Source organism: Bradyrhizobium sp. T-1, assembly GCF_053592855.1.
In genome coordinates this window covers 507536-731838 of the sequence record NZ_CM132115.1, presented here as the reverse complement: position 1 = coordinate 731838, position 224303 = coordinate 507536, and the positions used below count along the sequence as shown (strand labels likewise).

206 protein-coding genes, 2 tRNA genes and 2 pseudogenes (1 of these 210 cut by a window edge) are annotated in these 224303 nt (G+C 64.3%); 108 read left to right on the top strand and 102 right to left on the bottom strand.

All coding sequences use genetic code 11. The features are described from left to right. Window positions 1–22: 22 nt before the first annotated feature. Together ACWAT4_RS03460 and ACWAT4_RS03455 are read right to left on the bottom strand one after the other, a co-directional pair. Window positions 23–1027 (bottom strand): ABC transporter substrate-binding protein, encoded by a 1005-nt coding sequence (locus ACWAT4_RS03460; RefSeq protein WP_212427885.1) that lies wholly within the window; start codon window positions 1025–1027, stop codon window positions 23–25. Between the two features lie 35 nt (window positions 1028–1062). Next, entirely contained in the window at window positions 1063–2427 is a 1365-nt protein-coding gene (locus ACWAT4_RS03455; protein WP_212427884.1) for an FAD-dependent oxidoreductase, read from the bottom strand. Between the two features lie 109 nt (window positions 2428–2536). On the opposite strand from ACWAT4_RS03455, the gene ACWAT4_RS03450 reads away from it, so the two are divergent. Both ACWAT4_RS03450 and ACWAT4_RS03445 read left to right on the top strand, forming a co-directional pair. Beyond that, window positions 2537–3421: a LysR family transcriptional regulator gene (locus ACWAT4_RS03450; RefSeq protein ID WP_212427883.1), complete on the top strand. Its 885-nt coding sequence runs from the start codon at window positions 2537–2539 to the stop codon at window positions 3419–3421. 60 nt (window positions 3422–3481) lie between these two features. Next, complete coding sequence (locus ACWAT4_RS03445; RefSeq protein WP_249154615.1) at window positions 3482–3751, top strand: hypothetical protein; 270 nt, start codon at window positions 3482–3484, stop codon at window positions 3749–3751. A gap of 3 nt (window positions 3752–3754) precedes the next feature. Here ACWAT4_RS03445 and ACWAT4_RS03440 read toward each other — a convergent pair whose 3' ends face one another. Continuing rightward, window positions 3755–4558 carry an enoyl-CoA hydratase-related protein gene (locus ACWAT4_RS03440; RefSeq protein ID WP_212427881.1) on the bottom strand — a complete coding sequence of 268 codons (804 nt, stop codon included), beginning with the start codon at window positions 4556–4558 and terminating at the stop codon, window positions 3755–3757. A 155-nt stretch (window positions 4559–4713) separates the two neighbouring features. Here ACWAT4_RS03440 and ACWAT4_RS03435 point away from each other — a divergent pair, with 155 nt between their 5' ends. Then, a complete protein-coding gene (locus ACWAT4_RS03435; protein ID WP_449729799.1) occupies window positions 4714–5688 on the top strand; it encodes a ketopantoate reductase family protein in 975 nt (324 codons plus the stop codon). A gap of 3 nt (window positions 5689–5691) precedes the next feature. Here ACWAT4_RS03435 and ACWAT4_RS03430 read toward each other — a convergent pair whose 3' ends face one another. Next, on the bottom strand, window positions 5692–6369 hold the full coding sequence (locus ACWAT4_RS03430; RefSeq protein ID WP_212445844.1) for an alpha/beta hydrolase family protein: 678 nt from the start codon (window positions 6367–6369) through the stop codon (window positions 5692–5694). A gap of 128 nt (window positions 6370–6497) precedes the next feature. Between ACWAT4_RS03430 and ACWAT4_RS03425 the strand changes: the two genes are divergently transcribed. After that, window positions 6498–7643 (top strand): acyl-CoA dehydrogenase family protein, encoded by a 1146-nt coding sequence (locus ACWAT4_RS03425; protein WP_212427878.1) that lies wholly within the window; start codon window positions 6498–6500, stop codon window positions 7641–7643. An 8-nt stretch (window positions 7644–7651) separates the two neighbouring features. Here ACWAT4_RS03425 and ACWAT4_RS03420 read toward each other — a convergent pair whose 3' ends face one another. Beyond that, window positions 7652–8632 carry a helix-turn-helix domain-containing protein gene (locus ACWAT4_RS03420; RefSeq protein WP_449729798.1) on the bottom strand — a complete coding sequence of 327 codons (981 nt, stop codon included), beginning with the start codon at window positions 8630–8632 and terminating at the stop codon, window positions 7652–7654. Between the two features lie 125 nt (window positions 8633–8757). Here ACWAT4_RS03420 and ACWAT4_RS03415 point away from each other — a divergent pair, with 125 nt between their 5' ends. Then, window positions 8758–9483 (top strand): alpha/beta hydrolase, encoded by a 726-nt coding sequence (locus ACWAT4_RS03415; RefSeq protein ID WP_449729797.1) that lies wholly within the window; start codon window positions 8758–8760, stop codon window positions 9481–9483. Window positions 9484–9505: 22 nt separating this feature from the next. On the opposite strand, the gene ACWAT4_RS03410 is transcribed toward ACWAT4_RS03415, so the two are convergent. Next, window positions 9506–10390, bottom strand: a complete 885-nt coding sequence (locus tag ACWAT4_RS03410) for a LysR family transcriptional regulator (RefSeq protein WP_212303515.1) — start codon at window positions 10388–10390, stop codon at window positions 9506–9508. 103 nt (window positions 10391–10493) lie between these two features. On the opposite strand from ACWAT4_RS03410, the gene ACWAT4_RS03405 reads away from it, so the two are divergent. The 3 genes from ACWAT4_RS03405 to ACWAT4_RS03395 are packed head-to-tail and all read left to right on the top strand — an operon-like array spanning window position 10494 to window position 11981. Continuing rightward, window positions 10494–10922: a DoxX family protein gene (locus tag ACWAT4_RS03405; RefSeq protein ID WP_449729796.1), complete on the top strand. Its 429-nt coding sequence runs from the start codon at window positions 10494–10496 to the stop codon at window positions 10920–10922. Window positions 10923–10942: 20 nt separating this feature from the next. Further along, on the top strand, window positions 10943–11404 hold the full coding sequence (locus ACWAT4_RS03400; RefSeq protein WP_449729795.1) for a DsrE family protein: 462 nt from the start codon (window positions 10943–10945) through the stop codon (window positions 11402–11404). Continuing rightward, window positions 11397–11981, top strand: a complete 585-nt coding sequence (locus tag ACWAT4_RS03395; protein ID WP_212427875.1) for a TlpA family protein disulfide reductase — start codon at window positions 11397–11399, stop codon at window positions 11979–11981. The genes ACWAT4_RS03400 and ACWAT4_RS03395 overlap by 8 nt, the downstream gene beginning before the upstream one ends. Before the next feature lie 5 nt (window positions 11982–11986). Here ACWAT4_RS03395 and ACWAT4_RS03390 read toward each other — a convergent pair whose 3' ends face one another. Continuing rightward, a complete protein-coding gene (locus tag ACWAT4_RS03390) occupies window positions 11987–13126 on the bottom strand; it encodes an amidohydrolase/deacetylase family metallohydrolase (RefSeq protein ID WP_212427936.1) in 1140 nt (379 codons plus the stop codon). Window positions 13127–13321: 195 nt separating this feature from the next. Between ACWAT4_RS03390 and ACWAT4_RS03385 the strand changes: the two genes are divergently transcribed. After that, the gene (locus tag ACWAT4_RS03385) at window positions 13322–14713 is read left to right on the top strand and encodes an NAD-dependent succinate-semialdehyde dehydrogenase (RefSeq protein ID WP_212427874.1); all 1392 of its coding nucleotides are present in this window, start codon (window positions 13322–13324) and stop codon (window positions 14711–14713) included. 49 nt (window positions 14714–14762) lie between these two features. Here the strand turns inward: ACWAT4_RS03385 and ACWAT4_RS03380 are convergent, their stop codons facing one another. From ACWAT4_RS03380 to ACWAT4_RS03360, 5 genes are all read right to left on the bottom strand, one after another. Continuing rightward, window positions 14763–16769, bottom strand: a complete 2007-nt coding sequence (locus ACWAT4_RS03380; protein ID WP_212427873.1) for an SPFH domain-containing protein — start codon at window positions 16767–16769, stop codon at window positions 14763–14765. 199 nt (window positions 16770–16968) lie between these two features. Beyond that, window positions 16969–17045, bottom strand: a tRNA-Arg gene (locus ACWAT4_RS03375). Window positions 17046–17137: 92 nt separating this feature from the next. Then, on the bottom strand, window positions 17138–17776 hold the full coding sequence (locus ACWAT4_RS03370; protein WP_212427872.1) for an RraA family protein: 639 nt from the start codon (window positions 17774–17776) through the stop codon (window positions 17138–17140). A gap of 24 nt (window positions 17777–17800) precedes the next feature. Next, the gene (locus tag ACWAT4_RS03365; RefSeq protein ID WP_212427871.1) at window positions 17801–19315 is read right to left on the bottom strand and encodes an AMP-binding protein; all 1515 of its coding nucleotides are present in this window, start codon (window positions 19313–19315) and stop codon (window positions 17801–17803) included. A gap of 111 nt (window positions 19316–19426) precedes the next feature. Next, a complete protein-coding gene (locus ACWAT4_RS03360; protein WP_212427870.1) occupies window positions 19427–20446 on the bottom strand; it encodes an alpha/beta hydrolase in 1020 nt (339 codons plus the stop codon). 209 nt (window positions 20447–20655) lie between these two features. Between ACWAT4_RS03360 and ACWAT4_RS03355 the strand changes: the two genes are divergently transcribed. After that, window positions 20656–21270, top strand: a complete 615-nt coding sequence (locus ACWAT4_RS03355) for a hypothetical protein (protein WP_212303524.1) — start codon at window positions 20656–20658, stop codon at window positions 21268–21270. 90 nt (window positions 21271–21360) lie between these two features. Here the strand turns inward: ACWAT4_RS03355 and ACWAT4_RS03350 are convergent, their stop codons facing one another. Together ACWAT4_RS03350 and ACWAT4_RS03345 are read right to left on the bottom strand one after the other, a co-directional pair. After that, window positions 21361–21576: a hypothetical protein gene (locus ACWAT4_RS03350; RefSeq protein WP_212303525.1), complete on the bottom strand. Its 216-nt coding sequence runs from the start codon at window positions 21574–21576 to the stop codon at window positions 21361–21363. A 26-nt stretch (window positions 21577–21602) separates the two neighbouring features. Further along, window positions 21603–22610 (bottom strand): 2-dehydropantoate 2-reductase, encoded by a 1008-nt coding sequence (locus ACWAT4_RS03345; RefSeq protein ID WP_212427869.1) that lies wholly within the window; start codon window positions 22608–22610, stop codon window positions 21603–21605. A gap of 179 nt (window positions 22611–22789) precedes the next feature. Here ACWAT4_RS03345 and ACWAT4_RS03340 point away from each other — a divergent pair, with 179 nt between their 5' ends. Both ACWAT4_RS03340 and ACWAT4_RS03335 read left to right on the top strand, forming a co-directional pair. Beyond that, window positions 22790–23362, top strand: a complete 573-nt coding sequence (locus ACWAT4_RS03340; protein WP_449729794.1) for a YidB family protein — start codon at window positions 22790–22792, stop codon at window positions 23360–23362. 42 nt (window positions 23363–23404) lie between these two features. Further along, window positions 23405–23677, top strand: coding sequence for a GlsB/YeaQ/YmgE family stress response membrane protein (locus ACWAT4_RS03335; protein WP_212303528.1), 273 nt, complete (start codon window positions 23405–23407; stop codon window positions 23675–23677). Between the two features lie 95 nt (window positions 23678–23772). Here ACWAT4_RS03335 and ACWAT4_RS03330 read toward each other — a convergent pair whose 3' ends face one another. Then, complete coding sequence (locus ACWAT4_RS03330; RefSeq protein ID WP_212303529.1) at window positions 23773–24558, bottom strand: SDR family NAD(P)-dependent oxidoreductase; 786 nt, start codon at window positions 24556–24558, stop codon at window positions 23773–23775. 247 nt (window positions 24559–24805) lie between these two features. On the opposite strand from ACWAT4_RS03330, the gene ACWAT4_RS03325 reads away from it, so the two are divergent. From ACWAT4_RS03325 to ACWAT4_RS03310, 4 genes are all read left to right on the top strand, one after another. Then, the gene (locus ACWAT4_RS03325; RefSeq protein ID WP_212427866.1) at window positions 24806–25870 is read left to right on the top strand and encodes an acyl-CoA dehydrogenase family protein; all 1065 of its coding nucleotides are present in this window, start codon (window positions 24806–24808) and stop codon (window positions 25868–25870) included. A 16-nt stretch (window positions 25871–25886) separates the two neighbouring features. After that, on the top strand, window positions 25887–27047 hold the full coding sequence (locus ACWAT4_RS03320; protein ID WP_212427865.1) for an acyl-CoA dehydrogenase family protein: 1161 nt from the start codon (window positions 25887–25889) through the stop codon (window positions 27045–27047). A 184-nt stretch (window positions 27048–27231) separates the two neighbouring features. Then, window positions 27232–28050, top strand: a complete 819-nt coding sequence (locus tag ACWAT4_RS03315) for an enoyl-CoA hydratase/isomerase family protein (RefSeq protein WP_449729793.1) — start codon at window positions 27232–27234, stop codon at window positions 28048–28050. A gap of 256 nt (window positions 28051–28306) precedes the next feature. Next, on the top strand, window positions 28307–29596 hold the full coding sequence (locus tag ACWAT4_RS03310) for an IS4 family transposase (protein ID WP_449729792.1): 1290 nt from the start codon (window positions 28307–28309) through the stop codon (window positions 29594–29596). A 143-nt stretch (window positions 29597–29739) separates the two neighbouring features. Here the strand turns inward: ACWAT4_RS03310 and ACWAT4_RS03305 are convergent, their stop codons facing one another. The 5 genes from ACWAT4_RS03305 to ACWAT4_RS03285 all read right to left on the bottom strand — a co-directional run bounded on the left by ACWAT4_RS03305 (window position 29740) and on the right by ACWAT4_RS03285 (window position 35000). Next, on the bottom strand, window positions 29740–31854 hold the full coding sequence (locus ACWAT4_RS03305; RefSeq protein ID WP_449729791.1) for an acetate--CoA ligase family protein: 2115 nt from the start codon (window positions 31852–31854) through the stop codon (window positions 29740–29742). Window positions 31855–32003: 149 nt separating this feature from the next. Beyond that, window positions 32004–32753 carry a VOC family protein gene (locus ACWAT4_RS03300; protein WP_212301814.1) on the bottom strand — a complete coding sequence of 250 codons (750 nt, stop codon included), beginning with the start codon at window positions 32751–32753 and terminating at the stop codon, window positions 32004–32006. Window positions 32754–32755: 2 nt separating this feature from the next. Continuing rightward, a complete protein-coding gene (locus ACWAT4_RS03295) occupies window positions 32756–33547 on the bottom strand; it encodes an enoyl-CoA hydratase (RefSeq protein WP_212301813.1) in 792 nt (263 codons plus the stop codon). 86 nt (window positions 33548–33633) lie between these two features. Continuing rightward, window positions 33634–34839 carry an ABC transporter substrate-binding protein gene (locus ACWAT4_RS03290; RefSeq protein WP_449729790.1) on the bottom strand — a complete coding sequence of 402 codons (1206 nt, stop codon included), beginning with the start codon at window positions 34837–34839 and terminating at the stop codon, window positions 33634–33636. Next, window positions 34836–35000 (bottom strand): hypothetical protein, encoded by a 165-nt coding sequence (locus ACWAT4_RS03285; RefSeq protein ID WP_212301811.1) that lies wholly within the window; start codon window positions 34998–35000, stop codon window positions 34836–34838. The genes ACWAT4_RS03290 and ACWAT4_RS03285 overlap by 4 nt, the downstream gene beginning before the upstream one ends. Before the next feature lie 124 nt (window positions 35001–35124). Between ACWAT4_RS03285 and ACWAT4_RS03280 the strand changes: the two are divergent. Further along, window positions 35125–35977 (top strand): annotated as a pseudogene (locus ACWAT4_RS03280) (thermonuclease family protein). A gap of 134 nt (window positions 35978–36111) precedes the next feature. Beyond that, window positions 36112–37503 carry a M48 family metalloprotease gene (locus tag ACWAT4_RS03275; protein ID WP_249149199.1) on the top strand — a complete coding sequence of 464 codons (1392 nt, stop codon included), beginning with the start codon at window positions 36112–36114 and terminating at the stop codon, window positions 37501–37503. Between the two features lie 89 nt (window positions 37504–37592). Here the strand turns inward: ACWAT4_RS03275 and ACWAT4_RS03270 are convergent, their stop codons facing one another. Beyond that, entirely contained in the window at window positions 37593–37994 is a 402-nt protein-coding gene (locus tag ACWAT4_RS03270; protein WP_212301810.1) for a c-type cytochrome, read from the bottom strand. A 57-nt stretch (window positions 37995–38051) separates the two neighbouring features. After that, the gene (locus ACWAT4_RS03265) at window positions 38052–39389 is read right to left on the bottom strand and encodes an MFS transporter (RefSeq protein ID WP_212301836.1); all 1338 of its coding nucleotides are present in this window, start codon (window positions 39387–39389) and stop codon (window positions 38052–38054) included. Between the two features lie 182 nt (window positions 39390–39571). On the opposite strand from ACWAT4_RS03265, the gene cyoA reads away from it, so the two are divergent. From cyoA to ACWAT4_RS03225, 8 genes are all read left to right on the top strand, one after another. After that, window positions 39572–40732 (top strand): ubiquinol oxidase subunit II, encoded by a 1161-nt coding sequence (cyoA, locus tag ACWAT4_RS03260; protein ID WP_449729789.1) that lies wholly within the window; start codon window positions 39572–39574, stop codon window positions 40730–40732. A gap of 25 nt (window positions 40733–40757) precedes the next feature. Beyond that, window positions 40758–42755 (top strand): cytochrome o ubiquinol oxidase subunit I, encoded by a 1998-nt coding sequence (gene cyoB / locus ACWAT4_RS03255; protein ID WP_212427794.1) that lies wholly within the window; start codon window positions 40758–40760, stop codon window positions 42753–42755. Next, complete coding sequence (cyoC, locus tag ACWAT4_RS03250) at window positions 42756–43385, top strand: cytochrome o ubiquinol oxidase subunit III (protein WP_449729788.1); 630 nt, start codon at window positions 42756–42758, stop codon at window positions 43383–43385. Then, window positions 43382–43762: a cytochrome o ubiquinol oxidase subunit IV gene (cyoD, locus tag ACWAT4_RS03245; protein ID WP_212301807.1), complete on the top strand. Its 381-nt coding sequence runs from the start codon at window positions 43382–43384 to the stop codon at window positions 43760–43762. Before cyoC ends, cyoD begins: the two co-directional genes overlap by 4 nt. Continuing rightward, complete coding sequence (locus ACWAT4_RS03240; RefSeq protein WP_212427796.1) at window positions 43759–44607, top strand: SURF1 family protein; 849 nt, start codon at window positions 43759–43761, stop codon at window positions 44605–44607. Before cyoD ends, ACWAT4_RS03240 begins: the two co-directional genes overlap by 4 nt. After that, the gene (locus ACWAT4_RS03235) at window positions 44579–45964 is read left to right on the top strand and encodes an ATP-binding protein (protein ID WP_212301805.1); all 1386 of its coding nucleotides are present in this window, start codon (window positions 44579–44581) and stop codon (window positions 45962–45964) included. The genes ACWAT4_RS03240 and ACWAT4_RS03235 overlap by 29 nt, the downstream gene beginning before the upstream one ends. Further along, window positions 45954–46487 (top strand): response regulator transcription factor, encoded by a 534-nt coding sequence (locus tag ACWAT4_RS03230; protein ID WP_449729787.1) that lies wholly within the window; start codon window positions 45954–45956, stop codon window positions 46485–46487. Before ACWAT4_RS03235 ends, ACWAT4_RS03230 begins: the two co-directional genes overlap by 11 nt. Before the next feature lie 130 nt (window positions 46488–46617). After that, entirely contained in the window at window positions 46618–48015 is a 1398-nt protein-coding gene (locus ACWAT4_RS03225; RefSeq protein WP_212301803.1) for an adenylate/guanylate cyclase domain-containing protein, read from the top strand. Window positions 48016–48104: 89 nt separating this feature from the next. Here ACWAT4_RS03225 and ACWAT4_RS03220 read toward each other — a convergent pair whose 3' ends face one another. The 5 genes from ACWAT4_RS03220 to ACWAT4_RS03200 all read right to left on the bottom strand — a co-directional run bounded on the left by ACWAT4_RS03220 (window position 48105) and on the right by ACWAT4_RS03200 (window position 54807). Continuing rightward, on the bottom strand, window positions 48105–48908 hold the full coding sequence (locus ACWAT4_RS03220; RefSeq protein ID WP_212301802.1) for a CarD family transcriptional regulator: 804 nt from the start codon (window positions 48906–48908) through the stop codon (window positions 48105–48107). Between the two features lie 349 nt (window positions 48909–49257). Further along, on the bottom strand, window positions 49258–49596 hold the full coding sequence (gene fdxA / locus ACWAT4_RS03215) for a ferredoxin FdxA (RefSeq protein ID WP_018643465.1): 339 nt from the start codon (window positions 49594–49596) through the stop codon (window positions 49258–49260). Window positions 49597–49728: 132 nt separating this feature from the next. Next, window positions 49729–49959: a S4 domain-containing protein gene (locus tag ACWAT4_RS03210; protein ID WP_449729786.1), complete on the bottom strand. Its 231-nt coding sequence runs from the start codon at window positions 49957–49959 to the stop codon at window positions 49729–49731. Window positions 49960–50011: 52 nt separating this feature from the next. After that, a complete protein-coding gene (locus ACWAT4_RS03205) occupies window positions 50012–53398 on the bottom strand; it encodes a helicase-related protein (RefSeq protein WP_212301801.1) in 3387 nt (1128 codons plus the stop codon). Window positions 53399–53997: 599 nt separating this feature from the next. Further along, window positions 53998–54807: a DUF3108 domain-containing protein gene (locus tag ACWAT4_RS03200; RefSeq protein WP_449731332.1), complete on the bottom strand. Its 810-nt coding sequence runs from the start codon at window positions 54805–54807 to the stop codon at window positions 53998–54000. Between the two features lie 548 nt (window positions 54808–55355). Here ACWAT4_RS03200 and rpmB point away from each other — a divergent pair. Both rpmB and ACWAT4_RS03190 read left to right on the top strand, forming a co-directional pair. Next, window positions 55356–55661 (top strand): 50S ribosomal protein L28, encoded by a 306-nt coding sequence (gene rpmB, locus ACWAT4_RS03195; protein WP_212301799.1) that lies wholly within the window; start codon window positions 55356–55358, stop codon window positions 55659–55661. Between the two features lie 254 nt (window positions 55662–55915). Further along, window positions 55916–56980, top strand: coding sequence for an NACHT domain-containing protein (locus ACWAT4_RS03190; RefSeq protein ID WP_449729785.1), 1065 nt, complete (start codon window positions 55916–55918; stop codon window positions 56978–56980). A 498-nt stretch (window positions 56981–57478) separates the two neighbouring features. On the opposite strand, the gene ACWAT4_RS03185 is transcribed toward ACWAT4_RS03190, so the two are convergent. The 3 genes from ACWAT4_RS03185 to ACWAT4_RS03175 form a co-directional block, all read right to left on the bottom strand. Beyond that, entirely contained in the window at window positions 57479–57757 is a 279-nt protein-coding gene (locus tag ACWAT4_RS03185) for a DUF1488 family protein (RefSeq protein ID WP_212303961.1), read from the bottom strand. Between the two features lie 294 nt (window positions 57758–58051). After that, window positions 58052–58348: a hypothetical protein gene (locus ACWAT4_RS03180; RefSeq protein ID WP_212303962.1), complete on the bottom strand. Its 297-nt coding sequence runs from the start codon at window positions 58346–58348 to the stop codon at window positions 58052–58054. Beyond that, window positions 58341–58607, bottom strand: a complete 267-nt coding sequence (locus ACWAT4_RS03175) for a hypothetical protein (protein WP_212427805.1) — start codon at window positions 58605–58607, stop codon at window positions 58341–58343. The genes ACWAT4_RS03180 and ACWAT4_RS03175 overlap by 8 nt, the downstream gene beginning before the upstream one ends. A 334-nt stretch (window positions 58608–58941) precedes the next feature. Here ACWAT4_RS03175 and ACWAT4_RS03170 point away from each other — a divergent pair, with 334 nt between their 5' ends. Beyond that, complete coding sequence (locus ACWAT4_RS03170) at window positions 58942–59076, top strand: hypothetical protein (RefSeq protein ID WP_283815704.1); 135 nt, start codon at window positions 58942–58944, stop codon at window positions 59074–59076. A gap of 66 nt (window positions 59077–59142) precedes the next feature. On the opposite strand, the gene ACWAT4_RS03165 is transcribed toward ACWAT4_RS03170, so the two are convergent. Beyond that, window positions 59143–60294, bottom strand: coding sequence for an IS4 family transposase (locus ACWAT4_RS03165; RefSeq protein ID WP_212444482.1), 1152 nt, complete (start codon window positions 60292–60294; stop codon window positions 59143–59145). Window positions 60295–60615: 321 nt separating this feature from the next. Between ACWAT4_RS03165 and ACWAT4_RS03160 the strand changes: the two genes are divergently transcribed. Both ACWAT4_RS03160 and ACWAT4_RS03155 read left to right on the top strand, forming a co-directional pair. Further along, complete coding sequence (locus ACWAT4_RS03160) at window positions 60616–61944, top strand: DUF2235 domain-containing protein (RefSeq protein ID WP_449729784.1); 1329 nt, start codon at window positions 60616–60618, stop codon at window positions 61942–61944. 382 nt (window positions 61945–62326) lie between these two features. After that, window positions 62327–62572 (top strand): PilZ domain-containing protein, encoded by a 246-nt coding sequence (locus ACWAT4_RS03155; protein ID WP_212303537.1) that lies wholly within the window; start codon window positions 62327–62329, stop codon window positions 62570–62572. 98 nt (window positions 62573–62670) lie between these two features. On the opposite strand, the gene ACWAT4_RS03150 is transcribed toward ACWAT4_RS03155, so the two are convergent. From ACWAT4_RS03150 to cobS, 5 genes are all read right to left on the bottom strand, one after another. Continuing rightward, entirely contained in the window at window positions 62671–63081 is a 411-nt protein-coding gene (locus ACWAT4_RS03150) for a hypothetical protein (protein WP_212303538.1), read from the bottom strand. A 290-nt stretch (window positions 63082–63371) separates the two neighbouring features. Next, window positions 63372–64484, bottom strand: coding sequence for an NADH:flavin oxidoreductase/NADH oxidase (locus ACWAT4_RS03145; protein WP_449729783.1), 1113 nt, complete (start codon window positions 64482–64484; stop codon window positions 63372–63374). A 230-nt stretch (window positions 64485–64714) separates the two neighbouring features. Next, window positions 64715–65785 (bottom strand): esterase-like activity of phytase family protein, encoded by a 1071-nt coding sequence (locus ACWAT4_RS03140; RefSeq protein WP_449729782.1) that lies wholly within the window; start codon window positions 65783–65785, stop codon window positions 64715–64717. Further along, entirely contained in the window at window positions 65782–67686 is a 1905-nt protein-coding gene (gene cobT, locus ACWAT4_RS03135) for a cobaltochelatase subunit CobT (protein WP_212303541.1), read from the bottom strand. Before cobT ends, ACWAT4_RS03140 begins: the two co-directional genes overlap by 4 nt. A 163-nt stretch (window positions 67687–67849) precedes the next feature. Further along, window positions 67850–68848, bottom strand: coding sequence for a cobaltochelatase subunit CobS (gene cobS / locus ACWAT4_RS03130; protein WP_128949368.1), 999 nt, complete (start codon window positions 68846–68848; stop codon window positions 67850–67852). A 297-nt stretch (window positions 68849–69145) separates the two neighbouring features. Between cobS and ACWAT4_RS03125 the strand changes: the two genes are divergently transcribed. Next, window positions 69146–69805, top strand: coding sequence for a DedA family protein (locus tag ACWAT4_RS03125; RefSeq protein ID WP_212427809.1), 660 nt, complete (start codon window positions 69146–69148; stop codon window positions 69803–69805). A 154-nt stretch (window positions 69806–69959) separates the two neighbouring features. Here the strand turns inward: ACWAT4_RS03125 and ACWAT4_RS03120 are convergent, their stop codons facing one another. Continuing rightward, window positions 69960–71180: a citrate/2-methylcitrate synthase gene (locus ACWAT4_RS03120; RefSeq protein ID WP_212303543.1), complete on the bottom strand. Its 1221-nt coding sequence runs from the start codon at window positions 71178–71180 to the stop codon at window positions 69960–69962. A gap of 83 nt (window positions 71181–71263) precedes the next feature. On the opposite strand from ACWAT4_RS03120, the gene ACWAT4_RS03115 reads away from it, so the two are divergent. Then, a complete protein-coding gene (locus tag ACWAT4_RS03115) occupies window positions 71264–72358 on the top strand; it encodes a citrate synthase/methylcitrate synthase (RefSeq protein WP_212303544.1) in 1095 nt (364 codons plus the stop codon). A 174-nt stretch (window positions 72359–72532) separates the two neighbouring features. Here the strand turns inward: ACWAT4_RS03115 and ACWAT4_RS03110 are convergent, their stop codons facing one another. Continuing rightward, window positions 72533–73165 (bottom strand): J domain-containing protein, encoded by a 633-nt coding sequence (locus ACWAT4_RS03110; RefSeq protein WP_212427811.1) that lies wholly within the window; start codon window positions 73163–73165, stop codon window positions 72533–72535. A 157-nt stretch (window positions 73166–73322) separates the two neighbouring features. Between ACWAT4_RS03110 and ACWAT4_RS03105 the strand changes: the two genes are divergently transcribed. Further along, entirely contained in the window at window positions 73323–73592 is a 270-nt protein-coding gene (locus ACWAT4_RS03105) for a BolA family protein (protein WP_449731331.1), read from the top strand. 114 nt (window positions 73593–73706) lie between these two features. Here the strand turns inward: ACWAT4_RS03105 and ACWAT4_RS03100 are convergent, their stop codons facing one another. The 3 genes from ACWAT4_RS03100 to ACWAT4_RS03090 are packed head-to-tail and all read right to left on the bottom strand — an operon-like array spanning window position 73707 to window position 76812. Continuing rightward, window positions 73707–75011 carry an HlyC/CorC family transporter gene (locus ACWAT4_RS03100; RefSeq protein WP_212303546.1) on the bottom strand — a complete coding sequence of 435 codons (1305 nt, stop codon included), beginning with the start codon at window positions 75009–75011 and terminating at the stop codon, window positions 73707–73709. A gap of 29 nt (window positions 75012–75040) precedes the next feature. Continuing rightward, the gene (gene aroB, locus ACWAT4_RS03095) at window positions 75041–76189 is read right to left on the bottom strand and encodes a 3-dehydroquinate synthase (RefSeq protein ID WP_212303547.1); all 1149 of its coding nucleotides are present in this window, start codon (window positions 76187–76189) and stop codon (window positions 75041–75043) included. Then, window positions 76186–76812: a shikimate kinase gene (locus ACWAT4_RS03090; RefSeq protein WP_212303548.1), complete on the bottom strand. Its 627-nt coding sequence runs from the start codon at window positions 76810–76812 to the stop codon at window positions 76186–76188. Before ACWAT4_RS03090 ends, aroB begins: the two co-directional genes overlap by 4 nt. A 158-nt stretch (window positions 76813–76970) precedes the next feature. Here ACWAT4_RS03090 and ACWAT4_RS03085 point away from each other — a divergent pair, with 158 nt between their 5' ends. From ACWAT4_RS03085 to ACWAT4_RS03070, 4 genes are all read left to right on the top strand, one after another. Further along, complete coding sequence (locus tag ACWAT4_RS03085) at window positions 76971–77117, top strand: hypothetical protein (RefSeq protein WP_035669499.1); 147 nt, start codon at window positions 76971–76973, stop codon at window positions 77115–77117. A 17-nt stretch (window positions 77118–77134) separates the two neighbouring features. Next, window positions 77135–78115, top strand: a complete 981-nt coding sequence (gene xerD / locus ACWAT4_RS03080; RefSeq protein ID WP_449729781.1) for a site-specific tyrosine recombinase XerD — start codon at window positions 77135–77137, stop codon at window positions 78113–78115. A 179-nt stretch (window positions 78116–78294) separates the two neighbouring features. Beyond that, window positions 78295–79257 (top strand): acetyl-CoA carboxylase carboxyltransferase subunit alpha, encoded by a 963-nt coding sequence (locus ACWAT4_RS03075; protein WP_449729780.1) that lies wholly within the window; start codon window positions 78295–78297, stop codon window positions 79255–79257. Between the two features lie 388 nt (window positions 79258–79645). Then, window positions 79646–81154 carry a L,D-transpeptidase family protein gene (locus tag ACWAT4_RS03070; RefSeq protein WP_449729779.1) on the top strand — a complete coding sequence of 503 codons (1509 nt, stop codon included), beginning with the start codon at window positions 79646–79648 and terminating at the stop codon, window positions 81152–81154. Between the two features lie 27 nt (window positions 81155–81181). On the opposite strand, the gene ACWAT4_RS03065 is transcribed toward ACWAT4_RS03070, so the two are convergent. The 7 genes from ACWAT4_RS03065 to ACWAT4_RS03035 all read right to left on the bottom strand — a co-directional run bounded on the left by ACWAT4_RS03065 (window position 81182) and on the right by ACWAT4_RS03035 (window position 88804). Further along, window positions 81182–81877 (bottom strand): branched-chain amino acid ABC transporter ATP-binding protein, encoded by a 696-nt coding sequence (locus ACWAT4_RS03065; protein WP_212303552.1) that lies wholly within the window; start codon window positions 81875–81877, stop codon window positions 81182–81184. Continuing rightward, window positions 81870–82604, bottom strand: a complete 735-nt coding sequence (locus ACWAT4_RS03060) for an ABC transporter ATP-binding protein (RefSeq protein WP_449729778.1) — start codon at window positions 82602–82604, stop codon at window positions 81870–81872. The genes ACWAT4_RS03065 and ACWAT4_RS03060 overlap by 8 nt, the downstream gene beginning before the upstream one ends. After that, complete coding sequence (locus ACWAT4_RS03055; protein WP_449729777.1) at window positions 82591–83682, bottom strand: branched-chain amino acid ABC transporter permease; 1092 nt, start codon at window positions 83680–83682, stop codon at window positions 82591–82593. Before ACWAT4_RS03055 ends, ACWAT4_RS03060 begins: the two co-directional genes overlap by 14 nt. Window positions 83683–83744: 62 nt before the next feature. Continuing rightward, the gene (locus ACWAT4_RS03050) at window positions 83745–84959 is read right to left on the bottom strand and encodes a substrate-binding protein (RefSeq protein WP_212303555.1); all 1215 of its coding nucleotides are present in this window, start codon (window positions 84957–84959) and stop codon (window positions 83745–83747) included. Window positions 84960–84963: 4 nt separating this feature from the next. Then, window positions 84964–85821: a branched-chain amino acid ABC transporter permease gene (locus ACWAT4_RS03045; protein ID WP_212427818.1), complete on the bottom strand. Its 858-nt coding sequence runs from the start codon at window positions 85819–85821 to the stop codon at window positions 84964–84966. Between the two features lie 132 nt (window positions 85822–85953). After that, a complete protein-coding gene (locus ACWAT4_RS03040) occupies window positions 85954–87468 on the bottom strand; it encodes an amidase (RefSeq protein ID WP_212303557.1) in 1515 nt (504 codons plus the stop codon). Between the two features lie 151 nt (window positions 87469–87619). Beyond that, window positions 87620–88804 (bottom strand): substrate-binding domain-containing protein, encoded by a 1185-nt coding sequence (locus ACWAT4_RS03035; protein ID WP_449729776.1) that lies wholly within the window; start codon window positions 88802–88804, stop codon window positions 87620–87622. Window positions 88805–88983: 179 nt separating this feature from the next. On the opposite strand from ACWAT4_RS03035, the gene ACWAT4_RS03030 reads away from it, so the two are divergent. Together ACWAT4_RS03030 and ACWAT4_RS03025 are read left to right on the top strand one after the other, a co-directional pair. Next, window positions 88984–89418: a MarR family winged helix-turn-helix transcriptional regulator gene (locus ACWAT4_RS03030; protein WP_057747431.1), complete on the top strand. Its 435-nt coding sequence runs from the start codon at window positions 88984–88986 to the stop codon at window positions 89416–89418. 276 nt (window positions 89419–89694) lie between these two features. Next, a complete protein-coding gene (locus tag ACWAT4_RS03025; RefSeq protein WP_449729775.1) occupies window positions 89695–90030 on the top strand; it encodes a GYD domain-containing protein in 336 nt (111 codons plus the stop codon). An 84-nt stretch (window positions 90031–90114) separates the two neighbouring features. Here ACWAT4_RS03025 and secA read toward each other — a convergent pair whose 3' ends face one another. Next, window positions 90115–92955 carry a preprotein translocase subunit SecA gene (gene secA / locus ACWAT4_RS03020; protein WP_449729774.1) on the bottom strand — a complete coding sequence of 947 codons (2841 nt, stop codon included), beginning with the start codon at window positions 92953–92955 and terminating at the stop codon, window positions 90115–90117. A 352-nt stretch (window positions 92956–93307) separates the two neighbouring features. Here secA and ACWAT4_RS03015 point away from each other — a divergent pair, with 352 nt between their 5' ends. The 3 genes from ACWAT4_RS03015 (at window position 93308) to ACWAT4_RS03005 (ending at window position 95987) form a co-directional block, all read left to right on the top strand. After that, window positions 93308–94228, top strand: coding sequence for a peptidylprolyl isomerase (locus ACWAT4_RS03015; protein WP_212303561.1), 921 nt, complete (start codon window positions 93308–93310; stop codon window positions 94226–94228). A 103-nt stretch (window positions 94229–94331) separates the two neighbouring features. Next, the gene (gene argJ, locus ACWAT4_RS03010; RefSeq protein WP_212303562.1) at window positions 94332–95573 is read left to right on the top strand and encodes a bifunctional glutamate N-acetyltransferase/amino-acid acetyltransferase ArgJ; all 1242 of its coding nucleotides are present in this window, start codon (window positions 94332–94334) and stop codon (window positions 95571–95573) included. A 3-nt stretch (window positions 95574–95576) separates the two neighbouring features. Beyond that, complete coding sequence (locus tag ACWAT4_RS03005; protein ID WP_212303563.1) at window positions 95577–95987, top strand: (deoxy)nucleoside triphosphate pyrophosphohydrolase; 411 nt, start codon at window positions 95577–95579, stop codon at window positions 95985–95987. 169 nt (window positions 95988–96156) lie between these two features. Here ACWAT4_RS03005 and ACWAT4_RS03000 read toward each other — a convergent pair whose 3' ends face one another. Next, complete coding sequence (locus tag ACWAT4_RS03000) at window positions 96157–97050, bottom strand: methyltransferase domain-containing protein (RefSeq protein WP_449729773.1); 894 nt, start codon at window positions 97048–97050, stop codon at window positions 96157–96159. A 19-nt stretch (window positions 97051–97069) separates the two neighbouring features. Here ACWAT4_RS03000 and ACWAT4_RS02995 point away from each other — a divergent pair, with 19 nt between their 5' ends. From ACWAT4_RS02995 to ACWAT4_RS02980, 4 genes are read left to right on the top strand one after another with little or no spacing between them, the layout of a single operon-like run. Further along, entirely contained in the window at window positions 97070–97867 is a 798-nt protein-coding gene (locus ACWAT4_RS02995) for a ComF family protein (protein ID WP_212303567.1), read from the top strand. A 47-nt stretch (window positions 97868–97914) separates the two neighbouring features. Then, window positions 97915–98190, top strand: coding sequence for a glutaredoxin 3 (grxC, locus tag ACWAT4_RS02990; RefSeq protein ID WP_212303568.1), 276 nt, complete (start codon window positions 97915–97917; stop codon window positions 98188–98190). Beyond that, window positions 98187–99077, top strand: coding sequence for a carbon-nitrogen hydrolase family protein (locus tag ACWAT4_RS02985; protein WP_212303569.1), 891 nt, complete (start codon window positions 98187–98189; stop codon window positions 99075–99077). Before grxC ends, ACWAT4_RS02985 begins: the two co-directional genes overlap by 4 nt. Continuing rightward, window positions 99074–99556 (top strand): DUF1178 family protein, encoded by a 483-nt coding sequence (locus tag ACWAT4_RS02980; RefSeq protein WP_449729772.1) that lies wholly within the window; start codon window positions 99074–99076, stop codon window positions 99554–99556. Before ACWAT4_RS02985 ends, ACWAT4_RS02980 begins: the two co-directional genes overlap by 4 nt. Window positions 99557–99641: 85 nt before the next feature. On the opposite strand, the gene ACWAT4_RS02975 is transcribed toward ACWAT4_RS02980, so the two are convergent. From ACWAT4_RS02975 to ACWAT4_RS02965, 3 genes are all read right to left on the bottom strand, one after another. After that, window positions 99642–100541, bottom strand: a complete 900-nt coding sequence (locus ACWAT4_RS02975; RefSeq protein WP_212427828.1) for an EamA family transporter — start codon at window positions 100539–100541, stop codon at window positions 99642–99644. Window positions 100542–100825: 284 nt separating this feature from the next. After that, window positions 100826–101599 carry a bifunctional 2-polyprenyl-6-hydroxyphenol methylase/3-demethylubiquinol 3-O-methyltransferase UbiG gene (gene ubiG, locus ACWAT4_RS02970; RefSeq protein ID WP_212303572.1) on the bottom strand — a complete coding sequence of 258 codons (774 nt, stop codon included), beginning with the start codon at window positions 101597–101599 and terminating at the stop codon, window positions 100826–100828. A 14-nt stretch (window positions 101600–101613) separates the two neighbouring features. Continuing rightward, window positions 101614–102081: a PH domain-containing protein gene (locus ACWAT4_RS02965; RefSeq protein WP_212303573.1), complete on the bottom strand. Its 468-nt coding sequence runs from the start codon at window positions 102079–102081 to the stop codon at window positions 101614–101616. A 149-nt stretch (window positions 102082–102230) separates the two neighbouring features. Here ACWAT4_RS02965 and ACWAT4_RS02960 point away from each other — a divergent pair, with 149 nt between their 5' ends. The 3 genes from ACWAT4_RS02960 to prfA all read left to right on the top strand — a co-directional run bounded on the left by ACWAT4_RS02960 (window position 102231) and on the right by prfA (window position 107250). After that, window positions 102231–103487, top strand: coding sequence for an aspartate kinase (locus ACWAT4_RS02960; protein WP_212303574.1), 1257 nt, complete (start codon window positions 102231–102233; stop codon window positions 103485–103487). 352 nt (window positions 103488–103839) lie between these two features. Then, window positions 103840–106107 carry a phosphoenolpyruvate--protein phosphotransferase gene (gene ptsP, locus ACWAT4_RS02955; protein ID WP_212303575.1) on the top strand — a complete coding sequence of 756 codons (2268 nt, stop codon included), beginning with the start codon at window positions 103840–103842 and terminating at the stop codon, window positions 106105–106107. A 57-nt stretch (window positions 106108–106164) separates the two neighbouring features. Next, entirely contained in the window at window positions 106165–107250 is a 1086-nt protein-coding gene (prfA, locus tag ACWAT4_RS02950) for a peptide chain release factor 1 (protein WP_212303576.1), read from the top strand. Between the two features lie 3 nt (window positions 107251–107253). Here the strand turns inward: prfA and ACWAT4_RS02945 are convergent, their stop codons facing one another. Beyond that, window positions 107254–107724 (bottom strand): MarR family winged helix-turn-helix transcriptional regulator, encoded by a 471-nt coding sequence (locus ACWAT4_RS02945; protein ID WP_449729771.1) that lies wholly within the window; start codon window positions 107722–107724, stop codon window positions 107254–107256. Between the two features lie 123 nt (window positions 107725–107847). Then, window positions 107848–108465, bottom strand: a complete 618-nt coding sequence (locus ACWAT4_RS02940) for a hypothetical protein (protein WP_449729770.1) — start codon at window positions 108463–108465, stop codon at window positions 107848–107850. Between the two features lie 252 nt (window positions 108466–108717). Between ACWAT4_RS02940 and ACWAT4_RS02935 the strand changes: the two genes are divergently transcribed. From ACWAT4_RS02935 to ACWAT4_RS02920, 4 genes are all read left to right on the top strand, one after another. After that, complete coding sequence (locus ACWAT4_RS02935; protein WP_449729769.1) at window positions 108718–110052, top strand: substrate-binding protein; 1335 nt, start codon at window positions 108718–108720, stop codon at window positions 110050–110052. Between the two features lie 99 nt (window positions 110053–110151). Continuing rightward, window positions 110152–111027: a branched-chain amino acid ABC transporter permease gene (locus tag ACWAT4_RS02930; protein ID WP_212303580.1), complete on the top strand. Its 876-nt coding sequence runs from the start codon at window positions 110152–110154 to the stop codon at window positions 111025–111027. Between the two features lie 11 nt (window positions 111028–111038). Further along, on the top strand, window positions 111039–112889 hold the full coding sequence (locus tag ACWAT4_RS02925) for a branched-chain amino acid ABC transporter ATP-binding protein/permease (RefSeq protein ID WP_449729768.1): 1851 nt from the start codon (window positions 111039–111041) through the stop codon (window positions 112887–112889). After that, window positions 112886–113584, top strand: a complete 699-nt coding sequence (locus ACWAT4_RS02920; protein ID WP_212303582.1) for an ABC transporter ATP-binding protein — start codon at window positions 112886–112888, stop codon at window positions 113582–113584. Before ACWAT4_RS02925 ends, ACWAT4_RS02920 begins: the two co-directional genes overlap by 4 nt. Before the next feature lie 58 nt (window positions 113585–113642). Here the strand turns inward: ACWAT4_RS02920 and ACWAT4_RS02915 are convergent, their stop codons facing one another. Next, window positions 113643–114068, bottom strand: a complete 426-nt coding sequence (locus ACWAT4_RS02915; protein ID WP_212303583.1) for an HIT family protein — start codon at window positions 114066–114068, stop codon at window positions 113643–113645. A gap of 91 nt (window positions 114069–114159) precedes the next feature. Between ACWAT4_RS02915 and prmC the strand changes: the two genes are divergently transcribed. Both prmC and ACWAT4_RS02905 read left to right on the top strand, forming a co-directional pair. Then, the gene (gene prmC, locus ACWAT4_RS02910; protein WP_449729767.1) at window positions 114160–115056 is read left to right on the top strand and encodes a peptide chain release factor N(5)-glutamine methyltransferase; all 897 of its coding nucleotides are present in this window, start codon (window positions 114160–114162) and stop codon (window positions 115054–115056) included. A gap of 463 nt (window positions 115057–115519) precedes the next feature. Beyond that, window positions 115520–116308 (top strand): DUF4167 domain-containing protein, encoded by a 789-nt coding sequence (locus tag ACWAT4_RS02905; RefSeq protein ID WP_212303585.1) that lies wholly within the window; start codon window positions 115520–115522, stop codon window positions 116306–116308. Window positions 116309–116372: 64 nt separating this feature from the next. Here ACWAT4_RS02905 and ACWAT4_RS02900 read toward each other — a convergent pair whose 3' ends face one another. Further along, complete coding sequence (locus ACWAT4_RS02900; RefSeq protein ID WP_212303586.1) at window positions 116373–117116, bottom strand: methyltransferase domain-containing protein; 744 nt, start codon at window positions 117114–117116, stop codon at window positions 116373–116375. A gap of 108 nt (window positions 117117–117224) precedes the next feature. Between ACWAT4_RS02900 and gloB the strand changes: the two genes are divergently transcribed. From gloB to ACWAT4_RS02885, 3 genes are all read left to right on the top strand, one after another. After that, a complete protein-coding gene (gene gloB, locus ACWAT4_RS02895; RefSeq protein WP_212303587.1) occupies window positions 117225–117992 on the top strand; it encodes a hydroxyacylglutathione hydrolase in 768 nt (255 codons plus the stop codon). Window positions 117993–118029: 37 nt separating this feature from the next. Next, a complete protein-coding gene (locus ACWAT4_RS02890) occupies window positions 118030–118452 on the top strand; it encodes a cupin domain-containing protein (RefSeq protein WP_212303588.1) in 423 nt (140 codons plus the stop codon). A gap of 139 nt (window positions 118453–118591) precedes the next feature. Next, the gene (locus ACWAT4_RS02885) at window positions 118592–119275 is read left to right on the top strand and encodes a flavin reductase family protein (RefSeq protein ID WP_449729766.1); all 684 of its coding nucleotides are present in this window, start codon (window positions 118592–118594) and stop codon (window positions 119273–119275) included. Here the strand turns inward: ACWAT4_RS02885 and yddG are convergent, their stop codons facing one another. The 3 genes from yddG to ACWAT4_RS02870 form a co-directional block, all read right to left on the bottom strand. Further along, complete coding sequence (gene yddG, locus ACWAT4_RS02880) at window positions 119276–120145, bottom strand: aromatic amino acid exporter YddG (protein WP_212427835.1); 870 nt, start codon at window positions 120143–120145, stop codon at window positions 119276–119278. Window positions 120146–120261: 116 nt separating this feature from the next. After that, window positions 120262–120987, bottom strand: coding sequence for an acetoacetyl-CoA reductase (gene phbB / locus ACWAT4_RS02875; RefSeq protein WP_212303591.1), 726 nt, complete (start codon window positions 120985–120987; stop codon window positions 120262–120264). A 252-nt stretch (window positions 120988–121239) separates the two neighbouring features. Continuing rightward, complete coding sequence (locus tag ACWAT4_RS02870; RefSeq protein ID WP_449729765.1) at window positions 121240–122418, bottom strand: acetyl-CoA C-acetyltransferase; 1179 nt, start codon at window positions 122416–122418, stop codon at window positions 121240–121242. Between the two features lie 315 nt (window positions 122419–122733). Between ACWAT4_RS02870 and phaR the strand changes: the two genes are divergently transcribed. Together phaR and ACWAT4_RS02860 are read left to right on the top strand one after the other, a co-directional pair. Continuing rightward, window positions 122734–123324: a polyhydroxyalkanoate synthesis repressor PhaR gene (gene phaR / locus ACWAT4_RS02865; protein WP_212303593.1), complete on the top strand. Its 591-nt coding sequence runs from the start codon at window positions 122734–122736 to the stop codon at window positions 123322–123324. A 101-nt stretch (window positions 123325–123425) separates the two neighbouring features. Next, entirely contained in the window at window positions 123426–124043 is a 618-nt protein-coding gene (locus ACWAT4_RS02860; protein ID WP_212303594.1) for a class I SAM-dependent methyltransferase, read from the top strand. Between the two features lie 6 nt (window positions 124044–124049). Here the strand turns inward: ACWAT4_RS02860 and ACWAT4_RS02855 are convergent, their stop codons facing one another. Continuing rightward, window positions 124050–124937, bottom strand: coding sequence for a branched-chain amino acid aminotransferase (locus ACWAT4_RS02855; protein ID WP_449729764.1), 888 nt, complete (start codon window positions 124935–124937; stop codon window positions 124050–124052). Between the two features lie 150 nt (window positions 124938–125087). Between ACWAT4_RS02855 and ACWAT4_RS02850 the strand changes: the two genes are divergently transcribed. Continuing rightward, window positions 125088–126023: an alpha/beta hydrolase gene (locus ACWAT4_RS02850; protein ID WP_212445895.1), complete on the top strand. Its 936-nt coding sequence runs from the start codon at window positions 125088–125090 to the stop codon at window positions 126021–126023. A gap of 9 nt (window positions 126024–126032) precedes the next feature. On the opposite strand, the gene ACWAT4_RS02845 is transcribed toward ACWAT4_RS02850, so the two are convergent. Beyond that, complete coding sequence (locus ACWAT4_RS02845) at window positions 126033–126278, bottom strand: hypothetical protein (RefSeq protein ID WP_449729763.1); 246 nt, start codon at window positions 126276–126278, stop codon at window positions 126033–126035. Between the two features lie 215 nt (window positions 126279–126493). On the opposite strand from ACWAT4_RS02845, the gene ACWAT4_RS02840 reads away from it, so the two are divergent. The 3 genes from ACWAT4_RS02840 (at window position 126494) to ACWAT4_RS02830 (ending at window position 129344) form a co-directional block, all read left to right on the top strand. Further along, window positions 126494–127366, top strand: coding sequence for a hypothetical protein (locus ACWAT4_RS02840; RefSeq protein ID WP_449731330.1), 873 nt, complete (start codon window positions 126494–126496; stop codon window positions 127364–127366). Between the two features lie 206 nt (window positions 127367–127572). Continuing rightward, complete coding sequence (locus ACWAT4_RS02835; RefSeq protein ID WP_449729762.1) at window positions 127573–129156, top strand: sensor domain-containing diguanylate cyclase; 1584 nt, start codon at window positions 127573–127575, stop codon at window positions 129154–129156. Continuing rightward, window positions 129153–129344 carry a hypothetical protein gene (locus ACWAT4_RS02830; RefSeq protein WP_449729761.1) on the top strand — a complete coding sequence of 64 codons (192 nt, stop codon included), beginning with the start codon at window positions 129153–129155 and terminating at the stop codon, window positions 129342–129344. Before ACWAT4_RS02835 ends, ACWAT4_RS02830 begins: the two co-directional genes overlap by 4 nt. Here ACWAT4_RS02830 and ACWAT4_RS02825 read toward each other — a convergent pair. From ACWAT4_RS02825 to ACWAT4_RS02815, 3 genes are read right to left on the bottom strand one after another with little or no spacing between them, the layout of a single operon-like run. After that, complete coding sequence (locus tag ACWAT4_RS02825; RefSeq protein WP_449729760.1) at window positions 129339–129926, bottom strand: peroxidase-related enzyme; 588 nt, start codon at window positions 129924–129926, stop codon at window positions 129339–129341. The two genes, ACWAT4_RS02830 and ACWAT4_RS02825, sit on opposite strands and share 6 nt — an antisense overlap. Next, entirely contained in the window at window positions 129923–130411 is a 489-nt protein-coding gene (locus ACWAT4_RS02820; RefSeq protein WP_449729759.1) for a CMD domain-containing protein, read from the bottom strand. Before ACWAT4_RS02820 ends, ACWAT4_RS02825 begins: the two co-directional genes overlap by 4 nt. Next, window positions 130408–131571 carry a PLP-dependent cysteine synthase family protein gene (locus ACWAT4_RS02815; protein WP_212303601.1) on the bottom strand — a complete coding sequence of 388 codons (1164 nt, stop codon included), beginning with the start codon at window positions 131569–131571 and terminating at the stop codon, window positions 130408–130410. Before ACWAT4_RS02815 ends, ACWAT4_RS02820 begins: the two co-directional genes overlap by 4 nt. An 82-nt stretch (window positions 131572–131653) precedes the next feature. Between ACWAT4_RS02815 and ACWAT4_RS02810 the strand changes: the two genes are divergently transcribed. From ACWAT4_RS02810 to ACWAT4_RS02800, 3 genes are read left to right on the top strand one after another with little or no spacing between them, the layout of a single operon-like run. Continuing rightward, window positions 131654–132634, top strand: a complete 981-nt coding sequence (locus ACWAT4_RS02810; RefSeq protein WP_449729758.1) for a LysR family transcriptional regulator — start codon at window positions 131654–131656, stop codon at window positions 132632–132634. Beyond that, window positions 132631–134091, top strand: coding sequence for an NAD(P)-binding domain-containing protein (locus ACWAT4_RS02805; RefSeq protein ID WP_449729757.1), 1461 nt, complete (start codon window positions 132631–132633; stop codon window positions 134089–134091). Before ACWAT4_RS02810 ends, ACWAT4_RS02805 begins: the two co-directional genes overlap by 4 nt. A gap of 27 nt (window positions 134092–134118) precedes the next feature. Beyond that, window positions 134119–135423: a citrate-proton symporter gene (locus ACWAT4_RS02800; protein WP_449729756.1), complete on the top strand. Its 1305-nt coding sequence runs from the start codon at window positions 134119–134121 to the stop codon at window positions 135421–135423. A 6-nt stretch (window positions 135424–135429) separates the two neighbouring features. Here ACWAT4_RS02800 and ACWAT4_RS02795 read toward each other — a convergent pair whose 3' ends face one another. After that, a complete protein-coding gene (locus ACWAT4_RS02795; protein ID WP_212303605.1) occupies window positions 135430–135894 on the bottom strand; it encodes an Lrp/AsnC family transcriptional regulator in 465 nt (154 codons plus the stop codon). Window positions 135895–136054: 160 nt separating this feature from the next. Here ACWAT4_RS02795 and ACWAT4_RS02790 point away from each other — a divergent pair, with 160 nt between their 5' ends. Further along, a complete protein-coding gene (locus ACWAT4_RS02790; protein ID WP_449729755.1) occupies window positions 136055–137071 on the top strand; it encodes a 1-aminocyclopropane-1-carboxylate deaminase in 1017 nt (338 codons plus the stop codon). Window positions 137072–137279: 208 nt separating this feature from the next. Here the strand turns inward: ACWAT4_RS02790 and recQ are convergent, their stop codons facing one another. The 5 genes from recQ to ACWAT4_RS02765 form a co-directional block, all read right to left on the bottom strand. Beyond that, a complete protein-coding gene (gene recQ / locus ACWAT4_RS02785; RefSeq protein WP_449729754.1) occupies window positions 137280–139145 on the bottom strand; it encodes a DNA helicase RecQ in 1866 nt (621 codons plus the stop codon). 100 nt (window positions 139146–139245) lie between these two features. Beyond that, complete coding sequence (locus tag ACWAT4_RS02780) at window positions 139246–139989, bottom strand: polysaccharide deacetylase family protein (RefSeq protein WP_449729753.1); 744 nt, start codon at window positions 139987–139989, stop codon at window positions 139246–139248. A 105-nt stretch (window positions 139990–140094) separates the two neighbouring features. Then, window positions 140095–141096, bottom strand: coding sequence for a homoserine O-succinyltransferase MetA (gene metA, locus ACWAT4_RS02775; protein WP_449729752.1), 1002 nt, complete (start codon window positions 141094–141096; stop codon window positions 140095–140097). Between the two features lie 12 nt (window positions 141097–141108). After that, on the bottom strand, window positions 141109–142410 hold the full coding sequence (locus ACWAT4_RS02770) for an O-acetylhomoserine aminocarboxypropyltransferase/cysteine synthase family protein (RefSeq protein WP_449729751.1): 1302 nt from the start codon (window positions 142408–142410) through the stop codon (window positions 141109–141111). A gap of 223 nt (window positions 142411–142633) precedes the next feature. Continuing rightward, complete coding sequence (locus tag ACWAT4_RS02765) at window positions 142634–144205, bottom strand: amidase family protein (RefSeq protein WP_449729750.1); 1572 nt, start codon at window positions 144203–144205, stop codon at window positions 142634–142636. A gap of 461 nt (window positions 144206–144666) precedes the next feature. On the opposite strand from ACWAT4_RS02765, the gene ACWAT4_RS02760 reads away from it, so the two are divergent. Beyond that, window positions 144667–148293, top strand: a complete 3627-nt coding sequence (locus ACWAT4_RS02760; protein WP_449729749.1) for a hypothetical protein — start codon at window positions 144667–144669, stop codon at window positions 148291–148293. Between the two features lie 72 nt (window positions 148294–148365). Here ACWAT4_RS02760 and ACWAT4_RS02755 read toward each other — a convergent pair whose 3' ends face one another. From ACWAT4_RS02755 to ACWAT4_RS02745, 3 genes are all read right to left on the bottom strand, one after another. Then, window positions 148366–149847 (bottom strand): aldehyde dehydrogenase family protein, encoded by a 1482-nt coding sequence (locus tag ACWAT4_RS02755; RefSeq protein WP_449729748.1) that lies wholly within the window; start codon window positions 149845–149847, stop codon window positions 148366–148368. Between the two features lie 37 nt (window positions 149848–149884). Further along, complete coding sequence (locus tag ACWAT4_RS02750) at window positions 149885–150025, bottom strand: hypothetical protein (protein WP_449729747.1); 141 nt, start codon at window positions 150023–150025, stop codon at window positions 149885–149887. Window positions 150026–150090: 65 nt separating this feature from the next. Then, window positions 150091–150603 (bottom strand): Lrp/AsnC family transcriptional regulator, encoded by a 513-nt coding sequence (locus tag ACWAT4_RS02745; RefSeq protein ID WP_212303614.1) that lies wholly within the window; start codon window positions 150601–150603, stop codon window positions 150091–150093. Between the two features lie 107 nt (window positions 150604–150710). Here ACWAT4_RS02745 and ACWAT4_RS02740 point away from each other — a divergent pair, with 107 nt between their 5' ends. From ACWAT4_RS02740 to lpdA, 5 genes are read left to right on the top strand one after another with little or no spacing between them, the layout of a single operon-like run. Then, on the top strand, window positions 150711–151001 hold the full coding sequence (locus tag ACWAT4_RS02740; RefSeq protein ID WP_449729746.1) for a hypothetical protein: 291 nt from the start codon (window positions 150711–150713) through the stop codon (window positions 150999–151001). Then, window positions 150998–152257, top strand: coding sequence for a 3-methyl-2-oxobutanoate dehydrogenase (2-methylpropanoyl-transferring) subunit alpha (locus ACWAT4_RS02735; protein WP_449731329.1), 1260 nt, complete (start codon window positions 150998–151000; stop codon window positions 152255–152257). Before ACWAT4_RS02740 ends, ACWAT4_RS02735 begins: the two co-directional genes overlap by 4 nt. A gap of 3 nt (window positions 152258–152260) precedes the next feature. Next, on the top strand, window positions 152261–153274 hold the full coding sequence (locus ACWAT4_RS02730) for an alpha-ketoacid dehydrogenase subunit beta (protein WP_212303616.1): 1014 nt from the start codon (window positions 152261–152263) through the stop codon (window positions 153272–153274). Window position 153275: 1 nt separating this feature from the next. Then, window positions 153276–154550 carry a dihydrolipoamide acetyltransferase family protein gene (locus ACWAT4_RS02725; protein ID WP_449729745.1) on the top strand — a complete coding sequence of 425 codons (1275 nt, stop codon included), beginning with the start codon at window positions 153276–153278 and terminating at the stop codon, window positions 154548–154550. Window positions 154551–154554: 4 nt separating this feature from the next. After that, entirely contained in the window at window positions 154555–155952 is a 1398-nt protein-coding gene (lpdA, locus tag ACWAT4_RS02720; protein ID WP_449729744.1) for a dihydrolipoyl dehydrogenase, read from the top strand. 79 nt (window positions 155953–156031) lie between these two features. Here the strand turns inward: lpdA and ACWAT4_RS02715 are convergent. Continuing rightward, window positions 156032–156121, bottom strand: a tRNA-Ser gene (locus ACWAT4_RS02715). A gap of 197 nt (window positions 156122–156318) precedes the next feature. On the opposite strand from ACWAT4_RS02715, the gene ACWAT4_RS02710 reads away from it, so the two are divergent. Further along, window positions 156319–156660: a hypothetical protein gene (locus ACWAT4_RS02710; protein ID WP_449731328.1), complete on the top strand. Its 342-nt coding sequence runs from the start codon at window positions 156319–156321 to the stop codon at window positions 156658–156660. A 45-nt stretch (window positions 156661–156705) separates the two neighbouring features. Here ACWAT4_RS02710 and ACWAT4_RS02705 read toward each other — a convergent pair whose 3' ends face one another. From ACWAT4_RS02705 to ACWAT4_RS02695, 3 genes are all read right to left on the bottom strand, one after another. Further along, window positions 156706–158169 (bottom strand): trehalose-6-phosphate synthase, encoded by a 1464-nt coding sequence (locus tag ACWAT4_RS02705; protein WP_212445914.1) that lies wholly within the window; start codon window positions 158167–158169, stop codon window positions 156706–156708. Between the two features lie 235 nt (window positions 158170–158404). Continuing rightward, the gene (otsB, locus tag ACWAT4_RS02700) at window positions 158405–159226 is read right to left on the bottom strand and encodes a trehalose-phosphatase (RefSeq protein ID WP_212303929.1); all 822 of its coding nucleotides are present in this window, start codon (window positions 159224–159226) and stop codon (window positions 158405–158407) included. A gap of 3 nt (window positions 159227–159229) precedes the next feature. Beyond that, window positions 159230–160717 carry an MFS transporter gene (locus ACWAT4_RS02695; protein WP_212445926.1) on the bottom strand — a complete coding sequence of 496 codons (1488 nt, stop codon included), beginning with the start codon at window positions 160715–160717 and terminating at the stop codon, window positions 159230–159232. Window positions 160718–160845: 128 nt separating this feature from the next. Between ACWAT4_RS02695 and ACWAT4_RS02690 the strand changes: the two genes are divergently transcribed. Beyond that, window positions 160846–161217, top strand: a complete 372-nt coding sequence (locus tag ACWAT4_RS02690; protein ID WP_212445915.1) for a DUF3175 domain-containing protein — start codon at window positions 160846–160848, stop codon at window positions 161215–161217. A gap of 192 nt (window positions 161218–161409) precedes the next feature. On the opposite strand, the gene ACWAT4_RS02685 is transcribed toward ACWAT4_RS02690, so the two are convergent. Together ACWAT4_RS02685 and ACWAT4_RS02680 are read right to left on the bottom strand one after the other, a co-directional pair. Next, window positions 161410–163443, bottom strand: a complete 2034-nt coding sequence (locus ACWAT4_RS02685; protein ID WP_212445916.1) for a methyl-accepting chemotaxis protein — start codon at window positions 163441–163443, stop codon at window positions 161410–161412. Window positions 163444–163583: 140 nt separating this feature from the next. After that, window positions 163584–165623: a methyl-accepting chemotaxis protein gene (locus tag ACWAT4_RS02680; RefSeq protein WP_449729743.1), complete on the bottom strand. Its 2040-nt coding sequence runs from the start codon at window positions 165621–165623 to the stop codon at window positions 163584–163586. A 267-nt stretch (window positions 165624–165890) separates the two neighbouring features. Here ACWAT4_RS02680 and ACWAT4_RS02675 point away from each other — a divergent pair, with 267 nt between their 5' ends. Continuing rightward, the gene (locus ACWAT4_RS02675) at window positions 165891–167057 is read left to right on the top strand and encodes an FIST N-terminal domain-containing protein (protein ID WP_449729742.1); all 1167 of its coding nucleotides are present in this window, start codon (window positions 165891–165893) and stop codon (window positions 167055–167057) included. Beyond that, window positions 167054–168412, top strand: a complete 1359-nt coding sequence (locus ACWAT4_RS02670) for a hybrid sensor histidine kinase/response regulator (RefSeq protein WP_212428160.1) — start codon at window positions 167054–167056, stop codon at window positions 168410–168412. Before ACWAT4_RS02675 ends, ACWAT4_RS02670 begins: the two co-directional genes overlap by 4 nt. Window positions 168413–168491: 79 nt before the next feature. On the opposite strand, the gene ACWAT4_RS02665 is transcribed toward ACWAT4_RS02670, so the two are convergent. Further along, window positions 168492–168989, bottom strand: a complete 498-nt coding sequence (locus tag ACWAT4_RS02665; protein ID WP_433995286.1) for a MarR family winged helix-turn-helix transcriptional regulator — start codon at window positions 168987–168989, stop codon at window positions 168492–168494. 156 nt (window positions 168990–169145) lie between these two features. Between ACWAT4_RS02665 and ACWAT4_RS02660 the strand changes: the two genes are divergently transcribed. The 4 genes and pseudogenes from ACWAT4_RS02660 to ACWAT4_RS02645 all read left to right on the top strand — a co-directional run. Further along, window positions 169146–169823: a VOC family protein gene (locus tag ACWAT4_RS02660; protein WP_449729741.1), complete on the top strand. Its 678-nt coding sequence runs from the start codon at window positions 169146–169148 to the stop codon at window positions 169821–169823. A gap of 49 nt (window positions 169824–169872) precedes the next feature. Further along, a complete protein-coding gene (locus ACWAT4_RS02655) occupies window positions 169873–171213 on the top strand; it encodes an epoxide hydrolase family protein (RefSeq protein ID WP_212303626.1) in 1341 nt (446 codons plus the stop codon). A gap of 44 nt (window positions 171214–171257) precedes the next feature. Further along, a complete protein-coding gene (locus ACWAT4_RS02650; RefSeq protein ID WP_212303690.1) occupies window positions 171258–171659 on the top strand; it encodes a cupin domain-containing protein in 402 nt (133 codons plus the stop codon). 29 nt (window positions 171660–171688) lie between these two features. Then, window positions 171689–171781, top strand: a pseudogene (locus ACWAT4_RS02645) (alpha/beta fold hydrolase); the annotation flags it as partial. Between the two features lie 11 nt (window positions 171782–171792). Here ACWAT4_RS02645 and ACWAT4_RS02640 read toward each other — a convergent pair. The 5 genes from ACWAT4_RS02640 to ACWAT4_RS02620 form a co-directional block, all read right to left on the bottom strand. Beyond that, window positions 171793–172494 carry a response regulator gene (locus ACWAT4_RS02640; protein ID WP_212303627.1) on the bottom strand — a complete coding sequence of 234 codons (702 nt, stop codon included), beginning with the start codon at window positions 172492–172494 and terminating at the stop codon, window positions 171793–171795. Between the two features lie 130 nt (window positions 172495–172624). Then, window positions 172625–173311 carry a response regulator gene (locus ACWAT4_RS02635; RefSeq protein ID WP_212303628.1) on the bottom strand — a complete coding sequence of 229 codons (687 nt, stop codon included), beginning with the start codon at window positions 173309–173311 and terminating at the stop codon, window positions 172625–172627. Window positions 173312–173446: 135 nt separating this feature from the next. Continuing rightward, entirely contained in the window at window positions 173447–174649 is a 1203-nt protein-coding gene (locus ACWAT4_RS02630) for a c-type cytochrome (protein WP_449729740.1), read from the bottom strand. 137 nt (window positions 174650–174786) lie between these two features. Further along, on the bottom strand, window positions 174787–176502 hold the full coding sequence (locus ACWAT4_RS02625) for a PQQ-dependent methanol/ethanol family dehydrogenase (RefSeq protein ID WP_249149595.1): 1716 nt from the start codon (window positions 176500–176502) through the stop codon (window positions 174787–174789). A 292-nt stretch (window positions 176503–176794) separates the two neighbouring features. Continuing rightward, the gene (locus tag ACWAT4_RS02620; protein ID WP_212303630.1) at window positions 176795–177244 is read right to left on the bottom strand and encodes an SRPBCC family protein; all 450 of its coding nucleotides are present in this window, start codon (window positions 177242–177244) and stop codon (window positions 176795–176797) included. A 734-nt stretch (window positions 177245–177978) separates the two neighbouring features. Here ACWAT4_RS02620 and ACWAT4_RS02615 point away from each other — a divergent pair. From ACWAT4_RS02615 to ACWAT4_RS02600, 4 genes are all read left to right on the top strand, one after another. Next, a complete protein-coding gene (locus ACWAT4_RS02615; protein WP_194479056.1) occupies window positions 177979–178464 on the top strand; it encodes a (2Fe-2S)-binding protein in 486 nt (161 codons plus the stop codon). An 84-nt stretch (window positions 178465–178548) separates the two neighbouring features. Continuing rightward, entirely contained in the window at window positions 178549–180891 is a 2343-nt protein-coding gene (locus ACWAT4_RS02610) for a xanthine dehydrogenase family protein molybdopterin-binding subunit (protein ID WP_212303631.1), read from the top strand. A 15-nt stretch (window positions 180892–180906) separates the two neighbouring features. Further along, window positions 180907–181707 (top strand): FAD binding domain-containing protein, encoded by an 801-nt coding sequence (locus ACWAT4_RS02605; protein ID WP_449729739.1) that lies wholly within the window; start codon window positions 180907–180909, stop codon window positions 181705–181707. A gap of 207 nt (window positions 181708–181914) precedes the next feature. Beyond that, window positions 181915–183027, top strand: coding sequence for a CaiB/BaiF CoA transferase family protein (locus ACWAT4_RS02600; protein ID WP_449729738.1), 1113 nt, complete (start codon window positions 181915–181917; stop codon window positions 183025–183027). A gap of 100 nt (window positions 183028–183127) precedes the next feature. Here the strand turns inward: ACWAT4_RS02600 and hppD are convergent, their stop codons facing one another. Next, window positions 183128–184246 (bottom strand): 4-hydroxyphenylpyruvate dioxygenase, encoded by a 1119-nt coding sequence (hppD, locus tag ACWAT4_RS02595; RefSeq protein ID WP_212428166.1) that lies wholly within the window; start codon window positions 184244–184246, stop codon window positions 183128–183130. A gap of 121 nt (window positions 184247–184367) precedes the next feature. On the opposite strand from hppD, the gene ACWAT4_RS02590 reads away from it, so the two are divergent. Continuing rightward, on the top strand, window positions 184368–184847 hold the full coding sequence (locus ACWAT4_RS02590; protein WP_449729737.1) for an Lrp/AsnC family transcriptional regulator: 480 nt from the start codon (window positions 184368–184370) through the stop codon (window positions 184845–184847). A 74-nt stretch (window positions 184848–184921) separates the two neighbouring features. After that, window positions 184922–185233 carry a DUF1272 domain-containing protein gene (locus tag ACWAT4_RS02585; protein WP_212303636.1) on the top strand — a complete coding sequence of 104 codons (312 nt, stop codon included), beginning with the start codon at window positions 184922–184924 and terminating at the stop codon, window positions 185231–185233. 115 nt (window positions 185234–185348) lie between these two features. On the opposite strand, the gene fahA is transcribed toward ACWAT4_RS02585, so the two are convergent. From fahA to ACWAT4_RS02560, 5 genes are all read right to left on the bottom strand, one after another. After that, window positions 185349–186620, bottom strand: a complete 1272-nt coding sequence (gene fahA, locus ACWAT4_RS02580; protein ID WP_449729736.1) for a fumarylacetoacetase — start codon at window positions 186618–186620, stop codon at window positions 185349–185351. A gap of 149 nt (window positions 186621–186769) precedes the next feature. Continuing rightward, on the bottom strand, window positions 186770–188116 hold the full coding sequence (gene hmgA / locus ACWAT4_RS02575) for a homogentisate 1,2-dioxygenase (RefSeq protein WP_449729735.1): 1347 nt from the start codon (window positions 188114–188116) through the stop codon (window positions 186770–186772). Window positions 188117–188118: 2 nt separating this feature from the next. After that, window positions 188119–189075, bottom strand: a complete 957-nt coding sequence (locus ACWAT4_RS02570; protein WP_212303639.1) for an MBL fold metallo-hydrolase — start codon at window positions 189073–189075, stop codon at window positions 188119–188121. Window positions 189076–189098: 23 nt separating this feature from the next. Then, the gene (locus ACWAT4_RS02565; protein ID WP_212447227.1) at window positions 189099–189323 is read right to left on the bottom strand and encodes a DUF2783 domain-containing protein; all 225 of its coding nucleotides are present in this window, start codon (window positions 189321–189323) and stop codon (window positions 189099–189101) included. A gap of 22 nt (window positions 189324–189345) precedes the next feature. Then, the gene (locus tag ACWAT4_RS02560; RefSeq protein WP_449729734.1) at window positions 189346–190974 is read right to left on the bottom strand and encodes an FAD-dependent oxidoreductase; all 1629 of its coding nucleotides are present in this window, start codon (window positions 190972–190974) and stop codon (window positions 189346–189348) included. A 110-nt stretch (window positions 190975–191084) separates the two neighbouring features. Between ACWAT4_RS02560 and ACWAT4_RS02555 the strand changes: the two genes are divergently transcribed. From ACWAT4_RS02555 to ACWAT4_RS02545, 3 genes are all read left to right on the top strand, one after another. Continuing rightward, window positions 191085–191624, top strand: a complete 540-nt coding sequence (locus ACWAT4_RS02555) for a MarR family winged helix-turn-helix transcriptional regulator (RefSeq protein WP_449729733.1) — start codon at window positions 191085–191087, stop codon at window positions 191622–191624. A 53-nt stretch (window positions 191625–191677) separates the two neighbouring features. Further along, complete coding sequence (locus ACWAT4_RS02550) at window positions 191678–192403, top strand: methyltransferase domain-containing protein (protein WP_449729732.1); 726 nt, start codon at window positions 191678–191680, stop codon at window positions 192401–192403. 158 nt (window positions 192404–192561) lie between these two features. Continuing rightward, window positions 192562–192888 (top strand): hypothetical protein, encoded by a 327-nt coding sequence (locus ACWAT4_RS02545; RefSeq protein ID WP_212428174.1) that lies wholly within the window; start codon window positions 192562–192564, stop codon window positions 192886–192888. A 180-nt stretch (window positions 192889–193068) separates the two neighbouring features. Here ACWAT4_RS02545 and ACWAT4_RS02540 read toward each other — a convergent pair whose 3' ends face one another. Continuing rightward, entirely contained in the window at window positions 193069–193887 is an 819-nt protein-coding gene (locus tag ACWAT4_RS02540) for an N-acyl homoserine lactonase family protein (RefSeq protein WP_212447231.1), read from the bottom strand. Window positions 193888–194254: 367 nt separating this feature from the next. Here ACWAT4_RS02540 and ACWAT4_RS02535 point away from each other — a divergent pair, with 367 nt between their 5' ends. The 4 genes from ACWAT4_RS02535 to ACWAT4_RS02520 all read left to right on the top strand — a co-directional run bounded on the left by ACWAT4_RS02535 (window position 194255) and on the right by ACWAT4_RS02520 (window position 200831). After that, the gene (locus ACWAT4_RS02535) at window positions 194255–195805 is read left to right on the top strand and encodes a caspase family protein (protein WP_449729731.1); all 1551 of its coding nucleotides are present in this window, start codon (window positions 194255–194257) and stop codon (window positions 195803–195805) included. A 144-nt stretch (window positions 195806–195949) separates the two neighbouring features. Further along, window positions 195950–196615, top strand: a complete 666-nt coding sequence (locus ACWAT4_RS02530) for an OmpA family protein (RefSeq protein WP_212303646.1) — start codon at window positions 195950–195952, stop codon at window positions 196613–196615. A gap of 143 nt (window positions 196616–196758) precedes the next feature. Continuing rightward, complete coding sequence (locus tag ACWAT4_RS02525) at window positions 196759–197688, top strand: efflux RND transporter periplasmic adaptor subunit (RefSeq protein ID WP_212303647.1); 930 nt, start codon at window positions 196759–196761, stop codon at window positions 197686–197688. Next, a complete protein-coding gene (locus tag ACWAT4_RS02520; protein WP_212428177.1) occupies window positions 197688–200831 on the top strand; it encodes an efflux RND transporter permease subunit in 3144 nt (1047 codons plus the stop codon). Before ACWAT4_RS02525 ends, ACWAT4_RS02520 begins: the two co-directional genes overlap by 1 nt. Before the next feature lie 80 nt (window positions 200832–200911). Here ACWAT4_RS02520 and ACWAT4_RS02515 read toward each other — a convergent pair whose 3' ends face one another. Beyond that, complete coding sequence (locus ACWAT4_RS02515) at window positions 200912–201586, bottom strand: Crp/Fnr family transcriptional regulator (RefSeq protein WP_212303649.1); 675 nt, start codon at window positions 201584–201586, stop codon at window positions 200912–200914. 246 nt (window positions 201587–201832) lie between these two features. Between ACWAT4_RS02515 and ACWAT4_RS02510 the strand changes: the two genes are divergently transcribed. The 3 genes from ACWAT4_RS02510 to ACWAT4_RS02500 all read left to right on the top strand — a co-directional run bounded on the left by ACWAT4_RS02510 (window position 201833) and on the right by ACWAT4_RS02500 (window position 207735). Further along, a complete protein-coding gene (locus tag ACWAT4_RS02510) occupies window positions 201833–203860 on the top strand; it encodes an AsmA family protein (protein ID WP_449729730.1) in 2028 nt (675 codons plus the stop codon). A gap of 257 nt (window positions 203861–204117) precedes the next feature. Beyond that, on the top strand, window positions 204118–206565 hold the full coding sequence (locus tag ACWAT4_RS02505) for an adenylate/guanylate cyclase domain-containing protein (protein WP_449729729.1): 2448 nt from the start codon (window positions 204118–204120) through the stop codon (window positions 206563–206565). A gap of 303 nt (window positions 206566–206868) precedes the next feature. Further along, window positions 206869–207735, top strand: a complete 867-nt coding sequence (locus tag ACWAT4_RS02500; RefSeq protein ID WP_449729728.1) for a hypothetical protein — start codon at window positions 206869–206871, stop codon at window positions 207733–207735. Here ACWAT4_RS02500 and ACWAT4_RS02495 read toward each other — a convergent pair whose 3' ends face one another. Together ACWAT4_RS02495 and ACWAT4_RS02490 are read right to left on the bottom strand one after the other, a co-directional pair. Then, window positions 207736–208965 carry a Spy/CpxP family protein refolding chaperone gene (locus ACWAT4_RS02495; RefSeq protein ID WP_449729727.1) on the bottom strand — a complete coding sequence of 410 codons (1230 nt, stop codon included), beginning with the start codon at window positions 208963–208965 and terminating at the stop codon, window positions 207736–207738. It lies immediately after the preceding gene. A gap of 352 nt (window positions 208966–209317) precedes the next feature. Continuing rightward, complete coding sequence (locus ACWAT4_RS02490) at window positions 209318–210379, bottom strand: LysM peptidoglycan-binding domain-containing protein (RefSeq protein WP_449729726.1); 1062 nt, start codon at window positions 210377–210379, stop codon at window positions 209318–209320. 160 nt (window positions 210380–210539) lie between these two features. On the opposite strand from ACWAT4_RS02490, the gene ACWAT4_RS02485 reads away from it, so the two are divergent. Then, window positions 210540–211241, top strand: coding sequence for a hypothetical protein (locus ACWAT4_RS02485; protein WP_212428185.1), 702 nt, complete (start codon window positions 210540–210542; stop codon window positions 211239–211241). 145 nt (window positions 211242–211386) lie between these two features. Then, window positions 211387–214050, top strand: a complete 2664-nt coding sequence (locus tag ACWAT4_RS02480) for a bifunctional diguanylate cyclase/phosphodiesterase (RefSeq protein WP_449729725.1) — start codon at window positions 211387–211389, stop codon at window positions 214048–214050. Window positions 214051–214063: 13 nt separating this feature from the next. Here ACWAT4_RS02480 and ACWAT4_RS02475 read toward each other — a convergent pair whose 3' ends face one another. Both ACWAT4_RS02475 and ACWAT4_RS02470 read right to left on the bottom strand, forming a co-directional pair. Continuing rightward, complete coding sequence (locus tag ACWAT4_RS02475) at window positions 214064–214750, bottom strand: ATP-dependent Clp protease proteolytic subunit (RefSeq protein WP_449729724.1); 687 nt, start codon at window positions 214748–214750, stop codon at window positions 214064–214066. A gap of 12 nt (window positions 214751–214762) precedes the next feature. Further along, a complete protein-coding gene (locus ACWAT4_RS02470) occupies window positions 214763–215305 on the bottom strand; it encodes a hypothetical protein (RefSeq protein ID WP_212303658.1) in 543 nt (180 codons plus the stop codon). A gap of 330 nt (window positions 215306–215635) precedes the next feature. On the opposite strand from ACWAT4_RS02470, the gene ACWAT4_RS02465 reads away from it, so the two are divergent. From ACWAT4_RS02465 to ACWAT4_RS02455, 3 genes are all read left to right on the top strand, one after another. Then, the gene (locus tag ACWAT4_RS02465) at window positions 215636–215995 is read left to right on the top strand and encodes a hypothetical protein (RefSeq protein ID WP_212303659.1); all 360 of its coding nucleotides are present in this window, start codon (window positions 215636–215638) and stop codon (window positions 215993–215995) included. Window positions 215996–216083: 88 nt separating this feature from the next. Beyond that, window positions 216084–216344 carry a hypothetical protein gene (locus tag ACWAT4_RS02460; RefSeq protein WP_212447246.1) on the top strand — a complete coding sequence of 87 codons (261 nt, stop codon included), beginning with the start codon at window positions 216084–216086 and terminating at the stop codon, window positions 216342–216344. A 109-nt stretch (window positions 216345–216453) separates the two neighbouring features. Further along, a complete protein-coding gene (locus tag ACWAT4_RS02455) occupies window positions 216454–218151 on the top strand; it encodes a GMC family oxidoreductase (RefSeq protein WP_449729723.1) in 1698 nt (565 codons plus the stop codon). Between the two features lie 134 nt (window positions 218152–218285). On the opposite strand, the gene ACWAT4_RS02450 is transcribed toward ACWAT4_RS02455, so the two are convergent. The 3 genes from ACWAT4_RS02450 to ACWAT4_RS02440 form a co-directional block, all read right to left on the bottom strand. Further along, window positions 218286–220385: a methyl-accepting chemotaxis protein gene (locus ACWAT4_RS02450; RefSeq protein WP_449729722.1), complete on the bottom strand. Its 2100-nt coding sequence runs from the start codon at window positions 220383–220385 to the stop codon at window positions 218286–218288. A 150-nt stretch (window positions 220386–220535) separates the two neighbouring features. Next, window positions 220536–220658: a hypothetical protein gene (locus ACWAT4_RS02445; RefSeq protein WP_349629550.1), complete on the bottom strand. Its 123-nt coding sequence runs from the start codon at window positions 220656–220658 to the stop codon at window positions 220536–220538. A 128-nt stretch (window positions 220659–220786) separates the two neighbouring features. Further along, window positions 220787–220969, bottom strand: coding sequence for a hypothetical protein (locus tag ACWAT4_RS02440; RefSeq protein ID WP_212303663.1), 183 nt, complete (start codon window positions 220967–220969; stop codon window positions 220787–220789). Between the two features lie 150 nt (window positions 220970–221119). Between ACWAT4_RS02440 and ACWAT4_RS02435 the strand changes: the two genes are divergently transcribed. From ACWAT4_RS02435 to ACWAT4_RS02425, 3 genes are all read left to right on the top strand, one after another. Further along, window positions 221120–221257, top strand: a complete 138-nt coding sequence (locus ACWAT4_RS02435) for a hypothetical protein (RefSeq protein WP_212303664.1) — start codon at window positions 221120–221122, stop codon at window positions 221255–221257. A 174-nt stretch (window positions 221258–221431) separates the two neighbouring features. Next, complete coding sequence (locus ACWAT4_RS02430; protein WP_433995314.1) at window positions 221432–222547, top strand: lactonase family protein; 1116 nt, start codon at window positions 221432–221434, stop codon at window positions 222545–222547. A gap of 74 nt (window positions 222548–222621) precedes the next feature. Then, window positions 222622–222792: a hypothetical protein gene (locus tag ACWAT4_RS02425; RefSeq protein WP_212303666.1), complete on the top strand. Its 171-nt coding sequence runs from the start codon at window positions 222622–222624 to the stop codon at window positions 222790–222792. Window positions 222793–222800: 8 nt separating this feature from the next. On the opposite strand, the gene ACWAT4_RS02420 is transcribed toward ACWAT4_RS02425, so the two are convergent. Further along, window positions 222801–223412 (bottom strand): PAS domain-containing protein, encoded by a 612-nt coding sequence (locus ACWAT4_RS02420; RefSeq protein WP_449729721.1) that lies wholly within the window; start codon window positions 223410–223412, stop codon window positions 222801–222803. Between the two features lie 287 nt (window positions 223413–223699). Here ACWAT4_RS02420 and ACWAT4_RS02415 point away from each other — a divergent pair, with 287 nt between their 5' ends. Beyond that, window positions 223700–224303: the 5' portion of an efflux RND transporter periplasmic adaptor subunit gene (locus tag ACWAT4_RS02415; protein ID WP_212303668.1), read on the top strand. The gene runs 275 nt beyond the window's last position; the window shows 604 of its 879 coding nt (coding positions 1–604); its start codon is at window positions 223700–223702; its stop codon lies off the right edge, out of view.

Genomic DNA, 224303 nt, shown 5'->3' with positions numbered 1-224303 from the left:
AGTGCGAGGGGTGCGCGCCGCATCAATCAGCCTTCACATAATCCTTGGCGATGATCGTATCGGCATCAAAGCCCTTGTCGGCAAAACCCTGCTCCTGGAGCCATTTGATCTGGTTGTCGACATTCTTGACGTCGAGCTTGCCGTCCGGATCGATATAGGCGCAGTTGCCGACCACCTGCTCGACCGGCAGGTTGGTGTATTTGGCGATGATTTCGAGCAACGGCTTGGTCTTGTCGTTGATCGGGGCGACGCCGTCCTTCATCGAAGCCAGGATGACGTCGTGATATTCGCGATCGGCCTTCGCGAGCACACCGAGGAATTTCGTCACCAGCGCCTTGTTGGTCAGCGTCTTCGGCGCGGCGAACACCGCACCCAATTGCCAGGGCGTCTCATCGCCAACCCAGCCCAGAAACTTCGCTCCGCCGTCGTCCATCAGCTTTCGCGCGGTGGAGATCGGCAGCAGCGCGGCATCGACGGTCTCGCCCTTCAGCGCAGCGGCCGCATTCGACAGCGATTGCAGCGGCACGATCTTCACCTCGGAGAGCTTGAAGCCGTATTTGTCGGCGAGCAGACCGAGCGAATAATGGAAGCTCGATCCGACCTGGGTCATCGCAATGCGCTTGCCCGCAAGATCCTTCGGTGTCTTCAAGCCAGCAGCATAGGCATTGTTGCTGGCGAAATAGCCGATCAGGGGATAGCCGGCCTTCTCGCGGCTCATGCCGCCGATCACCTTCAACACCCCCTTGCCGGCGAGATTGTAGAGGCCCGCAGTGAAGGCCGTGACGCCGAAATCGACATCGCCCGAAGTGGTGGCGACCGCGATCGGCTGCGCGGCGTCGAAGAATTTCAGCTCGATGTCGAGACCGGCCTCGCGGAAATAGCCCTTGTCCTGCGCGATGAAGACCGGCGCGGAGGACGACAGCCGGAGCACGCCGACCTTGGCCTTCAGCGCATCCTCGGCCCTGGCCGTGCCCATCGCCATCATAGCCAAAAGGCTAAGTGCCGCGACCCGCGCAATCCCGATCATCCCGCTTCCTCCAATAATTCGCTTTTTGCAGTCCGTTACAGGCCCTTTGGCACGGGTTGATCCCGTCCGATGAAGGCGCCCTGTTGTTTCAACGTTTCCTGCAATTTTTCAATGGGGATGTCACGCGGGATCCGGTTTCCGGATAGCGCCAGGGCAGCCGCGGAACCGGCGGCCTCCCCCATCGCGAAACAGGCCCCGGAAACCCGTGCCGCCGACTGCCCTTCATGAGTCATCGAGGCGCAGCGGCCGGCGACCAGGAGATTGTCGACGCCCTCGGGCACCAGCATCCGGTACGGCAGCTCGTTATAGCCGCGCGATTCCGGGATCGGCGGGAAGGTGAAGATGACATCGCCGGCAACATGGGCCTCGATCGGCCAACCATTGACGCCGATGGAATCCTCGAACGAGGCGCAGCCGAGCACGTCCTCGCCGCTGAGCTGGTAGCCGCCCTTGATTCGGCGGGTCTCGCGGATGCCGAGTTGCGGTGGCAGGTCGACAATGTAGGACTTTTCGAAGCCGGGCACGGTGCGCAGGAACTCGAAGGCCGCGAGCGCCTGCTTGCGCCCCTCGATTTCGCCACGGGTGAGGTCGTCGGGCTCGACGCCGTTGATGGCGTGGCCGTCCTCGCGCGCCACCTGGGTAAAATTCACCCGCCATTCGATGCCGGATTTCTGCGGGCGCACGATCGCGCTTTTGCGCGGGAATGTGTGCGTGCCGGCCGCTAGGGCCGCTTCCATCAATTGCGGGATGGTGCGCCAGGCGTCGCCCGCCTTTGCGGGATCGATGCCGTTGAGGCGGAGCATCATCGACGGATACATCGGATGGCCGTGTTCATCGCCGATTTCAAAGGGCGCGCCGGCCCAGACTGCGAGATCGCCGTCGCCGGAGCAATCGATGAAGATCTCCGATCGCACCGCCTGCCGGCCGGCTTTGGTCTCGACCATCAGCGCATCGATGCGGCGGTCATCGCCCATCACGACGCCGGCGCCGAGGGCATGGAAAAGGATATGCACCTTGTGGCTGGCCAAAAGTTCGTCGGCCGCGATCTTGTAGGCGGCGGTGTCATAGGCCTGCGCAAAGACCTTGCCGAGGATCAGATGCGGCGAATTAAGCCCATTCAGATGATCGATCCGCGCCAGCAGGTCTGACGCCAGACCCTGCACCAGCCGCACGGCCTCGCCATAAACATTGCCATGCAAGCCACAGAAATTGGTGACACCGGCGGCGGTCCCCATGCCGCCGAGAAAGCCGTAGCGCTCGATCAGTAGCGTCTTCCGCCCGGCCCGTGCTGCTGACGCGGCCGCGACAATGCCGGCCGGGCCGCCGCCGAGCACCACGACTTCATATTCGCCGTAAAGCGGCACCTGGCGCGCTGGTTCATCGATCGTCGTGGCCCGCATGGCGCGTCCTTCCCGGTTTCCCTTGATTGGGGCGACTATGAATTAACGCGGCCTGAGCTACAATCCACCAAAATACGCGATCAGCTTTCGCGAATCGAGAAAGATCAACATGGACATCCTGGTGAACCTTCAGGCCTTCCTCGCCACCGCAGACGCGGCCGGCTTCTCCGCCGCCGCGCGACAACTCAATGTCTCGACCTCGGTCGTGGCAAAACGCGTCACGCAGCTGGAGGCACGGATCGGCACGCCGCTGTTTCATCGCTCGACCCGGCAATTGCGGTTGACCGAGGCCGGCCAACGCTACGTGCATCGCGCTCGCGGCGTCGTCACTGACGCAACCGACCTGCTGTCGCGCATGGGCGAGAAAGGTCACGATCTGGTCGATCACCTCCGCATCAAGGCGCCGACCTCGCTGACGGTGGCGCGGCTTGCAGATGCCTTCAGCGTATTCCAAACCCAGAACCCGCGGCTAAAACTCGAGATCGTGCTGATCGATCGACCGGTCGATCCCGTCACGGAAGGTTTTGATATCGCGATCGGCGCCTTCCCGCATTCCTTCGGCGGCGTGATCGACGAGCCGCTATGTTCGCTGAAACGGCTGCTCTGCGCCTCGCCCGCGTACCTGAAGAAGCACGGCACGCCAAAGCATCCGCGCGACCTCGTCGAGCATCGCTGCCTCAGCTTCATGCCGACCGGCCCCGAATGGATCTTTGACGGGCCGCGCGGCCGCGTCAGCATCCAGGTCAGTCCACTGCTATCGTCGAACGAGGGACATGTGCTGACGCGCAGTGCGATCGCGGGCAACGGCATCACGCTGATCTCGCATTATCTCGTCGCGGATGCCTTGCGCGACGGCACGCTGAAGCCGGTGCTGCGCGACTTTCCGATTCCGGAATTATGGGTGAAGGCGGCGATTCCCGAGCGGCGGCGCAACGCCGCCGCGGTGCAGGCGCTGCTGACTTTGCTAAAAACGTCGCTCGCGTCGTCGCTGTAAGCCACAACATGACGGTTGCCCTCGATCAGCGGACCTGAGAGAAGGGCCGCGATGGATTCGATGCCCGTTAAATTCGCTCTCGCCACCCTGGCTGCCCTCGCGATCTCAGCGGCCCCCGCCGCAGCTCTCGAGCAGAACTGCCGCTTCATCCAAGCCAAGGCCGATCGCGAAGCCTGCTACGAGAAGCAGGAAGAAGAGCTGGCTGCGAAGCGTAACAAGCCTAAGCCAGTGGCAACTGACGAGAGCAAGTCACTCGAATCGCTACGCCAGATGCGGCAGGACGACGACGCCGTTTATCGCAGCATCCACGGCATCTGCCGCGGCTGCTGACGCTCAGCCCTTCCCCGCTCCCCACTTCGCCGCCCGCTTCTCGGCAAACGAGGCCAGACCCTCCGCCGCCTCCGCGCTCTGCCGCTTGAGCGAATGCAGCTGGACGAGCCGCGTGTACGCCGCATCGTCCACCGCCATGCCGCCGAACGAGCTCTCCAGCGCCAACCGCTTGGTCTCGGCCAAGGCCTCCGGGCCATTGGCGAGCAGCTGCTCGACCACCTTGGCTCCGGCGGCTTCGAGATCGGCGAGCGGGACCACGTCATGCACGAGCCCGATGCGGCGGGCCTCTTCGGCGCCGAAGCGTTCCCCGGTAAGTGCGTAGCGGCGGACTTGCCGTACACCAATGGCGTCGCAGAGCTGGGGAATGATGATGGCGGCGGTCAGGCCCCAGCGCACTTCGGTGATGGAAAACAGGGCGTTGTCGGCGGCGATCACCACATCGCAGGCCGCGATCACTCCGGTGCCGCCGCCGAAGCAGCCACCCTGCACCAGGGCCACGGTCGGGATCGGCAGCGTGTTGAGCCGCTGCACGGCCTCGAACGTCGCCCGCGACGCCGCCTCGTTGGCCTCGGCGGATTGCGGCCGCACGCCGTTGATCCATTTGAGGTCGGCGCCGGCCTGGAAATGCTTGCCATTGCCCCTGAGCACGACGACACGAAGGTTGGGCCTCTTTCCGAGCTCGTCCATGGCCGCGAGCACGCCCGCGATCAAGGCCCCGTCATAGGCGTTGTTCACCTCCGGTCGGTTCAACGTGACGGTCGCAACCCCACGCTCATCAAGGGTCCATAGGACGGGGCTGGCAGTCATCGGCGTTCCTCCGGTCAGATTGATTACCTCGTACTATGGACGAGGCGACGCACCGCGATCCATATCTTTCCGGCGTGGGGCGGTCGCGCCCATCGCATGGCGGCTTGTGTCATGCTGGCGCCGGGCGGCACTTCCAGTTCAGGGACGGAATCATTATGCGCATCTGCATTTTCGGCGCGGGCGCCGTCGGCAGCCATCTTGCGGTACGGCTGGCGCGCGCCGGTCATGACGTTTCGTGCGTGATGCGGGGGGCACATCTCGAGGCGGTCAGAGCCCATGGTCTCAAGCTGCGGGTCGGCGATTCCGAGGTCTCCGCCAAGGTGAACGCCTCGGGCGATCCGGCGCAGCTCGGGCCGCAGGACGTGGTGATCTCGACGCTGAAGGCCACGGCGCTCACGGGGCTGGTCTCCAGCATCAAGCCGCTGCTTCAGGACGATACCGCCATCGTATTCGCGCAAAACGGCATTCCCTGGTGGTACGGTATCGGCCTGCCGCCGCGACACCCGGCGCCGCCGGACATTTCCTTCCTCGATCCGGGCGGTCGCCTGCGCGCGTGCATCCCGAAGGAACGGATCATCGGCGGCGTCATCTTCTCCTCCAACGAGGTCACCGCGCCCGGCGTGGTGCAGAACCTGACGCCGGACCGCAACCGCCTCCTGATCGGCGAATGCGACGACCGCAATTGCGAGCGCATCACGAAGCTTCGTGGCATCTTCAACGACGCGCGGCTGGAATCACCGCCGGTGGCCGAGATCCGTGAGGCGATCTGGTCGAAGCTGCTGACGAACATGTCGCTATCGGTTTTGTGCCTGCTCACCGGCCAGACCGCGCGCGGCGTGCGTGACGATCCCGCTTTTGCCGAGGTCATTCCGCGCATGCTGAACGAGGCCAACGACATCGCCCAGCACTTCATCCCCGAGGTCAAGCGCGTGACGCGCAGCGGTCCCGCGCCCAACCACAAGCCGTCGCTGCTGCAGGACTACGAGCTCGGCCGCGCCATGGAGATCGACGTGCTGGTGAAGGCGCCCGCCGCCTTCGCGCGCGCCGCCGGTCTGTCGACGCCGACGCTCGACCTGATTGCGGCGCTCGCGATCCAGAAGGCGCGCGACAAGGGGCTGTATTCGGCCTGAGCCTCAGGCGCGTTGGTCGATCCAGCCCGCAAGCGTGTCGAGCACCTCTGCAAGCGCCTCGTCGTTGGTGCGGCCCGACTTCTTCAGCACCGCGAAGGAGTGGTCGCCGCCTTCGATCTCATGCAGCGTCGCTTTCGCCCCGAGTGCCGCGACGACGGGCTTGAGAAGACTGAGGTCGGCGAGTCCGTCTCGGGTTCCCTGGAGAAACAACATTGGAATAGCGACGCTACCAAGGTGCTCGGCACGCTCGGACGACGGCTTCTTGGCGGCATGCAGGGGAAAGCCGAGGAAAGCGAGCCCTTTGACTCCAGGCAACGGTGCCTTCGACTGCGCCTGCGATGTCATGCGTCCGCCGAACGATTTTCCGCCGGCGACAACCTTCAATCCCGGGCACAGCCGTGCCGCCTCCTCGACTGCCGCGCGGACGGCGGCATGCGCCACCGCTGGCTGATCGGGACGTCCCTGCTTGTTTTCCATGTAGGGAAAATTGAAGCGGAACGTCGCGATGCCGCGCTTCGCTAGCCCTTCCGCGATCTTGTCCATGGATGCATGCCGCATCCCGGCGCCGGCGCCATGCGCCAGGACGTAGCAGGCGCGCGCGCTGTCCGGCTGCGTCAGGATCGCCGAGACCGTGCCGATGTTGTTGATGTCGAGCTTGAGCTCTTTGGTTTTGACGGCCACAATCAGACATCCCTACAGGCGCGTTTCCGGCCGCCTTGGTAGCGTCACCGGCGCAGCCTGAAAACACAATAATTGCTGCGCCCGCCTGGCTTACCAAGCCGGCAAGCCGCATCAACCGAGGTATACCCATGTCCTATCGCTCCTCCTGGATGACCGAAGAGCTCGACGTCTTCCGCGATCAGTTCCGGAAATATCTCGCCAAGGATCTGGCGCCGCACGCCGAGAAATGGCGCGAGCAGAAGATGGTCGACCGCTTCGCCTGGCGCGGGCTCGGCGAGATGGGGGCACTGCTGGCGAGCGTGCCGGAGGAATATGGCGGGCTGGGCGCGACCTTTGCCTATGACGCGGCGGTGCTGGACGATCTCGAGAGCACGGTGCCGGAGCTGACGACTGGCGTCTCCGTGCACAGCGCCATCGTCGCGCATTACATCCTCAATTACGGCTCGGAGGAGCAGAAGAAGCGCTGGCTGCCGAAGATGGCCTCGGGCGAGATGGTCGGAGCCATCGCCATGACCGAGCCCGGCACCGGCTCGGACCTGCAGGCGGTCAAGACTACGGCGAAGAAGCAGGGCAATTCCTACGTCATCAACGGCCAGAAGACCTTTATCACCAACGGCCAGGCCGCGGATCTCGTCATCGTGGTGGCGCGCACCGGCGAAGCCGGCGCCAAAGGCATTTCGCTGATCGTGGTCGAGACTGAAAGCGCTGATGGCTACAAGCGCGGGCGCAACCTCGACAAGATCGGCCTGCATGCCTCCGACACGTCAGAACTGTTCTTCGACAACGTGACCGTGCCGCCGGAAAACCTGCTGGGCAAGGAGGAAGGCCAGGGGTTTGTGCAGCTGATGCAGCAATTGCCGCAGGAGCGGCTCGCGCTGGCAGTCGGCGCCGTGGCCTCGATGGAGCGCGCGGTCAAGCTTACCACCGAGTACACCAAGGAGCGGAAAGCGTTCGGCAAGCCGCTGATGGATTTCCAGAACACCGCCTTCACGCTCGCCGAGCGCAAGACCGAAGCCATGATCGCGCGCGTCTTCGTCGACTGGTGCATCGAGCGCCTCGTCGCCGGGGATCTCGACACCGTCACCGCGTCGATGGCGAAATACTGGTGCTCGGACAAACAGGTGCAGACCGCCGACGAATGCCTCCAGCTGTTCGGCGGCTACGGCTACATGCAGGAATATCCGATCTCGCGCATCTTCATCGATTCCCGCATCCAGAAGATCTACGGCGGCACCAACGAGATCATGAAGCTGCTGATCGCGCGGTCGCTGTAGGGGCGTCGCTACCGCCCCCTCCAATCCCGCGGCCGGCAGCCAAAACGCTGCTTGAAGCGCCGCGTGAAGTGGGAGAGGTCCGAAAAACCCCAGTCGAAGGCGATAGAGCCAATCGCACGATCCGCCATTGCGGGCTCTTTCAGATCCCTGGCGATGCCATCGAGGCGGCGCTCGATCACATAATCGGTAAAGCAAGAGCCCGACCGCGCCAGCAACTTGTGCACATAGCGCTCGCTGATGCCGACGGCCTCGGCCACATCGACAACCGCAAGGCCCGGCTCGCGCAGCCGCCGGTGAATGGCCCGCTTAAGCGCCAGCAGGCTCGCATCGGTCAGGCTGTCGGCCTCTACGGTGCGCGCGCGGCTTTGCCGCGACAGGCTCATCGCGACCAGCTCGATCAACGCCCGGAACAGATGCACGCCGTCGTCTTCGGTCATGCGCAGCGCTCCGTCGCTGAGCGTACGCGCCGTCTCGACAATGAGGTGGCCGACGAATGGATCGTCCGAGACGCGCGCCGCGGTGACGTCGAACGACGCCGGCAACCGCTCACGTAAGGCCTCCGCCGGCACCCAGAACGACGCCACCTGCAACTGCCGGCCGCGATCATGCAGAAGCGCGAATTGCCGATCGCTGTCGAAGATGCCGACCTGTCCGGGCGACAGGCTGATCTCGCGGTCATCCTGCCGGATGCGGCAACGGCCGGCCAGCTTCAGATTGAGATAGAAGCAGCTGCGGTCCGATGCAGCGATATCGGCCGCGGAGCGGCGCACCACATGCTCGGGAAAGCTGACGCGGTTGATCGCGGCCTCGCCGAGGCGGATGTGTTCGACGCTGGCGGCAAAGCCTGAGGCCGCCGCCGGCTCCGGCGTCAGGTTCATGAAGGCCTGGCAGATCGCCTCGCGGTAGTAGGCGAACTGCTCGCTCGTTCGCGTATCCGCCGTGTGCCAAGCCGATTGCCGTGGCGGAGCGGGGCGCGCGATTTCCTGCATCGGTTCACTCCGAGACCAATCCGGTTCACTTCCAGCCAAGCGCCAAATCCGTCGGCGGTCCAGATTGGCCCCGCGGCGATACGCCCCTGCGCCGATCTAACCACACCCCCGGGAGGAGCCACAACATGTCGACCTACGTTCTCGTCCATGGCGCCTGGCACACCGGTGCCGAGTTCGAGCCCGTCGCCGCCCCGATCCGCGCCGCCGGCCATCAGGTCTACACGCCGACGATCCGGGGTAACCGCCCGGGTGACGCCAAGACGACGGGACTGAAGGAAGCGATCCAGTCGATCGCCGATTATCTGGCCGAGAACAACCTGAAGGACGTCATCCTGCTCGGCCATTCCTATGGCGGCATGATCATCACCGGCGTCGCCGACCTCGTACCCGAGCGCATCCGCCGCCTGGTCTATTGGAATGCCTTCGTGCCCAACAACGGCGAGAGCCTCAACGACATGGTGCCGCCGCACTATGTCGGGCTGTTCGACGCGATCGCGGCCGAGCGCGGCGACGGCTCGGTGGTGCTGCCCTTCCCGGTTTGGCGCGAAGCCTTCATCAACGATGCCGATCTCGAAACGGCGCAGCGGGCCTATGACGTCCTTAATCCGCATCCGCTGGCGACCTTCAGCGACAAGATCGCGCTCAAGGTCAATCCGGCCGAGATGCAGCTGGCGAAGTCCTATATCAACTGCACTGAGGACACCGCACTACCGCATAGCTATGGCTGGCATCCGCGGCTGTCGGAAAAGCTTGGCCTATTCCGCCTGGTGCAGGTGCGTGGAAGCCACGAACTGTGCTTTTCCGATCCGGCGCGTCTCGCCGAAGCGATCATGGAGGCAGGACGTGACTAGCTCGCGCGCGTTGGGCTGAGGGCTATTTCATCCGCTTGTCGGCGGCGATGAAGTCGATGAAGGTCCGCACCTTCGCGGAGAGATATTTGCGGCTGGGATAGACCGCGAACAGCTTTCCAACGAATATGATGTGCTCGGGCATGACGTGCTCGAGCCGTCCGCTGGCGATGTCCTCGGCGACCAGCCATTTCGGCAGGAAGGCAAGGCCCATGCCCTCGAGCGCGGCCATGTGCAGCAGCGTTTCGTTGCCGCTGCGCAGCACCGGATTGAGCTTGACGGTCTCGGGACCGTGCTCACCGGTGAAGGAGAAGCTTTCGCCGGGATAGAGCGCGTAGTGCAACAGGGCCTGGCCAGCGAGATCGGCGAAGGTCGCCGGGCGGCCCGCGCGTTTGATGAAGGCGGGAGCGGCCACCATGTAGAACGGGACGCTGGTGATGGGGCGCGCGATCAACGCCTCGTCCGGCGCGCCGGTCGCACGCAGGGCGAGATCGAATCCCTCCTCGACCAGATTGACCAGCCGTCCACTGAGATCGACGTCGAGCCGCACCTCCGGATAGCGCGCCTGATAATCCGCCAGCACGCCCGCGAACATCGTGTTCGCCATCCACACCGGCGCCGTGAGTCGCAGGGTGCCATGCGGCACGACGGTCGCGTTACCGACGGCGGCCTCGATCTCGTCGAGCGAATCGAGCATCTGCCGCGCCTGCTCGAAATAGATTGCGCCGCTCTCGCTCAGGCTGACGCGCCGGCTGGTTCGGTTGAGCAGCCGCGTGCCGAGCCGCTTCTCGAGTTGCATCACGTGCTTGCTCACCATCGCGGGCGAGATGCGCAGGCGCTGCGCCGCGGTCGCGAAGCTCTTCAGCTCGGCAACCAGGCAAAACACCCTCATGCTGACCAAGGAATCCATGCGATCATCAACATTCAGGAAATGAACTACTCCCGAAACCGATAATGATCAAAAATGGAGAAACTATCAAATGGTGGCAACCCTCACATTTTGGAGAACCACCATGTCGACCACCACCTTCGAAACCGCCGCACCCGGCCGCACCCTTCGGATCGGCCTCTGGACCGCGCAGTTCCTCATCGCCTTTGCCTTCATCGGGGCGGGGCTGGTCAAGCTCACCACACCCATTCCCCAGCTTGCCGCGATGATGCCGTGGGCCGGGCAGTATTCCGAAACCTTCGCTCGCTCCATCGCGCTGATCGATCTCGCCGGCGGAATCGGCATTCTCCTGCCCGCCCTGACGCGGATCCTGCCGCGGCTGACCGTGCTGGCCGCGTTGGGCTGCTCCGTGCTGCAGGTGCTTGCGCTCGCTTTCCACCTCTCGCGCGGCGAGGCCGAGGTGACGCCGCTGAACGTGGTCCTGCTGACCCTCAGCCTGTTCGTGCTGTGGGGTCGCAACAGCAAGGCGCCGATCGCGCCGCGTCAATTCTGACCAGTGGGAATACCGCGGCCATGATCTCTGGCAACGGATGGTCCCGCAGGGGCTTGCTTGCCGGCACCGCGATCCTCACGGCCGGCGGCGCAGCCGCCGCCAAGGAGGATCGCCTCGCTGACGGCGTCGTGATCCTGATCGACAGCAACGAGCCTTATGTGATGGGACACGCCATCAGCTATTCGGCTAATCTGGCAAGACACTTTGCCGACAAGGGCGCGCGGTTGCTGATTGAGGTCGTCGCCAACGGCAAGGGCATCGACGTCTTCCGCGCGGACAAATCGCCGCTGATCGAGCCGCTTGCGACGCTGCGTCACTCGCTGCCCAACCTCACCTACAGCATGTGCGCGTCGTCGAAGGCGATCGCAGAAGCCAAGGAGCAGGTCTCGATCCCGCTGGTCTCAGGCGCGAGCCTCGTGCCGTTCGGCATCGGACGCGTCGTCGATCTGCAACTCAAGGGCTGGGCCTATATTCATGCGTGAGAGGTCTCGTGCGTTGTCGCGGCGATCGTTCCTGATGGCCGCGCCGGCACTTCTAGCCTCGACGCGCGCGATCTGTGCGCTAGATGGCTGGCCGCCGGTGTTCGAAGCCGGCCGCAGCCAGTTCACGGTGGTGCGTCCACAGGCGCCGATGCCGCAGCTCAGGCTTCAGGACCCGAACGGCCGGGATGCCGTCGTGACGCCGAAGCCGGGCCGCATCACATTGGTGAACTTCTGGGCCACCTGGTGTCCGGCCTGCCGGCTCGATCTGCCCACGCTGGCGCGCCTTGCTGGATCGCGGTCCGACCGGCTCGACATCGTCGCGATCTGCACGGACACCAAGGATCTGCGCAAGGTTCGCGCGTTTCTGGGCAGCCTCACCGTGAAGGACCTCGCCTGCTATGTCGATGCCTATGGGGCAGCCGCGCAAGCATCGACCGAGATGTTCCCAATCATCGGCATGCCCATCACCTATCTCGTCGGAACGAGCAGTCGCGTCGAAGGCTACATCGCCGGTGCGCCCGACTGGCTCTCACCCGCAGGCGCGCGGCTGCTGCAATTCTATCGCGAGCAGGCTTGATCCGCTCAGTTCGGATGCCACCAGCGGCCACCGATGACGACGCCCTCCGACACGATCTTCTTGTCACCGATGAGGTGCTCGCCGACAACGTCCTCGTAGTCGAACTGGCCTTGCTTGACGGAGATCAGCGTGGCGTCGCCGACGCTGCCCGGCTTGAGGCTGCCGAGCTCGGGACGCCGCAGTGCCATCGCGGAATTCTCCGTCGACGCCGCGATCACGTTCGACAGCGACATGCCCATGCAAAGGAATTTCGACATGGTCGTCACCTGGTCGAATGCCGGGCCGTCGATGCAGAGCTGATGGATGTCCGACGAGATGGTGTCCGGATAGAAGCCGTTGGCGAGCATCGCACGCGCGGTCTTGAATGCGAACGAGCCCTTGCCGTGGCCGATATCGAACAGCACGCCGCGCTCGCGCGCGTCCAGCACCGCCTTCTTCACCGTGCCCTGTGCGGTCGCCGGCGTGTTCGGGAAGGGACGGAACGCATGGGTCAGCACGTCGCCGGGGCGAAGGCGGGCCAGCACCTCCTCATAGCTCGGCGGCGGATGGTCGATATGCGCCATCAGGGGCATGCCGACTTCGTCGGCAACCTGAAGCGCGATGTCGAGCGGAACGGTCCCCGACGTACCCGAGGAGTGCAGGCCGACGCGCACCTTGATGCCGACGATGAGATCGCGGTTGGCATCGGCGACCTTGGCCGCATCGATCGGATTCATCAGCCGCAACTCCTCGCTCTCGCCGACCATGATCCGGTGCGAGAAGCCGAAGATGCCGGCGTGCGAGACGTGCAAATACGCGAGGATGCGGACCTGGCTCGGCTCGATCACGTGCTTGCGGAAGCCCGCGAAATTGCCGGGCCCGGCGCTTCCGGTATCGACCGAGGTGGTGACGCCGGAGGTGCGGCAGAACTCCTCGGCATCGATGCCGAGCGAGGTGCCGCCCCAATAGACATGGGTGTGAAGATCGATCAGCCCCGGGGTCACGATGAGCTGCGAGACGTCGCGAACCTCAGTCGCCGGATCCGCCTTCAATCCATTGCCCACCGCCGCCACCTTGCCACCAGCAAAGCCGACATCCGTGACGGCATCAAGCTTTTGGGACGGGTCAACCACACGGCCGCCGCGCAAGATCAGGTCGAAGGGCATCATTGTCTCCGGATGTCGCGGTCACATGCAGGCGGGATCAATCGTTCGGACAGGCAGGCATCCCCCTGCACATCGATAATCACGACATGATTCATGTCAATGTCCGAGCCGGGCCCAACCATATGATCCGATCGACCGGAAAGCCGGCAGTGATCTGGCCTTCCAACAACATGCTCGCTCCAAAGGAATGCTGACATGAGCTACGCCACCGTCAATCCATATACTGGCGAGACTCTGAGGACCTTTCCAAACGCAAGTGACGCCGAGGTCAGCACGGCCATCGACAGGGCCGACGCAGCCTTTCGCGCCTGGCGCGAGGTACCGGTCTCGGCACGTACGGCGATTCTGCAGAAAGCGGCCGACATTCTACGGCGGGACAGCGATGCCTATGCGAGATTGCTGACGCTCGAAATGGGCAAGCTCTATGCCGAGGCCAAGGCCGAAGTCGAACTTTGCGCGCGCATCTTCGAATACTACGTTCTCAACGCTGAACATCTGCTGCGGCCGGAGAAGCTGCCGGTGGCAGACCCGGCAGAGGGTGAGGCGATGATCGTTCACGACCCGCTCGGCGTGATCCTCGCCATTGAACCGTGGAACTTTCCTTACTACCAGATCGCGCGCATCATCGCGCCGCAACTGTCTGCCGGAAACACCATCCTGCTGAAACACGCCTCGAACGTACCGCAAAGCGCGGCAGCCTTCGAACGCATCATGCGTGAGGCCGGCCTGCCGGAAGGATGCTTCACCAAGCTCTACGCCACCCGTTCGCAGGTCGAGATGATCATCAACGATCCCAGGGTCCATGGCGTCGCGCTCACCGGCTCCGAGGATGCCGGCGCGATCGTCGCCGCGCAGGCCGGCAAGGCACTGAAGAAATCGACGATGGAGCTTGGCGGCGCCGACGCGTTCGTCGTCCTGGCCGATGCAGACCTCGAAAAGACCGTCAAATGGGCGGTCTTCGGCCGGCACTGGAACGGCGGCCAGGTCTGCGTTTCCTCCAAGCGGATGATCATCGTCGACGAAGTATACGACGAATTCCTGGCCCGCTATCGCAAGGGCGTTGCCGCTCTCAAAGCGGGCGACCCATTCGATCCCGACACCACGCTGGCGCCGCTCTCGTCACAACACGCTGCCGACGAGATCCGGGACAGGATCCAGCAGGCCGTGAAGCAGGGTGCGAAAGCCGAGGAGATCGGCCCGTCGGTGCCCAACCAGGGCGCATTCGTTCAGCCCACGATTCTCACCGAGGTCAGCGAGGACAACCCAGCCCGCTATTGGGAGTTCTTCGGCCCGGTCTCCATGCTGTTCCGCGCCAAGAACGAGGCGGACGCGGTGCGCATCGCAAACGATTCCCCGTTCGGCCTTGGCGGGTCGGTGTTCACGTCGGACACTAAACACGGCGCGGAAGTCGCGCGAAAAATCTCGACCGGCATGGTGTTCGTCAATCACCCGACCAAGGTGGAAGCGGACCTGCCGTTCGGCGGCATCAAGCGATCGGGCTATGGCCGTGAACTCCTCGGGCTCGGACTCAAGGAATTCGTCAACCACAAGCTGATCGACGTGGTCGATATCGACGCCCGCTTCTGATCGGGAATGGGGGCTGGCCGTGTCCGCCCGCCCCCATTCGCGCGCGTGATCAATGCCCGTTGGACTTGCGGTCCGCCCGAGGCGCCTCTTCTTTCAGACGCTCCAGCGCATCGGGCATCATGCGGCCGAACATCGAGCTCAGCATCGCAGTCGGGATCAGACCCGCATTGTTGCTCTCCGCGCCTTGCGCGCCCGACATCAGGAATTGCGGCACCAAGGGCTGATTGATCCTGGTCAGTGCATCCGCGAACTTCGCAAAGTTCTGCTCGGCCAGCCTGAACTCGGGGCCGCCATAGGCGTCGACCGAGAGTTTGGTCGACTGGGCATTGGCGGTGCCGACCGCAAGCACGCGATCAGCTTCGCCCTGTCCCTCGAGCCGCGATTGCTCGCCGACGGCGGCGGCCGTCACTTTCCTGGTCTCCGCATCCTTCTGCGCGCGGGCCAGCGCCGCCGCGCCTTCGTTTTCGTTCACCTTGATCTGGATGAGCGACTGCGTCAGCGCCGATTGCGCCGCCGCCGTCGCCTTGGCCTCGTTCAGCGCACGCTCCTGAACGGCGGCTTTCTCCTGCTCCTGGTAGGTCTCGATCTGCTCACGCGCGATCTGGCGCGAGCGGAGCTGGATCAAGATATTCTCGATCGTGTGGTCGCCGCTTGCTGCGCGCGGCGTGCCGATCAGGACCTCCTGGAGGTCGAGCGAATAGCTCTCGAACTTCGCCTTCATCTGGGCAGCCGATTCCTCCTGGACCTGTGCCCGGTTCTGCAGCAGCTCGATCAGGGTCATCTTCTGCGCGATGTTCTTGAAGAACGCGCTGACCATGGGGTCGAGCGTCTGCTCGACGAGCTTCTTCACGTCGCCGAAACGCTGGATGATCATCGGCGCCTTCTTGTAGTCGATATGCATCACCACCGAGAGCGGCAGCGTCGGCTCGAACGCATCGCGGGTGATCAGCGAGATCTCCGAGAGGTTTTCGTCGAGCTTCATCGCGCCGACCTCGCCACGCACCCATTTCAGGATGAAGTTGACGGTCGGGATGATCTCGATCTTGCCGGCATAGGTGTTGAACGCGTATTTGCCAGGCAGCAGCGGATCCTTCCAGACACCGCGGCCGCCGTTCACGACCAGCTCGCCGTGGCGATATTGCTCACCCGAGACGTCGTCGCTGTGCGGTCCGGTGTAGAAGATGACGACGCCGACATTGCCGACCGGGATCACGGTCTTCGGCACCGCCTCGACGGTCGCAAACAGGCGGTTGATGTACCAGGTGCCCTCGACGATGATCTGGAGCTGCCGGCCGCGATAGCCGCCGGCGCCTAAGAATTTCTCGGGCTCCTGGAAATTGTTGTGAAAGATCTCGGCATCGCGCAGATCGGTGCCGACTTCCGGCGCGATGATCTCGCCTGGCGGCAGCGACGGGCCGTCATGCACGGTGACAACGCCGACCAGATCATGATCGGCTGCGAGCACGACGGGCGTGAACCCCCAGCGTTCGGAGATCGTGAGCTGCATGGCGTCGAGCACACCGCGCTCCTGCTCGCTCAGGGCATGGCCGTAGACGCGATCGTCGGTGATGATCGCGAACTGCGTCGTGTTGATCGCATAGGTGCCTTCCCGCAGGATCTTGCGCTGCGGCCCCTTCTGCCCGCCGCCGAGCAAAAAACGCCGCGCGTCCTGGAAGTCCGACTTGTCGTCGCTATCATTGGCGCCAAGCACCTGCGAGGCGCCGAGCGGCGCGCCGTCGCGCGCGAAGACATAGGCGATCTTGCCCTGTCCGACCGTGACGAGATCCGATTTGTGGATCCGGTACATGAACGGAAAGAACACGTGCAGGCCGCCGCGCAGCACTTCCGGCTCGTAGCCGGCTTCGCCGTTGAGCGCGATGAAGCCTTCGTCGATCGATCCTCTCGTCGACCACAGTTTCTCGACGATGCCGACCTGGTTGTTCGGGATGTAACGAAAGATATTGGCCATCCGCAGCAGGATGACAAACGCGATCGCTGCCGCGGCCCACAGCGCCGGCTGGATCAGCCAGGCGCCGTCAAAACCATTGAGGTTCATAGTTCATCTCCACAATTCGCAACCGGGCGGCCTTGTTAACCAAGGCCACAGCCCAGAATTGCGGGAGCGGAGATGTGAATACGCCCCCTGCTCCGCAAGCACGATGGCGCGCAAAGCAGAGCCGATCTTTTTTTATTGGGGGCTTGACGTCCGATCAGGAAAGAGCAAGCGGAGGCTTCTGAAAAGCCGCATTTTGGAATGGCGATCCCGGCATGACTCGAACATGCGACCTACGGTTTAGGAAACCGCCGCTCTATCCGGCTGAGCTACGGGACCGCGGAACCCGCAAATAGGGCGGGTTGCCTGGAGCAGTACATATCAAAGCGGAGGCCGAATCGGAAGCCCTTCGCTCACCAACAAGTGGGCGATCAGGACTTGCCATAGGCCCCCTGGTAGCGGCCCTCGCGGATCGCCTTCAGCGTATCGTCCTCCCGCTTGATCTGGACGCGCACGGCCTCCAGCAACGCCGCGGCGCCGACGGCGGGAAACGACACCACGCCGTCCTCGTCGCCGACCACGATGTCGCCGGGCGAGATCACGCTGCCGCCGATCGTCACGGGCACATTGATCTCGCCGGGGCCGTTCTTGTAGGGGCCGCGATGGATCACCGCGCGGGCGAAGCAGGGAAAGTCGTCGGCGGCGAAGGCCGCGACGTCGCGAATCGCGCCGTCGATGACGTAGCCTTCCGCTTTGCGCCATTGCGCGATGTTCTTCATGATCTCGCCGACCAGCGCCCGGGTCTCGTCGCCGCCGCCATCGACCACGATGACATCGCCGGGGCCGACCAGTTCGAGCGCGCGGTGGATGGCGAGGTTGTCGCCAGGCCGGGTGCGCACTGTGAAGGCCGCGCCGATCAGCCTGCCGCTGCGATGATAGGGTTTGAGCCCGACCGCGCCCGGCAGCCGGCCGAGATTGTCTGAAATGATCGAGGTTGGGGCATTCCGGAAGCCCTCGATGATATCCGCAGGTGGCTTCGGCACGCTGTTCGCTGCGATGGTGATCGTCATGAATTTCAGTCCTTCCGTCAATTCCTACTCGGCGTGAGCCTGTACCTTCGGCACGATGCGAAACCGGCGGCCTTCCCTCATCCACGCCGCGCGCTCGTCGCGTAACAGGGTGCGGCGAACCTTGCCGGAATCGTCGCGCGGCGATGCGCTGACGAACTCAAAACTCTCCGGGTGCTTGTAGCGGCTGAGCCTGTCCTTCAAGAAGTCCGCCATGCTGTCCGCGATAGCCTGTCCATCCGCGTTCGCCTCCGGTTCGATGATGGCGTGCACGCGCTGGCCGAGCTCCGGATCGGGCAAGCCAACGACGACGCAGGAGCGCACGCCGGGACACTCCGAGACCGCAGCCTCGACTTCGGCCGGATAGATGTTGGCGCCGCCGCGCAGCACCATGTCGGCGAGGCGGTCACCGAGATAGAGATAGCCTTCGGCGTCCAACCTGCCGATATCGCCGAGCGACTCCCAGCCGTCGGCACGACGCTTCGGCTCGGCGCCGAGATAGTGATAGGTGGCGTCCTTGCCGTCATTGTTGAGGAAGTAGATCTCACCGGTCTCGCCCGGCGCGACGTCGTTGCCGTCCTCGCCGATGATGCGGAGCTTCGCGGTCTCGCCGATCTTGCCGACCGAGCCCTTGTGCGTCAGCCATTCCGTGCCGGAGATGATGCAGGCGCCCTGCCGCTCGGTGCCGCCATAGAGCTCCCAGACCCGCTCCGGCCCCAGCCAGGCGATCCAATTCTCTTTCAGCCAGGGCGGCATCGGCGCTGCCATGTGAAACACGGTCTGCAGGCTCGACAGATCGTAGGCATTGCGAACGTTGTCCGGCAGCGCCCAGATCCGGTGCATCATGGTCGGAACGAAATTGACCCATTGCACGCGCTCGCGCTCGATCTGCCGCAGCGTCTCCTCGGCGTCGAACTTGACGAGGCCGGTGAGCTTGCCGCCGCCAAACAGGGCGTAGTGCGACACGATGAACGGCGCATTGTGGTAGAGTGGACCAGGATTCAGCAGCGAGGCTCCGAAGGGCATGTTGAGCGGTGGCGCTGCGGCCGTGTCGGTGACGGCGGGATTGTGATCGAGGATCACCTTGGGACGGCCGGTCGAGCCGCCTGATGTCATGGCCTTCCAGTAGCGCGCGACCGGCGGGTCGAGCTGTTCATCGGAAAACCCTTCCGGCACGAAATCCGCCGGCAGCCGATTCGGCGCATTCCAATCGGCCTCGCCGCCGACCACCAGCGCCGGCTTGAGAATGTCGAGCACGGCTGCAGCTTCACCGCGCGGCAGCCGCCATGACAACGAGGTCGGCGTCGCGCCGCATTTCCACACCGCAAAGGTGGTCTCGAAAAACGCATTGCCGTTGGGCAATCCGATGGCGACGAAATCGCCGGGCTTGACGCCCTTCGCCGCAAAGGCGCGTGCGCGCCGGTTGGCGCCGCGCTCGAGCTGATCCCAGGTCAGCGCATTCTGCCCATGTTTGACGGCGATCGTGCCTTCGGGTTTACGTTGAGCGTACCAGCGCGGCACATCCGACAGGGGCAGTAGCATCAGGCATTTCCACTTCGTCTTCTTGGCGTCGCCCCAGGATGAGGTCTTCGCGGGACGAAGTGTAACAGCCGGGGCTGGACCTTCAAGGCGCAAGCTTTCAGGGCGCTCGCATCAGCGCTCTGCGCCGCAGCCCGGACTATCGAACAGCGCCGCGAGGCCGCATTTCGAGGTCATCATCCTGTCGCCGTCACGACCGACGCCGGCGACGTCCCACACCCTGTGACCGGGCGTGCCGTGATTGCGTCTCGCCATCGCATCGGCATAAGCGTGGCCGCGGGCGTAGCGATTGGGGCCTTGCGCCTCGCCCATGCAGCTCTTGTCCGCTGCGGGCTTGGTGTCGAGCGTGCCGAGCAGATAAATCACGTCACGCTCGACATAGCGTTGCTCCAGTGCGGCTGGTGCCGCGTCCGCGAGATAGGGCGGCCGCTGGTCCATGCCATATTTCCAATTGTTGTAGCCCGGGCAGGACGCGGCGATCTTGGGTGCGGGCCGCTCGGCGTTGAAATACGCATACGACGCGGGGTTGGCGACGACATAACGAACATCGATGTGCTGGCGCGACAGCGCCGCCTCGCCCTTGCCGGCAATGGCATAGCGCTGCGCGACCTGGCCGCCGCCGGAATGACCGGCGACCACAACCTGCTTCAGGTTCGGGAAGACGCGCCGGTCGGAGAGCTTTGCCAGGATCGCATCGAGCGCCTCGAAGGAGGAGACCGGGTTCGGCGCAAGCGCGGCATCGCCGCCCTCCCATCCCTCCGGCGTCCAGCGCAGCATCTCGGCGGGAAGCTTGTGCGCTTCGATATCGACTTCGGCCAGGAACTGCGGAACGATCATGAGCGCGCTCTTGCCGTCGTCGCCGGCTGCGACCTGCGCGGTGTGAGCCGAGATGTAATATTCGTCGGCGTTGCGCAGGCGGCCATGCAGCACGATGACGGCGCGCGAGATCGCCGGCAGCGGCATCGACCAGTCGCTGGAGAGATAGAGCGGCAGGAGTCCCTGCCCGCCGACCGAGAGCCGCGCATCGGCAACGACCTTCACCGGCTTGTTGTTGGGGGCATCGTCCTCTGCGGCGAGCGCGCGGCCGCAGATCAGCGCCAACCCGATTGCGGCCAAGCAGCTCAGCGCCCTCATGACCAATATTTCTCCTCACGTCCAAATCGATAAAACTCTAATCGCATCATGTGCCGCGCGGCTGTGACTCCGGAGCCACGTCAAGCAAAAAATGTCAGCAAATCAGTCATGAAATTCCCGAGTTCCATGGGTGACAAATTGGCGATAATGGAGCAAAAATCTGTTTCGACTCGGTTCGGGTTGAGTCTCGCAGGGAATGCTATCGTAGAATGTCGGACGTAGTTCCATCGCGTCGTGCGGCGCCGCTACTCGTTGCCGCAGCAGGATTTTTTCTGCTGACCTCGGCGCATGCCCACGCACAATGGTGGAAGCGCGCGCCGGTCGACTTCGAGGAATGCGCCGACGCGGCGGAAAAATCCGCGACCAAAGCCGAGAAAACGTCAGCCCTTGCGGACTGTAACGCAAAGTTCGCCGGCCGTCGCAAGCCGGGCGGCGGCTACACCTATTACGACTTCCTCCAGGATCGCACTTTCAATATCGCAGGTCCCAACCCGACGCCGGAAGAACAGAAGAAGATCGACGAATCCTACACCGCCTATCTCGCCGATCAGCGCCGCAGCAATGAAGCGGCCCAGGCGATGGCGCGCCAGCAGCGCGAACAGCAGGAACAGCAAGCTCAGCAGCTCCAGCAGGTCGCGCTGCGAACCGAGGTCGAGCGTGTCCCCGTTCCAGTCGAGCGGCCGAAGACCATAGGCGCGCGAGCCAAGGGCACGCCCTGCACCAAGGGCTCGTTCTCCTGCGAATGGCCGCGGCTGTCGGAAAGCCTGAACGATTTGAAGAAGCTGTTCAGCCCGACACCAAGCAAGCCGGCGAGGAAGAGCTGACCACGCCCTCCGCTGTTGTCCCGGACAAGCGTAAGCGCAGATCCGGGACGACGACTGAGAACGTGGCACCACCGGCGCACACGCACCGTGTCAGTTCGGCTGCTTCTTCTTACTATGCTTCGGTTTGAGCACCGTTGCATTTGCCGGCGCCGTTGCCGTCTGTGAATTGCCCAACGCCTTGCGGCTCTCCTGCAAGCGCGCATCATAGCCTGGGGAGTTCATGACGGTCGGCGGCCGGGCCTCAGCGAGGGTGGAGGCGCCGCAGAGTGCGGCCAGCGTGAAAGCGATCATCATGTATTTTTTCATCGCGCTCCTCCATCGACCGTCGACACTCAAGCCGCACCACGGATCTGCTGCGGCGAAAGCCCTGGTGGCCCCTTGCCGGCGATCTCCGCCTCCTTGATCAGCGCAACAATGCGGCGCATCAGCGGCACCGCCACTCCGTTTTGTTCGGCCAGAGCGATGACAGCGCCCTGGAGATAGTCGATCTCGGTCTTGCGGCCCTGCTTCAGATCTTGCCACATCGAGGAACGCGCCTCCGGATCGATCTTCATCGTGCGTCCGAGAATCGCGTTGAAGATCATATCGGGCAATCTCAGCAAGGTCGGCGTCCAGCTCATCGGGATCGGCGTTGCAGAGACCGGCGTGATGCCGGCAGCGTTCAGCGCGGCCAGGCCTTCGGCCATCTGATCGGCGAACAGCCGTCGCCAGTTGCGGTTCGCCAGCTGCGCGGCGAGCGGCATGTCGGACAGCGCACTGAGGGCGTTGTTGAGATTGATGATCAGCTTGCCCCATTGCACGCCGGTGATGTCGCGGCTCGCGCGCATGGCGAGGCCCGGCACCGAAAGCGCTGCCGCCGTATTCGCGTCGTCAGCACCGACATGAATATCGCCGGACGTGGAGCGGTGAAAACGCCCCTCGCCCATCGCGATGACGTTGAACGGCACCATGCCGGCGAGCACGCGCCGGCCGCCGAGCCGTTCATTCAGCGCAGCGACATTGCCGACACCGTTCTGCAGCGACACGATGACCGCATCCTGAGGCGCGTGTTGCGCAATCTGATCCGCGACGTCGGCCGTGTCGGCGCTCTTCACCGTGACCAGGATGATACCGGCGCTGTGGAAGATGGCGGGATCCTCCGACAGCGCGAGCCGGCCCGCATCCAGCTTCTTCTCGGAGCCGTCAAAATCCGTGAGCCGCAGGCCGAACCGCTCGATCTCGGTCTTCACCCGCGACCGCGCCAGAAGGGCGACGCGACGATCGGCGGCAGCCAGCTGGCCCCCAACAAAACAGCCGATGGCGCCCGCGCCGGCCACCACGATCGGTCGATCCGTCACCACCTGAACTGCTCCCTCAAAACCCGCTTTCGATAGCAGAGGCAAAGGACAGAGGCGAGGCCGGCGGCCCATCGCGGCCAGGGCGCATCTGCCTTGTAACCGTCATGAGAGCCCCATATGTTTTTGCCCGGGGGCTTGTCACCGGCGAGAGCTCGCCGACGAGAACGCCAAAGGAGAGCACCATGGGTCTACTCGACGTCCTCAACGGCATGCAGAACGGGCCCCGCGGCCCGAGCACGCCGAGCTCACAGCAATCCTCCGGCGGCATGTCGCCGATGACCATGGCGATCCTTGGCTTGCTCGCCTGGAAGGCATTCAAGCATCTGACGGCTGGCCAACCGGGCGCCACGCCGCAGTCCGCGCCGGCATCTGTGCCTCCGCCGGTGAATGCGGGGCCGGGCGGTGGTGGCGGCCTCAGCGATGTCCTCAAGGGCGGACTTGGCGGCCTGCTCGCGGGCGGTGCAGCGGGCAGCGTTCTGAGCGGCGGCCTCGGCGATCTCCTCAATCAGCTCCAGCAGGGCGGCCACGGCGAGACCGCGAACACCTGGGTCGGCAAGGGTCAGAACAAGCCGATTGCTCCTGGCGATCTCGCCAATGCGCTCGGCGCGGACCAGATCGAGAGCCTGTCCGCCCAGAGCGGCCTGTCGCGCGACGAACTGCTTTCCGGCCTCAGCCAGTACCTGCCGCAGGTGGTCGATCATTTGACGCCGGACGGACGGCTGCCGACCGAGAACGAAATCTCGGGACGAATTTAGTCGCAATCGAGTTGACGTGGACCAGGCAAGGGGAGCACTGACATGAGCATGGGTGGCCTGTTGTGGATCATCGTGGTCGGCTTCGTCGCCGGCCTCATCGCGCGCTGGCTTGCGCCAGGGCCGAACAATCCGTCAGGTTTCATCCTGACGACCATCCTCGGCATTGTCGGCGCATTTCTCGCGACCTTCATCGGCCAGGCCATCGGCCATTATGGTCCGGACCAGGGCGCGGGATTCATCATGGCCACGATCGGTGCCGTGGTGGTGCTGTTCATCTGGCACCGGCTGGTCGCGAGCGGCGTGATCAAGGGGTAGCCACCGCCATTCCGGGGCGCGCAAAGCGCGAACCCGGAATCTAGAGATTCCGGGTACGATACTGTCGCATCGCCCCGGAATGACGTCGTGCAGTATCACGTAAGCAAATGCATCCCCGCATCCATGCGCACGACCTCGCCGGTCATGTTGCTGGAGGCCGGCATCGCGAGGAAGCAGACGAGTTGCGCGATATCCTCGGCGGAGGAGGCGACCTTCAGCGGCACCCTCGCCACCACGCTGTCGCGGACCTGCTTTGCCTGTGCTTCGCCGCGGCCCTTGGTGAACCAGGGCGTGTCGATATAGCCGGGGCACACCGTGTTGACGCGGATCAGCGGCGCCAGCGCGCGCGACAGCGACAGCGTCATGGTGTTGAGTGCACCCTTGCTCGCGGCATAGGCGATCGACGAGCCGACGCCGCTGATGCCAGCGACGGATGAGACGTTGACCACGGCCGATGGACGCCCCGAAGCCTTCGCACCGGCTTCGAGCAGGCCGCGCGCCGCACGCACCATCTGGAACGGTCCAATAGTGTTGACACCGTAGACACGCTGAAAATCTTCCGCCGATAATCCGTCGAGATCGGCATGGGCGACATGCTTGGTGGTGCCGGCATTGTTGACGAGGATGTCGAGCTTACTCCAGTTGCTCGCGGCTGCCACGATTCTACGGCAATCCTCGTCCTTCGAGACGTCGCCCTGCACGACCAGCACTTCCGCCGCGCCGGCCTCGCGGCAGAGCTGTGCCGTGGCCTCTGCTTCCTTCTGGCTCGACGAATAGTTGATGACGAGCCGCGCCCCATTCCGAGCGAGAATCTCCGCGGTCGCAGCACCGAGGCCGGATGCGGACCCCGTCACGATTGCGCACAAAGTGTCCTTGGCCATCCGGATTTCCTTCCCCTTGATTGAATGCAGGCTCTTGGAGCCGGCCCTGTTTAGCGAGTTTGCTGCGCCCTGCAAATCGAGCAAACTCCGCTAAGCGGAATTAGCTTGCCGCCCATGCCCGCGCCGCAGGTTGACCTGCGATCAACGCTTGTCAGGGCCATGGCTTTTTCAGATCATCGGGCGCAAGAAAGAGACCGCGCGCCGCCCATGGGAGCGGACGCGCCAATGGAAAAACACGGGGAACGCTGTGGTGGAGAGTGACAACATCGTCGTCGAGACCGCGGAGAAGATTTTCGCCGACCTCGCCGATCCGCAAACCATCAACAACGACAAGAAGAATTCGTGGCAGGCGCCGCTGTGGCAGGCGCTGAGCGAAGCCGGTCTGCCGCTGTCCTGGGTGCCTGACGATCTCGGCGGCTCCGGCGCGAGCCTGGCCGACGGTTTTGCCTTGCTGAACGCCGCCGGCCGCTTCGCTGTCGCGGTTCCCCTCGCCGAGACCATGCTCGCAGGCTGGCTGCTCGCTCAGGCCAGGATCGCCTCGCCCGAAGGCGAGATGACGGTGGTACCGGCCTCTCCCAAGGATCGCATCACGATTGACGGCGACGGCGCGCTCTCTGGCCGCGCCCGCGGCGTGCCCTTTGCCAAGGCAGCGAAGCACTTTGCGGTGCTGGCGCATGGCAAGGACGGCGTCTCGATCGCGCTGGTCGATGCGAGCAAGGTGCGAACCGAACCCGGCCTCAATGTCGGCTACGACCACAGCGACACCGTGACGCTGGACAAGGTCCAGCCCGTCACCGTCAAGCCCGCGCCGAAGGGCGTTGACCAGACCACGCTGATGCTGATGGGCGGCGTTGCGCGCAGCCTTCAGATTGCGGGCGCGCTGGAATCCATGCTCGACATTTCCGTGCGCTATTCCAACGAGCGCGTGGCCTTCGAGAAGAAGATCTCGAAATTCCAGGCCGTGCAGCACAATCTCGCCCGCCTTGCCGGCGAATCCGCCGCCGCGCTTGCGGCCGCGACATCGGCGGCCGACGCCATCGCGAATGCAAAATCCTTTGGCGACGAGGTCTATCTCGAAGCCGCGTCCGCAAAGATTCGCTGCGCGGAAGCTGCAGAGAAAGGCGGCGGCATCGCGCACCAGGTTCACGGCGCCATCGGCTTCACCATCGAGCACATCCTGCATCGCTATTCGCTGCGGGCGCTCGCCTGGCGCGACGACTTTGGCTCGGAGAGCTACTGGGCCGTCGAGCTCGGCAAGCTCGTCGCCGTCAGGGGCGCCGATGAATTGTGGCCGCTCGTGGCGTCGCGCTGACCAGGGAACGAAACACATGACCGCAGCCCTCCGTTTCGATCCGATCCGCCTGCCCGAGAAATGCGAGCAATTGCGCAAGGAAGTGCGCGCCTTCCTCGCCGAGGAAATCGCGGGCGGCACCTTCGATCCGCACAAACCCAACCGCGAAGACACCGACGTGCCGGAATTTTCCCGCAAGGTCGGCGCCAGGGGTTGGTTGGGCATGACCTGGCCAAAGAAATATGGCGGTCAGGAGCGTTCCTTCCTCGAGCGCTACGTGGTGACCGAGGAGATGCGCGTCGCGAATGCGCCGACCCGGCGCTTCTTCGTCGCCGATCGCCAGAGCGGGCCGGTGCTGCTGAAATACGCGCCCGAGCACATCAAGATGGACATCCTGCCGCGCATCTGTCGCGGCGAGATCTGCTTTGCCATCGGCATGAGCGAGCCGAACTCGGGTTCGGACCTGTTCGCGGCGAAGACACGCGCGACCAAGACCGATGGCGGCTATCTCATCAACGGAACGAAAATCTGGACCTCGTCGGCGCATATCGCCGACTACATGATCGCAATCTTCCGGACCTCGCCACCGACCAAGGAAAACCGCCGCCACGGGCTGACGCAGTTTCTGGTCAAGATGAAGCAGCCCGGCATCAAGGTGAATCCGATCGGGCAGATCACCGGCCAATACGAGTTCAACGAGGTCGTGTTCACCGACCATTTCATTCCTGACGATCACGTGCTCGGCGAGGTCGACGGCGCCTGGAAGCAGGCGACGAGCGAGCTCGCCTATGAACGCTCGGGTCCCGAGCGCTTCCTCGAAACCTATTACGTGCTGACCGAGCTGGTCCGCGCGGTTGGTCCCAACCCGGACACGCGTAGCGCCGAGGGTATCGGCCGCCTTGTTGCACAGCTCCACACCATGCGGCGCATGTCGGTTTCGGTTGCGGGCATGCTGCAGGCCGGCAAGGAGCCGGTGGTGGAAGCGTCCATCGTCAAGGACATCGGCACGGTGTGGGAGCAGCAGCTTCCGCACCGGGTGCGCGATCTCGCCGCCTTCGTCGAGGAGACCGCGACCAACCGCGAGACGCTGGAGCGACAGCTCGACTTCGCCATCAAGACCGCGCCGAAACTCACCATCCAGGGCGGCACCACCGAAGTGCTGCGCGGCATCATCGCGCGCGGGCTTGGACTCCGCTAGATGGGATCGCAACCCTGGCGTCGCGCTCCGTTTCTTCTCCCATGGGGAGAGGTCGGCGCGTAGCGCCGGGTGAGGGGTTAGGATCTCACGATAGAGCTGATCCCCTCGCCAGGATTCGCCGGCGCAAATCGACCTCTACCCATGGGAGAGGTGGTTCTTCGCTACTGAGATACTGGAGACAAGAATGAGCACTTATAACGATATCGGCGTCGAGAAGGTCGGACATGTCGGCACCATCGAGATCCGCCGCCCGCCGCTGAACTTCTTCGACATCTCGCTCATCAACCAGATCGCGGATGCGCTCGACGAGTTCGACCGCGACATCGAGATCCGTGCTTCCGTTCTCTCGGCCCAGGGCAAGGCGTTCTGCGCCGGCGCCAATTTCCAGGACCCGGCGCGGCAGGCGCAGGAGGCGCAAGAGGCGCAGAACAAGGCAAAGGGCGATCCGGCCGACAGCCTCGGCCCGATCAACCATCTCTACATCCAGGCCGTGCGCATCTTCCGCGCCAAGAAGCCGATCGTCGCCGCCGTGCAGGGTGCCGCCATCGGAGGCGGCCTCGGACTTGCCGTGTCGGCGGATTTCCGCGTCACCTGCCCCGAAGCGCGCTTCTCCGCAAACTTCACCAAGCTCGGCTTTCACCCCGGCTTCGGCCTGACGACGACGCTGCCCGAGCTGATCGGCAAGAACAACGCCGAACTGATGTTCTACACCAGCCGCCGCGTCACAGGCGAAGAGGCCTACAAGTGGGGCCTCGCCAACGAGCTGGTGCCGCAGGATGAGGTGAAATCTGCCGCAATGAAGCTCGCCGGCGAAATCGCCGAATGCTCGCCGCTCGGCCTCCTCTCCACCCGCGCCACGATGCGCGCCGGCCTCGCCGACCGTGTCATGGCCGCGACCAATCACGAGCTCGCCGAACAGACCCGCCTGCGTGCGACGGAGGATTTCAAGGAAGGCGTGAAAGCCACGGAAGAGCGGCGCGCGGCGAATTTTAGGGGGCGGTGATCGCGGCTGCGTCTCGCCGTGTCACTCTAGTGCTTCCACAAACTCCCGCGTCGTCCCGGCGAAGGCCCTAGGGCATGCACACATCTTTCTTGGCAGGAAGTTGCCTTGGGGGATTCCCGAATCGGCACTTTGTGTGATTCCTATTGCGACACTTCGGCTTTGGCGGAGGTGTTGGCATGCTGTCAGGCATCGATTGGACCTTGGGCCGGTTCGGGGATTGTCGTCTCGATAAAGGGGGGCGGCTCTCGTCGAACGCATGGTTGCGGGCAATACGGTCTGCCTGCGTCGGCTTTCCAAGGGAGATCGCGCGCTGGAAGTGCGGTTCAACCGCTTTCTCGGCCACGACAAGGTGACGGCGGAGCGGATTATCGAAAGCTGGAGCGAACGCACGATCACCGCGGTGGAAGGCCGCCACGTGCTGGCCATCCAGGACACCAGCGAGATCCACTTCAACACGACGCCACAACGACGGCGCGGGCTCGGAGAAATCGGCAAAGGCAATAATTATGGCGTGCTGTTGCACCCGCTGCTGGCGGTGGATGCCGACGATGGCACCTGTCTTGGGCTTTTGAGCGGACAGATATGGACGCGCCAAGGCCGCCGCACGACCTCGCACGACAATCGGGAATTATCGGACAAGGAATCGCAGCGCTGGATATCCACCGCCGTTGCGGCCAGGCCGCTGCTCACCAAGGCCTCGGCGGTGACAGTGCTGGGGGATCGCGAGAGCGATATCTTTGCCCTTTATGCCAGTTCGGCCGAGCAGCACTTCCACGTCATCGCGCGCAGTATGCATGACCGCAAGCTTGCAGACCGCAACGCTTTATATGAGGTCAGCGATGCCATGGCCGCGGCGGATCGGCGTGCGGTCCAACTGCCTGCGCGCGCCGCACGGCCGGCACGTCTGGTCCAGCTCGAACTTCGCTTTGGCACGATCGAGCTTGCCCGCCCACAGAGCAAGTTCCTGCGCCATCTGCCGAAAAGCTTGCCGCTGGCGGTGGTCGACGTGCGCGAGATCAATGCCAAAACCGGCGTCGAGCCGCTGCACTGGCGGCTTCTCACCTCTCACGACGTCGCCGGCATTGAAGACGCCTGGCGTATCGTCCAATGGTACAAGCAGCGCTGGATTATCGAGCAGTTCTTCCGCGCCCTGAAGACGCAAGGCCTTAAGCTCGAAGACAGCCAGATCGGAACCGCCGATCGCCTTCTCAAGCTGGTCGCTATAGCCGCCAAGGCCGCCGTCATCACGATCCAGCTTCTGCAAGCGCGCGGTGGCGGTCAGCAGCTCCATCGCGTTGCCTTCAACGACGGCGAAATCGGTGCGCTTGCTGCTCTCAACAAGCAACTCGAAGCCAAGAGCAAACGACTCAAGAACCCGCATCCGCCCGACAGCCTCGCCTGGGCCGCCTGGATCATCGGCCGCCTCGGCGGTTGGGATGGCTATCCATCGTCCAAACCGCCGGGCCCGATCACCTTCAAAAACGGCCTCGAATACTTCAAAGCCGCCGCAGCCGGATGGAGCCTCAGAGATACGTGCATGCCCTAGGGCGAAGGCCGGGACCCATACCCTCAGGGAGAAGTTGTAGCGCGCAGCCGGTCGCCACGAGCCTTCGCCAAATCACTCCCTGTAGTTATGGGTCCCGGATCTGCGCTGCGCTTGTCCGGGACGACGGCAGTGGTTGTGGCGGCTTACTTCCTTCCCACCACCAGCGCGTCGACGATCGTCACGCCCTGTCCCTCCTGATGCACCAGCACCGGATTGAGCTCGATCTCCGCGATCTCACTTGCATGCCGCGCAGCGAGCACTGAGACATCCGCGATCAACTGCGCTAGCGCCACGACATCTGCCTTCGCTGCTCCGCGAAACCCGTTCAGCAGCGGTGCAGCCTTCAGGCCCGCCAGCATCGCGCCGGCATCCTCCGCACTCACCGGCGCCGGGCGATAGGCGACATCGCGAAACAGCTCTGTGGTGACGCCGCCAAGTCCCACCATCACCATCGGGCCGAACGTCTTGTCCGTCATCGTACCGATGATGATCTCGACGCCGCGCCTCGCCATGGGACCGACCAGCACGCCCTGAATCGTCGCCTCCGGTCGGTGCTTGCGCGCATTGTTCAACAATGCCTCGAACGCCAAGAACACCTCGCCCTTGGTGTTGATGTTGACCCGCACGCCGCCGACTTCGCTCTTGTGCGCGATGTCGGGCGACTGGATCTTCATCACAAGCGGGAAACCGACGCGGGCGACCGCGGCGTCCAGTTCGCTCTTGTCCTTCACCAGCATTTCGTCCGGCAGCGCAATTCCGGCGGCGCGGAGCAGTGCCTTGCTGTCGGCTTCAGACAAGACCGGCGAGATCAGATGCGCGGAGAGATCGCGCGCCGGCGGCCGTGCGTCGTCCGCGGGCTTCGGCAGACTGAACTTCGCGTAGTCGACGATCTGCCGCAACGCGACCCCGGCATGCGTGAGGCCCGGGAGCACCACAACGCCGGACTTCGCCAGGTCGTGCCGGGCGAAATCCGACGGCACCGTGTAGGAATAGAACAGCACCGGCTTCTTCTGCGCTGCCAGCACCGGCTTCAGCTCGGCTTCCTTGAAGGGCCTGCGCACCTCACTCGACAGCGACAGCAGGACCAGGACCGCATCGACCTCGTCGGAGGCCGTCAACAGATCGACGCTCTTTTGCAGACCGCCCGATGTGACGCCTTGCGCCGTGACATCGATCGGATTGCGCGCGGTGCCGTACGATGGCATCAGCTCTTTGATATCCGTCTGGATGGCGTCCGAAAGCTCCGGCACCCGCAAGCCCTGCAGCGCCACCGTATCTGCCCCCCAGATGCCGGCGCCGCCCGAGACGGTCACGACCGCAACACGATCACCTTTCGGCAGCGGATTACTCACCAGCACCGCCGCGATTGTCAGCGCCTCGTCAAGATCGTTGGAGACGATGAAGCCATATTTCGCGAACACCGCGTCATAGGCCGCCGACCAGCCGGCCATGCTCGCCGTGTGCGAGGCGGCTGCACGCTCGCCAGCGCCGGAGCGGCCGACTTTGGTCACGATGACCGACTTCTTCAGCTCGGCAGCGCGCCGCGCGGCAGCAAGAAACTGGTCGGCGTCGCGGATGCCTTCGATGAACAGCAGGATCACGTCCGTCGAGGCGTCCTGGATCATATAGTCCAGGAACTCGCCGGCACCGAGATCGGATTCATTGCCGGCACTGACGACATAGCTGACGGCGACGCCCAGCGCTCTGGCACGATGATAATAGGCAAACCCGATGCCGCCGCTCTGCGCGACGATGCCGATCCGCTTTGTCGTTGCCACCAGCGGCGCCACGCCCGGCTTGACATCGACCGCGGGACTAAACGTCGCCGCCACCCGCTGCGCCTGGCTGAAAAATCCCTCGGCGTTCGGCCCCGAAATCCGCATGCCGGTGCGCTTCGCCAGCGCCGCGATCGCATCCTGCATCGCCGCGCTGTCGCCGCCTTCTTCGGCAAAGCCGGACGAGATGATCACGGCGTTCTTGACCTGAGCGGCGGCGCATTGCTCGAGCGCAGACAGCACAGCGCGGGCCGGGATGATGATGACGGCGAGATCGACCGGCGCGCCGATCTCCGCGACCGACTTGTAGCAGGCGAGGCCATCGATATCGGCACAGTTCGGGTTCACCGGATAGATCCTTCCGGGATACTCGTTCCTGCGCAGCATCGCGAGCAGGCGGCCCGGAATCTTCTCGTGGTCGCGGGAAGCGCCGATCAGCGCGATGCTTGCCGGTGCGAAGAAGCTATCGAGCGGATGTGGCATGTGCGGATTCCAGTCGTCAATCTGGCGCTATCCTCGTCATGGCCGGGCTTGTCCCGGCCATCCACGTCTTGCTTCTCAACGATCGCCTATTACGTGGATGCCCGGGACAAGCCCGGGCATGACGACACAACGAGAAATGTCGCAAGTGGTCAAGCAGTAAGCCGGAACGTCACGCCGCCCAGCAGGAACTCATTCCCGGCAACTGCCAGCCCTTTCGCTTTGGCAGAGTGCAGCACCTGGGCCACATCGGCCACGCGAAACTCGAGCGCACTCATGATCTCGCTAGCGCCCGTGACGAAACGGAAGGTTGCGTTGGGCAGCTTCAATTCAGAGCCAATAGCCGCAACGCCGATGATCTTCCCCCAATGCTCCGCCAATCCTTGCGGATCCGGGCTCTGCATCTCCACGCCCGTCAGGGCCAGCGTCACGTCCTTACGGATAAACTTTTGCCAATCCGGCCCGGCCGGCGGATAGGGGCCCAGGATGTCGTCGCTGCCGTCGGTGTGGTTGAATTCGATGAAAGCGGCGCGGCAGTCGCGGGGGTGGAGCTGGACGCCATGATAGGGCGCGTGGTCGATCACGTTCGCGGTGCGCACACCCATCGCATTGGCATGACGGCCGCGCTCGTCCGGATCGTCACAGCAGAAGATCGCCATATAGCCGCCGCGGCCGCCGGTCTTCTCGATGAAGCGGCTTGCGGTGGTGCCGTCCTTGAACGGCGCGACGACCTCGAGCAGGATCGTACCGACCGGGAGCAGCGCGTTCTCCAGGCCGTATTTGGCAACATTGCCGTCGCGGTAGCAGACGGCAAGGCCCATGATCTCGCCGATATCGGAGATCACGGGCGCCAGCTGCGGCGCGACGAGGCAAATCTGACGCAGCCGGATATAGCGCGTCATCGTCATGCCCCCTTGAACGACGGCTTGCGCTTCTCGACGAAGGCCTTTGCGGCCTCCTTGTGATCCTCGGTGTCGCCGCAGCGGGTGTGATGGATCGCCTCGCCGTCGAAGCAATCTTCCAGCGGAAGATGCTCGGCATTGTTGATGTTGCGCTTGATGAAGCCAAGCGCGATCGAGGGGCCTTGCGCCAAGGACAGCGCGAGCTCATGCGCGGCGGCGTCGATTTCGGCGTCGGCGACGACCTTCGTCACCATGCCGATCGCATGCGCTTCCCTGGCCGTGAGCACCGGCGACATCATGTAGAGCTCTCGCGCCCGGGCGCTGCCGAGCAGCTGGGTGAGGAAATAGGTGCCGCCGTAATCGCCGGAGAAACCGACTTTTGCGAAGGCGGTCGTGATCTTGCAGGATTCGCTAGCAATCCGCAGGTCGCAGGACAATGCCATCGACAGGCCGGCACCGGCCGCAGCGCCATCGAGCTGCGCCACCACGGGCTTTGGCATCTGGTGCAGGATGCGCGAGACTTCCATACCGCGGCGGAGGTTCGCCATCTTCACTTCGAACGGCAGCGGCGCGCGGCCGGCCGCCATCGACTTGACGTCGCCGCCGACGCAGAACGAGCCGCCGGCCCCCTTGAACAGCACCGCCCGCACCTCGGAATCGTCAGCCGCACGCCGCGCCGCCTCGACGAGGCCGGCGACCATCTCGGGATTGAGCGCGTTCTTCCGCTCGGGACGATTCATCGTGATGGTGAGCAGCCCGCCCTCGAGCTGTTGCAGGACCATGTCGTTGCTCATGGGTGTTTGCCTCTTGTTCGATGCTTCGATTTTGCTCCGTCATTCCGGGGCGCGACGGGCGGTAATTGGGCTCGCTGGCGAGACCGTCATTTCTTCACTAGCGGGCAGCGCGACTGCTCGATCGACTGGAACGCCTCGCTACCTGGCACGGTCGCGAGCAGCTTGTAGTCGTCCCAGCGCCCCTTGGATTCCGACGGTTTCTTCACCTCGAACAGGTACATGTCATGGATCATGCGGCCGTCCTCGCGGATCTTGCCGTTGTGAGCGAAGAAGTCGTTGATCGGCGTCTCCTTCATCACCTTCATGACCGCCGCCGCGTCCGTCGTGCCCGCCGCCTTCACCGCTTTCAGATAGTGCATGACGGAGGAATAGACGCCGGCCTGTGCGGAGGTCGGCGGTCGCTTGACGCGCTCTTGAAAGCGCTTCGAGAAAGCGCGCGTCTCGTCGTTCATATCCCAGTAGAAGGCCTCCGCCAGCAGCAAGCCCTGCGCCGTCTCCAGCCCGATCGAGTCGATGTCTGTGACGAAGGCCAGCAGCGGCGAGACCTTCTGGCCACCCTTCATGATGCCGAACTCGGCCGACTGCTTGATGGCGTTGACGGTGTCGCCTCCGGCGTTCGCGAGTCCGATCACCTTGGCTTTGGAGGCCTGTGCCTGAAGCAGGAACGACGAGAAGTCCGACGTGTTGAGCGGATGGCGTACGCCGCCGAGCACCTTGCCGCCGGTCTTGGTGACGACGGCGCTGGTGTCCTTTTCCAGATCCTGACCGAAAGCGTAGTCGGCGGTGAGGAAGAACCAGGTGTCGAGGCCCGACTTCACGGCGGCAAGGCCGGTCACATTGGCCTGGCCATAGGTGTCGAATACGTAGTGGACGGTGTAGGGACCGCAGGCTTCGTTGGTAAGACGGATCGAGCCCGGGCCGTTGAACATGATGATCTTGCCCCGCGCCTTCGCGATCTCGCCGGCGGCAAGCGCGGTTGCGGACGCCGCGACGTCGTAGATCATCTCCACGCCCTGGTTGTCGAGCATATCGCGGGCGATGTTGGCGGACAGGTCTGCCTTGTTGAGATGGTCGGCTGCCAGCACCTGGATCTTACGACCCAGCACCTCACCACCAAAATCCTCCACCGCCATCTTGGCCGCGGTCTCGCTGCCTGGACCGGTGATGTCGGCATAGAGGCTCGACATATCGAGGATGCCGCCGATCTTCAGGGGTGGTTTGTCTTGGGCCTGCGCGGCGCTCGCGCTGAGGGCAAACGCGGCGGCAAAAATGCCCGACAAAACATGCTTCATGGAAACCAACCTCCCTTGATCGCCTGGCTCTGAACGGCGGCTTGATTATTGCTCTTGTCGCGATCATGCCGCATGCGCAGGAGCGCAGCAAGCAGAAGCGCGATGCGCATCGCGCTGGCGCTCTTATGTTTTCCGCAAAACGGAATGGTCGGAAGACGCAAGATGTTTCCGCCTCGTCAATTGCGAGCCACGGGGTCCGCGCGAAGCGCGGACCCATGACAGGCTCCGCAAAGCAACCCAGAATCTCGCCGCGGAAGGACTCTGGATTGCTTCGCTGCGCTCGCAATGACGGAGTGTGAGGAAGCCCCTTCGCGACCCACCACGCTTGAGTTAATATCGAAGCGCAACGCAACCTCTCCGGGTTTTCGTGACACGACGACTCCACCTCATCGTCGTATTCCTTCTGACCGCGGGTCACACCGCGAGCGCCACGCCATGCCAATTCGAATCCCAAGGCGAAGGCAGCGTCGCCGCCGTCGTCGATGCCCGCAGTGTGCGTCTCGACGATGGCCGCGAGGTTCGCCTCACTGGGATCGAGACGACAGCGACGACCAGGCAGGCGCTGACGTCGCTGCTCGTCGGCCGCGACGTGACGCTTCGCGGCAATGACGACACGCCCGATCGCTACGGCCGGCAAGGTGCGCTTCTGTTCATCGGCGAGAGCGACACCTCGATACAGGCCACCCTCCTCGCCCAGGGTGACGCCCTCGTCTCCGCCGAGATCGCGGACAAGGACTGCGCAGCCGCCCTGATGGCGTCCGAAGCGGAGGCGCGGCGCCAAAAAAAGGGCAGCTGGGCTGACCCGTCGGCCATAAAAAACGCGGAAAGTCCGGACGATATTTTGGCCGGGATCGGGCGCTTTATGGTGGTCGAGGGCAAAGTCCTGTCGGTCCGGCAAGCTGGGGCAATCACCTACCTCAACTTCGGACGGAACTGGACACGCGGCTTTGCTGTGACTATTTCAAAGCGCACGCTGCCGGCGTTTGAAAGCGTCGGTATGACCCTTAAGTCCCTGGAAAATAAACGTATTCGCGTTCGGGGCTGGGTTGAGGGGACGACGGGGCCGCGTATCGATGTGCGCTTCGTGGGACAGGTCGAGTTGCTGGGCGCAAACGAACTGACAGGGGTAAGGCCTTAAGCAAGGCCGGGCACGGGTTAAGCGACGTGAATGGGGTGCTAGGACAGCACGGACGAAGTGATGGCCGCCGCCTGCGGGCTGCGCCGGCCGTCCTTTGCCTCGCGCTGGGCACGGCGCTCGCCGGTTGCGGCGATATGGGCCGGTTCCAAACGGCGGCGGCGCCGCCGACTGTCGCGATGCCGAAGCCGAAACCGGCCGTCGCCCAGACCCCCGCCACCGAGAAAGAGCACGAGCGCATCCTGGCGAGCTATGGCGGCACCTATGATGACCCCCGGCTCGAATCACTGGTCAGCAAGACCGTCGACCGGCTCGTGGCCGCCTCCGACCGCCCCGACCAGGGCTACAAGGTCACCATCCTCAATTCCGGCGCGGTGAACGCCTTCGCGCTTCCGAACGGCCAGCTTTATGTCACCCGCGGCCTACTTGCGCTCGCCAGTGACACCTCCGAATTGTCCTCCGTGCTCAGCCACGAGATGGCGCATGTTCTGTCGAAGCATGCCGCGATGCGCGAGGACCAGGCGCGCCAGGCCGCCATCGTCACACGTGTCGTCACCGACATGAGCACCGATCCCGATCTCACCGCGCTCGCACTTGCCAAGACCAAGCTCACCATGGCGAGCTTTTCGCGCAACCAGGAGTTCGAGGCTGACGGCATCGGCGTCGGCATCTCCGCCAAGGCGCATTTCGATCCCTACGGTGCGGCGCGCTTCCTCTCGGCGATGGAGCGCAATGCGGAGCTAAAGGCGGGCAAGGGCTCCCTTGATCCGCGCGCGCAGGATTTCACCTCGTCGCACCCCGCCACGCCCGAGCGGGTCCAGAATGCGCAGACCATCGCGCGGCAATATGCGGCGCCCGAGGGTGCCGAGCGCGACCGCGAGAGCTATCTCGCCGCGATCGACAATCTCGTCTATGGCGAGGATCCCAGCGAAGGCTTTGTCCGTGGCCGCCGCTTCCTGCATCCGAAGCTCGGCTTCACCTTCCAGGCGCCGGACAATTTCACGCTCGACAACACCGCGCAGGCGGTGATCGGCGTGCGCGAGGGCGGCTCGCAGGCGATGCGCTTCGACGTCGTGCGCGTGCCGGCCGAGCAGTCGCTCGGCGACTACCTCAATTCCGGCTGGATGGAGGGCGTCGAAAAGGCATCGACCGAGGACATCACCATCAACGGTTTCCCGGCCGCGTCCGCCACCGCCAAGGGCGACCAGTGGCAATTCAAGGTCTATGCGCTGCGCTTTGGCAGCGACGTCTATCGCTTCATCTTCGCCACGCGGCAGAAGTCGACCGAGAGCGAGCGCAATGCACGCGAGACCGTCAATTCATTCCGCCGCCTGACGCTGGACGAGATCCAGGCCGCGCGTCCGCTGCGCATCAAGGTCATCACGGTGCAGCCCGGCGACACCGTGGAATCGCTGTCGCACCGCATGGCCGGCGTCGATCACCCTGCCGAGCGTTTTCGTGTGCTGAACGGCCTCGATCGCACCGCGCAGGTGAAGGTGCGCGATCGCGTGAAGATCGTGACGGATTGAGGCGCGCTAAGCGCGTCATCCCGGGGCGTGCTTAGCGAGAACCCTGGATCTCGATCCACAAAGACCGGCGGACAAGTCGCTTTGCCCGCCTACCGCGCCTTTTCCTTCAAATACGCGATGATGTCGGCACGATCCTGTGCATCCGGCACATCGAAGAACATCTTGGTTTCCGGCACCATGGCCTGCGGTCCGGTCAGCCATTTGTCGAGATTGTCCTCGGTCCAGACAATCCCCGAGTTCTTCAGGTCGGGCGAGTAATCGTAGCCGGGAACGCTGCCCGCCTTGCGCCCGACCACACCCTTGTGCATCGGGCCGACGCCGTTCTCGGCGATCGAGTGGCAGTCCGCGCAGCCCTTGTAGAGCGTCTGGCCGCGCGCAGCATCACCGGTCGCGCCCGCGGGACCGGCAGCGCATAGAAGCGCAAGCGCGACCGCGGCAACAGCCAGGCTTGCAGTGCTTCGCAAGCGGACGAAATACGACCAGACGTTCATGTGATCTCCTGCTTGCAGTCCCGCAAACAGGATCATCCGGCCCGGGTTTTATTCCCGTCAGCTCGAAGATTCGCCCGCGTCCATGTCGCCGACCTCGCGCTGGCCGCTGAGCCAAAGCGCGAGCAGGGTCCAGAACGCGCCGGAGAGCAGATAGGCACCCGAGGCGATGACGCCGAGATTGGTGGCGAGCAGCAGCGCCACCAGCGGAGCGAAGCCCGCGCCGAACAGCCAGGCCATATCGGAGGTCAGCGCCGAAGCCGTGTAGCGATAGGCCTGCTTGAAGTTCGAGGCGATCGCGCCCGAGGACTGGCCGAAGGACAGGCCGAGCAGGATGAAGCCGATCACCATGTAGATGGTCTCACCGAACGCGCCGGCATCGAGCAGCTGCGGAGCGAAGCCGCTGTAGATCGCGATCGCAATCGCCGATCCCATCAACAGGGATTTGCGGCCGACCCGGTCGGCGATGATGCCGGAGGCCACGATCGCGGCGACGCCGAACACGGCGGCGACGATCTCGATGATCAGGAAGCGCACCGGGCTTTCGCGGGTGAACAGGAACACCCAGGACAGCGGAAACACCGTGACCATGTGAAATAGCGCGAAGCTCGCGAGCGGCGCGAACGCGCCGAGCATGATGTTGTGGCCTTCACGCGCAACCGTGTCGGAGATGCGCGAGGGCTGCAATTCGCGGGTCTCGAACAGCGAGGAATATTCCTCGGTCGTCACCATGCGCAGGCGCGCGAACAGCGCCACGACGTTGATCGCGAAAGCGACGAAGAACGGATAGCGCCAGCCCCAGTCGAAGAAATCGTCGGCCGAGAGATTACCGGCGAAATAGGCGAACAACGCGCTCGCCACGATCAGCCCGAGCGGCGCGCCGAGCTGCGGCACCATCGCGTACCAGCCGCGCTTCGAGGCCGGTGCGTTCAGCGCCAGCAGCGACGCCATGCCGTCCCAGGCCCCGCCCCAGGCCAGACCCTGCGCGAGACGCGCCAGCGCCAGCAGCCAGATCGCGGCGGCGCCGATGTCGTGATAGCCGGGCAGGAACGCGAGCGCGACGGTGGCGGTGCCGAGCAGGAACAGCGCCGAGACCAGCTTGGCCGTCTTGCCGTACTCCCGGTCGACCGTCATGAAGATGACGGTTCCGACCGGCCGGGCAATGAAGGCCAGCGCGAAGATCATGAAGGAATAGAGCGTGCCGGTCAGCTCGCTCGTGAACGGGAACACCAAACGCGGGAACACGATCACCGAGGCGATCGCATAGACGAAGAAGTCGAAGAATTCCGAGGTGCGGCCGATGATGACGCCGATGGCGATCTCGCCGGGACTGGCCTGGTCATGGCCGTGCTCGCCCGAGTGGAGGTCTGCCATTGCGGGGGTCTGTGCCGTCGCCATGCGTGCGCCCTTAACGTCCTGAAAGCCAAAGCCGACCGCCCGGCGGGAGGCCAGGCAATCCGGCCCTTTCTGTCTCAACATGCCGCACTGCAACATTGGACAAATTGTCCAATGTCCGGATTGCTGCGCCGCAGCTACCCATTGACCCCGCAAAGGAAACTCATTCTCATAAGGCTCGGCCCGTGTCCCGTCTCAAGATCCTGGCGCTGCTACCCCTGGCAGCTGCGCTCAGCGGCTGCAACTACGTCGTGCTGGCGCCAGCCGGCGATATCGCGGCGCAACAGCGCGACCTCGTCATCATCTCCACCATCCTGATGCTCCTGATCGTCGTCCCCGTGATGGCGCTGACGGTGCTGTTCGCCTGGCGCTACCGCCAGTCCAACACCTCGGCCCGCTATGAACCGGATTGGGACCACTCGACCAAGCTCGAGCTGGTGATCTGGTCGGCGCCGCTGTTGATCATCGTCTGCCTGGGCGCGCTGACCTGGATGGGCACGCATCTGCTCGACCCCTATCGCACGCTCGGCCGCATCCATGCCGACCGCGCGATCGACCAGTCCAAGGCGCCGCTCGAGGTTGACGTCGTCGCGCTCGACTGGAAATGGCTCTTCATCTATCCGGACTACGGCATCGCCACCGTCAACGATCTGGCCGCTCCCGTCGATCGTCCGATCAACTTCCGCATCACCGCCTCCTCGGTGATGAACTCCTTCTACATCCCCGCGCTCGCCGGCCAGATCTATGCGATGCCCGGCATGGAGACCAAGCTCCACGCCGTCGTGAACCACGCCGGCACCTACAAGGGCTTTTCGGCGAACTACAGCGGCGCCGGCTTCTCCGGCATGCACTTCAACTTCCAGGGCCTCGACGACAAGGGCTTCGACGCCTGGGTCGCGCAGACCAAATCCGCCGGCGGCTCGCTCGGCCGCGGCGAATATCTCCAGCTCGAAAAGCCCAGCGAGAACGAGCCGGTCCGCCGCTACGGCACGGTCGATGCCGATCTCTACCGCCTGATCCTCAACATGTGCGTCGAGGCCGGTAAGATGTGCCAGAGCGAGATGATGGCGATCGACGCCAAGGGCGGCAACGGCCACGAGGGCTTGAACAACACCCTGCCGCTCTCCTACGACAAATACGCCCGCCGCGGCACCGCACTCGGACCCGAACCAACCTTCGTCGCCGGCACCTGCACGCCGGATGCGCCGCAGGGTCAGACCACCGCGTCGATCAAGGCCCCGCTCGACACCGCGCCGCTGCTCGGCGCCGGCCTGAAGCGGCCGACCTTCACGCCGCTGAAGTCCTCGTCCTTCTTCCTGGGACAACGTCCCAAGTCAGACTCCTGACGTCAGACTCCTAAAGAGAGCTCGCATGTCTCCTGATCTTCTCAAGCTCATCTTCGGCCGTCTCGGCATCGATTCGCTGCCGTTGCACGAGCCGATCCTGGTCGGCACCTTCGTGATGGTCGCGCTCGGCGGCGTCACGCTGCTCGCTGGCCTGACCTATTTCCGCCTCTGGGGCTATTTGTGGCGCGAGTGGTTCACCACCGTTGATCACAAGCGCATCGGTATCATGTACATGATCCTCGGCATCGTGATGCTGCTGCGCGGCTTCGCCGACGCACTGATGATGCGCGCGCAACAGGCGCTGGCATTCAACGGCTCCGAGGGCTTCCTGCCCGCCCATCACTACGACCAGGTCTTCACCGCCCACGGCGTGATCATGATCTTCTTCGTGGCGATGCCGCTGGTGACCGGTCTGATGAACTATGTGGTGCCGCTGCAGATCGGCGCACGCGACGTGTCGTTCCCGTTCCTGAACAATTTCAGCTTCTGGATGACGGTTGGCGGCGCGGTGCTGGTGATGATCTCGCTGTTCATCGGCGAATTCGCCCGTACCGGCTGGCTGGCTTATCCGCCGTTGTCGAACATCGGCTACAGTCCTGACGTCGGTGTCGACTACTACATCTGGGCGCTGCAGGTCGCCGGCGTCGGAACGACCTTGTCCGGCATCAACCTGATCTGCACCATCGTGAAGCTGCGCTGTCCCGGCATGACCATGATGAAGATGCCGGTGTTCACCTGGACCTCGCTCTGCACCAACATCCTGATCGTCGCCTCCTTCCCCGTCCTGACCGTGGTGCTCGCGCTACTCTCGCTCGATCGCTATGTCGGCACCAACTTCTTCACGAATGATTTCGGCGGCAGCCCGATGATGTACGTGAACCTGATCTGGATCTGGGGGCATCCCGAGGTCTACATCCTGGTTCTCCCCGCCTTCGGTATCTTCTCGGAAGTCACCTCGACCTTCTCCGGCAAGCGGCTGTTCGGCTACACCTCGATGGTCTACGCCACGGTGGTCATCACCATCCTGTCGTACCTGGTCTGGCTGCACCACTTCTTCACGATGGGCTCGGGCGCCAGCGTCAACTCGTTCTTCGGCATCACCACGATGATCATCTCGATCCCGACGGGTGCGAAGATGTTCAACTGGCTGTTCACGATGTATCGCGGCCGAATCCGCTACGAGCTGCCGATGCTGTGGACGATCGCCTTCATGCTGACCTTCGTGCTCGGCGGCATGACCGGCGTGCTGCTCGCGGTGCCGCCGGCCGACTTCGTCCTGCACAACAGCCTGTTCCTGATCGCGCACTTCCACAACGTGATCATCGGCGGCGTCGTGTTCGGCGCATTCGCCGGCATCAACTATTGGTTCCCGAAGGCGTTCGGCTTCAAGCTGGATCCGTTCTGGGGCAAGCTGTCGTTCTGGTTCTGGGTCACCGGCTTCTACATGGCCTTCATGCCGCTCTATGTGCTCGGCCTGATGGGCGTGACCCGCCGCCTGCGCGTGTTCGACGATCCGAGCCTGCAAATCTGGTTCGTCATCGCCGCGATCGGCGCCGGCCTCGTCTTCCTCGGCATCCTCTCGATGCTGATGCAATTCGCGGTCAGCTTCCTCAAGCGCGAGCAGCTCAAGGACGTCACCGGCGATCCCTGGGACGCGCGCACCCTGGAATGGGCGACCTCCTCGCCTCCGCCGGACTACAACTTCGCTTTCACCCCCGTCGTTCACGACAATGACGCGTGGTGGGACATGAAGAAGCGCGGCTACCAGCGCCCGCTGGTCGGATTCAAGCCGATCCACATGCCGAGCAGCACCGGCACCGGCATCATCCTCGCCGGCTTCGCCACCGCGATGGGCTTCGGTCTGATCTGGTACATCTGGTGGCTGGCGGCCGCGAGCTTCATCGCAATGCTCGCCGTCGGGATCGGTCATACCTTCAACTACCACCGCGACTTCGACATTCCGGCTGACGACGTCATCCGGACCGAGGACGCGCGCACCAAACTGCTCGCCGGAGCCAAGTAAATGACTGTCGCTGTCAATCCCTCACAAACCGGCGAGCCGGTCTTCTATCTCGCCGACGAGCATCCGCATCCGGAAGGCTACAGCACCTCGCTCGGCTTCTGGATCTATCTGATGAGCGACTGTCTCATCTTCGCGATGCTGTTTGCCGCCTTCGGCGTGCTCGGCGCCAATTATGCCGCCGGGCCGGCGCCGAAGGACCTGTTCGACCTCGACCTGGTCGCGGTGAACACCTCGATGCTGCTGCTGTCGTCGATCACCTATGGTTTTGCCATGCTGACCATGCAGCAGAACAAGATCGCGCAGACGCAGATGTGGCTCCTGATCACCGGCCTGTTCGGCGCCGCCTTCATCGGCATCGAGCTCACCGAATTCGCCCACATGATCCATGAAGGCGCCACGCCCCAGCGCAGCGCCTTCCTGTCCGCCTTCTTCACCCTGGTCGGCACCCATGGCCTGCACGTCTCCTGCGGCCTGATCTGGCTGGCGACCTTGATGGTGCAGGTCTGGCGCTTCGGCCTGATCGAGGCCAACCGCCGTCGCCTGATGTGCCTGTCGATGTTCTGGCACTTCCTCGACGTGGTCTGGATCGGCGTCTTCACCTTCGTCTATCTCCTGGGAGTTCTGCGATGAACACCGACACCCACGCCGCCCACGCGGACGCTCATCACCATGACGACGGCCACGCCCACAGCACGTTCTCGGGTTACATGCTCGGCTTCGTGCTCTCGGTGGTGCTCACCGCGATCCCGTTCTGGCTGGTGATGAGCGGCATGCTGCCGAGCAAGCAGATCACCGCGCTGGTCATCATGGCCTTCGCAATCGTGCAGATCGTCGTGCACATGATCTACTTCCTGCACATGAGCCCGAAATCCGAGAACGGCTGGAGCATGATGGCGCTGATCTTCACCATCGTCATGGTGGTGATCGCGCTGTCCGGTTCGCTGTGGGTGATGAATCACCTCAACAGCAATATGATGCCGGTCCACGAGATGACGGGAATGAAATGAGCGACCTCGTGAAGCCCAAAGGAAGCGAATCCCGCAGCCCCGCGAGGGCTGCGGGTCCATCCTTGTGGCTCACGGGTCTCTCGCTCACCGCGGTCGTTGTTCTGATGGCCCTCGGCATCTGGCAGGTCGAGCGCCGCGCCTGGAAGCTGGCGCTGATCGACCGCGTGGAGCAGCGCGTTCATGCCCCGGCCCAGCCAATCCCCTCGCGCGCCGCTTGGCCCGCGGTCTCCGCCGCAAGCGACGAATACCGGCATGTCAGCGTCTCCGGCCGCTTCCTGCACGACCGCGAGACGCTGGTGCAGGCCGTCACCGAGGAAGGCCCTGGCTATTGGGTCCTGACGCCGCTCCAGCGCGCCGACGGAACGCTTGTCCTGATCAACCGCGGCTTCGTGCCATCCGAGCGGCGCGACCCATCGACGCGCCAAGCCGGCAATCCTGACAGCCAGATCGAGGTCACCGGGCTTCTGCGCATCACCGAACCGAAGGGCGGATTTCTCAGGGACAACGTGCCCCAGCACAACCGCTGGTACTCGCGGGATGTTGGTGCGATTGCGGCCGCGCGCGATCTCCAGAACGTCGCGCCCTTCTTCATCGATGCGGACGCCGGATCACAATCCGGCGTCGGTCCAATCGGCGGATTGACCGTGATCCGCTTTCCCAATAACCACCTGATCTACGCGTTGACGTGGTTTGCCCTGGCTTTCATGCTGGCTGGTAGACTTTTCGTCACATTCCGCGGCGGGCTGTTCCGCCGCACGCGCTTCGTCCACGAACCGGCCGGCGGCTCAGATGCTTCCGCCCGCAGGACGGGATCAGATGCTGGAACGATCGTCGAACCGACCTGACGATGGGAACAATTTTGGCGAGCTGGCCGTCACGCTGCAGTCGCAGGCGGACGCCCGCAGCGAGCTGATCGGCGCGGCACCGACCGACGACGAGACCAACCGCAAGAACATGGCGCTGCTGATCCAGCTGCGCTGGACCGCGGTGGTCGGCCAGATCGTGACCATTGGCGGGGTGCATTTCTGGCTCGGCATTCCCCTCCCCCTCACCCGCATGGGCGCGGTGATCGGCGCGCTGGTGCTGCTCAATGTCTCGAGCCTGGTCTGGGTACGGCATCGCGCCGCCATCACCAACAACGAGCTCCTGGTCGCGCTGATGCTCGACGTCGCCGCGCTGACCGCACAGCTTTACCTGAGCGGCGGCGCCACCAATCCCTTCACGTCGCTGTTCCTGCTCCAGGTCACGCTCGGCGCCGTGCTGCTCGATGCACGCTCGACCTGGTCGCTGGTGGCGCTGACCTGCGCAAGCTTTGTGTGGCTGACGATGGCCTACCGGCCGCTCGACCTACCGCCGAATCCGCTGAGCGAAACCTACACGCTCACCGTCACCGGCATGCTGCTGGGCTTCGTCCTCAACGCCGTGCTGCTGGTCGTGTTCGTCACCCGTATCAACAGGAACCTTCGCCAGCGCGACGCGCATCTGGCAGCACTCCGCCAGCACGCCGCCGAGCAGGATCACATCGTCCGCATGGGTCTGCTCGCTTCCGGCGCAGCGCACGAGCTCGGCACGCCGCTCGCCTCGCTCTCGGTCATCCTCAGTGACTGGCGACGCATGCCTGATCTCGCCGCCGATCAGGAGCTGGCCGAGGACCTCACCGAGATGGAAACCTCGCTGCAACGCTGCAAGTCCATCGTGACGGGCATTTTGGTGTCGGCGGGCGAGGCGCGCGGCGAAGGATCGTCGGCGACGACGGTGACAGCCTTCGTCACCGCGCTGGTCGAGGAATGGCGCGATGCGCGCTCGGCGCGGACGCTGTATTTCGTCAACACCTTTGGCGAGGACGTCGCGATCGTCTCCGACATCGCGCTGAAGCAGGTGATCTTCAACGTGCTCGACAATGCCTACGAGGTCTCGCGCGAGTGGGTCGAGCTGGTGGCCGAGCGCGAGGGCGACAATCTGGTGCTCTCGATCAGCGACCGCGGCCCAGGCTTCGCGCCGGAAATGCTGGCGCAGCTCGGAAAGCCCTATCAGTCGAGCAAGGGTCGCGCCGGGGGCGGCCTCGGCCTGTTTCTGGTGGTGAACGTGGTGCGCAAGCTGGGGGGCAGCGTGATCGCCGAGAACCACAGGAAGCGCGGCGCCACCGTTCGCCTGACCCTGCCGCTTGCGACGCTCGCGATCGGAGGCAGCTTTGACACCTGACCGTTCGCTCATCGTCGTCGAGGACGACGAGGGCTTTGCGCGCACATTGAAGCGCTCGTTCGAGCGCCGCGGCTACGAGGTCGTGCTCGCCGCGTCGATCGAAGACGTCCGGAGAGTTCTGGAGGGGCAATCCTTCGGCTACGCCGTGGTCGACCTCAAGCTCGGGGGCGCCTCGGGCCTTGCCTGTGTCGAGCTGCTGCACACCCACGATGAGGAAATGCTGATCGTGGTGCTGACGGGCTTCGCCAGCATCTCGACCGCCGTCGAGGCCATCAAGCTAGGGGCCTGCCACTACCTCGCAAAACCCTCCAACACCGACGACATCGAAGCCGCCTTCAACAAGGCCGAAGGCAACGCCGACGTCGCGCTCGACGTGCGGCCGACCTCGATCAAGACGCTGGAATGGGAGCGCATCCACCAGACGCTGATCGAGACGGACTTCAACATCTCGGAAGCGGCACGGCGACTGGGGATGCATCGGCGTACGCTGGCAAGGAAGCTCGAGAAACGGCCGGTGAAGTGAGCGGTTCGCCGCGCCGGGAGGAAAACGCTCACCCGAGCTGATGACCTCGCTTCCATGCATCACTAGACTGTCAGATGCGCGGCTGACAGCCGCCGCTGTGCTGCATCGGCCCAAGCGAGGAAACCGCCCCATGACAATGCTCGTCGAGCGCCTCAACTCGCCTGCGGCGCTGTCGCGGACGCGCAACCAGCGCGACACCGAAACCGTTCAGTTTGCACAGGCCGCGCTCGAAGCCGGCAAGAAGGAGGGCCTGCAACTGGCCGTACGGGCGCGCTACGTCGCGCTGGCTATCATCGCCTGCCTGCTGCCGGCCATCAATCCGGCATGGGAGCAGCTGTACTACGTGGCGCTGCTCGGCCTGTTTGCACTGATCGGCTGGGCCCAGGTCAGGGTTGGGCGGGTCGGTGTATCGCGGTCGGAACTGGCCCTTTTGTTCTGCGACCTAGCGCTGCTCACATTCGTCATCGTGGTCCCGAACCCATTCGGCACGACGCACTGGCCGGTGGCGATGCAATACCATTTCGACAACTTCATCTACTTCTTCGTGCTGCTCTCCGGCGCCACGCTGGCCTATTCCTGGCGAACCGTGGTTGCGGTCGGAACGTGGACCGCAGCGCTCTGGATGATCGGCGTGGCCTGGGTGTGGTGGCAACCTGATCGCGATCCCGCACTGACCGCCCGCATTGCAGAGGCGGTGGGCGGCGATCACAGGCTGTTCGCGCTGATCTCGCCCACTGCGATCGGGTTCGGCCAGCGTATCCAGGAAATCGTCGTCTTCATGATCGTGGCCGTGACACTGGCGCTCGCGGCCAGCCGCAGCAATGATTTGCTGATCCGGCATGCTGCGGTGGAACGAGAACGCGGCAATCTGGCGCGCTACTTCTCACCCAATGTCGTCACGGAATTATCGAAGCACGACGAGCCGTTGAAGCAGGTGCGCACGCAAGACGTTGCGGTGCTGTTCGTGGACATCGTCGGCTTCACGGCCTTTGCCGATGCGCGCGCCCCCGAGGAAGTGGTGCGAACGTTACGCGAATTCCACGGATTGATGGAGCAAGAGGTTTTCCGCCACGACGGCACGCTGGATAAATATCTGGGTGACGGATTGATGGCGACATTCGGCACACCCTTCGCGAGCGCGCGCGACGCCAGCAACGCGTTGCTCTGTGCTCAGGCCATGATCGCCGCGGCGGACGGCTGGAACGTGCGGCGAACAGCGTCCGGTGAACCACCGATGCGCGTCAGCTTTGGCCTGCATTACGGTCCGGTGGTGCTCGGCGACATCGGGCAAACTTGTCTGGAATTTGCCGTGATCGGCGCGACCGTCAATGCCGCAAGCCGTCTCGAATCGCTGACGCGCAGGCTCGACTGCGCGCTGGTAGCAAGCAACGATCTCGTCAGTCGCGCCAAGTTGGAGCTCGGCAGCACAGCCGAAACATTTGCATCGTTGATCGCCCAGGATCCTCAAGCGATCCGCGGGCTCGAGCGGCCGATCGCGATCTGGACCCAGCCGCGCGCGACGCCGTAGGCGACGCTCGATCGGCGCTGGATCCGCGTCCAAACAAAAAGCCCGGCCGAGCGGCCGGGCTTTTGATCTGTTGTGATCGGCGGGTGCGCTTACGCAGCCTCGTCCGCGACGGCGGTGTCGTCGCCATCGGTATCGTCGGTATCGCCCTCGGCATCCGTCTCGCCCTCGCCATCAGCGGCTTCCGCCTTGGCATTGGCACGGCGCGGGCTCTTGGCGAGCTGGGCCTCGATCTCCTTGACCGCTTCGGTCTCGGTCGAGTGCTGCACCACCGCGATCTCGCGGGAGAGGCGATCGAGCGCCGCTTCATAGAGCTGGCGTTCGGAGTACGACTGCTCGGGCTGCGACTCCGAGCGATAGAGATCGCGCACGACTTCCGCGATCGCGACGATGTCGCCCGAATTGATCTTTGCTTCGTATTCCTGGGCGCGGCGCGACCACATGGTGCGCTTGACGCGGGCGCGGCCCTTGAGCGTCTCGAGCGCCTTCTTCACCAACGCGGGCTCGGACAGCTTGCGCATGCCGACGTTGGCGACCTTCGCGGTCGGAACGCGCAGCGTCATCTTGTCCTTGATGAAGTTGATGACGAACAGCTCGAGCTTCGCGCCGGCGATCTCCTGCTCCTCGATGGCCAGGATCTGACCGACGCCGTGAGCGGGATAGACGACGAATTCGTTGGCCTTGAAGCCCTGACGCTGGGTCACGACCTTCTTTTCCTCGACCTTCGGCGCGGGTGCAGCGGCCTTCACAGCCGGCTTGGCAGCAGCAACGGGGGCCTTGGCAGGGGCGGCAGCAACGGGAGCCTTCGGAGCAACGGGCTTGGCAGCGTGAGCCTTGGCAGCAGCAGGCTTGGCAACGGTCGCTTTCGCGGCCGGTTTGGCAGTCTTGTTAGGCATTGCGCTTCTTTTGTTCTTCGAGGACTTTGCAGCCGGCGGCGCCTTGGCAGCGGCCCGACCCTTGGATGCGCTACGGCTGGCCGCGGCGACTTTTTTGGCCTCCTTATGGGAAGCCCTCGCTGAAGTACTCTTTTTACGCGTTTTCTGTGACACAGCCTGCGCGCGGAAACTGCCACGCCCCTGTTTCGACATTTGGTTTCACGGGAACCCAGAGGGGCCAACGAGGCTGACGGGGTTCGGCTTAATGTGCCCAATATAGCACATTTCCCGCAAAAATCAATGATTTAGGGGTCTTGAGGGCTGGTTTTCAGCGGCAACGACAGTATTAGGGTTAAGTTTGCGCCGGATTTTAGTCCCCGGAGCCGGGGTTCGGAGAAAAATATTTCTCGAACTTGCCCTCCATGCCGTCGAACTCCTTCGCATCGGCAGGTGATTCTTTTTTCTGGGTGATGTTCGGCCAGCTCTTGGCGTAGTCGGCGTTGACCTGCAGCCACTTTTCGAGGCCGGGTTCCGTGTCCGGCTTGATGGCGTCGGCGGGGCATTCCGGCTCGCACACGCCGCAATCGATGCACTCGTCCGGATGGATGACGAGCATGTTGTCACCCTCGTAGAAACAGTCGACCGGGCAGACCTCGACGCAGTCGGTGTACTTGCACTTGATGCAGTTTTCAGTGACGACGTAAGTCATCCAACGCTCCGAAAAGCTCTTTTAAAAGTCGCGGCTTGCGTAGCGCGGATGGCCCCGCGCTGCAAGGTCGGGAAGGCCCGATCATGACGGCTTTATGTGTTTGATCGACCAAGAAATGAATACAAACCGCAATTAATTGCGCTTTACGTCGCCGAGCTCCTCATAGAGCACGCGCGCCGAGGCGGCATCGCCGCGGCGCTCGTTGAAATCAGTCACCTTCAACACCCGCACGGTGCGGTCGAGCGCGACGGTGATGACGTCGCCGATCTTGATCGCATGCCCCGGCGATGTCTCGCGCGTGCCGTTGATGCGGACGTGACCGGACTCGACTAGCTCAGCCGCCGAGGTGCGCGCCTTCACCACCCGCGCGTGCCACAGCCATTTGTCGAGGCGCTGCCGCTCGGTGGTCGTGGGCTTACTCCTTCCGACCGGCGAGCTGCTCTTTCAGCGCGGCGAGCTTTGCGAAGGGCGAGTTCGGGTCGGCCGGGCGATCGCGCTCCCGCGGGCTGGCGCTCGAGGCGTAGGGACGCAGCGACGGACCGCCCTGACCGCGCCCCTTGTCGCGGTCGCGGCCACGATTGTCACGGCCCTTGTCACGATCGCCGCCGAACTTCTTGTTGTCGCGGTTGCGATCGCGATCCTTGTCGCGGTCCTTGCCCTGGAAGCTGCGGTTGCGGTCGTCGCGGCGCTCTCCGCCCTCGCCGCCTTCACGGCCCTTGCGGAAATCCCTGCCGCCGTCGCGGCGATGCCCGCCGCCGTGACGATGGCGCTCGCCCGGCTTGGCGCCTTCGGCTGCTTCGCCGGGCGCGGCCGCGGCGCCAGCCTCAGCACCGGCCTGCGGACGCTGGTTGGTGTGGCGCTGGTGGCGATGGCGCTCGTGGCGGGGCTTGCGATCCTCGTGACGGCCGCCGGGACGCCAGACCTCGACGAGCTCGGGCTCGGCGGGCGCAGCGGCAGCCTCAGGCGCAGCGGCAGCCTCAGGCGCAGCGGCATCGGGCGACGCGGCAGCTTCCGTTGCAGCGGTCTCGGCCGGAGCAGCTTCAGCAGCTTCCGTGGGTGCAGCGGCCTCCTCGGCCGGCGGCGCGATGCCGGGGGCATCCTCGGGCGTGACAGGTGCTTCAGGCGAGGCTTCGAGCGCCGGCTCTTCGTGCGCGGGCTCGTCCTGCTGCTCCATGCCGGGCGCGTCTTCGACGGTGACTGGCTCGCCAGCGGCCTCAATGGCCGTCTCCGCAGCGGCGGCAGCATCCTCCGTCGCAGGCGTCTCAGCGGAAACGTCCGCAACGGGCGTCTCCGCAGCGGCAGGCGCCGCGGGCTTCACCGGCAGCGGCGGACGCTTTTCCATACGATAGCCGAGCGCACGCAGCACCGAGGCAAAGTCCTCGCCGGCGGAGCCGGTGAGCGAGGTCATCGCCTGCGTCACCACAAAGCTGCGGCCGTCGAACGCGCCGGCGGGCTTTTCGCCGGGCGCATTGTCACGCCAGGCCAAAGCGGGGCGGATCAAATCGGCAAGGCGCTCCAGAATGTCGACGCGCACGGCGCGCTCGCCGGCCTGCTTGTAGCCGAGCACGCGATAGGCATCGCGCGGCAGCTGCTTGTCGACCGGGAACGAGGTGCGGCCCGACGATGCCAGATGCTGCGCGCCTGACAGCGCCGACAGATCGACATTGTCCTGCTTCAGCGCCCACAGCAGCGCGGCCAGCGCACGCGCGGCGGGCTTCAGGATGCCGGGGAAATAGATGTGATAGGCACCGAAGCGGACGCCGTATTTACGGAGCGTCGCGCGCGAGGGCTGGTCGAGATCCTTCAGCTCATTGGCGATCTTGGGACGCTCGAGCACACCGAGCGCCTCGACCAGCTGATAGGCGATGCCGCGGGCGATCCCCGTGACGTCCTCGGCCTTCGACAGCTCGAACATCGGCCCGAGCAGCTTCTCGATATGCGTCTTGAGCCAGAGATCGAGCCGCGCCTGCACCTTCTCACGGGGGCCGCCGGTCAGCCGCTCATCCGAGATGATGCGGATGCGCGGATGCAGCGCCTCCTCTGCGGCGGTCAGTCGCGCCACGGCATCGCCGGTCCAGCGGATGGTGCCATCGGAGGTCAGCACGAACTGATCGTCCGGCGCGTTGCCGAGCTTTTCGGCGCGCGTGTTGATCTCGCCGGCGAGCACCGCTTGCGCGGCAGCCTGCAAGGCTTTCGCATCGGAGCCGGCTTCCGCCGCATCCGGTGCAAAGGTGAAGCCATCGAGGCGGCCGATGACATGGCCTTCGACGATGACTTCGCCGGTCTTGCCGATTTCCGTATTCAAGCTCGTGTTCTCCCGCAGGCGGCGCATCAATACACTGGTCCGGCGATCAACGAAACGCTCAGTCAAGCGTTCATGGAGCGCATCCGATAATTTATTTTCGACCTCGCGGGCGATCCCCTGCCAGCGTTCGGGGTCTCTCAGCCAGTCCGGGCGGTTGGCGACGAAGGTCCAGGTGCGAATCTGCGCGATCCGGGCCGACAGCGTGTCGATATCGCCGTCGATGCGGTCGGCCTGGTCGACCTGGGCGGCAAACCAGGAATCCGGGATGCAGCCCTTCTGCATCAGGAAGCCGTAGAGCGTGGTGACGAGCTCGGCGTGGGCCGCCGGCGACAGCTTTCGGTAATCCGGGACCTGGCAGGCCTCCCACAGCCGCTCCACGGCAGCCTTGCCATGCGCGATATCGCGCACCTCGACGTCGCGGGCGGCATGGTCGAGCACGCGCATGTCTTCGGCGATCGGCGCCCGGGTCAGCGTCTCGTGGCCGGGGGCCAGGTTGAGCGAGACCTGGAGCGCGCCGAGGGAGGAGAAATCCAGCTTCGAGTTGCGCCATTGCAGCATCTTCACGGGGTCGAAGATGTGGTTCTGGAGCGCGTTCACGAGCTCGGGCTCGAACGGACCGCAGCGGCCGGTGGTGCCAAAGGTGCCGTTGCGCGTGGCGCGGCCGGCGCGGCCGGCGATCTGCGCGAACTCGGCCGGCGTGAGCCTTCGGAACTGATAGCCGTCGAACTTGCGGTCGGAGGCAAAGGCGACGTGGTCGACGTCGAGATTGAGGCCCATGCCGACGGCGTCGGTGGCGACGAGATAGTCGACGTCGCCGTTCTGGAACATCTCGACCTGCGCATTGCGCGTGCGCGGCGACAGCGATCCCAGCACCACGGCGGCGCCGCCATGCTGGCGCTTGATCAGCTCGGCGATGGCATAGACCTCATCGGCCGAGAACGCGACGATCGCGGTGCGGCGCGGCTGGCGCGTGATCTTGCGATCGCCGGCAAATTCCAGCTGCGACAGCCGGGGCCGGGTGATCATGGAGACGCCGGGCAACAGCCGCTCGATGATCGGGCGCATCGTCGCAGCGCCCAAAAGCAGCGTCTCGTCGCGGCCGCGGCGGTTGAGGATGCGGTCGGTGAAGACGTGGCCGCGCTCCAGGTCGGAGGCGATCTGGATCTCGTCGACGGCGAGGAAGGAGACGTCGATGTCGCGCGGCATCGCCTCGACGGTCGAGACCCAATAGCGCGGATTCCTCGGCTTGATCTTCTCCTCGCCGGTGATCAGCGCGACGGCCTCGGGGCCGACGCGTCCGACGATCTTGTTATAGACCTCGCGCGCGAGCAGCCGCAGCGGCAGGCCGATCATGCCCGAGGAATGCGCGAGCATCCGTTCGATGGCGAGATGGGTCTTGCCGGTGTTGGTCGGCCCGAGCACCGCAGTGACGCCGGCGCCGGGCACCCGATCGGACAGCGCGCGCTCGGAAGCGAAGGGGGAAGGAGGAAAGGCCATTCTGAATGATTAGGTAGTGGCGATTGAGGCGAATGTCAGTGCTGTCTGGGGCGGCGAGGTGAGGGAGACTCTCCGCGCGTCCGACTGTCACCGCATCCGTGGAAGCAGCCCCTCATCCCAACCCTCTCCCCGTAAGAACGGGGCGAGGGGGACGAGATAGCCGTGCAAATTCCGCGCAACTGTCTCACTTTGCGACGCTTTTCCCTCGCGCTTTAAGCTTCGGAACGACTCTAGAACGAATCGCGGCCGAATCGCAGACTCCCCACGGAGTCCCCTTCCGTTCACGCAACATGTCGCGGGACTCTTGTTTCCATCGCACTAGATGGAGTTTTGGGCTGCCGCACAAGCGACGTTTCGATGACGGATTTCCTTAAGTTGGGGATGGCGCGGAGTCGAATCAGAATCGGGGAGGAGTCAAATGGATTCCCCGGCATGACGGGCCCCTCACCTCTTTCGTCAAAACAACCCCATGCACAGTAGGTAAGTCGTTGATATTGTTGAAGCGGGAGAGAATATTCGGGCTGTCGTCCTCCGAGGGCCGCCCAAGAGGGCTGCCACCTCAGGATGACGGCCGGGGAGGGGCGTGCGCGGCAAAGATCCTACTGCGTTTTCGCCACCCTTGGCGGCTGGGCGGTGGTGATGAAGCTGGTCGCTTCCAGCATCGCCGGCCCCAGCGGCGTCGGCACTTTCAGCCAGAATGGAACCAGGATGCGCGTGCCCGCGACCGGCGCCAGCGCGATCTCGATGTTGCGCTGGGCGGCCAGATATTTGATCACGGGGCGGTCGGGGATGTAGCCGGCGATCGGCACGAAATAGAGCGCGCAGACCACGACCGGGCCGTGATAGCCCTTCTCCGCCTTCACGGTCTCCATGCGCTTGAAATCGAGCTTGAGCTCGTAGCGCATGCGGCCGTCGAACACGGGCGCGCTGCCGTGGCAGGCCTCCGGCGACAGCGGGTCCCCCGTGCCGGGCACGCGGACCAGCGAGGCCGTCATCGGATCGAACACGCCGCGGCGATGCGCGTCGGTGACGACGATGCGGTCGGCATCGACCGGCGGCTCCGGAATGATGCCGAACTCCTTCACATTGCCCTTGTCGAGCGTGATGTGGATCTCTTCGGTCTTCTTCGAGGTGGTGGTGGAAGCCTGGTAGGCGGAAGCGACCAGCGCACCATTGACGATGCGGCCCTGCGAGGCGCCGGTGCCGGACCCGCCCGCGAACGATTTCAAGATGCCGGTGGTGCCGCCGGAGGCCGCCGCCGAGAACACGTCGTCCTGGATATCGATGTTCCAGGCACCGCGGCCGACCGGAATGCCGGCCAGCGTCGCCTCATATTGCGCCTCGAGCTTGCCCTGCGCCGCCGCAGGCTCCGCCGCCCATGCCAGCACCAGCCCGCCAAGCGCAACCAGGGCCAGCCGGACAACAGCAGTCAGCCGGCCGGCCGCACGCAGCCGGGGCGGAAAGAGGGGTGAGGTGGGCACGAAACGATCCAATCGGAGAGCGAGTGTTGTTACTTAAGCCTGTTACGGCCGCAAGCAATGCATCCGGGCCGCTCAAGCCGGGAACTCACTGGAGTCTTTCAGGCGCGATTGCGCCCTTTATGTGATGGTAAGGCGCTTTAAACATTGCCGTTTTGGTGATCGGCCCGTGTCCCCGCCCCGGCGGGATAACCTCTCCCGCTTGCGGGAGAGGTCGCGCGCAGCGCGGGTGAGGGCTTTCTCCTCTGGGGGACATCCACTACGTTCCCACCGCGGTGACACCCTCTCCCCAACCCTCCCCCGCAGGCGGGGGAGGGAGCGCACCTTATCCCGGGGCACGATCCGTGGCCCAAATCCTTGACTACCCGCCCCTATCCCCCTATACGTCCGCCCGCTCCCTACAAGGACACAGAATTAGCCCCCGTGGCGCCCCGAATGGCGGCCGCAATCGTTGGGGGTTCGAAACAAGGATTTTTGCCATGTCTCGCCGCTGCGAACTGACGGCCAAGGGCCCCCTCGTCGGCCACAAGGTCAGCCACTCCAACATCAAGACCAAGCGCCGCTTCCTGCCGAACCTGGTCAACGTGACCTTCATCAGCGAAGCCCTGGAGCGCAACGTGCGCCTGCGCGTCTCCACCAACGCGGTGAAGAGCGTCGACCACAATGGCGGCCTGGACGCCTACCTGCTCAAGGCCAAGGCCGACGCCCTGTCGCCGCGCGCCCTCGAGCTGAAGCGCGCCATCCAGAAGAAGGTCGGCGACGCGCCGGCCAAGAAGGCCAGCTAAGAGATTTCCTGATAGGGCGGGGGCTAAGTTGCGTCGCGTGGCGTAAGCTTAGCTAGTTGAGTTTTGCGTTGCGGCCGGATCGAAAGATCCGGCCGTTTTTGTTTGTGGCTTTGTTTTGCGACGGAACCGGGGTCTTACTTGCCTCGTAGAACCACGAAAACTGGGATTTGTCATCGATCGAAGCTACCGGCGGTTGCCAATCTTAGGGCTCTGACGATTACTCTGCGATCGCACTCGCCGCGGAGCCCTTGCACATGTCAGATCGTCTCGTACGTCAGATCGATCCAGTGCCAAATGAGCGTGAAACCAAAGATCGACATTTCGCGGAATTTGAGACCTTCCCGAATATTGTTCTCGTAGGCGACCCCGGGAGCGGCAAATCCCATCTGTTCGACGAACGAGCTCGCGCAGCACGAACCGACGTTTATTCAACACGAACGTTCCTAAATACTCCGAACTTTGAACCGAACGCCATTCTATTCATCGACGCACTAGATGAACGACGCGCCGGACGAAACGACTCAACGACTATCGATCTGATCGTTCAAAAGCTGACTGCCGCGCGCCCTCAGAAGGTCCGTCTGGCCTGCCGAGAACACGACTGGCTCGGAGGAACCGATCTCGCAGCATTCCATCCTATTTTCTCCGCATCCGGCGGACATGTCGTATTATCGTTGCAAGCCCTCACAAGCTCTGAGCAACAGACTCTCCTCCAACAGCACGGCATCGGAGATCCGGTCAATTTCTTGGCTGAGGCTGCCGCGAGAGATTTGGCCGACCTACTTTTAAATCCACAAAATCTAATCATGCTCGCCGCCGCGGTGCGGAAGAACCATTGGCCGAAGACGAGAGCTGAACTATTCGCGACGACCAACGAATTGTTACTGCGCGAACACAACACTCGGCGAACGCGCAACGGTGAAGGGCAATATGAAGTTCGTGAAGTAAGAGCCGCAGCGGGCGGTGCGTTCGCCCTACGACTAATAAGTGACGTTAGCGGTATCAGCCTCCTCAACTCAGAAGTCGATCCGCAATTTCCAAGCTATCGCTCCATTCCATTCTCCAAATCTGAACTAGTGTTAGCCGCGCTCGGTCGTCGAGCTTTCCGAGCTTCTGGCAACGAAACCGTCGACTACTTTCACAGAATAAATGCTGAATATGCTGCCGCGCATTGGCTACCCGAGATCCTGACGCGAGTGGATATGGCATCTACACCATCTTTTGGTACGGGGCGAGCCGCAAGGGACGAATTCCACGACTCGAACGAACATCGCCTCCACGATCTGCACAAGAACTCAAGCAGCGGCTGGAGGACCTGATTGCCGAACAAGATCAATCGAGATTGCGTGTCGTAGTGCTTGACGTGTCTGTACCGATCGGGGCCAAAGCTGCGATCGCTTCGGTAGGGGGGAGAAAAGGAAACGATCGGACGAAGAAGCGCGTGCGGCCCAAAAGCGCGGACAAGGTGGCACCGCAACTTTACGTTCGCGCGGCTAAAGCCAAGAAGACGCGAAAGACCACAACTGGACCTGCCAAATCAACCTTAGAAAAATTGACTAAGAACGGACAAAAGCAAATGCGGCCCGAGGGTCGAAAAACGGCCACGCCAAAGCAACGTACACGTCCGCGCAGAACCAAATTGAGCTAAGCAGTCGGACTGTGCGGCCGCAAGTTGGGAGAATCGACTTAAGGATCTACGCAAAATTCCGCGATGCTCGCCCGGCCTCATCTGGAGGGGCCAACCGTGAAGCACGCACCCACGAGGTCTTGCTGCCTCGGCAAGACCGACAAAGCGCGGGCAACAGTAACTTGCTCCCCTACCCCCGAAAATCAATGCTCCGCAGCACGATCCCCGGCGGCGTGCCTTCGAACTCGGCTGCGCGATATTTGCTGGCGACGCGGGTTTCGATGCGGTCGCGGAGGCGGGCGAACTGGGCTTCGCGCTGGTCGGGGCGGGTTTGCGGGCCGCGTTCGAGATCGTCCATGGCCGAGGTCGAGATCGCGCAGGGAATTTCCTTCGGCCCGTCGTGCATCGAAAACTGGATGATGCCGCGGTCCTGTTCGTGGCCGATGAAACGGCCGCTGGTGAGGGGCATGGGGTTACTCCTGTTACTGCGGTTGGTACGCGGGTTCGGTCATCGCTTGGGGCGTGCGACCCCCAACGTCGTCCTGGCGAAAGCCAGGACCCATTAACCCCGGTCATCTGCTGTTCAAGCGCGCTGTAGCTGCGAGCACCCGTAACAACTCAGTTCGGTGGCTATGGGTCCTGGCTTTCGCCAGGACGACAGCTGTTTTCAATTCGCGCACCTGTTTTCAGTGTGCGCTCCTGTCTCCGGCGTACCTGTTTTCCATGCGCAAAGCGTCGCAGGATGCGCGCGCCCGCGGCTTCCTCAACTATCCCCGCCCAGTCTCGCGAAATCGTCGAACAGGGCGGCGACCAGGGCGCGGTGGCGGGTGTCCTCGGTCGGCAGGCTGGCGGCGTAGAGATTGAGGAGGTAGCGCGCCTTCACGGCGGCTTCGGACCAGGAGGCGGCGGGCACCGTCATCAGGCGGTTTTCGAGATCGGCCTCGCGCTCGCGCAACTGCCGGACATTGCTCTCGACCTCGGCCAGCGCGCGGCGCAGGTCGGTCGCCTTCTGCGCGGCCATGCCGCGATGCTTGTCGAGATCGACCGGGGTGTCAGTCATTGGCGATGCTCGCGTCGGACGCCATCGCATCCGCAAGGTCGATCGCGCGGATCGAGCGCATCTCCACCGAGCCGAGCACGCCGTCCACGGGGACGATGATCGACGTGCCGACGCGGCGCCAGGCCGAGAAGGTCTCGCTCTCGATCGTCTCCTCGTCGGCGATCACGGGATAGCTGCCCGCGGGCAGCAGCCGGTCGATGCCGTGGATGCGGAACGGATGCCTGAACGTGACGGTCTCCCGCCGCGACCGGATGGTCATGCACGCCTGCCTTCCCTCACGAGAGCGGCCCCAACCGACCGGCAACGACGACCATGCGCTCAATGTCCGGCAATAGCCAGCGCTATCGTCGCTGCCGTCTGCGGAGATGAATTTGGGCTCGTTAGCGAGACTTGGTGCTCACCTCTCCCCAGCGGGGAGAGGTGGATCACGCTCCGTGGCCGGCAGCGGCCGCATCCAGTGAGCACGCGCGGCGTTTTAGTTCTCGCTATTGGGGTGATGCAGGCGTACGTCTTGGATGCGCCTGCGCGCCGCGCAGGATGCGTGTTGCCATCGGTCGAGCCAAGTTCATTCGAAACCTGGAGGAGACGAAATCATGGCCAAGGGACAGCAGCGCAGCAATCGCGAAGCCAAGAAGCCGAAGAAGGACAAAGCCAAGGTGATCGCCGCGGCGCCGAGCCGCAAGGAGGCGGCGTGGCAGCCGGATTTCGGGCCGGGGAAGAAGAAGTAGGGGGGCGGGAGAACGACGAGATCGATGCTGCCCGTCATGGCCGGGCTTGTCCCACGGCTGTCCGGTTTAGGTTTGAGGAAGACTTAGGCACATCTGCCGCTGATCTTGGACGGTCGGCGGCGGGGCGAGCAAGTTGTCGATACGGCGGCGTTGCATGAGATTAGCGCGAACCAGCCTTGCGAAGACGAGCGGACTTCGAATGGCTTGCTGCGTGGCCTGAGCGAGGCGCAGCAGCAGGAAGGCGATCAGGGCAACGGCAATCTGGATTCGCACGGCGTTTTCTGAGGTGCCAACGAAGCGAGTGATCTTGAGGGTCTGCTTGACCCAGCGGAAGAACAGCTCGATGGCCCAGCGGCGGCGGTAAAGATCGGCGATGTCCTCGGCGCTGGCATCGAGATCGTTCGACAGCAGGCGCAGCACCTTTCCTGTCTCGGTGGTGATGCGCACCTCGCGCACCGCATCCTGCATCGGGTTGCGGCGGCATCTGGCCTGGCGTGCCGGGAGGAAGCCGATGCGATCGGACAGGATGTTGCTGCCCGGGGTGACCGGCAGCTCCTTGACCACATCGATCGGGGTGTTGGATTTGAACCGGCTGACAATGCGGCAGCCGACGGCATCAAGCTCGGCCCACCAGGCATAATCGTAATATCCGAGGTCGAAGACATAGGTCGCACCCGGCGTGATCGGCATCTGATGGGCTGCAGTGATGTCGTTGACGTTAGCAGCACTGACCGCGGCATAGATCGGACGATCGGCGTCGGCATCGTAGATCACGTGCACCTTGGCGCCGCAGACCCCGGACGAGAACCGGGCCCAGCCGGAGCTGTGCTCGTTCAAACGCACACTCGTGGAATCAATTAGATAGGTCGTCTCGGCGAGCTTGCGGCGCAGCCCGCGATGGGCCTGCTTCATCATGACTTCCAGCAGTTCGCCGAACACCGCAACAGGCCGCTTGGCATTGGCATCCGACATCGTCGACCGGCGGACCGGATCCGCGCCCAGATGATAGAGCCGGGCCGCGTGGCTCGAAAGCCCGGTCACGATCTCGCGCAAGCCCGAGGCGCCCGACAGCTGGCCGTAGAGCAGTGCCACAAACTGGCCCTTGGTCGAGAGCCGGCGAACCCGCGCGTCGGCATCATGATCGTCCACAAGCGCCTCGAACCGATGCCACGGCACAAGCTTCAGCAGATCGCGAAATACTGTATTGTGGTGCGGCATGGCGCTGATCTCCATTCGTGTCCCGGAACGCTTGCAGACGTCCAGGATCGAGTAGAATCAACGCCATGCGCTTCGTCCAATAAATTTAAACCGGACAGCCGTGGGCTTGTCCCGGCCATCCACGTTGTGGTGGCGTGGAAACCAGAACGTGGATGCCCGGGCATGACGAATTCGGTACTCCTACCGACCACACCCGATAGATTCCGCGGTATGGGTCCTGGCTTTCGCCAGGACGACGGTGGAATTTGTGGCTGAGCGCACAAAAGCCGTCGCGCTTTTTTGCTATACTCGCCCCGGTAGCATCACCCGGAGGCGCATCCCATGGAGCACTCGGCCAATCCCACCCCGAAGAACCTCGTGATCTGCTGTGACGGCACCGGCAACGAGATCTCGGAGAACATCTCCAACGTCCTGAAGCTCTATCGCTGCCTGCGCAAGACCGACAAGACGCAGCCGCGGCAGATGGTGTTTTACGATCCCGGGGTCGGCACGGTGACGGAGCCGTCGACCTGGAACAGGTGGAAGGCCAACATCAAGCTGGTGCTGGGGCTCGCCACCGGCTACGGGCTCGATGACAATGTGCTCTCGGCCTATTGCTTCCTGGTCGAGCATTATGCGCCGGGCGACAGGATCTACCTGTTCGGTTTTTCGCGCGGTGCCTACACCGTTCGCGTGCTGGCGGGGCTCATTCACAAGGTCGGGCTGATCTCGCCGGAACAGGCGAACCTCGCAGGCTCTGGCCTCGTCGCCTACAAGCAATATTCCGGGCTCGGCCACGGCAACGACATCGAGGACCTCAAGGACATCGCGGTCGACGACCAGGGGCCGCTGCCGAAGGACGAATTCGACCTCGCCGCGCAGTTCGCGCGCATCACCTCGACGCGCTGGCCGACCATCCATTTCATCGGCGTCTGGGACACGGTGGCGAGCGTGATCGTGCCGCGGCGCGACGTCTTCTTCCTCGTGTTCAGCCTGGAGGAGCTCGCCTTCACGCTGCGCAATCCCAGCGTCAACATCTTCCGCCAGGCGATCGCGATCGACGAGCGGCGCTGCATGTTCCGCCTGAAGGCGTATGAGGAGCCGCAGGAATTCTGGAGCCACCGCTATGTGCCCGACGAGAAGAAGGTGGCGCAGGACATTCTGCAGGTGTGGTTCGCCGGCGTGCATTGCGACGTCGGCGGCGGCTATCCCGAGGCGGAAAGCGCGGAGTCGAAATATCCGCTGATCTGGATGATCGAGGAAGCGGCGAAGGCCGGGCTGAACTTCAACCCGAGCACGGTGAAGCAGCTCGCCTGGGGCAGGGAGCGCAAGAACTCGCCGTTCAGATATGTCGAGCCGGCGTTCACCGGCAAGGCGGGCATGCTGCACGATTCGATGAGCGCGGCCTGGCGCGTGCTGGAATTTTTGCCGAAGCGCGCGACCTACAAGGAATGGCCGGAGCGGAAGGTGTTTCTCGGCTTCTACATCCCCGATTGCGAACCGCGCCTCATTCCCGAAGGCGCGCATGTGCATGAGAGCGTGTTGAAGCGCATGGCGGTGGAGCCGGACTACCGGCCGGTGAACATGCCGAAGGAGTTTGTGACGGTGCCGATGCCGGTGCCGACGGGCCCTGGTGTTGAGGCGGAGGTGGGGGAGAGCGTGGCGGGGTGATGGTGGGGCGCAATGACAGTTGTTGTGGCGGGTCCGCGCCACACAAATGGTGTCGTCCTGGCGAAAGCCAGGACCCATACCGCGTGATTTCTCGATTGCAGTAGGTAGGTGTACCGGACGACGAGTCTTCGCCAAACGCCTCCCTGGGGGTATGGGTCCTGGCTTTCGCCAGGACGACGGTGGAGATTTTGGCGGCCGCAGCGCATCTCTCCATCATCCCGCCCGCCCTTCCGCCCCCCCACCCCACTACCGCTACTTTCTCCAACCACCGCTACTTTTCATTAAAATTCTCCGCCCCGCTTTAGCCTCTTCGCATCACCTGCTCCGCCATCATTGTTCCCCAAGCCCACCGCGCCGTCCGCGGTATTGGAGGAGAGTGCCAATGCATCCGCGTCGACATGTCCGGGTGAAGCCCGCAGGCCTGGTGTCGCGCCAGGCCAAGATCATTACCGACCCGCGCGCGCCGGTGATCGTCTGCACGCTGATCGACTATTCGCCCGGCGGGGCCTGCGTCGATCTCGGCGGACAGGTGAAGATTCCCGATCGGTTCGAGCTGCTGCACGTGAACACCAAGAAGCGCTGCCGGATCGCCTGGAAGCGCGGCACGCGGGTGGGCGTGGTGTTTTGATTTCCTCGTCGTCGTCGTTCAGGGCGCTGCTACAAACTCGGTGTCGCCCTGGCGAACGCCAGGACGACGGCGGGGTTTGAGGCGCCGCTACCGGCCCCTCACGCCTTCCGCATCCGCGCCTTTGCGCCCGCGACGATCTGCATGGCGACGCCGGCGATCCAGCCGAGGAACACCAGCCAGGTCAGCGCATCGTGCGGCTCGAGCCGCAGCACGATGACGGCAACCGACGCCAGCGCCGTGAGCGTGGCGCAGAGCGTGCCGGCGGAGCTGAGGAATTCGGCGGCGTCGATCTCGCTGTGCGCTTCGTCGAACGGCAGCTGCGGCGTGTCGATGCCGAGATAGAAGCCGACGACGCCGAGCAGCATCATCAACAGCAGAAAGCCCTGCGTGGTGAGCGCGGGAACCGCCGATCCGACATAGGCGCCGACGAACAGCCCGCACGCGGCGCCCGCCATCGCGAGGCCGATCCGTTCCAGCACATGGGCAGACTTGCGAACACGGTACCGCATGGCGAGCCTCGCGCGCCGTTGAGCTGCGAGGAGGTTAGGCCAGTTTTGTCTGGGGTGGAAGGTGAGGAGAGTTACGGATGCGTGAGGTCGTGTGCGAGTGAGGCGCATTAGCCGCGTGTCATCCTCCACTGTCGTCCCGGCGAAGGCCGGGACCCATCACCACAGGGAGCAGTTTTGCGAAGACTCCAGGTGATGTCGTTAATGCACACCGCGCGCCATCGTGAGATCACGCGGTATGGGCCCCGGCCTTCGCCGGGGCGACACTATTGTTGGAGCGCCGCTGGTGCCCCCTACCGCGCCCCGAAGGTGGTCTTGCCGAACAGCGCCTTCTGCGTCGAGGGCTGCGAGCGCCAATATTGCGGCGGGGCCTCGACTTCGCCGCCGAGTTCGGCGGCGGCGTGCCAGCCCCAGCGGGGGTCGTAGAGCATGGCGCGGCCGAGCGCGACCATGTCGGCCTTGCCGCTACTGACGATCTCCTCGGCATGCTTCGCGTCCGTGATCAGGCCGACCGCGATGGTCGGCAATCCCGTCTCGCGCTTGATGGCCTCCGCGAACTGCACCTGATAGCCGGGGCCGAGCGTGATCTTCTGCAAGGCGGAGACGCCGCCGGAGGAGGCATCGATCCAGTCGACGCCGCGCGCTTTCAGCGCCCGCGCGAATTCGATGGTCTGCGCCAGATCCCAGCCGCCCTCGACCCAATCGATCGACGACACCCGCATGCCCACAGGCTTGTCGTGCGGGAACACGGCGCGCACGGCATCGAAGATCTCGAGCGGGAAGCGCATGCGGTTCTCGAGCGAACCGCCATATTCGTCGGTGCGCTTGTTCGAGATCGGCGACAGGAACTGATGCATGAGATAGCCGTGCGCGCCGTGCAGCTCGATCGCATCGATGCCGATGCGCTCCGCGCGCTTTGCGCTGTCGACGAAAGCCTCGCGGATGCGCTTCAGCCCCGCGGCATCGAGCGCCAGCGGCGCCGCCTCACCCTCCTTGTGCGGCAGCGCCGACGGCGCCACCGTCTGCCAACCGCCTTCGCCGAGCGGTATCAGCTGGCCGCCGTCCCAGGGCCGCGCGCTGGAAGCCTTGCGGCCGGCATGGGCGAGCTGCATCGCGATCGCGGTGGAGGAATGCTTGCGGACCGATGTGAGGATCTGCTTCAGCGCGGCCTCGGAGGCGTCGCTGTAGAGCCCGAGACAGCCCGGCGTGATGCGGCCGATCGCCTCGACATGGGTCGCCTCGATGCAGAACATCGCAGCCCCCGACAGCGCAAGATTGTTGATGTGGGTGAAATGCCAGTCGGTCGGCACGCCGTCCTCGGCCGAATACTGGCACATCGGCGACACCACCAGGCGGTTCTTCAGCGTCAGGCCGCGCAGCTTGATCGGGGAAAACAGGGCGCTCATGCAAGGATCCGGATCGGAGGAATGGAAGCGATTGCATGGAGTTTAGTGAGCGACGCACGAATTGCCAGTTGCGCGAGGAGCATGGCGGCCCGCGGCGCCATGCATTACGGCCCACTGCAAACTCAGCCGTCATCCCGGGGCACGCGAAGCGTGAGCCCGGGATCCATAGCCACAAGATCGGCGCTCCGCTTGTCCGGGACGACAACGGAGATGACCGGAGAGCTGGAGCCCTACTCCACCAGCGTGAACTGCAGCAGCAGGGTGCGTTGGAGCATGGAGAAATTATCGTCCGACACCAGCGTCAGCACGGTCTCGCCCTCCGCCGTGACGTGGGCATCGATGCCTTCCATGTTGTCGATCTCGTGGCCGAGATCGGCCTCGAACAGCACGGGACCGTCGACCAATGCGCCCGGCGCGATTCCCTTCAAGGGGAGCGAGCGGATGCGGATGTTGATGCCGGTGAACCAGGAGAATTTGCGTTCGAGGATCAAGAGCTCGCCCGAGGGCAGCAGCACGGCGTCGCTGATATACTGCTTGTCGGTGCGCTTGATGCTGAACTGGCCGGGCATTGGGCCTCCGATCAAGAAGCCGATCAGATTGCCGTCGGCATCGAAGCCGCCTTCCGCCATCGCGATCAGCGTGCCCGCGAGCGGTTGGCCTTTCATACCCTTCGGGACGAACACCAGCGCCTCGAGCCCCTTGTTGTAGGGCAGCTTGCGCAAGGCCGGCGGCGTCGGCAGCACCTCGCCGCGGGCGCGGGTGCCGCCGCGCGCGAAATCGAAGCGCATGATCTGGTTGACGCGCTCGAGCCCGACATAAACCAGCGAGCCGTCGCGCGCGAGCGACTCGGTGTCGTACCAGAGCCGCTTCTCCGTGATCGGCCGCCCCTCGGAATTGAGCATCGGCGCGGCCTCGACGTCATCGAGCCCGGCCATCTTGCCGTTGGCGTAGCGGATCGCGCCGGTGAACCAGCTGCCTTGATCCGACAGCGCAAGAAAGCGCTCGCCCTTGTCATCGAGGAAGCGCAAGCCGGACAGGCCGCCGAAGCCGCGATGCGGCGAGGTCAGGACCAAACCGCTGCGATATGCCAGCTGCCCGAAGCGCACGCGCGCGCGGTCGCGCGGCTCGAAGAACGGGATCTGCCGCGCGTTGACCTCGATGCCGACGGCTTCGGTGACGGCGTGCTCGGCCTGCGCAGGCCGCGACGCGGACTGCGCTTGCGCGAGCCGTGGGAGAGCGAGAGTGGAAAATCCCGCCGCCGCATGGCCGAGAAAGCTGCGGCGGGATTGAAGTGTGCTCACGAATGCAGTTTGCGTCGCGGGCGATTGGCCGGCTGGGTCGGCGCCGTATTGGTCTCGCTGAAGAGTTCGGCGAGCTTCTCGGTGATGGCGCCGCCGAGTTCCTCGGCGTCCACGATCGTCACCGCGCGGCGGTAGTAGCGCGTCACGTCATGGCCGATGCCGATCGCGATCAGCTCGACCGGCGAGCGGGTCTCGATCTCCTCGATGATGTGGCGCAGGTGCCGCTCGAGATAATTGCCGGGATTGACCGACAGCGTGGAATCGTCGACCGGCGCGCCGTCCGAGATCATCATCAGGATCTTGCGCTGCTCGGGCCGGCCGAGCAGGCGCTTGTGCGCCCAGTCCAGCGCCTCGCCGTCGATGTTCTCCTTCAGCAGCCCCTCGCGCATCATCAGGCCGAGATTTTTCCGCGCACGACGCCAAGGCGCGTCGGCGGATTTGTAGATGATGTGGCGGAGATCGTTGAGGCGGCCGGGACTGGCCGGCTTGCCGGCGGCGAGCCACGCCTCGCGGGATTGCCCGCCCTTCCAGGCGCGCGTGGTGAAGCCGAGGATTTCGACCTTGACGCCGCAACGCTCCAGCGTGCGCGCGAGAATGTCGGCGCAGGTGGCGGCGACCGTGATCGGGCGGCCGCGCATCGAGCCGGAATTGTCGAGCAGCAGCGTCACCACGGTGTCGCGGAACGTCGCCTCCTTCTCGTGCATGAAGGACAGCGGGTGATAGGGATCGGTAACCACGCGCGACAGGCGCGCAGGGTCCAGAATGCCCTCTTCGAGGTCGAACTCCCAGGCGCGGTTCTGCTGCGCCATCAGGCGGCGCTGCAGCCGGTTGGCGAGACGGGCGACGATGCCTTGCAGATGCGCGAGCTGCTTATCGAGATAGGCGCGCAGGCGCTCCAGCTCGTCATGGTCGCAGAGATCCTCGGCCGCGATGACCTCGTCGAATTTCGGTGCGAAGGCGTGATATTCCGGCCCGCGCGGCTCGTTCTTGCCGTGCGAGTTCGGACGCGTCGCCTCGCCCGGCGTCTCGTCGTCGCCGAGCTCGCCGTCGTCGAAGGTATCTGACGTCGAGGCCTGCGCGCTTTCCATCGCGCTCTCGCTCATCTCCTCGGACGAAGCCTGCGCCTGGTCGGCGCTCATCTCCTGCGCGGCGTCGGAATCGGGTGAGCCTTCCGCGCCGGACTGATCGTTGTCGCCGTCCTGGTTCTCGTCGTTGTCGTCGTTGTCCTCACTATCGGCGCTGCGCTCGTCACCGAGCTCGAGCGCGGTCAGGAGATCATGCACGGCATCGCCGAACTTGGTCTGGTCCTCGACCACGCCATCGAGCCGGTCGAGCCGCTTGCCAATTTTGTCTTCCAGGATCGGCCGCCAGAGATCGACCATCTTCTTCGCGGCCGCCGGCGGCGCCATCCCGGTCAGGCGCTCGCGCACCAGCATCGCCAGCGCATCGGCCAGCGGCGCGTCGGCGCGGTCGGTGATCTCGTCGAACTTGCCACGATGGAAATGGTCGTCGAGCATCGCGGTGAGGTTTTTCGCAACGCCCGCCATGCGGCGCGCGCCGATCGCCTCGACACGGGCCTGCTCGACCGCCTCGAACACGCCGCGCGCCTGCGGATTGCCGGGCATCAGCTTGCGATGCAGCTTGGCATCGTGACAGGCGATCTTCAGCGCAATGGAGTCGGCATGGCCGCGCACGATCGCGGCGTCGCGCTTGGTCATCTTGCGCGCCGGCTCCGGCAGCCGCGCCTTGCCGGGCGCGAGGCCCGGACGCTCGGCGGCGAAGGAGACGTCGAGCTCGGGCGACTTCGCGATCGCCTTGAGGCAGGAGGCGACGGAGCGCTTGAACGGCTCGGTCGGCGCTTCCTTGCTGCTGCGGAATTTGGAGTTGGAGGTGGTGCTCATCTCGATCTCACCGTCGTCCCCGCGAAGGCGGGGACCCATAGCCACAGGGAGCAGTTAGTGAGCACACTGACGGCCCCGATCTTCGCAACAACCACGGCCTGTGGTTATGGGTCCCGGATCTGCGCTTCGCATCGCTGCGCTTGTCCGGGACGACATCTCAACCTCAGCTGAGCGCCACATTGACTGCCGATTCCGGCAGCTCCGCATTGAAGCAGCGCTGGTAGAACTCGGCGACCAGGGGACGCTCGAGCTCGTCGCACTTGTTGAGGAAGGTGACGCGGAAGGCGAAGCCGATATCGCCGAAGATGTCGGCGTTTTCCGCCCAGGTGATCACCGTGCGCGGGCTCATCACCGTCGACAGATCGCCATTGGCGAAGGCATTACGGGTGAGATCGGCAAGGCGCACCATCTTGTTGACGATGTCGCGGCCTTCCTGGGTGCGATAGTGCTTGGCCTTCGCCAGCACGATCTCCACTTCCTCGTCGTGGCTGAGGTAGTTGAGCGTGGTGACGATCGACCAGCGGTCCATCTGGCCCTGGTTGATCTGCTGGGTGCCGTGATAGAGACCCGAGGTGTCGCCGAGGCCAACGGTGTTCGCCGTCGCAAACAGGCGGAAGGCCGGATGCGGCTTGATCACCTTGTTTTGGTCGAGCAGCGTCAGCCGACCCGAAACTTCCAGCACGCGCTGAATCACGAACATCACGTCCGGGCGACCGGCGTCGTATTCGTCGAACACCAGCGCGACGTTGTTCTGCAGCGCCCAGGGCAGGATACCGTCACGGAATTCGGTGACCTGCTTGCCGTCGCGGACCACGATGGAGTCCTTTCCGACGAGGTCGATACGGCTGATGTGGCTGTCGAGGTTGACGCGCACGCAGGGCCAGTTCAGGCGGGCGGCGACCTGCTCGATATGGGTGGATTTACCGGTACCGTGATAGCCGGTCACCATCACGCGGCGGTTGCGGGCGAAGCCGGCGAGAATGGCAAGCGTGGTGGCGCGGTCGAAACGGTAGTCGGAATCGACTTCAGGGACGTGAGGATCGACTTCGGAATAGGCGGGGACCTCGAGATCGCTGTCGATCCCGAACACCTGGCGCACCGACACCTTCATGTCGGGCAAACCGGAAACTTCCTCAACTTTGGACATGGCGGCGGTCGTCATCAATCCTCCGAGGCCCCGGGCGGTCCCGAGACCAGTTATTTGCACGTTGGCTGCGGCTGGGTGCGATTGCGAACCTATCAGAGACGAGGAGCCGGCAGAAGCCCGCGCCCCAATCAAAGTTCCACTGTCTTTTCATTTAGATAGGCAAGGAACGCGATTTTTGGAAGGCTGCCCTGCAAATCTCGCCCAAATTTCGCCCCGGACAGCCGCGTTGCCCAAGCGAATGGCACTTTCATCGGCCGTCCCTACTTAGGTAAGGGTCTGAACCCGAATGCCCCAGCCCGCTACAGAGACGACGTGACGTCCTTCCTTGATCCCCTGATATCCTTCGTTTCAGTCCATGCGTGGCTGGCCTATCTGACCCTGTTCCTGGCAGCGCTGCTCGAAGCGGTGCCGGTGGTGGGGTCGGTCATCCCCGGCTCGACCATCATCCTGGCGCTCAGCGCGCTGGTTCCCGGCGGGGACCTGAAGCTGCAATGGGTGCTTCTGGCGGCCGCATTTGGCGCCGTGCTGGGCGACGGCTCCGCCTACTGGCTCGGGCACCGGCAGCAGCGCAAGATCCTCAACACCTGGCCGCTGACCAATTATCCGCGCGTCGTCGAGGAGAGCGAGACCTTCTTCCACCGCTTCGGCAGCTGGGCCGTGTTCTTCGCCCGCTTCGTGCCGCCGATCCGCGCCTTCGTCCCGATTACGGCCGGGGCGCTCGACATGGCGCCGGCAAAATTCTACGCGGTCAACATCCCGGCGATCCTGGTTTGGGCGCCGGCCCATGTGCTGCCGGGCGTGCTGGCGGTGTCGGCCTTCCACCAATATTTCGGCCTGCCGCACCACGGGCATCCGTTCAAGCACATCTGGATCTTGACCGTGGTGGCGGTGGCGATCATCGGCGGCCTCGGTGTCTGGTTCTACCGCCGCCGGCAGAATGGCGTCGTCGCCGCGGCCAAGCCGCGGGCGTAGAACCTCTCCCAGAGTCGTCCTGGCGAAAGCCAGGACCCATTACCCCAGGGAGCAGTTTGGCGTAGATTCGTCGCTCGGCATTGCGACCGTGCACCATCGATAGAATCCGCGGTGGGTGCTGGTCTTCGCCAGGACGACGGTGGAGAGATTTGCGCTAGCCAGCAGCTCCCGTCCTCCTTCCCGGTGCCGGTCCCACATATCTTGCCCTTGGCCGGATCAGCTTGCCGAACTGCAATTGCTCGCTCGCATGCGCGATCCAGCCGACGCTGCGGGCCATGGCGAACAGCGCGAGCTCGCTACCGGCGGGCAGGCGCAGCGCGTGGACGAGCACGGCGAGCACATAGTCGATATTGACGAACTCGCCGGTCGCTTCCGCAATTCGCTCGGGCACCTCTTTCGTGAATTTGCGCGGTGCGCCGGCGCGCGCCAATGCGTTCAGCAGCGATTGCGCACGGGGATCGCCGCGCTTGTAGACGCCGTGGCCAAAGCCCGGAAAGCGCTCGCCGAGCGCAACGCGCTCACGCACCATCGGCTCGACGTCGCGGTCGACCAGTGTCTTGACGAGCTGCGAGGCCAGCACGCCGGCGCCGCCATGCTTCGGACCCTTCAGCGCGGCGAGGCCCGCGATGACGGCATCATAGAGACTGAGACCGGTCGAGGCCGCGCAGCGCGCCGTGAAGGTCGAGGCGTTCAATTCGTGGTCGGCCAGCAGCACCAGCGCGCGGCGGATGAGATCGGGCGCGTGCTTGTTGTCGCCTGCCCAGGCGCGCGCGATCTGCTGATGCAACGGCTCGGATGACGGCTCGGAATTTAGCATCGTGGCAACAAGGAGACGGACGATGCGTCCGCCGACCATCGCGCGGCCATCGGGCGCGCGGGTGAAGGCGCGGGAATCCGCGCTGGTCGCGAGCGCGAGCACCGCGATGGCGCGGTCGATCGGAGCTGCGCGGCGCGCAGCGTCCGCTATCGCACGCATCTCGTCGGACATTTTCGGCTGGTTGTCAGGAGCGAAGGGATCGACGTCGGAGACGTCCCAGAGCAGCGTTGCGGTGTGCTCCAGCGTGTCGTTCTCGGCGAGATCGACACAGTTGACGCCGCGGTAGATCGCGCCCTCCTCGGTGATGGTCGAGATCTCCGTGTCCATGACGGGCAGATCGGCATCGAAGCTGCGCAGGCCGCGCGGTTCCGGAGACGGCACCCGCCGCTCCTTCAGGGCGCGGACGTCCTCGGCCCGATAGCGATTCTTGCGCGAGTCCGGCGTCGGCTCGGAGCGGATCAGGCCCCGGCTGACATAGGCGTAGAGCGTGGCCGGCGAGATCGCGAGCTCGGCGGCGGCTTCCCGGGCGGAGAGATAGAGGCCTTCCGAATTATTCATATTGATTTACGTAATCAAGATTGATCAATCTGTCGAGAGGCCTGATTTTCCCTCGGTGCAGTGCAAAAAGGGAGATTCGGGCCATGAATATCCACCTCACCAAAAGCCAGATCGGGCTGGACGGCGTTCCCGCGGCCGAAACCGTGCTGAGCCATGTCGACGGCGAGCGCGGCGAGCTGATCATTGCCGGCGAGCATGTCGGGACCCTCGCCGCAAAATCGAGCTTTGAGGGCGTCACCGCCCGGCTCTGGAATGGCGCCAGCAAGACCACCCTCAGCGAAGCCAATGTGCGGGCGAGCCTGGGCGCGGCGCGCGAGCGCGCCTTCGCGCGGCTCTCCGTGCTGCTGCCGGCAACCCAGGGCATGGGCATCATCGACGGGTTTCGTGCGGCGGTCGCAGGGCTTCGCGCCGAGCATGGACTGGAGCACGAGGCAACCATCGTCGGCGCGTTTCCGGTGATCGCCGGCGCGCTGGTCCGGCGCGCAAAGGGGCTCGACCCGATCGCGCCCGATCCGACCGTGAGCCATGCCGCCGATACGCTGCGCATGCTGCACGGACGCGCGCCCGCCGCGCGGGAGGTCACCGCGCTCGATGCCTATCTCGTCACCGCCAGCGACCACGGCATGAACGCCTCGACCTTCACCGCGCGCGTGGTGGCCTCGACGCAGGCCGATCTGTTCGCCGCCGTCACCGCCGGCTATTGCGCGCTCACCGGTCCGCTGCATGGCGGCGCGCCGGAGCCGGTGCTGGAAATGCTGGATGCAATCGGCTCGCGCGAGCGGATCCAGCCCTGGGTGGATGCGGCGCTGGCGCGCGGCGAGCGAATGATGGGTTTCGGTCACCGTGTCTATCGCGTCCGCGATCCGCGCGCCGACGTCCTCAAGACCGCAGTCGAGGCGCTCGCCTCCAACGGCACCGACCTGCCGTTTGCCGGCGAGGTCGAGGCCTATATCCGTGCAGCTCTGCGCAAGAAGAATCCGGACCGGCCGCTGGAGACCAATGTGGAGTTTTTCACCGCGATCCTGCTCGATGCGCTGGCGATCCCGAGGCAGGCGTTCACGCCGATCTTCGCCGTCGCCCGCGCCGCCGGATGGACCGCGCATGCGCGCGAGCAGCAGCGGACCGGGCGGTTGATCCGGCCGAGTTCGTCCTATGTGGGAGCGATGCCGAAGGCGTGAGGCGCGGACGTCTCCGCGAGTTCGGTATCGTGTAGGGTGGGCAAAGGCGCATTTGCGCCGTGCCCACCATCGCGCCGAAATTGCAAAGAAAGTCGTGGGCACGCTTCGCTTTGCCCATCCTACGATACTGTCGTCGCGGCGAAAGCCTGGACGACACTCAACAATGCTGCGAGGCTACGCCTCCCGCACCACCGTCTTCAGATAATTATACGCCTTGATGATCTCGATCAGGCGATCCTCGGTGGAGCGGTCGCCGCCATTGGCGTCGGGATGGTGCTGCTTCACCAGCGCCTTGTACTTGGCCTTGACGTCCGCGAGCGTGGAATTCGGGCCGAGGCCCATCACCTGCAGCGCCTTGCGCTCGGCGTTCATGACCTTGCGCGTTTCGGCCTTGGGCTCGGCCTCCGGGCCCTTCCGCCAGCTGGCGCGGCCGTTGATCTCGGAGAACATGCTGAACGGATCGGACGCCATGTCGATCTCGGCTTCCGCACCCTTCTTGCCGCCGTTGGCGCCCATCTTCCAGGTCGGGCGGTGGCCGGTCAGCGCATCCTTCTGATAGCGCGCGACGGCATCGGCATTCATGCCGGAGAAGAAATTGTAGTTCTGGTTGTACTCGCGCACGTGATCGAGGCAGAAGTGCCAGTACTCGCGCTGGTTATCGCGCCCCTTCGGCGCGCGATGTGCGCCCTTGTTCTGACACCCGGCCCACTCGCAGGCGACCACAGTGTCGCGCGGCTTCACCTCGGGCTGCTTGCCCCGCGGCTTCACGCGGATGGAATCGAAGAACTTTGATGAATCGATCGGCATGGCTGACTTTGACTACGCAATGCAAAAACCTTCAAGTCTTGACATTGCAATTAGCTGAGAACCCGTAGCCGAAGTTTCACTTCGGCGTTTTTCAGAACGGCCGCCAGAGGCGGCCTATGGTGTTGACGGAGTGCGATCGCGTCCCTTAATGGCACTCATGGTTATGAAAGATACTATCAGCAACAAGTTGCGGGAAGCTTTCACGCCGGAAAGCCTGCAGGTCGTCGACGAGTCACATCTGCATGAGGGCCACGCCGGCCATCGGCCGGGCGGCGAGACGCACTTCCGTGTTTATATCGTGTCTCAAGCCTTCAAAGGGAAGAGCCGGGTCGACCGTCACCGCATGATAAATGCAGCGCTGGCCGCGGAACTTTCCGGAAGCGTGCATGCGCTGGCGATCCACGCGCAGGCGCCGGGGGAAAATTAGCACCGTCATCCCGGGGTGGCTCGAAGAGCCGAACCCGGAATCTAGAGATTCTCAGGTGCGCAACTGCGCACCGGAGTTTGATGCTTCGCATCGAATGACGGTGAGGACTTCGAGCTAGAACGACGTTCCGGCTCTTCTCGGCTTCGCTTCCTCCATTTCCGCATCGCGCGGCACCGGTGAAATACGGAGCGCGGTGATACGGTTGCGCTCGCGGCGGAGGACACGGAAGCGGAAGCCGTGGAACGTAAAGCTCTGGCCCCGGTCGGGGATCGAGCGCGCCTCGTGAATGACGAGCCCGGCGACCGTGGTGGCCTCTCCATCCGGAAGGCGCCAATCCATGGCGCGGTTGAGGTCGCGGATCGGCACCGAGCCGTCGACCACGACGGAGCCGTCGGGCTGGGCGCGCACGCCGGCGACCACGACGTCGTGCTCGTCGGAGATGTCGCCGACGATCTCCTCCAGAATGTCTTCCAGCGTCACCAGACCTTCAACTTCGCCGTACTCGTCGACGACCAGCGCGAAATGGGTTTTTCGCCGGCGGAACGCCTTCAGCTGTTCGGACACCGGGCGCATCTCCGGCACGAACCAGGGCGGCAGCGCGATGGTGGAGACGTCGATGCGCGAGGTGTCGCCGTCGGACGCGCGGATTGCGCGCAGGAGATCCTTGGCGTGGAGCACGCCGATGATGTTTTCCGGCTTCTCGCGCCAGAGCGGGATGCGGGTGTATTCGGTCGCCAGCACCTCGCGCACCAACTCCTCCGGCGGCAGATCGGCGTTGATCATCATCATTTCGGTGCGATGGATCATGACGTCGGAGACCTGGAGCTCGCGCAAATCGAGCAGGCCGCCGAGCATGTCGCGGTCCTGCTTCTCGAACTTGCCCTCGTGATGCAAGAGGTCGACCGCGCCGCGCAGGCGTTCGGTCGGCGACAGGATCGCCTGGTGCTCGCCGGCGAGGCCGAAGCCGCGCATCAACAGGCGCACGATGACTTCCACCACCCGCAGCAGCGGTCCCAGTACGTACATCGTCAGCCGCATCGGACGCGCGACCGCGAGCGCCATCCGATCAGGCGCGTTGATGGCGATGGTCTTGGGCAGCACTTCGGCGAAAATGACGACCAGCGCCGTCATCACGCCGGTGGCATAGAGCACGCCGACATCACCGAACCACGCCGTGAAGATGGAGGTTGCGAGCGCGGATGCGCTGATATTGGCGATGTTGTTGCCGAGCAGCAGCGCGCCGATCAGGCGCTCGCGCATGTCGAGCAACTGCGAGACCACGTCGGCGTCGCGGTTACCCTGTTTGGACAGCCGCAACATGCTGGCGCGCGACGCGCCGGTCAGCGCCGTCTCGCTCGCGGCGAAGAAGCCCGATACGAGCAGACAGATGATGACGATGGTGAAGCCGAGCCAATCCATGAGACTCTCAACAGAAGTTCAGCCGCGCATCAAGCCTGCTGCGCGAGCTTCTCTTTCAGGAAGTCGCGCACGGGCGCCGGCTCGACATCCTTGGCGATGACGGCGCGCCCCACGGCCTCCAGCAGGATGAAGGTGAGCTTGCCGCGCTTGACCTTCTTGTCCTGCGCCATCAGCGCCATCAGCGCGTCGGCATCGGCAAGGCCCTCCTGCGCGAAACCGGCGATGTCCTGCAGACGCGTCGGAAGTCCGGCTTCAATGAGGTGACGCTCGACGCGGGTTGCATCGGCCTCGCCGATCATGCCGAGCCTGGCCGAAAACTGCGCCGCCAGCGTCATGCCGATCGCGACGCCCTCGCCGTGAAACAGGCGGTCGGAGAAACCGGTCGCGGCTTCCAGCGCGTGACCAAAGGTGTGGCCGAGATTGAGCAGCGCGCGCTCGCCGGTCTCGCGCTCGTCGCGCGAGACGACGCCGGCCTTGGCCCGGCAGGAGGTCGCGATGGCATGCTCGCGCGCGGAGCCGCCCTTGAAGATATCCGCGTGGTTCTTTTCCAGCCAGGCGAAGAAGGCCTCGTCGCCGAGCACACCGTATTTGGCTACCTCGGCATAGCCGGCACGGAACTGCCGCGGCGACAGCGTGTCGAGCACGGCGGTATCGGCAACGACCAGCACGGGCTGATGGAAGGCGCCGAGCAGATTTTTTCCCTGCGGCGAGTTGATGCCGGTCTTGCCGCCGACGCTAGAATCGACCTGCGCCAGCAGCGAGGTCGGCACCTGCACGAAATCGACGCCACGGCGCAGGATCGCCGCGGCAAACCCGGCGAGATCGCCGACCACGCCGCCGCCGAGCGCGATGACGAGATCGTTGCGCTCGATCTTTGCAGCGATCAGGGCTTCGCTGACCTTTTCCAGGCCGGCGTAGGTTTTCGAGATCTCGCCTTCCTCGACCACGATGCGCGATGTTGGAATGCCGGCGGCCGCAAGCGAGGCTTCCGTCGGCTCGAGCCAGTATCTTGCCACGGTGCGGTCGGTGACGATGGCGGTGCGCACGCCCGGGCGCAAAGCGGCAACGCGCTCGCCCAGCGAGGCCAGCACGCCGCGGCCGATGACGATGTCATAGGCGCGATTTTCCAGCGCGACATCGACGTTCACAGGGTCGGAATGTTTCATGGGCGCAGTCATCGAGCGGCACTCGCAACGTCGGCAGGAGGTTGGGCGGCCGGCTCGCCGCAGAGATGCGCGTGCAGCGTCGCGATGGTCTCGTCGACGATTTTGTCGTGCGGCACATCGCGCGAGGCGATGGTGAGGTCGGCCTTGCCATAGATCGGCTCACGCTCGGTGAGAAGCCGCGTGACGGTACCTTCGGGATCGGCGGTCTGGAGCAAAGGGCGGTCGGCGCGACGGCGCACGCGGCGCATGATGACGTCGTGGTCCGCCCTGAGCCAGATCGAAACCGCCTTCGCCGCAATGCGGGTCCGCGTCTCCTCGCGCATGAAGGCGCCGCCGCCGGTCGCCAGCACGATCGGCCCGCCTTCAAGCAGGCGTGCGATCACGCGGGCCTCGCCGTCGCGGAAATAGGGCTCGCCATGGGTCGCAAAGATTTCCGGAATGGTCATGCCGGCGTGGGCCACCTCGATTTCGACATCGGCGTCGAAAAAACGCAGGCCAAGCCGCGCCGCCAGCCTCCGGCCGATGGTCGACTTGCCGACGCCCATCATGCCGACCAGCACGATCGAACGCGCCCCCAGCGCCGACAGGATGTCGGCCTCAGGGCTCGCTTGTGCTGGCAACACGGCGTCGGACATTGGATCTTGCTCTGGATCTCGCTCAATTGGCCGCCAAAGGCGGCATCCCGGCCACCTATACGACCCCCTCGAAGCCCTCGCCAGAGGACTCTTGCCACGAAACGGCGAACATGTTGGATGATTTCATTGGTTAATTCGGCCGTTCGAGACCTTGCCCGATGCCCAGCCTGTTCCGCTTCCTGACGGTCGTCGCCGTGATCGCCGGCATCGTCTATGGCGTCGTGTTCGCGCTGGCCAATTTCGTCAATCCGAAGCCGCGAGAAATGACCGTGACGATCCCGCCGGATAAATTTCTCAAGAAATAGGAGCTAGCCTCCGGGGCATGCGCAAACCCTCCGCCAGCAAGCCTTCCGACGCCAAGCTGACCGGCCTGTTCCTCGACATGCTCGCAGCCGAACAGGGCGCCGGGCCCAATACGCTCGATGCCTATCGCCGTGATCTCACCGATTTCTCCGAGTTTCTCGGCCGCACCGGCCATGGCTTTACTGACGCCGAAACCCAGACGCTGCGCGACTATCTTGCCGACCTCGATGCGCGCGGCTTCAAATCCTCCAGTGTGGCGCGGCGGCTGTCGGCGATGCGACACCTGTTCCGCTTCCTGCTGAACGAGCGCATCCGGACCGAGGATCCCGCGGCGATCCTATCCGGCCCCAAGCGCGGCCGGGGCCTGCCGAAGGTGCTGTCGATATCGGATGTCGACCGCATGCTCCGCCGCGCCAAGGAGATGAGCGAGGCGATGGACGCTTCGCCGTCACAGCGGCTGCGCGCATTGCGGCTCTATTGCCTGCTCGAGGTGCTCTATGCCACGGGCCTGCGCGTTTCCGAGCTGGTGTCGCTGCCGCGCTCGGCCGCCAAGCGCGACGCCCGCATGATCGTGGTGCGCGGCAAGGGCGACAAGGAACGTCTGGTGCCGCTCAACGAGGCCTCGCGCCAGGCGATGGAGGACTATCTCGCGGCGACGGAGGCGGCCAAGGAAAACAACAAGGGCGAGAAGAAGGGCAGCCTCGCCGCCTCGAAATGGCTGTTTCCCTCCTTCGGCGAGAGCGGGCACCTGACGCGGCAGCATTTCGCCCGCGACCTCAAGGAGCTCGCGGTCGCCTCGGGGCTTCAGGCCCGCCTGGTCTCTCCACACGTGCTGCGGCATGCCTTCGCCAGCCACCTCCTGCACAACGGCGCCGATTTGCGCATCGTGCAGACCCTGCTCGGCCACACCGACATCTCGACCACCCAGATCTATACCCATGTGGTCGAGGAGCGGCTGAAGAGCCTGGTGCGCGACCTGCACCCGCTGGCGGAGAAGTAGCTGGAGGGGTGAACTAACCGCCTTGACTTCGGCCACATCTCCGCAGAAAGAGCCGTGGCCTCATTCGTGATTTGCCGCGCTCCCGCGAACGCACAGGTCAACCCCTTGAAGAAGCTACACTTCTTTACCTGAAGCCAACCTCGCTTCGCCTCGTCGTCCCGTCCCCCTATATTGAGTTGATGCCAGATCAGATGCGCAGCTATCTCGACTTCGAAAAGCCCGTCGCCGAGCTCGACTCCAAGGTCGACGAGCTCAGGACGCTTGCGGCCTCCGGCACCGACATCGCCGAAGAGATCGGACGGATCGAGGACAAGGCGGCGCAGGCGCTGGCCGACCTCTATCTCAACCTGACGCCGTGGCAGAAGACGCTGGTCGCGCGGCACCCGCAGCGGCCGCATTTCAACGACTTCATCAACGGCCTGATCACCGAATTCACCCCGCTCGCCGGCGACCGCAAGTTCGGCGAGGACGAGGCGCTGGTCGCAGGCTTCGGCCGTTTCCGCGGCGAAGCCATCTGCGTGATGGGCCAGGAAAAGGGCGATTCCACCGAGAGCCGGATCAAGCACAATTTCGGCATGGCGCGGCCCGAGGGCTACCGCAAATGCGTGCGGCTGATGGAGATGGCCGAGCGGTTCGGCCTTCCCGTGCTGTCGCTGGCCGATTCCGCCGGCGCCTATCCCGGCATCGGCGCCGAGGAGCGCGGCCAGGCGGAAGCCATTGCGCGCTCGACCGATGCCTGCATGGCGCTGACCGTGCCGAACGTCGCCATCATCACCGGCGAGGGCATGTCGGGCGGCGCCATCGCGATCACCACCGCCAACAAGGTCTTGATGCTGGAGCACGCGATCTACAGCGTGATCTCGCCCGAGGCCGCCTCCTCCATCCTCTGGCGTGACGGCAGCAAGGCGCAGGAAGCCGCCAACAACATGAAGATCACCGCCCAGGACATGCTCCGCTTCGGGGTGATCGACCAGATCCTGAAGGAGCCGGTCGGCGGCGCCCACCGCGATCCCGCCGCCATGATCGCCACCACGGGCGACGCCATCGCCAAGGCCTTCGACGAACTCCGCGGCTTGGACGGCGACGCCATCCGCAAGCAGCGCCGGCAGAAATTCCTCGATATCGGCCGGAAACTGGGCTGATTCTGTTCATTTCCTGTCATTCCGGGGCGCCCGAACGGCGAACCCGGAATCTCGAGGTTCCGGGTCTGGTCCTTCGGACCATCCCGGAACGACGCACCGGTAACCCCGTATTAACCCTTTTTTTGCCCAAATCGGCGATCTCAGTACTGGTTCGACTGCAAAGTCCAAGTTCCGGCCCAGTTTAAGTCTCTGTTGACCACGCCGTCTCGCCAACGGGCTCGTGATCCCCGGTCGGGTTGCGACCCCAAGGTGCGGAGGTTAGAATTTTAATCAATGGCTTCAGGGCATAAGCGCTGGGGCTTGGTCTGAGAAAGTCCGGTTCTCCGGTCAGGCCATGCCCGAGAGATTGGGGTTCGCGCTCCTTGCCCGGCACGTTGTGGGGTCCATCTTGAATTCTCGTTCGCTTGCTCGCGCGCTCTTGGCTTCGGTTGCGCTTGCCGTCAGCGTTGTGCTGGCCGGCTGCGATACCGATCAGGTGTCGCTGGCGACCAACGCCAAGGCCAACCAGCCGGTCTCGCCGAAGCTCGTCGCCGCGATGGGCGAGAAGGACATGGATCTGCAGTCGCCGATCCTGATCCGCCTGTTCAAGCAGGAGGCCGAGCTCGAGATCTGGAAGCAGACCCGCAGCGGCCAGTTCGCGCTGCTCAAGACCTATCCGATCTGCCGCTGGTCGGGCGATTTGGGTCCGAAGGTGCGCGAAGGCGACCGCCAGGCGCCGGAAGGATTCTACTCGATCAACCCGAGCCAGATGAATCCGCAATCGGCTTATTACCTCTCGTTCAACACCGGCTTCCCCAACGCGTTCGACAAGGCGCTTGGCCGCACCGGCTCGCAGCTGATGGTGCACGGCGATTGCTCCTCGCGCGGCTGCTACGCCATGACCGACGAGCAGATCGCGGAGATCTATTCGCTGGGGCGCGAGTCCTTCTTCGGCGGCCAGAAGGCGTTCCAGTTCCAGGCGTATCCGTTCCGGATGACGCCGGTGAACATGGCCAAGCACCGCAACAATCCGAACATGGCCTTCTGGAAGATGATCAAGGAAGGCTATGATCATTTCGAGGTGACGCGGCAGGAGCCGAAGGTCGACTTCTGCGAGAAGAAGTACGTGTTCGATGCGGCACGCGCGCCTGATGCGAAGCGCGATCCCGTGTTCGACGCCTCGGCCAAGTGCCCGGCCTATATCGTCCCCGAGGACGTCGCCAGCGCCGTGCGCGAGAAGGAGCAGCGCGACGAGGCCGAGTACAGCAAGCTGGTCGCCAAGGGCACGCCGGTGGCGCGCATGAACACCGGCATCGACGGCGGCATGAACAAGATCTTCGCCGCCAAGATTCCGGAGGGCTCGACCGGCCTGTCGGAAGGCGCCGAAGGCAACACGCTGCAGATGCTGGCGATGTCGAAGGCGCCGGGCACGATCCCCGGCACCGTCAATCCGCCGAAGCCGAACCTCGAGCCGACCGCAACCGCCTCGCAGGCAGAGCCGGTCGTCGCCGTCAGCGCGCCCGCGACCAACACCCGCGTCGCCTCGGCGCAGCCTGCCGAGAAGTCGGGCTTCTTCTCGAACCTTGGCCGCAAGATGGGATTCGGCACCGCCGACACGACGGCGACAACGCCGCCGCCGCAAGCGACCGCATCGGTGGCCCCCGCCGCGACGCCGCCTACCGCAGCATCCAGGCTGAAGGCGGCCGTGACGCGCTTCGTGCCCGGCCACCACGATACCGCGAAGGACAAGCCGGCCGTCGCCGCAAAACCCGCCGAGCCTGCGAAGCCCGCCGAGACCAAGGTCGCGGCGACGCGCCCCCCGCTGAAGCCGTCGGTGCAAGATGGCGCGCAAATGGCCGGCGCAGCGCCGGTGGTGTCGTCGAACTCGTTCGACAGCCGCTTTGGCGCGGTGAAGTAACGGGCGGCGTTTCGCTCGCCCGCCCATCTACGGCGCCAGATACCGCATCAGCTCCGGATTGCCCCTCACCTCGCCCGCCTCGCCTTGCAGCGCGACGCGGCCGCGATCCAGCACGTAGGCGTAATCGGCGACGCGCAGCGCGAGGTCGAGGTGCTGCTCGACGATGATGACGGCGATGGTCTTGGCAAGCTCGATCAGACGCTCGGTGATCTCCTCGATCACGCCGATCCAAACGCCTTCGGTCGGCTCGTCCAGCAGCAGCAGCTTGGGGTCGCCGAGCATGGCGCGGCCGATGGCGAGCATCTTGCGCTCGCCGCCGGAGAGCGTGCCGGCGGGCTGGTCGAGGCGCTGACCGAGTTTCGGGAAGATGGCCAGCACGCGGTCGACGGCGGTGGCATCCTTGTTGAAGAGCGAGCCGACCGCGAGATTGTCGCGCACCGACAGGCGCGCGAACACCGAATGCTCCTGCGGCACGTAGCCGATGCCGGCGCGGACGCGCTCCTCGGGCCGGCGGCGGCTGATGTCGCGGCCGTCGAAGCCGACCTCGCCCTTCCATGCCGGCAGCTCGCCGACGATGGTCTTCATCAGCGTGGTCTTGCCCGCGCCGTTGCGCCCGAGCACGGCGACGCCGCCACGCCAGGGGATGCCGAGATTGACGTCGAACAGGACCTGGCTGCGGCCGTAGCCGGCGTCGAGATGCTTGATGTCCAAAAATTCAGGCACGGCGCAGATAGATCTCCTGGACGGATGTATTGGCCTGGATCTCGGACACGGTGCCTGATGCCAGCACCTTGCCCTGGTCGAGCACGGTCAACCGATCGCAGATGTCGCGGATGAAATCGAGATCGTGCTCGACGATGACGAGAGAGCAATGTTCTTTGATCGGCTGCAGCAGTTCGCCGGTGACGCGGCGCTCCTCCAGGCTCATGCCGCCGGTCGGCTCGTCGAGCAGCAACAGCTTCGGCTTGCCCGCAAGCGCCATCGCGATCTCCAGCCATTGCTGCTGGCCGTGCGACAGCGCGGCCGCCGCATCGAACGCGCGGTTCGCAAGACGGAATTGCGTCAGCATGGTCATGACCTGATCGTGCAGGAGCCTGCGCGTGCGCGAGAGCACGAGATCGAGCAGCGAGGATTGCGCCTGCAGCGCGAGCAGGATGTTGTCGTAGAGCGTCAGCGACGGCAGCACGCTCGTGATCTGGAATTTCAGGCTCATGCCGGCCCGCGCGCGCTCGGTCGGCGTGAAGGCGGTGATGTCGGTGTTGACGAAGGAGACCCTGCCCTGCGTCGGCACCTCGGCGCCGGCGATGCACTTCATCAGCGTGCTCTTGCCGGAGCCGTTCGGGCCGATCAGGCCGTGAAACTCGTTTTCGCCGACGGTGAGCGCGGCGCAGTCGAGGGCGGTGAGCTTGCCGAAGATCTTCGAGATGCCCGCGGCTTCAAGGAGCGGCATTTTGCTTTTCCTTGATCTTGGCACCGAAGCTGCCGACCCGCTCGCGCTCGCCGAGGACGAAACTGATCAGGCCGAGCGGGCGGAACAGGATCACGAGCAGAAGCAATACTCCCAGAATGATCGGCCAGATGTCGCGATAATTGTCCGACAGCCAGAAGCTGACGCCTTCGACGATGACGGTGCCTATGACGGCCCCGATCAGCGTGCCGGAGCCGCCGAACAGAACGTAGAGCACCACTTGCGTCGAGACCACGACGCCGACCATGTTGGGCCACACAAAGCCCTCGTGGAACGCGTAGAGGCTGCCGGCAAGACCTGCAATGGCGCCGCCAATCGCGAAGATGATCGCCTTGAGGTGCTGCGCCTTGTAGCCGAAGAAGGCGATGCGCTGCTCGTTCTCGCGCAGGCCTGCGAGCGCGAGGCCAAACTGCGAGCGCACCAGGAAGCGGCAGAGCAGATAGACGACGACGAGAATGCCGAGCACGAGATAATAGAACCCCGGCCCTTCCGAGAATTCGTAGCCGCCGAGCGTCATCGGCGCGATCGAGGGAATGCCGTTCTGACCGCCGAGATAGTACCAGCCGCGCGCGAGGCGATCGGCGGCGTAGGAGCCGGTCAAGGTGCCGAGCGACACAAAGATCACGCCGGAGGGATGCCGGCCCAGCAGCAAGAAGCCGCCGAGCAGCAGCGCGAAGGTGAGGCCGATCAGCGTGCCCGCCGGCAACACCAGAAAGATGTTGGTGATGTCCAGGTCGCGCGCGAGCAGCGCGACGCCATAGCCGGCCGAGCCGAAGAACAGGGCCTGGCCGAAGCTCATGATGCCGGCATAGCCCCAGACCAGATCGAACGACAGCGCGAACAGCGCAAGAATGATCACGCGCGTCGCGAACACCGTGAGGTAGTCTTGCAGCACCAGCGGCGCGATGAGCGCGGCGACAAGCACCACGCCCTCCACGATCGGCAGGACTCTTCGTGCCGACGATCGCTCGGCCGTTGCGCTCTCGGCGACCGAAACGTCCGTCTCACCCCCGACGTCGGCGTGGACGGCCTGTCTAGCTGCACCCATGGATTTCAGCATTCCGAATTAAGCACCTTGTGGCGGTCTCTTCACCTCTCCCCAGCGGGGAGAGGTGAAGGAAGTTAGCATTCCTTGGGATCGACCAGGCCCTCGCTGCGCGCGACGATCTCGTAGTTCCCGGCCTTGGCGACTGCGGTATACATCTTCATCTTGCAGTGCCGCTTGCCCGGCACCATCTCGGCCGGTCCGCCCGGACCTTCGGCGATCTTGGCATGGTCGAGCGCGGCGGCGACCGACTCGCGGTCGATCTTGCCGGCTTCCTTGACGGCGGCTTCCCACAGCTTCAGGCCGCGATAGGTGCCGGTCGCCGCGCTGCCGGCCGCGAACAGGAAGTTGCCCGGAAAATCCTTTTCGTAAGCCGCCTGAAGTTTCGCGTCGAACGGACTTTCCTTGGTCAGCACCTTGAAGTAGTCGAGGCAGCTCGCAAGTCCCTCGATCTCGTTGGCCTGATTGATGTTGAGCGTGTTCTCGTCATAGTAGACACAGGCGAGACGCCCGCCGTTCTTGAGGAAGCCCGCTTCATAGAGCTGCTTGAAGAACGGGCCGACGCCGGGCGGAATGACGGTGTTGAAGACGACGTCGACCTTGTTGGAGATGATGCGGTTGACGGTCGCGGAGAAGTCGATCTGGTCGAGCGGATAGTATTCTTCGAACACGACCTCACCGCCGTTGGATTCGATCACCTTGCGGGCATAGACATTGAGCGTGTGCGGCCAGACGTAGTTGGCGCTCGGCAACGCGAACTTCTTGCCGCCGTTCTTGATCAGCCACGGGATGAACTCGTCGCATTGCTGCGCCGGCGTCGGCCCGGTGCAGAACAAATAGGGCGTGCACTCCTTGCCCTCATAGAGCTGCGGATAGATGTAGAGCGTCTTGCCGCGCGCCACGATCGGATCCTTGATCGCGTTGCGCATCGACGAGGTGATACCACCCAGCACCATGTCGACCTTGTCGCGCTGGATCAACTTGCGCACGTTGCCGACGGCCACCGATTCGTTCGACGCGGTGTCCTCGATATAGAGCTCGAGCGGACGGCCGAGCAGGCCGCCCGCGGCATTGATCTCCTTGATCACCATCTTGGCGACATTGGCGTCGGCATTGCCGGCATAGGCGATGGGGCCGGTGAGGTCGGTCGCGATACCGACCTTGATCGGAGCTTCGGCCGCGTTGGCCCAGGGCGCCGGGATCACCCAGCTGCCGACGCCGGTCGCGACCGCGCCGGAGGCGAAGGCAAAATTGGACAGAAAACGGCGGCGTGAGAGCTGACGATCGAACATGTGATTAAACCCCTCTTCCAGCGATGAGGCCCTGCGGCCGGAATTTGATGAAGGCAATGGCGAGAACGAAGACGAGGACATCGGCGACCACGGGCGCCATGACCCAGGGCAGCGCGGCGCTGAGCGTGCCGATCACGCCAGCGCCGGCGACGGGGCCGATAAAGGAGCCGACACCGCCGACCATGACGGCGACAAAGCCCTGGATCAGGAAGCGGATGCCGAGATCGGCGTAGAGGCTGAACACCGGCACGATCAGCGCGCCGGCAAGCCCGGCGAGCGCAGACCCGAAGGCAAAGGTGGCGCCGTACATCAGAGGCGTGGAAATGCCGGAGGCCCGCGCCAGCGACGGATTCTCCAGCGTGGCGCGCATGCGCAAGCCAAAGCTGGTGCGCGACAGCAGAAGGTAGCAGCCGGCCATCACCAGGATCGTGATGACGATGATGGTGAAGCGCCACGCCGAAATGTGCATGGTACCGAGGTCGATCGAGCCGCCGATCGGCTCGGGCACGGTGAGATAGAAGCCGCCGATCAGCCCGCGAACGGATTCGCGGATGATCAGGCCGAGCGCGTAAGTGCCAAGCATCGCCACGATCGGCGCGGCGTAGAAGCGGCGAATGATCAGCGCTTCCAACACGAAGCCGAGTGCGCCAACCACAAACGGCGCCGCGACCATGCCGGCCCAGATGGGCAGGCCCTTGGCGTAGGCAAGATAGGTGACGTAGGCCCCGAGCAGGACGAACTCACCCTGCGCGAAGTTGAAGATCCCCATCATGCTGGCGATGATCCCGAGCCCCAGCACGATCAGGACGATGATCGCGCCAAAGCTCAGGATCTCAAATGCCGCGACGAACGCGTTAGCCATGCGCCAGAGCCTTTCCGGCTCCGATGAAATCGGAACCGGGCTCCTTGCATTGACGCGTTTTCTTGACGCGATCCGGTGTCCACGTCACTCGAAAACGCTCTGGTACCCCGCCCGTCTGCATCACCACCCCGCTCACATCTTCTTCCAGTCGCCGATCTGCTCGAAGGCATGCGCGGCGCGATAGATGGTGGATTCCTCGAACATGCGGCCGACCAGCATCAAGCCGACCGGCAGGCCGTCGACCATGCCGCAGGGCAGCGACATTGCGGGATGATGGGTGATGTCGAACGGCGCCGTGTTGGAGATCATCTCCAGCGCACGAGCGACATAGTCCTCACGGCTGGCATTGGGCTCCGGCAGCTTGGTCGCCTTCATCGGCGTCGTCGGCATCAGCAGCAGATCATAATCCCTGAACGCCTTGTCGTAGGCCGCGGTCAGCCGTCGCGAGATGTTGAGCGCCTTGCCGTAGAAGCGTGGGCCGAAATTGTTGTTGATGTAGGTGCCGAGCATCATGAACAACTTCGTGGTCTCGGAGAGCGAGTCCGCTTGCCGGCGCCAGCCGCGATGAAAATCCATCAGTGAGGTCGAATAAAGATCGCCGCGGCTGAGCCCGTAGCCGTCGCCGAACATCATGGTCTGGGTCAGCCCCTCGGTGCCGATGGGGGTCCAGATCGCGCCGCCCAGCAGGTGCATCGGGATCGACACCGTCTCCACGCTGGCGCCGAGATCCTTGAAGCGCTTCGCCGCCTCGCGCACGCTTTCGTTCACCGCAGCCTCTGCGCCGGGCTGCTCGAAGCCTTCCTTCAAGATGCCGATCTTCATGCCCTTGACGCCCTGCCCGAGCGCCTTGGTGTATTCCTCCACCTTCGGCGCCTTGATGCGGGGATCGTAACCGTCGTCGCCGGCGAGCACTTCGAGCAGCAGTGCGTTGTCGGCGACCGTCGCGGTCATCGGGCCGGTATGGTCGACGTAGATCTCGATCGGCATGATCCCGGTATAGGGCACGAGGCCCCAGGTCGGTTTCATGCCGTAGATGCCGCAGAACGAGGACGGCATGCGGATCGAGCCGCCCTGATCGCCGCCGATCGCCATGTCGACTTCACCGAGCGCAACCACGACGCCCGAACCTGACGATGAGCCGCCGGCCGAGTAGCCCATCTTGTGCGGATTGTGCACCGGCCCGTAGGAGCCGGTGTGACTGCCGCCGGACAGGCAGAAGTGCTCGCAATGCACCTTGCCGGCGATCTCGGCGCCGGCATCCAACATGCGCGTGACGATGGTGGCGTCGAAATCGGGCACATAGCCTTCCAGCGTCGACGAGCCGTTGGTCATGGGTACGCCGGCCAGCATGATGTTGTCCTTCAGGGCGACCGTCTTGCCCTTGAGCTTGCCGCTGGCAGCACCCTTCACGGTCGATTTGCGATACCAGGCATTGCGAGGGTTCTCTTCCGCAGACGGCCGATAGCCGGGTGTGCGCGGGTACTTCACCTCCGGAACCTCGTCGGGCATCGCGGCGACCAGATTGTAAGCCTCGATCGAGCCCTGCATCAGGCCGCGGAACGAAGCGACGTCATCGTCGGTCAGCGCGAGGCCGCACTGCTCGGCGACGCTGCGAAGTTGGGCTGGCGTGGGAAGGACAACTGTCACGGCGCTCTCCTGAAGCTTCTTGAAACGAATGTTGGGCGCGACCGCCCCGGCGCGACGCACCACCGGCCTCGCTGAAACATTCAAAACGGAAATATTTTCCTTTTCAAGTATTATTTTGCGCTTGGCGCGCCTCGCGAAATGCCCGCGCGAGTCAGATCGGCTTGATCAGCTTGAAGTCGAGGCCATCGGCTTCGGCGAGATGCATCGGCATCCGCGCGCGCCCATCACGAACGGTGACCGTTCCGCGAGCGCCGCTGTAGACGATGTTGCGGCCGGCTGCGAGCATCGGCCCCATCGCCAATGTGCCGGCCTTGTTGGCAACCGCTTCGAGGAAACGCATGCCTTCGTAGCTGGACTGGCCAACCGAGCCGATCGGCGGTGCATTCGGTCCGAACATCGTGCGATAGCGGCTCTGGAAGTCGTCATTGGCCCGCGCGCCGGTGCCGGTGAAATAGCCGGAGGCGCAGAACATGTTCTCGCTGTTGTCGGCGCCGATGCCGAGCAGCACAGTGTCGTCCATGGCGCCGGCAAGCCGCAGCGTGGTGGCAGCCAAGCCGCATTCGCCGAAGGCGCGATTGAAGGTGCTGCTGTCGGTGCCGATCAGCGAGATCAGCACCACGTCAGGCCGCGCGGCGCGGATGCGCGCCAGGTGCGGCTCATGGTTGTCCTCGCCGAGGGGAACGAACTCCTCGCCGACGACGTGTCCGCCGGTTTCCTTGATGTAGTTCTTCACGGCACGGTGCGACTGCCAGGGCCAGACGTAATCGCTGCCGATCAGGTACCAGCGCTGCGCTTTCTTCACGTCGGCCAGCCAGTGGATCGACGGCCGGCTCTGCCAGCGTGGCGTTTCGCCGATCGCCATCACGCCCGGCGTGCGCTCGCCGCCCTCATAGACCGGGGTGTAGATGTAGGGGATGCGATGGCGCGTGGTGATATCGCGCAGGGCAACGCGGACCGCGCTAGTGTGCAAGCCCAGGATCAGATCGACCTCGTCGAAGGCAATCGCCTGCTCCGCGCGGCTCAGGACCTCCTCGAGCGGCCCACCAGCGTCATAGACGGAAAATTCGATCTCGCGGCCGAGGATACCGCCGCGCTTGTTGATCTCGGCGACCGCGAGCTGCGCGCTGTTGGTGGCGCAGGGCCCCCAGATCCCGGGCGAACCGGTGCAGCAGATGAAGCCCCCGACGCGCAACTTGTTCGGGCCACGACGCCTGAGAAAGGCCTGATCGGCAGGCGACAGCGCGCCATCAGCCGCCGATGACGACAGATTCCTGAACAGCAGGGACGGCGGCAACGCCAGACCGCCGTGAGCCGGGAAGTTTACCGTCGCGCGCACGCCAACTCCTGTCTGGCACCAGACCTGAAAGCACATTGAGCAGGCGGCCGCGGCATCCGCCCTTTTGTTGGGCAATGATCCTATTTTGAAAATATTGAATATTCAACAATTGAAGAGCATATAGATGCAGCATTGATTGCAAGACATTCACTCATTTGGGTCAAGACGAAGCCTTAGCCGTGGCAAAATCGAACGCTCCCATCACCGAACACCTCGCCTACCTGCTCGCGCAAGCCAACCGGGAGATCAACCGGCAACTCGAACTGCGGTTGAGCAAGGAGGGAGTTCCCGTCGAGCAATGGCGAATCCTGAAGGTGCTGTCGGACGGCGACGGCCATTCGATGGGCGAGCTTGCGGATGCGGTGCTGCTCAACCATCCGACGCTGACCAAGATGATCGACCGCATGGTCTCCGACACGCTGGTCTATCGCGTGCAGGACCCCAACGACCGCCGCAAGGTGCTGATGTTCATCTCCGACCGCGGCAAGGTGCTGTGCAAGAAGCTCAACTCGCTCGCAGTCGATCAGGAGGAACACATCCTGGAAAGCTACGGCGACAAGTCGACGAGCGAATTGAAGCGGCTGCTGGAGAGCTTGATCGACAGCTCGAATTGAGACGACATCGCGCGACGGAGCGTGCGTCCGGCGAGTCGACAGCGGCGCAATTTCAATTGGCCTTTCGGGCCCCTTCCAGACGACAGCCGGCTGATATAAAGTTGCCTTCAGCCGCCATGGGGCAGTGCCGAAGGCCCGGAACATTGTTAGCGGCGATTTGCCCACGGCGGGGCTTGCAATCCTTCATCGATGATTTTTGAGCCGACGCTTTTTCATCGCGTCGGAAGGACAGCATACATTCCAGTCATCCCTCGCTCCTCGAGAGGAGAAGTCATTATGCATTTCTGTATGACAGGACAGTACACGCCAAAATCGCTCAACAGCATCATGGAGAATCCCAAGACCAATCGCTACGAGGCGGCCAAGGCTCTGATCGAAGCTGCAGGCGGCAAACTGATTTCAATGTACAGCACGGCTGCCGAAGGGCCCGGCGTGCTGGTCGTCTTCGACGTGCCCGACCCCAGTGCCGCACCGGCGATATCCGGCACCGTGGTGGCGTCTGGCGCCATCCACCATGTGAACCTCATGCGTCTGTGGACGCAGGATGAAATCACCAAGGTCCGGCAAATGGCGAGCGAGTTGCGGGGCAAGTATCGGCCGCCCGGCAGCTAGAGCCGCACATGCAGTCTTAGGGGGACGCAACGGATGCCCCGGCTCAATCAAGCTGGGGCATCGCGCCGAGACAAGCGTTCGCCGTTAGGCGTACCGCCCGTGGCAGTGCTTGAACTTCTTGCCGCTGCCGCAAGGGCAATCCTCGTTGCGGCCGACCTTGCCCCAGCTGGCGGGGTTCTTCGGATCGCGCAGCGCGGCGTCGGTGGCCTGCGGGGCCAGCGAAACATTGGCGACGGCCATTTCGTCTTCGCCGGTATCCGGATTGAGCTTGTGCGCTTCCATCTGCGGCAGCACAGGAGCTTCCTGCTCCGGCGGGACGATCTCGACCCGCATCAGCTGCGCGGTGACGGCCTCGCGCAAGTGAGCGCTCATCTCCTGGAAGAGGTTGAAGGCCTCGGTCTTGTACTCCTGCAAGGGATCGCGCTGGCCGTAACCGCGCAGGCCAATGACCTGACGCAAATGGTCGAGCATGATCAGGTGCTCGCGCCAAAGATGGTCGAGCGTCTGGAGCAGAATGGTCTTCTCGACGTAACGCATCACGTCGGGTCCCCATTGCCCGACCTTGGCGGCCATGTGCTCGTCGGCCTTGGTCTCGATGCGCTTGAGCAGCTCCTCGTCGGCGATGCCCTCTTCCTTGGCCCAGTCGTCGACTGGCAGGTCGAGATCGAGCACGCGCTTCAACTCGTCCTTTAGGCCGGCGACGTCCCACTGCTCGGCATAGGCATGCTCGGGCACGTGCTTGGCGACGAGATCGTCGATGAAGGCGTGGCGCATGTCGGTGACGGTCTCGGCAACGCTCTCGTCCTTCATCAGGTCGACGCGCTGGTCGAAGATCACCTTGCGCTGGTCGTTCTGGACGTTGTCGAACTTGAGCAGGTTCTTGCGGATGTCGAAGTTGCGGGCTTCGACCTTCTGCTGCGCCTTCTCGAGTGCCTTGTTGATCCAGGGATGGATGATCGCCTCGCCCTCTTGCAGGCCGAGACGCTGGAGCATGCTGTCGAGGCGATCCGAGCCGAAGATGCGCATCAGATCGTCTTCCAGCGACAGGAAGAATTTTGAGCGACCGGGGTCGCCCTGACGGCCGGAACGGCCGCGAAGCTGGTTGTCGATGCGGCGGGATTCATGCCGCTCGGAGCCGATGATGTAGAGGCCGCCCGGTTTCTTGACGGTCTTGGCCGGCTTGGAGCCCTTGGCCGGCTCGATCTCGACGGTCTCCTCGGCCTTCAGCACGATGTCGCGGAAATGCGCGATGTCGGCCTTGATCTGCTCGATCTTCCCGGCCTTCTCGGCCTCGTCCTCGATGCCGGCGGTCTCCTGCTGGAGGCGCATCTCGAGCGAGCCGCCGAGCTTGATGTCGGTACCGCGGCCGGCCATGTTGGTCGCGATCGTGATCGCACCGGGCACGCCAGCCTCGGCGACGATGTAAGCTTCCTGCTCGTGGAAGCGCGCGTTCAGCACCGCGAACAGCTTTGCCGGCTTGCCGGCGCGTGCAGCGGCATAGAGCTTGTCGAGCGCGTTCTCCTTGCCGAAGTCGATCTGCCTGTAGCCGTTCTGCTTCAGGAACTCGGCCAGAACTTCCGACTTTTCAATCGAAGCCGTACCCACCAGCACCGGCTGCAGCCGGGCGTTGGCCCGCTCGATCTCGGCGAGGATCGCCTGGTATTTTTCCTTCTGGGTCCGGTAGACCTCGTCGTCCTCGTCGAGACGCGCGATCGACAGATTGGTCGGGATCTCCACGACCTCGAGCTTGTAGATGTCGAACAGTTCGTCCGCTTCGGTCGCAGCCGTACCGGTCATGCCGGCGAGCTTCTCGTACATGCGGAAGTAGTTCTGGAAGGTGATCGAGGCCAGCGTCTGGTTCTCGGGCTGGACCTGGACGTGCTCCTTGGCCTCCAGCGCCTGGTGCAGGCCTTCCGAATAGCGGCGGCCCGGCATCATGCGTCCGGTGAACTCGTCGATGATCACGACCTCGTCGTCGCGGACGATGTAGTCCTTGTCGCGGGTGAACAGCGTGTGGGCGCGCAGCGCCTGATTGATGTGGTGCACGACGGAGACGTTCTCGACGTCGTAGAGCGACTCGCCCTTGAGCTGGCCGGCGTCGCGCAGCAGCGTCTCGATCTTTTCCATGCCGCCTTCGGTCAGCGTCACGGTGCGCTGCTTCTCGTCGACCTCGTAGTCGGCCTTGTCGAGCTTGGGCAGGAAGCCGTCGATGGTGTTGTAGAAGTCCGAGCGATCGTCGAGCGGGCCGGAGATGATCAGCGGCGTCCGCGCTTCGTCGATCAGGATGGAGTCGACTTCGTCGACGATGGCGAAGAAGTGCGGCCGCTGGACCATGTCCTCGAGCCGGTACTTCATGTTGTCGCGAAGATAGTCGAAGCCGTATTCGTTGTTGGTGCCGTAGGTGATGTCGCAGGCATAGGCGGCCTTGCGCTCGGCATCGTCGAGGCCGTGGACGATCACGCCCGTGGTCATGCCGAGGAAGCCGTAGATCTGGCCCATCCAGCCGGAGTCGCGGCGGGCGAGGTAATCGTTGACGGTGACGACGTGGACACCCTTGCCGGCGAGCGCGTTGAGGTAGACCGCGAGCGTCGCGACCAGCGTCTTGCCTTCACCGGTCTTCATCTCGGCGATGTCGCCTTCATGCAGCACCATGCCGCCGATCAGCTGGACGTCGAAATGGCGCTGGCCGAGCGTCCGCTTGGCGGCCTCGCGCACGGTGGCGAAGGCCGGCACCAGCAGGTCGTCCAGCGTCTTGCCCTCGGAGATCTGCTTCTTGAACTCGGCGGTGCGGGCCTTGAGCTCGTCGTCAGAGAGCTTGACGAGCTCCGGCTCCAGCGCGTTGATCGCGTTGATGCGGGACTGATATCCCTTCACCCGCCGGTCGTTGGCGGAGCCGAAAAACTTGCGGGCGAGCGCGCCGATCATGCCTAGTTCCTGTGTTCGCGATTTAACCGCGTTGCAGCCAAGAAGTTGTCACCCGCCGGCCTATCAACTCACCGTGACGCCTTATGGCGCCAGAGCCCGGACTGCGGGGGGTCATCCGCCATATGGGTGGGAATTGGGCTAGTCTGGGTTCAACGGCCAAAAACGCAGCAATATAAACGCCATCGCCATGGTCGCGACCGGGCAGAGATATGGCCCGGTCAGGGCCTTGTCAACGGCGGGCGCATTGCGGCTAATTCATCATTTTGACAGACTTTTCGCGTTGCCAAGCCCCTGTGATTGGGCGAGTGTCCGCCCCGCTCGAGCAGCCCCTGCTTCAACATAAGGATTTTCCATGACCACCTCGTTCCCGGTAACCACCGGCCAGCGTTTTCGCCATGCGTCCGCCCTGGCTGGCTCCCTGGCCCTGGCGCTGCTCCTGGCGTTCGCGGGCCCGCTCCGGGCGGCCGACGATCCCGTTCTGGCCAAGGTCAATGGCGCTGAAATCAAGAAGAGCGACGTCACCATGGCCGAGGAGGAGCTCGGACCGAGCCTCGCCCAGATGGATCCGGCGACCAAGGACGAGAACGTCCTGTCCTTCCTGATCGACATGAAGATCGTGGCCAAGGCCGCCGAGGACAAGAAGGTCGCCGACGGCGAGGAATTCAAGAAGCGGATGGCGTTCGCCCGCAACCGCCTGCTGATGGACAGCCTGCTGGCCCAAGAGGGCAAGGCGGCGACCACCGACGACGCCATGAAGAAGGTCTATGAGGAGGCCTCCAAGCAGATCACCGGTGAGCAGGAAGTGCGCGCCCGCCACATTCTGGTCGAGACCGAGGACGAGGCCAAGGCGGTGAAGGCCGAGCTCGACAAGGGCGCCGATTTCGCCGAGCTCGCCAAGAAGAAGTCCAAGGATCCGGGCTCCGCCGACGGCGGCGACCTCGGCTTCTTCACCAAGGAGCAGATGGTGCCGGAATTCTCGGCCGTCGCGTTCTCGCTGGAGCCGGGCAAGATCTCCGACCCCGTGAAGTCGCAGTTCGGCTGGCACGTCATCAAGGTCGAGGAAAAGCGCAACCGCAAGGCGCCTGATTTCGAGCAGGTCAAGGCCCAGATCGAGCAGTACGTCACTCGCAAGGCCCAGGCCGACTACGTCGCCAAGCTCCGCGCCGAGGCCAAGGTCGAGCGGACGGACCAGGCAGACGCGTCCAAGGACGCCAAGCCGGCCGACGCGGCGAAGCCCGCCGACAGCAAGATGGCGCCCCCGGCCAAGAAGTAAGAATTTGCTGTCACTTCGGTGACGTGAAGAGTATCTAAAGTTTCCTGATGCCCGGCCTCGTGCCGGGCATCTGCATATCCAGACCCCACCAAGGCGCCCCGCGATGTCCTCCTCCGTCTCTCCCCTCGCTCCCAAAAACGTTCCCGACATGCCCGTGATCGCGGGCGTCCGTCTCGCGACGGCCGAGGCCGGCATCCGCTACAAGAACCGCACCGACGTGCTGCTGGCGATCATGGACAAGGGCACCGCGGTCGCCGGCGTCTTCACCAAGTCGAAGTGCCCATCCGCGCCGGTGGAATGGTGCCGCGCCAAGTTGAAGGGCGGCAAAGCCCGCGCGCTGGTGGTCAATTCGGGCAATGCCAATGCCTTCACCGGCAAGACCGGCCGCAGCTCCACCGCGCTGACCGCGAAGATCGCGGCCAAGGCCGTCGGCTGCAGCGAGAGCGAGATCTTCCTGGCCTCGACCGGCGTGATCGGCGAACCGCTGGATGCCACCAAGTTCGACGGCGTGCTCGGCCGCCTCGCCGAGACTGCCGAGCCCGGCGACTACCTGGCCGCCGCCAAGGCGATCATGACCACCGACACCTTCCCCAAGGTCGCGACCGCGACCGTGAAGCTCGGCAAGGCCAGGGTCACCATCAACGGCATGGCCAAGGGCGCCGGCATGATCGCCCCCGACATGGCGACGATGCTGTCCTTCATTTTCACCGACGCGCCGATCGCGCCCGCCGCGCTGCAGGCGCTGCTCAAGGCCGGCGTCGAGGACACGTTCAACGCGGTCACCATCGATGGCGACACCTCGACCTCGGACACGCTGCTGGCTTTCGCGACGGGCGCCGCCGCCGAGCACGGCGCACCGAAGATCAGCCGCGCCAGCGATCCGCGCCTGAAGGCCTTCACCAAGGCGTTCAACCAGATCCTCGCCAATCTCTCCGAGCAGGTCGCCCGCGACGGCGAAGGCGCGCGCAAGCTGGTCGAGATCACCGTCGAGGGCGCCAAGACCAAGGCCTCCGCACGCAAGATCGCGATGTCGATTGCGAACTCGCCGCTGGTGAAGACTGCCATCGCCGGCGAAGACGCCAATTGGGGCCGCGTGGTGATGGCGGTCGGCAAGGCCGGCGAGCCGGCCGATCGCGACAAGCTCTCGATCTCCTTCAACGGCATCCGCGTCGCCAAGAACGGCGCGCGCGATCCGTCCTATGACGAGGCGCAGGTGTCGGAAGCGATGAAGGCGCCGGAGATCGCGATCAAGGTCGCGCTCGGCCTCGGCAAGGGCCGCGACCGCGTGCTGACCTGCGACCTCACCAAGGAATATGTCGCGATCAATGGGGATTATCGGTCCTAGGACATGGCCGGCCTGAAGCTGACATTGGTGGTGGCATGCGCGCTGGTCGACGCCGACAAGCGCGTCCTGATCGCGCAACGCCCGGCGGGCAAGACGCTCGCCGGCCTCTGGGAATTTCCCGGCGGCAAGTGTGAGCCCGGTGAGCGGCCGGAGCAGAGCCTGATCCGCGAGCTCCACGAGGAGCTCGGCATCACCGTCGCCGAACCGTGCCTGGCGCCGCTGACCTTTGCGAGCTACGGCTATGAGACCTTTCATCTGTTGATGCCGCTCTACATCTGCCGGCGCTGGGAAGGGATCGTCGAAGCCCGCGAAGGCCAGACCCTGGCCTGGGTCCGCGCCAACAAGCTACGCGACTATCCGATGCCGCCGGCGGACATTCCGCTGATCCCGCATTTGATTGATTTACTGATGTGAGACCGAGACAGTCGTTACGCCCTCGGCGTCATGCCCGGGCTTGTCCGGCTTGTCCCGGGCATCCACGATCTACGTGCTGAACTGAAAGACGTGGATGGCCGGGTCATAGGCGAGCGGAAGCGACGCCGTCCTTCAGACGGCTATGCCCGGCCATGACGAAGGAGAGAGCCTACGTCTCTCCCGCCTTCTTCACCGCTTCCGCCAGGCTCGCTTTCGCCGAACCCGGCTTCAGCGGCTGCTGCTGGCTTGCATGCGGCGCCCAGCCCGAGAGCCAGATGATGTCGAACGTCGCGCGGATGCGGCCGTCGGCATCGGCAAACCGCTCGGCATAGATTTCGGCCATGCGCAGCAGCGTCGCGCGCCGGCTCGGCGTGCGGCGCCGCTCGATCAGCACATTGGCCGCGCCCATGCGGCGGAGATCCTGCATCAGGGCGAACGCGTTGCCATAGCGCACCACCACGCGATCGACGTCGGTGACCGGCAGCGCAAAACCCGCCCGCTGCAACAGCGCGCCGACGTCGCGCAAATCGGCGAACGGCGCCACGCGGGGCGACACGCCGCCCTCGCATTCGGCTTCCGCCGCGGCAAAGGCCTGGCGCAGCTCGGTGAGGCTGTCGCCGCCGATCATCGCGGCGAGCAGCAGACCATCAGGCCTCAGTGCACGGCGAATCTGCGCGAGCACGCCCGGAAGATCGTTGACGAATTGCAACGCCAGCGCCGAGACGACGAGATCGAGACTGTCCGCAGCGAAGGGCAATGTCTCCGAGCCCGCCGTATCGAGCGCAATCCGCTGGATGGAGGGCAACCGCGCGCGCAGTCCTGCGAGCCCCTCACCCGGGGTCCAGAGATCGGCCGGCGCATGAAATTCGCGCATCACCGCGGCCAGCCGGTCGGACATGTCCTCGGCGGCCCGGTCGAGCAGGAAAGCGACCGGCCCCTGCGCCTGGGCACGGTGCTGCCGAACGTGCAGCAAGGCGCGATCGAATAAAGCGGGCGGGGTCGCCGGGTTCTGAGCCATGCCGCTGGTTACGCCGATCGCGACGGTTCTGGCAATCCGCCGCATGCGGCGCTAGCCTCCTCTCATGGACGCTGACGCCGCCCCTTCCCGTTCCATCACCGTGCCCTTGCGAGCCGCTTGGACGGTCGGCCGTCACGTGCTCATGCGGGTGGCACGACTTGCGCTCGACGTTGCGCTGCCGACGTTGTGCGTGTCCTGCCGCGAGCCGGTCGACGGTGAGGGCGTGTGCGCGGGGTGCTGGGCAAAGCTGTCGTTCATCGAGCGGCCCTATTGTCCGCGGCTCGGCATCCCCTTTGTCTATGATCCCGGCCCCGACATGCTGTCGATGGAGGCGATTGCGAGCCCGCCGGCTTACCAGCGGGCACGCGCGGCGGTCCGCTATGACGACGTCGCGCGCACGCTGGTGCATGCGCTGAAATACCAGGACCGCACGGATCTGGCGCCCGCCATGGGTCGCTGGATGGCACGCGCGGGCAGCGAGCTGCTCGCGGGCGCCGACATGCTGGTGCCGGTGCCCCTGCATTGGCAGCGGGCCTGGCGCCGCCGCTACAACCAGTCCGGCGCATTGGCGCGCATCATCGAACGGCACAGCGCGGTGAAGGTCCGCGGCGAGGTGCTGCGCCGGGTGCGTGCCACCGAGCAGCAGATTGGCCTGTCGCGAGCCCAGCGCGCCACCAATGTGCAGGGCGCATTCCAGGTATCCCCCGACCGTCAGGCCGAGGTCCATGGCCGGCGCATCGTCCTGGTCGATGATGTCCTGACATCGGGTGCGACCCTGGACGCCTGCGCGCGCGCTCTGCTGCGCGCCAAGGCGGCCCAGGTCGACGTGCTGGTCTTTGCCCGGGTTGTCGAGACCCGCTAAACTCCCATATAATTCAATAAATTCATGACATGAGAGCGCTGGACGCCATGACCGCTGCTGTCGAGATCTTTACCAGGCCGGGATGCGGCTATTGTTCCGCTGCCAGGTCGCTTCTGACCCGCAAGAAGGCGGCCTTCACGGAATTCGACGTCGCCAAGAACCCGTCCTGGCGCGAGGAGATGTACGACCGGGCCGGCCAGGGTTCGACCTTTCCGCAGATCTGGATCGGCGGAACCCATGTCGGCGGCTGCGACGACCTCTACGCCCTCGACCGCGAAGGCAAGCTCGACGGGTTGCTCGAAAGCGTCAAGGCGGTCTCATGAGCCAGAATCAAGCTCAAGACAGGACCTTTACCGCCGCCATGGTGCAGATGCGCACCGGCTTGATGCCCGAGCCGAGCCTTGCGCAGGCCACGAAACTGATCCGGGAGGCGGCTGCCAAGGGCGCCGACTACGTGCAGACGCCCGAGGTCAGCAACATGATGCAGCTGAACCGCAAGGCGTTGTTCGAGCACCTGCAGAGCGAGGAGGATGACGCCTCGCTGAAGGCGTATCGCGCGCTCGCAGCCGAATTGAAGATCCACATCCATGTCGGCTCGCTGGCGCTGCGCTTCTCGCCGGAAAAGGCGGTCAACCGCTCCTTCCTGATCGGGCCCGAGGGCGACGTGCTCGCGAGCTACGACAAGATCCACATGTTCGACATCGAGCTGCCGGACGGCGAGAGCTATCGTGAATCCGCCAATTACCAGCCGGGCGAAACCGCGGTGATCTCCGACCTGCCCTGGGGCCGCGTCGGTCTGACGATCTGCTACGACGTGCGCTTCCCCGCGCTGTACCGCGCGCTCGCCGAAAGCGGCGCCTCTTTCATCACCGTGCCGTCCGCCTTCACCCGCAAAACCGGCGAAGCGCATTGGCACATCCTGCTGCGCTCGCGCGCGATCGAGACCGGCTGCTTCATCTTCGCAGCGGCCCAGGCAGGCACCCACGAGAACAAGCGCGAGACCTACGGTCACTCGCTGATCATCGATCCCTGGGGCGAGATCCTCGCCGAGGGCGATGTCGAGCCCGGCATCATCATGGCCAAGATCGATCCGGCCAAGGTCGAGACCGCACGCCGCGCGATCCCGTCACTCCAGCACGGCCGCCGCTTCGGCGTCTCCGATCCCAAGGCCGGGCCGGATCATCTGCACCTGGTACGGGGATCGGCATGATCCGCTACGCGCTGCATTGCGACCGCAAGCATGAGTTCGAGAGCTGGTTCCAGAGCTCGGCTGCCTACGATTCGCAGGTGAAGCGGAAGCTGGTGACCTGCCCGATCTGCGGCTCGGCCAAGGTCGACAAGGCGATCATGGCGCCGCGCATCGTCGGCAAGAAGGGCCGCGGCCGTGCCACACCGCCGCCGGAGCCGGCGACGACCACCGTCCCCGAGACCGCGCCGTCGGGGCCGACCTCGCTGATGATGGCGCAGGAGCGCGAGCTGCGCGCCAAGCTGAAAGAGCTGCGCGACCACATCGTGAAGAACGCCGACAACGTCGGCGAGCGCTTTGCGAATGAAGCTCGTGCGATGCACTACGGCGACAAGGAACACCGCCCGATCTACGGCGAGGCCTCACCGGATGAGGCGAAATCGCTGATCGACGAAGGCATCGAGGTGTCGCCGCTGCCGACACTGCCGGAAGATCGGAATTGAGGCTTTCTCGTCGTTCCGGGGCGCGCAAGGCGCGAACCCGGAACCTCGAGATTCCGGGTACGCCCTTCGGGCGCCCCGCAGTAAGCTACACGCCCACCAGCAACGCGACGCCGACCACGATCAGCACGATGCCAAAAATCTCGCGCGGCGCGATCGGCTGCTTGAACGAGTAGTACGCCACGCCTTGCGCGAACAGCACCTCGATCAACGCGAGCGTGCGGACATTCGCGGCGGCTGTCAGGGCAAACGCCAGAAACCAGAACTGCGAGGCGAAGGCGCCCATGAAGCCGGCGAGCAGCGACGGCTTCCATAATCCCAGAATCGACCGCAGCACCTTCGGCGCACGCCAAAGCAGATAGATCGTCAGGATCAGCGTCTGTACGAACAGGCCAAGTACCAGCGTGAACGAGGCCGCCGTCACGAAGGACACGTTCGGCACGTTGATGATCGCGCCGCGAAATCCGACCGCCGACAGCGCGAACGCCGCGGCCGCGACGAGGCCGGTGATGGTGGGCTTCAACTCGGCAAAACTCTTCTCGCCGCCAGGACGAAGCGCAGTGATCACGACGCCGACGGTCGCGGTCACGATCGCCAGCACCTTCAGCCATGTCAGGTGATCGCCGAGGAAGACGAAGCCGAAGATCGCAGTCTGGATCGCCTCGGTCTTCAGATAGGCCGTCGTCACCACGAAGGAGCGGTCGTTCATGGCCAGCAGCATCAGGCCGGTCCCGACGATCTGGCTGAGCGCGCCCAGCAGCAGCCACGGCCAGAACACGGTCGGCGGCATGCCGAGACGATCGCCGGTCGCGACCACCACCAGCCCCAGGAACAGCAGCGAGAAGGGGAAGCCGAACAGGAAGCGGATATTGGTCGCGCCCCAGGTCCCCAGCGGCTTGGTCAGCGACCGCTGCATCGCGTTGCGCGCGACCTGGCCGAGCGCAGCGATGACGGTGAAGGGAATCCAGAGGCTAGTGACGGTGAACATGGGGGTGGGGCTAATGCAGGAATGGTGGAGCCAACCTGCAAGCTGAGGCCCACGCGGTCAACCACACCGATGTCATGGGAGCGATGCCCGCGCCACAAACTCCGCCGTCGTCCTGGACAAGCGAAGCGCAGATCCAGGACCCATTACCTCAGGGAGCAGTTTGGCGAAGGCTCGTGGTTGGCAGTCCGCACAATAACTGCTCGTTGGGGTAATGGGTCCTGGCTTTCGCCAGGACGACACCTTTGGTGGTGATGCAGCTGAGCCCTAACAAGCTCGCACTCCCCTCACACCATCCCTTCCGCCACCACCATGTAGTTCACGTCCATGTCCGACGAGAGCGTCCATTTGTCGGCGAAGGGTGCGTAGACGACGCCGGTCTGCTCTGTGATGACGAGGCGGTTGTCGAGGAGGTATTTGGTCAGTTCGTCGGGAGTGACGAACTTGTTCCACTCGTGGGTGCCGCGCGGCAGCCAGCGCAGGACGTATTCGGCACCGACGATGGCGAGCGCAAAACTCTTCCAGTTTCTGTTCAGCGTCGAGACCACCATCAGGCCGTTCGGCTTCAGCATCGAGGCGCAGCGCTTCAGGAAGACGCCGACGTCGACGACATGCTCGACCACCTCCATCGCCAGCACGACATCAAAACGTTCGCGCGGGTCGATCTCCTCCACCGTGGTGCAGCGGTAGTCGATCGCAAGATGGCTCTTGTCGGCATGCAGCTTCGCTGCCGCTATGTTGCTGGCCGAGGGATCGACGCCGATGACCTGCGCGCCCAGCCGCGACAGCGGCTCGCACAGGAGGCCGGCGCCGCAGCCGATGTCGAGCACGCGCAGGCCACCGAGACAGTTGAGGCTGCGCACATTGCGCTCGAACTTGCGGCAGGCGGCATCGCGGATATAGCCAAGCCGCAGCGGATTGATCCGGTGCAGCGGGGCCATCTTGCCCTTGGGATCCCACCACTCGGCCGAGAGCTTTGAGAATTTCGCGATCTCGGCGGCGTCGACGGTCGAGCCCGGCTGGGCGGCGGCAGTGGCGGAAGTATCTTGCTGCATGCTCATGGTTGCGCGCGGTCCTACCGCGTGGTGATCGAACTACGGAAAGCGAGTGGGGAGGCGATGGTCTTGATCGTCTCGATGCCCTCGCCGACGCCACGAATCGTCACGTCGCCATAGTTGAGAATTCGTCCAAGAATGGTCTGATCGACGTCGACGCTCTCGACCTTGTCCAGCGCCATCTCGAAGGTGCGGCGCTTGATGAACCCGGTCTTGTGGACAACCCGGAGATTCGTGACGTCGGTCTCGGTGGTGAAGCGATGGAACCAGCCCTTCAGGGTCCAGTACAGGGCGGCCAGCGCCACCAGGCCGGAGCCGAACAGGGACAGGATCATGACGCTGTAGATATCGGACTGACGGGAGACCCCGAACAGGGCGATGGCCGCGATCCAGGCCAGAATGGCCGGGAAATAGAAGATCCAGTGCGCATTGGTCGAATACAGAACCCGCTCGCCCGGTTGCAGGATCTCGTCAATATAGCGCGCCATAACCTCTGATAACCCATTGCCCGGATTGGCCCCGCAGGAACCCGCTTGCCCCCGGCCCCGCCCCTCTGTATACGCGCGGTCGGTATCCCCTGGCATCCGTCCAGCGCGGGTCACCATACTGATCCTTATGAAGGAATGCACGCGTCGTCATGAGCCGCCTCGTGATGAAATTCGGCGGCACGTCCGTCGCCAACATCGAACGTATCCGCAACGTCGCACGCCATGTGAAGCGTGAGGTCGACGCCGGCCATGAAGTGGCCGTGGTCGTCTCGGCGATGTCGGGCAAGACCAACGAGCTGGTGGCCTGGTGCACCGAGGCCTCGCCGATGCATGACGCGCGCGAATACGACGCCGTCGTCGCCTCCGGCGAACAGGTCACTTCGGGCCTGTTGGCCATCGTGCTCCAGGGCATGGGTATCCAGGCCCGCTCCTGGCAGGGTTGGCAGATCCCGATCAAGACCAGCGATGCCCATGCCTCGGCCCGGATCGAGGACATCGACGGCAGCGAGATCATCGCCCGTTTCAAGGATCGCAAGGAAGTTGCGGTCATCGCCGGCTTCCAGGGCATCGACCCGAAGACCAACCGCATCACCACGCTCGGCCGGGGTGGCTCCGACACCTCGGCCGTGGCGGTCGCCGCCGCCGTCAAGGCCGACCGTTGCGACATCTACACCGACGTCGATGGCGTCTACACCACCGACCCGCGAATCGTGCCGAAGGCCAAGAGGCTCGACAAGATCGCATTCGAAGACATGCTGGAACTGGCTTCCCAGGGCGCCAAGGTGCTCCAGGTGCGCTCGGTGGAACTCGGCATGGTCCACAACATGCCGATCTTCGTCCGCTCGAGCTTCGACAAGCCCGAGGATATCGACCCGCATGCCAACCAGCCGCCCGGCACGCTGATCTGCGGCGAGGAGGAGATCATGGAAAACCACGTCGTCACCGGCATCGCCTTTTCGAAGGACGAGGCCCAGATCTCGGTGCGCCAGATCGAGGACAAGCCCGGCGTGGCGGCGTCGATCTTCGGCCCGCTCGCGGATGCCAATATCAACGTCGACATGATCGTCCAGAACGTTTCCGAGGACGGCAAGACCACCGACCTGACCTTCACGGTGCCGGCGGCCGACTACAACCGCGCCAAGGACACGATTACCGCCGCCAAGGCCAAGATCGGCTATGCCCGGCTTGATACCGCTACCGACGTCGCCAAGATCTCGGTGATCGGCAGCGGCATGCGCAGCCATGCCGGCGTCGCCGCCCAGGCGTTTTCGGCGCTCGCCGGACGGAATATCAACATCCGAGCCATCACAACCTCCGAGATCAAGTTCTCGGTTTTGATCGACACCGCCTATACCGAGCTTGCGGTGCGCACCCTGCACACGCTCTACGGCCTCGATCAGGCCTGAAGTGCGCCCCGTCGCGCTTCAGATTGTCGTTTGAGCATGGTCTTTCCGGAAAACCGCTTTGCACTTTTCCGGACCATGCCTGGACTAATTTTCTCTTAGCGGTCGCAGCAAACGCGAAGGTGTACACACCTTCGCGTTTGGCAGGCGTTTTGCTTGGCAAAACAAGCCTCAATTCGCTATACGGCGAACAGGGTGGGCTGCCGCAGACTGTGTTCCCAGTTCAGGCCGCTGATTCGGTGCAAGCGAAGGTTTGCACCTGCGCCGGACAAACAATTTGGTTGTTTTTCTGGAATTTTGGGCCAGCCGCCGGCCGATACCGCCGGGCCGGGCAGACGGAGGAGATTGACGGTTCATGCGGAGCGCGTCGGGAGGTCCCCGCGTCTTGTTGAGACGGCTCCGCGAAACCATGGCGGAGCAGGTCTCGGCCCAGGAGCGGCTGGACAAGATCGTGGTGCTGATCGCCGCCAACATGGTGGCCGAGGTGTGCTCGGTCTATGTGCTGCGCATCGACAACACCCTCGAGCTCTACGCCACCGAAGGCCTCAACCGCGAGGCCGTGCACCATACCGTGCTGAGCGCCCATGAGGGCCTGGTCGGCCTCGTCGCCAGCGAGGCGACGCCGCTCAACCTGAACGACGCCCAAAGCCATCCGGCCTTCTCGTTCCGCCCCGAGACCGGCGAAGAGATCTATCACTCCTTCCTCGGCGTGCCGATCCTGCGTGCCGGTAACACGCTCGGCGTGCTGGTGGTGCAGAACCGCGCCAAGCGCACCTATGTCGAGGAAGAGCTCGAGGCGCTGCAGACCACGGCCATGGTGCTGGCGGAGCTGATTGCCTCCGGCGAATTGTCCGCGCTGGCGCAGCCCGGCCTGGAGCCGGCTGCGCGCCATTCCACGCAGAAGGCCGGCGCCATCCTCTCGGAAGGCATCGCGCTCGGTCATGTCGTGCTGCACGAGCCGCGCGTCGTCATCAAGGACTACATCGCCGAGGACCTACCGAAGGAGATCAAGCGGCTCGACGCGGCACTCGCCAAGCTGCGCTCGGATCTCGACCGCATGCTGGAGCGCGGCGACGTCGCCGAGGGCGGCGAGCATCGCGACGTGCTGGAAGCCTACCGCATGTTCGCCAACGACCAGGGCTGGTCGCACAAGCTGCACGAAGCGGTCGCCACGGGCCTTACGGCGGAAGCCGCGGTCGAACGCGTCCAGTCCGACACCCGCGCCCGCATGCTGCGCGTGACCGATCCTTATTTGCGCGACCGGCTGCACGATCTCGAGGATCTCGGCTACCGCCTGATGCGGCAGCTGGTCGGCCAGGACCACGCGCCCTCGCGCGAGCAAATGCCCGACAACGCCATCGTCATCGCGCGCGCGATGGGCCCGGCGGCGCTGCTCGATTACGACCGCAAGCGCCTGCGCGGCATCGTGCTGGAGGAAGGCACCGCCAACTCCCACGTCTCGATCGTGGCGCGCGCGCTCGGCATTCCCGCCGTCGGCGAGGTGCCGAACGCGCCAGGGATCGCCGACCCCGGCGACGCCATCATCGTCGACGGCACGTCGGGATCGATCTATGTGCGCCCGTCGCAGGAGATCGAGGCGGCCTATGCCGAGCGGGTGCGTTTCCGCGCCCGCCGCCAGGCGCAATACCTGGCGCTGCGTGACCGGCCCTGTGTCACCAAGGACGGCGAGAAGGTCGAGCTCTTGATCAATGCGGGCCTCGCCATCGACCTGCCCCACATCGACGACACCGGCAGCGCCGGCATCGGCCTGTTCCGCACCGAGCTGCAATTCATGGTCGGCCAGAGCCTGCCGCGCACCAGCGATCAGCTCGCGCTCTACCGCGCCGTGCTGGATGCTGCGGGCAGCAAGCCCGTGACCTTCCGCACCCTCGACATCGGCGGCGACAAGGCGCTGCCTTATATGGAGACGGTGATCGAGGAAAACCCCGCGCTCGGCTGGCGCGCGATCCGGCTCGGGCTCGATCGTCCCGGCCTGCTGCGCGGCCAGATCCGCGCACTGCTGCGCGCCGGCGGCGGCCGCGCGCTGCGCATCATGTTCCCGATGATCTCGGAAGTCGCCGAGTTCGACGCCGCCAAGGCGCTGGTCGAGCGCGAGCTCACTTATCTGCGCCAGCATGGCCACACGCTGCCGGAACGCATCGACATCGGCACCATGGTCGAGGTGCCGGCGCTGCTCTATCAACTCGACGAGCTCTTGAGGAAGGTCGACTTCATCTCGGTCGGCTCCAACGACCTGTTCCAGTTCCTGTTCGCGGTCGACCGCGGCAATGCCAAGGTCTCCGAGCGCTTCGACACCATGTCGACGCCGATCCTGCGGGCCCTGCGCGACATCGCGCAAAAGACGCAGGCCGCCAAGAAATCGCTGTCGCTCTGCGGCGAGATGGCCTCGAAGCCGATCGGCGCGCTGGCGCTGCTCGCGATGGGCTATCGCTCGCTGTCGCTGTCGGCGACCGCGCTCGGCCCGGTCAAGGCGATGGTGATCGACCTCGACGTCAAGAAGGCCGCAGCGATGCTCGGGCCGCTGCTGGACGCACCGACCGGCAGCGTCTCGATCCGGCAAAAGCTGACGGAATTCGCCGAGGCCGAAGGCCTGGCGTTGTAGCGGGCCTGCTGCCCGTCGCCGCCGCCTCGCTTCCCTCCGCCTTTTGAGACCAAACCGATGTCGTCACTCCCTGAAGCCAAACTGGACGTCCTGCTCGCGCATCACGCCTCGCTCGAAGCCGAATCGCTCGGACAGCTCTCCTCCGAGCGCTATGTGCAGGTCACGCGCGAGCTCGCCGAGATCACCCCGCTGATCGAGGCGGTGAAGACTTACCGGTCAGCAGTCAAAGAGCTCGCCGACACCGAGGCGCTGATCGCGGATGCCGCGACCGATGCCGAGATGCGCAGCATGGCGGAAGCCGAGCGCGACGAGCTCAATCCGAAGATCGAGGACCTGGTTCAGAAGATCCGCGTTGCGCTGCTGCCCAAGGACGCCATGGACGACCGCAACGTCGTGCTGGAAATCCGCGCCGGTACCGGCGGCGACGAGGCCTCGCTGTTCGCTGGCGATCTGTTCCGGATGTACGAGCGCTTTGCCGCCTTGCAGGGCTGGAAGGTCGAGGTAATCTCGGCGAGCGAGGGCACCGTCGGCGGCTTCAAGGAAATCATCGCGGAGGTGCAGGGCCGCGGCGCGTTCTCCAAGCTGAAATTCGAATCCGGCGTACACCGGGTCCAGCGGGTGCCCGACACCGAAACCCAGGGGCGCATCCACACTTCGGCGGCGACTGTCGCAGTGCTGCCCGAGGTCGAGGACGTCGACGTCGAGATCAAGAACGAGGACCTGCGCATCGAGACCATGCGCGCACAGGGCGCAGGCGGCCAGCACGTCAACAAGACGGAATCGGCGATCCGCATCACCCACATTCCGACCGGGATCGTGGTGATGATGCAGGACAGCCGCTCGCAGCATAAGAACCGCGCCTCCGCCATGAACATCCTGCGCTCGCGCATCTACGACGCCGAGCGGCAGCGCGTCGACGCCGCGCGCTCGGCCGAGCGCAAGGAGAAGGTCGGCTCCGGCGACCGCTCTGAGCGCATCCGCACCTATAATTTTCCGCAAGGCCGCGTCACCGACCACCGCATCAACCTGACACTCTACAAGCTGCCGCAGGTGATCGCCGGCGAAGCACTCGGCGAATTGACCGATGCGCTGACCACCGAGCACCAGGCCGCACAGCTCGCGGCGCAGGGCGCGGCGGCCTGAGCCTCAACGCTTTTTGGCCCGAAACGATCGCAGGATCTTGGCCAGGGCCGGCGCGGCGGCGCTCAATTCGTCCAGATGCATGCGCGAGAGCGAGCGCAGCTTCTGCTCGCCCTTCGCCGTCAGCTTGACGAGGACACGCCGCGCGTCTTCCGGATCGGCTTCCCGAACGATCAGCTTCAGCTTCGCCATGCGATCCACCAGCTCAACGGCGGTGTGGTGACGGATCAGAAGAAAGCTCGCGATATCGCCGACGCTGGCGCCGTTGGGATCGGCCAAGCCCTTGATCGCCAGCAGCGCCTGATGCTGCTGCGGCGTCAATCCGGCGCTTTGGGCCGCCGTCTCGCTGAAGGCCAGGAAGGTTCGGAGCTGATAGCGGAATTGCGCAAGCGCGGTGTAGTCAGCCTCGCGCATCGCGCCGCCCTTGGGGGGCACCGCGGATGCCGTGCGTGCTGTTTTCCGCTTTGTCTCGGTCATTCCCTGCCTGCGAGGTCGCGCCCGCCGGCGGCGCGGGCAGGTCCGAGACTAGCAAGGAAGGCGGCATGGAACCAACCGGGCGGACGCTGCGGATGCACAAATATCGGCGCCTTCGCCGGCGGCCTATTCGAAGCTCGACAGCAGGATCTTGACCAGAATGACCTGAAACGCGATCGGGATGCGAACACTCTTCCGCCGGATCGAGCGCTGCAGCGCGCCAGCGATCTCCGCACCGGTCAGGCCGCCTGCCGATGCGTTGGCAATCAGCTCCGCCCACATCTGCGACAACGAGCCGCCGGGCGGAATCGCCGGCTTGATGGTGACGCCGCAGCCCTGCGCCCAATCGACGATCTCCCGCATCGTGTGTGGCCCGCAATTGCGCGCGGTCGCAAGGCGCTCGGCCGTCAGCGCACGCAGCAGCTCGCGCGAAGGTGACCAATTCCCCTTCGGCGGCTGCTCGCCGGTGAGTTCGACCGCCAGCTCCTTCAGAACATTCTGGGCCCGCACGCTCAAACGCTTCATCGGCGCCGGTGCGCGCTTCGCATGATCGGCGCCGATCGCCGGCCCCCGCTCGCCGGAGGCGCGATTGCGCGGCTCGGGCGTGCGGGAAGCATCGCCGGGCTGCGGCGCCGCGCGCTGGTCGTTGGTCTCTGCCGCGGACCAAGCGGCCTCCTGCCGCTCCGCCTCCTGCGGCCAGGATTGTCGCTTCGGGGTACCCGCCACCGTCGTCTGCCGCGCCATTTCCCTCGCCGAACCCGCCATACTCGTACTCACAAAGACTAATATATATCGTCATCCGATATGTTTTCGCGACATAATTTTCGTCGTTCGACCAAAGGCGAAATTGACAGAAGGCCTTCACAAGCAATGCATACGTCCAAGAGCTACACGCGGATGTGACGTGCCCGGGGCGGGCGGGCCTTCGAGGCCGGACTGCCGCCGGACAAATCGTGTTCTGCCTGCAAACAAGAACGACGTTCGGAGGAAACGACCATGACTGACGATCTCATCCGCCGCGGCCTGTCGCGCCGTGGTCTGCTTCAGACAACAGCAGGCCTCATCGGCGGCTCGGTGCTGCCGGCGATGCCGGCCTTCGCCGAGGACAAGCCGGCGATCGGCTCCTATCCCACCGGCGTATCGGGTTCCGCCGCCTTCATCGGAATCTCCGTGCCGCGTACCGGCACCTATGCCGTGCAGGGCGAGGACGAGCTCAAGGGCTATCAGCTCGCGATCGAGCACATCAACGAAGGCCATGAGCTGATCAAGAAGATCTCGCCGAAGACCAGCAAGGGCGTGCTCGGCAAGGAGCTGAAGTTCGGCGTCGCCGACTCCGCGGCGAAGCCGAACGAGGCGGTGCAGGCGCAGCAACGCTTCATCAGCGAGAACAAGGCGATCATGATCACCGGCGGCACCTCGAGCGCCGTTGCGGTCGCGCTCAACAAGCTCGCCCAGCGCGAGCACGTGCTGTTCGTGTGCGGCATCTCCGGCTCGAACGACACCACCGGCAAGGACTGCGTGCGCTACGGCGTCCGCCAGAACTTCTTCGGCCAGACCGCTGCGGCGGCGATCGGCCCGGTGATGGTGCGGGAGTTCGGCAAGGGCAAGAAGGCCGCGTACCTCACGCCGGATTACACCTACGGCCACACCGTCACGAAGTCGATGCAGGACTTCCTCGCGACGGCGGGTTGGACCACCACGACCAACCAGGTCGCGCCGCTCGGCGCACCCGACTATTCCTCGTATCTTCTGAACGTCGCGAATTCCGGCGCCGACGTGCTCATCAACGTCAATTGGGGCCACGACGCCGTGCTGTCGACCCAGCAGGCCAAGCAGTTCGGCGTGCTCGACAAGATGAAGCTGGTCGTCCCCTATCAGGTGCCCTTCATCGCGCGCGAGACCGGCGGCCTGATGCAGGGTGTCTACGCAGCCACCGACTATTGGTGGACGATCGAGGACAAGTTTCCGCTGGCCAAGATGTTCAACGAGGCCTTCGAGAAGAAGTACGGCTACAAGCCGGAATGGGGCGCCGAGAACGCCTATGTCAGCTTCGCCCATTGGGCCCATATGTGCGAGGAAGCCGGCAGCTTCAATCCGCCTGACGTGATCAAGGCCTATGAGAAGGGCGAGACGATTCCGTCCCTCGTCGGCGACGTGCATTACCGTCCCGAGGATCACCAGTGCGTCCGCCCCGTGATCATCGTCAAGGGCAAGCAGCAGAAGGACATGAAGAACAAGGAAGACTGGTACGACGTCGTCGAGATCGTTCCCGGCGAAGGTCTGATGCAGAAGCCGGACGCGTTCGGCTGCCATCTCGGCGATTACACCTGAGCACGCGCTAACCCCTGTGACGCCGTGGGCCTTAACTCTGGACCTGCGGCGTCGCCTTTTTTTGACGCAGGCCCTGCGCGTCACGACAGCGATTATTGCATGATCAGTTGGCCCAATCTCGTTTCGCAGCTATTCAACGGACTCGCGCTCGGCGCCCTGCTCGCGCTGATCAGCTCCGGCCTGACCATCATCTACGGCACGCTCGGCGTGCTCAACCTCGCGCATGGCGCGATGTTCATGATCGGCGGCTATGCCGGCTTCGTCACCTACCAGTACACGGAATCGTTCATCCTCGCCGTCATTGCGGGCTCGCTGTTCGTGATGCTGCTCGGCGTCGTGATGGAACGCGTCATCATCCGGCATTTCTATCATCGCCCGCACGAGGATCAGCTGCTGGTGACTTTCGGGCTCGGCATCTGCTTCGTCGAGCTCGTGCGCCTGCTGTTCTCGAGCCAGTCGCAGATCGTGCCGCCGCCGGCGCTGTTCCAGGGCATCACCAATCTCGGCTTCATGTTCTATCCGACCTACCGTCTCGCCGTCGTCGGCATCGTCGCGGTCGCGCTCGGCGCACTGTTCATCATCCTCTACCGCACCCGGCTCGGCATGATCGTGCGCGCCGGCATCGAGGATTCGGTGATGGTCGATTCGCTCGGCATCAACGTCTACCGCGTCTTCATGATCGTGTTCGGCATCGGCGCGATGGCGGCCGGCTTTGCCGGCATCGTCAATGCGCCGGTGGTGTCGCTGACACCGGGCATCGGTGACGACATCCTGGTCCAGACCTTCGTGGTTGTGGTGATCGGCGGCGTCGGCTCGTTCCCCGGCGCAATCCTCGGCGGCCTGATCGCCGGCGAGATCATCAGCGTCACCTCCATGTTCAACCCCGGCTATGCCTACGTGATGCTGTTTGCGGCGATGACGCTCGTGCTCGTGGTGCGACCGCATGGCCTGCTCGGCGTCCAGGGCCGCGAATAAGTGATCCGCTGATGCTCAAGCAACGCCCGTTCCTGATCGAGACACTGACGGCCATCGGCCTGATCGTGGCTCCCTTCGTGCTGCCGCATCTCGGCTTCGCGCCGAACACGGTGAATCGGATCCTGGTCTGGGGCCTGTTCGGGCTCGGCTTCGACATCCTGTTCGGCTTCACCGGCCTGTTGTCGTTCGGCCAGTCCGCCTTCTACGGCACTGGCGGCTTCGTCGCCGCCTACCTCCTGACCCGCGCCGGCTTTGGCAACGTGCTGGGCGCGCTGATCATCGGCATGATCGCGGCGGCGGCGACCGGCTATCTGATCGGCCTGATCGCGCTGCGCCGCACCGGCATCTATTTCGCGATGATCACGGTGGCGATCGCGGAGGTATTCTTCTTCGTCGAGTTCAATCCGCTCTCCGATTTCACCGGCGGCGAGAACGGCCTGCCGGGCGTGCCGACGCCGAGCTTCAATCTCGGCTTCACCACCCTCCATTTCACCAATGGCTGGTCGCTCTATCAGTTCATCGCGCTGTGCTATTTCATCGGCGTCGTCATCGCGCTCAGGATCGTGCGCTCACCGGTCGGTGCGATCCTGAGTGCGATCCGGGACAACCCGCTGCGCGCCACCGCGGTCGGCCACAACATCCACGGCTACAAGCTGACCGCCTTCGTGATCGCCGCGGCTTACGCGGGCTTCGCCGGCGGCCTGCTCGGCGTGCTCCAGGCCTTCATGCCGCCCGACGCCTTCACCTTCGACACCTCCGGCCAGCTGGTGATGCAGACTGCCATTGGCGGAAGGGGTACGCTGTTCGGCCCGCTCGTCGGTGCAACCGTCTGGCTCTTCCTTCAGGATTTCCTGCAATCCGCACTGGGGCTGGGAGCCGCCTGGAAGCTGGTGCTCGGTGTCGTGTTCGTGCTGCTGGTCTGCTTCCTGCGCGGTGGCATCATCGGCGGCCTTGCCGATCTCTACCGCCTCGTCTCAGGCGGGCGGCAGCAGACGGATGCGGAGCTGGAGCAGGAGGCGGCTGACGACGCCGAGGTCACGCCGCAACTCGCGCCCGCCCCGCTGCAGGCCAAGGCGGTCGAGCATCCCGCCTATTCCGGGCCGATCCTGAAAGCCATCGGCCTCACCAAGCGCTACGGCGGCCTGGTCGCCAACAGCGACATCGATTTCAGCGTCAACCAGGGTGAGCTGCGCGGCATCATCGGCCCCAACGGTGCCGGCAAATCGACCTTCTTCAAGATGCTGACCTGCGAGATCCCCCCGACCTCGGGCCAGATCGTGTTCGAGGGACGCGACATCACGGGATTGAAGGTGACTGACGTTTGCCAACTCGGGCTGACCAAGAGCTATCAGGTCAACCAGCTCTTCACCGGCCTGACGGTACGGCAGAACCTGACGATCGCAGCCCTCGCGGAGCTGCGCGGAAAATTCCGGCTCGACCTGTTCCGCACGCTCGCAGGCGTCAAGGGCCTGACTGAGCAGGTGGAGCACACGCTGGCACTGGTCAATTTGACCCGGCGCGCTGACACGCCCGTGTCCGAGCTCGCCTATGGCGAGAAGCGCAGGCTGGAGATCGGGCTTGCGCTCGCGACCTCGCCGCGCCTGCTGCTGCTCGACGAGCCGCTCGCCGGCATGAGCCCGCGCGAGCGGGTCGAAACCGTCAAGCTGCTCAAATCGATCGCGCGCGGCCGCACCATGATCATCATCGACCACGACATGGATTCGCTGTTCGAGCTGGTGGAACGCGTGACGGTGCTCCAGGAGGGCAAGGTGCTCGTCACCGGCACGCCCGAGGAAATCAAGACCAACGCCGCGGTGCAGGAAGCCTATCTCGGCGGCGTGCACGGAGAGATCGCCGCATGAGCCTGATCGAGGTCAACGGCCTGAACAGTTATTATGGGGATTCCCACATCCTGTTCGACGTCGCCATGCATGTCGAACGCCACGAGGTGGTGGCGCTGCTCGGCCGCAATGGCGCCGGCAAGAGCACGACGCTGAAGAGCCTGATGGGCGTCGTGACGCCGCGCAGCGGCAGCGTGAAGTTCGACGGGCGCGACATCGCCGGACGCAGGAGCCACAGAATCGCGCAGGCGGGCATGCAGCTCGTGCACGAGGAGCGCCGCATCTTCGGCAGCCTGTCGGTGGAGGAAAACATCGTCCTCGCCGGCATCACCGCGCCGAAACGCTGGCCGCTCGGGCGCATCTACGAGATGTTTCCGCGGCTGAAGGAGCGGCGCAACAACCGCGGCACCGAGCTCTCCGGCGGCGAGCAGCAGATGCTCGCGATCGCGCGGGCGCTGGTGCGCGACCCCAAGATCGTGCTCTTGGACGAGCCGTTCGAGGGGCTCGCTCCCGTCATCGTCCACGATCTCGTCAAGGCCTGCCGTGAGCTCGCGGCCGCCGGCCAGACCATCGTGCTGGTCGAGCAGAATCTGGCCGCAACGCTGGCGCTGGCAACGCGGATCTACATCATCAATAACGGCCACATCGTCCACGAGGGGCCGGCGCAGGAGCTCAAGGCCCAGCCGGAACTGCTGCAGCGCTATCTCGGCGTCTAGATTATTGTTTGAGCATGATCTCTTCGGAAAACCGCTACGAACTTTTCCGGATCATGCTCTAGCCACCAAGTGCCGCGATCATCCGCTTGGCATGGTCGGCGAGCACAGCCATGTCTTCCTTGCGCGTCTGCGCCGGCAACAGCTCGACGCCGGCCCTGACCGGCATCACATGCATATGCAGATGAAACACCACCTGCCCGCTGGCGGGCTCGCTGAACTGCTGCAGGATAATGCCCTCGGCCTCGAACGCCGTCATGGCCGCAATCGCGATCCGCTTGGCAGTCCGGGTGACCGCGGCGAGATCGTCATCTGCAATGTCGAGAATACCGCGTGCCGGTGCCCTCGGAATCACCAGCGTGTGTCCGGGCGAGCGCGGCATGATGTCCAGAAAGGCGAAGCTGCGCTCGTCCCTGAACACTTCGAAGCAGGGAATCTCGCCGCGCAGGATCTTTGCGAAGACATTCTGATCATCATAGGCCGTCATGGATGTCCTCCGTCGCTGCGGGGGACGATCAAACGCGCTCCTTTCCGTTGACGCAAGCAATGCCGCCGATCTATCCACGATGCCAGGCAGGATGGCTCCTTTGGCGACAGGTTTCGATTCCGGACACAGCATCGAGAGCGCGCGGCGCGCGCTTGCGGCGCGGCTGCATGCGGCCGGTATCGAAGAGCCCTCCCTCGATGCGCGCCTGCTCGTCGGCGCTGCGCTGGGGCTCGACCTGACCGGCCTGATCACGCAAGCGGCACGACATCTCACCCCCGAGGAGGCTGTGCGGCTCGAAGGCTATGCGCAACGAAGGCTCGCTCATGAGCCGGTCGCCCGCATTCTCGGCACACGGGAATTCTGGGGCCTGCCCTTCCGACTGTCCGAGGCGACGCTGGTGCCGCGGCCTGATACCGAGACCGTGGTCGAGTTGGCGCTCGAGATTTTTCGCGAACGCCCGATCGCGGGGCGCCGGCCGCGCATCGCCGATATCGGCACCGGATCCGGCGCCATCCTGCTCGCGCTGCTGCACGAGATTCCCGATGCGTTCGGCGTCGGCACCGATCTCAGCCTCACTGCGCTCGGCACCGCCATGGGCAATGCTGTCGCCCTCGGCCTTGCCGACCGCGCGGCATTCGTCGCCTGCTCCTATGCGGCGGCGCTCTCGGGCCCGTTCGATCTGATCGTGTCCAACCCGCCCTATATCCCCGCCGGGGAAATTCCGAAACTGAGCATCGAGGTGCGCGAGCACGATCCGCACCTGGCGCTCGATGGCGGCAATGACGGCTATGATGCCTATCGCGCCCTGATCCCGCAGGCGGCCGAACGGCTTGCGCCCGGCGGCGCACTGATCGTAGAGGCCGGTCAGGGGCAGGCCCGAGATATTGAAACCTTGATGGCAGCTGCCGCGTTATCGATCGACAGGCCGCCCAAGGCCGACCTGGCGGGCATACCCAGGGCCGTCTCGGCCCGAAAAATGCCCCCATAAAAGCCGGATTGGGCTCTAAAAAACCTCTTGGAATATCCCGTGGGAACGACTACGTTCCGGTCAACACATCGGTGCCGGCCCCGTAGACCTACGGGCGAAAGCCGGGCTCTCGGGCGAGAGCTTTACTGATTATAGGTTCCAAGCCGCAGGTCCTGTTGAGCGCGATGGCCAGTTAAGCTGCGCTGCTTACCGACCGCAAAGTGAACGAAAGCCAGATATTGCGCTTGAAGACTTACGCAACAAAGCTGGGCTTGTTTCGGCAGGCGATATGAGTGGGTTCGCTGGCAATGAATGCTGGCGGGTGGGGAACGCGTCTTTGTTGAACGCGACGGTCGACGAACATTGGCAGGGTTCAATCCGCTCTTGCGCGCGGTGCGCGCGAGGCCTGTGAACCGCTGTCAGCAGGTCACTCCTAGCAATCAGTAATGCGTGCAACCTTTAGGGCTGGAATTAAAGGCAGGACATGAGAAACGGTCAGAACAAGCAGCGGATGCGCAACCGCAACAACAATAACAACAACAATAACCGGCGCGGCCAGAACCCGATGACCCGGGTCTACGAATCGAACGGCCCCGACATCAAGATCCGCGGCACCGCCTCGCACATCGCCGAAAAATATCTTCAGCTTGCGCGCGACGCGCGCTCCTCGGGCGACCCGGTTGCCGCCGAAAACTACTACCAGCATGCCGAGCATTATTTCCGTCTGATCGCAGCGGCCCAGGAGCAGTTCCGCCAGAACCAGCAGCCCCGCGGCGACGAGCCCGTCAGCACCAGCAGTGACGATGGTGAGGACGACGGCGAGAATTTTTCGAATTTTGGCCAGGAGCCGGGTTTCGTTCCGCAGCCGCCGCAACAGCAGCAGCCCTTCATGCGCGATCGCGACGGCCAGCGGGATCATCAGCGTGACTACCAGCAGCGCGACAGCCAGCAGCCCTATCAGCGCGACCAGCAGCAGCCGCGCGAGCACCGCGAACGCGACCATCGTCCGCAACCGCAATATCAGCAGCACCAGCCGCAACCGCAGAACCAGCCGCAGCCTGTCGTCGCCGATGCCGGCAACGTCGATCGCCTGCCGTCCTTCATCACCGGTGCGCAGCCGCAAACGAATGGCGCGCCTGGCGGTTTCGAAGGCGGCAACGGTGGTGGCGGCGAGCGATATCCGCGGCGGCGCCGCCGGCCGCATGGCGGCCCGCGCCCGGAGCGCGAGGCAGCTCCGGCCTCAACCAGCGACGATCTCGCCCCCGGCGAGTAAGCCGCCCCCAATCTTCTGATCTTCATGGACTGCATCGTCCCGGCTCCGCCGGGACGATTTGTTTTCAGCTCCGCGTCACCGTCGTCGAGGACGGCACCAGCACCGGCTTCAACGAGGGAATCAGCCGCGCCCGTTCGCGCTTGGCAGGGATCGCGCGATAGACCTGCTTGGTCGCTTCGACGATGTGGACGCCTGCGAACGGCAGCGACAGCGCGGCGCCGGCCCGCTCCCACATCTGCGCCGATTTCAGGACCCAGCGGCCCGCATAAGGCGGCATGAACAATGCTTCGCCCCAGGCGGTCGGCGTGAACCAGGTCTGGCGCAACAGGTCCGTGATCTGCGAGCGCGAATAGGGACGGCCATGGCCGAACGGCGTGTTGTCGCTGCGCGTCCACACGCCGCGCCGGTTCGGGATCACCGCGATGACGCGCCCCGAGGGCGACAGCACGCGCCAGATCTCGCGCAGCAGCGCGGCCGGGTCATCCGACATCTCGAGTGCATGGACCAGCAGGATGCGGTCCACCGCGGCGTCGGGAAGCGGTAGCGAGAACTCGTCGACCAGCGAGGCCAGTGCCGGCCGCCCGGTCGGCCATTTCAACACGCCCTGGGCCGCCGGCATGAAGGCAATGCAGCGCTCCGCGTCCTCACGGAACAGCCCAAGATAGGGCGTCGGATAGCCGATGCCGAGCACGCGCTGGCCCTCGGCGCCCGGCCAACGCTCCCTGATCCCGCGGTTGATCATCTGCCGCGCCACAATGCCGAGGCGCCGGGAATAGAATTCGCGAAGGTCGACGACGTCGATGGTCATGACGGCAATGTAACATGCACAAGCGGGTGGCCGCGCGCTGAATATTGCATTGCCTGCGCAACGTTAACGCCATATTTGTCTGGCGGGGCTGAGCGCGATGGAGAAGTCATGGCCGCCGAAATTCGTACTTTCACCTGTTTAAACGACAATTTCGGTTATCTGATCCACGATGTGGAAACCAAGGCAACCGCCTCGATCGACGCACCGGAAGCCGGTCCCATCATCAAGGCGCTGGAGCGGGAGGGCTGGCAGCTCACCGATATCCTGATCACCCATCATCACGGCGATCATGTCGGCGGGGTCGCCGAACTCAAGCAGAAATACAACTGCCGCGTCGTCGCGCCGCATGACAAGACGGCGAAGATCGCTGACGTCGATTTACGCGTTGCCAATGGCGACGTGGTCAAGGTCGGCACTCTGCTGGGGCGCGTGCTCGAGACGCCGGGCCACACGCTCGACCACATCTCCTACGTATTCGACACCGAGAAGACGCTGTTCGCCGCCGACACGCTGTTCTCGATCGGCTGCGGCCGCGTTTTCGAGGGCAACTATCCGATGATGTGGGACTCATTGTTGAAGCTTCGGGCCCTGCCCGACGACTTCAATCTCTATTGCGGCCACGAATACACGGCGTCCAACGTCAAGTTCGCGCTCACCGTGGATCCGGACAATGCGGCGCTCCAGGCGCGCGCGGCGGAGGTCGCGAGGTTGCGGGCGGAGAACAAGCCAACCATCCCCTCACTGCTTGGTGACGAAAAGCGAGCAAACGTGTTCCTGCGCGCTGATGAACCGTCGGTCGCAGCCAGATTACACATGAAGGGAGCGGATGCCGCCGCAGTGTTCGGCGAGCTGCGCGAGCGCAAGAATAAGTCCTGAAGACCAAGTTCTGAAGACCAAGTCCTGACGGGGATCGATGCCGACCGCAGCCGAGATCATCGCGCGCCTGGAACTCCGCCCTCATCCCGAAGGCGGGCACTATCGCGAGACTTTTCGCGACCAGACCACGGACGCCAACGGCCGATCTCGCTCGACCCTCATCTACTTCCTGCTCGCACGCGGCGAACGCTCACACTGGCATCGCATCGATGCGGTCGAGACCTGGCACTATTATGCCGGCAGCCCCCTGACACTGCGCATCGCGCATGAGGGCTGCTCCCAGCACGAGGTGCGGCTCGGCACCGACCTTGTCAGCGGCGAGCGGCCGCAGGCGATCGTGCCGGCGGACGCGTGGCAGATGGCGGAAACCACCGGCGAGTGGACGCTGGTCGGCTGCACCGTGGCACCCGCCTTCGAGTTCGCAAAATTCGAGCTCGCGCCGAAGGGCTGGGAGCCGTAGAGATTCTTGTTTTGACGCGTTTTCTTCACGCGAAGCGGTGTCCACTTCGGTAAAAAAAACGCTCTGCCTGATCTGGAATCGGGTGGGTTCGACCTGCTTCTCCAATTAGGACAGCGCTTCCAGTCAACAGGAGCGCACGATGCACGGAACACTCGGCCCCGCCGCCGTCCAGATCGACCCGGCCATCTTGTATTTCGGAACGCCGGTCGTCCTGATCGGATCGATCAATGACGACGGCTCCCACAATCTTGCACCGATGTCGTCAGCGTGGTGGGTTGGATGGCGCTGCATGCTTGGGCTCGCGCGTAATTCGAAGACCACCGAGAACATGATTCGCACCGGCGAATGTGTGCTCAATCTCCCGTCGACCGACCTCGTCGCCGCCGTGGACCGCCTCGCCCGTACCACGGGCTCGGATCCCGTGCCGCCTGGAAAACTCTATCGCGGCTACCGGCACGAGAAGAACAAGTTTGGGCTCAGCGGCCTGACGGCGTTGTCGGGCGAAACGGTCAGCGCGCCACGCGTGGCCGAGTGCCCGGTGCAGATGGAAGCGAAGGTCGCCTATGTGCATGAGATGGCGCAGGACGATGCGGCCTGGGGTGGCAATCTGACCGCAATCGAGGTCCGCGTCACCCGCGTGCACGCGCATCCCCATATCATGATGGACGGCGTGCCCAATCGCATCGATCCAGACAAATGGCGGCCGCTGATCATGTGCTTTCAGGAATTCTATGGCCTAACGCCGCAACGCTTGCAGCGCTCCGAGCTTGGACAGATCCCGGAAGCGATGTATCGGCCGCCGGGTTGGCAGCCGGCGCTCTGATCATCGCTTCCGCAGCACCATGTCTTTCGCCGCGATCAGGCCGCCGCCGGCGATCAGGATCGCTGCAATCGCGATGTTGGCGCTGGCCTTTGCGAAGCCGGCGGCGATGAGGAAGCCGGTCGACAATAGCGGCGTCGCGTAAGACGCGGCGCCAAGAACACGGATATCCCCACGCTTCATGCCGATATCCCAGGCGTAGAAGGCCGCACCGACGGGGCCGATGCCGAGCCCGACCACCGCAAGCCATTGCAGCGCGGTCTCGGGCCACACCGTGGTCTCCAGCAGACCATGCATCAGCACGGCGAGCGTTGACGTGGCGAGGCAGAAGCCTGCAACCGCGTCGGTCGGCACCGCCTTCAACCGCCGCGACAGCACCGAATAGGCCGCCCACACGAACGCCGCGATAAAGGCCGCGATCAATCCCGGGACCGCCCCCGGCGCGAAGCCGGAGGTATTGCCGGCGAACAGCAGCACGGTGCCGACGAGGCCGAGCACGGCGCCGATGACGTGATGCACGGCGAGCCGCTCACCCGGCAGGAACGAGGAAAACAGCACGATCAGCAGCGGCCACATGTAATTGAGGAGTCCGGCTTCGGCCGGAGGCGCGAAGCGCAGCGCGAGGAAGTAGAGCGCGTGATAGCCGAACAATCCGCCGACGCCGACGACCCACACGACGAACGGCTGCCGCAAGCTTTTCGCCGCATCGCCGCGACCGATCCAGGTGAGCAAGCCGACAAGCCCCCCGATCACGAAGGTCATGGCCGCAAGCTGAAAGGCCGGGATCTTGCCGGTCGCCACCGTCATCACGGAGAGCAGCGACCACATCAGAATCGCGGTCAAACCGATCAGTGTGGCAGTGCGCGGGGTCATGGATCAAAAGGCTCTGAGGACGCTTATGCCCGGCACGAGGCCGGGCATTTGCGTCTTCACTATCGCCTTGTCTTGCCCAACGCTACAGGCTTTTGGCTCAGAAGCCTGCCGCCAGATCAGGCCTGATACTGGCCGCCATTGATGGTCATCGTCGATCCCGTGATGAAGCCGGCCTCGTCGGCCGCCAGGAACACGACCGCGCGCGCAATCTCCTCGGGCTCGCCCAGCCGGTTGACCGGGATTTGCGGAATCACGCTCTTCTCCAAGACGTCCTTCGGCACCGCCTGCACCATTTCGGTGTTGATATAGCCCGGGCAGATCGCGTTGACGGTGATGCCGCCCTTGGCGTTCTCGAGCGCGAGCGCCTTGGTGAAGCCGATATCGCCGGCCTTCGCGGCGGAATAGTTGACTTGGCCGAACTGACCCTTCTGGCCGTTGATCGACGAGATCGAGATGATACGTCCGAACTTGCGCGCACGCATGCCCTCGATCACCTGGCGCGTCATGTTGAACAGCGAGCCGAGATTGGTGTTGATGACGGCGTTCCACTGCTCGAGCGTCATCTTGTGGAAGGCGGTGTCGCGCGTGATGCCGGCATTGTTGACGAGCACCTCGACCGGCCCGAGATCGGCTTCGACCTTCTTCACGCCCTCGGCGCAGGCATCGAAGCTGCTGACGTCCCATTTGTAGACGGCAATGCCGGTCTCGGCCTTGAACTTCTCCGCCGCCGCATCATTGCCGGCGTAGCTCGCCGCAACCTTGTAGCCGGCCGCCTTCAGCGCCTTGCTGATCGCAGCACCGATGCCCCTCGTACCACCCGTGACCAATGCAACTCGTGCCATATCGTATTCCTTCCCTTGGACTCTTCGGACGTTTCTGAAGTGATCGTTTTTAGTGGTGGATTATGCGGTTGGTTTGACGGACATCAAGAACAAAACGCCCGGCGTTGAGCCGGGCGTTTGTATTTAGTCGAGGCTTGCGCGATTGCGAAGAATATTTGATTTGCAACCGCTGCCTTTTTAGTCGCGTGCATCGCACCCACTCATGTGTGCAGCGCACGCGCACGTCACGCGTAAGTTACGCGTCAGCTAGCTTCAGTCGCGCGCCAGACACATCGCGATCCCCATGCCGCCGCCGATGCACAGCGTGGCGAGGCCCTTCTTCGAATCGCGCTTCTGCATTTCGTGCAGCAGCGTCACCAGCACGCGCGCGCCGGATGCGCCGACCGGGTGGCCGATCGCGATCGCGCCGCCGTTGACGTTGACCTTGGACGTATCCCAGCCGAGGTCCTTGTTGACCGCGCAAGCCTGCGCCGCAAAAGCCTCGTTGGCCTCGATCAGGTCGAGGTCGCCGACGTTCCAGCCGGCCTTCTTCAGCGCGGCGCGCGAGGCCGGGATCGGGCCCGAGCCCATGATCTTCGGATCGACACCGGCCTGCGCCCAGGAGACGATGCGCGCGAGCGGCTTCTTGCCTTCCTTGGCGGCCTGCTTGGCGGTCATCAGCACCACCGCGGCGGCGCCGTCATTGATGCCGGAGGCCGAGCCTGCGGTGACCGTGCCGTCCTTCTCGAAGGCGGGCTTGAGCTTGGCCATCGCATCGATCGTGGCGCCGTGACGCGGATATTCGTCGGCGCTGACGACGATGTCGCCCTTGCGGGTCTTGATGGTGACGGGGACGATCTCGTCGCTGAACTTGCCGGCCTTCTGCGCGGCTTCAGCCTTCTGCTGCGAGGCGACCGCGAACTCGTCCTGCTGGGCACGGGTGATCTGCCACTGCCGCGCGACGTTCTCGGCGGTGTTGCCCATGTGGTAGCCGTTGAAGGCATCCCACAGCCCGTCCTTGATCATGGTGTCGACGAACTCGACCGGGCCCATCTTGACGCCGCCGCGCAGATACTGGGCGTGCGGAGCCATGCTCATGGATTCCTGGCCGCCGGCAACCACGATTTCGGAATCGCCGTTGAGCAGCGCCTGGTAGCCAAGCGCAACCGTGCGCAGGCCGGAGCCGCAGAGCTGGTTCACGCCCCACGCCGGGCTCTCTACCGGAATGCCGGCGCCAATCGAGGCCTGGCGGGCGGGGTTCTGGCCCTGCGCAGCGGTCAGGATCTGACCCATGATGACCTCCGAGACCCGGCCGGGCTCGATGCCACCGCGCTCCAGCGCGGCTTTAATGGCGACGGCACCGAGATCATGGGCGGGAAGGGTCGCGAAGGCTCCGTTGAAGCTTCCGACCGGGGTGCGGGCGGCGCTGACGATGACGACATCGTCTGACATGGGCATCTCCTGGGCTTGAGGTTCTATGTAGAGGGGGCAGGCGGGGCTGGAAAAAGCGTTCGCCAGTCTCGTCAACCATCCTGTTAACGTCGTTGAGGCATGTCAATCGGCCGGCGATCGAATTCATGCCGCAGCGCATTCAAAATAGCGTTCTTGGCGCTTTCGCAAGCAAGATTTTGCTCCGCGATTAACCGTGCCGCACAAAACGGTAGCGTGACCCCTTTGAAAATGCTTATTTTGTTGCGTTGCGTACTCTTCCCGCCCTGCGGCATTGGCCGCCGGGTTCCCGTTCTCCGCGCTTGCAAGTGAGAGCCCATGGCGAAATCAGACCAACCCACCACCATCAAGAAATACGCGAACCGCCGGCTCTATAACACCGGAACGAGCACCTATGTGACGCTCGAGGACCTCGCCGCCATGGTCAAGGACGGCGAAGATTTCCTGGTTTACGACGCCAAGACCGGCGACGACATCACCCGATCGGTGCTCGCCCAGATCATCTTCGAGCAGGAGAACAAGGCCGGCCAGAACCTGCTCCCGACCACCTTCCTGCGCCAGCTGATCCGCTTCTACGGCGACAGCATGCAGATGGTGGTGCCGAAATATCTGGAACAGTCGATCGCGACGCTGACCCAGGAGCAGGAGAAGTTCCGTAAGCAGATCGCCAACACGCTGTCCGGCACTCCCTTTGCCCCGCTGGAGGAACAGGTCCGCCGCAACATGGAGCTGTTCCAGCAGACCTTCTCAATGTTCAAGCCCTTCGCCCCGCCTGCCCGCTCGGCGACTCCGGAGCCGGAGCCCGGCGCGAGCACCGAGGCGCCCAAGGACACCAACATCGACGATCTGCGCCAGCAGATGAAGGACATGCAGGAACGCCTCGAACGGATGTCCAAGAAGGACGAGTAGGCCTTTCACGCACACCAGCGCGCCCGCATGAGGCGGGCGCGCGAACGATCGATTGCGGCATCCCCGCGCGCGCTGCCGTCCCGGCCAAGGCCGGAGCTCCCATGTCCGATCGCACCACGCACTGGCAGAATGTCTACGCCACCAAGGGCGAGGCCGAGGTCAGCTGGTTTCAGGACAGCCCCACGATCTCGCTCGAGATGATTCGTACGGTCAGTCCGAATCGTGACGCCGCCATCATCGACGTCGGCGGTGGCGCGTCACGCCTGGTGGACGCGCTCCTGCAGGACGGATACCGCGATCTCGCCGTGCTGGACCTCTCCGCCAACGCTCTCGACGCGGCGAAGAAACGCGTAGGCGCCGCCGCTTCGCGCGTGGATTGGATCGTTGCCGACGCCACCACGTGGCGGCCGGCGAAGACCTACGACGTCTGGCACGATCGGGCCGCCTTTCACTTCCTGACCGACCCGCGCGACCGGGCCGCTTACGTCGAGCGCCTGCGAACGGCGATTGCCCCCGGCGCACACATCATCATCGCGACGTTTGCGCCCGACGGTCCGGAGAAATGCAGCGGCCTGCCGGTGCAGCGGCACGACAGTGCGAGCCTCGCCGCAGAGCTTGGGCCTGGGTTCGAGCTGGTCGAGACGCGAAGCGAGACACACCAAACGCCATGGCATTCGATGCAGGCATTTCAGTTCAGCCGGTTTCGGAGGCGCAGCTAGCTTGCGTCACGCCGCCAGCTTCACCGCGTGCGCAAAGTCCCAATAGAGTTTTCGCGCTTTGGTGTAGAGCGGGCCCGGCTTCAGCTCGCGCGAATCGATGCGAATCACGGGCGCCACTTTTGCGAAATTGCCGGTGGAGAAGATCTCGTCGGCGGCCAGGAAATCCGCGTAGCGCAGCGTCTTCTCGACCACGGTGACGCCCTCGCCGCGAAGCAGGTTGATGACACGCTGACGCGTGATGCCGTTGAGGAAGGTGCCGTTCGGCACCGGTGTGAAGACCACGCCGTCTTTCGCCATGAACACGTTCGAATTGCCGAACTCCGCGACATTACCGAGCATGTCGAGCATCAGCGCATTCTGGAAGCCGCGCGAGGCCGCTTCCGCGAGCGCGCGCGAATTGTTCGGATAGAGGCAGGCCGCCTTGGCCTCGACCGGCGCGCATTCGATGGTGGGCCGGCGGAACGGCGACAGCGTGATCGCATTACCGACCGGCTTCGGCATCGGCGCCTCATAGATGCAAAGGCACCAGTTGGTGGTCTCGGGGTCAAACAACACGCCGCCGCCCGAGCCGTTCTGCGCCCAATACATCGGACGGATATAGAGCTCGGCATTCGCGGCAAAGCGCGCGATGCCCTCGTTCGCGAGCGTCAGCCAGATCGCGGGATCGACCACCGGCTTCAGACCAAAATTGATCGCAGATTGATTCGCTCGGGCGACATGGCGATCGAGATCCGGCGCGACGCCTTCGAACGCGCGTGCACCGTCGAACACGACCGAGCCGAGCCAGGCCGCATGTGTCCGCGGCCCCATGATCGGCACATTGCCGTCATGCCATTTGCCCTCGAAGAAGGTCCAGCTCGGCGAATACTCGATCGGCGTCCTGATCTCGGCCATGACCGGCCTCCCCTCGAAAAATATCCGGGCACTATTGTCCCAACTTCTAAATGATTTGCTGCGGCGAAGCATCAACTCTCCGCTCAAAAGAGGATGGGACCACATCGCGTCCAAACCGGTTATAGTGCCGGGCACGTCACGGAGCTTCCCATGCCGCTCGATCCGCTCGCAAAGCGCTTGTTGACCATGATGGCTGCGGCTGCGCCGCAGGCACGGAGCCGGCCGAGCGTCGAAGCCCGGCGGCAATCGCTGGCGAAGCTGATGCAGTTCGCACGCGCCGAGGCCCCGGATGTGACGGCATCCGACGGCACGCTGCCCGGCCCCGGCGGAGAGCTGCCCTATCGCCTCTATTCGCCGGCGTCTGCCGGCGAGCGCGTGCCGGGCTTCGTGTTTTTTCACGGCGGCGGCCTCGTGGCCGGCAGCGTTGCGACGCATGACCGGATTGCAGCGGCGCTGGCGCACGCGACCGGCTGCCGTCTTGTTTCGGTCGACTACCGCCTCGCGCCCGAGCACAAATATCCTGCCGCCATTGACGACGCGATCGCGGCCACCGAATGGGTCGCGCGTGAAGCCCCGTCTCTCGGCGTCGACGCTGAGCGGCTGGTGGTCGGTGGCGATTCCGCCGGCGCCACGCTGGCTGCGATCGTCTGCCAGGAGGCCGCGCAGAGCGCCGGACTCTCGATTGTCGCGCAATGCCTGATCTGCCCGGTGCTGGATTTCGAAGAGACCTCACCCTCGCGCGAGGCGTTCGCCGAGGGCCATCTGATCGATCGCGTCACCATCGAGGCCGACCTGTCCGACTACCTGCCCGAGGGGCTGGATGCCGCCGATCCCCGCATCTCGCCGCTGCGCGCGACGCGGCTCGCAGGCCTGCCCACGACGATCATCCACACCGCCGAGTACGACCCGATGCGCGACGAAGGCAATGCCTATGCACACAGGCTGCTTGCTGCCGGCGTCGCGGTCGAGCACGTCTGCCATGACGGCATGGTTCACAATTTCCACGCCATGGGCGCGATCCTGCCGCAAGCGCAGCTCGTGCTGTCCCAGATCGGCGAGCAGGTGCGGCGGGCGGTAGAGAAATAGCAGCGCGAATCATACCCGCGCTTCGAGCACGGCCCTGGCAGCCGCGACATAGTCGGGCCAATGTGCGTCGGCATGACTTGCAGCCTGCCGAGCGCTGGTAAGGTCGGGTGCATGCGCGGCGGCGATCATGCGCGCAAACCGTTCTTCGGCGACCGTCACGTCGTTCGCCGTTGGCGCCGGCGCCGCCCCCGCAACGGTCGGAGCCACAGCGAGCCCGGCCAGGCCAGCGAGCAGGATACGGCGTGACGTGTTCATGGCTGTCATCCTTCCAAGGTCCGGCCAGCACTCTGGTCGGCAAGTGTGTCAGTGCAATCACGGCAGGGTAGCCGCGCACATCCGCGCAGTCCATCGCCTGAGGTTAGCGCTTGACCACACGAGCGATCACGTTCCATCTAGCAAGACCTCCGCCATCAAAGCGCCACGCGTCGGATTGTCACGTGCCCCGTTCCAGCCCATCGCTTCGCCAGGCTTTGCGCGCCGCCGCGATGGGCCTCTGTTGTCTGACGATCTCGGCTGGCGCCGCTTTCGCTGCCGACGAGGAAGAGGACAAACCGCCAAAGCCGACCGCGCCAAACATCTACCTCGATCTCCGCACCACCTATGCCACGATCCCCGCGGGCACGCTCGGGCTCGGTTTCGGCAACACGTCATTGTCGGCCGCGTTCGAGGCGCTGGCAGCACAACGGGGCGCGACCTTGCCGAACGGCTTGCCGCCCGCGAAATCGATCGCCGTCGACCTGCCGCTGACGGTGGACGTCAGCGATCGCGTGTCGCTCTATGGCGGAGTATCGGGATCGACGACGGATGTCGGCGGTGGCTGGTCGACATTCGACATGACGAGCTGGAACATCGGCGTGCAGGCCGACCTCTATCAGCAGAGCGGGGGCAAGATCCCGACCATCACGCTGCAGTCCACGCTGACGCAATCGGTGCCGAACGAACGGGGCATGACCAATTCGTTCAACCACGTTCTGGAATTCGACTACGCGCTGGACGAGGACGAGACGCGGGGCTGGCTTGCCGGCGTGCAATACACCCACACTGATATCGCGAGCCTGGTCGCCCGCATCAAGCCGAATACGATCCTCTATGCCGGCGGCTATTATCAGTGGCCGAGCAATTGGAAATTCATAGGACGCCTCGGCGTGCAGTCGTTCGGCGGCGCGCAGCTTGCGGGCCGAACGCTGGCGGCATCCTTCACCCAGCCAATCCTGCGGCTCGACCTCGACCGCATGGATGACAATGACAACCGACTGTTCGGTATCACGGCGCAGATCGCGTGGATGCCGAAGCCGTCGTACCAGGTGACGTTGCGCACGCCCCTGTACGCGGTGCGCAACTGACTTTGTCGTTGTGGCAGATTTCCCCCCGGCGGCAGCATTTTGACCTCGCGCATCGCGCGTGGGATACCGTCGCATCAACCACTCGGCATTGTGGGTCAACCGGTTGTTAATCCTCAGGCGAAAACTTCGGCCGCGTTACACTGCCGCAAGGATCCTTCGGCGAAACTGGGCCGGCTTTTCGCGGTGTTCAGCCTTGGAGACCATGAATGTCCCGCTTGGTGCCGGAACGAACGTTCCTGGCCGGCAAGATCATCTTCAATTTCGGACAGTCGTCGATCGACTGCGTCGTCCGTCGGTTGACCGAGGAAGCTGCGACGCTCGAGATGCAGAGCGGGCTCGGCGTGCCGGACGGGTTCCAGCTCAGGCTTGCGGGACGCGAGATTCTGAGCTGCCGGGTGATCTGGCGTTCGGACCGTCAGGTCGGGGTTGCCTTCGAGCGGCCGGACGCCGTCGAGCACCCGGCCGGCGGCGAGCAGGGACGCTCGCCCGACTCGCTGATGCGCGCCCAGATGCTGGCCCTGCGCGCGGCTCTCGATCATGTGCCAACCGGCATCGTGCTGCTCGATGCCAACCTCAGGGCGCGCCTCATCAACCGGTCGTTTCGCCAGATGTGGCACCTGCCCGACCAGGTCGCCGACAGCAATCCGTCCATTCTCACGCTGCTTCATCACGGGCGGGACATCGGAGCCTACGAGGTGCCGGACCCCGCCCTCGAGGCCCATGTGAACGAGCGCGTCCGCGTGATCGAGGCCGGCGATCCGACGCCTGTCGATGTGCGTCAAACCAATGGCGACGTCGTGCGCGTCCAATGCACACCTTTGCCCGACGGCGGGCGCATGCTGACCTATACGCCGGTCACCGACATCGTGCGCTTTTCCGATGAGCTGAAATTGCTGCGCGATGCGCTGGAAAATGTTCAGGACGGCGTCCTCCTTCTCGATTCCAGCTTGAACGCAAGCTTCATGAACCTGCGGATGCGCCGGTTCTGGGAGGTGAGCGAGCAAGAGGCCGCCGCCCGCCCGGCCTATGCTTCATTGGTCAGCCGCGCGCAGCGCGCCAGCGCACCCGATCTCCCGGCAAACGAGTTGGCCAAATTCCCGGGTAAGCGCGTCGCCGAGGTCAAGGCGGGCGACCACGTGCGTGACCTTCGGACGCCCGACGGCCGGCAGATCAGGGCTCATTGCACCACAATGTCGAACGGCGGCCGGATGCTGACCTATGTCGACATTACCGATCTCAACAACAAGGCCAACATGCTGGAGCGGCTGGCGACCACCGATCCGCTCACCGGCCTGTACAACCGCCGGCATTTCATGGGTTCGCTCGATGCGGAATGGAGCCGCTACCAGCGTTACTACCGCTCAGTCTCCGTTCTGATGCTCGACATCGATCATTTCAAGTCGGTCAACGACCGTTACGGTCACGCGGTCGGCGACGAAGCGATCAAGGCCGTTGCCGCCGCATGCAACGAGGGCAAGCGCAAGTCCGACCTCGTCGGCCGCATCGGTGGCGAGGAATTCGCGGTGCTGCTGCCCGAGACCAGCCTGTCGCGCGCCAAGCTCGTCGCTGAACGAATCCGCAAGCGCGCGATGGCGATCCGGCTGAACGCTCATCAGGTGCAGTTCGGCGTCACCGTGAGCATCGGCATTGCGGAGGCCACCGTCAGCATGTCCGGCATCGATGCGCTGATGGGCGCGGCCGATCAGGCGCTCTACCAGGCCAAGGCGGAGGGTCGCAATCGCTGCATCGCCTGGAATCCTCCGCCGCCTGCGAGCAAGGCGGCGGAGTGATCGTCGCGGGCCGCTTCTACTCCGACACCGGCACGACGAAGGTGTTGAACGTGACCGAGACCATGCAAATTGACCCCGACGAGATAGGACAGCTCGGCCGCGCCGTGCTCGCCAAGCTCCTTCACTGCGTCGGAGAGGCCGCGCTGGCCGTGACATCCGGTCCGGGGCGTAGACCGCGCCGGTTATAGCGCCTCCGGGCGCGCCACTGGCTCGCCTAACGTATGCATCAGCCGGTTTGCCCAGCCGAAAATCGCGGCCGACAACACCAAGTCGAGCTGCTCGAGCTCGCTCAGCCCGGCCTCGCCAAGTGCGCGCGCATCATCGGAGCTCGCTTCGATCGGCGTCGTTGAGAGTTTTGCAGCGAAATTGAACAACGCCTGCGGACGCGCCTCCAGGGTGGCATCGCGCTCGTCTGCAAAGATCTTCTCGACGACGTCGTTGCGCCCGGAGTAACTGATGAAGCGCGAGGCGTGCACAGCGGCGCAATAGATGCAGCGATTGACAACCGAGGCGCTCAGCGCGCCGAGCTCACGCTCGGCTGGAGACAAGCCGTCCTTGCCATACATGATGAGGTTGAACAGCGGCGAGCGCACCGCGAGCGACTCCGGGTCATGCGCCAGCGTCAGTACGTAAGGCGAGACACCCTTGTTGGAGGGCGTGACTTTCATCGCTGCGAGCTGCTCTGTTGTCGCCGAAGCGAGCTCGACCGGTGTGATATAGGGCGACCAGGTCGGGATCGTGGCGGTGAAGCTGTGGACGACCTCGCTCATCGGGCTTGGACCTCTTTCAGGAGCCTGAGGCCGGCCAGAACCCGCAGCTGATAGTTCACGAAGGCGGCGAGCTCGGACAGCCGCACGATGTCGGCCTCGCTGACGCCGGCCGCCTTCAGCGCCGCGATGTCCTGTCGAGTCGCCTCGCGCGGCGAGAGCGTCAGCAGGTCGGTGTGGCGCGCCATGGCATCGTGCGTGGGATCGCCACGCAAACCGCCGGGCCGGGCGAGCGCGGCCAAGTCGAGATCGCTCGAATGCGCCAGATAGGATTCGTAGTGCGCGGTCAGCGTCTCGTCGCCGACATGCCGGCACATCCGCGCCGCCAGTGCCGCCCGCAAGCCGTGGCTCAGGCCACCGGACTCACGCGGGAGCAGCACTGCATCATGGGCGGCTTCACTTAGCTGCAAAATCTCGGCGCGCGCATTCAACGCTTGGCTTAGCCTCGACCCCTCAGGCACACCGGCCATCGTTTCGATCAGCGTCACGCGGCACCTCGCGAATTCTGGGGATTGGCGGCCTCCGCGACCGTAAAGCTCACGGGCTTGCCTGTTTCCAGGAAGGCCATTAGCTCGGTCTCGTAGGGCGCAGGATCGAGCCCGCGTGCGGCAAGCCATTGCGGCTCATAATAGCTCTGGCGATAGCGCTCGCCGGAATCGCAGATCAGCGTGACCAGCGATCCCGTTGCGCCCGCATTGCGCATCTCGCTGGCGAGCCGGCACAACGCCAGGAAATTGGTGCCCGTGGAGCCCCCGACCGCACGGCGCAGCCGGCGCGTCAGCACATTCATCGCCGCAATCGTCGCTGCATCCGGGATCTTCATCATGCAGTCGACCACGCCAGGCACGAAGGAGGGCTCGCAGCGCGGCCGGCCGACGCCTTCGATCAACGAGGGCCGCTCGCAAACATGGGAGCGGTCCTGCGAGCGGAAGCAATCGAAAAAGGCCGAGTGCTCGACATCGGCGACACAGAGCCGCGTCGGATACTGACGATAGCGCAAATAGCGCCCGATAGTGGCCGAGGTGCCGCCGGTGCCGGCGCCCATCACGATCCAGTCCGGCACCGGACGCGGCTCGCCCTTCAATTGCGTGAAGATCGACTCGGCGATGTTGTTGTTGCCGCGCCAGTCGGTGGCGCGCTCGGCGAAGGTGAACTGGTCCATGTAGTGGCCGTTCAGCCGGGCGGCGAGCGCAGCGGCCTCCGCATAGAGCGCGCGGCCATCGTCGATCAGGTGGCAGTTGCCGCCATAATGCTCGATCGCGGCGATCTTCTCCGCCGAGGTCGTGCGCGGCATCACGGCGTAGAACGGCACACCGATCATCTGCGCGAAATAGGCCTCGGACACGGCGGTCGATCCCGACGAGGCCTCCACGACGGCTGTACCTTCGCGGATGTGGCCGTTGCAAAGCGCATAGAGGAACAGCGAGCGCGCCAGCCGATGCTTCAGGCTGCCGGTCGGATGGGTCGATTCATCCTTCAGATAAAGGTCGATGCCCGCGAGCGCCGGCACGATCAGCCGGATCAGGTGCGTATCCGCCGTGCGGCACTGGTCCGCTTCGATCGCAGCCACCGCCTCGTCGACCCAGCCACGCCGGTAGGCCGGTCCGACCGGATCTTGGTGGCGAAAGGGGGGCGGCTGTCGCGACATGATCCGAACCCTCTCATAATACTTCTTGCACATCAAGAAATATTGTTCATTCTATATTCGCATAATTCAAAATGGCCTGGCCATGAACCGAGACGTTATCGACATCCGCCTTCTCGAAGCCTTCGCCGCCGTGATGTCGGCGGGCAGCATCACCAGCGCGGCGCGGCTGCTCGGCCGTTCGCAGCCGGTCGTGACGCGTCAGATCCAGGATCTCGAGGCTGAGGTCGGCTATGCCCTGTTCTCCCGCAACGGTCCGCGCATCAGTCCGACGCCAAAGGGCGTGCTGTTTCACGCCGAGGTCGAGCGGCTCCTGATGGGCCTGAAGCACATCCGCCAGCGCGCCGACGCGATCGGTGCGGGCGCACTTCCCGTACTCAGCCTGGCAGCGATCCCGGCGCTCGCCGCCGGCTTCGTCCCGGCCGCGCTCGCAGCGCTCGAGCGCGAGTTGCTGCCAAGCCAGGTCCACGTGCAGGCGCTCTCAGCCGAGAACGTCGTGCAGTCGGTGCTGTCGCAATCGGTGGATTTCGGCCTCGCCAGCCTGCCGGTCCAGCACCCCGGCCTCGACGTGCAGTGGGTCTGCGAGGTGCCATGCGTCGCTTGTCTCGCGATGGACCATCCGCTCGCGAAGAAGAAGGTGGTTCGCCTGAAGGACCTTGGTGGCAGCCGTCTGCTGACGATGGCCAATCCCTACCGGCTTCGCCGCCGGGTGGACGAGGCGCTGGAGCGCGAGGGCGTGGCGCCCGCCGAAATCATCGATACCAATTCCTCGATGACCGCGATCGCGATGGCCAAGCAGTCGCTCGGCATCGCCATCGTCGAGCCTGTACTGACGTCGAGCCTTCCGGTGGAAGGCGTCGTCACCCGGCGCTTGGACGTCTCCATTCCTTTCCTGTTTGCCGCACTTTCCCCGACCGGACGCGAACTCACGCCGACAGTCGCCTCCCTCAACGACGCGCTGCGTGCGGCGGTGGCGCTGATGCCCGGCGCCAAGCTGCACAGCGGCGCAACCGCAAGCCTCGAACCCGATGAGGCGGCCGGCGAATTCGAGAAAGCCAATTCATGACGACGATCACGCCAAACGCATCCGGCCTCACAGCGCTCGAGGAGCGGCTCAAGCAGGATCTTTCGTGGCTGGAACTACCGGCCAAATCCTGGGTGCCGCGCCGTATCGTGGATGGCGAGTCGGTCGTCGACGTCGTGATCGTCGGTGCCGGCATGGCTGGCCTCGTTGCTTCCGCCATGCTGAAGCGGCTCGGCGTCGACAATCATCTCGTGCTCGACCGGGCGCGGGCGGGCGAGGAGGGGCCATGGGTGACCTACGCCCGCATGCGCACGCTGCGCTCGCCCAAGGAATTGACCGGCCCCGCGATGGGCATGCCGGCGCTGACCTTTCGCGCATTCTACGAAGCGCAATACGGCAGCGAGGCCTGGAAGGCACTCGATCGCGCGCCGCGCACGATGTGGATGGATTATCTGGTTTGGTATCGCAAGGTACTCGGCCTGCCGGTCCGCAACGAGGCGTCGGTCGAACGCATCCACGCGCGGCCTGATGATCTCTTTGCGCTCGATATCCGCGAGCGCGGCACGCTGCGGAAAATCCTGGCGCGGCATGTCGTGCTGGCGACGGGGCGCGACGGCCTCGGCGGCGCCTACGTGCCGCCGCTGGCCGATGGCATCGATCGACGGTTCTGGGCGCATTCCTCCGACGCGATCGACTTCGCCAAGTTGCGCGGCAAGCGCCTCGCCGTGGTCGGCGCCGGCGCATCCGCGATGGACAACGCAGCCGCTGCACTGGAGAGCGGTGCGGCAAGGCTCGACCTTTTCATCCGGCGCGCCGACATTCCGCGCATCAACAAGTTCACCGGCATCGGCAGCCAGGGCGTCGTGCACGGCTTTGTCGGGCTCACCGACGCGTGGAAATGGCGCTTCCTTGATCACACGCTGAGGGCCCAGACGCCGCCGCCGCGCCAGAGCGTGCTGCGGGTCTCCGCCTATCCGCATGCGCATTTCCATCTCGCGAGCCCCATCGACGAGCTCGTTGTTGAACGTGACCATCTGGTCGTAACGACGCCGAAGGGCCGCTATGCGACCGACTTCATCATCTTTGGCACCGGCTTCAAAGTCGATCTCGCGCTGCGACCCGAACTGGCCGAGTTCGCGCCACATATCCGCTTCTGGCGCGATCGTTTCCCGGCACCCACGGACATGGACAATGCCGAGCTCGAGGGCTCGCCCGATCTCGGCGACATCTTCCAGTTCCAGGAGAAGGTCCCGGGCGCCTGTCCGGCGCTTTCGCGGCTCCACTGCTTCAACTATCCGGCGACGCTGAGCCACGGAAAGCTTTCCGGCGACATTCCCGCAATCAGCGAAGGCGCCGATCGGCTCGCGCGCGGCATTGTCCGCCGCCTCTTCGTCGAGGACCGCGAGATCCACTTCGCCAATCTGAAGGCGTTCGCCACGCCCGAAATCATCGGTGACGAATGGATCGATGCCGATGCTCTCCATCAACACGCCGAGTAACCCAGCAACCGGACAGGCAAGCGCGAGATGCAGACCAATAGAAAGGCCATCGCAGCCGCGATCGCCGGCAATGCGATGGAATGGTACGACTTCACGGTGTTCGCGCTGATGACACCGGTCATCAAGAACCTGTTCTTCCCGGTCGACCCGAAAGTCCCGGGCAGTGAAATCAATGCGCTGCTGCTCACCACCGCGCTGTTCGGCACCGGCTTCTTCATGCGGCCCGTTGGTGGGCTCGTGCTCGGCTATTTCGGCGATCGCAAGGGACGGAAAGCGGCGATGACGCTCGGTATGGGCATCATGGCGCTCTCGGTCGCGCTGCTCGCGCTGACGCCGACCTACGCGACTGCCGGCATTGTCGCTCCGCTGATCGTGCTGCTGGCGCGATTGCTCCAGGGCTTTTCGGTCGGCGGCGAGTTCGGCACCTCGACCGCCTATCTGATCGAAGCCGCGCCTCCCGGCCACAGTGGCTTCTATGGTTCGTGGCAGATCGCCGGCCAACTCATGGCCAACGTGCTCGGCGCAGTGCTGGGCGCCGCCCTGACATTGACGTTCACGCAGGAGCAGCTTGCCGCCGGCGCCTGGCGGATTCCCTTCTTCGTCGGCCTCGTGATCGTGCCGATCCTACTCTACATGCGCGCCAGCGTCATCGAGCCCGAAGCCTCGCGACGCAGCATGGCGACGGTGCACAAGGAGAACTTCGTCGCCGCTCTGAAGAATCCCGGCCGCAATTTCCTGATCGGCATGGGCATGGTGGTGGCGAGCGCCGTGTCGTTCTACGTTACCTTCGGCTACACCGTGACCTACGCCAAGGAGGTGTTGAAGCTGCCGTTGATGCAGAGCTTCCTGGTGCAGATGATCGCGGCAATCGTGATGGTGATCGTCGTTCCCGCCGCCGGCGCCATCTCCGACCGCTACCCGCGCAAGCCGCTGCTGCTGGTCTCGCTCATTGGCTATTTCGTCTCCCTCTATCCGCTTTATGCCTGGGTGATCTCGGAGCCCACGAGCGCAAAGCTCCTGATCGCCCAGGTCGTGATCGGCTTCTTCAGCGCCTTCTTTCTCGGCGTCTACTGCACCACGCTGGTCGAGCTGTTTCCGATCCGCATCCGCTCGACCGCACTTGCGATCGTCAACAATGTCGCGGTGCTGGTGTTCGGCGGCTTTGCCCAGTTCTTCGTGACCTGGCTGATCGCGCTCACCGGCTCTCCGCTGGCACCGATCTTTTATGTGATGATCGGCGTCGGCCTCGGGCTGATCGCAGTGATCGCGATGCGGCCGGAGGATACCGGGCGGGAGCAGGTCGCAGACGGCGCCGTCGAACAGGCGTCGTAAAGCCGCTCAAAATTCGAGCGGCGCGTTGTCGACGACCTCCTTCATCACGAAGAAGGTGCGGGTCTGGCGGACGCCGGGGAGCGCGATGAGCTGCTCGCCATGGATGCGGTTGAAATCCTCCATGTCGCCGACGCGGATCTTGAGGAAATAGTCGAAGTCGCCGGCGACGAGGTGGCAGTCGAGCACGAATTTCAGTTTTGCGATGGCCTGCTCGAAGATGGCAAAGCTCTCGGGCGTCGAGCGGTCGAGCACGACGCCGACCATCACCAGCGTCCCCTTGGCCACCTTCTTCGGCGCCACCATGGCGCGGACCGCGGCGATAAAGCCATCCTCGAACAGGCGCTGGGTGCGGCGGTGACAGGTGGCGGGGCTGATCGCGACGGTTTCGGCCAGCTCGGCATTGCTGAGCCGGCCGTTATTCTGCAGCAATCTCAACATCTTGAGGTCGATGCGATCAAGACGGGCAGACATGGAAGAAACTTCCGTATTCTGATGATATTTCGGAAGGAATATTATCCAACTCCATAATCTCTGCAAGATTACCCGCAGTATGGGCGCAATATTCGAGAGCACCTTTTTGCAGGTCGATGCTAGCCACATCCCAGACACCAACGCCAATCGGGATGATCCAATGAGACTGGACAAATTCGCGCGCTATCCGCTGACCTTCGGACCGACGCCCATCGAGAAGCTGGAGCGGATGTCCAAGCATCTCGGCGGCAATGTCGAGATCTACGCCAAGCGCGAGGACTGCAATTCCGGCCTCGCCTATGGCGGCAACAAGCTGCGCAAGCTCGAATACATCATCCCCGACGCGATCGCCTCGAATGCCGACACGCTGGTCTCGATCGGCGGTGTGCAGTCGAACCACACCCGCATGATTGCCGCCGTCGCCGCCAAGATCGGCATGAAGTGCCGCCTGGTGCAGGAAGCCTGGGTGCCGCATGAGGACGCCGTCTATGACCGCGTCGGCAACATCATGCTCTCGCGTATCATGGGCGCCGACGTGCGCCTGGTCGATGATGGTTTCGACATCGGCATCCGCAAGAGCTGGGAGCAGGCGATCGAGGAAGTGAAGGCTGCGGGCGGCAAGCCCTATGCGATTCCCGCCGGCGCCTCCGTGCACAAATTTGGCGGGCTCGGCTATGTCGGCTTCGCCGAGGAAGTGCGCCAGCATGAGAAGGAGCTCGGCTTCAAGTTCGACTACATCGTGGTCTGCACCGTCACCGGCTCGACCCATGCCGGTATGCTGGTCGGCTTCGCCGCGGACGGCCGCGCGCGCAAGGTGATCGGCATCGATGCCTCGTTCACACCGGCACAGACCAAAGCCCAGGTGCTCGAGATCGCGCAGAACACCGCCAAGCTCGTCGAGCTCGGCAAGGAGCTCGTTGCCGACGATGTCGTGCTGATCGAAGACTACGCCTATCCCGCCTATGGCGTGCCGTCGGAAGAGACCAAGGAGGCGATCCGCCTCACCGCGCGACTCGAGGGCATGATCACGGACCCCGTCTATGAGGGCAAATCGATGCAGGGCCTGATCGACCTGGTGAAGAAGGGCCATTTCGAGAAGGGCGCGAAGATTCTCTACGCCCATCTCGGCGGTGCGCCGGCGCTGAACGGGTATGCGTACGCGTTCAGGAACGGCTGAGGCAGGCGTCGCTCTCGCCTCCCCACCGCTGTCGTCCCGGCGAAGGCCGGGACCCATCACCCCAGGGAGCAGTTTGGCGAAGAACATCGTCGCGCGTGCCCCAAGGCAAATCACGCGGTATGGATCCCGGATCGGCGCTCCGCCTCGCTGCGCTTGTCCGGGATGACGATGCGGAGAGAGTTGGCGCGCTAACAACCACGACCGGACGCTACCGCGTCCTGACGATCTGCAGCAGCTCGTCGCCATAGTGCTCGAGCTTCTTGTCGCCAATTCCCGGCACGTTGCGCAGCTCGTCCAGCGTCGTCGGCCAGGCCCGGACGATGCCGTCGATGGTGGCGTCGTGCAGCACCACATAGGCCGGCACGCCGCGCTCGCGCGCCACGTCTGAACGCCAAGAGCGCAGACGCGCACGCAGCTCCGGATCGACGTCGCCCTGCGGTGCGCTCGCCGCCGGCGCCAGGTCGCCGCGGCGCGATTTCGCACGGCTCGAGCGGGCGCGCGTACCAGGCGCCTCCTCCCGCAGCCAAACTTCCGTTTCGCCGCGCAGCACGCCGCGCGCGGACTCCGTCAGTTTCAACGCGCCATAGGCTTCGCTGTCGCTCTGCAAATGCCCCATCGCCACCAGTTGCCGCAGCACGGTGCGCCACTGCTTTTCGTTGAGCTCACGCCCGATGCCGAACACGGAGAGCTTGTCGTGGCCGAATTGCGTCACCTTCTCGGTCAAGCGTCCGATCAGCACGTCGATCAGGTGCATCGCGCCGAAGCGCTGTCCGGTCCGATAGGCGCAGGACAACAGCTTCTGCGCCAGCACCTTGCCGTCGCGCATCCTTGGCGGCGTCAGGCAGTTGTCGCAATTGCCGCAATTCTCTGCGGTCAAGGCCTCGCCGAAATAGGCGAGCAACCGCTTGCGCCGGCATTGCGCGGTCTCGGCGAGTCCGACCAGCGCGTCGAGCTTGCCGATCGACACGCGCTTGAAATCGTCGGAGCCACTGGACTCGTCGATCATCCGGCGCTGCTGCACGATGTCCGACAGTCCATACGCCATCCAGGCCGCCGACGGCTTGCCGTCGCGTCCCGCTCGCCCGGTCTCCTGGTAATAGGCTTCGATGCTCTTGGGCAGGTCAAGATGAGCGACGAAGCGCACGTCGGGCTTGTCGATGCCCATGCCGAAGGCGATGGTGGCGACGATGACGACGCCGTCCTCGTTGAGGAAGCGATCCTGATTGCGCGAGCGCACGCTGCTGTCGAGCCCGGCGTGATAGGGCAGCGCCGCAATGCCGGCCTCGTCGAGCGCGGCGGCGACCTCCTCGACGCGATTGCGCGACAGGCAATAGACCACTCCGGCGTCACCGGCATGGCGCTCCCGGATGAACTCCTTCAGCTGCGCCACGGCATTGCGCTTGTCGACGATCTCGTAGCGGATGTTCGGCCGGTCGAAGCTCGAAACGAATTGCGGGCTGTCGGCAAGCTGGAGCCGCTGAACGATCTCTTTCCGCGTCAATTCATCCGCCGTCGCGGTCAGCGCGATGCGCGGCACGTTTGGAAAGCGTTCGGCGATGATGGAGAGACCGACATATTCGGGCCGGAAGTCGTGCCCCCATTGCGAGACGCAATGCGCCTCGTCGATCGCGAACAACGACACCTTGGCCTGCGCCAGCATCGAAAGGCAGCGTGGCGTCACCAGACGTTCCGGCGCGACATAGAGCAGGTCGAGATCGCCCGCAATCAGGCGTCGCTCGATATCGGAGGCTTCCTGGAACGACAGCGAGGAATTCAGCGCGGCGGCGTTGACGCCGGCCTCGATCAGGCCCGCGACCTGGTCGCGCATCAGCGCGATCAGTGGCGAGACGACGATGCCGCAGCCTTCGCGCAACAGTGACGGCAGTTGATAGCACAAAGACTTGCCGCCGCCGGTCGGCATCAGCACCAGGCAATTGCCGCCGTCGGTTACATGCCGGATGATCTCGCCCTGCGCCCCGCGAAAGCCCGGCAGGCCGAACACCGAATGCAGCACCGACAGCGCATCGCGGCCATCGGCCGGCACTGGCAGTGGGACGGTGGAAGGGGCGGACATGAGCGCGTCGGGGGTTTCGAGATTCGTCACAACGCCAGTCGCATGACCGCGCTGGCGTTGCAAGTCCGACTTGCCCCGCGAGCGGCGGACTGGCGAAAAGCTACGCTCCGATCCGGCGCAAGGCTTCGGTGACGGTCACGATCGGCATGTTGCGCTTCTCCGCTGCCCCAAGCGCGTGGCGCAGCAAGGCCGGCCTACAGCCATACGGGCTCGGCTGGTCGACGATGTCATGGCCGTAGAAGATCAGCCAACCGCCGCTGGCGACGGCCTCATCGAAATAGCGGTCGACACCATTGGCATCGATCTCGCAATCGACCAGCGGCGAGGCCCGCAGGAACTGGAGATCGATCACGTCGCTGTTAACGCCAGGAAGGATGCCACGCGCCGAGCGGAAGCTTTGGGCGAGCTGCGGCTTGCGCCAGACCGAAGCGAGGCCATACGGATAGGCGAAATTCTCAAGCCGGATCGAGGAATCGATGTCCTGAAAATAGCTGCGGTTCCGTTCGATCTCGCATGCCATCGCGCTCTCGCCGAGATCGACCGCGCGCAGATGTGAGAATGTGTGGCAACCGATCTCATGACCAGCGCGATGCAACCGAACGATCGCGTCCCTCGACAGGCCGTGCCAATGATCGGAGGGCCGATCGATCAGGCTGCCAGCGAGATAGAACGTACCGCGTCCGCCATGGGCTTCCAGCAGCGCGGCACCCTCGCTTGCTGCGCTGTCGGGCGCGTCATCGAAGGTGAAGCTCACCATCGGCGCATGCGCCGGCAAGCGGTGCGGCGCGGCGCGGAAATGCCGGGCCAGCCGATTGCTCAGGCGTCCGTTGAGTGCCGACAGCACGGCTGCATTCCCTGTGAATCCATATTTCTGAACTGAAACATTTGCCCGCGGTCGGAGGCAAGCTTAACGCCCAAATAATCCTAACGTGGAACCAACGGTCTTCGGTTAACGTGCGAGCAGCGGCGCATCGGCGTTCGCGCCGAGATATTGCAGCCAGTTGCGGAAAAGCGCAGCGGCAGCAGTGCCCGCGGCGATATCGCTGCGCAAGGTCAATGCAGGCAGCTCGTTGGTCAGGGCCGGATGGCGCTGGTGCCTCGCCCGCTTCTCGAAGCGCACCAGCTTCTCCTCCGTCGCTGCGTCAAAATAGCTCACAGGCAGATGCGGATAGTTCTCGCGCTCGCGCGCGAGGTAGCGGCCGATGTCGCGCAGATATTCACGCTGGAGCGACAGTGCGTCATACTCCGGATGGCCCTGGAAGAACACGAAACGGCTGTCATATTGCCGGGTGAAGACGTCGACACCGGCCTGAGCAGAACGGGTCAGGACCTGATAGCCGGCCTGTGCGAGATCCCGCTCGGCGACTTCATTCAGGCGCGAATGCGAGACCTTGAGCGGCGCCGGCGCGTCGCGCGTCAAGGAATCGCTGCTCACAGCCACGCAGTCGAAGATGCCGTGACATTTGGTCGGCAGGCGTTGTCGTTCGACCCGATCGAGATGCAGCACCGCCGCGTGTGCGGCGAGGCATGACCAGATCGTCGAGCGGGTGTTGCTCTTGGCCCAGTCGATCAGCTCGGTGAGGTCGCGCCAGTACGGCTCCTGGTCGAGCTCGGGCGCGACCGGCTCGGCGCCGGTCACGATCAGCCCGTCGAATGTCTGACGCTTGAGATCGGCAAGATCGGAATATTCGCTCTCGACATGCCATTTCGCTTCCGGCGAGCGTTTCACTGACGGCAGCGAAAAGCAATGGAAGCGGATACGGCGCGGCCCCGCGGCGGCCTGGAGCAGCTTCATGAACTGCCGCTCGGTCGCCTTCAGGGCCGTATCAGGCATGTTGTTGATCAGCCCGATGGTCAGCTCAGTACCGCCATGATCGCGCGCGAGATCGCCTTCGGCCGGCACCAGCGCCGGACTCGCGATACCTTGATCCCTGGCGATCAAGACGCTCATCGACCCGGCTGCCTACTCCGCAGCCTGGAGACGCGCGGTGGGACAAGCCTTTTCGAGCGCCTGATCGATGTCCTCGATGATATCGGCGGCATGCTCGATGCCGATCGAGAGGCGGATCGTCTCCGGCAGCACGCCAGCTGTGCGTTGCTGCTCCGGCGACATCTGCCGGTGCGTGGTCGAGGCCGGATGGCAGGCCAGCGACTTGGCATCGCCGATGTTGACGAGGCGCGTGATCAGCTTCAGCGCGTCATAGAAAGTCTTGCCGGCCTCCATGCCGCCCTTGATGCCGAAGGTGAACAGCGAGGAGGCATTGCCGTCGAGATATCTCTGAACCAGCGGATAATGGGGGCTGTCCGGGAAGCCGGTGTAGTTCACCCAGGCAACGCGCGGATCGGCACGGAGGAATTCGGCAACCTTGCGGGCATTCTCGCAATGGCGCTCCATGCGCAGCGCCACGGTCTCGATACCCTGCAGCAACAGGAACGCATTGAACGGCGATAGCACCGAGCCCATGGTGCGCTGATAGACGCTGCGCGCGCGCTCGATATAGGCGGTCCTGCCGAAGCGCTCGGCATAGACGAGGCCGTGATAGGAGGCATCCGGCTTGTTATAGGCCGGGAACCGGTCGGCGTGCTTGGCCCAGGGGAAATTTCCGGAATCGACGATGGCGCCGCCGAGCGTGGTGCCGTGGCCGCCCAGGAATTTGGTCAGCGAATGCACCGCGATGTCGGCGCCGTAGTCGAACGGCTTGAGCAGGATCGGCGTAGCGACCGTGTTGTCGACGATCAGCGGCACACCATGGGCATGCGCGATCTTGGCCAGCGCCTCGATATCGCAGACATTACCGGCAGGATTGCCGATGGTTTCGGCGAACACGGCGCGGGTGTTCTCGTCGATCAGCTTCGCGACCGCATCGGGCGCGTCACTCTCGGCGAAGCGGCCGGTGATGCCCTGCCGCGGCAGGATGTGCGAGAGTAGCGTGTGGGTGGTGCCATAGAGCTGCGGCACGGAGACGATGTTGCCGCCGTGATCGGCGACGTTAACGAAGGCGAAATGCAGCGCAGCCTGGCCGGTCGCAACCGCGAGCGCGCCGACGCCGCCTTCGAGCTGGGCGATGCGCTTCTCCAGCACGGCGCTGGTCGGATTGGCGATGCGACTGTAGCGGAAACCTTCGGCCTCGAGATTGAAGAGCGCTGCGCCATGATCGGCGCTGTCGAAAGCGTAGGCCGCGGTCTGATAGATCGGCACGGCAACCGCGTGCGTGGTGGCTTCGGGCTCGTAGCCGGCGTGAATAGCAATCGTCTCGTTGCGCATCGTACCACCTCCGCGTGGCGCGGGCCGCACTTATTGGCCTGTATGAGGCATGTGCGTTGTCCGCCGTTCCTCTGTTAGAGGCGGGTGGTAAAGCGGACAATAATTCGCTTAGACATCGAGGAAGTAACCCTAATGCTTGTTGGTAACTTGGCTAAAATTTGAGTCAATTTGGATTAACTATTCCGCTGGCGTCACCGGCAAGCCGGCGCGCGACAGCGCCGGATCAGGCCATCGTTTCCCAGAGCCGGCGGGCCAGCACGCCGGCGCGCCTCTCGATCGCGGCGGCCGCGTCAAGCGCGAGATCCTCGCGATAACGGCCCGCGATGAGCTGCACGCCGATCGGCTTGCCGTCGTGCACGGCCACGGGGACCACGGCGCCGGGCAATCCCAACACGTTGATCGCCGAGATGAAGCGGATCTCGCCCCAGAAGATCTCCTGCACGCGCTCGGCGCTCACGGCATCCTCGCGCGGACCCGGCGGCGGCTTCACCGTGGTGGGCGCCAGCACCACCGGATAATCCTCGAGGAACAATTGCCACGCGCGGATATGGCCGCTGCGGGCGGCGGTCGCCTGCATCCAGGCCTTGAGGTCGAGGACATTCGCCTTGGTCTTCATGCCGCCCCACGCCCGATGAAAGTCTTCCGACGTGACCTTCAGCATGCCGGCTTCCTGCATCACCACTGTCTCGTTGGTGATGATGTCGCACCAGGTCTGCCAGACGCCGTTGATGTCGGGCACCTCGACCTCGCTGACGCTGTAGCCGGAACGCTCCAGATGATCGGCCGCCTGGCGCAGTGCCGCGCTGACGGCCGGATCAACGTCCATGTCCACTGGAATCTTGGCCAGCGCGACCTTGATCGGCCCTTTGGGCGTCGGGCCGGTCAGCGGCGCCGGCACCCACCAGGGATCACGCGGATCGCGCTGGCTCATGACTTCCAACGCAAGACGGACGTCGTCGACGTGGCGGGCGAGCGGTCCCTGCGCCGACATCAGATGCGCCAGCATCGGTCGCTCCGCCGTCGCGCTTGCATTGAAAGCGGGAATACGGCCCTGCGTCGGCTTGATGGTGGCGACGCCATTGCAATGCGCCGGCCAGCGCAGCGAGCCGCCGATATCGTTGCCATGCGCGACGGTGCCGATGCCGGCGGCCACAGCCGAACCCGCGCCGCCCGAGGAGCCGCCGCAGGTGATGTTCGGGTCCCAGGGATTAAGCGTCAGCCCGTGCAGCGGATTGTCGGTGAAGCCGCGGAAGGAGAATTCCGGTGTGTTGGTGAGGCCGATGACGATCGCACCGGCCTTCTTCAGGTTGCGGACAACGGGCGAATCCGACGGCGCGATGAGGTTCTTGTTGGCGGGAACGCCGTTGAAATTGGGTCGGCCCTCGTAGTCGACGTTCTCCTTGATGGTCACGGGTACGCCGTGCAGGAGACCGAGCTCGCCGCCTTTGGTGCGCTGCTTGTCGGCCGCATGCGCCGCCTTCAGCGCCTCCTCGCCGAGATCGACGACGACCGCATTCAGCCTGGGATTGACGGCATGCATCCGCTCCAGATGCGCCTCGACGGTGTCCACTGCGGAAATTGCGCCGGAGCGGATCGCAGCCGCGGTCTGCACCGCAGACCATTGCCAGGCCGGCCCCTCGGGGCGGCGTGCCGCGGCTGATCTTTGCGGTGTGGCCTTCTTGACGACCTTCTTGGCCGGCCTCGAGCGAGCCGGCTCACGGACGGATGCCTTCCCGCTCGCGGTCTTCGCCACTTTCTTCGAAGCGCTCTTCTTCGTCGCCGTCTTCTTCGCCACGTCGCATCTCCTGAAACTACAGCGCGAAAGTTACGGACGGTAATGACGCATGTACAGCGGCGTTTCTGCATGGCGCAAAGGCGGAGCGGCCAATGCGACGAATTGTCGGGGATAGCTGAGCTCGGGAAAAGTGGCCGGACCATGCCAACGGGCACGCCCTCGGCGAAGTGGAGGAAGTCGAGAGCGACGCAGATCCGGCGCAACGCCGCGCGGCCGGCCACACCGCGACGAAACTTTCGACGCCGCCGTTTCGCCCAAATCTGGAGGACGCGGGGCCGCTGCGACTCTCGTCACGCTGCCGATAAATTCATCGGGCAATATGCTCGCGTACACACGTCACGATTCTCAATATCAGCTGCTTGACAGGCATTATCAGTCGTTGCAGTTTTAAGTTGAATAACCTTCGAATGATTTTGCTTTTGCTCGTTTGATTTTCCAAGCAGCGAACGTGGAGCATTCATATGACGGTTATTCCTCCCGCTAGTGGCGTTACCATCCACAGCGGCGATACGATGGATGTCAGTGGCGGTGCTTCCGTCGACAGCACGACGATCGAAACAGGCGGCTTGCAGACGGTCGGCGGATCGTTCTCGACAAGCACGGCAACCCACACGATCATCTCTGGCGGAGAGCAGGATGTCATTCTGGATGGCGTCGCCAGTTATACGACCATCTACGCAGGCGGCGTGCAGCGCGTAACCGGCGAATTCGTGCATGAAGGTCCAACCCCCGGCGCCGTTGACCACACCACGATCAATGGCGGGGGCGAGCAGGACATCGACACGGGCACCGCAACGACGACGACTGTCAATTCCGGCGGCGTCCAGAACGTGACGAATGGCGGCAGCGCCAGCGGAACCATCGTCAATTCCGGCGGCATGCTCAGAGTTTCGGGTGAAACCGTAGAGACGGCGCCGGTGTATCCCCCGCCGGTGATCCAAAGCGTGGCGACCGGCGCAACCATCAACCACGGAGGCGAATTCGACGTCACCGGCGGCGGGACTGCAGTGAACGCCGTCGTCAACGGCGGTCTCATGGTGGTCTCGGGGTCGATACCGGATCCGTTCGCCAACGTCCCTGGCCAGCCGGCCGTCGACGCCAGCATGGCGACCGGCACCATCGTCGAAGGTTTTGGAACGTTGACGGTGTCGAACGGCGCGTTGGTGTCCGGGACAGTCGTCCAAAACTACGGGACGCTGAATGTGGATGCAGGTGGCACAGCGATCGGCACGACAGTCAGCAACGCGACGATACACCTGTCCGCTGGCGCGACGGCGACCAACACGACCGTCAATCAGTACGGAACCCTCATCGTACTTGGCAACGCCGACTTTTCAGGCACCGTCTTCAACCCCGGCAGCGCTCTCGAGATCGGCGACGGCACGATTGAAAGCGGATTTACCATTGCGAAGAGCGTGACGCTGCAGGTTTTGGACGGCGGTGTTCTCAACAACAGCACAGTCTCTGCAGGCGCAACACTCATCGCTGAAGCTGGCGCGACGCTATCCAATACAACCTTCCAGAGTGGTGCAACGTTTATCGCGGACTATGGCTACACGGAAGACGGCTTCACCGTATCGAACGGCACGCTATTCAGGGTGTTCGGCGCAGCCACGAACACGACGATCTTAGCGGGCGGCAAGCAAATCCTTGGCAATTACGGCTTGGACGCAACCGCCAGCAACACGATCATCAATGGCGGCGAACAAGATGTCGGGCTTGCATCCACCGCGAGCTATACCACCATCAACACGGGCGGCGTTCAGCATGTCGCCGGCCTTTATATGCACGATGCGCCGGGTCCAGGGCGGGCGGATCACACCACGATCAATAATGGCGGCGAGCAGGATGTCGATACTGGCATCGTGACGTCAACCACCGTCAATGCCGGGGGCGTTCAGAACATTACCAACGGAGGCTCTGCCAGCGGCACGATCGTCAAGTCGGGCGGTGTCGTCAACGTCTCGGGAGAGACGGTCTATTATCCTCCCGGAGGCCCGTACGGCATCGTCTTCAGGAGCGAAGTCGATTCGGCCGTTATCGGCAGCGGCGGCCAATTGCACCTGTCCGGAGCGGGGCTCGCTGAGAACGCCACCATCAATGGTGGCGTGATGACGGTTTCGGGATTCCTTGCAGACCCGACGCACGACCCAAGCGCACCGGCGATCGACGCCAGCGCGGCGAACGGCACGATCCTCAACTCAGGAAGTCTCTCCGTTTCGGACGGCGGCACCGCCACCTCCACCACTCTGAACGGCGGCACGCTTGACGTGCTCGATCACGGCACCGCGAACGCTTCGACGATTTATCATGGCGCCATAGAACTCGTCGAAGCGGGCGGCATTGCCGGTGCGACCACGATCGCCGGCGGCACGCTTGATCTCAAGGCGGGCGCGATGTCCGACGACGCGATCAACTTCTCCGGCCAGGGCACGCTCAAGATCGAGCAGCTGGTTTCGGGCTCGTCGTCCTTTGCAAGCCAGATCAAGGGCATCTCGCTCGGCGACCAGATCGATCTTTCCGGCCTGTCTTATACGAGCGGCGCGACGGCGAACGTATCTGGTTCGACGCTCACGGTCAGCAACGGCACGGTCAGCGAGACCTTCACACTGGCGGATACGTCGGTGACGCATTTCGGCATCACGAAGGACGGCAACGGCGGGATTCTGCTGAGAGCCGCGGCCCTGCCCTCTATCGCTGGAGCCGTGTCCGGACAAACCAGCAGCAACGAGGCTGCGATCAATCCATTCGCGACCGTCACGATCACAGATCCAAACGCATCAGCAACGGATGGCCTGATCATCACGCTCGCGGGCGCGACCGGCATCCTGTCCGGGACGGGGCTGATTTCGCTTGGAAACGGAACCTACGAACTTGCAGCGACCAGCGCCGGCAAGCTGACCGCCGAGCTGCACGGCCTCACCTTTGTGTCCTCGCCGCACGGAGACGGCAGCGCAACGACCACATTCACGTTGAGCGACACGAGCAGCGTGGGATTGACCGTCAGCGACGCCCACACCACCGTCATCGACACACATCAAGCCGGTCCCACGATAATCAACGGCCCGGCATCCGGTTATGCGACCATCGAGGGCACGACGGGCAACGATATCATCCACGCCTATGGCATGTTCAACATCATCCACAGCAATGGTGGAAACGACACAATCTATGCCGGACTATACGGCACGGTTGATGTGTCGAACGGCGACAGCACCGTCGATCTGGAGGGGTTCGGCAACCGCGTGACCGGTGGCGACGGCAATATCACGGTGACGGGCTCGACGGGCGCCACCATGATTACGCTCGGCAACGGCAGCGACACTGTCGACGCCAGCGGATACGGGAACATCATCACCCTGGGCAACGGCAAGAATGTTGTCCACCCGGGTGACGGCGCGAGCACAACGACGGCTGGCAACGGCAACGACCAGGTGACGCTCTCCGGATTTGGCAACACGGTCATCCTTGGAAATGGCAACGATCTCGTCACCGGCGGAGGCGGCGCCAACAGTGTCACGCTCGGCGATGGCAACAACACGGTGAACCTCGGCGGAATGGTCAACCAGATTACCGTCGGTGCGGGAACGAACACGATCATCGCCGGCAACGGCGCGGATAACGTCGTTGCCGGCGCGGGCCACGATACGATCACACTCGGCGGGGTCGCCAATCACGTGGTGCTCAACGGGTCCGAGGCAATCGTGACAAACCAGATGGGCCTGGACGTCATCACGGCCAATGGCGGATCAGACCAGCTTAACTTTGTCGGGTTCGGCAATCAGGCCATCATCAACGGCCCCGCCCATGTCAGCATCAGCGATCACAGCGCGGGTCTGACCGTCTCCGTCAACTCCAGCAACCAGATTGATACGATCTCCGGCTTTGGCAATGACCCGCTCGGCGTCATCGCGCTCGCAAGTGGCGTAGGCAATTACCACTCCGTCGCCGACGTCATGAACGCGCTGAGGAGCGACGGGCATGGCGGGACCCTGCTTGCCCTGGGCAGCGTTCCTGACGCCGGGTCTCTCGATTTCGTCGACACCTCGATCAGCCAATTGCACGCGTCGAACTTTGTGATCGTGTAACGTCAGGCGCTCCTGTAACGCGCGTTACGAAAGCCAAACCCACGCCGGACGCGAGCTGGACGAATGTCCGGCTCAGTCCAGCTTGATCCAGACCCCCTTCGTGTTCAGGTATTCATCGAGTTGCTCGGTGCCGCCCTCGCGGCCATATCCGCTCATCTTGTAGCCGCCGAAGGGTAACGCGGGATCGATGGCGTGATAGGTGTTCACCCAAACCGAACCTGCACGCAGGCTACGCGAGAGGACGTGCGCCTTGCTGACGTCGCGCGTGAAGACACCCGCCGCAAGCCCGTACGGCGTCGCATTGGCTCGCTCTACGGCCTCATCCAGCGTGTCGAACGGCAGAGCGGAAATGACCGGACCAAAGATTTCATCGCGGGCGATCTGCATGTTGTCGGAGACGCCGGCGAAGACGGTGGGCTCGACGAAGTTTCCCTTCGCGAAACTCCCCTCTCTCAGTCTCCGGCCCCCGGTCACGACCTTGGCGCCTTCGTCGCGTCCGCTGTTCAGGAAGCCTTCGACCTTGTCGAGCTGTCGTTCGGAAACGAGAGGTCCGATCTCCGTCGTGGGATCTGCTCCGTCACCGATTTTCAGGGCCGAAGCAAATTTCCCCAGCCTCTCGACCAGCTCGTCATGGATCTTTCGCTCGACGAACAACCGGGAGCCCGCGATGCAGATCTGGCCCGAATTGGCAAAGGCAGCCATCGCGGCGATCGGCACGGCCTTATCGAGGTCGGCGTCGGCGCAGACGATGACCGGCGACTTTCCACCAAGCTCGAGCGACACCCGCTTGAGATTGCCGGCCGACGCGCGAATGATCGCCTGGCCTGTGGCCGTGGATCCCGTGAAGACGATCTTGTCGACACCGGGATGTTCGGCCAAAGGCGCACCGGCCTCCGAGCCGGTCCCGGTCACCACGTTGACGACGCCGGGCGGCACGCCTGCCTCGTTCATCAGATCCGCGATCAAGAGCGGCGTCAGCGGCGCCTCTTCGGAAGGCTTGAGCACGATGGTGCATCCGGTCGCGAGTGCAGGCCCGATCTTCCAGACCGACGCAGCCGTGGGCGCGTTCCAGGGAATGATCGCGCCGACGACGCCGACGGGCTCCTTCCGTGTGAACGAGACGATGTCGCCCGGAAGCGAATTGTCGATCGTCTGCCCGTGAATCGCAGTCGCCATGCCGGCGTAGTATCTGAGCATGCCGAGCACGCGAAGCTTGTTCGCCCGCGTCCTGACGATCGGCATGCCCATGTCGGCGGTGTCGGACCGGCTGATCTCCTCCCAATGCTTCTCGAACAGGTCGGCAATACGCAGGAGCAGAGCCTGTCGCTCGAACGGCTTGAAGCGGCTCCATGGTCCCACGAAGGCGCGACGGGCGGCGGAGACGGCGATGTCGATGTCGCCGGCATCTCCACGCGGAACACGACCGATCACTTCGCCGGTCGCAGGATTGCGCGTCTCGAAGACCTTGCCCGAGCGGGCCTCAACCCACGCACCATCGACGAACATCTTGCGGGTTCGGCCGTCTACGGGAGATCGGATATCGGTCTTTGTCATTGGGTCAGTCTTCCCTGTCTCAACACTCATTCTCAGTCTAGGCTGCCGGCTTCGTCTTCCGAAGGAGCCGCGCGAGGTCGGAAATGCGGGCCTGGCCATGGCCGCTCTCGACCACGGCCGCGATGACAGTGCCGACACCGTCGGCGATCGCTTTGGATGCCCCGGATTTGCTCGCCATCGTCTGATAGTAGGAGATATCCTTTAGCCATTATCGGGGCGCGACGGGAGCGTCCTGATCCATTGCTAGACCTGGACCGACGTCAGCTTCTTCAGGCATCGCAGGGCAAACGATGACCGGCTGTGGCGGATGCCGGGAATACGATAGAGCTTTTCGCGCAGGAAGCGCTCATAGCCGGCGGTGCTTTCGACCGCGACTTTCACGATGTAATCGTAATCGCCGGTGGTGAGATAGGCCTCGATCACCTCCGGCAAATTCGTAAGCAATTGGCCAAAGCGTTCGAGCATCTCCTCGTCGTGGCGGTCGAGCGTCAACTCTATGATGACCGTTTCGGGTAAGCCAAGCTTGTCCTGATTGAGCAGCGCGACGTAGCCATCGATATAGCCCTGCGTCTCCAAGCGCTTCAGCCTGTTCCAGCATGGCGTGGTGGAGAGCCCGATTGTGTCGGCGAGTTGCGCCATCGTCAGGCGTGCATCCTGCTGCAAGGCACGCAGGATCTTGCGATCGATCTCGTCGAGCCGAAGTGCATCCTTGCGAGACGCTTTGGCAGGCCCCGTGATACGTCCGACCGCCGCCATACCAAGAACTCCATTCTGGATTTTCCACCTAAGTATGGAAAAATTCTCCTGCATTTTTAAACTACACCCAGATCAAAAGAACAACAATCCTGGTTTTTGCCAGTACGATGTACCTACAAATTGAGACGCATGCGGTGTTTGTTCTCGAACTGCAGACCAGCAATATGCACGCCGCACTCGGCCGCCTGCTCGACCAGACCCGTGTCGCAGGGTTGCCGCTTGCTGCTCTCAGCGCACGGGCGGACGCGAACGCCTGCCGCATCTCAGCTTCCATAGATATCAATGACCGCGACGTCATCGACCGGCTCGTTCGCCGTGTTGGTGCGTTATTCTGCATCGATGCAATCGAGGTGAGAGGTGAAAGCCAATGCCCGACCCCAACCTCATCGGTGACATGATCCCGCAAGACGCGGCGGCTCCATCCGCCGAGTATCCGCCACTGAGGCTGCACGTGCCGGAGCCGGCGGTTCGCCCGGGCGGGACGCCGGATTTCTCGAACATCCGCATTCCGCGCGCAGGCCAGGTCAATCGTCCCGACGTCGACGTGGATGCCGAGACGATTCGCGATCTCGCCTTTTCGGTCATCCGCGTGCTCAATCGCGACGGCGAGGCCGTCGGTCCCTGGGCTGGCGCGCTCTCGGACAGCGAATTGCTCGAGGGCCTGCGTCACATGATGACGCTGCGTGCGTTCGATGCGCGCATGCAGATGGCGCAGCGGCAGGGCAAGACGTCGTTCTATATGCAGCACATGGGCGAAGAGGCCGTGAGCTGCGCCTTCCGCAAGGCGCTCAATCCGGGGGATATGAATTTCCCAACTTATCGCCAGGCCGGACTTTTGATCGCCGGCGGCTACTCCCTGGTCGAGATGGCCTGCCAGATCTACTCCAACACGCACGATCCCCTGAAGGGGCGCCAGCTGCCCGTGATGTATTCCTCAAGGGAGCACGGCTTCTTCACGATCTCGGGAAATCTTGCCACCCAATACATTCAAGCGGTCGGCTGGGCGATGGCCTCGGCGATCAAGAACGACACGAAGATTGCCGTTGCCTGGATCGGCGACGGCGCAACGGCCGAATCCGACTTCCACGCGGCCCTCGTATTCGCCTCAACCTATCGCGCGCCGGTCGTGCTCAACATCGTCAACAATCAATGGGCCATCTCGACGTTCCAGGGCATCGCGCGGGGTGGCTCCGGCACGTTCGCGGCCCGCGGGCTCGGTTTCGGCATTCCGGCGCTCCGCGTCGACGGCAACGACTACCTCGCCGTCCATGCGGTGGCGAAATGGGCTTGCGAGCGTGCACGCCGCAATCTCGGCCCGACCCTGATCGAGCACGTGACCTATCGCGTCGGTGCGCATTCCACCTCGGACGATCCCGCGGGCTATCGGCCGAAGACGGAGTCCGAGGCATGGCCGCTCGGAGATCCCGTGATCAGGCTGAAGAATCATTTGATCGTCCGCGGCGCTTGGTCGGAGGAGCGGCACAAGCAGGCCGAGGCGGAGATCCTGGACTCCGTGATTTCAGCCCAAAAGGAGGCCGAAAGCTACGGCACCCTCCATTCCGATCAACGTCCGTCGGCGCGCGACATGTTCGAGGGCGTATTCGCGGATATGCCGCCGCATCTGCGCCGCCAGCGCCGGGAAGCCGGAGTCTGAACCATGCCACGGCGGACCATGATCGAGGCGATTCGCGACGCCATGGATGTGATGATGTCGCGCGATGATAACGTCGTCGTGTTCGGCGAGGACGTCGGCTATTTCGGAGGCGTATTTCGCGCCAGCCAGGGCCTGCAGGCGAAATACGGCACGAGCCGTTGCTTCGATACCCCGATCAGCGAGCTCGGCATCGTCGGCATCGCAGTGGGCATGGCGGCTTACGGCCTGAAACCCTGTGTCGAAATCCAGTTCGCCGATTACATGTATCCGGCTTACGACCAGATCGTCTCCGAGGCCGCACGGTTGCGCTATCGCTCCAACGGTCAATTCACCTGCCCGCTGGTGGTGCGCATGCCGACCGGCGGCGGCATTTTTGGCGGCCAGACGCACAGCCAGAGCCCGGAAGCTCTGTTCACGCATGTCTGCGGCATCAAGACCGTCGTCCCATCGAACCCGCGCGACGCCAAGGGTCTGCTGATCTCTGCGATCGAGGACCCCGATCCCGTGATCTTTCTCGAGCCGAAGCGGCTCTATAACGGTCCATTCGACGGTCATCACGACCGGCCGGTAACGCCGTGGTCAAAGCACGATCTCGCCGACGTCGACGACGGACATTTTGCAATTCCGCTCGGCAGCGCCGCAATCCGCAGGCCGGGCGAGGCCGTCACCATCCTCGCCTACGGCACCATGGTTCACGTCGCCGAGACCGCCGCGACCGAAGCCGGTATTGATGCCGAGATCATCGATCTTCGCTCGCTGCTGCCGCTCGATCTCGACACCATCGAAGCCTCGGTCAAGAAGACCGGGCGCTGCGTCATCGTGCACGAGGCGACGCTGACCTCTGGCTTCGGTGCTGAACTCTGCGCACTGGTCCAGACGCGATGCTTCTATCATCTGGAAGCTCCCATTGCGCGCGTCGCCGGCTGGGACACACCCTACCCGCACGCGCAGGAATGGGACTACTTTCCGGGCCCGGCGCGTGTCAGCCGCGCATTGATCGAAACGCTGGAGGCTTGAGATGGCCGAGCGCGTGGTCAGGCTGCCCGACGTCGGCGAAGGCATTGCGGAAGCCGAGCTCGTGGAATGGCACGTGAAGGTCGGCGATGTCGTCCGCGAAGACGCCGTGCTCGGCGCCGTCATGACTGACAAGGCGACGGTGGAAATCCCCTCGCCGGCGGACGGACGCGTCATCTGGCTCGCCGGCAGCGTGGGCGACATTCTCGCCATCGGCTCGGACTTCGTTCGGCTGGAGGTGGACGGCAAAAGCGCGCAAGCGACGGAGGCAGCGACGCCCCCGTCATCCGCGGCAAGCGCTTTGGCCCAAAAACCTGACGTTGCCGCAAGCGCTTCGCGCATGGCGGCGAGCGAGCCACCCAACATGCTGAAGTCGCAGCCCCCTGCGGCGCCAGCCCACCACGCAGGTGATCGACCTCTGGCCGCCCCCGCGGTTCGGCTCCGCGCGCGGGAGGCAGGCGCCGACCTGCGTCAGATTCGCGGCACGGGTCCCGCCGGGCGGATTACCCACGATGATCTCGACGCCCATCTCGCGCGCGGCCGCACCGGAACGACGGCGGCGCCGTATCCAACACAAGCCGCGGTCACGGACATCAAGATCGTCGGCTTGCGCCGCAAGATCGCCGAGAAGATGTCGGTTGCGAGCTCGCGCATTCCGCACATCACCTATGTCGAGGAGGTCGATGTCACTGCGCTCGAGGATTTGCGCGCGAAACTCAACGGCCAGAAGCAGACGGGGAAACCCAAACTGACAATGTTGCCGTTCCTGATGCGCGCCATGGTGCGCGCGATCGCCGAGCAGCAACATCTCAATGCCCATTTCGACGACGAGGCCGGGATCGTTCACCAGCACGCGGGCGTTCATATCGGGATCGCCACGCAAACGCCAGCCGGCCTGGTGGTCCCCGTCGTCCATCATGCGGAAGCGCGCGACCTCTGGAGTTGCGCTGCCGAGGTCGCGCGGCTCGCGGAAGCGGCCCGGAACGGCAGCGCCACCCGCGACGAACTCACCGGCTCGACCATCACGATCACATCGCTCGGTGCGTTGGGCGGGCTTGCGACGACCCCCATCATCAATCATCCGGAGGTCGCAATCGTCGGCGTCAACCGCATTGCAATCCGACCGCATTGGAATGGCGCGGCCTTCGTGCCGCGTCAGATGATGAACCTGTCGTCCAGCTTCGATCACCGGGTCATCGATGGGTTCGACGCGGCCCAGTTCGTGCAGCGGATCAAGACACAGCTGGAGACACCTGCCATGATCTTCATTGACGCATAGAACGATGACCGAAATCACCTGCAAGCTCCTAGTCATCGGCGCGGGCCCCGGCGGCTACACCTGCGCGATCCGCGCCGGCCAGTTCGGCATCGATACGATCATCGTCGAAGCCGAGAAGCCTGGCGGAACCTGTCTCAATGTCGGCTGCATTCCTTCCAAGGCTTTGATCCATGCGGCGGGTGAGTATGAAACCATCGCGCGCGCCGCGGAGGGCCAGAGTGCGCTTGGTATTACCGCGGCGAAGCCGTCGCTCGACTTCGCCAAAACCATCGCCTGGAAAGACAATATCGTCCGACGTCTGAACGGCGGTGTGGCCGGCCTTTTGAAGAGGGCCGGTGTCAGGCTCGTGGCTGGCCATGCCCGTTTCCGCGACGGCAAGACCGTCGAGGTCGAAGCACAATCCGGCCGACAGGTGATCCATGCCGAAACGGTGGTGATCGCGACGGGCTCCGAGCCGGTTGCGCTGCCGTTTCTGCCCTTCGGCGGCCGCGTGATCTCCTCGACCGAGGCCTTGGCACTCGCCGAAATCCCGAAGAGGCTTGTCGTGGTCGGCGGCGGTTACATCGGTCTCGAGCTCGGTACTGCATTTGCAAAGATCGGCGCCGCGGTCACGGTCGTCGAGGCCACGCCACGCATCCTCCCGCAATATGATCGCGACCTGGGCGAGCCCGTCGCAAGGCGCCTGATCGCGCTCGGGGTCACCGTTTTGACAGGCGCAAAGGCGAAGGCGCTCGTCGCGGACGGTACGGCGCTGGCGATCGAGACCGCAGACGGTGAGCAGACGTCACTCGCGGCCGACAAGATCCTTGTCACGGTCGGCCGCAAACCGCTGACAAGCGGCTTTGGCCTCGAAAATCTCGATCTCGACATGGATGGACCCTTCATCCGAATCGACGACCGATGCCGCACCTCGATGCACGGCATCTGCGCGATCGGAGACGTCACCGGAGAGCCGATGCTGGCACACCGCGCCATGGCGCAAGGCGAGATGGTGGCCGAGATTGTTGCCGGTCGCCGTCGCGCCTGGGACCGGATTTCGATCCCCGCGATCTGCTTCACCGATCCCGAGATCGTCACTGTCGGCCTGTCACCGGACGAGGCGAGCAGCAAGGGTTTCGACGTCAAGACGGACCTCTTTCCGTTCAAGACCAACGGCCGCGCACTGACGCTGGAGCGGGAAGACGGCTTCATCCGGACGGTTGCGCGCGCCGACAATCATCTTCTGTTGGGGATCCAGGGCGTCGGTGCCGGCATCGCCGAGCTTTCGGCAGCCTTCTCTCTTGCGCTGGAGATGGGCGCGCGGCTGGAGGATATCGCCATGACCATCCACGCGCATCCAACCCAGAGCGAAGCCTTTCACGAGGCCGCGCTGAAGTCGCTAGGACACGCGATTCACATCTGAACGTGCAGGAATCTTCCGTGCGCCACGCCTCCACAAATGAAGCAGCAGCAAGCCGGCGGCGCGTACAGAATCGCGCAAATGGCGGAGAGAGTGGGATTCGAACCCACGGTACGGTTTCCCGCACACACGCTTTCCAAGCGTGCGCCTTAAGCCACTCGGCCATCTCTCCGGAGCGCCCTCTCTTGAAGGGGCGCCGATGATTTTGCAAGGGATCGCCGATAAATCGGGCGAATTTTCCGCAACATATTGTATCTACAGGGGAATATCTCGTGTCACGGACCCGTCCGGAACCTGCCTTGGCTGAACCAGTCGCGGGTTTGGCGCGACGATTCACCTGAGGGCGCCAAACATATGACCGGGGACACCATGACCATCCGCAAGACCCTCGCCGCTCTTGGCCTGATTTCGGCCCTTGTCGCGGGCTTTACGGCGCCGGCTCGGGCCCAGGCCTGCACGCGCCAGGGCGTCGATGTGACCTGTGACGATGGGCGGCGTGGGGTGCTATCAGGCGACGCCATCCTCTGGCCGGACGGCACCCGCTCGAGCTCGACACCGCATCAGAGCGTGATCATCGGCAACAAGAGTTCGGTGCATGTCGGCCCAGGCGTGTTCGTGGGCCAAGGCAAGGGCATGGTGCCGATGGATGATCCGAACGCGCCGAACAAGCGGCAATGCGCGATCCTGGATGGGGTATCCTATTGCTATTGAGACTTTCCTCTCCCCCATCGAACGGGGGAGAGGCAGTAAGCTCGCTTAGATCAACCGTACACCTGAGATCGCCGACTTCAACCAGCGCAGCGCCTGGGGCGGCTGTGCCGCGAGCGGGGCGGTCGCGACCTTCTCGGTGCGGCACTTCTCCAGCTCGACCACGAAATCCGTCGACCATTGCTGGATGGTGTGGCCACGCAACGTCTTCATCATCGCATCCCAGCGCATCTTACGCTCGGTGAGCGGCATCGCAGCAGCAACCGCGATCGCACGGGCCATGCCGTCGATATCGTGGGGATTGACCAGCAGCGCGGTGTCGAGCTCGTTGGCGGCACCGGCGAATTTCGAGAGCACGAGCACACCAGGATCCGCTGGATTTTGCGCGGCGACGTATTCCTTGGCGACGAGATTCATGCCGTCATGCAGCGGCGTCACCACGCCGACCTGCGCGGTGCGGTACAGGCCTGCAAGAACGGCCTGGCTAAAGCCCTTGTTGAGATAGCGGATCGGCGTCCAGTCGACCTCGCCATGACGGCCGTTGACGTCGGTGACGAGGCGAGCGACCTCGTTCTGGAGATTGCCATAGGCCTCGATGCCGCCGCGCGACGGGTTGGCGATCTGCAGCAGCGAGATACTGCGCGCAAACTGCGGCTGCTCGGTCCAGAGCCGGTCGAACGCGCTGATGCGATTGACGAGGCCCTTGGAATAGTCGAGCCGATCCACGCCGATCGCGAGCCGCTCGCCGTTCAAGCTGCGGCGCAGGCGCGACACGTCGGGATGCGAGGCCGACTTCGCGGCATAGGCTGCGAATTTTTCCGCATCGATGCCGATCGGAAACACCTCGCAACGCGTGCGGCCGTGCTGCGAGAGCACGACGCCGTCTTCGACGATGAGGCCGAGCTCAGCGCCGGCATAGCCGAGGAAGTTCTGACAATCCGCCTCAGTCTGGAAACCAAGCAGGTCATAAGCCAGCATGGCCGTGATCAGCTCGCGATGATTCGGCACGCCCTGCATCACCGCAGCAACCGGCCACGGTGTATGCAGGAAGAAGCCAATGGGATCATCGACGCCGAGATCGCGCAACTCTGCGCCGAGCGCGAGGAAATGATAATCCTGCACCCAGAACGCGGTCTTCGGCTTGCGAAATCGCATCAAGGCACGCGCCATGAACGCGTTGACCTCGCGATAGCTGACATAATCTTCGCGCGAGACACGGATCAGGTCGCTGCGCGAATGCAGCGCCGGCCACAGCGCCGAATTGGCAAAACCTTCGTAGTAGCCGCCGTAATGCGCCGCCGGCAAATCCAGCGTCGCGATCGCACCTGAGCCGAGCGCTTCGATCTCGGCAAAAGGCTCCTTCTGATGACCGTCGCGTACGCGGCCGGAGGAACCCACCCAGATCGCACCCGAATGCTCCACGACGGGAAGCAACGCCGCCGCGAGGCCACCCGTCATGGGCTCATTGGGTTTACCGCGCGCAACTCGATTTGAAACGACGACTAAGTTCACAGGTCGTCCCCTCCTGTTCATTCCACCCCGTTTAACTGCCGTTCATCAATATGGTTCCTGTCATCATTTCTACGAAATGAAACCAAAGTCAGGCATGCGCGTTGGAACCAGTTTCCTTGCGGGAACCGGGGGAATTCCTGTTGAGAAAGAGAGTTTTGGCGGCTGTGTTGCGCAGCGTGAATTGCGCGCGCGACGGAACACTGTGCCCGACAATGTGGCCCCGAGATGACGTGCCTTATTCCAACCTTGTATCGTCGAGCAGACGCGCAAGGAACGCGCGTACATCGTTCGGCGCGTCGAAGTGGCCGTTGACGCCGATGGCGCGGCGGCCGACCGAGAACGAGAGTCCGTTCATGTCGGGCATGATCGCGAACACAGTTTCATCGGTGACGTCGTCACCGATGAAGATCGGACGACGTCCCTTGAACGGCTCGTGCTGCATCAGTTCGCGCACACCGGTCGCCTTGGTGAAACCGGAATGCTTGATTTCGTAGACGAACTTTCCGGGCAAAACCTCGATCGGTGCATTGGGCAGATCAGCGCGGATCAGCGAGACGGCCTCATAGATCGCTTTCTCCGCATGCGGCGCGAGGCGATAATGCAGCGCCAGTGAATAGCCCTTGTCTTCGAGCAGAATGCCGGGGCTCAGCTTTGCGATCGCGGCCAGCCGCCGCTTCAGCTCCTTGTCCATCGGCGGCGCGTGCACGTCGTCGGCCTCGTTGCCCAGCGACAGGCGCATCTCCGCACCGTGTCCGGCGACAGCACGAAATACATCGGGCGCGAAGATCAGATCGATGTCGTTGAGCGAACGGCCGCTGACCATCGCCAGCGCGCCCGAGGTCCGCTCCGTCAGCCGGTTGAGCGTCTCCGACAAGCCCGGCGGCACCCACACCTCGCGCGGCGTCGGCATCAGGTCGAGCAGCGTCCCGTCGATGTCGAGCAGGATCGCGGTCTCATTGAGATGCGGAACGAGCGCATGGGGCACAGGCACCGCGTCGGGCGCTTCATCTTCCAGCATGGGACGCTTCCGATCCAGTTCCGCAAGTTCCGATTTCATAGTCTACTCCATGGACGCGAGCGGCCGCGCGATTTGTTCTAGCGATTTTCGTTCCGCGGAAATGGCATAGCGCCACGCCACGATCGCAGCCGCGATCATCAGAAAGGCCCCCAGCAGATAGCCGGCGAACACGCTGGCACGCGATCCCGTGTCGATCAGCACGCCGAACAGGGCAGGCCCGACCACGCCGCCGATGCCGGTGCCGACCGCGTAGAACACGGCGATCGCCAGCGCGCGGACTTCAAGCGGAAACGTCTCGCTGACGGTGAGGTAGGCCGCGCTCGCAGCAGGTGAGGCAAAGAAGAAGATCACCATCCAGGCAATCGTCTGCCCCTGCGCGCTCAGCGCGCCGATCGAGAACAGATAGCCCGACAGCGCCAGCAGCAGACCCGAGACGCCATAGGTGAACATGATCATGACACGCCGGCCGAGCGTATCGAACAGACGGCCGAGCAGCAACGGCCCGAGGAAGTTACCGGCGGCGAACGGCAGCAGGTACCAGCCGACATGATCAGCGCTGATACCGTAGAAGTCCGTCAGCACCAGCGCAAATGTGAAAAAGATCGCGTTGTAGAAGAAGGCCTGCGCGCTCATCAATGCGAGGCCGACCAGGGCGCGTTGGCGATAGGCCGAGAACAGGGTATGCACGACCTCGCGGATCGGGGTATGGTCGCGCATCTTCAGACGCATCTTGGCAAAGCGCCCGTCGCTCGCATCCTGATCGTGCCCGATCACCGAGCGCTCGATCTCGCCGACGATGGCATGCGCCTGATCGGGCCGGCCATGAACCATCAGCCAGCGCGGACTTTCCGGGATCCACATCCGCATCAGGAGTACGACGAGGCCGATGGTGGCGCCGATGAGATAGGCAAGGCGCCAGCCGAGATCGGGACTGATCACATTGGGATCGAGCAGCACAATGGCCGCGACCGCACCCATAGCGGCGCCGATCCAGAAGCTGCCATTGATGACGAGATCGGTCCAGCCGCGGTATCGCGCTGGCACCAGTTCCTGGATGGTCGAATTGATCGCGGTGTATTCGCCGCCGATACCGGCGCCGGTCAGGAAGCGAAACAGCGCGTAGCTCGCGACGTCCCACGACAAGGCGGTGGCCGCGGTGGCCGACAGATAGAGAGCCAGCGTGATGAAGAACAGCTTTTTGCGGCCGATCCGATCGGTGAGCCAGCCGAAACCGAGCGCACCCAGCACGGCGCCTGCAAGATAGGCGGAGTTAGCGATGCCGAGATCGAAATTTGAGAAATGAAGCGTCGGGCTCTGCTTCAGCGCGCCCGAGAGAGCACCGGCGAGCGTCACCTCGAGCCCATCGAGAATCCATGTAATGCCAAGCGCCAGGACGACGCGGGTGTGAAAGCCGCTCCACGACAACGCATCGAGCCGCGCAGGAATGCTGGTCTCGACGATGCGATCGGCCGCAGCCGCCGTCGGGACTGCAGGTCCATAGTTCAGCGCTGGGCTCTGCTGCAATTCCATCACGTTGCTGGGTCGTGGGGTGCGGCATTCCGCCTGCCACCTGCGACAACGTTCGCGAGAAGGGGCGGTTCCCTCAGGAACGTTGCCGGATCCCGATCGTTTCCGCCGGAGCCGCAAGGAGTTGACGCATGGCTCATGCCAGAAAGACGACACATTCGCGCAAATCAGCTGCACGCAAGAAGACCGACGCGAGCCGCGGCGGCGTGCGAAAGAGCATCAAACGCGCCGCACCGAAGCGTTGGTCGCAACGCGTCACGAGGGAGAGCGACGCGCTCGACCTCAAGCGGGGCGTGTTCAAGCTGACCAGCGCGAAAAAGATCGCAGCGTCGCTGAAGCGTTCCGCCGAACACAGCGCGCGCCGTAAGACCGGCGCCTATCGCTCGGCGCTGTCGATGCTGACTTTCTATGTCAATCGCGCCGGCAAAACGTTGCCAAAGACGCAGCGCACGCGGCTGGAGAGGGCGAAGGTGGAACTAAGGCGGGCGTTCGGGAGGGAGTGAAACGCGCGCTCTTCGCCCCGTCGTCGTCCTGGACAAGCGCAGCGAAGCCGAGCGTTGATCCAGGACCCATTACCCCAGAGGGAAGTTTGGCGAGGACTCAGAGTTGCCAGCTCGCTGCACGATTCTACCCCCCGGGGTAATGGGTCCTGGCTTTCGCCAGGACGACAGTGAAGGCAGAGGCGCTTCCTGGCCCTACGCCGCCCGGATATTCGCCATGAAGCGATCGAGCTCGGCACGCAGCCGCGTGCTTTCGGACGACAGCGTCTTGGCCGAGTGCAGCACCTCCTCGGAGGCCGAGCCGGTTTCGGCGGCGCCGCGGTTGACCTGACCGATGTCGGTCGCCGCAGTCTGGGTGCCCTGGGCGACGTTCTGGACGCTGCGGGCAATCTCTTGCGTCGCCGCGCCCTGCTGCTCGACGGCGCTCGCAATCGAGGTCGAGATCGACGAGATCTGGCCGATGGTCGCGCCAATCTCCTTGATCGCGGCGACCGATTCGGCGGTGGCGCCCTGCATGCCCGCGATGTGCGAGGAAATCTCGTCCGTTGCCTTCGCCGTCTGGCTCGCCAGCGATTTCACTTCGCTCGCGACCACCGCAAAACCGCGGCCAGCGTCACCTGCACGCGCCGCCTCGATGGTGGCGTTGAGCGCGAGAAGATTGGTCTGTTCGGCGATTGCCGTGATCAGCTTCACGACCTCGCCGATCTGCTGGGCGGCATGGGACAGCTTTCCGATGCGGCCGTCGGTTTCCTTGGCCTGCACGACGGCGGCTTCGGCGATGCGGCTGGAGTCGCGGACCTGGCGGCCGATCTCTTCGACCGAGGCGGAGAGCTCCTCGGTCGCGGTGGCGACCGACTGCATGTTGCTCGAGGCCTGCTCGGAAACGCCGGCCACCTGGCTCGACAGGGTCTGCGTGGTCTCGGCAGTGCGGGTCAGCGTGGAGGCCGAGGATTCAAGCTGCACGGCGGAGGCCGAGACGTTGGACACGATGGCGCCAACCGCGCTCTCGAAATCATCGGCAAAGCGGATCAGTTCGCCGCGGCGGCTTGCTGCCTGCTCCTTATTCTGGGCCTCGCTCGCGGCGGCATCGCGTTCGGCCTTGGCCACCGCCTGAACCTTGAACTCCTCGACCGCGCTGGCCATCTCGCCGATCTCGTCCTTGCGGCCGAGGCCCGGCAGCACGACGTCGAAATTGCCCGAGGCCAGCTCGCGCATTGCCTTGCACATCGCGATCATCGGCCGCGAGATGCCGTTGCCGAGCATCAGCGCCAGCACAGCGCCGACTGCGAGACCACCCAGCGCCAGCATCAGCATCAACCGCTCGGTTTCCCCGATCGTCGCATTCGCACTCGCTTCGATACGCTGCTGATCGGCCGACAGGTCGGACCGCAATTCGCCCGAGAGCTTGAGGATGGATGCCGCCGTCTTGGTCATCTCGCCGTTCGCCTTGACGATGACCTTCACATTCTCCGACAGTTTTGCAAAGGACGCGCGGTACTGCTTCAGCAAATTACTGATCTCGGTGACACGGTCCGTGATCTTCTGATCATTGGCGTAGATCGAGACCAGCAATGTCTCCAGAAACTTGATGCGGGCGACCACGCCGTCGGCGGTCTTCGGCTCCGGCTTGGCGACGAAGGCACTGACCGAGGTGGAGACCGCAAGATATTGCGAGGTGATGTCCTTGGCTGTGGTCTGGACCGATGCGAGGCCGGCGAGCGCCGCAGTATCGGCGAGGTCGTCGAACTTGAAGCGGATCTTGTTGCCGACGCTGTTCAGCTCATCGGTCGCGATCTTGTTGTTCTCACGCGTCAGCGTGATGATCTCACCGAAAACCTTTGTGAAGCGCTTGAACTCGGCTTCGAGCTTGCCGACCTCCTCTCGTCGCGCCGCGCCCGTTGTGGCAGACATCGACTTCGCAATCGCCGCCTTCAGATTCTCTTCGGCCGCCTTGGCCGCGGCCTCGTCGTCAGCGGCGCCGGTCAGCGTGTAAGCCCGGGTCAGTCCCTGATAGCCGATCAATTCGCGATCGATGGTCCGCGCGAGGTCTGCTTCAGCCACGCTGGCCCGGTAGGAGGCGACGGCGCCCGCGATTCGCTCGAAGCCGAAATAGGCGAACGTCATGCTGACGGCAAGGATGGCGAGCACCGCCACGAAGCCAAGGATGATTTTTGCACGAAAACGCAAGGTGACGAGCTTCGATGAGCTCGGCTTCGACTTGACGGACATTCCCCCACCCCATTCCATTCGCGGAAAACCAGGCGCCGCCCGGGAGCAGCCCGCTCCCCGACTCTTCTGCACGGTAAATGGCAAAGGATAAGCTGCGGTAAATTTACCGCGTCGCAACTTGCGGTTAGGTGACGCGGGCCCTACGCCGCCCGGATATTCGCCATGAAGCGATCGAGCTCGGCACGCAACCGCGTGCTTTCGGACGACAGCGTCTTGGCCGAGTGCAGCACCTCCTCGGAGGCCGAGCCGGTTTCGGCGGCGCCGCGGTTGACCTGACCGATGTCGGTCGCCGCAGTCTGGGTGCCCTGGGCGACGTTCTGGACGCTGCGGGCAATCTCTTGCGTCGCCGCGCCCTGCTGCTCGACGGCGCTCGCAATCGAGGTCGAGATCGACGAGATCTGGCCGATGGTCGCGCCAATCTCCTTGATCGCGGCGACCGATTCGGCGGTGGCGCCCTGCATGCCCGCGATGTGCGAGGAAATCTCGTCCGTTGCCTTCGCCGTCTGGCTCGCCAGCGATTTCACTTCGCTCGCGACCACCGCAAAACCGCGGCCAGCGTCACCTGCACGCGCCGCCTCGATGGTGGCGTTGAGCGCGAGAAGATTGGTCTGTTCGGCGATTGCCGTGATCAGCTTCACGACCTCGCCGATCTGCTGGGCGGCATGGGACAGCTTTCCGATGCGGCCGTCGGTTTCCTTGGCCTGCACGACGGCGGCTTCGGCGATGCGGCTGGAGTCGCGGACCTGGCGGCCGATCTCTTCGACCGAGGCGGAGAGCTCCTCGGTCGCGGTGGCGACCGACTGCATGTTGCTCGAGGCCTGCTCGGAAACGCCGGCCACCTGGCTCGACAGGGTCTGCGTGGTCTCGGCAGTGCGGGTCAGCGTGGAGGCCGAGGATTCAAGCTGCACGGCGGAGGCCGAGACGTTGGACACGATGGCGCCGACGGCGCTCTCGAAATCATCGGCAAAGCGGATCAGTTCGCCGCGGCGGCTTGCTGCCTGCTCCTTGTTCTGGGCCTCGCTCGCGGCGGCATCGCGTTCGGCCTTGGCCACCGCCTGAACCTTGAACTCCTCGACCGCGCCGGCCATCTCACCGATCTCGTCCTTGCGGCCGAGGCCCGGCAGCACGACGTCGAAATTGCCCGAGGCCAGCTCGCGCATCGCCTTGCACATCGCGATCATCGGCCGGGAGATGCCGGTGCCGAGCAGGAAGGCGAGGACCGCGCCGAGCAGCGTGCCGCCGACGGCCAGCATCAGCACCAGTTGCTCGGTCTTGCCGATGGTCGCCGCCGATTCCGAATCCAGCCGCTGCTGTTCGGCAACCAGATCCGCCTTCATGGCGGAGGCGCCCCGAAGGATCGCGCCCGCCGAACCGCTCATCTCGGTGACGAGTTCATCGACCAATTTGGCGTTGGCGATCAGCTTCTCCAGCGCTTCGCGATAGGCGCCAAGGATCGTCTTGGCGTCCTTCAGGCCGGCGACGATCTTGTCGTCCATGGAGTAGACCGCGCCGAGCGAGTTCTCGACGAATTTCAGCCGTGCCAGCGCGCTGGTCGCGATCGCCTGGTCGGATGTCAGCACGAAATTGGTCGCCGCCGCGCTTGCGGTCTGGAACTGGGCATTGACCTGCTTGGTACCGAACTCGATCGCCTGCGCCTCGGAATCGGAGGCGTTGTTGCCGATATCGTCGAGCTTGTATTTCAGGAGATTGGCCTGGCGCGAGAGCTGGTTCTGCACCAGCAGCGCGCTGTCGCGCTTGGCCTGGAGGACCTTGGCGAAGGTCGCGGAGAAATTCGCGAACTCCTTCGCGAGCTTGTCGAGGCTGTCCTGCCGCGCCGGTGTCTTGGCGCTCTTGACCGCCTGATCGATGGCGCCCCTCAGGCTGGCCTCGGCGTCGAGCGCCGCCTTGGCATCGTCTTCCTTGCCGGTAACGACGAAATATTTGACGGCCGAGCGGTAGCCAAGCAGCTCGCGGTCGATATTGCGGGCAAGATCGGCCTCCGAGACGCTGCTGCGATAGGACCCGACGCCGGATGAGACTCGCTCGAAGCCGAAATAGGCGAACGCCATGCTGCCGGCAGAGATCGCCAGCACGGCGGCAAAACCAAGGATGATCTTGGCGCGGAACCGGAGGGTCGGAAATATGCTGCGCTTAGACGGCGACGCGGTACGCCCGGACATTCCCAAACCCCCATTTAGTCTTCAGCCGCAATCGGGAGGCGCCCCGCCCCCAGACCGGAATGCGCAAAACTAAGGCAGAATCAATAAAGGGCGGTAAATTCGTCCGACCTGCATCTTCGGTGGAGAGCCCCGCTGCGAAAGCCCGTGCCGCCGCTTGCGACCTCGCGTGTTGCGGCTAACCGGAAAACGCCTTATTCTTACGGCACTTGTCAGGCAATAATCACGCAACTGGCGTTAGACCAAGCGGATCCTCAAGGGAGAAACGGAGTGGGGCAAACCGAGTTTCGGTTTGGCGGTGCGTCTGGTGTTGCCGTTGCCAAATCGAAGGCGGCGACCGTCGACGAGGCCGTGGCCGAGCTTGCGGCCCAGCTTCCGTCCGACGAGCTGGCACTGATCCTGGTTTTCCTCTCCCCCCGCTACGACCCCCATCATTTCATCGCCGCGATCACCCGACAATTCGATGAGACCCAAGTCTGCGGCTGCACCACCGCGGGCGAGCTTGCCCCTGACGGCTGGGACGAGAACAGTGTCGTGGCCCTCGCCTTCGGCCGCGCCGACTTCTCGGCCGCAGTGCGGCCCATTCTCAACCTCGACAGCTTCCAGGTGGAGGACGGCCGCAGGATCGGCGGCGAGCTTCGCCACGAGCTGCTGCGGGCGACCCCGCAGATCGATCACGGCAGTCCGTTCGGCTTGGTCCTGATCGACGGCCTGTGCCGCCGCGAAGAGGCGGTGATGTCCGCGATCTATGCCTCGCTTGACGACATCCCGGTGGTCGGCGGATCCGCAGGCGACGGAATGCGCTTCGAGAAGACCTGGGTGTTTTTCGACGGTGAGGCGCACACCAATGCCGCGCTCCTGATCCTGCTGAGCACGTCCCTGCCGTTCCGAGCCTTCAAATGCGACAATTTCGAACCGCGGGCGCAGAAGATGGTGGTCACAGAGGCCGACATCGAAAGTCGAACGGTCAGGGAGCTGAATGCGGAGCCGGCCGCCGAGGAATATTCGCGCATGGTCGGGATCTTGGATGCCAAGCTCGATCCGTTCTCCTTCGCATCCCATCCCGTCCTGGTGCGCGTCGGCGGCTCCTACTACGCGCGATCGATCCAGCGGGTCGAGCCGGACGGCTCCCTGCATTTCTTCTGCGCCATCGATGAGGGCATGGTGCTGACCGCCGCGTCATCGCGAAGCCTGGTCGGATCGACCCGCGACACCTTCGCCGAAATCCGCGACCAGATCGGAGACGTCTCGCTCTATATCGGCTTCGAATGCCTGCTCCGCCGGTTGGACGCCGAGCAGCATCAGCTAGCCCGCGACATGTCCGAGTTGTACCGGCAGAATCGCGTCGTCGGATTCCACACCTATGGCGAACAGTTTGGCTCCATGCATGTGAACCAGACCTTCACGGGCGTTGCGATCGGAAGGCGCCGGGCGTGACGGAGAGCTGGCAGGATCCTCAGACCGTCGAGCAGCTGCAGCGCGAAGCGGCAAAGCTGAAAAAGATCAATGCCGCGCTGATGTCGCGCGTCGAACGCTCGATGGACCAGCAGCTCAACGCCTTCTCGCTGTTCGAGACCGCGATTGCGCTCGATCACAAGGTTCGCGACCGGACTCATCAGTTGCGCGAGGCGCTGCATTCGATCGAGCGCGCCAATGAGGGTCTTTACCGCGCCAAGCGGCAAGCCGAGGCTGCGAGCTCGCTGAAGTCTTCGGTGCTGATCTCGGTCACCCATGATTTGTTGCAGCCGCTCAACGCGGCGCGCCTGACGCTGTCGGCGCTGACCGAGATGATGGCCTCGCAGGAGGCGGGGCAGTTGATCGATCAGGCCGACCGCTCGCTGGTGATGCTGGAGGACCTGCTGCGATCGCTGCTGGAGATCGCAAAGCTCGATGCCGGCGCACTCAGGCCCGACGTACACCCGATCGCGCTGGCGCCCCTGTTCGAGCAGCTCCGCAACGAGTTCGAGCCGATCGTCGCGCGGCAGGACCTTTCCTTGCGCATCCGCACCTCGCAGCTGGCCGTGAAGTCGGATGCGATGATGCTGCGGCGGATCCTGCAGAACCTGCTTGCCAATGCCATACGATACACCCGCAGTGGCGGCGTCGTCATGGGATGCCGGCTGAGGGGCGACCGCATCTGCGTTCAGGTCTCCGACACCGGGCCGGGCATCGCGCAGGCGCAGCAGGAGGCGATCTTCCGCGAATTCCAGCGCGGCGAGGCCAGCGCCGGCGACCAGGCCGGTTTCGGGCTGGGCCTTTCCATCGTCCGGCGCTTCGCCACCGAGCTCGGACACAAGGTGCGGCTGTCGTCGCAGATCGGGAGGGGATCGACCTTCTCCCTGGAGCTCGAGCCGGCGGACCTCGCCGAGGTCCGCGACGAGGCGCACGAGATCAAGCCGGCCGCGCAGCATTATGGCGGCCTCGAGGGCGCCAAGATCCTGCTGATCGAGAATGATCCGAACGGCTCGGAGGCCTTGGCCGCCCTGCTGGAGGGCTGGGGCTGCGACGTCGCGCCGACGCGGTCGACCGCGGACGCATTGTCACGCCTGAACGAACTCGGCGGCGCGCCGGACGCCGTCATCGCCGATCTCCATCTCGATCACGGCGAGAGCGGCTTGTCGGCGATCGCCGACATTCGCCAGCATCTGAAGCTCGACACGCCGGCCATGATCATCACCGCCGACTACTCCGAAAAGGCCGCGAAAGAAGCGAGCCGGCACGGCCTCGAAGTGCTGAAGAAGCCGATCAAGCCCGCCGAGATGCGGGCGCTGCTGTCGTTCCTGCTGAGCTAGGTGCACCCCGCTTGCAGTGGCGGGGCATCGCCAAGACAAAAATGTCGAAAACAACCCCATGCACAGTAGGCTGGGCTTGTCACTCCTCTTCCATCGCCTTGATCAAATTGTCGCGGAGCGTGACGACGCTTTTCTGCAGCCGCGCGAATTCATCCGGCTTGAGTCCGCTCGACTTCACGAGATTCATGTGCATGCCCTTCTCGCGGAGGCGTCGGCCGGCGTCGGTGAGGCTGACGCGCACCTGCCGCTCGTCGGCAGGATCCCGTTGGCGGCGCAAATAGCCCATCGCCTCGAGCTTTTTCAGGATCGGCGTCAGGGTGTTGGATTCCAGGAACATCTTGTTTCCGAGTTCGCTCACGGTCTGGCCGTCCTGCTCCCACAGCGCCACGATCGCGATCCACTGTGGGTAGGTCAGGCCGAGCTCATCGAGGCCGGGCTTGTAGGCCCGTCCATAGGCAAGGTTGGCCGAATAGATCGCAAAGCACAGGAAATCGGCGAGGCGCCGCTCGCCCGCAGGTTCCTGTTTCTCATTAGCCGTTGAATGATCTCTGGATTCGGCCCTGGGACTGCTCTTCAGGCTCATTAAGGGGCGTCCTTTCCGACACGGATATGTGAAGTTCCGCATGCATATATATCGTATCCGATTAAATCGGAAGGGTTGACATTGGCGCCCTGCGGCCCTTTATACAGCGCACCCGAATAAATCGGATACGATCTAATTCAGGAGAGAGCCATGCCCGCCACCAATGCAACCAGCACCACCACAACCCCTGCGACCGATATGAAGCTCGAGGTCGTCGTCATCCCTGTGTCCGACGTCGACCGCGCCAAGGCGTTCTACGCGAAACTCGGATGGAGGCTCGATGCCGATTTCGCCGGGCCCGACGACTACCGCGTGATCCAGTTCACGCCGCCCGGCTCACCCTCCTCCGTCATCTTCGGCAAGAACGTCACCGAGGCGACCCCCGGCTCCGCCCAGGGCCTGTACCTGATCGTCTCCGACATCGAGGCCGCGCGCAAAGATCTGCGCGATCGCGGCATCGAGGTCAGCGAGGTCTTCCACGCCGAAGGCGACGTGCACACCGGACCGGACGAGCCTTATCTGTTCGGGCGACGTCGAATCCGTGGTCTGGATCCCGCACGCAGCAGCTATCGCTCATACGTTTCGTTCAGGGATCCCGACGGCAATGGCTGGCTGTTCCAGGAGGTGACCTCGCGATTGCCGGGACGCGTTGATGCGGCAGGCACGACATTTACCTCCTCGACTGAACTGGCGAGCGCGCTCCGACGTGCGTCCGTGGCACACGGCGAGCACGAGAAGCGGAACGGCGGTCAGCACGATGCGAACTGGCCGGACTGGTACGCCGACTACATCGCGCGCGAGCAGGCCGGCCAACCGCTCCCGGTCTGAGCCCTGCGGCCGCGACGTCACCCAATTGAACGAGTGAGGGAGTCTCCCGATGCGTGCGCATTCAGTCTTGGAAGTCATCAAGCCGGACCGCCGGCAACTCTTGCGTTCCGCCGGAATGGGACTTGCCGCGGCGGCGGCCGCGAGTCTTCTTCCCGCGCATCCGGCGCCGGCCGGCACGCCTGATGAAATCCGCCCCTTCCGGATCGACATTCCCCAGGCAGCGCTGATTGACCTGCGCAGCCGCATCAACGCGACGCGGTGGCCGGAGCGGGAAACCGTGACCGACGAATCGCAGGGCGTGCAGCTAGCGATCCTTCAGGACCTCGCCCGCTATTGGGCGACGGACTACGACTGGCGGAAGATCGAGGCAAAGCTGAACGCCCTGCCGCAGTTCATCACCGAGATCGACGGGCTGGACATTCACTTCATCCATGTCCGTTCGAAGCACGACAATGCGTTGCCGCTCATCGTCACACATGGTTGGCCCGGTTCGATCATCGAGCAGTTGAAGATCATCGATCCGCTCACCAATCCCACAGCGTACGGCGCGAGCGCATCGGATGCCTTCCATGTCGTGATCCCGTCGGTTCCGGGCTACGGGTTTTCGGGCAAACCGACCAGCAGCGGCTGGGGACCCCCTCGCGTCGCGCGCGCATGGGTCGAGCTGATGAAGCGCCTTGGCTACTCCCGCTTTGTCGCGCAAGGCGGCGACATCGGCGCACTCATTTCCAATGCGATGGCTGCGCAGGCCCCGCCGGAGCTGCTGGGCATCCACACCAACTTCCCCGGCACGATTCCGCCGGAGATCACCAAGGTGCTGCAGAGCGGTGAGACCCCTTCTGGCCTCTCTGCCGAGGAGCAACACGCCTTCGACAAGGTGAAGGAATTTCGCGCCAAGCATTTTGCCTATGCCGCGATGATGGCGACGCGGCCGCAGACGCTCTACGCATTGGCGGATTCGCCGGTCGGCCTGGCCGCCTGGTTTCTCGACCACGGTGACGGTGATGCGCAGCCGGCCGCGGCGATCACCTCGGCCGTGCTCGGGCGCACCGTCAATGGGCATTCCGCCGGCGCCGTGACCCGCGACGACGTCCTCGACGACATCGCGCTCTACTGGCTGACGAACACCGCGGTCTCGGCGGCGCGCTTCTATTGGGAGAACAAGGGAGTGAGCGCGCTCAACGCGGTCGACAGCTCGATCCCCACGGCCGTGAGCGTCTTTCCCGGCGAACTCTACCAGGCTCCGCGCAGCTGGACCGAGCGCGCCTACCACAAGCTCATCCACTACAACAGGGTCGACAAAGGCGGGCACTTCGCGGCCTGGGAGCAACCGCAGCTTTTTGCGGAGGAGGTCCGCACGGGCCTCCGCTCGCTGCGCAAATCGATCTGAACGTTCCGCTCACACCAAGGAAGCACGACATGAGCACGACTGAGGTGAAGAAGATGAAGATCATGGCGATCGCGGCGCTGATCGCGGGGAGCGTTCTGGCAGCGCCCGCGGCGCTGGCGCAGCAAGCGGGCGTGACTCGGACCGATCTGCAGCGGCATGATCTCTCCGTCCCCGGACGCGAAGCCGTCCAGGTCCGCGTCGACCTCGCCCCCGGAGTGGCCTTCGGCAAGCACACGCATCCCGGCGAAGAGATCATCTATGTCCTCGCGGGTTCGCTCGAGTACCAGATCGAGGACAAGCCGCCGGTCACGCTGAAGGCCGGCGACGTCCTGTTCATTCCGGCCGGAACGGTTCATGCGGCGAGGAACGTCGGCAGCGTCACCGGCAGCGAGCTCGCCACCTACATCGTCGAAAAGGGCAAGCCGCTCCTTGCATTGGTGAGGTGACGGCGACCAGCGACGAAAGGACACCACGCGCCAAATTCGCGCTTCTCCCCGGTATTGGACACTACCCTCATCTCCAAAATCCGGAGGGGACCATCGCCGAGGTTCGCGCCTCGTTCCGATGATTGCCGCCCGGCTATCCGGATGGCGGATCGGCCTGCGAGGGCTCCCGCTTCGGGCCTGTCCCCCCCGCTGCCAGCGTCGCGAAATCGATCCTCGACATTTCGACGATCGCCTTGGTGCGGCTCAGCACGTTGAGCTTGCGCAGGATATCGGAGACGTGGACCTTCACCGTGGTCTCCGAAATCTTCAGCTCATAGGCGATCTGCTTGTTCTGCAGTCCCCGCTTGAGCATGTCGAGCACGCGCAATTGTTGCGGCGTCAGGTCGTGCAGGCGCTTCAGGAGATCCTCCGCCGGACCGGATGCGCGCGGCGGCCGGACCAGCCCATGATAAGCGGCGGGAACACAGACCGAGCCGCGCAGCACCTCGCCGATCGACTGCGCCAGTGTCTGCTTGGATGATGATTTGAGGATGTAGCCGGACACGCCAAGCGACAGCGCACCGGAGATGATCTGCTGGTCCTGATGCCCCGATACGATGACGACGGGAATCCTGGGAAACGTCTTGCGGATGCGTATGATGCCCGAAAGGCCCGTCGTGCCCGGCATCGACAGATCGAGCAGGATGAGGTCGAGCTCCGGTGTCCCGGCGACCTGCTCGATCGCGTCGTCGATCGAAACCGCCTGAAGGATCTCGGCCGCAGGCTCCACCATCTGCAGCGCGCCCTCGAGCGCCTCGCGAAACAGCGGATGGTCTTCGACAATCAGAAATCGCATCGCGCGTGAGCCGCTCTGAAGATCTGGCCGAAGCCCGGGACGTCGCCGGGATCGACGTTGAATTGCCTGAGCCGAGAATGTCCCCACCCGGCCGGGCCGGCTTGATCCATGTCAAAAACGACACCGCCCATCACGACGACCTCCCGCGATCGGGGCGCGCATTGAGCCGGCCCCGCGGATCGGGCAGATCCATCTTGCCGACCGCGATGATCGCCTTGTTGCGGCTGAACAGACCGAGCTTGCGCAGGATCTCGGTGATGTGCGCCTTCACCGTGGATTCCGCGAGCCGAAGCTCCTGGGCGATCTGCCGGTTCGGATAGCCGCGGCGCAGGAGGTCGAGCACGCGAAGCTGCTGCGGCGTCAGCTCGCGCAGCTTGACCTCGAGAGCCCTGCTGGCGTCGGCCCGCCGCCGCTGCGGCGCCGCCACAAAATCCTTCGGGACCGACACCGACCCGCTCAACACGCCTTCGATCGACTGTGCCAGCTCACGCTTCGATGTCGACTTGGGCAGATACCCGGCGGCGCCCAGCGCCAGCGCCTCGCCGACCACGCGCTGGTCCTCTTCGCTCGATACGATGGCGACGGGCAGGCGTGGATAGGCCTCGCGCAGGCGCAGAAAGCCGGAGAAACCGGTCGCATCCGGCAGCGAGAGGTCGAGCAGCGCGAGGTCAATTCCCTGCTCGGCCGAGAGGGTATGCAGGGCATCCTCGATCGACATCGCCTCGAGGATCCGCGCCTCAGGCAAGGCCAGCCGCACGGCATTGCCGAGCGCCTCGCGAAACAGCGGATGATCATCGATGATCAGGAAGCTGGCCATGGCGCCTTCCAAGTGAATCCACCGCATCTGAACCGCATCAGCGGTAGCAGCGCATCGATCCTGCGCCGGTCCGGCATCGGGAGGATGGCGGATGGACGTTAGCACATCTCGCCGCCCCCGTCCGGTCAAGGCCATTCAGTCGTTCGATTCCGCCTGAACGGTCAGCAGGAAGGAATAAATGCTGTCGAACTGCTCGTCGGTGAACACGTCCTTCCAGGGCGGCATGCCCTTGGATGGCCGGCCTTCGTGCACGGTCTTCCAGAACGTATCGCGCATGTCGTCGCCGTAGCGGTGGCGCAGGAGCCGGAGGTCGATCTTCCGCTCGCTCTGGATGGCGTCGGGACCATGACAATGCGCGCAGGTGCCGTTGAAGATCTCCTTGCCTGCGCCGACGGTCTCCGCATTCGGCACAGACGCATCGCCCTTGGACTCGGTCGCCACCACGTTGGCGACCTGGATCACTCCGGCCCCGGTTCCCGTCCCCGTCGTCGTTCCCGCCGGCCCCGCCTGGGCCGCGCCGAAGCGCACCGGCTGCCCGGTCGGCAAGCCGTACTTTACCGCGAGCTCGCCGATCGTCTTCTGAAGCTGCGGCAAGACGGCATCGACACGATCACGGAGCTCGGTGGATGTCTTGGCAAAGCCGATGGCGGCGTCCCATGACAGGCCTTCGCCCTCGGTCAGCTGAATCTGATAGCGATCGTTGTAGCTGGTCTTGTTCAGCCAGCCGGCGACAGGTCCCCAGATGAAGGCGACATCAGCCTTGCCCTGATCAAGCGCCTGCATGCCTTCCTCCGGCGACAGCACGGTCACCTTCTGGATATCGTCACGGCTGGCAAGCAGGTTTTGCGGCGTGCTGGCGAACTGCACCGCGACGCGCTTGCCTTTTAGGCCGTCGACGCCGCCGATCGCCTGTCCCTTCGCCGCCACCAGGGCATAGCCCTCCTTTGCGAAAGTGTTGGAGAAGATCACGGCCGGCCCCATGAAATCCTCGGAGCGCGGCAGTCCGATCATGGCGTCGCATTGCTTGCCGAGCAGCGTGACGCGCACAGTCCGCTTGCCGAAATAGGATTTGTACCAGTCATAGGCGATCGGCCGGCCGAGCGCCTGCGCCAGCGCCTGCCCGATCTCGACATAAAACCCCGGCTGCGACGGACTATCGCTCGAGAACGGCAGATTGGTCGGATCGGCGCAAAGACGGAACGGCTGCACGTCGTCCGCGCGCAACGGCGAGGCCGAGACGATCGACGCCGCGGCGACACATGCGAGCAGGCCCGAGATAGCGCGATGTCGGCTCGTGCCAAGACCGGAATAATCGAGGCCGGAATGATTCGGACGCATCCTCGTCTCCCATAGCTTTGCTGGGCCAGAGCTGTGTCGGGCCAATGGTTGCGGCACAAGGCATCGGCCGATGCCGCAATTGTCGTCGGGAAAAAGCGCGCGCGTATCCGTCACCTCGAGGATACGCGCGCGAGTGGTCACTGGACGGAGAACACGAAGAGGGAACCGCCCTCGGGTGCAGCGGCCGTCATCTTCTTGCCTACCTCGCCCAGGAACGCAGGCAGCGAAGCCGTGCGGCCGACGACGATGGCGACATATTGCTTGCCGTCGACCTGATAGGTCACAGGTCCCGCGCCGATACCGGAGCCGAGATTCTTGCTCCACAGCACCTTGCCGGACTTCGCATCGATGGCGCGGAAGTCGCCATGAATGTTGCCGGCAAACACAAGGCCACCGCCGGTGGTCAGCGTGCCGCCGTTGAACGGCAGGTCTTCCTTGATCGACCAGACCTTCTTCTGCGCCACCGGATCCCAGGCCACGAGCTCACCGAGGAAGCCGCCGGGGCCTTCCTTGGTCGGGAATTCGGCGCCGAGATAGAACACGCCGCGCTTGTAGGCGACGTCCGAGACGGACCAGTCCATGCAGACATTGTTCGACGGGATGTAGACGAGGCCGGTCTGCGGGTTGAACGACATCGGCTGCCAGTTCTTGCCGCCGATCAGGTTCGGGCAGATGTCCTTGGCGGGATGGTTGGGGCCGGGACGCTTGTCCGGATCCTCTTCCGCCCGCATGGTGTTGACGTCCCACTTCTTGGCCCAGTTGGAGAACACGTATTTCTCCGCCGAGAGGACCTTGCCGGTCTCGCGGTTTGCGACGAAGAAGTAGCCGTTGCGATCCGCCTTCATCAGTGCCGGAACGGTGCTGCCGCCGATCTTGAGGTCGGCGAGCACGGCTTCGTTGACGCCATCATAGTCCCAGGCGTCCGCCGGCGTCGTCTGAATGTGCCACTTGATCTTGCCCGTGTTCGGATCGAGCGCGAGCGTCGAGGCCGTGTAGAGGTTGGTCAGCTTGCCGAAATTGCCGTCGCCGGTCGAACGCACCGCGGTGTTCCACGGACCGGGATTGCTGGTGCCCCAATAGACCGTGTCGCTCTTCGGATCGTAGGAGCCGACCAACCAGGCCGCGCCGCCGCCATGCTGGGCGGTATCGCCCTTCCAGCTGTCGCCGCCGGGCTCTTCCGGCGTGGGAACGGTGAAGGTCTGCCATAGCTGCTTGCCGGTGTTGATGTCGAAGGCCTGCAACGAGCCGCGCACACCGTACTCGCCGCCGCCGAAGCCGGTGATGACCTTGTCGCGCACGACGAGCGGCGGCGAGGTGATGACCGAGCCCTGCTTGTAGTCGACCACCTTCGTCGTCCACAGCGACTTGCCGGTCGCGGCATCCAGCGCCGTCAGCTTGCCGTCGAGGCGGCCGACGAAAATCTTGCCGTCGGCATAGGAGACGCCGCGGCTGTTCACGTCGCAGCAGGCGAATTGCAGCACGTCATCGGGAATATCGGGCTCGTAAGTCCATTTGCGCGCGCCGGTGGCGGCGTCGAGCGCGTAGACGTATTTCGGACCCCAGGAGCTCGAAACGTAGAGCGTGTTGCCGACGACGATCGGCGACGATTCGTTCGAGCGGAGCGAGGCCAGCGAGAACGAATAAGCCAGCGTCAGCTTGCCCGCATTCTCGGTGTTGATCTGCTTGAGCGGGCTGAAGCGCGTGTTGCCGTAGTCGTGACCGGCGACGGCCCACTGGTTCGAGTCGGATTGCGCCTTGATCAGGGAGTCGTTGGCGCGGACGGTGGATGTCGCGGCGGCCAGCATCGCAATCATCGAAATGCCAGCCAAGAAGCCCTTCGTTCCAAAGGTCATGTATTCCCTCCGATGTTTGTTGTATGCGCCGCGTTGAGCGCTCGAGCGCGATGCGCCCATGATACGCAGTTCGTCTGCGAACCATCGTTCGGAATTACAACATCGCTGCCGCGCGCTTAGTATAGGCGGAAGGTAGTAGTGATAATCAGTGGCAGCTTTCGTTGCTCATCCCGTTGTCGACGCTTGCGTCTTGGCCTTATTTTTAAGCTCGAAACGGACGATCGAGTTTGGACAGCACGGTGCCGCGGCCCGACAGGTCCCGCTCCGGACTCGCTCTGGCCGGGGGCAGCGATCAGGATGATGGCGCTACCACGGCTGCGAAGCTTTCGAAGAAATTCGCAGCCAGCTTGCGCGACGTCGAATCGATCAGCCGCGAGCCGAGCTGCGCGAGCTTGCCGCCGATCTGCGCATCTGCCTGGTAGTGCAGGATGGTGACGCCAGGAGATTCTTCTTCCAGCCTCACCGTCGCGCCGCCCTTGGCGAAGCCCGCGACGCCGCCGGCGCCTTCACCGATGATGCGGTAGCCGTTGGGTGCTTCGATATCGGTCAGCGTCACCTTGCCGCTGAACGTCGCCTTCACCGGTCCGACCTTCAGCACCACGGTCGCAACCATCTCCGTCGGCGATGACATCTCGAGCGATTGGCAGCCGGGAATGCAGCGCCTGAGGATCTCGGGATCGTTGAGCGCGGCCCACACTGTCTCTTTCGACGCCGGGATGCGCTGGCTGTCGTTCATCTGCATTGTTTCCACCCCTTCGCTGTTGCTTGTCAGGGCCGACTAAGGTGGCACGCGGCTGCAATCAATCGCCAGTAAGTACTAGTCCTGCTTTGCGGCGGCTCATTCCTTCGATGTCATTCCGGAGCGCGACCAACGGGTCCGCGCGAAGCGCGGCCCAATGACAGGCTCCGTCGCGAGCCATGATGCGCAATTGCGCATCTGAGAATCCATTCATCCACCAACTCTGCCGCTCGATGGATTCCAGGCGCCCTCGCTCCGCGCAGACCTCGAAATGACGTCCGAGTGTTGCGACTCCGATGGTTCGTTCCACACTCCGGCCGGAGTCGGCTTCGCTGCATTGCCGCAAGTAAAATCAATGACTTAAGTCGCCAAAGCCTACTACCAAGATCGCGATTACAACGGCATGGACGCGTGCTCCTATTCGCGCAACGAACAAGGCATTTGAGGGAGAAACCGACGCGCGGGCGGGCGAGGCACGAGACGCGACCAGGCAAGCGCTTCGCGCGATGGCGATCGCGCGTACGCCGTCACAGACGTAGCGGACACCTTTTTGAAAGCTCCCTGCGAGGCCGCGCCACACATCGGCGGCGGCACGGAACATCGTGACCGAATCGCAGATCAGCGGCAGCCGCCACGATGACCTTTCCATGACGCATGGTTCCTAAAATCCCAGTTGCAAAGTTCCGTTCGCGCTGTCTCTAATTGGAATAACTACAAACATTCGGGAGGTACTCTCTGTGTCTACAGTCAAACTGACGGTGAACGGCAAGGCCGTTGCCGTCGACGTCGAGGACCGCACGCTGCTGGTCCACGTCTTGCGCGATCACCTCAACCTCACCGGAACGCATGTCGGCTGCGACACCAGCCAGTGCGGTGCCTGCGTCGTCCATATGGACGGCAGGGCGGTGAAATCCTGCACCATGCTGGCAGGTCAGGCTGACGGCGCCAGTGTCACCACCATCGAAGGGATCGCGAAGGGCGACGAGCTGCATCCGATGCAAGCCGCCTTCCGCGACAATCATGGCCTGCAATGCGGCTATTGCACCCCCGGCATGATCATGTCGGCGATCGACATCGTCCATCGCCACGGCGGCCAGCTCGACGAAGCGACCGTCCGTCACGAGCTCGAAGGCAATATCTGCCGCTGCACCGGCTATCACAACATCGTCAAGGCCGTGCTGGATGCAGCCGGACGCATGAAGGTCTCGCAGGCGGCCGAGTAAGGCGGCGCGCCTCGAATCAAGAACCACCGCTGCCGCTTTCGAGGGAAAGCGCAGTCGAAACAATTCCGGTCGGGAGGACCAGACATGGGTGTTGAAGGCATCGGCGCGCGCGTCGTGCGCAAGGAAGACAAGCGTTTCATTACCGGCAAGGGCCGGTACGTCGACGACATCAAATTGCTGGGCATGACCCATGCCCATTTCATCCGCAGCCCGCACGCGCACGCCAAGGTGAAGGCGATCGATTCATCCGCGGCGCTGAAGATGCCGGGCGTGGTCGCGGTGCTCACCGGACAACAACTCGTCGACGACAAGGTCGGCAACCTCATCTGCGGCTGGGCCATCACCTCCAAGGACGGCAGCCCGATGAAGATGGGTGCATGGCCGGCGATGGCGCCGGAGACGGTGCGCTTCGTCGGTCAGGCCGTCGCGGTCGTGATCGCCGACAGCAAGAATCTGGCGCGCGACGCGGCCGAGGCGGTCGTCGTGGATTATGAAGAGCTCCCGGCCGTCGCCGACGTTCACGCCGCGATCAAGGCCGGCGCACCGCAGCTTCACCCCGAGGCTCCCGGCAACCAGGTCTATGACTGGGTGATCGGCGACGAGGGCGCGACCGATGCCGCCTTCGCCAAGGCTGCCAACGTCGTCAAGCTCGACGTCACCAACAACCGCCTGGCCCCGAACGCGATGGAGCCGCGCGCGGCAATCGCCGACTACGACGCGGCGGAAGAGCACTTCACGCTCTATACGACCTCGCAGAACCCGCACGTCGCCCGCCTAGTGCTGTCGGCGTTCTACAACATCGCGCCCGAGCACAAGCTGCGCGTGATCGCCCCCGACGTCGGCGGCGGCTTCGGCTCGAAGATCTTCATTTATCCGGAAGAGATGGTGGCGCTGTGGGCCTCGAAGAAGGTCGGCCGCCCGGTGAAATGGACCGGCGACCGCACCGAGGCCTTCCTCACCGACGCGCATGGCCGTGATCACGTCACCCACGCCGAGATGGCGTTCGACGCCAACAACAAGATCACCGGCCTGAAGGTGAAGACCTACGCGAATTTCGGCGCCTACATGTCGCTGTTCTCGTCGTCGGTGCCGACCTATCTCTACGCGACGCTGCTGTCGGGCCAGTACAACATCCCGGCGATCCATGCCGAGGTTGTCGGCGTCTACACCAACACCACGCCGGTCGACGCCTATCGCGGCGCGGGCCGCCCCGAGGCGAGCTACCTGATCGAACGTCTGATGGAGACGGCCGCGCGGCAGCTCAAGGTCGATCCGGCCCAGTTGCGCCGGAGCAACTTCATCACTCAGTTCCCGCACCAGACCCCGGTGATCATGGCCTATGACACCGGTGACTTTAATGCCTCGCTCGACGCGGCGATGAAGGCGATCGACTATGCCGGCTTCGCTGCCCGCAAGGCGCAGGCGAAGTCGCAAGGCAAGCTGCGCGGCATCGGCGTGTCCTGCTACATCGAAGCCTGCGGCATCGCGCCGTCCAAGGCCGTCGGCAGCCTGGGTGCCGGCGTCGGTCTGTGGGAATCTGCGGAGGTGCGCGTCAATCCGGTCGGCACCATCGAGATCCTGACGGGCTCGCACAGCCACGGTCAGGGCCACGAGACCACGTTCTGTCAGCTGGTCGCGGATCGCCTCGGCGTTCCCATCAGCCAGGTCTCGATCGTCCATGGCGACACCGACAAGGTGCAGTTCGGCATGGGCACCTACGGCTCGCGCTCGGCAGCCGTCGGTCTCACCGCGATCCTCAAAGCCATGGAGAAGATGGAGTCCAAGGCCAAGAAGATCGCCGCGCATGCGCTGGAAGCCTCGGAAGCCGACATCGTCATCGAGAACGGCGAGTTCAAGGTGACGGGCACCGACAAGGCGATTGCGCTGCCGATGGTCGCGCTCGCGGCCTATACCGCGCACAATCTGCCTGACGGGATGGAGCCGGGCCTGAAGGAAAGCGCCTTCTACGACCCCTCCAACTTCACCTTCCCGGCCGGCACCTATATCTGCGAGCTCGAGGTCGATCCCGGCACCGGCAAGACCTCCTTCGTCAACTTCGTCGCGGCCGACGATTTCGGCCGGCTGATCAACCCGATGATCGTGGAGGGCCAGGTCCATGGCGGCCTTGTTCAAGGCATCGGGCAGGCGCTGCTGGAGCACGCGATCTACGATGCCAACGGCCAGCCGGTCACGGCCTCGTTCATGGACTACGCCATGCCGCGCGCCGACGATGTCCCCTCCTTCAACCTCTCCCACACCACGACGCTGTGCCCCGGCAATCCCCTGGGCATCAAAGGTTGCGGTGAGGCCGGCGCGATCGGCGCCTCCGCGGCCGTGATCAACGCGATCACGGATGCGATCGGCAAGAACAATCTGGAAATGCCCGCGACCCCTGACCGGGTGTGGCGCACGATCCACGCGGCTTAAGAGGGAGGAACGAAGATGTACCAGACCACCTATCATCGCGCTTCCTCGGTCGACGAAGCCGCCAGCCTGTTCGGCAAAGCCAGCGAGGCAAAATTCCTCGCCGGCGGCCAGACGCTGCTGCCGGTGATGAAGCAGCGGCTCGCCAGCCCCTCGGACGTCGTCGATCTCTCCAAAATCAAGGAACTGATCGGCGTCGAGGCCTCCGGCGACACGCTGACCATCAAGGCCGCCACGCCGCATTACGACGTCGCGACCAGCGATACCGCGAAGAAGGCGATCCCCGCGCTCGCCTATCTGGCATCGCTGATCGGCGACCCCGCGGTGCGCTACCGCGGCACGATCGGCGGCTCGATCGCCAACAACGATCCAGCCGCGGACTACCCGGCCGCGCTGCTCGCACTCGGTGCCACCGTGAAGACCAACAAGCGATCGATCCCGGCGCAAGACTTCTTCAAGGGCCTGTTCACGACGGCGCTTGAAGACGGCGAGATCATCACCGCCGTGTCGTTCCCGGTTCCGGCGAAAGCGGGCTATTCCAAGATGCGGCATCCGGCTTCGCGTTTCGCGCTGACCGCCGTCTTCGTCGCGCAGACGAAGCCGGGCGAGGTCTGCGTGGCCGCGACCGGCGCTTCGCAGAGCGGCGTGATGCGGGTTGGTGCGATCGAGGCCGCGCTGAAGGCGAACTGGTCGCCGTCGGCGCTCGACAGCATCAGCATTCCCGCAAGCGGGTTGCTGGCCGACATCCACGGCTCGGCCGAGTACCGCGCCAACCTCGTCAAGGTGATGGCGCAGCGCGCGGTGACGGCCGCCGGCTAACATCGCGGCCTAGCGCCTCAACGCAAATCTTCCGCGGCGCGCAGCATTGCGCGCCGCTTTTTTGATGCGCCCATGCATGAAAAGCGCTTGCCTCGCTGGCATGAAGGCGAGAAGAGTTAATCAGCCAATTAACTCGCCCCAGAGAGGAATGCCCGAGCCGATTGCCGAACCACCGGCCATCCGCCCGCGGCCCGAGGAAACAACAACGTGCTCGATAAACCCGCCCAGAACTCGTCCGTCCGCACTTCCGGCCCGCTGTCGGGCTTCCGCGTCGTCGAATTCGCCGGTATCGGCCCCGGCCCGTTCGCCTGCATGATGCTGGCCGATATGGGCGCCGAAATCGTCACGCTCGACCGCGTCGGCGCGAAGAAGAGCATGAAGTCGGTGGCGGGCCGCGGCCGCAAGCTGGTCGAGCTCGACCTCAAGGACAAGGCGGCGATCGCGCAGGTGCTCGACCTGCTCGCCAGCGCCGACGCGCTGGTCGAAGGCTTTCGTCCCGGCGTGATGGAACGGCTCGGGCTCGGCCCCGACGTCGTGCTCGCGCGCAACCCGAAGCTCGTCTACGGCCGCATGACCGGGTGGGGCCAGCAAGGCCCGCTTGCCAATGCGGCCGGCCACGACATCAACTATATCTCCATCACCGGCGCGCTCGCCGCGATCGGCACCAATGAAGCGCCGGTGCCGCCGCTCAATCTGGTCGGCGATTTCGGCGGCGGCGCGCTCTATCTCGTCGTCGGCGTGCTCGCCGCATTGCTGGAAGCATCAAGGTCCGGCAAGGGCCAGGTGGTCGACGCCGCGATGTGCGACGGCGCGGCATCGCTGATGTCGTTCTTCTTCGACATGAAGACGCTGGGCCGCTGGACCGAGGGCCGCAACCGGAATTTTCTGGACGGCGGCGCGCATTTCTACGGCGTCTACGAATGCGCCTGCGGCCATTTCGTTTCGATCGGCTCGATCGAGCCGCAGTTCTACGCGCTGCTGCGCGAGCATGCCGGCCTGACCGACGCCGATTTCGACGCGCAGATGGACCCCAAGGTCTGGCCTGCGCTGAAGGAGAAGCTGAAGGCCGTGTTCAAGAGCAAGACGCGCGAGGACTGGTGCAAGATCATGGAAGGCACCGACATCTGTTTCGCGCCGGTGCTGACCATGTCGGAAGCGACCGCGCATCCGCACATGGTCGCCCGCGAGGTCTTCATCGAGCGCCACGGCGTGAAGCAGCCCGCACCGGCGCCCCGCTTCTCGCGCACGCCGTCGGCGGTGCGCGAGCCGGAGGTGGCGGAGATCTCCGCGGTGACGGCTGCGTGGAAGACAGGAAGATAGTTGCGGCAAGATCTCCGCAGTCGCACCACGCTCCGTCGTCCTGGCTTTCGCCAGGACGACGGCTGTGTTTTGACGCAGCCGTGCGCCCAACAACGCCGGCTTACGCCGCCGTATCGACCTTCAACACTCCGCGCCGGATCTGGTCTTCTTCGATCGACTCGAACAGGGCCTTGAAATTGCCCTCGCCAAAACCGTCATCGCCCTTGCGCTGGATGAACTCGAAGAAGATCGGGCCGATCGCGTTGGCCGAGAAGATCTGCAGCAGCACCTTGGTCTGGCCGCCGTCGACAACGCCCTCGCCGTCAATGAGGATGCCGTTCTTCTGGAGACGTGCGACGTCCTCGCCGTGCTTGGGCAGGCGGGCATCGACCTTCTCGAAATAGGTGCCGGGTGGCGAGGGCATGAACGGCAGGCCGGCAGCGCGCAGCCGTTCGATCGTGCCGTGGATCTCCCGGCAGCCGCAGGCGATGTGCTGGATGCCTTCGCCGCGATAGATCGTCAGATATTCCTCGATCTGGCCGGAATCGCCGGCGTCCTCGTTGATCGGAATCCGGATCTTGCCGTCCGGGCTGGTCAGCGCGCGCGAGAACAGGCCGGAGGCGCGGCCCTCGATGTCGAAGAAGCGGATCTGGCGGAAGTTGAACAGTTTTTCGTAGAAGCCGGTCCAGACATCCATGCGGCCGCGGTGGACGTTGTGGGTGAGGTGATCGAGATAGAACAGGCCGGCGCCCGCGGGACGCGGATCGCGCGCGCCCAGCCATTCGAACTCGGCATCATAGGCCGAGCCCTTGGCACCGTAACGATCGACGAAATAGAGCAGGCTGCCGCCGATGCCCTTGATCGCGGGCACGTCGAGCGTCTTCTGTGCGGATGACGCTTCAGCAGGCTCCGCGCCGAGCGCAATCGCGCGGTCATAGGCCGCCTTCGCATCGACCACGCGGAACGCCATCGACGGCGCACAGGGGCCATGCGCGGCGACGAATTCGTAGCCGTGAGTGCCGGGCTCCTCGTTGACGAGATAGTTGATGTCGCCCTGGCGATAGACCGTGATTGCCTTGGTCCGGTGGCGCGCAACCGGCGCAAAGCCCATCAGCTTGAACAGATCGTGCAACTCCTGCGGATTGGGATGCGCATATTCGACGAACTCGAACCCGTCGGTGCCCATCGGATTGTCGGCGCTGATCGTGGCCGGCGGTGCATCGTGCGGAAACGGACCCATACTGCTCTCCCAAATTGCGGCTGGGAGGAATTATCCTTCACGGGGCATGCAATGAGCGTGCAAATGGGACGAGATTTGGCTATCCTTCGCACGTTTCGTGCATAGAATGGCAAGATTGCGCATGATTTCAGTAGATGCCTTCGACCTCAAGATCCTGGGCGCGCTCCAGGACGATGGCCGCCTCACCAACCAGGAGCTTGCCGATCTTGCGGGGCTTTCGGCCTCGCAATGCTCGCGGCGCCGGATGCGACTGGAGGAGGAGAAGGTGATCGCGGGCTATCATGCCGATCTCTCCAGCGAGGCACTCGGTTTCGGCGTGATCGCCTTCATCCAGGTCGGGCTCGCGACTCACTCGCCGGACAACTCAAAGCGCTTCCGCGCGCTGGTGAACCGGATCGACGAGATCCAGGAGGCCTATTCGCTCACCGGCGATGCCGACTACGTGCTCAAAGCCGTGCTGCGCGATCTCAAGGGCCTCTCCAACCTCGTCAACGACGTCCTGATGCCGCACCAGAGCGTCGCGCATGTGCGCTCCTCGATCGTGCTCGACCGGCTCAAGGAAAGCGCGCGGCTGCCGCTGAAGGATTTGAAGGCTGGCTGAAATCGAGGGAACTACGCCATTCGCGCCCCACGCGCGATCTGCGATGATCCCGGCCAGCTTTCGGAGATTCAACCATGGCCCTCCAGCTTCGACCGAACTGCGAATATTGCGACCGCGACCTGCCGCCCGGCGCAATTGATGCGCGGATCTGCTCCTATGAATGCACGTTCTGTGCGGATTGCGTCGAGACCAAGCTCTCCAACGTCTGCCCGAACTGCGGCGGCGGCTTTGCCCCGCGCCCGATCCGCCCGACGCAGGAATGGCGGCCGGGCGTGTGCACCAGCAAGCAGGCGCCGTCGGACAAGCGGGTGCATTTGAAATACAGCGTGGAGGACGTCGCAGCGCATTGCGCACGGGTCAGGGACGTGCCGCCGGAGAAGCGGTAGTTTCGGGTCATCGTTCCGGGGCGATGCGCAGCATCGAACCCGGAACCTCGAGATTCTCAGGTGCGCAACTGCGCACCATAGTTCGCGCCACGCGCGCCCCGGAATGACAGCAACTTCACTCCGCCGCCAAGATCGTCCCCTCGACCTCGCCGAACCCGACGCGATAGCCGTTCCCCTGGCACCAGCCGCGCATCACAAGGCTGTCGCCGTCTTCCAGGAACGAGCGCTTGGCGCCGCCGGGCAATTCCACCGGCTCGGTGCCGTTCCAACTGATCTCCAAGAGGCTGCCGCGCTGGTTCTTCTCCGGGCCGGAGATGGTGCCGCTCCCAAGAAGATCGCCGACATTCATGGCACAGCCCGAGGAGGCGTGGTGCATCAGTTGCTGCACCGAGGACCAGTACATGTATTTGAAGCTGGTGCGGCTGATGCTCGCGGGCGCGTTGGTGCCGGCCGCGCGCAAGGACACGTCGAGCTCGATATCGTAGTTCTGCGGCCTCGCCTGCCTGAGATAATCCAGCGGCACCGGCTCCTGCTCCGGCCCCTTCAGGCGAAACGGCTCCAGCGCCTCGCGCGTCACCACCCACGGGCTGATCGAGGTCGCGAACGCCTTTGCCAGGAACGGGCCGAGCGGCACATATTCCCATTGCTGGATGTCGCGCGCGCTCCAGTCGTTGAGCAGCACGAAACCGAAGATCATCTCCTCGGCCTGTTGCTCGGTCAGCATGCCGCCCATCGGCGAGGGCTGGCCGATCACCGCGCCCATCTCCAGCTCGAAATCGAGCCGCTTGCACGGACCGAAGCTCGGCACGTCGACATTCGGCGGCTTCAGCTGCCCGCGCGGACGCTTCACCCTGGTCCCGGAGACCACGACGGTCGAGGCACGGCCGTTATAGGCGATCGGCATGTGCAGCCAGTTCGGCTGCAGCGCATTATCCTTGCCGCGGAACATCACGCCGACATTGGTGGCGTGCTCCTTCGAGGAATAGAAATCGGTGTAGCCGGAGACTGCGAACGGCAGATGGAGCGTCACGTCAGCCATCGGCACCAGCGCCTGCTTGCGCAAATCCTCGTTGTCACGCAGTTCGGGGTGGTCATGGCGCAGCAGCTCACTGATCCGCGCCCGCGTCCTGGTCCAGACCTTTGGGCCGAGCGCCATAAATGGATTGAGCGAGGGGCCGGAGAACACGCCAAGCGGGCCGACATCGAGGCGCGAGTCCTGCTCGATCTCCCAGAGATCGAGCACGTGGTCGCCGATCGCAACGCCGACGCGCGGCGTCGGATTAGCCGACGTCGAGAACACGCCGTAGGGCAGGTTCTGAATCGGGAAGTCGGAGGCCGGAGCAACGTCGATGAAGGAGCGCAGGGTGGGGTCGTTGGGATGGGGCATTGGTTTCCCGCCGGATGTTTTTTGACACTCTTTCCACCGTCATTCCGGGATGCGCCGCATGGCGCAGGCCCGGAATCCATAACCCCAGGCTGTGGTTATGGATTCCGGGCTCGCCGCTTCGCGGCGCCCCGGAATGACGAGTGGAGGCATTACGACTTATTCGGATCGAACCGCTTCTCCAGACCCTTCCAGCAATCCGCATAATCATCCTGCAGCGTCGACGCGTTCGCGGCATGCGCCGTGACGCGCTGCGGGTAGCGGGTCTCGAACATGAAGGCCATGGTGCCCGTGAGCTTCACGGGCTTCAATTCGCCATTGCTGGCGTGCTCGAAGGCGTCGCGGTCCGGGCCATGCGGCAGCATGCAATTGTGCAGGCTCATGCCTCCGGGAACGAAACCTTGCGGCTTGGCGTCATAGACGCCGTAAATCAGGCCCATGAACTCGCTCATGATGTTCATGTGATACCAGGGCGGGCGGAAGGTGTTGTCGGCGACCATCCAGCGCTCGGGGAAGATGACGAAGTCGATATTCGCGGTGCCCGCGGTCTCCGACGGCGAGGTCAGCACCGTGAAGATCGAGGGATCGGGATGATCGAAACCGATCGCGCCGACCGGCGAGAAGGTGCGCAGATCGTATTTGTAGGGCGCGTAATTGCCGTGCCAGGCGACGACATCGATCGGCGAATGCGGCAGCGTGGTCTTGAACAGTGACCCGCCCCATTTCACGAACAGCTCGGTCGGCGTGTCCTTGTCTTCGTAATTCGCAACCGGCGTGAGGAAATCGCGCGCATTGGCGAGGCAGTTGGCACCGATCGGCCCGCGCTCCGGCAGCGTGAAGGCGCCGCCGTAGTTCTCACAGAGATAGCCGCGCGCCGGACCGTTCGGAATCTCGACGCGGAATTTCACGCCGCGCGGGATCACCACGATCTCGCCGGGTTCGGCATCGATGCGCCCGAACTCGGTGACGAGACGAAGATTGCCCCGCTGGAGCACGAACATCAGTTCGCCATCGGCATTGTAGAAGTGCTGATCCACCATCGACTTGGTGATGAGGTAGACATGCGCCGCCATGCCGGCCTGGGTGTTGACATCGCCCGCGGTCGTCATGGTCTGCACGCCCTGGACGAAGGTGACCTCCTCCTTCGGCAGCGGCGTCGGATCCCAGCGCAGCTGCGCGATCGGTAGATCGTATTCATGGCACGGCGCCGAGCGCCACAGGCCGGCATCGGCCTTCTCGAAACGACCCGAGTGTTTCACCGAGGGACGAATACGATAGAGCCAGGAACGCTCATTGGTGCCGCGCGGCGCGGTGAAGGGCGAACCCGAAAGCTGCTCGGCATAGAGCCCGTAGGCACAGCGCTGCGGCGAGTTGCGCCCGATCGGCAGCGCCCCCGGCAGCGCCTCGGTCTCAAAGCTGTTGCCGAAGCCGGACATGTAGCCCGGCGTCACCTGCGCCGTGCTGCGGATGATCTGATCAGGCGAGGTATTGATGTTCATGACTATCCTCCTCCTTGCAAGGCAGCCCACATTTCCTGGTCGCGCTTGTCGGTCCAGATCACGGGATCGTCGATGCCCGACGCTTCGTCGTAGGCGCGCGACACGTTGAACGGCAGGCAGTGCTCGTAGATGGCAAAGCTGTGAAATTTCGGGTCCATCACCTCGCGCGTCGCCGCCATCGATTCCTTCAGCGTGCGGCCCTTCGCGACCGAGATTTCGGCCGCGCCATAGAGCGAGGTGACGAAGTCGCGCGTCATCGCGATGGCTTCGCGCACGGTGCCAACACCCTTCAGCGCATCGCCGCGGCCCGGCGCGATCGCCTTGGGATTGAAGTTGCGGATCTCGTTCAGCGTCAGCGGCCATTCGCGCAAGTGCGCATCGCCGCAATAGCACGCCGAGTGATATTCGATGAGATCGCCGGAGAACATCACCTCGGCATCCGGCACCCAGGCGACGATGTCGCCCGAGGTGTGGCCGGCACCAAGCTGCATCAACCGCACCTCGCGCTTGCCGAGATAGATCGACATCTCGCCTTCGAAGGTCAGCGTCGGCCAGGTCAGGCCGGGGATGCTCTGCGCATCCTGGAACAGGCGCGGAAAGCGGCCATATTCCGAGTCCCAATCCTGCTGGCCGCGCTCCTCGATCAGCCGATGGGTCTCCTGCGAGGCCACGATGCCTTGCGCCTTGTAAGCGGACGCGCCGAGCACGCGCACCGCGTGATAATGTGACAGCACGACATATTTGATCGGCTTGTCGGTGACCGTGCGGACACGATCGATCACCTTGTTCGCCATCGCCGGCGTCGCCTGCGCATCGAACACGAGGCAGCCGTCGTCGCCGACGATCACCGCCGTGTTCGGATCGCCCTCGGCGGTGAAGGCATAGAGATCGGAGCCGATCTCGGAGAAGGTGATCTTCTTCTCGGAGAGATCGCCGGTGGATGCGAAATTCTTCGCCATCAATTCGTCCTTCAACTCGGTGGTTATTGTTGCTGTTGCTGTTGCTGCTGGCCGTCGATCATGCGGCGTCTGGCCAGCCCGAGCGCATCCCGCAGCACGTCGATGTCGCCGATGTGGTTGGCGAGGATCAGGACCAGCGCTGCGTCGAAATCTGCGCTCTGCTCCTCTGTGAGGCCGCGATGGGCCTCGACGATGGCGCGAAAAGCGTCGTCGGGGCGCGCGAAGTTGGAGCTGGTGGAAAGCGGCATGGGAAACCTCAATTCAAGCCCTTCAATTCAAGCTCTGGGCGCGCGACAAAGCCGCCGCAATCGCCTCACGCGTCGGGTGGCGGAAGCGCGCCGCGACGTAACCGTCGGGCCTGAGCAGATAGGCGGAGCCCGGCTCGGCGTCATAGCGCTTGGCGACCAGGCCACGGGAATCGGCAAGCCCGCCCTCGCCACCGATGCGAATGCCCTTCACGCCATCCGGCGTATCGATCGCCGCACCATTGCTGAACGACAGCAGAGTGAAGTCCGTTCCGCCCTTGCGGAACGCATCGGTCAGATAGGCCTGCTCCCCCGCGCGCGTCGCAACGGGCGCGTCCGGCATGGAACAGCCCGGCGACGGTCCACCGCGCCACGCATCCGCGTCGCGCGATGACAGCGGCGAATCGTAGCTGCATGGCACCGACAGCCGGCCGCCATTGACCATGCGCTTGCCGAACTCGGTCTCCTTGGCGAGCGACAGCACCGCCTTGCGCAGCCGCGCTTCCTGATGCGAGTTCGGCGCCATGAAATCGGTCGAGCGGGTCGATTCGCGGATGTTCTCGTCGGCCGCAAGGCTGCGCTCGACGTGATAGGTCTCGAGCAGGCTCGCGGGCGAGGTACCGCGCAGCACGCGATCGAGCTTCCACGACAGGTTTTCGGCGTCCTCGAGTCCCGAGTTCGCGCCGCGCGCGCCGAAGGGCGAAACCTGATGCGCGGAATCGCCCGCAAAGATCACGCGGCCATGGATGAAGCGGTCCATTCGCCGGCACTGGAACTTGTAGAGCGAGATCCACTCGAACTCGAACTTGTCGTGGCCGAGCATGCGCGCGATCCGCGGCCGCACATTCTCCGGCTTCTTCTCGACCACGGGATCGGCATAGCGATTGAGCTGCAGATCGATGCGCCAGACATCGTCGGGCTGGCGGTGCAGCAGCGCGGAGCGGCCCGCATGAAATGGCGGATCGAACCAGAACCAGCGCTCGGTCGGGAATTCCGCCGTCATCTTGACGTCGGCGATCAGGAACTGGTCCTCGAACACTTGTCCCGCGAACTCGGCGCCGACCATCTGCCGCAGCGAGGAGCGCGCACCGTCGCATGCGACGACATATTGCGCCTGCAGGCGATAGGCGCCCTCAGGCGTTTCGATCGTCAGCGCGACGGAATCGTTGCGCTGTTCGAGCGCCGTCACCTTGTTGCGCCAGCGCAGATCGATCGCTGGCAGGTCGCCGATGCGATCGACCAGATAGGCCTCGGCGTAATATTGCTGAAGGTTGATGAAGGCCGGCCGCTTGTGGCCGTCCTCGGGCAGCAGGTTGAACTGGTAGAGCTGGGACTCGCCGTGAAAAATGCGGCCGACGCTCCACACCACGCCCTTGTCGACCATGCGGTCTGCAACGCCGAGCCGATCCCAATATTCCAGCGAACGTTTCGAGAAGCAGATCGCGCGCGAGCCTTCGCCGATGCGATCTGCATCATCCAGCAGGACGACACGCTGGCCGCGCTGGGCGAGATCGATCGCCAGCGACAGCCCGACGGGGCCCGCACCGACGATCACGACCGGATGCTCGGCCGGACTTTGGCCGGGGCGATCCTGGTCGGCGTGGCGGCGATAGCCGAACTGGGTTTTGGCCTGATGCGTATTGGCTTGCGCCATGCGCTAACCTCGGCTCTGGTCAGGTGAGTATTGATCTGCTAGATAGTCTCACGTGCAACTAGTTTGGACCGGCGCCGGCCGGCCGTCAACTGGAATTCGGAGCGCTCTCCTTGGCGAGGACGACAGACACTGCGCTGAAGGCACGCGAGGCCGACCAGCCGTCGCCGAAGGCAAAGTCGCGGCTGGATTTGTTCAAGTTCGTGCCGTTTCGCCTCAACCGGCTCGCGGCGGAAGTCAGTTCCGCACTCGCGGTCGAATATCAGGAGCGTCACGGCCTCGACATTCCGGCCTGGCGCGTGCTTGCCACGCTCGGCTTCCGCAATGATGCCTGCAGCGCGCAGTTCATCGCGCAATGCACCCGCACGCACAAATCCACCATCAGCCGCGCCGTGACGAATTTGCTGCACGAAGAACTGATCGAACGCGTCGAAAACGAAGCCGACCGCCGCGAGTTCCGCCTGCAACTGACGACGAAGGGGCGCGCGCTCTACGAAGAGCTATTCCCGCAGTTGCTGCGCCGGGAGGACGAGATCCTCGCCTGCCTCTCCGCGCAGGAGCGCAAGCAGCTCTCGGCGCTGCTCGGCAAGATCGAGCAGAGTCTCGATCTGATCCAGACCAGTGAAGAGGCCGACGCGAAAGAGGCGTATTAGGGCGTGGGGTCCGGTTGAGAAAGCTAGGTAGGCCCGTGACGGGACTGGCTTATATGGCGGCGCTACTTGTGGCGTTTGCCGCAACTCGCGCATACGCCACCGACATAGGTTATCTGGCTCCCCCCGGAATAGCTGCAAACGAGTTTCCCTCACCACAGCGCCCCGTTGCGCGGATCGTGAGCCCACGCCGCGCCGCCGAAGAGCGACGCGACGCCCTCAATGAGGCCGGTCAGATCGCAAATGCTCTCGAACTGAAACCAGGCATGACGGTCGGCGACATCGGTGCAGGCAGTGGCTACCACACGGTCAGGCTCTCGCGCCTCGTCGGACCCACCGGCTCTGTCATTGCCCAGGACGTCACGCGGGATTACCTCGTCGAACTCGCAAGGCGAACAGAGCTTCTGAAGTTGACGAACGTGCAATTCGCGCTCGGCGAACCACATGACCCGCGCCTGCCCGCTTCCTCGCTGGATGCCGCAATCCTCGTGCACATGTATCACGAGATCGCCCAGCCCTATGCCTTCCTCTACAATCTCGTGCCCGCCTTGAAGCGGGGTGCGCGGGTCGGAATTGTCGATCTCGAGCTTCCGACATCGAAGCATGGCACGCCAATCGAGCTCTTGCGCTGCGAATTGACCGCCGTCGGCTATCGCGAAGTCGCCGCATATCAGCTCGCAGGGGACACGGGATATCTGGCGATATTTTCTCCGCCGGAGCTAGCGGCACGAAAATCCCCCCGCGATATCGTTGCTTGCGGGGATCCTGCCCGCACTCGCTGAGACCACGCCGGCCGCCTGTCTCGGAGGTTGAACAGGTCCGAAGAAGAGGTCAGACCGGAAGTCACCGGCTGAGGCTCAGACCGGCTGACTCGACATAGCGACAAAGCGATAAGAGTGTTACCTTCGCTGCGGAGCCGACGTCAGCGTTGGAAGCGATCATGAGCAAAGTCAAAACGCCTCAAGAAAAGAAGCTGTTAAGCTACGAACACGATCGACGGAACACTTACGGCGAGAACCAAAAAAGCAGCCGAAAGAACATCCCGCGCAGCAAACAGCTCTCTCATCAAGGCGAACGCCGGGTTGTCAGGCAGGTCCTTATTGGAGCGGAGGGGTATGTTGCGGACGAACGGTCGGACGAAGCGCAGTCGCAGGTAGCGCGCAAAGGTCGGATCAAGAAGCTCAAGGCATTTCGCAAATCGCCTGACACGCCGTTGGGCGAGGTCATCCAGCGACGCTCACGCAACCGACTGGAAAAAGCTGAATAGACCTTTTCAGCGACGGCCCGATGCGGCCATTATTGCGTCTTAGGGCGGATTGCCTGGTAGTGGCCCGACTCGGGCCTCCAGCGATGTTGGTTTGCTCGCTGCTTTCAGGAGCACAGCGGACATCAGGCCCACCCGATCTGAGCCGCTGTTAGGATTTACAGGGACACGCCCCGGATTCCATCACTTCGCGAACGAGCGCGACGGCGGCAGATGCAGGGCCCAGGCGTCGACCTTGTCGCTGGCGCGTGGATAGATCTCCGTCACGATCGGGTCGTGGCCGGGAATGTAGCGATCGGGATGTCCGGCGAGGCGCTCGATCGTCTCCCAGCCGGCGGCCATGTCGCCGACATTGTAAACGATCGGGAATGGGCTCCTGCGCTGAAGATTGGCGTAGTAGTGCGCGGCGTCCGAGGCCAGCACGACCGGTCCGCGCACGGTCTCGACCTTGACCACCTGCAAGCCGTCGGAATGGCCGCCGACCCGGTGCACGGTGACGCCAGGCGCAACCTCGCCATCACCGGAATAGAAATGGACGCGCTCGCCATAGACGTGACGCACCATCTGCGTGACGTGCTCGACCGAGAACGGATGTCGCAGCAGTCCGTTGCACATGCAGCGGCCCGTCGCGTAAGCCATTTCGCGCTCCTGGAGATGGAAGCGCGCATTCGGGAAACGATCGAGATTGCCGGCGTGGTCGTAATGCAGATGCGTCACGATGATGTCGCGGATGCTCGACGCCTTAATGCCAAAACGCTCCAGCGCGTCGACCGGATTGAGCGTCAGCTTGCGGGCGCGCAAGGTCGCTTCCTCGGCATTGAAGCCGGTGTCGACCAGGATGTCGCGGGCCTGCCCGCGGATCAGCCAAACGAAGTAGTCGAGGTCCTGCGCCGCGCTGTCATGCGGGTCGGGCGCCAGGAAATTCATGCTGGGGGTACGCGGCGACATCGTCGCATAGCGCAGGGCGTAGATCTCGCAGGCGTTTCCCTCGACTCTGCTCATGGCTTTGATCCCGGCTCTTGCTTTTCTGAATGGACCTGCCGCGCACCAAGCCATTGCCCGCCGTAAAGGTCAAACGTCTGAGCCTGCGGTGGACGCAGGGGGCAATGTGAGACCAATCACATTTTCGTCGCGAGTCCCGGCCTAACATGGCCGCCGGTACCGTGAACAAAAATGCATCGAGGAGAATCGTGACCGTCGAATTATTCCCCTCGGAGTCGGCTCGTGCGTCGCGGTCTATTGTCGCGATAGTGTCGAATCTCCAAGTGGTTGACGCCCCCACTCCCCGGTTTGATAATGCACTTTGCGTAAGTTAAGGTCGCCGCGGCGCAAGCTGGAACGGCGCCTTTTTGGCTGGACCGCGCTGATTATGAAAATTCGCTTCCTGTTTCTTCTGCCTTTGCTTGTCTCGTTCATCCCGGCCGCGCCATCGCTTGCGGCGGGCGACCGCTTCGCGCTGGTGATCGGCAATGCCAAATATCCTGATGCCGACAGCCCGCTGAAGGAGCCGATCAACGACGCCCGCGACGTCGCCGACGAGCTCAAGCGCGACGGCTTCACGGTCGAGGTCGGCGAGAACCTGACCGGCGACGGCATGCGCCGCGCCTTCGACAAGCTCTACGGCAAGATCAAGCCGGGCTCCGTGGCGCTGGTGTTCTACAGCGGGTTCGGCATCCAGTCGGCGCGCCAGAGCTACATGATCCCGGTCGACGCGCAGATCTGGACCGAGTCCGATGTCCGCCGCGACGGTTTCAGCATCGAGGCCATCCTGGGCGAGCTGAACACCCGGGGCGCCGGCGTCAAGATCGCGCTGGTCGACGCCTCCAGGCGCAACCCGTTCGAACGGCGGTTCCGCAGCTTCTCGGCGGGCCTCACCCCGGTCATCGCGCCGAACGGCACGCTGGTGATGTATTCCGCGGCCCTGGCCTCGGTGGTGTCGGATGCCGGCGGCGACCACAGCCTGTTCGTCCAGGAATTGCTCAAGGAAGTCCGCGTCCCCGACCTGATGGCGGAGGAAACCCTGAACCGCACCAAGATGGGCGTCACCCGCGCCTCGCGGGGCGAGCAGGTGCCGTGGATCTCGTCCTCGCTCGCCGAGGATTTCTCGTTCATTCCCGGTGCGAGCGGCTCGCGCCCGACAGCGACGACACCGCCGCCGGCGCCTCCGGCACCGACGCCCCCTGCGGTCGCCAACAACCCGCCTCCGGCTCCGCCAGCGCCACCTCCGGCTCCCCCTGCCCCGCCAGCGCCACCGGCACCGGTCGCTTCGAACAATCCGCCGCCCCCGGCCGCACCTCCGTCACCGCCCCCGGCGCCGAAGCCGCAGGTCGAGGCCGCGCTGCCTCCGCCGGCACCGCCAGTTAAGCCGGCCGAGCCCGTCCCGGCGCCGAACGCGGATGGTGGGCCGAGCGCGTCTGCGCTGGCGGAAGATCCCACCATCAAGAGCCTCACGGCCAAGATCGCCGCCAATCCTGACGACGTGAATGCGCTGTACCGGCGGGGCCAGGTCTATGCCAACAAGGGGGCCTTCAACCTCGCCATCAAGGATTTTGACGAGACGCTGCGGATCAATGCGAAGGACGTCGAGGCCCTGAACAACCGCTGCTGGACCCGGACCGTGGTCGGCGATCTCCAGGGCGCGTTGAAGGATTGCAACGAGGCCTTGCGGCTGCGGCCGAGCTTCGTCGATGCGCTGGACAGCCGCGGCCTGGTGAACCTCAAATCCGGAGCCGTGAAGAACGCCATTGCCGATTTCGACGCGGCGCTGAGGATCAATCCGCGCCTGACCTCCTCGCTCTACGGCCGCGGCGTGGCCAAGCAGCGCAATGGCTCGGCCCAGGAGGGCGCCCTCGACATCGCCAATGCCAAGGCGATGGACCCGAACATCGCCGGGGAATTCGCAACCTACGGAGTACGTTGATATTTTTTTGATTTGAGGCGGGCGGCGCCTCGAACCCCTGACGGCCTGGCCAAGACTAATCGAACGGATGCCGCAGGCGCCCTTGCCGTAGGGCCTCTTGCAGGATTTTTGGAACCGCGCGGGCTCGCGCAGGAGGGACGGACAATGAGATTGGCTGCAAAAGGACTGACCGCGATCCTGTCCATCATCACCGTCAGTGCCGCGCTGTCGCTGACGCCAGCCTTCGCCGGCGACGAGGGCAACAGCAAGAACGTCACCGAGGACGAGATCGTCCGTGCCCTGGCGCCGCCACCGAAAAAGCCCCTGACCCGCGGCCTCTCGATCGCCCCGCAGGCCGATCCGGCACCGAACCCGGCGGAAACCAAGCTGCTCCAGTCCGTCCGCGGCCGCGCCACGCGCTCGCTGTCATCGACCGAGCGCGAGGAAATCGCCTCCGCCGCCAAGGACAAGCCGAATATCGATCTCGAAATCACCTTCGACTACAACTCGGCCACGATCAGCGCCAAGTCGCTGCCCTCGGTGCAGGCGCTCGGCCGCGCGTTGACCAGCCCGGACCTCAAGGGCTCGACCTTCGTGGTCGCCGGCCACACCGACGCCGCCGGCGGCGAGAGCTACAATCAGGAGCTGTCGGAACGCCGCGCGGATTCGATCAAGCGCTACCTCATCGAGAAGTACAGCATTGCAGCCGCCGATCTCGTCACCGTCGGCTACGGCAAGAGCAAGCTGAAGGATCCGAACCAGCCGATGGCGGAGGTGAACCGCCGCGTGCAGGTCGTGAACATGGAAAACAAGACCACCGCATCGAAGTGACCACGACGTAATCCTTTGCAGTGACAAGTCGTGATGTGGTGTAAAGTCTTAAGCCCAGCGCGCGTCCCGCAGCCCTGCGGGACGCCGCTTCGTTTCGGGGAAACCCTCCCAGCAACCGCACGCCAGGCCAGGATGATCCGGCGATGAACATCTCCGAATATCTCAAGCCTGCGGGAACCGCGGCGTTCATCATTGCGCTCGGCGTCGGCTATTACTGGTTCGAGCATCGGCATCGCCCCGAGGCGAAGGAGACGCCGGGCGAGGCGCTCGTCATCGTGACGAAGTCGACCAATGCCTGCTTCTCCGACCTGGTGCGGGTGACCGGCTTCTTCGTGCCGCGGCGCGAGGCCGTGGTCATGCCCGACCAGGAGGGATCGAAGGTCACCGACCTCTTCGTCACCGAAGGCGCTGTCGTCACCGACAACCAGGAGCTGGCACGCCTGACGGCGCCGCCGCAGATCCCGGGCCAGCCGCAAAGGCCGGGCGCGCAAGGTCCGATCTCGCTGAAGGCGCCTGCGCCGGGTCTGATCACGGAAGTCCGCACCATCGTCGGCGCGCCGGCCTCGCCGCAGGCGGGACCGATGTTCCGCATCGCCGTCAACAACGAGATCGAGCTGGATGCACAGGTCCCCGCCGTCCATATGCCGAAGCTCAGCCCCGGCGCGACGGTGCGGATCAGCCGGGATGACGCCGCCGATTTGATCGGCCGCGTCCGGCTGGTCGCACCCGAGATCGACCGCGCCACGCAGCTCGGCCGCGTCCGCATCAGCGTCACCAACAATCCTTCGCTGAAGGTCGGCATGTTTGCCCGCGCTTCGATCGACGCCAAGCGAAGCTGCGGCGTCGCGGTTCCCAAGACCGCGATCGACCATCTCACCGTGCAGGTGGTCAAAGGCAACGTCATCGAGACGCGCCGGGTGCGCGTCGGGCTGACATCCGACAGCCAAACGGAAATCCTTGAAGGCGTCGACGTCGGCGAGATCGTCGTGGCCGACGCCGGCTCTTCGCTCCACGACGGCGACCAGATCAAGACCATGTTCGCCGATGAACTCGATCGCACACGGGTACGCTGATGGCTCTCAATATCTCGGCATGGTCGATCCGTAATCCGCTGCCGTCGGTGGTGTTTTCGATCATTCTCCTGATCCTCGGCTGGACCTCCTTCAACAAGCTCGCGATCACGCGGCTGCCGTCTGCCGACATTCCCGTGATCTCGGTCGCGGTGGCGCAGTTCGGCGCCGCGCCCGCAGAGCTCGAATCCCAAGTCACCAAGACGGTCGAAGACGCCGTCTCCGGCGTCGAGGGCGTGCGGCACATCACCTCCTCGATCACCGATGGCGTGTCGGTCACCACCATCCAGTTCGCGCTGGAAACCAACACCGACCGCGCGCTCAACGACGTCAAGGACGCGGTGACGCGCGTGCGCTCGAACTTGCCGCAGAACGTCACCGAACCGCTGATCCAGCGCGTCGACGTGATCGGCCTGCCGATCGTCACCTATGCCGCGATCTCGCCCGGCAAGACGCCGGAGCAGCTCTCCTATTTCGTCGACGACGTGGTCAAGCGCGCGTTGCAAGGCGTGCGCGGCGTTGCCCAGGTCGAGCGCATCGGCGGTGTCGAGCGCGAGATCCTGGTCTCGCTCGATCCCGACCGCCTGCAGGCGATGGGGCTCACCGCCGTCAATGTCAGCCAGAGCCTGCGCGGCACCAATGTCGACGTCGCCGGCGGCCGCGCCGAGATCGGCAAGAACGACCAGGCGATCCGGACACTGGCCGGCGCCAAGACGCTGAGCGACCTCGCCGGCACCATGGTCCCGCTGTTCGGCGGCGGCGAGGTCCGCCTCGACGATCTCGGCACCGTGACCGACACCATCGCCGACCGCCGCACCTTCGCCCGCTTCAACGGCGAGCCGGTGGTCGCGCTCGGCATCAAGCGCTCCAAGGGCGCCAGCGACGTGAAGGTCGCCGAAGCCGTGCAGAAGCGCATCGACGCGCTCAAGGCCGCCTATCCCGACGTCGACCTCAAGCTGATCGACACCTCCGTCGAATACACCAACGGCAATTACGAAGCAGCGATCTCGACCCTGTTCGAGGGCGCCATCCTCGCCGTCGTCATCGTGCTGTTGTTCCTGCGCGACCTGCGCGCCACCGTCATTGCCGCAGTCTCGCTGCCATTGTCGATCTTCCCGGCGTTCTGGGCGATGGACATCCTCGGCTTCTCGCTCAACCTCGTCAGCTTCCTCGCCATCACGCTATCGACGGGTATTCTGGTCGACGACGCCATCGTCGAGATCGAGAACATCGTACGGCACATGAACATGGGCAAATCGCCCTATCGCGCCGCGCTCGAAGCCGCCGACGAGATCGGCCTCGCCGTGATCGCGATCTCGCTGACGATCATCGCGATCTTCGCACCGGCGAGCTTCATGTCGGGCATCGCCGGACAGTTCTTCAAGCAGTTCGGCATCACGGTTTCGGTGCAGGTGTTCTTCTCGCTGCTCGCCGCGCGCTTCGTGACGCCGATGCTGGCGGCCTACTTCCTCAAGCACGGCAATCACGACGAGCCGCCGCCGGGCCGCATCCTGCGGACCTATCACGGCATCGTCTCGTGGTCGGTGAAGCACTATTTCATCACCGTGCTGATCGGCTTCGGCATCTTCGCGGCCTCGATCTGGAGCATCACGCTGCTGCCGCAGGGCTTCCTGCCGGCGCAGGACAGCGCCCGCTCGCTGCTGGCCCTCGAACTGCCGCCGGGCACGCAGCTCGCCTACACCGAGAAGGTCACCGAGGACATCGTCGCGCGCCTGCGCAAACGCCCCGAGGTCAAGAGCATCTTCGTCGACGGCGGGCGCGTCCCGCCGGGCACCCAGGAAGTCCGCCGCGCCGCCCTGATCATCAATTACACGCCGAAGCACGATCGCAACATCACCCAGCGCGAGCTCGAATTCTCGATCAGCCAGGAGCTTGAGAACGTTCCCGACATCCGCTTCTGGTTCCTGGACGAGAACGGCCTGCGCGCGATCTCGCTGGTGGTGACCGGCGTCGATGCCAACATCGTCAACAACGTCGCCAGCGAGCTCGCGACGCAAATGAAGCGGATTCCGACCATCTCCAACGTGATTTCGGAAACCTCGCTGGAGCGTCCCGAACTGCGCATCGAGCCGCGAGCCGATCTCGCGGCGCGGCTCGGCGTCTCGACCGAAAGCCTGTCGCAGACCATCCGTGTCGCAACCATCGGCGACGTCGGTCCGGCGCTTGCCAAGTTCGACGTCGGCGACCGCCTGGTGCCGATCCGCGTGCAACTCGAGGACGCCGCGCGCGGCAATCTCAAGACTCTGGAGCAGCTGCGCGTGCCGCTCGGCGAGCACGGCGAGAAGGGCGGCGTGCCGCTTTCCGTCATCTCCGACGTCAAGCTCGACCAGGGCCCGACCAGCATCAACCGCTACGACCGCGAACGGCAGGCCACCGTCGCCGCCGACCTCGTCGGCTCCGCCGCGCTCGGCGATGCCACCAAGAAGATCTACGAGCTGCCGGTCATGAAGAGCCTGCCGAAGGGCGTGAAGGTCTCCCCCTCCGGCGACGCCGAAAGCCTCAACGAGCTCTCCGACGGCTTTGCCACCGCGATCACCGCCGGCCTGATGATGGTCTATGCGGTGCTGGTGCTGCTGTTCGGCACCTTCCTGCAGCCGATCACCATCCTGTTCTCGCTGCCGCTCTCGATCGGCGGCGCGATCGCCGCGCTGCTCATCACCGGCAAGCAGCTCACCACGCCGGTGTGGATCGGCATCCTGATGCTGATGGGCATCGTCACCAAGAACGCGATCATGCTGGTGGAATTCGCGATCGAATCCATCAATGCCGGCAAGCCGCGCGACGAAGCGATGATCGACGCCGGCATGAAGCGCGCCCGCCCGATCGTGATGACCACGATCGCGATGGCCGCCGGCATGATGCCGAGCGCGCTCGCGGTCGGCGCCGGCGGCGAGTTCCGCTCGCCGATGGCGCTCGCGGTGATCGGCGGCCTGATCTTCTCGACCATCCTGTCGCTGGTGTTCGTGCCCGCGATGTTCATGGTGATGGATGATTTCGGCGCCCTGATCTGGCGCTTCGGCAAGCGGCTGATCGTGCACAGCGAGGACGCCGAGACCGGCGGTCATCACGAGGCGGCGGACGCCGCACCCGCGCCGAAGAGCATCGTGCACCCTGCGGCGGAGTAAGTTCCCGCCGGCTCGGCTCAGGCGAGCGCAGGCGCGGAAGCCGTCGCGGCGAAGCCAAACGCCTCGCCGCAATCGTTCCCTTACTCGTTCCGCGCGATCGCGGTCAGCTTGGTCATGTTCCGCAGCAGAATGCGGCCGCGCTGGAGATCGAGGATCGCTTCCTTGCGCCAGGCCTGAAGCTGGCGGTTGACGCTCTCGCGGGCGGCTCCGACGAAAACGCCGAGCTGCTCCTGCGAGATGTGCACCTCGGAACCGAAATCGGCCGCGAGCGCGCAGAGCCGCCGCGCCAATCGCACTGGCAGCGGCTGCAACATGGATTCCTCCATGCGCTCACTCTGCCAGCGGATCCGCTGGCACAACAGCGCGATGATCTTGATCGCGACCTTGGGCTCGCGCTCGAGGAAGGCGAGAAAATCTTCGCGCCGCAGCACGAACAATTCGCTGGCCTCGCCGGCGGTCGCATCCGCGGTGCGGCTCTGGCCGTCCAGCACCGCGACCTCGCCGAACAGATCGCCCGACCCCATGAAGTTCAGCGTCAGCCGGCTGCCGTCGGAGGCGCCGGTCTCGATCCGGACCTGGCCGCGGCGCACGCCGAACAACGCGTCGCCCGGGTCCCCCTTCTGGAACAGCACCTCGCCATTCGCCAGATGCTGGGTGTGGCAAAGGTTGGACAATCGCTGGAGTTCGTCCGCGCCGAGATCGGCGAACATGGCATTCATTTTCAGAATGACCGCAAATTCGGCCTGCTTGCTCATTTCAACGTCCTTGTGAATTCCTTGGCCAGTTTCCGTGGCAAATCGCGTGCAAATCGCTTGGAAGCATCAACGGCAGAATCGCGTAAAACCGCGTCGGAGAAGTGTGTCATAAGTCACATAACTTTGCAGCACCTCCCGACTATTTTTAGCTGCTTGGAGCGGCTTCCCGTCCCGGGATAAACTCAGGCGTAAAGGACGGGTCATCCGCCGGATTCGACGCCGCTCGTCCGTCGTTGGAAAGTCGACATGAGAGCAGTGAAATTCGCCGGCGCAGCTTTGGCCGCAATCGTCATCGTGATCGTACTCCTGCTGGTGATCGGGATCCCCTCCGGGTTTCTGACCGCGACGATTGCCTCGCGCGTCGAGCAGGCGAGCGGCTATCGCCTGTCGATCGACGGCGCCACCAAGATCAGCCTGTGGCCGACGCTGAACGTCACGCTGAACGACCTCACGCTTGCCGACCCCAAGGACCGTAGCGGCATCACGCGCCTGACGATCGACAGCGTGCAGGCCGACATGTCGCTCGCAAGCGTGTGGTCGGGGCGCCCGAAGCTCAGCGAAATCGTCGTCAGCCATCCGGTGCTGTACCAGCCGCTGCTGCGAGAGCGCCTGCCGAATGCCGATGCATCGTCGAAGCCGCTCGCGCTCGACATGGACGGCGCGACCATCGACCGCGTCAAGATCACCAACGGCGAGGTCGCATTCTCGCGCGTGCGCGATCGCGTCGACGGCCACATCAGCGCCATCAATGCCGATGCCGTCATGGGTCCCGACCGCAAGGTCAGCATCGCCGGCACGGCGCGCGTCGGCGAGCATCCGACCAAGTTCGACATCAAGGCGACCACGCCGGCGGCCCCGATCGAGCGGCAAACGATCCCGGTGGAGTTCGCCATCGACATGCCCGACGTGCTGAAGTCTCAGCTCGCCGGTCATGCCGAAATGCGGCTCAGTGGGGACGTCGTGATGATCAACGGCGTCAACGGCACGCTCGGCGATGGCGCCTTCAACGGCTGGGCCTCGGTCGACATCGCGAGCAAGCCGCTGGTGAAGGTCGATCTCGACTTCCAGCGGCTCGCTATTCCGCTGGCAAAGTCGCCTGATGGCGCGTCGGGGCAGCCCTGGAGCAATACGCCGATCGACGTCTCCGGGCTCAATTATGTCGACGCGCAGATCAGGATCTCCGCCAACGAAGCGGTTATCGGCGACGCCCGGCTTGCGCCCGTGGCGCTCGATGCAAAACTGGCCGGCGGCATCTTGAAGGCGGGCACCGCCAATCTCGGCGCCTATGGCGGTCAGGTCTCGGGCGAGCTGATCCTCGATGCGACCAGCGGCGCGCCGAGCTTTGCCATGCACTCCGACCTCGCCAACGTGCGCGCGCTGCCGCTGCTCCAGGGCCTTGCCGAATTCGACCGGATCGACGGCAAGCTGCAGGCCAAGCTCGCGCTGCGCAGCGCCGGCACCAGCCAGCGGGCGCTGATGGCGAACATGCAGGGCACGGCCTTCGTCAATTTCCAGGACGGCGCCATCCGCGGCATCAATCTCGCGCAGATGATCCGCTCGCTGACATCGGGCACGCTGTCCGGCTGGCAGGACAATGAGGCGCAGAGCACCGACCTGTCGCAGCTCTCGGCGTCGTTCCGCATCGACAAGGGCCAGGCGGTGACCACCGATCTCAATCTGATCGGGCCGCTGGTGCGCGTCACGGGCGTCGGCACAATTGCGCTCGACACCAAGATGATGGGCTTTCGCGTCGAGCCGAAGCTGGTGATGACGACCGAGGGCCAGGGCCGTGCCTCTGAGCCGATCGGCTTCGGCATTCCCGTGATGATCACCGGCGCCTGGTCGCAGCCGCGGATTTATCCCGACATGGCCGGCGTGCTCGACAATCCCGACGCGGCCTATGCCAAGCTGCGCGAGATGGGCAAGGGCCTGTTCGGGCCAGACGGCGCCGGGCTCGGCAACATCCTGAACAGTTTTGGCCTCGGCGGCGCCGCCGCACCCAATGGCGGCAACGCGGCTGGGAATGCCAATCCGCAGACACAGCCGCAGGGGCAAGGGCAGAACAATCCGCTCGGCGGGCAACTGGGTGAGGCGATCGGCAATCTGATCCAGCAGGGGCTCTCGAGCGGCGCCGGCCGAAGCCGCAGCCTGCCCGGCGCGCCGGCCACACCGGTGCCGCAGGCCTCGCCCGCACCGCCGGCCCAGGGTCCGCCTGAGGCACAGCAGGACAGCCAGCCGATGAACGACGTGATGCGGCAGCTCTTTAATCGGTGATTGGCGGACCAAGGCGACGAACTCCGCGCTCAGCCTTACACCCCCGCCTCATCCGCTTCTTCATCCGAACGGAGGAGGGAGCCTGCAGGCTGCGACAATTCACCGCTCTGCCGGCCCATCCCGGCGTTCCCCGACGGGTAACCACACCGGCCCTTGGCTGCCCCCCTGCCCGTCCAAGAGCCCAAATTGTGGTAGAAGGGCCCTGGGGCCTGTACGGCCCGTAGCGCCGGCGTCGGTCGCGGCGCAAGAGGATCCGGATGGCGGGAGCGAAAGACAAGACCTGGTTTCTGCGCGAGGGCCTGTTCGCCAAATATGTCGTCTCCCTCGTCGGCCTCGTCGTGTTCGTGCTCGCCGTCAACGGCGCGATGGAGACCTGGATCTCCTATCGCGCCACCAAGACACAGCTGACTGACGGGCTCGAGGACAAGGCGCAAGGCGCCGCCCGGCGCATGGAGCAATCCATCTCCGAGCTCGAGCGCCAGATCAGCTGGGTGACGACGGCCAGCCGGGACACGCTCGAGAAGCGCCGCGCCGACTACGCCCAGCTCCTGCAACAGGTCGCCGTCGTCTCCCAGCTGTTCCAGCTCAACGGCGACGGCCGCGAGGTGCTGCGCGTCTCGCGCCAGTCGACCACCACCGGCAGCAATGCCGACCTCGCCCGCGACATGCGTTTCACCGAAGCGGTCGCCCGCGGCGTCAGCTTTGCACCGGCCTATTTCGTCGACCAGAAGCCGGTGATGTCGATCTCGGTGGCGCATTCCGGCTTCAATGCCGGCGTCACGGTGGCCGAAATCGATCTCAGCTTTCTCTCCGAGTTCCTGTCCGACGCCCAGGTCGGCAAGGCCGCCTTCGCCTATGTGGTCGACGCACGCGGCCGCGTGCTGGCGACCTCGTCGAAGGGGCCCGATGTCGGCAAGGACCTGTCGAAGCTGCCGCAGGTGGCGGCGGCGATCGCGCCCGGCCGTGAGGCCGAGACGTCGGGCACCGACTTCAACGGCCATTCGGTGCTGACAGCCGAAAGCACCGTGCCGAAGCTCGGCTGGAGCGTGCTGTTCGAGCAGCCGACCACGCAGGCCTTGACGCCGATCCGCGACCAACTGGTGCGCATCGCGCTTTTGATCGGCATGGGCCTGCTGGTTGCGATCCTCGCCGGCACGCTGCTGGCGCGCCGCATGATCATCCCGATCAAGGCGCTGCGCGACGGCGCGCACAAGCTCGGCGAAGGCAATTTCAGCCACCGCATCGACGTGCACACCTCCGACGAGCTGGAAGAGCTGGCCGGCCAGTTCAACCGCATGGCGAGCCAGCTCCAGGAGACCTATTCGAACCTCGAAACAAAAGTGGAAGCGCGCACCCGCGACCTTGCGCAGTCGATCAACGAGCTGAAGGTGCTGGAAGAGGTCGGCCGCGCCGTCGCCTCCTCGCTCGACCTCAACGCCGTGCTGCCGACGATCGCCGCCCGCGCGCTGGAGATCAGCCACGCCGATGCGGTGCTGATCTACGGCTATGACGCCGAACGGCGCCGCTTCAACCTGGTCGAGGCCGACGGCATCGACAAATCAGTCGCCGGCGACCATGTCACGATCGGCGAGGGCGAGAACATCCTGAGCGACGCCGCCGCGCGCGGCGAACCGATCGCGCTTGCCGATCTCGACCACGCCGCCGAGCAGCCACTGCGCAACGTCGCGGTCAATGCCGGCTTCCACGCGGTGCTGGTGGTGCCGCTGATCGACCAGCAGGGCACGCTCGGCGCGCTGGTGGTGCTGCGCCGCGCGAGCGGCGCGTTCGAAGGCAGCCTCATCGGCTTGATGCGCACCTTCGCCAACCAGGCGGTGCTGGCGATGCGCAACGCACGCCTGTTCACCGAGGTCGACGACAAGAGCCACGCGCTGGAGACGGCGAACGAGACCGTGCGCGCCCAGGCCGACAAGCTGCGCGAGCAGACCGAGCAGCTCAAGAACTGGAACAAGTCGCTGGAAGAGCGCGTCGAGACGCAGCTCGGCGAGATCGAGCGCATCCGCAAGCTCGAGCGCTTCCTGGCGCCGCAGGTGGCGCAGCTGATCGCCTCCTCCGATAGTCCCGAGGGACTGCTCACCAGCCAGCGCCGCGAGGTGACGGTGGTGTTCTGCGACCTGCGCGGCTTCACCGCCTTCACGGAAGCGACCGAGCCGGAAGAGGCGATGAACGTGCTGCGCGAATATCACGCAGCGCTCGGCAAGCTGATCTTCAAATATGAGGGCACGCTCGACAAATATGCCGGCGACGGCGTGATGATCCTGTTCAATGCGCCGATCCAGTTCGAGGACCACACCGCGCGCGCCGTGAAGATGGCGGTGGAGATGCGCGACACCATCGGCCCGCTGACCGAGCGCTGGCGCAACCGCGGACATAGCTTGGGCTTCGGCATCGGCATCGCGCTCGGCTATGCCACACTCGGCCAGGTCGGATTCGAGCAGCGACTGGAATATGCCGCGATCGGCAGCGTCACCAACCTCGCCTCCCGCCTCTGCAGCGAGGCGCAAGCGAACCAGATCGTGGTCAGCCGCCGCGTCTACGGCATGGTCGAACCTTTCGTCGAGGCCCGCGCCCTCGACGATCTCCAGCTCAAGGGGTTCAACCACCCGGTGCTGGCGATGGAGATTCTGGGCTGGCGCGAGGCGGTAGACAACGTCGTGGATGCCTCAGCGGCGCGGCGCAGAGGGTAGTCAAAAGCAAAAAGTCGAAAACAACCCCATGCACAGTAGCCGGGGCCTGGTGGCGCGGCGAACTCTTGTCGCTTTTGCGGATTTTGCGAAATTACGTTGACACGTCGGGCAAAACACCGGCATGATGGCATCATCGGGCGTTTGCGCGTGGTCTCACCAAGCTCTGACGCGCTTGCCCGTCGGGCGATCGATCCGGCGACAACTATGCTGTTGCGATTGAACGTTCCCACGAACCACATCGCTGCTCCCTGCGACTAACCCAGGCCTCAACGACGAGGCGGGATTTCGGATGGGAGACGGCCCGTGGCGCTTGCCTTGCCTTCGCGTGCGTATGATTTGCAGATGCTGGACCGTCCCGCCGATCGTGCGCGCGACCAGGGTTGGGTCTATGGCCTGCCGCCGGGCATCGAGAGCGAGCAATGGCCGCTCGATGCCGTCACCGGTTATCCGCTGATGCACGGCTTTACGCTTCTGCTGCCGGACGATTACCGCGTGCATGGCGAGGACATCGTCGCGGTGTTGTTCTTTGCCACCGCGCCGGATCACAATGACGGCGGTGCGCCCGATGATCCCGAGATTCGCGAGGCGGTGGCGGCCCGCACCCAGCATCCGCGCCTGTCCCGCATGACCGATATTCTCGATTACGAATATGCGGCGCTGCTGCTGACCAGGGCCGAATATGAGGGTGCATTCGCAACGCCGCCGGCGCCGCTCGCGCTCGCGACGTCGGACCGGCCGCGCTGGCTGGATGTCGGCGGCGCCAGCGCTTTCCATGAAGCCGCAGCGCCCTACGCGAAGAAGATGTTCGCCGCTCCGCCGCGCGCCGACCTCGCCGAGAATCGCGCGATCGCGCTGATCCCGCGTGCTGATGACCCCAATGCCGGCAAGGCGCCGCAGGACGAGCACAGAAGCCGCGTCGCACCGACCGGCTATCAATCGTTTTACTATTATGTCGGCGGCATGCCGAGCCGCGACAATTTCCGCCTGCACGACTGGAGCAAGAACCACGCCCAAAACCATCTCGGCGGCACCATGCGGCCCTGCCAGTCCGTGCCCGAGATGAGCCCGTTCTACATCGAGTTCGAGGAATATTTCGGCGGCTACAATTTCGGCGGCGGCAACGCGCAGCTCGACTTCAAGAACATGAAGTTCGACTGGGCGTGCGGATGATCACGTCCCCCGCTTCGGCCCGATCGCCTCGAAGCCGGCCTTCTGCTCGTCGCTCAGATCCGCCTCGAAATCATCGAGCGCATCCGCAACGCCGCTGACTACCTGCTGCATCGTCTGCAGCCGCGCCTTCACGGCGGCGAGGCGCGCTTGCGGTGTCGTTTCCGCCTTCATCGGGCAGGAGCTCAGCGTTTCCAGGGTGCGCAGCGTGGTGTCCTGGAGCACGTCGAGCCGGGCGCGGCCGGTGTCGTCGAGCTTCAGCGTGCCGGCAATGTCGGAAGCCGGCCATTGCTGCTGCACGAGCTGCTCGTACTGGCGCTGGGCCTGCACATCGTAGCGGGGATCGTAGTTGGGATCGCAGGCGGATGCCGCCGGCGCGTCCTTGCGCTGGGCCGAAGCAAGCGCTGCTTGGCGCTCCCGGGTCAGCGAGTCGAGCTTTGCTTTCTGGCCGTCATCGAGGAGATCGACGAATTTTGCGAGCGGCGCGGCGAGGGCGTTGCTTGCCTTGATCATCGCATCCAGACGGGTCTGCATCACACCGAGGCGCTCCGCCGCCGTCATCGGGGGCTGCGCCGGACACGAGGCACGAATGGCATCGCGCGCTGAAGTCCAGGCACTCGCGAGCTCGTCGAGCGCGGTGCGCTGCATCTCGTTCGGCTGCACCGTGGCTGTGATGCGGTCGACAGGCAAGCCGCCGGTATCGCTGCTGTCGCAGACCATCTCCGCCGATGGGACTCGTCGCGCGCGACGGCCTTGCGGCGCGGTGTAGGCGGCAAGCTCCGGCGCCGCATAGGGCGCGAAGATCGCGGCATAGATATCGCCATAGCCATAGAGCGAGAGGCTGGTCGTATCGCCGAAGATGACTGCCGTGGTGAGATCGTCATGCGCGAACGGCCAGAACACGGGACCGATCCAGCCATAGCTGCCGTCGGGATGACGCCACCAGCCTTGCGGCCGGCGACCGCCGTGCCAGCCCGACAGCGCAGCCTGCGCCGTCAGTGCCGCGCGCAGGACGTAGGGATTAGCGGGTTGACCGCGCTCGCCACGCGGATCCTGCGACCTCAGCGCAGCGGAACGATAGCGGCCACCCCGCATCGCCATGCGGGCGTGGCGCAGCCGCGACAGGCCGATGACGTGACCGACGGCGAAGCGCGCAACACCAAGCGGCCCGCCGCGCAGTCCGAACTGCGCCTTGGCCGTATTCGGCAGGAGCACTGTCAGAGCGACCAGCATTGCGCCTGCCAGCGCCAGCCTCAAGCGTGATCGCGATATGACCACCGAGCTGACCACTTCTGGCCCTCCTCCAGCGCAACGGGCGCATCGCGCCACACGGAGAAGACTCGCCGGGGAACCAATTGTTCCGCGACGAGACGGTCAAAGCGTCGCACAATTGCGACGATGCGACTGCCGCTCGCCATGCCCCGTCGTGACGGGGCTCGCCCCTTGGTGCGAGCCACGATGCGCAATTGCGCATTCGAGATTCCATCAGGCAGCGGCAATGTCGGAACGATGGATTCGGGGCTCGTCGCTTCGCGACGCCGCGGAATGACCGCCGATGTCGACCGCGGCAACGACGCGTCGAACTTCACTGCGCCTTTTGCGGCATCACGACGGTCTGGCCGGGATAGATCAAATTCGGATTGCGGATCTTTTCGCGGTTGGCGTTGAAGATCACCGCGTAGCGGGCACCGTCGCCGTAAGCGAGACGGCTCAAGGCCCAGAGGCTGTCGCCGCGGGAAATGACCCGGCTGCCGCCGGCCTCTCCCGACGTCGTGCTGAGGACCTCCACGGGCGAGGCCGATGCGACCGTGGCGGCCGGGACCCTCGCCATGCTCTTGGGCTTGGACGGACCCATCATGCGCGGCCGAACCGCCGACCGATCCGGCGTCGCGGCGAGATGCGGCGACGGCAGCGATGCGACGATATCCGATTTGTCCGGCGTTCCGGCCGGTTTCGCTGCGACAGTGACGCGCGCCGGCGGCGGCGCGGCTTCGGCAATCGTCACCGGCATGGTGCGGCTGGATTGCAGCACGGTGCCGTCCGGCGCCCTGGCGCGCAGCGCCAGCTCATAGCTGCCGGCGGGAAGCTTTGGCGGGGTCATCACGAACTGCCCCGACGCGTCAGCCACTGCGCTGTCGATCGGCTGGCCGTCGCGCAGCAGCTCGACCTTCGACCCGGGCGCGGCCTGACCCGCGATCACGGCGGCCTCGCCATGATCGTCGACGCGGGCGACATCGAAACGCGGACCGGCGTCTGCAGCTGAAGGCTGCGGCTTGCCCGGCGCGATGTCGGCCAGCGCCGTGACCTGCTTCTGGGTCTCGGCGAGCGCGCCCGCCTTCGGCGCACCGGCCGGTGCGGGCGAAGCGGATGGCGCGGGTGGTGCGACCGCGGCGGGTCTTGGCTCTTCGGTCTTCGATTCCGCTTTGGGTTCGACCTTGGCTTTGGCCTCGGTCTTCCCCTCAGGCTTGCTCTCGGGTTTGGCTTCAGGCTTCACTTCAGGCTTCACTTCAGGCTTGGCGACGACCGCAACCTCGGTGCTCGCACTGCCCGGCAGCATGTGGCGGAGCTCACCCGGGCCGATCACCAGCACGGTGCCGACGACCGCGAGCAGGCAAAATGCAATGAAGGCCTTGGATGCGGTGATCATCGTCTCAAACCTTGATCGAAAACTCTGGATCGCAAATCGACCCCGGCAAATTGCGCCGTTTTGGCCACGGCAGCAAGACGTTCAATGGGATGAACCGCCCCCTCTCCCTCCGCGTCAAATGAGCGAGGCCGCTTCGCGGTATTTTTAAGGGATTTTCCTCGTGACCGCATTTTGTCGCGCCGCATCATGGCTGGCGCTTTCCCTCACGCTCGCGGCGTCTCCCGCGCTGGCCGCCTCCGGCCCGCCGCCGGGCTTCGTCCTCACCGACGATGCCGATCTCGCCTTCACCTCGCCCGACGGCGCCACCAAGCTCGAGCAGTACATGAAGGACAGTGACGATCTTTTCGGCGTCAAATGGCAGGTCTGGGCGCGACAGGGGGAACGGATGACCGAGCTGAAGCCTGAGCAGGGCTACGGCGCCGGCTTCCGCTTCACCAACGACTCGCAATGGCTGGTACGCATGCAGAAGACCGGTTCGGGCGAGCAGGATCTGTTTCTTTATCATGTCGAGAACGGCGCCTTCGTCAGCGCGACCAAGAAATCGCTGAGCGATCTCGCCTGGGCCTATTTCTACAGCCGGCCGGAGACGAAGCACTTTGCCAAGCTCGACTTCCACATCACGGCCAATCTCTTGAAGGGCACGGAAGAGGCCTATCGCTGGCTCGGCGTGGACTGGCCCGACAACCGTTACCTCGTGATCGGGCTCGGCGGCCAATACGACAAGCATCCGAAAAACACCCTCATGAAGGGACTGGGCGGCTGGCAATGCCGCTATGACCTCCAGACCGGAAAATTCGACGTGCCGGCGATCTTCGCCAAGGAGAATGCCGAGGCGTTGAAATGGGAAGTGAAGCGGGAGTGAAGCCCGCTCCGGAGCCACATCGCATCCTGCGCCCTTCCGGCCTCGCGCCAACTCCCTGATTTTATTCCGATTCATAGTTCCCTAACCCTGACTGGTAACGGGGTCTTGTCGGTTTTGCTGCATCTTGCATCCCAGGGAGGACGGGATGGGCGCATCAATCCGATGGACCGCGCGCTTGCGCGCGCTGCTTCGCCGTTGGCGGGGCGCGCCGCTGACGTGGCTGATTGCCGGCGGCTTCGTGCTGATGGCGGCGATGGCCATCGGCACCGGACTTACCGTCGACCGCTTCCGGCAGAACGCCATCGAGAGCGGCCGCGACAGCCTGGAAAGCTCGGTCCGCCTGCTCGCACGGCATTTCGACCGTGAGTTCGAGGATTTTGCGGTACTCCAGAAGAGCATCATCGCGGAACTCGAAGGCCATGGCATCGATTCCGCCGACGTGTTCCGCAGCGAGATGGGCACGCTCGCGATGCACGAGGTGCTGCGCGCCAAGGCCAGCGGCTGGTCCGACGTCGCCGGAGCCAACGTGTTCGATTCCACTGGCGTGCTGATCAACTCGTCGCGGCGCTGGCCCGTTGCCGACATCTCGATCGCCGATCGCGGTTATTTCAGCCGGCTCAAGAACGATCCGGCTTCGCAGGAGGAGATCGAGGTCGTGCCCGGCCGGTTCGGCAACGGTCCGGCGATCGTGTTCGCACGGCGCGTGTCGGGCTCGCATGGCGAGTTCCTCGGCCTGGTGTCGCGCGCCGTTACCCCGGAGCAGCTCGAATCCTTTTTCGCCTCGACCGGCCTCGGCGAGGAATCCTCGATCGCGATGCACCATCAGAACGGCCAGCTGCTCGCGCGCGTTCCGCATGCCGACGACATGATCGGCCGGAACTACCGCACCGGCTCGCCCGAGCAGAAGGCCATCTTCGAGCGCAGCTTCGTCACGACCGAACTCGCAAGCCCGATCGACGGCAAGGATCGCCTCGTCGCCTCGCGCATGCTGACCGGCGAGCCGCTGGTCGTGGTCGCCACCAAATCGCTGGACGCGACGCTCGCCACCTGGCGCACGCAAACCAAATTCTTCGTCACCGTGGCAGTGCTGTCGATCGGGCTGCTCGTGCTCACGCTGTTCCTGATCTTCCGACAGGTCACGTACCGCGTCTCGCTGGAGAAGCAGCGGCTCGACACCGCGATGAACACGATGACGCAGGGTCTTCTGATGTTCGACCAGGACGAGCGGCTCATCGTCTGCAACCGCCGCTACATCGACATGTACGGGCTCTCGACCGACGTGGTGAAGCCCGGCGCCTATTTCCGCGACGTGATCCGGCATCGCGCCGATACAGGCTCGTTCGACGGCGACGTCGATTCCTATTGCGACGGGATTCTGGATAGCGCCGGGCAGACCCAGAGCAATGTCGTCGAGACGTCCGACGGACGCCTGATCGAGATCAAGAACCATCCCGGCGCGGCCGGCGGCTGGCTCGCCACCCATGACGACGTCACCGAACGCATCCGCGCCGACGAGCGCATCGCCCACATGGCGCATTACGACGCGCTGACCGACCTGCCCAACCGCGTGCTGATGCGCGGACATCTGGAACGGCGCGTGGCAGAGCTTGCCCAAGGCAAGCCGTTCGCGATCCTCTATATCGACGTCGACGAGTTCAAGGGCGTCAACGATTCGCTGGGGCACGAGGTCGGCGACGAATTGCTGCGCCAGGTCGCCAGCCGCCTGCGCGCCTGCGTCAGCGGCAACGACATGGTGGCCCGACTGGGCGGGGACGAGTTCGCGATCGTCAAGGCCGGCACCTGCGACCCGGCTGAGCTGACGATGCTCGCCGAACAGATCCTGAATGTGCTGCGCATGCCGGTGGACTGCAAGGGCCAGGAGATCTCGACCGATGCCAGCATCGGCATCGCGATCGCGCCCGACCATGGCGACAATCTCGAAGACCTGCTCAAGCGCGCGGATCTCGCGATGTACGCCGCGAAATCAGAGGGACGCGGCACCTTCCGCATCTTCGTCCCCGACTACGACGCCAAGGCGCGGCAGCGCCGCCAGCTCGAGCTGGATTTGCGCCAGGCGCTGGTCCGCGGTGAGTTCGAGGTGCACTATCAGCCGCTGGTCGATCTCTCCGCCAATATCGTCACCGGCTGCGAAGCGCTGCTCAGGTGGCACCATCCGGAGCGGGGCATGGTCTCGCCCGCGGACTTCATTCCGATCGCGGAAGACACCGGCCTGATCGGCGAGATCGGCGAATGGGTGTTGAAGCAGGCCTGCAACGAGGCAGCTTCCTGGCCCGGCGACATCCACATCGCGGTCAACGTCTCGCCGGTGCAATTCCGGTCCAAGACGCTGGCGTTGAAGGTTGCCTCGGCGCTCGCGGAGTCGGGCCTGGCACCGGGGCGGCTCGAGCTGGAGATCACCGAAACCGTGCTGATCCGCGACGACGAGGAGGCGCTGACCATCCTGCAGCAGCTGCGCGAGCTCGGCGTGCGCATCGCGCTCGACGATTTCGGCACCGGCTATTCGTCGCTGAGCTATCTGCATCGCTTCCCCTTCGACAAGATCAAGATCGACCGCAGCTTCATCAGCGACATCGGCGAGCCCTCGGATTCCTCGCCGATCGTCCAGGCCGTGGTGCACATGGCCGCCGCCCGCCACATGGCGACGACGGCGGAGGGCGTCGAGACCGAGGCCCAACGCGAGGTGCTGCGCCAGCTCGGATGCAGCCAGATGCAAGGCTGGCTGTTCAGCCCGGCGGTGCCGGCGGCCAAGCTGAAGCAATTGCTGTCGAAGCAGGCGGCGGCGGCTTGAATGCGCTACCGGGCTAGCGGGCCGACGTGCGAACCAGGCTATCGACGATGCCGGAGCCCTCGTCGACCAGCTGCTGGCCGCTCATCCAGACATCGCGGCCGGCGATCCTCTTCCGCATCATGGCAAGCCAGGCCGGCTTGACGCCGCGGATATCGAAATCGTTCTGATAGAGATCGTCAGTGGCTGCAGTCTCCGTGATCTTGACCACTTGCGAGATAACAGCTCGTTCGGAGTCACTGAGCTCGCGCCGCTTCAGATCTTCCTTTGCAGTTCGATCCAGGCTGGCCTGGTGAAACATGAAGTAGGCTTCGGGATCGGCCTTGCGCTCGCGGCCTGCGAGAAAGATCGGAACGCACATGGACGCGCAGACGCCGGCCTTCTGGACCAGCGTGTCAATCGCGCGATCGCGCCCGCGGATCGCGGCAACGACCGTGCGCCCATGTTCGACCGAGCCGCCCGGCGAGTTCAGGACGAGGACGAGCCGACGCGGGTCCATCTTGTAACGATCGAGCGCAGCGGCGACACGTTCGCGCATCGGCTCCTGCACGGGCCCGCTCCAGCCCAGCACGATGCGGTCCGGCTCCTCGTTGATGGACAGGGTCTGTCGAGACGCCACATCGCCGGAGCCGGACGGCAATTGGAAATAGCCCCAAGCGAGAAGGATGCCGCCGATCCAGACCAGTGTCTTGAGCAGTGTCACGGAAGGACGCCTTCACGAATTGACGGCGTTCAAGAAACCGAACAGCGCAACGAGATCGAGCAGGGCCATCATGCCCACCGCGAAAATGAGCGAGAACGTGCGGTTCCAGAGCTTGGTGTCCGCGGCATAGAAGATCGAGACGGCCGAGCGGTCCTTGGTCGAGCGCACCGGCACCAGCGCCTCGCCGCCGCCGCTCGAAAAGAACATCAGGAAACTATGAGGGATCGGTGCCTGATCGGGCCTGGCGACCGATTTGATCTTGGCGTTGCAGAAAGTGATCACGAAGTTCGTTCGTTCGCACTTCCCATCCGTGACTTGCAGATCGTAGGCCGGCTGCCAGGTCCCGGAAAGCCGATGGTCGCGCCAGAGGTCCGGACCATAGCCGACCAACAGGTGGTAAAGCCCCGCGGCGCAGGCCACGAGCATGATGAACCAGCGAAACGGATGGCTTCCCTGAGCCATCTCGTTGGCGACCCGGCTGGAGGTGACAGTCGTGCCGGCATTGAGAGCTTGTGCAGCCGCACCAACTCCGGATTGACGCTTGCCGAACGCCATTGCGGTAACTCCGGACATTCAAATCGGCGGCAATCTACGGCTGCAACCCATAAGATAGGGCTAAAACGCCTCCGCAAATCCTCATGATGCCAAATTTGCATCAAATGCCGTCGAAGCAGCGGCCTGAGGCCGGCTGCCTCGCCTGCCATTTCGAACCATGACCGCGCCCTGCCCTGAAAATAGGATCAAACCTCGCACCTCGCCGTTGTCGCGCTGCTGAGACGACCGGGAACCCCGAACCGGCGGGCATCAGTCAACATTGCATCACGCGCATCGCAGGCGGCTTGTCGCCTGCGATCGGTTGCGCGCGTGCACATCGAGCGAGGCGACATGGCGATCGTAACGTTCAGGATGATCCCACTCATAGCAGCCGCTGCCGTGATCGGCTTTACCGCGCAGGCGCGCGACGACGGCCGCTACGCAAACTCACCGCTCAAGGGCTGGTTCGAGAGCCTGCAGAGCAAGGGCGGTGGCCCCTGCTGCGCCGATGCCGATGGCACCGCGCTCGATGATGTCGATTGGGAGACGCGAGGTGGACACTATCGCGTCAGAATCCTCGGCGACTGGATCGAGGTGCCTGACGATACCGTGATCACCGGGCCGAACCGCGTCGGCCGCACCATCGTCTGGCCCTATTACGTCAACGGCCGCGCCATGATCCGCTGCTTCATGCCCGGCAGCATGACGTGAAGTGAGCTCTCCCATGCCGGGCAACGCGCCGCCTCCAATCAGCCGATCGGAGCCTTGTATTCGCGCGGCGTTTCCATATCTCAGGGACATGATGAAGCTCACACGCGTTCAGGACCAGGCCATTCAGGCGCTCATGGCCGGCATCGTCGGCGCCGAGACGTTCGATCACGTCTTCGCGGGCATTCGCTTCGACGAAATCGAGGGCACGATGCTCTACGCCTTCGCCAGGAACGAGGACGTCGCGTCCGACATCGAGGACAGCTACTCGCCCCTCATCGCTGCCGTTGCATCGCGGGTGCTGAGCAAGCAGGTCGACGTCGTCGTCGTGATGCCGAAGGTCCTGCAATAAGGCTCTGCAATAGCGTCTTGACCCAACTCACCGACCGCATGGCCGGGGCGTGACCTCGCGTTCAAACCACGCTACCCTCCTCTGACAAGAACAAGAGGAAACGCCAATCGTGTACGACTTCATTATCGTGGGCGGCGGCTCGGCAGGGTCCGTGCTGGCCCACCGGCTCTCCGCCAGGAGCGCCAACAAGGTCCTGCTGTGCGAAGCCGGGCAGGATACGCCACCCGGCAACGAGCCGGCCGAAATCAGGGACAGCTATCCGGGCACCGCTTATTTCGATCCGCGCTTTCACTGGACCGAGCTCAAGGTCACGACCCAGGTCGTCAGCCACAACAATCCGGACGAAGCGCGGCCGCCTTTGCGGAAATACGAGCAGGCGCGCGTGCTCGGTGGCGGCTCCTCGATCAACGGCCAGATGGCCAATCGCGGCGCACCGACCGATTACGACGAATGGGAAGCGCGCGGCGCCGAGGGCTGGGCGTGGGCCGACGTGCTGCCGTTCTTCAAGAAGGTGGAGCGTGACCTCGATTTCGACGGCCCGTATCACGGCAAGGACGGCCGCATTCCGGTGCGCAGAATTCCCAGGGAGCACTGGACGCGGCACTCGCAGGCCTTCGCCGATGCCTTCCAAGCGGCCGGCCATCAATATCTGCCGGACCAGAACGGCGAGTTCGTCGACGGCTATTTCCCGGTGACGCATTCCAACCAGGCCGAGCAACGCGTCTCGGCCGCGATGGGCTATCTCGATCGCGACACCCGCAAGCGCGCCAATCTGACGATCTCCACCAACACGCAGGTCAAGGAACTGCAGTTTGAAGGCACGACCTGCGTCGGCGTGAAAGCTGTCGTCGACGGCCGCGAGCAGGAATTCCGGGGACGCGAGATCGTTCTCTCCAGTGGCGCCATCCATTCGCCGGCGCATCTGTTGCGCGCCGGCATCGGGCCGGTCGGCCACCTCAAGGAGTTGGGCATTCCGGTGCTGATGGGGCTGGCGGGCGTCGGCCAGCGCCTGATGGACCACCCTTCGATCTCACTGTCGTCCTTTGTCCGCCGCGGCGCGCGCATGAACGAGCACACGCGACGCCACATGCAGCTTGGCCTGCGTTATTCGTCGGGGCTCGCCGGCGTGCCGAAGGGCGACATGTTCGTCGTCGTGCTCTCCAAGTCGGCGTGGCACGCGGTCGGCGCGCAGATCGGCTCGCTGCTCACCTTCGTCAACAAGACTTATTCCGAGACAGGGCAGGTCAAGCTTGCCTCGCGCGATCCCTCGGCCGAGCCGATCGTCGAGTTCAATCTGCTGTCCGACCGGCGCGATCTCGAACGCCTGATGAGCGGCTTCCGCAAGATGGCGGCCATTCAGATGAGCGACGTCGTGAGGAGGGTGACGGACAAGCCGTTCCCGGCCGCCTATACCGACAAGGTGCGCAAGATCGGCGTGGTCAATACCAGGAACAAGATCCTGACGAAGATCGCCGCGACCCTGATGGACGGACCGGCGGCGCTGCGGCATTACCTGATCGACAATTTCGTGGTCGAAGGCTTTACCTTCGATGACGTGATCAACGACGACGAGGCGCTGGAAGCCTTCGTGCGCAAGGCCACCATCGGCGTGTGGCACGCCTCCTGTTCATGCCGGATGGGCCGGGCCGACGATCCGATGGCGGTTGTCGACACCCAGGGCCGGGTCAAAGGCATTCAGGGCCTGCGGGTCGTCGACGCCTCGATCTTCCCGGTGGTGCCATGCGCCAACACCAATTTTCCGGTGCTGATGTCGGCGGAGAAGATCGCGTCCGCGATGATGCAGTGATGGCGCTGACTTTGTAGGGTGGATTAGCCGAAGGCGTAACCTACCATTGTTCATATCCGCTGAAACAGAAGAGGTGAGCTACGCCGCGCGACTGCGCTTCGCGCAGTCGTTCGTCTAACCCACCTACGAACCTTCTACGCCGCCCTGAGATCGCCGACAAAGCGGTCGACGTCGCGCTTGAGATCGTCCGACAGGCGCGCCAGCATCTTGGCGGAATCCAGCACTTCGCCGGCGGCGGCACCCGTTTGCCCGGCGGCCTGCGACACGCCCGAGATGTGCCGCGAGACCTCGTTGGTGCCTTGCGAGGCCTGTTGAACGTTGCGCGCGATCTCGCGCGTTGCGGCGCCCTGCTCCTCGACGGCGGCGGCGATCGCAGCGGCGATCTCGTTGACGCGCTGGATGGTGGTGCCGATCGACTGGATCGCGGTCACCGAGGAATGGGTCGCGCCCTGGATCGCGGCGACCTGTCCCGTGATCTCCTCGGTCGCCTTCGCGGTCTGCGTGGCGAGGTTCTTCACCTCGGAAGCGACCACCGCAAAGCCGCGGCCGGCCTCGCCAGCGCGCGCCGCCTCGATGGTGGCGTTGAGCGCGAGCAGATTGGTCTGCTCGGCAATGCCCGTGATCAGCGCGACCACGTCGCCGATGCGCTGGGCAGCATCGGCCAGCGCCTGCACCTCGCCATTGGTGCGATCGGCCTCGCTGGCGGCAGCGCTCGTGATGCTGGAGGATTCCGCGACCTGGCGGCTGATCTCGCTGATCGAGGCCGAGAGCTCTTCCGTGGCAGCTGCAACCGTCTGCACGTTGGAGGATGCATCGCCGGACAGGCTCGCGACCGAGGCTGCCTTGGACGAGCCTTGTTCGGCGGTCGACGACATCGACTGCGCGGTGGCGTTGAGCTCGCCGGAGGCCGAGGCCAGCGTGTGCAGCGATTCCGTGACGGTCTTCTCGAACTGCTCGATCAGCTGGTCGACGGCAAGCTGGCGACGTTCCTTCTTCGCCTGCTCTGCAGCCTTTTCTTCGCCGAGGCGATCGCCCGTGATCATGTTCTCCCTGAACACCGACACGGCACGCGACATGTCCCCGATCTCGTCGCCGCGCTCGATGCCTGCGAGCTCGATCGCATAGTCGCGCTCGGCCAGCTTCTGCATCGCCTGCGTCAATTTGCGGATCGGCGTGCTGACGCGGTTCTGGACCAGGATGAAGCCGAACACGGTGATCGCGAGCGCCACCAGCATCATCGCGCCATTGAACACGAGGCTCCATTTCGCCGACGTCATCTGCTGACCGGCGCGGGAGACCATTTCGGCGAGCGCGACCTGGCCGGCCTCGACGCTGTAATTGAGGATCGCGGTGTTGAGCTTGGAGAGATCCTCGATCTTGATGTCGATGCTCTGGTTGTTGCTCAGCGCTTTGATGAAGCCCTGCTGGCGCTCGGTCATGGCGGCGGCGTCGCCCTGCTTCGAGCGCACGATCACGTCGGCGAGGGCTGCGGGCGCGTCTGGGCGGCCAGCGACCTCGAGCACCTGGCTCCAGGCCTGCTTGGCCCGGCCGGTATCCTCGGCAGCGCCGACCATGTCGGCAGCGCTCCAGGGCTTGCCGGCCGCAGTTGCAGCTTCGAGCCGGATCGCGACCAGCCCGCCGAAATTGCGTGCGGCCCAGGCCGATTGCTTCACCCCAAGCAGATGATCGACCACGGGATCGCTCAGCTTGAGCGCGTTCTCGAGCTCGCCGGTCAGCGCCAGGATCGTATCGAGATAATCCTGGGCGGCCTTGCGGAACTCGTCGCCTACCTTGGCGTCTCGCTGCGCCTTGGCCTGATGGATCTGGGTTTCAGCCTTCGACCGCATCGGCACGAGCGCATCATGGATCGCGACGAACTTGCTGGTCGCAGCGGCCAGACGGGAATCGCTCACGCCGGCGAGGCGCTCCAGCACGTTCTTGTAGGCCGCTTCCGACAATGCCCTGTTGGTGGCGATGCGATCGTCCGCATTGGCGTTGGCCGGTGCTTCCGCGACCAGCGCCGACAGGAAGGTTCCGCGCTCCAGCCGGAAGCCGAGCAGGGTCGCGAACAGCTGCTGGTCGGTGCTGGCGAAGCGCTCGACTTTCTGAGCGGCGCTGTTGCGCTCGATGGCGGCGAACAGCCCGGTCGAGAGCTGCCCCACCAGGAACAGGCCGAGGACGCCGATGATGGCGCCGAGAACAGAACGAATGGAGGGATTGCCGAACAATGCCATAGGGAGCGCCGGGTCTCTGAATCTGAAAAAGATGCAGAATAATACCGGCGCGCCCCTAAGATTTGGTTCACCAAACGTGTCCGCGGCACGCGCGCGCGAGGTTCAATCCAGACCTGTCAGGGGGGTGGCGATCTCAGGTCCGATAGAGGCTCACTTCGTCCGCTTGGTGGCCTGGATCTCGACGAACTCGGCGTCCGGATGGCTGACGATGGTGGCGAACATGATGCCGCTGATGATGAGCGACCAGGCGGTGTCCCAATAAATCCAAAACACTTTCCAGCCTCCGTTTTGCCAGCCTCCGTTGTGGCACCCTTCGCCCGCGAGACCGGGACAACGGCGGGAAGAAGCTGCCGTTCCCTGGAGATCCCGTGGCCGGGGCCTGCGGCTTGAGCAAGCGAAGCTTAGCGCTTCCTGATGTTGGTCGGCGAGCCCTTGCGATCGGTTTGACCGGTGTGGCGCTTTGCCACGACGTCTTCATCTCCGGCGCCTTGGCGCGGGCGCGGCGGCGGCTTGGGCTGGCCGGACTGGCCGCCGTGCTTGCCGCCCATGTCGGGTTTGCCTTCGAGGTCGTTTTCGCGGGGCATGCCGGGACAATGCGGTCACACGGCAATGGTTCGTATTTTGCTCGCACGTTGTTCGGCTGTGAACGAGTTCATAGGATCGTGGCCGTTTGCAGCGCAGAATGGCTCGCGCGCTTCGGGCGCATCGAACCTTCGACCGACGGATTTGGCCTGATGCGGAAGCAACTGGTCGCCTGGACCATCCTGACCTCGGCCTTCCTAGCGGTCGCCGTGTGGACCGTGCTCGGCCCGCCCGACCGGCCGGCCAGCCCGCATCTGCCCTCGCGCGACCTGACGGCTTCGGTGCGCTAGATCGTCATTTTGACGCGTTTTCTTGACGCGAACCGGCTTCCGCTTCGTTTGAAAACGCTTTGCAACCGATACAATTTCAGCATCGATCAATCCCAATTGGAATTTGGTGCAAAGGAACACGAGCCGCTATCCTCTGCCGCAAAACGACAACGCCACACCGGCAGGAGGATGCCCTTGACCAGACCGACACGCCCCGCACGTCATACTGCGATCGCCACCACGCTTTTCACCGCTCTTGCCCTCGTTTCCGGAGTCCGTGCCGGCATGGCCGATACCTTCGCCTATGTCGGCAATGCCGACTCCAACACCATCAGCGTGTTCAAGATAGCCGGGAACGGCGAGATGACGCCGGTGCAGACGGCCGCCTTCACAGGCATCGAAAAGCCCGGCGCCTCGACCCCGCTCGCGATCACGCCGGATCACCGCGTGCTGATCGCCGGCGTCCGCTCACAGCCGTTCGTTGCAGTCAGCTTTGCGATCGATCCCAAGACCGGCCAGCTCAGCCATATCGGCAACGGGCCGCTCGCCGACAGCATGGCCAACATCGCGACCGACCGCGGCGGCAAGGTGCTGTTCAGCGCCTCCTATGGCGGCAACAAGGTCGCGCTGAATCCGCTTGCCGCGAACGGCGTCGTCGCCGAGCCAAAGCAGGTGATCCCGACCGGGCTGAACGCCCATGCCTTCCTGCCCTCGCCTGACAATCGCTTCGTGTTCGCGACCAATCTCGGTTCGGACCAGGTGCTGCGCTTTGCGTTCGATGCGAACGCCGGCACGCTGACGCAGAACGATCCGCCGGCAGTCAAGACGCCGGAGAAATCCGGGCCGCGGCACTTCGTATTCCACCCCAACGGCAAGTTCGTCTATCTCATCCACGAGCTGAACGGCGACGTCGCGGCCTACAGCTATGAAGCCAAGAACGGGGCCTGGAGCGAGATCCAGCGCACCACTGCGCTGCCGGAAGGCTTCAGCGGTAAACCCTGGGCCGCCGACATCCACATCACCCCGGACGGCCGCTTCCTCTACGCCTCCGAGCGCACCACCAACACCCTCACCGCCTATAAGGTCGATCTATCAAGCGGCAAGCTGACCACGATCGGCAGCGTGCCGACCGAGAAGCAGCCGCGCGGCTTCAACATCGACCCCACCGGCCACTATCTCGCCGCCGTGGGCGAGCTCTCCGACGGCATGACGGTCTATGCCATCGACCAGAGCAGCGGCGCGCTCAGCAAGCTGAAATCCTACGCCACCGGCAAGAAGCCGAACTGGGTGGAGTTTTTGACCCTGCCGTAAGGGGGGATGGGGCCGGCGGACCTACGTAAACATCCGTAATTTCGCAAGATCCGTGTTGGCGTCATATGACGGTAATGGACCGTCATATCGTCTTCAAGTGCCCCCAGACCGGCATGAATGTGCAGCATCGGCTTGGCGACGAGCCGGCCGACCGTACGCACGTGCCGGTCTCCTGCCCGGCCTGTACGCGCCTGCATTTGATCGATCGTTCTACCGGCAAGCTGCTCGGCGATCGCCGGGCCTAAAGGGGTTGCTACGGCCTCGAAGCGACCTGCGCAGAGACGTCCTCGACATGGTGCAGCAGGTAGACCAGATGGCCTGCGGCGTCGTGGATAGGCGAGTTGATCGGCTGCCAATGGCGCTCGACGAAGGTGCCATCGCCATCCCGGATGTCGTAACGCTGCACCTTCATGGCATGGGCGCGCCCTGTCTCGCCGACGATCCTCAGGCTGCTGTAGAGATTACTGACACCATCGGCGAGCGGATCGTCGGGATTGTCCGGAAATATCTCGAACAGCGAGCGGCCGACAACGTCGGACCGGCTGATGAAGGTCGCCGCCGCATAGGCATCGTTGACGTCGACGATCAACAAGCCTGGCCCCGGGTCCAGCAGCATATAGGGATGCGGTGAGCTGTCGAACTCGGGTTGGAATTGCTGCCGGATCGTCGCCGCGTCGGTTTGCTGGCGCCGGCGTTGCTCGAAGGGCGTCGCATCGGCACCTGACGCAGCCGAGTTCAGCAGTGCCAATTGCCGCTTCGCCGACGCCAGCAGGGCGCGGACGGTATGCTGAACCGTTGCGTCGGTCGCTTCATTGAGCAACCGCTCAAAATGAACGATATTCTGCTCGCAAACGAACCTTTGCATCCCACCTCGACCATGAGCTGTACAACCGCGATGCCGCGCGTTCCAGACTGTAGCTCCATACAGCCGGTTCCAGCAGATGAGAAGACCGTGATCGCCGCACCCACGGTCCCCTCGACATCTGCCGGCCGCCCGGCCGGCAGCGAACCTGATTTCCGTTCCTGCGACTAATCAAGGACTTGCCGCGGCCGCCCACGGCGGCGCGGCGTCCTGCCTTGGGACAACGCTGCCGTAGTCCGCACCGCTGCCATCTGCTATCGATTGGAGGCATAGCCCCCGTGGAATTTCCGATGCGTCATGTCGTTCGAAGCCTGTTTCCCGCAGCCATCGCCGGAGTGCTCGTTTTCGGCCAAAGTCCGGCCGGAGCCGCCGATGACGACGCGCCCAAAGGGCCGGCGGTCACGGTGCTGAAGGCGGCAAAGTCCTGCTTCTCCGACATCGTCGAGGCCACCGGTACGATCATCGCGCGCGAGGAGACCTCGGTGCGGCCCGAACGTCCGGGGCTGAAAGTGACGGAGGTGCTGGCCGAAGCCGGCGAGACCACGACGGCCGGCCAGGTGCTGGCGCGGCTGGCGCTGCCCGAAGGCGGTACGCTGCAGGTCACCGCGCCGGTGGCCGGCGTCATCGCCACCTCGACTGCGCAAATCGGCGCGCCCGCCTCGGCCAAGGGCGAGGCGCTGTTCACGATCGTGGCGCGCAGCGAATATGATCTCGTCGGTCTGGTCGCGACCAACGATGTCAGGAAGCTCGCGGTCAATCAGCCGACCACCGTGCGCATTGCCGGCGCCGGCGATATCGACGGCAAGGTGCGCCGCATCGGTCCGACCGTCGAGCCGAACATCCAGCAGGGCATGGTCTATATCGGCATCTCGTCGCAGAAGCGGCTGCTGCTCA

Excerpts from the sequence above, each read along its gene's own strand:
- ACWAT4_RS03460 (WP_212427885.1), bottom strand. The coding sequence starts at position 1,027 with ATGATCGGGATTGCGCGGGTCGCGGCACTTAGCCTTTTGGCTATGATG.
- ACWAT4_RS03455 (WP_212427884.1), bottom strand. The coding sequence starts at position 2,427 with ATGCGGGCCACGACGATCGATGAACCAGCGCGCCAGGTGCCGCTTTAC.
- ACWAT4_RS03450 (WP_212427883.1), top strand. The coding sequence starts at position 2,537 with ATGGACATCCTGGTGAACCTTCAGGCCTTCCTCGCCACCGCAGACGCG.
- ACWAT4_RS03445 (WP_249154615.1), top strand. The coding sequence starts at position 3,482 with ATGCCCGTTAAATTCGCTCTCGCCACCCTGGCTGCCCTCGCGATCTCA.
- ACWAT4_RS03440 (WP_212427881.1), bottom strand. The coding sequence starts at position 4,558 with ATGACTGCCAGCCCCGTCCTATGGACCCTTGATGAGCGTGGGGTTGCG.
- ACWAT4_RS03435 (WP_449729799.1), top strand. The coding sequence starts at position 4,714 with ATGCGCATCTGCATTTTCGGCGCGGGCGCCGTCGGCAGCCATCTTGCG.
- ACWAT4_RS03425 (WP_212427878.1), top strand. The coding sequence starts at position 6,498 with ATGTCCTATCGCTCCTCCTGGATGACCGAAGAGCTCGACGTCTTCCGC.
- ACWAT4_RS03420 (WP_449729798.1), bottom strand. The coding sequence starts at position 8,632 with ATGCAGGAAATCGCGCGCCCCGCTCCGCCACGGCAATCGGCTTGGCAC.
- ACWAT4_RS03415 (WP_449729797.1), top strand. The coding sequence starts at position 8,758 with ATGTCGACCTACGTTCTCGTCCATGGCGCCTGGCACACCGGTGCCGAG.
- ACWAT4_RS03410 (WP_212303515.1), bottom strand. The coding sequence starts at position 10,390 with ATGGATTCCTTGGTCAGCATGAGGGTGTTTTGCCTGGTTGCCGAGCTG.
- ACWAT4_RS03405 (WP_449729796.1), top strand. The coding sequence starts at position 10,494 with ATGTCGACCACCACCTTCGAAACCGCCGCACCCGGCCGCACCCTTCGG.
- ACWAT4_RS03400 (WP_449729795.1), top strand. The coding sequence starts at position 10,943 with ATGATCTCTGGCAACGGATGGTCCCGCAGGGGCTTGCTTGCCGGCACC.
- ACWAT4_RS03395 (WP_212427875.1), top strand. The coding sequence starts at position 11,397 with ATGCGTGAGAGGTCTCGTGCGTTGTCGCGGCGATCGTTCCTGATGGCC.
- ACWAT4_RS03390 (WP_212427936.1), bottom strand. The coding sequence starts at position 13,126 with ATGCCCTTCGACCTGATCTTGCGCGGCGGCCGTGTGGTTGACCCGTCC.
- ACWAT4_RS03385 (WP_212427874.1), top strand. The coding sequence starts at position 13,322 with ATGAGCTACGCCACCGTCAATCCATATACTGGCGAGACTCTGAGGACC.
- ACWAT4_RS03380 (WP_212427873.1), bottom strand. The coding sequence starts at position 16,769 with ATGAACCTCAATGGTTTTGACGGCGCCTGGCTGATCCAGCCGGCGCTG.
- ACWAT4_RS03370 (WP_212427872.1), bottom strand. The coding sequence starts at position 17,776 with ATGACGATCACCATCGCAGCGAACAGCGTGCCGAAGCCACCTGCGGAT.
- ACWAT4_RS03365 (WP_212427871.1), bottom strand. The coding sequence starts at position 19,315 with ATGCTACTGCCCCTGTCGGATGTGCCGCGCTGGTACGCTCAACGTAAA.
- ACWAT4_RS03360 (WP_212427870.1), bottom strand. The coding sequence starts at position 20,446 with ATGAGGGCGCTGAGCTGCTTGGCCGCAATCGGGTTGGCGCTGATCTGC.
- ACWAT4_RS03355 (WP_212303524.1), top strand. The coding sequence starts at position 20,656 with ATGTCGGACGTAGTTCCATCGCGTCGTGCGGCGCCGCTACTCGTTGCC.
- ACWAT4_RS03350 (WP_212303525.1), bottom strand. The coding sequence starts at position 21,576 with ATGAAAAAATACATGATGATCGCTTTCACGCTGGCCGCACTCTGCGGC.
- ACWAT4_RS03340 (WP_449729794.1), top strand. The coding sequence starts at position 22,790 with ATGGGTCTACTCGACGTCCTCAACGGCATGCAGAACGGGCCCCGCGGC.
- ACWAT4_RS03335 (WP_212303528.1), top strand. The coding sequence starts at position 23,405 with ATGAGCATGGGTGGCCTGTTGTGGATCATCGTGGTCGGCTTCGTCGCC.
- ACWAT4_RS03330 (WP_212303529.1), bottom strand. The coding sequence starts at position 24,558 with ATGGCCAAGGACACTTTGTGCGCAATCGTGACGGGGTCCGCATCCGGC.
- ACWAT4_RS03320 (WP_212427865.1), top strand. The coding sequence starts at position 25,887 with ATGACCGCAGCCCTCCGTTTCGATCCGATCCGCCTGCCCGAGAAATGC.
- ACWAT4_RS03315 (WP_449729793.1), top strand. The coding sequence starts at position 27,232 with ATGAGCACTTATAACGATATCGGCGTCGAGAAGGTCGGACATGTCGGC.
- ACWAT4_RS03310 (WP_449729792.1), top strand. The coding sequence starts at position 28,307 with ATGGTTGCGGGCAATACGGTCTGCCTGCGTCGGCTTTCCAAGGGAGAT.
- ACWAT4_RS03305 (WP_449729791.1), bottom strand. The coding sequence starts at position 31,854 with ATGCCACATCCGCTCGATAGCTTCTTCGCACCGGCAAGCATCGCGCTG.
- ACWAT4_RS03300 (WP_212301814.1), bottom strand. The coding sequence starts at position 32,753 with ATGACGCGCTATATCCGGCTGCGTCAGATTTGCCTCGTCGCGCCGCAG.
- ACWAT4_RS03295 (WP_212301813.1), bottom strand. The coding sequence starts at position 33,547 with ATGAGCAACGACATGGTCCTGCAACAGCTCGAGGGCGGGCTGCTCACC.
- ACWAT4_RS03290 (WP_449729790.1), bottom strand. The coding sequence starts at position 34,839 with ATGAAGCATGTTTTGTCGGGCATTTTTGCCGCCGCGTTTGCCCTCAGC.
- ACWAT4_RS03275 (WP_249149199.1), top strand. The coding sequence starts at position 36,112 with ATGGGCCGGTTCCAAACGGCGGCGGCGCCGCCGACTGTCGCGATGCCG.
- ACWAT4_RS03270 (WP_212301810.1), bottom strand. The coding sequence starts at position 37,994 with ATGAACGTCTGGTCGTATTTCGTCCGCTTGCGAAGCACTGCAAGCCTG.
- ACWAT4_RS03265 (WP_212301836.1), bottom strand. The coding sequence starts at position 39,389 with ATGGCGACGGCACAGACCCCCGCAATGGCAGACCTCCACTCGGGCGAG.
- cyoB (WP_212427794.1), top strand. The coding sequence starts at position 40,758 with ATGTCTCCTGATCTTCTCAAGCTCATCTTCGGCCGTCTCGGCATCGAT.
- cyoC (WP_449729788.1), top strand. The coding sequence starts at position 42,756 with ATGACTGTCGCTGTCAATCCCTCACAAACCGGCGAGCCGGTCTTCTAT.
- cyoD (WP_212301807.1), top strand. The coding sequence starts at position 43,382 with ATGAACACCGACACCCACGCCGCCCACGCGGACGCTCATCACCATGAC.
- ACWAT4_RS03240 (WP_212427796.1), top strand. The coding sequence starts at position 43,759 with ATGAGCGACCTCGTGAAGCCCAAAGGAAGCGAATCCCGCAGCCCCGCG.
- ACWAT4_RS03235 (WP_212301805.1), top strand. The coding sequence starts at position 44,579 with ATGCTGGAACGATCGTCGAACCGACCTGACGATGGGAACAATTTTGGC.
- ACWAT4_RS03225 (WP_212301803.1), top strand. The coding sequence starts at position 46,618 with ATGACAATGCTCGTCGAGCGCCTCAACTCGCCTGCGGCGCTGTCGCGG.
- ACWAT4_RS03220 (WP_212301802.1), bottom strand. The coding sequence starts at position 48,908 with ATGCCTAACAAGACTGCCAAACCGGCCGCGAAAGCGACCGTTGCCAAG.
- fdxA (WP_018643465.1), bottom strand. The coding sequence starts at position 49,596 with ATGACTTACGTCGTCACTGAAAACTGCATCAAGTGCAAGTACACCGAC.
- ACWAT4_RS03205 (WP_212301801.1), bottom strand. The coding sequence starts at position 53,398 with ATGGCCTTTCCTCCTTCCCCCTTCGCTTCCGAGCGCGCGCTGTCCGAT.
- rpmB (WP_212301799.1), top strand. The coding sequence starts at position 55,356 with ATGTCTCGCCGCTGCGAACTGACGGCCAAGGGCCCCCTCGTCGGCCAC.
- ACWAT4_RS03190 (WP_449729785.1), top strand. The coding sequence starts at position 55,916 with ATGTCAGATCGTCTCGTACGTCAGATCGATCCAGTGCCAAATGAGCGT.
- ACWAT4_RS03185 (WP_212303961.1), bottom strand. The coding sequence starts at position 57,757 with ATGCCCCTCACCAGCGGCCGTTTCATCGGCCACGAACAGGACCGCGGC.
- ACWAT4_RS03180 (WP_212303962.1), bottom strand. The coding sequence starts at position 58,348 with ATGACTGACACCCCGGTCGATCTCGACAAGCATCGCGGCATGGCCGCG.
- ACWAT4_RS03175 (WP_212427805.1), bottom strand. The coding sequence starts at position 58,607 with ATGACCATCCGGTCGCGGCGGGAGACCGTCACGTTCAGGCATCCGTTC.
- ACWAT4_RS03170 (WP_283815704.1), top strand. The coding sequence starts at position 58,942 with ATGGCCAAGGGACAGCAGCGCAGCAATCGCGAAGCCAAGAAGCCGAAG.
- ACWAT4_RS03165 (WP_212444482.1), bottom strand. The coding sequence starts at position 60,294 with ATGCCGCACCACAATACAGTATTTCGCGATCTGCTGAAGCTTGTGCCG.
- ACWAT4_RS03160 (WP_449729784.1), top strand. The coding sequence starts at position 60,616 with ATGGAGCACTCGGCCAATCCCACCCCGAAGAACCTCGTGATCTGCTGT.
- ACWAT4_RS03155 (WP_212303537.1), top strand. The coding sequence starts at position 62,327 with ATGCATCCGCGTCGACATGTCCGGGTGAAGCCCGCAGGCCTGGTGTCG.
- ACWAT4_RS03150 (WP_212303538.1), bottom strand. The coding sequence starts at position 63,081 with ATGCGGTACCGTGTTCGCAAGTCTGCCCATGTGCTGGAACGGATCGGC.
- ACWAT4_RS03145 (WP_449729783.1), bottom strand. The coding sequence starts at position 64,484 with ATGAGCGCCCTGTTTTCCCCGATCAAGCTGCGCGGCCTGACGCTGAAG.
- cobT (WP_212303541.1), bottom strand. The coding sequence starts at position 67,686 with ATGAGCACCACCTCCAACTCCAAATTCCGCAGCAGCAAGGAAGCGCCG.
- cobS (WP_128949368.1), bottom strand. The coding sequence starts at position 68,848 with ATGACGACCGCCGCCATGTCCAAAGTTGAGGAAGTTTCCGGTTTGCCC.
- ACWAT4_RS03120 (WP_212303543.1), bottom strand. The coding sequence starts at position 71,180 with ATGAATAATTCGGAAGGCCTCTATCTCTCCGCCCGGGAAGCCGCCGCC.
- ACWAT4_RS03115 (WP_212303544.1), top strand. The coding sequence starts at position 71,264 with ATGAATATCCACCTCACCAAAAGCCAGATCGGGCTGGACGGCGTTCCC.
- ACWAT4_RS03110 (WP_212427811.1), bottom strand. The coding sequence starts at position 73,165 with ATGCCGATCGATTCATCAAAGTTCTTCGATTCCATCCGCGTGAAGCCG.
- ACWAT4_RS03105 (WP_449731331.1), top strand. The coding sequence starts at position 73,323 with ATGGTTATGAAAGATACTATCAGCAACAAGTTGCGGGAAGCTTTCACG.
- ACWAT4_RS03100 (WP_212303546.1), bottom strand. The coding sequence starts at position 75,011 with ATGGATTGGCTCGGCTTCACCATCGTCATCATCTGTCTGCTCGTATCG.
- aroB (WP_212303547.1), bottom strand. The coding sequence starts at position 76,189 with ATGACTGCGCCCATGAAACATTCCGACCCTGTGAACGTCGATGTCGCG.
- ACWAT4_RS03090 (WP_212303548.1), bottom strand. The coding sequence starts at position 76,812 with ATGTCCGACGCCGTGTTGCCAGCACAAGCGAGCCCTGAGGCCGACATC.
- ACWAT4_RS03085 (WP_035669499.1), top strand. The coding sequence starts at position 76,971 with ATGCCCAGCCTGTTCCGCTTCCTGACGGTCGTCGCCGTGATCGCCGGC.
- xerD (WP_449729781.1), top strand. The coding sequence starts at position 77,135 with ATGCGCAAACCCTCCGCCAGCAAGCCTTCCGACGCCAAGCTGACCGGC.
- ACWAT4_RS03075 (WP_449729780.1), top strand. The coding sequence starts at position 78,295 with ATGCCAGATCAGATGCGCAGCTATCTCGACTTCGAAAAGCCCGTCGCC.
- ACWAT4_RS03060 (WP_449729778.1), bottom strand. The coding sequence starts at position 82,604 with ATGCCGCTCCTTGAAGCCGCGGGCATCTCGAAGATCTTCGGCAAGCTC.
- ACWAT4_RS03055 (WP_449729777.1), bottom strand. The coding sequence starts at position 83,682 with ATGCTGAAATCCATGGGTGCAGCTAGACAGGCCGTCCACGCCGACGTC.
- ACWAT4_RS03050 (WP_212303555.1), bottom strand. The coding sequence starts at position 84,959 with ATGTTCGATCGTCAGCTCTCACGCCGCCGTTTTCTGTCCAATTTTGCC.
- ACWAT4_RS03045 (WP_212427818.1), bottom strand. The coding sequence starts at position 85,821 with ATGGCTAACGCGTTCGTCGCGGCATTTGAGATCCTGAGCTTTGGCGCG.
- ACWAT4_RS03025 (WP_449729775.1), top strand. The coding sequence starts at position 89,695 with ATGCATTTCTGTATGACAGGACAGTACACGCCAAAATCGCTCAACAGC.
- secA (WP_449729774.1), bottom strand. The coding sequence starts at position 92,955 with ATGATCGGCGCGCTCGCCCGCAAGTTTTTCGGCTCCGCCAACGACCGG.
- ACWAT4_RS03015 (WP_212303561.1), top strand. The coding sequence starts at position 93,308 with ATGACCACCTCGTTCCCGGTAACCACCGGCCAGCGTTTTCGCCATGCG.
- argJ (WP_212303562.1), top strand. The coding sequence starts at position 94,332 with ATGTCCTCCTCCGTCTCTCCCCTCGCTCCCAAAAACGTTCCCGACATG.
- ACWAT4_RS03005 (WP_212303563.1), top strand. The coding sequence starts at position 95,577 with ATGGCCGGCCTGAAGCTGACATTGGTGGTGGCATGCGCGCTGGTCGAC.
- ACWAT4_RS03000 (WP_449729773.1), bottom strand. The coding sequence starts at position 97,050 with ATGCGGCGGATTGCCAGAACCGTCGCGATCGGCGTAACCAGCGGCATG.
- ACWAT4_RS02995 (WP_212303567.1), top strand. The coding sequence starts at position 97,070 with ATGGACGCTGACGCCGCCCCTTCCCGTTCCATCACCGTGCCCTTGCGA.
- grxC (WP_212303568.1), top strand. The coding sequence starts at position 97,915 with ATGACCGCTGCTGTCGAGATCTTTACCAGGCCGGGATGCGGCTATTGT.
- ACWAT4_RS02985 (WP_212303569.1), top strand. The coding sequence starts at position 98,187 with ATGAGCCAGAATCAAGCTCAAGACAGGACCTTTACCGCCGCCATGGTG.
- ACWAT4_RS02980 (WP_449729772.1), top strand. The coding sequence starts at position 99,074 with ATGATCCGCTACGCGCTGCATTGCGACCGCAAGCATGAGTTCGAGAGC.
- ACWAT4_RS02975 (WP_212427828.1), bottom strand. The coding sequence starts at position 100,541 with ATGTTCACCGTCACTAGCCTCTGGATTCCCTTCACCGTCATCGCTGCG.
- ubiG (WP_212303572.1), bottom strand. The coding sequence starts at position 101,599 with ATGAGCATGCAGCAAGATACTTCCGCCACTGCCGCCGCCCAGCCGGGC.
- ACWAT4_RS02965 (WP_212303573.1), bottom strand. The coding sequence starts at position 102,081 with ATGGCGCGCTATATTGACGAGATCCTGCAACCGGGCGAGCGGGTTCTG.
- ACWAT4_RS02960 (WP_212303574.1), top strand. The coding sequence starts at position 102,231 with ATGAGCCGCCTCGTGATGAAATTCGGCGGCACGTCCGTCGCCAACATC.
- ptsP (WP_212303575.1), top strand. The coding sequence starts at position 103,840 with ATGCGGAGCGCGTCGGGAGGTCCCCGCGTCTTGTTGAGACGGCTCCGC.
- prfA (WP_212303576.1), top strand. The coding sequence starts at position 106,165 with ATGTCGTCACTCCCTGAAGCCAAACTGGACGTCCTGCTCGCGCATCAC.
- ACWAT4_RS02945 (WP_449729771.1), bottom strand. The coding sequence starts at position 107,724 with ATGACCGAGACAAAGCGGAAAACAGCACGCACGGCATCCGCGGTGCCC.
- ACWAT4_RS02940 (WP_449729770.1), bottom strand. The coding sequence starts at position 108,465 with ATGGCGCGGCAGACGACGGTGGCGGGTACCCCGAAGCGACAATCCTGG.
- ACWAT4_RS02935 (WP_449729769.1), top strand. The coding sequence starts at position 108,718 with ATGACTGACGATCTCATCCGCCGCGGCCTGTCGCGCCGTGGTCTGCTT.
- ACWAT4_RS02930 (WP_212303580.1), top strand. The coding sequence starts at position 110,152 with ATGATCAGTTGGCCCAATCTCGTTTCGCAGCTATTCAACGGACTCGCG.
- ACWAT4_RS02925 (WP_449729768.1), top strand. The coding sequence starts at position 111,039 with ATGCTCAAGCAACGCCCGTTCCTGATCGAGACACTGACGGCCATCGGC.
- ACWAT4_RS02920 (WP_212303582.1), top strand. The coding sequence starts at position 112,886 with ATGAGCCTGATCGAGGTCAACGGCCTGAACAGTTATTATGGGGATTCC.
- ACWAT4_RS02915 (WP_212303583.1), bottom strand. The coding sequence starts at position 114,068 with ATGACGGCCTATGATGATCAGAATGTCTTCGCAAAGATCCTGCGCGGC.
- prmC (WP_449729767.1), top strand. The coding sequence starts at position 114,160 with ATGGCTCCTTTGGCGACAGGTTTCGATTCCGGACACAGCATCGAGAGC.
- ACWAT4_RS02905 (WP_212303585.1), top strand. The coding sequence starts at position 115,520 with ATGAGAAACGGTCAGAACAAGCAGCGGATGCGCAACCGCAACAACAAT.
- ACWAT4_RS02900 (WP_212303586.1), bottom strand. The coding sequence starts at position 117,116 with ATGACCATCGACGTCGTCGACCTTCGCGAATTCTATTCCCGGCGCCTC.
- gloB (WP_212303587.1), top strand. The coding sequence starts at position 117,225 with ATGGCCGCCGAAATTCGTACTTTCACCTGTTTAAACGACAATTTCGGT.
- ACWAT4_RS02890 (WP_212303588.1), top strand. The coding sequence starts at position 118,030 with ATGCCGACCGCAGCCGAGATCATCGCGCGCCTGGAACTCCGCCCTCAT.
- ACWAT4_RS02885 (WP_449729766.1), top strand. The coding sequence starts at position 118,592 with ATGCACGGAACACTCGGCCCCGCCGCCGTCCAGATCGACCCGGCCATC.
- yddG (WP_212427835.1), bottom strand. The coding sequence starts at position 120,145 with ATGACCCCGCGCACTGCCACACTGATCGGTTTGACCGCGATTCTGATG.
- phbB (WP_212303591.1), bottom strand. The coding sequence starts at position 120,987 with ATGGCACGAGTTGCATTGGTCACGGGTGGTACGAGGGGCATCGGTGCT.
- ACWAT4_RS02870 (WP_449729765.1), bottom strand. The coding sequence starts at position 122,418 with ATGTCAGACGATGTCGTCATCGTCAGCGCCGCCCGCACCCCGGTCGGA.
- phaR (WP_212303593.1), top strand. The coding sequence starts at position 122,734 with ATGGCGAAATCAGACCAACCCACCACCATCAAGAAATACGCGAACCGC.
- ACWAT4_RS02860 (WP_212303594.1), top strand. The coding sequence starts at position 123,426 with ATGTCCGATCGCACCACGCACTGGCAGAATGTCTACGCCACCAAGGGC.
- ACWAT4_RS02855 (WP_449729764.1), bottom strand. The coding sequence starts at position 124,937 with ATGGCCGAGATCAGGACGCCGATCGAGTATTCGCCGAGCTGGACCTTC.
- ACWAT4_RS02850 (WP_212445895.1), top strand. The coding sequence starts at position 125,088 with ATGCCGCTCGATCCGCTCGCAAAGCGCTTGTTGACCATGATGGCTGCG.
- ACWAT4_RS02845 (WP_449729763.1), bottom strand. The coding sequence starts at position 126,278 with ATGAACACGTCACGCCGTATCCTGCTCGCTGGCCTGGCCGGGCTCGCT.
- ACWAT4_RS02835 (WP_449729762.1), top strand. The coding sequence starts at position 127,573 with ATGTCCCGCTTGGTGCCGGAACGAACGTTCCTGGCCGGCAAGATCATC.
- ACWAT4_RS02825 (WP_449729760.1), bottom strand. The coding sequence starts at position 129,926 with ATGAGCGAGGTCGTCCACAGCTTCACCGCCACGATCCCGACCTGGTCG.
- ACWAT4_RS02815 (WP_212303601.1), bottom strand. The coding sequence starts at position 131,571 with ATGTCGCGACAGCCGCCCCCCTTTCGCCACCAAGATCCGGTCGGACCG.
- ACWAT4_RS02810 (WP_449729758.1), top strand. The coding sequence starts at position 131,654 with ATGAACCGAGACGTTATCGACATCCGCCTTCTCGAAGCCTTCGCCGCC.
- ACWAT4_RS02805 (WP_449729757.1), top strand. The coding sequence starts at position 132,631 with ATGACGACGATCACGCCAAACGCATCCGGCCTCACAGCGCTCGAGGAG.
- ACWAT4_RS02800 (WP_449729756.1), top strand. The coding sequence starts at position 134,119 with ATGCAGACCAATAGAAAGGCCATCGCAGCCGCGATCGCCGGCAATGCG.
- ACWAT4_RS02795 (WP_212303605.1), bottom strand. The coding sequence starts at position 135,894 with ATGTCTGCCCGTCTTGATCGCATCGACCTCAAGATGTTGAGATTGCTG.
- ACWAT4_RS02790 (WP_449729755.1), top strand. The coding sequence starts at position 136,055 with ATGAGACTGGACAAATTCGCGCGCTATCCGCTGACCTTCGGACCGACG.
- recQ (WP_449729754.1), bottom strand. The coding sequence starts at position 139,145 with ATGTCCGCCCCTTCCACCGTCCCACTGCCAGTGCCGGCCGATGGCCGC.
- metA (WP_449729752.1), bottom strand. The coding sequence starts at position 141,096 with ATGAGCGTCTTGATCGCCAGGGATCAAGGTATCGCGAGTCCGGCGCTG.
- ACWAT4_RS02770 (WP_449729751.1), bottom strand. The coding sequence starts at position 142,410 with ATGCGCAACGAGACGATTGCTATTCACGCCGGCTACGAGCCCGAAGCC.
- ACWAT4_RS02760 (WP_449729749.1), top strand. The coding sequence starts at position 144,667 with ATGACGGTTATTCCTCCCGCTAGTGGCGTTACCATCCACAGCGGCGAT.
- ACWAT4_RS02755 (WP_449729748.1), bottom strand. The coding sequence starts at position 149,847 with ATGACAAAGACCGATATCCGATCTCCCGTAGACGGCCGAACCCGCAAG.
- ACWAT4_RS02750 (WP_449729747.1), bottom strand. The coding sequence starts at position 150,025 with ATGGCGAGCAAATCCGGGGCATCCAAAGCGATCGCCGACGGTGTCGGC.
- ACWAT4_RS02745 (WP_212303614.1), bottom strand. The coding sequence starts at position 150,603 with ATGGCGGCGGTCGGACGTATCACGGGGCCTGCCAAAGCGTCTCGCAAG.
- ACWAT4_RS02740 (WP_449729746.1), top strand. The coding sequence starts at position 150,711 with ATGTACCTACAAATTGAGACGCATGCGGTGTTTGTTCTCGAACTGCAG.
- ACWAT4_RS02735 (WP_449731329.1), top strand. The coding sequence starts at position 150,998 with ATGATCCCGCAAGACGCGGCGGCTCCATCCGCCGAGTATCCGCCACTG.
- ACWAT4_RS02730 (WP_212303616.1), top strand. The coding sequence starts at position 152,261 with ATGCCACGGCGGACCATGATCGAGGCGATTCGCGACGCCATGGATGTG.
- ACWAT4_RS02725 (WP_449729745.1), top strand. The coding sequence starts at position 153,276 with ATGGCCGAGCGCGTGGTCAGGCTGCCCGACGTCGGCGAAGGCATTGCG.
- lpdA (WP_449729744.1), top strand. The coding sequence starts at position 154,555 with ATGACCGAAATCACCTGCAAGCTCCTAGTCATCGGCGCGGGCCCCGGC.
- ACWAT4_RS02710 (WP_449731328.1), top strand. The coding sequence starts at position 156,319 with ATGACCATCCGCAAGACCCTCGCCGCTCTTGGCCTGATTTCGGCCCTT.
- otsB (WP_212303929.1), bottom strand. The coding sequence starts at position 159,226 with ATGAAATCGGAACTTGCGGAACTGGATCGGAAGCGTCCCATGCTGGAA.
- ACWAT4_RS02695 (WP_212445926.1), bottom strand. The coding sequence starts at position 160,717 with ATGGAATTGCAGCAGAGCCCAGCGCTGAACTATGGACCTGCAGTCCCG.
- ACWAT4_RS02690 (WP_212445915.1), top strand. The coding sequence starts at position 160,846 with ATGGCTCATGCCAGAAAGACGACACATTCGCGCAAATCAGCTGCACGC.
- ACWAT4_RS02685 (WP_212445916.1), bottom strand. The coding sequence starts at position 163,443 with ATGTCCGTCAAGTCGAAGCCGAGCTCATCGAAGCTCGTCACCTTGCGT.
- ACWAT4_RS02680 (WP_449729743.1), bottom strand. The coding sequence starts at position 165,623 with ATGTCCGGGCGTACCGCGTCGCCGTCTAAGCGCAGCATATTTCCGACC.
- ACWAT4_RS02660 (WP_449729741.1), top strand. The coding sequence starts at position 169,146 with ATGCCCGCCACCAATGCAACCAGCACCACCACAACCCCTGCGACCGAT.
- ACWAT4_RS02655 (WP_212303626.1), top strand. The coding sequence starts at position 169,873 with ATGCGTGCGCATTCAGTCTTGGAAGTCATCAAGCCGGACCGCCGGCAA.
- ACWAT4_RS02640 (WP_212303627.1), bottom strand. The coding sequence starts at position 172,494 with ATGCGATTTCTGATTGTCGAAGACCATCCGCTGTTTCGCGAGGCGCTC.
- ACWAT4_RS02635 (WP_212303628.1), bottom strand. The coding sequence starts at position 173,311 with ATGGCCAGCTTCCTGATCATCGATGATCATCCGCTGTTTCGCGAGGCG.
- ACWAT4_RS02630 (WP_449729740.1), bottom strand. The coding sequence starts at position 174,649 with ATGCGTCCGAATCATTCCGGCCTCGATTATTCCGGTCTTGGCACGAGC.
- ACWAT4_RS02625 (WP_249149595.1), bottom strand. The coding sequence starts at position 176,502 with ATGACCTTTGGAACGAAGGGCTTCTTGGCTGGCATTTCGATGATTGCG.
- ACWAT4_RS02620 (WP_212303630.1), bottom strand. The coding sequence starts at position 177,244 with ATGCAGATGAACGACAGCCAGCGCATCCCGGCGTCGAAAGAGACAGTG.
- ACWAT4_RS02610 (WP_212303631.1), top strand. The coding sequence starts at position 178,549 with ATGGGTGTTGAAGGCATCGGCGCGCGCGTCGTGCGCAAGGAAGACAAG.
- ACWAT4_RS02605 (WP_449729739.1), top strand. The coding sequence starts at position 180,907 with ATGTACCAGACCACCTATCATCGCGCTTCCTCGGTCGACGAAGCCGCC.
- hppD (WP_212428166.1), bottom strand. The coding sequence starts at position 184,246 with ATGGGTCCGTTTCCGCACGATGCACCGCCGGCCACGATCAGCGCCGAC.
- ACWAT4_RS02590 (WP_449729737.1), top strand. The coding sequence starts at position 184,368 with ATGATTTCAGTAGATGCCTTCGACCTCAAGATCCTGGGCGCGCTCCAG.
- ACWAT4_RS02585 (WP_212303636.1), top strand. The coding sequence starts at position 184,922 with ATGGCCCTCCAGCTTCGACCGAACTGCGAATATTGCGACCGCGACCTG.
- fahA (WP_449729736.1), bottom strand. The coding sequence starts at position 186,620 with ATGCCCCATCCCAACGACCCCACCCTGCGCTCCTTCATCGACGTTGCT.
- hmgA (WP_449729735.1), bottom strand. The coding sequence starts at position 188,116 with ATGAACATCAATACCTCGCCTGATCAGATCATCCGCAGCACGGCGCAG.
- ACWAT4_RS02570 (WP_212303639.1), bottom strand. The coding sequence starts at position 189,075 with ATGGCGAAGAATTTCGCATCCACCGGCGATCTCTCCGAGAAGAAGATC.
- ACWAT4_RS02565 (WP_212447227.1), bottom strand. The coding sequence starts at position 189,323 with ATGCCGCTTTCCACCAGCTCCAACTTCGCGCGCCCCGACGACGCTTTT.
- ACWAT4_RS02560 (WP_449729734.1), bottom strand. The coding sequence starts at position 190,974 with ATGGCGCAAGCCAATACGCATCAGGCCAAAACCCAGTTCGGCTATCGC.
- ACWAT4_RS02550 (WP_449729732.1), top strand. The coding sequence starts at position 191,678 with ATGGCGGCGCTACTTGTGGCGTTTGCCGCAACTCGCGCATACGCCACC.
- ACWAT4_RS02545 (WP_212428174.1), top strand. The coding sequence starts at position 192,562 with ATGAGCAAAGTCAAAACGCCTCAAGAAAAGAAGCTGTTAAGCTACGAA.
- ACWAT4_RS02540 (WP_212447231.1), bottom strand. The coding sequence starts at position 193,887 with ATGAGCAGAGTCGAGGGAAACGCCTGCGAGATCTACGCCCTGCGCTAT.
- ACWAT4_RS02535 (WP_449729731.1), top strand. The coding sequence starts at position 194,255 with ATGAAAATTCGCTTCCTGTTTCTTCTGCCTTTGCTTGTCTCGTTCATC.
- ACWAT4_RS02530 (WP_212303646.1), top strand. The coding sequence starts at position 195,950 with ATGAGATTGGCTGCAAAAGGACTGACCGCGATCCTGTCCATCATCACC.
- ACWAT4_RS02525 (WP_212303647.1), top strand. The coding sequence starts at position 196,759 with ATGAACATCTCCGAATATCTCAAGCCTGCGGGAACCGCGGCGTTCATC.
- ACWAT4_RS02520 (WP_212428177.1), top strand. The coding sequence starts at position 197,688 with ATGGCTCTCAATATCTCGGCATGGTCGATCCGTAATCCGCTGCCGTCG.
- ACWAT4_RS02515 (WP_212303649.1), bottom strand. The coding sequence starts at position 201,586 with ATGAGCAAGCAGGCCGAATTTGCGGTCATTCTGAAAATGAATGCCATG.
- ACWAT4_RS02510 (WP_449729730.1), top strand. The coding sequence starts at position 201,833 with ATGAGAGCAGTGAAATTCGCCGGCGCAGCTTTGGCCGCAATCGTCATC.
- ACWAT4_RS02505 (WP_449729729.1), top strand. The coding sequence starts at position 204,118 with ATGGCGGGAGCGAAAGACAAGACCTGGTTTCTGCGCGAGGGCCTGTTC.
- ACWAT4_RS02495 (WP_449729727.1), bottom strand. The coding sequence starts at position 208,965 with ATGCTGGTCGCTCTGACAGTGCTCCTGCCGAATACGGCCAAGGCGCAG.
- ACWAT4_RS02490 (WP_449729726.1), bottom strand. The coding sequence starts at position 210,379 with ATGATCACCGCATCCAAGGCCTTCATTGCATTTTGCCTGCTCGCGGTC.
- ACWAT4_RS02480 (WP_449729725.1), top strand. The coding sequence starts at position 211,387 with ATGGGCGCATCAATCCGATGGACCGCGCGCTTGCGCGCGCTGCTTCGC.
- ACWAT4_RS02470 (WP_212303658.1), bottom strand. The coding sequence starts at position 215,305 with ATGGCGTTCGGCAAGCGTCAATCCGGAGTTGGTGCGGCTGCACAAGCT.
- ACWAT4_RS02465 (WP_212303659.1), top strand. The coding sequence starts at position 215,636 with ATGGCGATCGTAACGTTCAGGATGATCCCACTCATAGCAGCCGCTGCC.
- ACWAT4_RS02460 (WP_212447246.1), top strand. The coding sequence starts at position 216,084 with ATGATGAAGCTCACACGCGTTCAGGACCAGGCCATTCAGGCGCTCATG.
- ACWAT4_RS02450 (WP_449729722.1), bottom strand. The coding sequence starts at position 220,385 with ATGGCATTGTTCGGCAATCCCTCCATTCGTTCTGTTCTCGGCGCCATC.
- ACWAT4_RS02440 (WP_212303663.1), bottom strand. The coding sequence starts at position 220,969 with ATGCCCCGCGAAAACGACCTCGAAGGCAAACCCGACATGGGCGGCAAG.
- ACWAT4_RS02435 (WP_212303664.1), top strand. The coding sequence starts at position 221,120 with ATGCGGAAGCAACTGGTCGCCTGGACCATCCTGACCTCGGCCTTCCTA.
- ACWAT4_RS02425 (WP_212303666.1), top strand. The coding sequence starts at position 222,622 with ATGGACCGTCATATCGTCTTCAAGTGCCCCCAGACCGGCATGAATGTG.
- ACWAT4_RS02420 (WP_449729721.1), bottom strand. The coding sequence starts at position 223,412 with ATGCAAAGGTTCGTTTGCGAGCAGAATATCGTTCATTTTGAGCGGTTG.